This window comes from Proteus mirabilis HI4320, from assembly GCF_000069965.1.
Taxonomy (GTDB): Bacteria; Pseudomonadota; Gammaproteobacteria; order Enterobacterales; family Enterobacteriaceae; genus Proteus; species Proteus mirabilis.
Map to the genome: position 1 here is coordinate 980,415 of NC_010554.1, position 230,686 is coordinate 1,211,100.

Annotated in this window: 239 protein-coding genes, 1 tRNA gene, 14 pseudogenes and 1 other annotated feature (2 of these 255 only partly in view); of the genes and pseudogenes, 170 read left to right on the forward strand and 84 right to left on the reverse strand. The window is 37.4% G+C overall.

The window, feature by feature from the left end; all coding sequences use genetic code 11:
- The 4 genes from hflD to rluE form a co-directional block, all read right to left on the reverse strand.
- Nucleotides 1–136: the beginning of a high frequency lysogenization protein HflD gene (hflD, locus tag PMI_RS04360; protein WP_012367769.1), read on the reverse strand. Its footprint begins 494 nt before the window's first position; only the first 136 of its 630 coding nucleotides appear in the window; its start codon is at nucleotides 134–136; its stop codon lies beyond the left edge, outside the window.
- Nucleotides 137–138: 2 nt separating this feature from the next.
- Nucleotides 139–1,242, reverse strand: coding sequence for a tRNA 2-thiouridine(34) synthase MnmA (mnmA, locus tag PMI_RS04365; protein ID WP_004247117.1), 1,104 nt, complete (start codon nucleotides 1,240–1,242; stop codon nucleotides 139–141).
- A gap of 105 nt (nucleotides 1,243–1,347) precedes the next feature.
- Nucleotides 1,348–1,800: an NUDIX hydrolase gene (locus PMI_RS04370; protein WP_004247118.1), complete on the reverse strand. Its 453-nt coding sequence runs from the start codon at nucleotides 1,798–1,800 to the stop codon at nucleotides 1,348–1,350.
- Nucleotides 1,793–2,422, reverse strand: a complete 630-nt coding sequence (rluE, locus tag PMI_RS04375) for a 23S rRNA pseudouridine(2457) synthase RluE (RefSeq protein WP_004247119.1) — start codon at nucleotides 2,420–2,422, stop codon at nucleotides 1,793–1,795. The genes PMI_RS04370 and rluE overlap by 8 nt, the downstream gene beginning before the upstream one ends.
- Before the next feature lie 138 nt (nucleotides 2,423–2,560).
- On the opposite strand from rluE, the gene icd reads away from it, so the two are divergent.
- Entirely contained in the window at nucleotides 2,561–3,814 is a 1,254-nt protein-coding gene (gene icd / locus PMI_RS04380; RefSeq protein ID WP_004247120.1) for an NADP-dependent isocitrate dehydrogenase, read from the forward strand.
- 109 nt (nucleotides 3,815–3,923) lie between these two features.
- Here the strand turns inward: icd and PMI_RS04385 are convergent, their stop codons facing one another.
- The 11 genes from PMI_RS04385 to racR form a co-directional block, all read right to left on the reverse strand.
- Complete coding sequence (locus PMI_RS04385; protein ID WP_012367770.1) at nucleotides 3,924–5,057, reverse strand: site-specific integrase; 1,134 nt, start codon at nucleotides 5,055–5,057, stop codon at nucleotides 3,924–3,926.
- Nucleotides 5,032–5,283 (reverse strand): excisionase, encoded by a 252-nt coding sequence (locus PMI_RS04390; protein WP_012367771.1) that lies wholly within the window; start codon nucleotides 5,281–5,283, stop codon nucleotides 5,032–5,034. The genes PMI_RS04385 and PMI_RS04390 overlap by 26 nt, the downstream gene beginning before the upstream one ends.
- 60 nt (nucleotides 5,284–5,343) lie before the next feature.
- On the reverse strand, nucleotides 5,344–5,820 hold the full coding sequence (locus PMI_RS04395) for a class I SAM-dependent methyltransferase (protein WP_012367772.1): 477 nt from the start codon (nucleotides 5,818–5,820) through the stop codon (nucleotides 5,344–5,346).
- Entirely contained in the window at nucleotides 5,804–6,055 is a 252-nt protein-coding gene (locus PMI_RS04400; protein ID WP_012367773.1) for a hypothetical protein, read from the reverse strand. The genes PMI_RS04395 and PMI_RS04400 overlap by 17 nt, the downstream gene beginning before the upstream one ends.
- The gene (locus PMI_RS04405; protein WP_012367774.1) at nucleotides 6,055–6,588 is read right to left on the reverse strand and encodes a phiTE_072 family protein; all 534 of its coding nucleotides are present in this window, start codon (nucleotides 6,586–6,588) and stop codon (nucleotides 6,055–6,057) included. Before PMI_RS04405 ends, PMI_RS04400 begins: the two co-directional genes overlap by 1 nt.
- A gap of 9 nt (nucleotides 6,589–6,597) precedes the next feature.
- A complete protein-coding gene (locus tag PMI_RS04410) occupies nucleotides 6,598–6,771 on the reverse strand; it encodes a DUF7167 family protein (protein ID WP_232504904.1) in 174 nt (57 codons plus the stop codon).
- A gap of 33 nt (nucleotides 6,772–6,804) precedes the next feature.
- Nucleotides 6,805–6,999 (reverse strand): hypothetical protein, encoded by a 195-nt coding sequence (locus PMI_RS04415; RefSeq protein WP_041707084.1) that lies wholly within the window; start codon nucleotides 6,997–6,999, stop codon nucleotides 6,805–6,807.
- A gap of 39 nt (nucleotides 7,000–7,038) precedes the next feature.
- Nucleotides 7,039–7,536: a single-stranded DNA-binding protein gene (gene ssb / locus PMI_RS04420; RefSeq protein ID WP_012367777.1), complete on the reverse strand. Its 498-nt coding sequence runs from the start codon at nucleotides 7,534–7,536 to the stop codon at nucleotides 7,039–7,041.
- 58 nt (nucleotides 7,537–7,594) lie between these two features.
- Entirely contained in the window at nucleotides 7,595–8,422 is an 828-nt protein-coding gene (locus PMI_RS04425) for a YfdQ family protein (RefSeq protein ID WP_012367778.1), read from the reverse strand.
- A gap of 65 nt (nucleotides 8,423–8,487) precedes the next feature.
- The gene (locus tag PMI_RS04430) at nucleotides 8,488–8,862 is read right to left on the reverse strand and encodes a YfdP family phage-associated protein (RefSeq protein WP_012367779.1); all 375 of its coding nucleotides are present in this window, start codon (nucleotides 8,860–8,862) and stop codon (nucleotides 8,488–8,490) included.
- 648 nt (nucleotides 8,863–9,510) lie between these two features.
- A complete protein-coding gene (gene racR / locus PMI_RS04435; protein WP_004247128.1) occupies nucleotides 9,511–9,993 on the reverse strand; it encodes a DNA-binding transcriptional repressor RacR in 483 nt (160 codons plus the stop codon).
- Nucleotides 9,994–10,096: 103 nt separating this feature from the next.
- Between racR and PMI_RS04440 the strand changes: the two genes are divergently transcribed.
- The 12 genes from PMI_RS04440 (at nucleotide 10,097) to PMI_RS04485 (ending at nucleotide 18,722) form a co-directional block, all read left to right on the forward strand.
- Nucleotides 10,097–10,336 (forward strand): transcriptional regulator, encoded by a 240-nt coding sequence (locus PMI_RS04440; RefSeq protein ID WP_004247129.1) that lies wholly within the window; start codon nucleotides 10,097–10,099, stop codon nucleotides 10,334–10,336.
- Between the two features lie 84 nt (nucleotides 10,337–10,420).
- Nucleotides 10,421–11,083, forward strand: coding sequence for a hypothetical protein (locus PMI_RS04445; RefSeq protein ID WP_004251663.1), 663 nt, complete (start codon nucleotides 10,421–10,423; stop codon nucleotides 11,081–11,083).
- Nucleotides 11,084–11,098: 15 nt separating this feature from the next.
- Nucleotides 11,099–11,557, forward strand: a complete 459-nt coding sequence (locus PMI_RS04450) for a YmfL family putative regulatory protein (protein WP_004251662.1) — start codon at nucleotides 11,099–11,101, stop codon at nucleotides 11,555–11,557.
- An 85-nt stretch (nucleotides 11,558–11,642) separates the two neighbouring features.
- Complete coding sequence (locus PMI_RS19425; protein ID WP_004251659.1) at nucleotides 11,643–11,816, forward strand: hypothetical protein; 174 nt, start codon at nucleotides 11,643–11,645, stop codon at nucleotides 11,814–11,816.
- Nucleotides 11,813–11,992, forward strand: a complete 180-nt coding sequence (locus tag PMI_RS04455; protein ID WP_004251656.1) for a DUF4222 domain-containing protein — start codon at nucleotides 11,813–11,815, stop codon at nucleotides 11,990–11,992. The genes PMI_RS19425 and PMI_RS04455 overlap by 4 nt, the downstream gene beginning before the upstream one ends.
- Before the next feature lie 12 nt (nucleotides 11,993–12,004).
- Nucleotides 12,005–13,096, forward strand: coding sequence for a phage replication protein O (locus PMI_RS04460; protein WP_004251644.1), 1,092 nt, complete (start codon nucleotides 12,005–12,007; stop codon nucleotides 13,094–13,096).
- A gap of 168 nt (nucleotides 13,097–13,264) precedes the next feature.
- Nucleotides 13,265–13,972, forward strand: coding sequence for a phage regulatory protein/antirepressor Ant (locus tag PMI_RS04465; protein WP_004247134.1), 708 nt, complete (start codon nucleotides 13,265–13,267; stop codon nucleotides 13,970–13,972).
- Nucleotides 13,972–14,997 (forward strand): DUF968 domain-containing protein, encoded by a 1,026-nt coding sequence (locus PMI_RS04470; RefSeq protein ID WP_004251638.1) that lies wholly within the window; start codon nucleotides 13,972–13,974, stop codon nucleotides 14,995–14,997. The genes PMI_RS04465 and PMI_RS04470 overlap by 1 nt, the downstream gene beginning before the upstream one ends.
- A 27-nt stretch (nucleotides 14,998–15,024) precedes the next feature.
- Nucleotides 15,025–15,423, forward strand: a complete 399-nt coding sequence (locus PMI_RS04475; RefSeq protein WP_004251637.1) for an antiterminator Q family protein — start codon at nucleotides 15,025–15,027, stop codon at nucleotides 15,421–15,423.
- 340 nt (nucleotides 15,424–15,763) lie between these two features.
- Entirely contained in the window at nucleotides 15,764–15,976 is a 213-nt protein-coding gene (cspE, locus tag PMI_RS04480; RefSeq protein ID WP_004247137.1) for a transcription antiterminator/RNA stability regulator CspE, read from the forward strand.
- Between the two features lie 7 nt (nucleotides 15,977–15,983).
- Nucleotides 15,984–16,124 carry a cold shock small protein YmcF gene (gene ymcF, locus PMI_RS19565; protein WP_418312483.1) on the forward strand — a complete coding sequence of 47 codons (141 nt, stop codon included), beginning with the start codon at nucleotides 15,984–15,986 and terminating at the stop codon, nucleotides 16,122–16,124.
- A gap of 396 nt (nucleotides 16,125–16,520) precedes the next feature.
- A complete protein-coding gene (locus PMI_RS04485; RefSeq protein ID WP_004251636.1) occupies nucleotides 16,521–18,722 on the forward strand; it encodes an AAA family ATPase in 2,202 nt (733 codons plus the stop codon).
- Between the two features lie 912 nt (nucleotides 18,723–19,634).
- Here the strand turns inward: PMI_RS04485 and PMI_RS04490 are convergent.
- Nucleotides 19,635–19,970: a carboxymuconolactone decarboxylase family protein gene (locus PMI_RS04490; RefSeq protein WP_004251632.1), complete on the reverse strand. Its 336-nt coding sequence runs from the start codon at nucleotides 19,968–19,970 to the stop codon at nucleotides 19,635–19,637.
- Nucleotides 19,971–20,073: 103 nt separating this feature from the next.
- Here PMI_RS04490 and PMI_RS04495 point away from each other — a divergent pair, with 103 nt between their 5' ends.
- From PMI_RS04495 to PMI_RS04580, 19 genes are all read left to right on the forward strand, one after another.
- On the forward strand, nucleotides 20,074–21,000 hold the full coding sequence (locus PMI_RS04495) for a helix-turn-helix domain-containing protein (protein ID WP_004251618.1): 927 nt from the start codon (nucleotides 20,074–20,076) through the stop codon (nucleotides 20,998–21,000).
- A gap of 416 nt (nucleotides 21,001–21,416) precedes the next feature.
- Nucleotides 21,417–21,839, forward strand: coding sequence for a hypothetical protein (locus PMI_RS04500; protein WP_004251614.1), 423 nt, complete (start codon nucleotides 21,417–21,419; stop codon nucleotides 21,837–21,839).
- 52 nt (nucleotides 21,840–21,891) lie between these two features.
- Complete coding sequence (locus tag PMI_RS04505; RefSeq protein WP_004251611.1) at nucleotides 21,892–22,161, forward strand: phage holin family protein; 270 nt, start codon at nucleotides 21,892–21,894, stop codon at nucleotides 22,159–22,161.
- Entirely contained in the window at nucleotides 22,161–22,631 is a 471-nt protein-coding gene (locus PMI_RS04510) for a lysozyme (RefSeq protein WP_004251609.1), read from the forward strand. Before PMI_RS04505 ends, PMI_RS04510 begins: the two co-directional genes overlap by 1 nt.
- Complete coding sequence (locus PMI_RS19430) at nucleotides 22,613–22,771, forward strand: hypothetical protein (RefSeq protein WP_004244729.1); 159 nt, start codon at nucleotides 22,613–22,615, stop codon at nucleotides 22,769–22,771. The genes PMI_RS04510 and PMI_RS19430 overlap by 19 nt, the downstream gene beginning before the upstream one ends.
- A gap of 2 nt (nucleotides 22,772–22,773) precedes the next feature.
- Nucleotides 22,774–23,235 (forward strand): lysis protein, encoded by a 462-nt coding sequence (locus PMI_RS04515; RefSeq protein ID WP_004251606.1) that lies wholly within the window; start codon nucleotides 22,774–22,776, stop codon nucleotides 23,233–23,235.
- An 897-nt stretch (nucleotides 23,236–24,132) separates the two neighbouring features.
- A complete protein-coding gene (locus tag PMI_RS04520; protein ID WP_004242468.1) occupies nucleotides 24,133–24,471 on the forward strand; it encodes an HNH endonuclease in 339 nt (112 codons plus the stop codon).
- A gap of 118 nt (nucleotides 24,472–24,589) precedes the next feature.
- Nucleotides 24,590–25,057 carry a phage terminase small subunit P27 family gene (locus PMI_RS04525; protein WP_006537822.1) on the forward strand — a complete coding sequence of 156 codons (468 nt, stop codon included), beginning with the start codon at nucleotides 24,590–24,592 and terminating at the stop codon, nucleotides 25,055–25,057.
- Nucleotides 25,011–26,744 (forward strand): terminase large subunit, encoded by a 1,734-nt coding sequence (locus tag PMI_RS04530; protein WP_012367783.1) that lies wholly within the window; start codon nucleotides 25,011–25,013, stop codon nucleotides 26,742–26,744. Before PMI_RS04525 ends, PMI_RS04530 begins: the two co-directional genes overlap by 47 nt.
- Nucleotides 26,744–28,012 (forward strand): phage portal protein, encoded by a 1,269-nt coding sequence (locus tag PMI_RS04535; protein WP_012367784.1) that lies wholly within the window; start codon nucleotides 26,744–26,746, stop codon nucleotides 28,010–28,012. The genes PMI_RS04530 and PMI_RS04535 overlap by 1 nt, the downstream gene beginning before the upstream one ends.
- Nucleotides 28,013–28,029: 17 nt before the next feature.
- On the forward strand, nucleotides 28,030–28,698 hold the full coding sequence (locus PMI_RS04540) for an HK97 family phage prohead protease (RefSeq protein ID WP_004242476.1): 669 nt from the start codon (nucleotides 28,030–28,032) through the stop codon (nucleotides 28,696–28,698).
- A 3-nt stretch (nucleotides 28,699–28,701) separates the two neighbouring features.
- On the forward strand, nucleotides 28,702–29,868 hold the full coding sequence (locus PMI_RS04545) for a phage major capsid protein (RefSeq protein WP_012367785.1): 1,167 nt from the start codon (nucleotides 28,702–28,704) through the stop codon (nucleotides 29,866–29,868).
- Nucleotides 29,869–29,906: 38 nt separating this feature from the next.
- Nucleotides 29,907–30,206 (forward strand): head-tail connector protein, encoded by a 300-nt coding sequence (locus PMI_RS04550; RefSeq protein ID WP_012367786.1) that lies wholly within the window; start codon nucleotides 29,907–29,909, stop codon nucleotides 30,204–30,206.
- Nucleotides 30,206–30,535, forward strand: a complete 330-nt coding sequence (locus PMI_RS04555) for a phage head closure protein (protein ID WP_012367787.1) — start codon at nucleotides 30,206–30,208, stop codon at nucleotides 30,533–30,535. The genes PMI_RS04550 and PMI_RS04555 overlap by 1 nt, the downstream gene beginning before the upstream one ends.
- Nucleotides 30,525–30,998, forward strand: a complete 474-nt coding sequence (locus PMI_RS04560) for an HK97-gp10 family putative phage morphogenesis protein (RefSeq protein WP_036976749.1) — start codon at nucleotides 30,525–30,527, stop codon at nucleotides 30,996–30,998. The genes PMI_RS04555 and PMI_RS04560 overlap by 11 nt, the downstream gene beginning before the upstream one ends.
- A gap of 5 nt (nucleotides 30,999–31,003) precedes the next feature.
- On the forward strand, nucleotides 31,004–31,345 hold the full coding sequence (gp17, locus tag PMI_RS04565; RefSeq protein ID WP_012367789.1) for a tail completion protein gp17: 342 nt from the start codon (nucleotides 31,004–31,006) through the stop codon (nucleotides 31,343–31,345).
- 9 nt (nucleotides 31,346–31,354) lie between these two features.
- Nucleotides 31,355–32,020 (forward strand): hypothetical protein, encoded by a 666-nt coding sequence (locus PMI_RS04570; RefSeq protein ID WP_012367790.1) that lies wholly within the window; start codon nucleotides 31,355–31,357, stop codon nucleotides 32,018–32,020.
- Between the two features lie 64 nt (nucleotides 32,021–32,084).
- Nucleotides 32,085–32,501 carry a hypothetical protein gene (locus tag PMI_RS04575; protein WP_012367791.1) on the forward strand — a complete coding sequence of 139 codons (417 nt, stop codon included), beginning with the start codon at nucleotides 32,085–32,087 and terminating at the stop codon, nucleotides 32,499–32,501.
- Between the two features lie 44 nt (nucleotides 32,502–32,545).
- Entirely contained in the window at nucleotides 32,546–32,776 is a 231-nt protein-coding gene (locus tag PMI_RS04580; RefSeq protein ID WP_004251574.1) for a phage tail assembly protein T, read from the forward strand.
- A 24-nt stretch (nucleotides 32,777–32,800) separates the two neighbouring features.
- Here the strand turns inward: PMI_RS04580 and PMI_RS04585 are convergent, their stop codons facing one another.
- On the reverse strand, nucleotides 32,801–32,992 hold the full coding sequence (locus PMI_RS04585; RefSeq protein WP_004242485.1) for a YqaE/Pmp3 family membrane protein: 192 nt from the start codon (nucleotides 32,990–32,992) through the stop codon (nucleotides 32,801–32,803).
- Between the two features lie 126 nt (nucleotides 32,993–33,118).
- On the opposite strand from PMI_RS04585, the gene PMI_RS04590 reads away from it, so the two are divergent.
- The 13 genes and pseudogenes from PMI_RS04590 to PMI_RS18890 form a co-directional block, all read left to right on the forward strand.
- Nucleotides 33,119–36,394 (forward strand): phage tail tape measure protein, encoded by a 3,276-nt coding sequence (locus tag PMI_RS04590; protein WP_041707085.1) that lies wholly within the window; start codon nucleotides 33,119–33,121, stop codon nucleotides 36,392–36,394.
- Entirely contained in the window at nucleotides 36,395–36,991 is a 597-nt protein-coding gene (locus PMI_RS04595) for a hypothetical protein (RefSeq protein WP_012367794.1), read from the forward strand.
- A complete protein-coding gene (locus tag PMI_RS04600; RefSeq protein ID WP_012367795.1) occupies nucleotides 36,991–37,572 on the forward strand; it encodes a hypothetical protein in 582 nt (193 codons plus the stop codon). Before PMI_RS04595 ends, PMI_RS04600 begins: the two co-directional genes overlap by 1 nt.
- A gap of 56 nt (nucleotides 37,573–37,628) precedes the next feature.
- Complete coding sequence (locus tag PMI_RS04605; RefSeq protein WP_012367796.1) at nucleotides 37,629–38,027, forward strand: DUF6950 family protein; 399 nt, start codon at nucleotides 37,629–37,631, stop codon at nucleotides 38,025–38,027.
- Nucleotides 38,027–41,056 (forward strand): phage tail tip protein J-related protein, encoded by a 3,030-nt coding sequence (locus PMI_RS04610; protein ID WP_012367797.1) that lies wholly within the window; start codon nucleotides 38,027–38,029, stop codon nucleotides 41,054–41,056. The genes PMI_RS04605 and PMI_RS04610 overlap by 1 nt, the downstream gene beginning before the upstream one ends.
- Nucleotides 41,057–41,059: 3 nt before the next feature.
- Nucleotides 41,060–42,061 carry a DUF6453 family protein gene (locus tag PMI_RS04615; protein WP_004251552.1) on the forward strand — a complete coding sequence of 334 codons (1,002 nt, stop codon included), beginning with the start codon at nucleotides 41,060–41,062 and terminating at the stop codon, nucleotides 42,059–42,061.
- A 46-nt stretch (nucleotides 42,062–42,107) separates the two neighbouring features.
- Nucleotides 42,108–42,245 (forward strand): annotated as a pseudogene (locus PMI_RS19570) (colicin E3/pyocin S6 family cytotoxin); the annotation flags it as partial.
- Between the two features lie 14 nt (nucleotides 42,246–42,259).
- Nucleotides 42,260–42,508, forward strand: a complete 249-nt coding sequence (locus tag PMI_RS04625; protein WP_004251549.1) for a colicin E3-like toxin immunity protein — start codon at nucleotides 42,260–42,262, stop codon at nucleotides 42,506–42,508.
- A 1,694-nt stretch (nucleotides 42,509–44,202) separates the two neighbouring features.
- Nucleotides 44,203–44,370, forward strand: a pseudogene (locus PMI_RS18885) (isocitrate/isopropylmalate family dehydrogenase); the annotation flags it as partial.
- Between the two features lie 803 nt (nucleotides 44,371–45,173).
- Entirely contained in the window at nucleotides 45,174–45,446 is a 273-nt protein-coding gene (locus PMI_RS04635) for a hypothetical protein (protein WP_157867040.1), read from the forward strand.
- Between the two features lie 235 nt (nucleotides 45,447–45,681).
- Complete coding sequence (locus PMI_RS04640) at nucleotides 45,682–47,319, forward strand: AAA family ATPase (RefSeq protein WP_232504905.1); 1,638 nt, start codon at nucleotides 45,682–45,684, stop codon at nucleotides 47,317–47,319.
- Nucleotides 47,320–47,324: 5 nt separating this feature from the next.
- Nucleotides 47,325–48,188, forward strand: coding sequence for a hypothetical protein (locus PMI_RS04645; RefSeq protein ID WP_012367802.1), 864 nt, complete (start codon nucleotides 47,325–47,327; stop codon nucleotides 48,186–48,188).
- A gap of 322 nt (nucleotides 48,189–48,510) precedes the next feature.
- Nucleotides 48,511–48,627 (forward strand): annotated as a pseudogene (locus PMI_RS18890) (hypothetical protein); the annotation flags it as partial.
- A gap of 296 nt (nucleotides 48,628–48,923) precedes the next feature.
- On the opposite strand, the gene PMI_RS04655 reads toward PMI_RS18890, so the two are convergent.
- The 3 genes from PMI_RS04655 to PMI_RS04665 form a co-directional block, all read right to left on the reverse strand.
- Nucleotides 48,924–50,051 carry a phage integrase Arm DNA-binding domain-containing protein gene (locus PMI_RS04655; RefSeq protein WP_012367803.1) on the reverse strand — a complete coding sequence of 376 codons (1,128 nt, stop codon included), beginning with the start codon at nucleotides 50,049–50,051 and terminating at the stop codon, nucleotides 48,924–48,926.
- Nucleotides 50,032–50,274 (reverse strand): excisionase, encoded by a 243-nt coding sequence (locus PMI_RS04660; protein ID WP_012367804.1) that lies wholly within the window; start codon nucleotides 50,272–50,274, stop codon nucleotides 50,032–50,034. Before PMI_RS04660 ends, PMI_RS04655 begins: the two co-directional genes overlap by 20 nt.
- Nucleotides 50,275–50,530: 256 nt before the next feature.
- Nucleotides 50,531–51,178, reverse strand: coding sequence for a helix-turn-helix domain-containing protein (locus PMI_RS04665; RefSeq protein WP_012367805.1), 648 nt, complete (start codon nucleotides 51,176–51,178; stop codon nucleotides 50,531–50,533).
- A gap of 330 nt (nucleotides 51,179–51,508) precedes the next feature.
- On the opposite strand from PMI_RS04665, the gene PMI_RS04670 reads away from it, so the two are divergent.
- The 4 genes from PMI_RS04670 (at nucleotide 51,509) to PMI_RS04685 (ending at nucleotide 53,888) form a co-directional block, all read left to right on the forward strand.
- Nucleotides 51,509–52,582, forward strand: a complete 1,074-nt coding sequence (locus PMI_RS04670) for a conserved phage C-terminal domain-containing protein (protein WP_012367806.1) — start codon at nucleotides 51,509–51,511, stop codon at nucleotides 52,580–52,582.
- A 12-nt stretch (nucleotides 52,583–52,594) separates the two neighbouring features.
- Nucleotides 52,595–52,993 (forward strand): antiterminator Q family protein, encoded by a 399-nt coding sequence (locus PMI_RS04675; RefSeq protein ID WP_004247847.1) that lies wholly within the window; start codon nucleotides 52,595–52,597, stop codon nucleotides 52,991–52,993.
- Nucleotides 52,994–53,214: 221 nt separating this feature from the next.
- The gene (locus tag PMI_RS04680; protein WP_012367807.1) at nucleotides 53,215–53,475 is read left to right on the forward strand and encodes a helix-turn-helix domain-containing protein; all 261 of its coding nucleotides are present in this window, start codon (nucleotides 53,215–53,217) and stop codon (nucleotides 53,473–53,475) included.
- 155 nt (nucleotides 53,476–53,630) lie between these two features.
- On the forward strand, nucleotides 53,631–53,888 hold the full coding sequence (locus PMI_RS04685; RefSeq protein ID WP_004247849.1) for a helix-turn-helix domain-containing protein: 258 nt from the start codon (nucleotides 53,631–53,633) through the stop codon (nucleotides 53,886–53,888).
- 5 nt (nucleotides 53,889–53,893) lie between these two features.
- Here the strand turns inward: PMI_RS04685 and PMI_RS04690 are convergent, their stop codons facing one another.
- Nucleotides 53,894–54,166 carry a helix-turn-helix domain-containing protein gene (locus PMI_RS04690; RefSeq protein WP_004247850.1) on the reverse strand — a complete coding sequence of 91 codons (273 nt, stop codon included), beginning with the start codon at nucleotides 54,164–54,166 and terminating at the stop codon, nucleotides 53,894–53,896.
- Between the two features lie 306 nt (nucleotides 54,167–54,472).
- On the opposite strand from PMI_RS04690, the gene PMI_RS04695 reads away from it, so the two are divergent.
- From PMI_RS04695 to PMI_RS04715, 5 genes are all read left to right on the forward strand, one after another.
- Nucleotides 54,473–54,679 carry a hypothetical protein gene (locus PMI_RS04695; RefSeq protein WP_004247851.1) on the forward strand — a complete coding sequence of 69 codons (207 nt, stop codon included), beginning with the start codon at nucleotides 54,473–54,475 and terminating at the stop codon, nucleotides 54,677–54,679.
- Nucleotides 54,680–54,981: 302 nt separating this feature from the next.
- Nucleotides 54,982–56,004: a DNA-methyltransferase gene (locus tag PMI_RS04700; protein WP_012367808.1), complete on the forward strand. Its 1,023-nt coding sequence runs from the start codon at nucleotides 54,982–54,984 to the stop codon at nucleotides 56,002–56,004.
- Nucleotides 56,005–56,278: 274 nt separating this feature from the next.
- A complete protein-coding gene (locus PMI_RS04705) occupies nucleotides 56,279–57,268 on the forward strand; it encodes a DUF4747 family protein (protein WP_012367809.1) in 990 nt (329 codons plus the stop codon).
- Between the two features lie 14 nt (nucleotides 57,269–57,282).
- Nucleotides 57,283–57,885, forward strand: coding sequence for a hypothetical protein (locus PMI_RS04710; RefSeq protein ID WP_012367810.1), 603 nt, complete (start codon nucleotides 57,283–57,285; stop codon nucleotides 57,883–57,885).
- 360 nt (nucleotides 57,886–58,245) lie between these two features.
- Entirely contained in the window at nucleotides 58,246–58,710 is a 465-nt protein-coding gene (locus tag PMI_RS04715; protein ID WP_012367811.1) for a lysis protein, read from the forward strand.
- A gap of 43 nt (nucleotides 58,711–58,753) precedes the next feature.
- On the opposite strand, the gene PMI_RS04720 is transcribed toward PMI_RS04715, so the two are convergent.
- Complete coding sequence (locus PMI_RS04720; RefSeq protein ID WP_012367812.1) at nucleotides 58,754–59,335, reverse strand: hypothetical protein; 582 nt, start codon at nucleotides 59,333–59,335, stop codon at nucleotides 58,754–58,756.
- A 387-nt stretch (nucleotides 59,336–59,722) separates the two neighbouring features.
- Here PMI_RS04720 and PMI_RS04725 point away from each other — a divergent pair, with 387 nt between their 5' ends.
- Both PMI_RS04725 and PMI_RS18895 read left to right on the forward strand, forming a co-directional pair.
- The gene (locus tag PMI_RS04725; protein ID WP_086935847.1) at nucleotides 59,723–60,193 is read left to right on the forward strand and encodes a dsDNA nuclease domain-containing protein; all 471 of its coding nucleotides are present in this window, start codon (nucleotides 59,723–59,725) and stop codon (nucleotides 60,191–60,193) included.
- Between the two features lie 125 nt (nucleotides 60,194–60,318).
- Nucleotides 60,319–60,486: pseudogene (locus PMI_RS18895) on the forward strand (isocitrate/isopropylmalate family dehydrogenase); the annotation flags it as partial.
- A gap of 177 nt (nucleotides 60,487–60,663) precedes the next feature.
- On the opposite strand, the pseudogene PMI_RS04730 reads toward PMI_RS18895, so the two are convergent.
- Nucleotides 60,664–60,813: pseudogene (locus PMI_RS04730) on the reverse strand (transposase); the annotation flags it as partial.
- Between the two features lie 369 nt (nucleotides 60,814–61,182).
- Between PMI_RS04730 and PMI_RS04735 the strand changes: the two are divergent.
- From PMI_RS04735 to PMI_RS04755, 6 genes are all read left to right on the forward strand, one after another.
- Nucleotides 61,183–62,337, forward strand: a complete 1,155-nt coding sequence (locus PMI_RS04735) for a hypothetical protein (RefSeq protein ID WP_232504906.1) — start codon at nucleotides 61,183–61,185, stop codon at nucleotides 62,335–62,337.
- 1,283 nt (nucleotides 62,338–63,620) lie between these two features.
- The gene (locus PMI_RS04740; protein WP_012367815.1) at nucleotides 63,621–64,745 is read left to right on the forward strand and encodes a lipase family protein; all 1,125 of its coding nucleotides are present in this window, start codon (nucleotides 63,621–63,623) and stop codon (nucleotides 64,743–64,745) included.
- A gap of 440 nt (nucleotides 64,746–65,185) precedes the next feature.
- Nucleotides 65,186–65,398, forward strand: coding sequence for a transcription antiterminator/RNA stability regulator CspE (cspE, locus tag PMI_RS04745; RefSeq protein ID WP_004247907.1), 213 nt, complete (start codon nucleotides 65,186–65,188; stop codon nucleotides 65,396–65,398).
- A gap of 7 nt (nucleotides 65,399–65,405) precedes the next feature.
- Nucleotides 65,406–65,546 carry a cold shock small protein YmcF gene (gene ymcF / locus PMI_RS19575; protein ID WP_419776249.1) on the forward strand — a complete coding sequence of 47 codons (141 nt, stop codon included), beginning with the start codon at nucleotides 65,406–65,408 and terminating at the stop codon, nucleotides 65,544–65,546.
- Between the two features lie 184 nt (nucleotides 65,547–65,730).
- A complete protein-coding gene (locus PMI_RS04750; RefSeq protein ID WP_004242516.1) occupies nucleotides 65,731–66,189 on the forward strand; it encodes an Hsp20 family protein in 459 nt (152 codons plus the stop codon).
- Between the two features lie 490 nt (nucleotides 66,190–66,679).
- Complete coding sequence (locus PMI_RS04755) at nucleotides 66,680–67,141, forward strand: hypothetical protein (RefSeq protein WP_004242517.1); 462 nt, start codon at nucleotides 66,680–66,682, stop codon at nucleotides 67,139–67,141.
- A 122-nt stretch (nucleotides 67,142–67,263) separates the two neighbouring features.
- On the opposite strand, the gene PMI_RS04760 is transcribed toward PMI_RS04755, so the two are convergent.
- On the reverse strand, nucleotides 67,264–67,638 hold the full coding sequence (locus PMI_RS04760; RefSeq protein WP_004247909.1) for a winged helix-turn-helix transcriptional regulator: 375 nt from the start codon (nucleotides 67,636–67,638) through the stop codon (nucleotides 67,264–67,266).
- 89 nt (nucleotides 67,639–67,727) lie between these two features.
- Here PMI_RS04760 and PMI_RS04765 point away from each other — a divergent pair, with 89 nt between their 5' ends.
- Together PMI_RS04765 and PMI_RS18900 are read left to right on the forward strand one after the other, a co-directional pair.
- Entirely contained in the window at nucleotides 67,728–68,576 is an 849-nt protein-coding gene (locus PMI_RS04765; protein ID WP_012367816.1) for an SDR family oxidoreductase, read from the forward strand.
- 240 nt (nucleotides 68,577–68,816) lie between these two features.
- Nucleotides 68,817–69,014, forward strand: coding sequence for a hypothetical protein (locus tag PMI_RS18900; RefSeq protein WP_004242521.1), 198 nt, complete (start codon nucleotides 68,817–68,819; stop codon nucleotides 69,012–69,014).
- A 23-nt stretch (nucleotides 69,015–69,037) separates the two neighbouring features.
- Here the strand turns inward: PMI_RS18900 and PMI_RS04770 are convergent, their stop codons facing one another.
- The 4 genes from PMI_RS04770 to PMI_RS04790 all read right to left on the reverse strand — a co-directional run bounded on the left by PMI_RS04770 (nucleotide 69,038) and on the right by PMI_RS04790 (nucleotide 73,258).
- Nucleotides 69,038–69,580, reverse strand: coding sequence for a nucleoside/nucleotide kinase family protein (locus PMI_RS04770; protein WP_004251489.1), 543 nt, complete (start codon nucleotides 69,578–69,580; stop codon nucleotides 69,038–69,040).
- Nucleotides 69,581–70,419: 839 nt separating this feature from the next.
- Nucleotides 70,420–70,734, reverse strand: coding sequence for a helix-turn-helix domain-containing protein (locus tag PMI_RS04780; RefSeq protein ID WP_004242524.1), 315 nt, complete (start codon nucleotides 70,732–70,734; stop codon nucleotides 70,420–70,422).
- A 643-nt stretch (nucleotides 70,735–71,377) separates the two neighbouring features.
- Nucleotides 71,378–72,019, reverse strand: a complete 642-nt coding sequence (locus PMI_RS04785) for an IbrB-like domain-containing protein (protein ID WP_004247912.1) — start codon at nucleotides 72,017–72,019, stop codon at nucleotides 71,378–71,380.
- 12 nt (nucleotides 72,020–72,031) lie between these two features.
- Nucleotides 72,032–73,258, reverse strand: a complete 1,227-nt coding sequence (locus PMI_RS04790; RefSeq protein WP_004251487.1) for a phosphoadenosine phosphosulfate reductase — start codon at nucleotides 73,256–73,258, stop codon at nucleotides 72,032–72,034.
- Nucleotides 73,259–73,815: 557 nt separating this feature from the next.
- On the opposite strand from PMI_RS04790, the gene PMI_RS04795 reads away from it, so the two are divergent.
- From PMI_RS04795 to PMI_RS04825, 9 genes are all read left to right on the forward strand, one after another.
- Nucleotides 73,816–74,478, forward strand: coding sequence for a class I SAM-dependent methyltransferase (locus PMI_RS04795; RefSeq protein WP_004247914.1), 663 nt, complete (start codon nucleotides 73,816–73,818; stop codon nucleotides 74,476–74,478).
- Nucleotides 74,479–75,040: 562 nt separating this feature from the next.
- Complete coding sequence (locus tag PMI_RS04800; RefSeq protein WP_012367822.1) at nucleotides 75,041–75,397, forward strand: MmcQ/YjbR family DNA-binding protein; 357 nt, start codon at nucleotides 75,041–75,043, stop codon at nucleotides 75,395–75,397.
- Between the two features lie 202 nt (nucleotides 75,398–75,599).
- Complete coding sequence (locus PMI_RS19435) at nucleotides 75,600–75,770, forward strand: hypothetical protein (protein ID WP_004242531.1); 171 nt, start codon at nucleotides 75,600–75,602, stop codon at nucleotides 75,768–75,770.
- Between the two features lie 284 nt (nucleotides 75,771–76,054).
- Nucleotides 76,055–77,050, forward strand: a complete 996-nt coding sequence (locus tag PMI_RS04805; RefSeq protein WP_041707089.1) for a YbgA family protein — start codon at nucleotides 76,055–76,057, stop codon at nucleotides 77,048–77,050.
- A 216-nt stretch (nucleotides 77,051–77,266) separates the two neighbouring features.
- Nucleotides 77,267–77,443, forward strand: a complete 177-nt coding sequence (locus tag PMI_RS19440) for a hypothetical protein (RefSeq protein ID WP_004247917.1) — start codon at nucleotides 77,267–77,269, stop codon at nucleotides 77,441–77,443.
- Between the two features lie 492 nt (nucleotides 77,444–77,935).
- Entirely contained in the window at nucleotides 77,936–78,157 is a 222-nt protein-coding gene (locus tag PMI_RS04810) for an HP1242/YdcH family protein (protein ID WP_004242534.1), read from the forward strand.
- 425 nt (nucleotides 78,158–78,582) lie between these two features.
- Nucleotides 78,583–78,864: a DUF5339 domain-containing protein gene (locus PMI_RS04815; RefSeq protein ID WP_004242536.1), complete on the forward strand. Its 282-nt coding sequence runs from the start codon at nucleotides 78,583–78,585 to the stop codon at nucleotides 78,862–78,864.
- Between the two features lie 368 nt (nucleotides 78,865–79,232).
- On the forward strand, nucleotides 79,233–79,646 hold the full coding sequence (locus PMI_RS04820) for a hypothetical protein (RefSeq protein WP_004242537.1): 414 nt from the start codon (nucleotides 79,233–79,235) through the stop codon (nucleotides 79,644–79,646).
- 27 nt (nucleotides 79,647–79,673) lie between these two features.
- Nucleotides 79,674–79,916, forward strand: coding sequence for a hypothetical protein (locus PMI_RS04825; RefSeq protein ID WP_004251481.1), 243 nt, complete (start codon nucleotides 79,674–79,676; stop codon nucleotides 79,914–79,916).
- Between the two features lie 62 nt (nucleotides 79,917–79,978).
- Here PMI_RS04825 and PMI_RS04830 read toward each other — a convergent pair whose 3' ends face one another.
- The gene (locus PMI_RS04830) at nucleotides 79,979–80,539 is read right to left on the reverse strand and encodes an AAA family ATPase (RefSeq protein WP_004247920.1); all 561 of its coding nucleotides are present in this window, start codon (nucleotides 80,537–80,539) and stop codon (nucleotides 79,979–79,981) included.
- Between the two features lie 375 nt (nucleotides 80,540–80,914).
- Here PMI_RS04830 and PMI_RS04835 point away from each other — a divergent pair, with 375 nt between their 5' ends.
- The 4 genes from PMI_RS04835 to PMI_RS04850 all read left to right on the forward strand — a co-directional run bounded on the left by PMI_RS04835 (nucleotide 80,915) and on the right by PMI_RS04850 (nucleotide 83,530).
- The gene (locus PMI_RS04835; protein ID WP_004242542.1) at nucleotides 80,915–81,112 is read left to right on the forward strand and encodes a ParD-like family protein; all 198 of its coding nucleotides are present in this window, start codon (nucleotides 80,915–80,917) and stop codon (nucleotides 81,110–81,112) included.
- A 17-nt stretch (nucleotides 81,113–81,129) separates the two neighbouring features.
- Complete coding sequence (gene map, locus PMI_RS04840) at nucleotides 81,130–81,906, forward strand: type I methionyl aminopeptidase (protein ID WP_004242544.1); 777 nt, start codon at nucleotides 81,130–81,132, stop codon at nucleotides 81,904–81,906.
- Nucleotides 81,907–82,140: 234 nt separating this feature from the next.
- Entirely contained in the window at nucleotides 82,141–82,524 is a 384-nt protein-coding gene (locus PMI_RS04845) for an antiterminator Q family protein (protein ID WP_004242548.1), read from the forward strand.
- Between the two features lie 142 nt (nucleotides 82,525–82,666).
- Nucleotides 82,667–83,530: a lipase family alpha/beta hydrolase gene (locus tag PMI_RS04850; protein WP_004247922.1), complete on the forward strand. Its 864-nt coding sequence runs from the start codon at nucleotides 82,667–82,669 to the stop codon at nucleotides 83,528–83,530.
- A gap of 114 nt (nucleotides 83,531–83,644) precedes the next feature.
- Here the strand turns inward: PMI_RS04850 and PMI_RS04855 are convergent, their stop codons facing one another.
- Nucleotides 83,645–84,076, reverse strand: coding sequence for a type II toxin-antitoxin system HicB family antitoxin (locus PMI_RS04855; RefSeq protein WP_004247923.1), 432 nt, complete (start codon nucleotides 84,074–84,076; stop codon nucleotides 83,645–83,647).
- A 118-nt stretch (nucleotides 84,077–84,194) separates the two neighbouring features.
- Nucleotides 84,195–84,611, reverse strand: a complete 417-nt coding sequence (gene tnpA, locus PMI_RS04860) for an IS200/IS605 family transposase (protein WP_012367824.1) — start codon at nucleotides 84,609–84,611, stop codon at nucleotides 84,195–84,197.
- A gap of 22 nt (nucleotides 84,612–84,633) precedes the next feature.
- On the opposite strand from tnpA, the gene PMI_RS04865 reads away from it, so the two are divergent.
- Together PMI_RS04865 and PMI_RS04870 are read left to right on the forward strand one after the other, a co-directional pair.
- On the forward strand, nucleotides 84,634–85,842 hold the full coding sequence (locus PMI_RS04865; RefSeq protein WP_012367825.1) for an RNA-guided endonuclease InsQ/TnpB family protein: 1,209 nt from the start codon (nucleotides 84,634–84,636) through the stop codon (nucleotides 85,840–85,842).
- A gap of 103 nt (nucleotides 85,843–85,945) precedes the next feature.
- On the forward strand, nucleotides 85,946–86,683 hold the full coding sequence (locus PMI_RS04870) for a phosphatase (protein ID WP_012367826.1): 738 nt from the start codon (nucleotides 85,946–85,948) through the stop codon (nucleotides 86,681–86,683).
- A gap of 86 nt (nucleotides 86,684–86,769) precedes the next feature.
- Here PMI_RS04870 and cyaB read toward each other — a convergent pair whose 3' ends face one another.
- The 3 genes from cyaB to PMI_RS04885 form a co-directional block, all read right to left on the reverse strand.
- Nucleotides 86,770–87,318 (reverse strand): class IV adenylate cyclase, encoded by a 549-nt coding sequence (gene cyaB / locus PMI_RS04875; RefSeq protein ID WP_012367827.1) that lies wholly within the window; start codon nucleotides 87,316–87,318, stop codon nucleotides 86,770–86,772.
- A gap of 451 nt (nucleotides 87,319–87,769) precedes the next feature.
- Nucleotides 87,770–88,165 (reverse strand): DUF2628 domain-containing protein, encoded by a 396-nt coding sequence (locus tag PMI_RS04880; protein ID WP_004242555.1) that lies wholly within the window; start codon nucleotides 88,163–88,165, stop codon nucleotides 87,770–87,772.
- A 309-nt stretch (nucleotides 88,166–88,474) separates the two neighbouring features.
- Entirely contained in the window at nucleotides 88,475–88,909 is a 435-nt protein-coding gene (locus PMI_RS04885) for a universal stress protein (protein WP_004251473.1), read from the reverse strand.
- A 640-nt stretch (nucleotides 88,910–89,549) separates the two neighbouring features.
- Between PMI_RS04885 and ftnA the strand changes: the two genes are divergently transcribed.
- The 4 genes from ftnA to PMI_RS04905 all read left to right on the forward strand — a co-directional run bounded on the left by ftnA (nucleotide 89,550) and on the right by PMI_RS04905 (nucleotide 92,266).
- On the forward strand, nucleotides 89,550–90,053 hold the full coding sequence (gene ftnA, locus PMI_RS04890) for a non-heme ferritin (RefSeq protein WP_004242561.1): 504 nt from the start codon (nucleotides 89,550–89,552) through the stop codon (nucleotides 90,051–90,053).
- A 532-nt stretch (nucleotides 90,054–90,585) separates the two neighbouring features.
- A complete protein-coding gene (gene copC / locus PMI_RS04895) occupies nucleotides 90,586–90,978 on the forward strand; it encodes a copper homeostasis periplasmic binding protein CopC (RefSeq protein ID WP_004242563.1) in 393 nt (130 codons plus the stop codon).
- Nucleotides 90,978–91,877 carry a copper homeostasis membrane protein CopD gene (gene copD, locus PMI_RS04900; protein WP_004242564.1) on the forward strand — a complete coding sequence of 300 codons (900 nt, stop codon included), beginning with the start codon at nucleotides 90,978–90,980 and terminating at the stop codon, nucleotides 91,875–91,877. The genes copC and copD overlap by 1 nt, the downstream gene beginning before the upstream one ends.
- A gap of 47 nt (nucleotides 91,878–91,924) precedes the next feature.
- Nucleotides 91,925–92,266 carry a YebY family protein gene (locus tag PMI_RS04905; protein ID WP_004242565.1) on the forward strand — a complete coding sequence of 114 codons (342 nt, stop codon included), beginning with the start codon at nucleotides 91,925–91,927 and terminating at the stop codon, nucleotides 92,264–92,266.
- Between the two features lie 300 nt (nucleotides 92,267–92,566).
- Here PMI_RS04905 and PMI_RS04910 read toward each other — a convergent pair whose 3' ends face one another.
- The 3 genes from PMI_RS04910 to PMI_RS04920 all read right to left on the reverse strand — a co-directional run bounded on the left by PMI_RS04910 (nucleotide 92,567) and on the right by PMI_RS04920 (nucleotide 96,538).
- The gene (locus PMI_RS04910) at nucleotides 92,567–92,809 is read right to left on the reverse strand and encodes a DUF1480 family protein (RefSeq protein ID WP_004242567.1); all 243 of its coding nucleotides are present in this window, start codon (nucleotides 92,807–92,809) and stop codon (nucleotides 92,567–92,569) included.
- Between the two features lie 212 nt (nucleotides 92,810–93,021).
- On the reverse strand, nucleotides 93,022–95,340 hold the full coding sequence (locus PMI_RS04915) for a PqiB family protein (protein WP_004242568.1): 2,319 nt from the start codon (nucleotides 95,338–95,340) through the stop codon (nucleotides 93,022–93,024).
- Nucleotides 95,282–96,538, reverse strand: a complete 1,257-nt coding sequence (locus PMI_RS04920) for a membrane integrity lipid transport subunit YebS (protein ID WP_012367828.1) — start codon at nucleotides 96,536–96,538, stop codon at nucleotides 95,282–95,284. Before PMI_RS04920 ends, PMI_RS04915 begins: the two co-directional genes overlap by 59 nt.
- Before the next feature lie 277 nt (nucleotides 96,539–96,815).
- On the opposite strand from PMI_RS04920, the gene PMI_RS04925 reads away from it, so the two are divergent.
- The 5 genes from PMI_RS04925 (at nucleotide 96,816) to htpX (ending at nucleotide 103,696) form a co-directional block, all read left to right on the forward strand.
- Nucleotides 96,816–97,313: a GAF domain-containing protein gene (locus tag PMI_RS04925; protein ID WP_004242571.1), complete on the forward strand. Its 498-nt coding sequence runs from the start codon at nucleotides 96,816–96,818 to the stop codon at nucleotides 97,311–97,313.
- Nucleotides 97,314–97,408: 95 nt separating this feature from the next.
- The gene (proQ, locus tag PMI_RS04930) at nucleotides 97,409–98,101 is read left to right on the forward strand and encodes an RNA chaperone ProQ (protein ID WP_004242572.1); all 693 of its coding nucleotides are present in this window, start codon (nucleotides 97,409–97,411) and stop codon (nucleotides 98,099–98,101) included.
- Between the two features lie 19 nt (nucleotides 98,102–98,120).
- The gene (prc, locus tag PMI_RS04935) at nucleotides 98,121–100,181 is read left to right on the forward strand and encodes a carboxy terminal-processing peptidase (RefSeq protein ID WP_004242574.1); all 2,061 of its coding nucleotides are present in this window, start codon (nucleotides 98,121–98,123) and stop codon (nucleotides 100,179–100,181) included.
- A gap of 904 nt (nucleotides 100,182–101,085) precedes the next feature.
- Nucleotides 101,086–102,438, forward strand: a complete 1,353-nt coding sequence (locus PMI_RS04940) for an OprD family outer membrane porin (protein ID WP_004242576.1) — start codon at nucleotides 101,086–101,088, stop codon at nucleotides 102,436–102,438.
- 379 nt (nucleotides 102,439–102,817) lie between these two features.
- Nucleotides 102,818–103,696: a protease HtpX gene (gene htpX / locus PMI_RS04945; protein ID WP_004242578.1), complete on the forward strand. Its 879-nt coding sequence runs from the start codon at nucleotides 102,818–102,820 to the stop codon at nucleotides 103,694–103,696.
- Nucleotides 103,697–104,020: 324 nt separating this feature from the next.
- On the opposite strand, the gene PMI_RS04950 is transcribed toward htpX, so the two are convergent.
- The 3 genes from PMI_RS04950 to hxpB form a co-directional block, all read right to left on the reverse strand.
- Nucleotides 104,021–105,412, reverse strand: a complete 1,392-nt coding sequence (locus PMI_RS04950) for an L-cystine transporter (protein WP_012367829.1) — start codon at nucleotides 105,410–105,412, stop codon at nucleotides 104,021–104,023.
- Nucleotides 105,413–105,653: 241 nt separating this feature from the next.
- Nucleotides 105,654–106,220 (reverse strand): metal-dependent hydrolase, encoded by a 567-nt coding sequence (locus PMI_RS04955; protein ID WP_004242580.1) that lies wholly within the window; start codon nucleotides 106,218–106,220, stop codon nucleotides 105,654–105,656.
- Nucleotides 106,221–106,477: 257 nt separating this feature from the next.
- Complete coding sequence (hxpB, locus tag PMI_RS04960; RefSeq protein WP_004242581.1) at nucleotides 106,478–107,146, reverse strand: hexitol phosphatase HxpB; 669 nt, start codon at nucleotides 107,144–107,146, stop codon at nucleotides 106,478–106,480.
- Nucleotides 107,147–107,331: 185 nt separating this feature from the next.
- On the opposite strand from hxpB, the gene PMI_RS04965 reads away from it, so the two are divergent.
- Nucleotides 107,332–107,886, forward strand: coding sequence for a YniB family protein (locus PMI_RS04965; protein WP_004242582.1), 555 nt, complete (start codon nucleotides 107,332–107,334; stop codon nucleotides 107,884–107,886).
- Between the two features lie 93 nt (nucleotides 107,887–107,979).
- Here PMI_RS04965 and PMI_RS04970 read toward each other — a convergent pair whose 3' ends face one another.
- The 5 genes from PMI_RS04970 to PMI_RS04990 all read right to left on the reverse strand — a co-directional run bounded on the left by PMI_RS04970 (nucleotide 107,980) and on the right by PMI_RS04990 (nucleotide 112,563).
- Nucleotides 107,980–108,852, reverse strand: coding sequence for a fructosamine kinase family protein (locus tag PMI_RS04970; protein ID WP_004242583.1), 873 nt, complete (start codon nucleotides 108,850–108,852; stop codon nucleotides 107,980–107,982).
- Between the two features lie 150 nt (nucleotides 108,853–109,002).
- Nucleotides 109,003–109,860, reverse strand: coding sequence for a metal ABC transporter permease (locus tag PMI_RS04975; RefSeq protein WP_004242584.1), 858 nt, complete (start codon nucleotides 109,858–109,860; stop codon nucleotides 109,003–109,005).
- A complete protein-coding gene (locus tag PMI_RS04980; protein ID WP_004242585.1) occupies nucleotides 109,857–110,768 on the reverse strand; it encodes a metal ABC transporter permease in 912 nt (303 codons plus the stop codon). Before PMI_RS04980 ends, PMI_RS04975 begins: the two co-directional genes overlap by 4 nt.
- 2 nt (nucleotides 110,769–110,770) lie before the next feature.
- On the reverse strand, nucleotides 110,771–111,658 hold the full coding sequence (locus PMI_RS04985) for a manganese/iron ABC transporter ATP-binding protein (protein WP_004251467.1): 888 nt from the start codon (nucleotides 111,656–111,658) through the stop codon (nucleotides 110,771–110,773).
- A complete protein-coding gene (locus PMI_RS04990; RefSeq protein WP_004242594.1) occupies nucleotides 111,655–112,563 on the reverse strand; it encodes a metal ABC transporter substrate-binding protein in 909 nt (302 codons plus the stop codon). The genes PMI_RS04985 and PMI_RS04990 overlap by 4 nt, the downstream gene beginning before the upstream one ends.
- A gap of 390 nt (nucleotides 112,564–112,953) precedes the next feature.
- Between PMI_RS04990 and PMI_RS04995 the strand changes: the two genes are divergently transcribed.
- Nucleotides 112,954–113,655: a transglycosylase SLT domain-containing protein gene (locus PMI_RS04995; RefSeq protein WP_004242595.1), complete on the forward strand. Its 702-nt coding sequence runs from the start codon at nucleotides 112,954–112,956 to the stop codon at nucleotides 113,653–113,655.
- On the opposite strand, the gene PMI_RS05000 is transcribed toward PMI_RS04995, so the two are convergent.
- Nucleotides 113,607–114,341 carry a MarC family NAAT transporter gene (locus PMI_RS05000; protein WP_004242597.1) on the reverse strand — a complete coding sequence of 245 codons (735 nt, stop codon included), beginning with the start codon at nucleotides 114,339–114,341 and terminating at the stop codon, nucleotides 113,607–113,609. The genes PMI_RS04995 and PMI_RS05000 overlap by 49 nt on opposite strands.
- Before the next feature lie 106 nt (nucleotides 114,342–114,447).
- Complete coding sequence (locus tag PMI_RS05005) at nucleotides 114,448–115,044, reverse strand: GNAT family N-acetyltransferase (RefSeq protein WP_004247938.1); 597 nt, start codon at nucleotides 115,042–115,044, stop codon at nucleotides 114,448–114,450.
- A gap of 266 nt (nucleotides 115,045–115,310) precedes the next feature.
- Between PMI_RS05005 and PMI_RS05010 the strand changes: the two genes are divergently transcribed.
- From PMI_RS05010 to lplA, 22 genes are all read left to right on the forward strand, one after another.
- Nucleotides 115,311–115,664, forward strand: coding sequence for a tRNA-binding protein (locus tag PMI_RS05010; protein ID WP_012367830.1), 354 nt, complete (start codon nucleotides 115,311–115,313; stop codon nucleotides 115,662–115,664).
- Nucleotides 115,665–115,755: 91 nt separating this feature from the next.
- Nucleotides 115,756–116,442 (forward strand): helix-turn-helix transcriptional regulator, encoded by a 687-nt coding sequence (locus tag PMI_RS05015; protein WP_012367831.1) that lies wholly within the window; start codon nucleotides 115,756–115,758, stop codon nucleotides 116,440–116,442.
- A gap of 226 nt (nucleotides 116,443–116,668) precedes the next feature.
- A complete protein-coding gene (locus tag PMI_RS05020) occupies nucleotides 116,669–117,580 on the forward strand; it encodes a fimbrial protein (RefSeq protein WP_012367832.1) in 912 nt (303 codons plus the stop codon).
- 281 nt (nucleotides 117,581–117,861) lie between these two features.
- The gene (gene thrS / locus PMI_RS05025; RefSeq protein WP_004242605.1) at nucleotides 117,862–119,790 is read left to right on the forward strand and encodes a threonine--tRNA ligase; all 1,929 of its coding nucleotides are present in this window, start codon (nucleotides 117,862–117,864) and stop codon (nucleotides 119,788–119,790) included.
- A gap of 3 nt (nucleotides 119,791–119,793) precedes the next feature.
- Nucleotides 119,794–120,333: a translation initiation factor IF-3 gene (infC, locus tag PMI_RS18910; RefSeq protein ID WP_012367833.1), complete on the forward strand. Its 540-nt coding sequence runs from the start codon at nucleotides 119,794–119,796 to the stop codon at nucleotides 120,331–120,333.
- 94 nt (nucleotides 120,334–120,427) lie between these two features.
- Entirely contained in the window at nucleotides 120,428–120,625 is a 198-nt protein-coding gene (rpmI, locus tag PMI_RS05035; RefSeq protein ID WP_004242608.1) for a 50S ribosomal protein L35, read from the forward strand.
- Between the two features lie 43 nt (nucleotides 120,626–120,668).
- Nucleotides 120,669–121,025, forward strand: a complete 357-nt coding sequence (rplT, locus tag PMI_RS05040; protein ID WP_004242609.1) for a 50S ribosomal protein L20 — start codon at nucleotides 120,669–120,671, stop codon at nucleotides 121,023–121,025.
- 99 nt (nucleotides 121,026–121,124) lie between these two features.
- Nucleotides 121,125–121,247, forward strand: a sequence feature (Phe leader region).
- Nucleotides 121,126–121,173 carry a pheST operon leader peptide PheM gene (pheM, locus tag PMI_RS19765; protein ID WP_120655563.1) on the forward strand — a complete coding sequence of 16 codons (48 nt, stop codon included), beginning with the start codon at nucleotides 121,126–121,128 and terminating at the stop codon, nucleotides 121,171–121,173. Its footprint overlaps the feature before it by 48 nt.
- 102 nt (nucleotides 121,248–121,349) lie before the next feature.
- Nucleotides 121,350–122,333 (forward strand): phenylalanine--tRNA ligase subunit alpha, encoded by a 984-nt coding sequence (gene pheS / locus PMI_RS05045; RefSeq protein WP_004242610.1) that lies wholly within the window; start codon nucleotides 121,350–121,352, stop codon nucleotides 122,331–122,333.
- Between the two features lie 14 nt (nucleotides 122,334–122,347).
- Nucleotides 122,348–124,735 (forward strand): phenylalanine--tRNA ligase subunit beta, encoded by a 2,388-nt coding sequence (gene pheT / locus PMI_RS05050; RefSeq protein WP_012367834.1) that lies wholly within the window; start codon nucleotides 122,348–122,350, stop codon nucleotides 124,733–124,735.
- A gap of 4 nt (nucleotides 124,736–124,739) precedes the next feature.
- Nucleotides 124,740–125,036: an integration host factor subunit alpha gene (ihfA, locus tag PMI_RS05055; RefSeq protein WP_004242612.1), complete on the forward strand. Its 297-nt coding sequence runs from the start codon at nucleotides 124,740–124,742 to the stop codon at nucleotides 125,034–125,036.
- A gap of 283 nt (nucleotides 125,037–125,319) precedes the next feature.
- Nucleotides 125,320–126,354 (forward strand): vitamin B12 ABC transporter permease BtuC, encoded by a 1,035-nt coding sequence (gene btuC, locus PMI_RS05060; RefSeq protein WP_004242613.1) that lies wholly within the window; start codon nucleotides 125,320–125,322, stop codon nucleotides 126,352–126,354.
- 1 nt (nucleotide 126,355) lies between these two features.
- Complete coding sequence (locus PMI_RS05065) at nucleotides 126,356–127,105, forward strand: vitamin B12 ABC transporter ATP-binding protein BtuD (protein ID WP_004242614.1); 750 nt, start codon at nucleotides 126,356–126,358, stop codon at nucleotides 127,103–127,105.
- 134 nt (nucleotides 127,106–127,239) lie between these two features.
- On the forward strand, nucleotides 127,240–128,385 hold the full coding sequence (gene arnB / locus PMI_RS05070) for a UDP-4-amino-4-deoxy-L-arabinose aminotransferase (RefSeq protein WP_004247945.1): 1,146 nt from the start codon (nucleotides 127,240–127,242) through the stop codon (nucleotides 128,383–128,385).
- Complete coding sequence (gene arnC / locus PMI_RS05075; protein WP_004242618.1) at nucleotides 128,385–129,365, forward strand: undecaprenyl-phosphate 4-deoxy-4-formamido-L-arabinose transferase; 981 nt, start codon at nucleotides 128,385–128,387, stop codon at nucleotides 129,363–129,365. Before arnB ends, arnC begins: the two co-directional genes overlap by 1 nt.
- On the forward strand, nucleotides 129,365–131,347 hold the full coding sequence (gene arnA, locus PMI_RS05080) for a bifunctional UDP-4-amino-4-deoxy-L-arabinose formyltransferase/UDP-glucuronic acid oxidase ArnA (RefSeq protein WP_004242621.1): 1,983 nt from the start codon (nucleotides 129,365–129,367) through the stop codon (nucleotides 131,345–131,347). The genes arnC and arnA overlap by 1 nt, the downstream gene beginning before the upstream one ends.
- Nucleotides 131,347–132,240 carry a 4-deoxy-4-formamido-L-arabinose-phosphoundecaprenol deformylase gene (arnD, locus tag PMI_RS05085; protein WP_004242622.1) on the forward strand — a complete coding sequence of 298 codons (894 nt, stop codon included), beginning with the start codon at nucleotides 131,347–131,349 and terminating at the stop codon, nucleotides 132,238–132,240. Before arnA ends, arnD begins: the two co-directional genes overlap by 1 nt.
- Before the next feature lie 7 nt (nucleotides 132,241–132,247).
- Nucleotides 132,248–133,909, forward strand: a complete 1,662-nt coding sequence (arnT, locus tag PMI_RS05090; RefSeq protein WP_012367836.1) for a lipid IV(A) 4-amino-4-deoxy-L-arabinosyltransferase — start codon at nucleotides 132,248–132,250, stop codon at nucleotides 133,907–133,909.
- On the forward strand, nucleotides 133,909–134,250 hold the full coding sequence (gene arnE / locus PMI_RS05095) for a 4-amino-4-deoxy-L-arabinose-phosphoundecaprenol flippase subunit ArnE (RefSeq protein ID WP_004242624.1): 342 nt from the start codon (nucleotides 133,909–133,911) through the stop codon (nucleotides 134,248–134,250). The genes arnT and arnE overlap by 1 nt, the downstream gene beginning before the upstream one ends.
- On the forward strand, nucleotides 134,247–134,648 hold the full coding sequence (arnF, locus tag PMI_RS05100) for a 4-amino-4-deoxy-L-arabinose-phosphoundecaprenol flippase subunit ArnF (RefSeq protein WP_004242625.1): 402 nt from the start codon (nucleotides 134,247–134,249) through the stop codon (nucleotides 134,646–134,648). The genes arnE and arnF overlap by 4 nt, the downstream gene beginning before the upstream one ends.
- A 147-nt stretch (nucleotides 134,649–134,795) precedes the next feature.
- Nucleotides 134,796–135,287 (forward strand): NlpC/P60 family protein, encoded by a 492-nt coding sequence (locus PMI_RS05105; RefSeq protein ID WP_012367837.1) that lies wholly within the window; start codon nucleotides 134,796–134,798, stop codon nucleotides 135,285–135,287.
- Nucleotides 135,288–135,364: 77 nt separating this feature from the next.
- Nucleotides 135,365–136,384: a lipoate--protein ligase gene (gene lplA / locus PMI_RS05110; RefSeq protein ID WP_012367838.1), complete on the forward strand. Its 1,020-nt coding sequence runs from the start codon at nucleotides 135,365–135,367 to the stop codon at nucleotides 136,382–136,384.
- Between the two features lie 116 nt (nucleotides 136,385–136,500).
- Here the strand turns inward: lplA and PMI_RS05115 are convergent, their stop codons facing one another.
- The 8 genes from PMI_RS05115 to budA all read right to left on the reverse strand — a co-directional run bounded on the left by PMI_RS05115 (nucleotide 136,501) and on the right by budA (nucleotide 146,065).
- Entirely contained in the window at nucleotides 136,501–136,869 is a 369-nt protein-coding gene (locus PMI_RS05115) for a helix-turn-helix domain-containing protein (protein WP_004242629.1), read from the reverse strand.
- Between the two features lie 580 nt (nucleotides 136,870–137,449).
- Complete coding sequence (lhgO, locus tag PMI_RS05120) at nucleotides 137,450–138,652, reverse strand: L-2-hydroxyglutarate oxidase (protein ID WP_004242630.1); 1,203 nt, start codon at nucleotides 138,650–138,652, stop codon at nucleotides 137,450–137,452.
- Between the two features lie 17 nt (nucleotides 138,653–138,669).
- Nucleotides 138,670–139,383, reverse strand: a complete 714-nt coding sequence (locus PMI_RS05125) for a FadR/GntR family transcriptional regulator (RefSeq protein WP_004242631.1) — start codon at nucleotides 139,381–139,383, stop codon at nucleotides 138,670–138,672.
- Nucleotides 139,384–141,351, reverse strand: coding sequence for a TRAP transporter permease (locus tag PMI_RS05130; RefSeq protein WP_004242632.1), 1,968 nt, complete (start codon nucleotides 141,349–141,351; stop codon nucleotides 139,384–139,386).
- Nucleotides 141,352–141,363: 12 nt separating this feature from the next.
- Entirely contained in the window at nucleotides 141,364–142,398 is a 1,035-nt protein-coding gene (locus tag PMI_RS05135) for a TAXI family TRAP transporter solute-binding subunit (protein ID WP_004242633.1), read from the reverse strand.
- A gap of 405 nt (nucleotides 142,399–142,803) precedes the next feature.
- On the reverse strand, nucleotides 142,804–143,316 hold the full coding sequence (locus PMI_RS05140; protein WP_012367839.1) for a DedA family protein: 513 nt from the start codon (nucleotides 143,314–143,316) through the stop codon (nucleotides 142,804–142,806).
- Between the two features lie 168 nt (nucleotides 143,317–143,484).
- Nucleotides 143,485–145,164 (reverse strand): acetolactate synthase AlsS, encoded by a 1,680-nt coding sequence (gene alsS / locus PMI_RS05145; protein ID WP_012367840.1) that lies wholly within the window; start codon nucleotides 145,162–145,164, stop codon nucleotides 143,485–143,487.
- 64 nt (nucleotides 145,165–145,228) lie between these two features.
- A complete protein-coding gene (gene budA, locus PMI_RS05150) occupies nucleotides 145,229–146,065 on the reverse strand; it encodes an acetolactate decarboxylase (RefSeq protein ID WP_012367841.1) in 837 nt (278 codons plus the stop codon).
- Between the two features lie 769 nt (nucleotides 146,066–146,834).
- Between budA and PMI_RS05155 the strand changes: the two genes are divergently transcribed.
- The 8 genes from PMI_RS05155 to PMI_RS05190 all read left to right on the forward strand — a co-directional run bounded on the left by PMI_RS05155 (nucleotide 146,835) and on the right by PMI_RS05190 (nucleotide 153,588).
- Nucleotides 146,835–147,098 carry a helix-turn-helix domain-containing protein gene (locus tag PMI_RS05155; protein ID WP_004247955.1) on the forward strand — a complete coding sequence of 88 codons (264 nt, stop codon included), beginning with the start codon at nucleotides 146,835–146,837 and terminating at the stop codon, nucleotides 147,096–147,098.
- A 49-nt stretch (nucleotides 147,099–147,147) separates the two neighbouring features.
- The gene (locus PMI_RS05160; protein WP_004247956.1) at nucleotides 147,148–147,666 is read left to right on the forward strand and encodes a fimbrial protein; all 519 of its coding nucleotides are present in this window, start codon (nucleotides 147,148–147,150) and stop codon (nucleotides 147,664–147,666) included.
- A 209-nt stretch (nucleotides 147,667–147,875) separates the two neighbouring features.
- Complete coding sequence (gene pefC / locus PMI_RS05165) at nucleotides 147,876–150,251, forward strand: PefC/AfrB family outer membrane usher protein (RefSeq protein ID WP_012367842.1); 2,376 nt, start codon at nucleotides 147,876–147,878, stop codon at nucleotides 150,249–150,251.
- Nucleotides 150,244–150,912, forward strand: a complete 669-nt coding sequence (locus PMI_RS05170; RefSeq protein WP_004247958.1) for a fimbrial chaperone — start codon at nucleotides 150,244–150,246, stop codon at nucleotides 150,910–150,912. The genes pefC and PMI_RS05170 overlap by 8 nt, the downstream gene beginning before the upstream one ends.
- 10 nt (nucleotides 150,913–150,922) lie before the next feature.
- Nucleotides 150,923–151,933 (forward strand): fimbrial protein, encoded by a 1,011-nt coding sequence (locus PMI_RS05175; protein WP_004251413.1) that lies wholly within the window; start codon nucleotides 150,923–150,925, stop codon nucleotides 151,931–151,933.
- Nucleotides 151,934–151,945: 12 nt separating this feature from the next.
- Nucleotides 151,946–152,479, forward strand: a complete 534-nt coding sequence (locus PMI_RS05180) for a spore coat protein U domain-containing protein (RefSeq protein WP_004251411.1) — start codon at nucleotides 151,946–151,948, stop codon at nucleotides 152,477–152,479.
- Between the two features lie 10 nt (nucleotides 152,480–152,489).
- The gene (locus PMI_RS05185) at nucleotides 152,490–153,038 is read left to right on the forward strand and encodes a fimbrial protein (protein WP_012367843.1); all 549 of its coding nucleotides are present in this window, start codon (nucleotides 152,490–152,492) and stop codon (nucleotides 153,036–153,038) included.
- A gap of 13 nt (nucleotides 153,039–153,051) precedes the next feature.
- Nucleotides 153,052–153,588 (forward strand): fimbrial protein, encoded by a 537-nt coding sequence (locus tag PMI_RS05190; RefSeq protein ID WP_004242654.1) that lies wholly within the window; start codon nucleotides 153,052–153,054, stop codon nucleotides 153,586–153,588.
- A gap of 184 nt (nucleotides 153,589–153,772) precedes the next feature.
- Here the strand turns inward: PMI_RS05190 and PMI_RS05195 are convergent, their stop codons facing one another.
- The 13 genes and pseudogenes from PMI_RS05195 to pth all read right to left on the reverse strand — a co-directional run bounded on the left by PMI_RS05195 (nucleotide 153,773) and on the right by pth (nucleotide 165,194).
- Nucleotides 153,773–154,174, reverse strand: a complete 402-nt coding sequence (locus PMI_RS05195) for a hypothetical protein (RefSeq protein ID WP_012367845.1) — start codon at nucleotides 154,172–154,174, stop codon at nucleotides 153,773–153,775.
- Nucleotides 154,175–154,360: 186 nt separating this feature from the next.
- Nucleotides 154,361–155,272 (reverse strand): hypothetical protein, encoded by a 912-nt coding sequence (locus tag PMI_RS19580; RefSeq protein ID WP_050955846.1) that lies wholly within the window; start codon nucleotides 155,270–155,272, stop codon nucleotides 154,361–154,363.
- A gap of 66 nt (nucleotides 155,273–155,338) precedes the next feature.
- On the reverse strand, nucleotides 155,339–155,623 hold the full coding sequence (locus tag PMI_RS19585) for an RHS domain-containing protein (RefSeq protein ID WP_050955847.1): 285 nt from the start codon (nucleotides 155,621–155,623) through the stop codon (nucleotides 155,339–155,341).
- A gap of 248 nt (nucleotides 155,624–155,871) precedes the next feature.
- Nucleotides 155,872–156,408, reverse strand: coding sequence for a hypothetical protein (locus PMI_RS05205; protein ID WP_012367846.1), 537 nt, complete (start codon nucleotides 156,406–156,408; stop codon nucleotides 155,872–155,874).
- Between the two features lie 16 nt (nucleotides 156,409–156,424).
- Entirely contained in the window at nucleotides 156,425–156,565 is a 141-nt protein-coding gene (locus PMI_RS19255; RefSeq protein ID WP_012367847.1) for a hypothetical protein, read from the reverse strand.
- A gap of 12 nt (nucleotides 156,566–156,577) precedes the next feature.
- Nucleotides 156,578–156,787: an AHH domain-containing protein gene (locus tag PMI_RS19590; protein ID WP_232504914.1), complete on the reverse strand. Its 210-nt coding sequence runs from the start codon at nucleotides 156,785–156,787 to the stop codon at nucleotides 156,578–156,580.
- An 18-nt stretch (nucleotides 156,788–156,805) separates the two neighbouring features.
- Nucleotides 156,806–156,949 (reverse strand): annotated as a pseudogene (locus tag PMI_RS19595) (RHS repeat-associated core domain-containing protein); the annotation flags it as partial.
- Nucleotides 156,950–157,162: 213 nt separating this feature from the next.
- Complete coding sequence (locus tag PMI_RS19600) at nucleotides 157,163–157,399, reverse strand: hypothetical protein (protein ID WP_232504907.1); 237 nt, start codon at nucleotides 157,397–157,399, stop codon at nucleotides 157,163–157,165.
- 128 nt (nucleotides 157,400–157,527) lie between these two features.
- The gene (locus PMI_RS05215) at nucleotides 157,528–158,010 is read right to left on the reverse strand and encodes an immunity 26/phosphotriesterase HocA family protein (RefSeq protein WP_012367848.1); all 483 of its coding nucleotides are present in this window, start codon (nucleotides 158,008–158,010) and stop codon (nucleotides 157,528–157,530) included.
- A gap of 371 nt (nucleotides 158,011–158,381) precedes the next feature.
- A pseudogene (locus PMI_RS05220) lies at nucleotides 158,382–162,374 on the reverse strand (PAAR domain-containing protein); the annotation flags it as partial.
- A gap of 5 nt (nucleotides 162,375–162,379) precedes the next feature.
- The gene (locus PMI_RS05225; RefSeq protein ID WP_012367849.1) at nucleotides 162,380–162,811 is read right to left on the reverse strand and encodes a DcrB-related protein; all 432 of its coding nucleotides are present in this window, start codon (nucleotides 162,809–162,811) and stop codon (nucleotides 162,380–162,382) included.
- A gap of 515 nt (nucleotides 162,812–163,326) precedes the next feature.
- Nucleotides 163,327–164,418 carry a redox-regulated ATPase YchF gene (gene ychF / locus PMI_RS05230; protein WP_004242658.1) on the reverse strand — a complete coding sequence of 364 codons (1,092 nt, stop codon included), beginning with the start codon at nucleotides 164,416–164,418 and terminating at the stop codon, nucleotides 163,327–163,329.
- Between the two features lie 191 nt (nucleotides 164,419–164,609).
- Nucleotides 164,610–165,194, reverse strand: a complete 585-nt coding sequence (pth, locus tag PMI_RS05235; RefSeq protein ID WP_004242660.1) for an aminoacyl-tRNA hydrolase — start codon at nucleotides 165,192–165,194, stop codon at nucleotides 164,610–164,612.
- A 344-nt stretch (nucleotides 165,195–165,538) separates the two neighbouring features.
- Here pth and ychH point away from each other — a divergent pair, with 344 nt between their 5' ends.
- Nucleotides 165,539–165,817: a stress-induced protein YchH gene (gene ychH, locus PMI_RS05240; protein WP_004242663.1), complete on the forward strand. Its 279-nt coding sequence runs from the start codon at nucleotides 165,539–165,541 to the stop codon at nucleotides 165,815–165,817.
- A gap of 237 nt (nucleotides 165,818–166,054) precedes the next feature.
- Here ychH and prs read toward each other — a convergent pair whose 3' ends face one another.
- From prs to lolB, 3 genes are all read right to left on the reverse strand, one after another.
- Nucleotides 166,055–167,002, reverse strand: coding sequence for a ribose-phosphate diphosphokinase (gene prs, locus PMI_RS05245; RefSeq protein ID WP_004242665.1), 948 nt, complete (start codon nucleotides 167,000–167,002; stop codon nucleotides 166,055–166,057).
- 88 nt (nucleotides 167,003–167,090) lie between these two features.
- Nucleotides 167,091–167,966: a 4-(cytidine 5'-diphospho)-2-C-methyl-D-erythritol kinase gene (ispE, locus tag PMI_RS05250; RefSeq protein ID WP_012367850.1), complete on the reverse strand. Its 876-nt coding sequence runs from the start codon at nucleotides 167,964–167,966 to the stop codon at nucleotides 167,091–167,093.
- Complete coding sequence (gene lolB / locus PMI_RS05255) at nucleotides 167,963–168,601, reverse strand: lipoprotein insertase outer membrane protein LolB (protein WP_004242669.1); 639 nt, start codon at nucleotides 168,599–168,601, stop codon at nucleotides 167,963–167,965. The genes ispE and lolB overlap by 4 nt, the downstream gene beginning before the upstream one ends.
- 239 nt (nucleotides 168,602–168,840) lie before the next feature.
- Here lolB and hemA point away from each other — a divergent pair, with 239 nt between their 5' ends.
- From hemA to PMI_RS05290, 7 genes are all read left to right on the forward strand, one after another.
- Nucleotides 168,841–170,103: a glutamyl-tRNA reductase gene (gene hemA, locus PMI_RS05260; protein WP_004242677.1), complete on the forward strand. Its 1,263-nt coding sequence runs from the start codon at nucleotides 168,841–168,843 to the stop codon at nucleotides 170,101–170,103.
- A gap of 28 nt (nucleotides 170,104–170,131) precedes the next feature.
- Nucleotides 170,132–171,214: a peptide chain release factor 1 gene (gene prfA, locus PMI_RS05265; RefSeq protein ID WP_012367851.1), complete on the forward strand. Its 1,083-nt coding sequence runs from the start codon at nucleotides 170,132–170,134 to the stop codon at nucleotides 171,212–171,214.
- Complete coding sequence (gene prmC, locus PMI_RS05270; RefSeq protein ID WP_012367852.1) at nucleotides 171,214–172,062, forward strand: peptide chain release factor N(5)-glutamine methyltransferase; 849 nt, start codon at nucleotides 171,214–171,216, stop codon at nucleotides 172,060–172,062. Before prfA ends, prmC begins: the two co-directional genes overlap by 1 nt.
- On the forward strand, nucleotides 172,040–172,855 hold the full coding sequence (sirB1, locus tag PMI_RS05275; RefSeq protein WP_017827238.1) for an invasion regulator SirB1: 816 nt from the start codon (nucleotides 172,040–172,042) through the stop codon (nucleotides 172,853–172,855). The genes prmC and sirB1 overlap by 23 nt, the downstream gene beginning before the upstream one ends.
- Nucleotides 172,856–172,912: 57 nt before the next feature.
- Nucleotides 172,913–173,767 (forward strand): 3-deoxy-8-phosphooctulonate synthase, encoded by an 855-nt coding sequence (gene kdsA / locus PMI_RS05280; RefSeq protein WP_004242689.1) that lies wholly within the window; start codon nucleotides 172,913–172,915, stop codon nucleotides 173,765–173,767.
- Between the two features lie 7 nt (nucleotides 173,768–173,774).
- Complete coding sequence (gene mnmL / locus PMI_RS05285; protein WP_004242691.1) at nucleotides 173,775–174,704, forward strand: tRNA modification radical SAM protein MnmL/YtqA; 930 nt, start codon at nucleotides 173,775–173,777, stop codon at nucleotides 174,702–174,704.
- A 77-nt stretch (nucleotides 174,705–174,781) separates the two neighbouring features.
- The gene (locus PMI_RS05290; protein ID WP_004247964.1) at nucleotides 174,782–175,060 is read left to right on the forward strand and encodes a type II toxin-antitoxin system TacA family antitoxin; all 279 of its coding nucleotides are present in this window, start codon (nucleotides 174,782–174,784) and stop codon (nucleotides 175,058–175,060) included.
- Between the two features lie 169 nt (nucleotides 175,061–175,229).
- Here the strand turns inward: PMI_RS05290 and dauA are convergent, their stop codons facing one another.
- Together dauA and PMI_RS05300 are read right to left on the reverse strand one after the other, a co-directional pair.
- Nucleotides 175,230–176,930: a C4-dicarboxylic acid transporter DauA gene (gene dauA / locus PMI_RS05295; protein WP_004247967.1), complete on the reverse strand. Its 1,701-nt coding sequence runs from the start codon at nucleotides 176,928–176,930 to the stop codon at nucleotides 175,230–175,232.
- 570 nt (nucleotides 176,931–177,500) lie between these two features.
- A tRNA-Ser gene (locus tag PMI_RS05300) sits at nucleotides 177,501–177,588 on the reverse strand.
- Nucleotides 177,589–177,891: 303 nt separating this feature from the next.
- Between PMI_RS05300 and ghrA the strand changes: the two genes are divergently transcribed.
- From ghrA to PMI_RS05320, 4 genes are all read left to right on the forward strand, one after another.
- A complete protein-coding gene (ghrA, locus tag PMI_RS05305) occupies nucleotides 177,892–178,833 on the forward strand; it encodes a glyoxylate/hydroxypyruvate reductase GhrA (protein ID WP_004242695.1) in 942 nt (313 codons plus the stop codon).
- Nucleotides 178,834–179,024: 191 nt separating this feature from the next.
- Nucleotides 179,025–181,886, forward strand: a complete 2,862-nt coding sequence (locus PMI_RS05310) for a hypothetical protein (protein WP_012367854.1) — start codon at nucleotides 179,025–179,027, stop codon at nucleotides 181,884–181,886.
- A 244-nt stretch (nucleotides 181,887–182,130) separates the two neighbouring features.
- Nucleotides 182,131–182,739, forward strand: a complete 609-nt coding sequence (locus PMI_RS05315) for a 2OG-Fe(II) oxygenase (protein WP_004242697.1) — start codon at nucleotides 182,131–182,133, stop codon at nucleotides 182,737–182,739.
- 223 nt (nucleotides 182,740–182,962) lie between these two features.
- Nucleotides 182,963–183,520, forward strand: a complete 558-nt coding sequence (locus PMI_RS05320; protein WP_004242698.1) for a TorD/DmsD family molecular chaperone — start codon at nucleotides 182,963–182,965, stop codon at nucleotides 183,518–183,520.
- 237 nt (nucleotides 183,521–183,757) lie between these two features.
- Here PMI_RS05320 and PMI_RS05325 read toward each other — a convergent pair whose 3' ends face one another.
- The gene (locus tag PMI_RS05325; RefSeq protein ID WP_004247972.1) at nucleotides 183,758–184,312 is read right to left on the reverse strand and encodes a lipoprotein; all 555 of its coding nucleotides are present in this window, start codon (nucleotides 184,310–184,312) and stop codon (nucleotides 183,758–183,760) included.
- Between the two features lie 41 nt (nucleotides 184,313–184,353).
- Nucleotides 184,354–185,556, reverse strand: coding sequence for a multidrug efflux MFS transporter MdtH (mdtH, locus tag PMI_RS05330; protein WP_012367855.1), 1,203 nt, complete (start codon nucleotides 185,554–185,556; stop codon nucleotides 184,354–184,356).
- A gap of 194 nt (nucleotides 185,557–185,750) precedes the next feature.
- Between mdtH and rimJ the strand changes: the two genes are divergently transcribed.
- From rimJ to PMI_RS05345, 3 genes are all read left to right on the forward strand, one after another.
- Nucleotides 185,751–186,332, forward strand: a complete 582-nt coding sequence (gene rimJ, locus PMI_RS05335) for a ribosomal protein S5-alanine N-acetyltransferase (RefSeq protein WP_004251376.1) — start codon at nucleotides 185,751–185,753, stop codon at nucleotides 186,330–186,332.
- Between the two features lie 170 nt (nucleotides 186,333–186,502).
- Nucleotides 186,503–188,038, forward strand: coding sequence for a murein biosynthesis integral membrane protein MurJ (gene murJ / locus PMI_RS05340; RefSeq protein WP_004242702.1), 1,536 nt, complete (start codon nucleotides 186,503–186,505; stop codon nucleotides 188,036–188,038).
- A gap of 1,039 nt (nucleotides 188,039–189,077) precedes the next feature.
- Nucleotides 189,078–189,350 (forward strand): hypothetical protein, encoded by a 273-nt coding sequence (locus PMI_RS05345; protein ID WP_004247976.1) that lies wholly within the window; start codon nucleotides 189,078–189,080, stop codon nucleotides 189,348–189,350.
- 146 nt (nucleotides 189,351–189,496) lie between these two features.
- Here PMI_RS05345 and argS read toward each other — a convergent pair whose 3' ends face one another.
- On the reverse strand, nucleotides 189,497–191,227 hold the full coding sequence (gene argS, locus PMI_RS05350) for an arginine--tRNA ligase (protein WP_012367856.1): 1,731 nt from the start codon (nucleotides 191,225–191,227) through the stop codon (nucleotides 189,497–189,499).
- Between the two features lie 172 nt (nucleotides 191,228–191,399).
- On the opposite strand from argS, the gene PMI_RS05355 reads away from it, so the two are divergent.
- Nucleotides 191,400–191,954, forward strand: coding sequence for a VOC family protein (locus PMI_RS05355; RefSeq protein ID WP_004247977.1), 555 nt, complete (start codon nucleotides 191,400–191,402; stop codon nucleotides 191,952–191,954).
- A gap of 166 nt (nucleotides 191,955–192,120) precedes the next feature.
- Nucleotides 192,121–192,873, forward strand: coding sequence for a copper homeostasis protein CutC (gene cutC, locus PMI_RS05360; protein ID WP_004242710.1), 753 nt, complete (start codon nucleotides 192,121–192,123; stop codon nucleotides 192,871–192,873).
- A gap of 55 nt (nucleotides 192,874–192,928) precedes the next feature.
- On the opposite strand, the gene PMI_RS05365 is transcribed toward cutC, so the two are convergent.
- The 5 genes from PMI_RS05365 to PMI_RS05385 form a co-directional block, all read right to left on the reverse strand.
- On the reverse strand, nucleotides 192,929–194,518 hold the full coding sequence (locus PMI_RS05365; RefSeq protein ID WP_004247978.1) for a phosphodiester glycosidase family protein: 1,590 nt from the start codon (nucleotides 194,516–194,518) through the stop codon (nucleotides 192,929–192,931).
- Nucleotides 194,519–194,872: 354 nt separating this feature from the next.
- A complete protein-coding gene (locus PMI_RS05370; RefSeq protein WP_012367857.1) occupies nucleotides 194,873–196,435 on the reverse strand; it encodes an ATP-binding cassette domain-containing protein in 1,563 nt (520 codons plus the stop codon).
- Between the two features lie 336 nt (nucleotides 196,436–196,771).
- Nucleotides 196,772–197,746, reverse strand: a complete 975-nt coding sequence (gene cmoB, locus PMI_RS05375) for a tRNA 5-methoxyuridine(34)/uridine 5-oxyacetic acid(34) synthase CmoB (RefSeq protein ID WP_004242717.1) — start codon at nucleotides 197,744–197,746, stop codon at nucleotides 196,772–196,774.
- 2 nt (nucleotides 197,747–197,748) lie between these two features.
- Nucleotides 197,749–198,498, reverse strand: a complete 750-nt coding sequence (gene cmoA, locus PMI_RS05380) for a carboxy-S-adenosyl-L-methionine synthase CmoA (RefSeq protein WP_004242718.1) — start codon at nucleotides 198,496–198,498, stop codon at nucleotides 197,749–197,751.
- A gap of 184 nt (nucleotides 198,499–198,682) precedes the next feature.
- A complete protein-coding gene (locus tag PMI_RS05385; RefSeq protein ID WP_004242719.1) occupies nucleotides 198,683–199,081 on the reverse strand; it encodes an MAPEG family protein in 399 nt (132 codons plus the stop codon).
- Between the two features lie 267 nt (nucleotides 199,082–199,348).
- Here PMI_RS05385 and aspS point away from each other — a divergent pair, with 267 nt between their 5' ends.
- The 20 genes and pseudogenes from aspS to PMI_RS05480 all read left to right on the forward strand — a co-directional run bounded on the left by aspS (nucleotide 199,349) and on the right by PMI_RS05480 (nucleotide 221,318).
- A complete protein-coding gene (aspS, locus tag PMI_RS05390; RefSeq protein WP_004247980.1) occupies nucleotides 199,349–201,133 on the forward strand; it encodes an aspartate--tRNA ligase in 1,785 nt (594 codons plus the stop codon).
- Between the two features lie 3 nt (nucleotides 201,134–201,136).
- Nucleotides 201,137–201,571, forward strand: coding sequence for a dihydroneopterin triphosphate diphosphatase (gene nudB / locus PMI_RS05395; protein ID WP_004247981.1), 435 nt, complete (start codon nucleotides 201,137–201,139; stop codon nucleotides 201,569–201,571).
- Nucleotides 201,572–201,599: 28 nt separating this feature from the next.
- Nucleotides 201,600–202,355, forward strand: coding sequence for a YebC/PmpR family DNA-binding transcriptional regulator (locus tag PMI_RS05400; RefSeq protein WP_004242729.1), 756 nt, complete (start codon nucleotides 201,600–201,602; stop codon nucleotides 202,353–202,355).
- Between the two features lie 124 nt (nucleotides 202,356–202,479).
- Nucleotides 202,480–203,001 carry a crossover junction endodeoxyribonuclease RuvC gene (gene ruvC / locus PMI_RS05405; RefSeq protein WP_004242730.1) on the forward strand — a complete coding sequence of 174 codons (522 nt, stop codon included), beginning with the start codon at nucleotides 202,480–202,482 and terminating at the stop codon, nucleotides 202,999–203,001.
- A 102-nt stretch (nucleotides 203,002–203,103) separates the two neighbouring features.
- Entirely contained in the window at nucleotides 203,104–203,727 is a 624-nt protein-coding gene (gene ruvA / locus PMI_RS05410) for a Holliday junction branch migration protein RuvA (RefSeq protein WP_004242731.1), read from the forward strand.
- Nucleotides 203,728–203,739: 12 nt separating this feature from the next.
- Nucleotides 203,740–204,750, forward strand: coding sequence for a Holliday junction branch migration DNA helicase RuvB (gene ruvB / locus PMI_RS05415; RefSeq protein ID WP_004242732.1), 1,011 nt, complete (start codon nucleotides 203,740–203,742; stop codon nucleotides 204,748–204,750).
- An 814-nt stretch (nucleotides 204,751–205,564) separates the two neighbouring features.
- The gene (locus PMI_RS05420) at nucleotides 205,565–206,083 is read left to right on the forward strand and encodes an Hcp family type VI secretion system effector (RefSeq protein ID WP_004246976.1); all 519 of its coding nucleotides are present in this window, start codon (nucleotides 205,565–205,567) and stop codon (nucleotides 206,081–206,083) included.
- Between the two features lie 83 nt (nucleotides 206,084–206,166).
- A complete protein-coding gene (locus PMI_RS05425) occupies nucleotides 206,167–208,269 on the forward strand; it encodes a type VI secretion system Vgr family protein (RefSeq protein WP_012367858.1) in 2,103 nt (700 codons plus the stop codon).
- Between the two features lie 12 nt (nucleotides 208,270–208,281).
- A complete protein-coding gene (locus PMI_RS05430) occupies nucleotides 208,282–209,337 on the forward strand; it encodes a DUF2169 family type VI secretion system accessory protein (protein WP_012367859.1) in 1,056 nt (351 codons plus the stop codon).
- Nucleotides 209,330–214,441 (forward strand): RHS repeat-associated core domain-containing protein, encoded by a 5,112-nt coding sequence (locus PMI_RS05435; RefSeq protein ID WP_012367860.1) that lies wholly within the window; start codon nucleotides 209,330–209,332, stop codon nucleotides 214,439–214,441. Before PMI_RS05430 ends, PMI_RS05435 begins: the two co-directional genes overlap by 8 nt.
- Before the next feature lie 27 nt (nucleotides 214,442–214,468).
- Nucleotides 214,469–215,068 carry a hypothetical protein gene (locus PMI_RS05440; RefSeq protein ID WP_041707091.1) on the forward strand — a complete coding sequence of 200 codons (600 nt, stop codon included), beginning with the start codon at nucleotides 214,469–214,471 and terminating at the stop codon, nucleotides 215,066–215,068.
- A gap of 18 nt (nucleotides 215,069–215,086) precedes the next feature.
- Entirely contained in the window at nucleotides 215,087–215,305 is a 219-nt protein-coding gene (locus PMI_RS19825) for a UCP019853 family protein (protein ID WP_489341613.1), read from the forward strand.
- 153 nt (nucleotides 215,306–215,458) lie between these two features.
- Nucleotides 215,459–215,779, forward strand: a complete 321-nt coding sequence (locus PMI_RS05450; RefSeq protein WP_012367864.1) for a hypothetical protein — start codon at nucleotides 215,459–215,461, stop codon at nucleotides 215,777–215,779.
- 43 nt (nucleotides 215,780–215,822) lie between these two features.
- A pseudogene (locus PMI_RS05455) lies at nucleotides 215,823–216,641 on the forward strand (RHS repeat-associated core domain-containing protein); the annotation flags it as partial.
- A 344-nt stretch (nucleotides 216,642–216,985) separates the two neighbouring features.
- Nucleotides 216,986–217,315, forward strand: a complete 330-nt coding sequence (locus PMI_RS05460; protein ID WP_012367866.1) for a hypothetical protein — start codon at nucleotides 216,986–216,988, stop codon at nucleotides 217,313–217,315.
- A gap of 317 nt (nucleotides 217,316–217,632) precedes the next feature.
- Complete coding sequence (locus PMI_RS19260; RefSeq protein WP_269764211.1) at nucleotides 217,633–219,243, forward strand: RHS repeat domain-containing protein; 1,611 nt, start codon at nucleotides 217,633–217,635, stop codon at nucleotides 219,241–219,243.
- Nucleotides 219,240–219,527 carry an Imm53 family immunity protein gene (locus tag PMI_RS05470; RefSeq protein ID WP_012367868.1) on the forward strand — a complete coding sequence of 96 codons (288 nt, stop codon included), beginning with the start codon at nucleotides 219,240–219,242 and terminating at the stop codon, nucleotides 219,525–219,527. Before PMI_RS19260 ends, PMI_RS05470 begins: the two co-directional genes overlap by 4 nt.
- A 325-nt stretch (nucleotides 219,528–219,852) precedes the next feature.
- Nucleotides 219,853–220,335 (forward strand): annotated as a pseudogene (locus tag PMI_RS19605) (RHS repeat-associated core domain-containing protein); the annotation flags it as partial.
- A 42-nt stretch (nucleotides 220,336–220,377) separates the two neighbouring features.
- Nucleotides 220,378–220,773 (forward strand): annotated as a pseudogene (locus PMI_RS19610) (DNA/RNA non-specific endonuclease); the annotation flags it as partial.
- 5 nt (nucleotides 220,774–220,778) lie between these two features.
- On the forward strand, nucleotides 220,779–221,318 hold the full coding sequence (locus PMI_RS05480) for an SMI1/KNR4 family protein (protein WP_012367870.1): 540 nt from the start codon (nucleotides 220,779–220,781) through the stop codon (nucleotides 221,316–221,318).
- A 55-nt stretch (nucleotides 221,319–221,373) separates the two neighbouring features.
- Here the strand turns inward: PMI_RS05480 and PMI_RS19615 are convergent.
- Nucleotides 221,374–222,066, reverse strand: a pseudogene (locus PMI_RS19615) (IS3 family transposase); the annotation flags it as partial.
- A 48-nt stretch (nucleotides 222,067–222,114) separates the two neighbouring features.
- Here PMI_RS19615 and PMI_RS05490 point away from each other — a divergent pair.
- From PMI_RS05490 to PMI_RS05525, 10 genes and pseudogenes are all read left to right on the forward strand, one after another.
- Nucleotides 222,115–222,486, forward strand: coding sequence for a hypothetical protein (locus PMI_RS05490; protein ID WP_050955850.1), 372 nt, complete (start codon nucleotides 222,115–222,117; stop codon nucleotides 222,484–222,486).
- 2 nt (nucleotides 222,487–222,488) lie between these two features.
- Nucleotides 222,489–222,956: a hypothetical protein gene (locus PMI_RS05495; RefSeq protein ID WP_012367872.1), complete on the forward strand. Its 468-nt coding sequence runs from the start codon at nucleotides 222,489–222,491 to the stop codon at nucleotides 222,954–222,956.
- 340 nt (nucleotides 222,957–223,296) lie between these two features.
- Nucleotides 223,297–223,769, forward strand: a pseudogene (locus PMI_RS18945) (RHS repeat-associated core domain-containing protein); the annotation flags it as partial.
- A complete protein-coding gene (locus PMI_RS19490) occupies nucleotides 223,764–224,147 on the forward strand; it encodes a hypothetical protein (protein ID WP_185969118.1) in 384 nt (127 codons plus the stop codon). The pseudogene PMI_RS18945 and the gene PMI_RS19490, both read left to right, overlap by 6 nt.
- A gap of 3 nt (nucleotides 224,148–224,150) precedes the next feature.
- A complete protein-coding gene (locus tag PMI_RS05505; RefSeq protein WP_012367873.1) occupies nucleotides 224,151–224,519 on the forward strand; it encodes a UCP019853 family protein in 369 nt (122 codons plus the stop codon).
- Between the two features lie 186 nt (nucleotides 224,520–224,705).
- Nucleotides 224,706–225,182, forward strand: a pseudogene (locus PMI_RS05510) (RHS repeat-associated core domain-containing protein); the annotation flags it as partial.
- A gap of 349 nt (nucleotides 225,183–225,531) precedes the next feature.
- Nucleotides 225,532–225,843 carry a hypothetical protein gene (locus tag PMI_RS05515; RefSeq protein ID WP_012367874.1) on the forward strand — a complete coding sequence of 104 codons (312 nt, stop codon included), beginning with the start codon at nucleotides 225,532–225,534 and terminating at the stop codon, nucleotides 225,841–225,843.
- A 289-nt stretch (nucleotides 225,844–226,132) separates the two neighbouring features.
- Entirely contained in the window at nucleotides 226,133–227,524 is a 1,392-nt protein-coding gene (locus PMI_RS19270; protein ID WP_269764212.1) for an RHS repeat domain-containing protein, read from the forward strand.
- Nucleotides 227,525–227,535: 11 nt separating this feature from the next.
- Nucleotides 227,536–227,847, forward strand: a pseudogene (locus PMI_RS19770) (ribonuclease domain-containing protein); the annotation flags it as partial.
- Nucleotides 227,848–227,853: 6 nt separating this feature from the next.
- On the forward strand, nucleotides 227,854–228,144 hold the full coding sequence (locus PMI_RS05525; RefSeq protein WP_012367875.1) for a barstar family protein: 291 nt from the start codon (nucleotides 227,854–227,856) through the stop codon (nucleotides 228,142–228,144).
- Nucleotides 228,145–228,193: 49 nt separating this feature from the next.
- On the opposite strand, the gene PMI_RS19775 is transcribed toward PMI_RS05525, so the two are convergent.
- Nucleotides 228,194–228,400, reverse strand: coding sequence for an IS3 family transposase (locus PMI_RS19775; RefSeq protein WP_041707092.1), 207 nt, complete (start codon nucleotides 228,398–228,400; stop codon nucleotides 228,194–228,196).
- A gap of 80 nt (nucleotides 228,401–228,480) precedes the next feature.
- Here PMI_RS19775 and PMI_RS05535 point away from each other — a divergent pair, with 80 nt between their 5' ends.
- The 3 genes from PMI_RS05535 (at nucleotide 228,481) to PMI_RS05545 (ending at nucleotide 229,938) form a co-directional block, all read left to right on the forward strand.
- Nucleotides 228,481–228,798: a hypothetical protein gene (locus PMI_RS05535; RefSeq protein ID WP_012367876.1), complete on the forward strand. Its 318-nt coding sequence runs from the start codon at nucleotides 228,481–228,483 to the stop codon at nucleotides 228,796–228,798.
- Nucleotides 228,799–229,232: 434 nt separating this feature from the next.
- Nucleotides 229,233–229,418 (forward strand): hypothetical protein, encoded by a 186-nt coding sequence (locus PMI_RS05540; RefSeq protein WP_012367878.1) that lies wholly within the window; start codon nucleotides 229,233–229,235, stop codon nucleotides 229,416–229,418.
- Nucleotides 229,419–229,584: 166 nt separating this feature from the next.
- A complete protein-coding gene (locus tag PMI_RS05545) occupies nucleotides 229,585–229,938 on the forward strand; it encodes a hypothetical protein (RefSeq protein WP_012367879.1) in 354 nt (117 codons plus the stop codon).
- Between the two features lie 317 nt (nucleotides 229,939–230,255).
- Here the strand turns inward: PMI_RS05545 and znuB are convergent, their stop codons facing one another.
- A protein-coding gene (gene znuB, locus PMI_RS05550) for a zinc ABC transporter permease subunit ZnuB (protein ID WP_004247983.1) crosses the window boundary here: on the reverse strand, nucleotides 230,256–230,686 show its 3' portion. It continues 355 nt past the right edge of the window; the window shows 431 of its 786 coding nt (coding positions 356–786); its start codon lies beyond the right edge, outside the window; the stop codon is at nucleotides 230,256–230,258.

Here is a 230,686-nt window from a genome sequence, read left to right on the forward strand (position 1 = left end):
TATTAAAAATGCTGTTAACCATGACTTCAACATCTTTCTCGTCTGCATTCCCTTGATAAGCAATTTGCTGAACAAGACGACTTGCCTGGCAGATACCTGCCAGTGCAAGGGTAATATCACGAAAATCTTTAGCCACATCTACTCCTGAATACGTGTTTCAATAATACCGCCACCTAAACAGACTTCGTCTTGATAGAAAACGGCCGATTGCCCTGGTGTAACAGCAGCAACAGGATAGTCAAAACGGACTTCAATTTTATCTTCATCTAATGGTGTTACTGTACACGGAATATCAGCTTGGCGATATCGTGTTTTCACCGTGCAACGAAAAGCTTCGGTAATAGGCTCTCTTGCGACCCAATGAAGTTGTTGAGCAATTAAGCCTACGGACATTAATCGAGGGTGTTCATGACCTTGTGCGACAATTAATATGTTATTTGCAACATCTTTATCGACTACATACCAAGGATCTTCGCTACCTTCTTTTGTGCCACCGATACCCAGACCTTTACGTTGACCTAAGGTGTGATACATCAACCCTTGATGTTCACCAATGGTTTCGCCATCTACGGTGACGATAGGACCCGGTTTGGCAGGTAAATAGCGCGATAAGAAATCAGTAAACTTGCGTTCACCGATAAAACAGATCCCCGTAGAGTCTTTTTTCTTGGCGGTGGCTAAATCAAGCTTCTCTGCAATTTTTCTCACCTCAGGTTTTTCCATTTCACCGACAGGGAAAAGGCTTTGGGCGATTTGCTGATGACTTAATGTATATAAGAAGTAGCTTTGATCTTTGTTGTTATCAACACCGCGCAGTAATTGGCTTTTACCATCAATATCACGGCGACGAACATAGTGGCCCGTTGCAATATAGTCGGCCCCTAAATCTTCAGCTGCATATTCTAAAAATGCTTTAAATTTTATCTCTTTATTACATAGAATATCGGGATTAGGGGTGCGGCCAGCTTTATATTCAGATAAAAAGTGTTCAAATACATTATCCCAATATTCAGCGGCAAAATTGATAGTGTGAAGTTCTATGCCAAGCTTATCGCACACGGCTTGCGCGTCGGCAAGGTCGGCAGAAGCTGAGCAATATTCTGTATCGTCATCTTCTTCCCAGTTCTTCATAAACAGACCAACGACCTGATATCCCTGTTCCTTAAGAAGATAGGCTGAGACGGATGAATCTACGCCACCGGACATTCCAACGATGACTTTTTTTTGGCTGTTATCTGACATGAATGGATCTCACTGCGGAAAAATAAGCGCCATACTTTACCATATCACTATCAAGGGTGCATCAAACGAATACATTTTTTGCCTTCTTAACTATGAAAGTCATTGTTAAGAGGCAAATGTTGAACCAAAGCTATCCAGTAAAGAGAGTGGATAACGTTCATTTTGTTGATAACAAAGAATACTTTCTTTTACCAGCGGTGAACGTAATTGTTGGCTATTGATTATCTCTTGCGCGGTCACCCAGTAGCAGCCATTAATATCATCGTCATGTGGTTGTGTGGCTAATTGTTCTGGTGCTTCTATCAAAAATAAAAAACGCAAAAATGGCGTATTGTCCGGTGCCACCCACTGATGTAATTTCAAAAAATATTGTACCGGCAAGGTTAAACCGGTTTCTTCCCATAACTCTCGTTGTGCCGCTTGGATCAGGGTTTCATTTGCTTCTAAATGTCCTGCGGGTTGATTCCATGTGGCTTTGCCATTTACCGTTTCTTCAACAACTAAAAATTTATTGTTTGCATGAACAATACAAGCAACAGTGACATGTGGTTTAAACAAAATTAATCTCCTTCCATTGACCCGGTAATAGATTATCCAAGGTAATATTTCCCATGCTAAAACGAATTAAGCGTAATGTGGGATAACCAATATGGGCAGTCATACGTCTAACTTGGCGGTTTTTTCCTTCAAATAAAGTGATTTTTAACCAGCTAGTCGGAATAGATTGACGCTCTCTAATAGGTGGAAATCGCGTCCAAACCCACGTTGGCTGTTCTACCCTTTCAATTTTTGCAGGTAGTGTTTTCCCATCCTTTAGGTTAAGTCCTTCACGAAATTGTTGTAACGCTATCTCTGTGGGAATGCCTTCTACTTGAGCATAGTAGACTTTCCCTGTTTTTTTATTTGGTTGAGTTAATTTGGCCTGTAATTTGCCATCATTTGTTAATACTAACAGACCTTCACTATCTCTATCTAACCGTCCTGCCGCATAAATATCAGGAATGGGGATAAAATCTTTTAGCGTTTTTCTACCGCTGTCATCGGTAAATTGCACAAGGACATCGAAGGGTTTATTAAAGATAATCACTTTACGCTCACCTCTAGGGCGAGAAGGTTTTTTTTGTCCTGCTAGTGCGTGAGATTTGCGTAGTTTCGATCTATTGTTAAATTGATTTGCCATAGCTATTTTTTGTCAAAAATGGGAGATTGATTATACCTTAAAAGAGAAGCGATTGGCGTTAGCTGAATAATCAAGTAGTATTGACAGGTCTCTTACAAAAAATTAACAAAGCGTGCGCTTACATGAAAGGAGAGGTAAATGGAAAGCAAAGTAGTTGTTCCGGCTAATGGTGCTAAAATTACATTAGATGCTAAAGGTAAGCTTGTTGTTCCAAATAATCCGGTTATCCCTTATATCGAAGGGGATGGTATCGGTATCGATGTCACGCCAGCAATGTTAAAAGTTGTTGATGCAGCGGTTGAAAAAGCTTACGGCAATGAACGTAAGATTGAGTGGATGGAAGTCTACACCGGTGAAAAATCAACACAAATTTATGGTAAAGATGTTTGGCTGCCAGAAGAAACCTTAGATCTTATTCGTGAATATCGTGTTTCTATTAAAGGTCCTCTTACTACACCAGTAGGTGGTGGTATCCGTTCATTAAATGTGGCACTACGCCAACAACTCGACCTTTACGTTTGCCTGCGCCCAGTGCGTTATTACAAAGGCACTCCAAGCCCAGTAAAACACCCAGAACTGACGGATATGGTTATCTTCCGTGAAAACTCAGAAGATATCTATGCCGGTATTGAGTGGAAAGCCGGCTCAGCAGAAGCTGATAAAGTGATTAAGTTCCTGCAAGATGAAATGGGTGTAACCAAAATTCGCTTCCCACAAGATTGTGGTATCGGTATTAAGCCATGTTCAGAAGAGGGGACTAAACGTTTAGTTCGCGCAGCGATTGAATATGCAATTGATAACGATCGCGACTCCGTTACATTGGTGCATAAAGGTAATATTATGAAATTTACCGAAGGTGCCTTTAAAGATTGGGGTTACGAATTAGCCCGTGAAGAATTTGGTGGTGAGCTGTTAGATGGTGGCCCTTGGGTTAAAATTAAGAACCCTAAATCAGGTAAAGATATTATTGTTAAAGATGTTATCGCAGATGCATTCTTACAACAAATCCTGTTACGCCCAGCCGAGTATGATGTTATCGCTTGTATGAACCTAAACGGTGACTATATTTCTGATGCATTAGCAGCACAAGTTGGCGGTATTGGGATTGCTCCTGGCGCTAATATTGGTGATGAGTGTGCATTATTTGAAGCGACTCACGGAACAGCACCAAAATATGCCGGACAAGATAAAGTTAACCCAGGCTCTATTATTCTCTCCGCGGAGATGATGCTACGCCATATGGGTTGGACAGAAGCCGCTGACTTAATCATTAAAGGTATGGAAGGCGCAATCGAAGCGAAGACCGTTACTTATGATTTCGAACGTCTAATGGACGGCGCTAAACTGCTGAAATGTAGCGAGTTTGGTGACGCGATTATCAAACATATGTAATTATTGATTTGATAAATAGTTAACGGGAGCTTATTAGTTCCCGTTTATTTTTTGTACTATAAAATTATTCCCCAAAACCCCACCAAAACTATTCCCCAAAACTGTTTAATTAAACAGCAATAATTTGCCATTCTTTGCCTCTATCGTCGTGATATTTATCAGTCATTTTTTGGGTTTTATGGCCTAATAATTTTTGTGTATTTATTCCTTGTTCGCGATAAAGTCTCTCAGACAAAGAGCGTTGTTCGTGAAAGGTTGGTGCAGTACCTTTCTCCCAAGTTAACCCACACTTATCTCGCGCTTTTTTAAACGTTGTGGTTAATGTATTTGGCGTGGCTTGTTCGCCTCGTTTTGCTTGGGATGTTGTATGCCGATAATGTACAAGATATTTACTCACAACGGCATCACGACACCTTGCAATGACATCCCTTAAGGACATATTAAGGGCATCGCATTTTAATGATAATGGGATAGCTAATTTACTGCCTGTTTTTTCCTGCTGCACATGCAACATGTCATCCCAAATATCCGTAAATTTCATATTACAAATATCACCTATTCTTTGACCAGTAATTAACGCAAGCAACATTCCACATTGCAGGTAAGGGGGATGCTTTTCAGCTTGTAGATAAATAGTATTCCACTCATCAAGCGTCATACGCTCTCTTTTAACCCTATTTCTAGGCTGTTTTGTTGCTTTAGCTGGATTGTAACCAGGAGGAACGTAGCCAGCATGTTGAGCTTCTTTAAATACATCAATGAGCACCATGCGAACGACCTGAGCCATTCTTGAATGTCCTAATGCTTTGACTGAATCTATTATTTCGGCAATATCTAAAGCAGTTATCTCTTTCAATATTTTCGTACCACAATACTGACGAAATAAATTAATAGGTTTCATTTTCTGTCGATAAGAATTAATTTTTAATTCACCGATATCTAATCTTTCTTTTTGAATATCCAAATATTTATCCACCCATATATCAACAGATATTTCAGACTTGTTTGTCTTAATTTTTGATAACCGTTCATTAATACTTAATAACTGTCGAGTATGTTGTTCAGCAATAATTGTATTGGCTTGAATAGCCGTTTCTCTCGCTTCTTGCTCGTCGGTGCCTAAACTATGAAATTTTCCCGTTATAGGGTGTTTATATTGCCAATAAATTTTTCCATTACGCTTATCTAATTTACGGTATAAGTTAGGAATGGTTATTTTATGGGTTCGCGGTCTGGCAGCCATCTGAAATTATCCTCTGAAGTCGCTCCGTTGATTTAGTCGGAATTTTTGGTAAAGATAAATAACCCACATAACGAGCTTCTCTATCGACCATCCACTTTCTACCAACTTTCATTGCTGGAGGTGCGATAAGATTATTTCTTGCGTATTTTTGTAATACCGTTATGCTGGGGGATTCTTCACCAAATTCCAACATAGCCCACGCCTCAAGACTTACCATTCTTGACATATTTTCTCTCCACACTGTCCGTACACAGTTTAAATAGATATTCGTTAATGCTGGTGGTAATTATTTACTGATCTCCTTAAGAAAAGAGATCCAGTGCGTTTTATCGTTCTTACCTACACGCTGTACCGCTGTTGGTTTTTGGTCTGTTAGTGCTAAAATTTGTTTAACAGGTATTTGGGTTTCATTCCATTTGAACAGCAATGTTCCTCCAGGCCTAAGCACTCTAAATGCTTCACTAAACCTTTTTGATAAATCGTCTTTCCATGACTCTTTATTTAATCGCCCGTACTTTTTAAACATCCAACTATTTTTACCAACTCTAATTAAATGAGGTGGGTCAAATAGTACTTGATAAAAGGTATTATCTGGTAATGGCAGGTTTTTAAAATCAGAAATAATATCTGGTGTTATATTTAAAATTCTTCCATCACATAAAATATGTTCTTCAGCTCTAATATCATTAAATAAAACTCGGTCGTCTTGTTTATCAAAATAAAACATGCGAGAGCCACAACACATATCAAGTATTGGTTTCATTTTTATATACCAACTTTGATTTAATCCAATTTTCAGCTTCATCATTGCATAACAAAACACTATCCATCATTAATTCAATATCGATAGATTCCTTTGCAATGTGAGATAATGCATTCATAAACATTGCAAACGGTTTCTCATCACACTCTATAAAGTTAGCTCTGTATGCGCTAATTAAATGATTGCGAGCATATAGAACGCCTAATTTCATTTGTTCTCTATTGTATTTATCCATCATACCACCTTTATTTGCTTTAATGCCTCGCGAACAGCGTTTAATCGTGATTCCATTCTTAGATATTGAGGGTTAGGTATAGTGGGCCAATCGTTATACCAAGCATCATCACCAAACAAACTAAGCAACTTACCACCTAAAAAACTATTACAGCACTCATCTTTAACATTATCTGATGCTTCGATTAAATCCCAATATTCCCTTGCTTCATATTTATCTATTTCATTATCGTTGCGTAGTTTGATAACTTGTTTTTTAGCGTATTCAGCATTTGCATCGTCATCATCATCTATCTCATAGATTAAATTAGAATCTAACTTGCCTATCCAGTAGTGATTATTGATACGCTGAATAAACTCAATTAGTGGGCTACCCATCGAGCCCCAAAAGCAAGACCATGAATTTCCCCATTCGCTAATAGTGACACGACCGTTTTGATTATCTCCATAATCCTCAAGGTAAACATGAATAGGGTCGTGACGCTCGACATCAGTTATTACTAACTTAGTAACTTGAGATTGTTCAACTTTCATCGTTGCACCTTATCCCTCTGTCTTCACATACCAATCAACAAGATTATCAATTGCAGTATTGATATATCCTGATTGCTCTTCTTCGGTTAATTTATCCCATTCGTCCTCAGTAATACCCAGCCCACATTCAGAGTCAGAACCAACCTTATTTGTTCTTGCAACTAAAACCATCCGCTTACTCATATTCATTCCTCTTATTGCATCCCTGCGAGTTAATTAGTCCAGCTGAATGGCGCCTTCTTCTGGATATTCAGTACAGTAAAATACATGCACACGACCGGTTTCTTTGTCTCTACATGGCTCGATGGTGTATTCAGTCTCATCATTAATGTCTAATCCGTGTGTGTCTACCTTTAAGCCAGCAAAATCAGCCATAGCCATTATTTGCTTTGTTGTTAATGTAATAGCCATATCTATCTCCTGTTTGCATCCTTGCACTGAGTAAGTGGGTTAAACCACATTAATTAAATGGCGTGGATACATAAGCCCAATAGGTGCGAAGGGAATATCATCCTCAAAATCCATTGGTGGCTGACTACTCTGTGCTTGAGGTTGAGCCGGTGGCGGGTTTTGCTGTGCCGGTTGTGAACCTGCTGATTTACTAGCACCACCTAGCATTTGCATTGAACCGCCAATCTTTACAACAATTTCTGTTGTATAGCGTTTAACACCGTTATCATCCCATTCGCGCGTTTGTAGTTGGCCCTCGATATAAACTTGGGAGCCTTTACACAAATAGCCACTGGCGATATCTGCAAGCTTTCCAAACAAAACGACACGATGCCATTCTGTTTTTTCGCGATTTTCACCTGTTTGTTTGTCACGCCATTTCTCTGATGTGGCCACAGCTAAATTGGCAACAGCACCACCAGAAGGCAGGTAGCGAATTTCAGGATCACGCCCTAAATTGCCGATAAGAATTACTTTGTTTACTGATCCGTTAGCCATTTTCAGTTATTCCTATTTGAGTAATATCGCCACCAATAAGATGGCGATTAATTAATAATTAAGCTGAAAACTTGCCAATGAATGTTTCGATATCACTTTCATCAAATTCATCACAAAGTAGATTGCGAAACTCTTGAGCGATTTGTTCTTCAAGGTTTTCAAGTTGGACAATACGGAGCACTAAAACGGGAACATCACCGCCAGTAAGCACGCTATAACGCAATTTAATACTACGTTCTTTTAACTCGTCATATGGGGTGCAGGTAAACTGGAATGCAGTAGGCATAACATCTTTGCTTCTTGCTTCAACATTTTCTAATACTGAACGTTTGGCGCTAAAATCGTGATCTTCATGTTCAGCAGAGCGTGTTGATTCAATTGTAATACGGCGGACAGCAGAAATAGCTTGTTTGATATCTAAAACATTGCCGTCAGCATCAAACGCCATTAAATAATCACGCCAGTCTTCTAACCATTCCGCTAATTCTTTTTGACGATGTTTAACACCATCAATTTTTAATAGTGCTGCGAATGGGGCAGTTTGTTTTAATTTCACAAGAGCAGTATTATCAGCATGACCAGGCTCACCAATTGTGCCGATATTAAAAATAGTTTTGGCACTCATTTCATCGGCATCAATAAAGCAGCTAACACCTTCATCAATTGCATTTTTGATTGAGTATTTAACAAAGTCACTGATACTGGTTGTTTTCATTTCACCACGGAAACGGAAGCGACCTTCTTGTAAATTTTCCAAACTACTCACTTTAAATTCATTTGGAAGAACAATGGCGGGGCAAAGAGATTTCTCTATTGCTTCGAGACTTAATGAAGCCACTGCCATATTTTGAATTTGCGAAATAGCACTACCGTCTAATTGAGACATGAATAAACTCCTACTTATTTAAAAGCATTAAATTAAATGGATAGGTTTAATTAAAAATAAGGAAACTAATTAACGGATTTTAATTTCCCGTCGGGCTGACCTTGCAAAGAAAATAATTGACCTTGGTCTTCTTGCATAATGGTCAACTTACCACCTTTACCTACGTACATTGGTGTTTTAGTAGTATCTTCTTCAGCCCGTTTCCCGCGTGGTGTTGGTGCAGAGAACTTAAGTTTATGAGTTATTTCAACTCGTTTTTCTTCCATTGAATTACTAAGGCGAGCAAAATCTAATTCAATAGTGACTTTGCCTTTTCCACCATTATTTAAAACGCCTAAAGCCACATCATTTAAAACAGCAGAGACTTTATTTTCAAAAACGCCAGCGTCCAATTCGGAAAGAAAGTCAGGGACATTTGTCTTACGATCTTCTTGGCTCATTTCTATAACCTCACGTTATCACTTCACACAATAAGAAAGGGCACTAGCGAGTTGACATAATCCTGATAAGACATTTCACAAATAATGCCAGTACCCTTGCTTATTGTTAGACTCATAATCAAAAAGAGCGGACCACCTGTGGTTGCATCAGCCCGATTGGGATTCGGATTTCTAGCTGACTGCGGGTTACTTTTTTTCACGCCCACGCTCTTTGGTTATAAAACTAACTTTATAAAAATGGCTGACTGAGCAGAACATTATCACCACAACCCCTTTTAATGGTAAAAGACTCAGTCAGCCATTGTTTCTCTTCACACGTTCTCTTCACACATAAAAATCATTTATTTTGTGTTTGAATAGCACTTTTGATTCTGTACTCGTCTATTTCAGCATCTAGTTTGCAATATCTTCATCAGTGAAACTTACTGGAAGTATGATTACTGGTTCAGTTATCATTTACTTTTCCTTCACATATAAAAATTTAGCTTATTGTTATAAATGATATTAGGCTAAGCCTAATCTTTAGTCAATAGGCTATGCCTAATAAATTAAATGAAATTAGACGATGATTATTTTTTATATCAAAATCAATTGAGTAGATAATTAGGAAAGGCCTAGCTTAACAAGTTTCCATCAGACCAAATGAGTTTAAGCTGGACGCTTTGAGGATTTTTTATTGCTTTTATTGTTATTTAACCATTCAGAGGCTTGTCGTTCTAAAGTTATAATGTATGCCCTAGTATCACTATTAACCCAAGAAGGTTCTTTTGTATTATTTTGCAGCAAAAGATATTTTATTATTTCTTTTCTTTCTGCCGAAGCTGACATATAAGCATGAATAAGGCTATTAAGTTGATGTTCATCATGTGTACATCTTGATTCAGCTTTATTTACTGGGAGGTGAAACTCCTTTAAGCCCCAATGTTCAGGTCCAACAACATCAGAAAAATAACTCCATAATTCAGGTAGCTTATCTTTTGAAATGGAGCCTTTTTTTATCCAATCATAAATAGATGGTAGCTTTACATTGAAATGTCGAGCAATCTCAGTTTTTGATTTAACTGATCCTGATGATAGTTTTTTATTAATTGCCTGCTCTATCGCTCGGCCTAAATCTTTACCATTAAGCATAGCCTAATTATCTTATCTTTATATTGTGTAGGCAATTCCTATTGATTTAACATTAGGCTTAGCCTAACATTGTATTTCAATATAGGCCGGAGGTAATTGAATAATGGATCAAATAAGTGCCACAACCGCAATAAAAAAAGCATGTAATTATGTCGGTGGGCAGTCTGAAATGGCTAAACGCTTGGGTATTTCACCGCCTACAGTAAATCAATGGATCAATGGAACTCGAAAAATTCCAGCACGACGTTGCCCTGAAATAGAAAAAGTAACTTCAGGAGTGGTTCGATGTGAAGAACTAAGGCCTGATGTTGATTGGTCTTATTTACGGGGAACTCAACAATGATTTTTATACTTACTTTATTGAAATAAACAATAGCAAAACAGTTTAAAGCAGTTAACTACAAGAACTTATCAATGGTGGTAGGAAATGAATCACTCAATAAAATTAACGTCGTTTAATAAAAACCATAAGGTTATTGATATTGGGGATCATCTCTGCAGGGTTCCTAATAACAGGATAAATCCAATCGTTCTCATAAAGCTCATTGCTTTTAAGAGTATCAAAAAAGCTGTCTACGGCATGGTTATAGTTGTTGCATTGTCTTGTGGTCAAGTGAGGGCGCAAGGCTCTGAAGTCATCACGAGTGATGCGGGGCATGTCTCTTTTCCCGTCTTTACAATCGTCGAGGAATTTATCAAGAAGCAAGAACAACGGATCTGCAATGGCATTGAATTCCTTTCTTTTGTCTCTTCTGCGAGCGAGGGAATGACCAAGCCAAGTTCCCAAGAAAAAGGAAAAAATAGCCCAAAAGAAAGTAATAAGACTGAGGCTGGTTTTGAGAAACGAGACCAAGTGACCCAAGAAGATATCGAGCATGTTAAGTCATCCCTTATCGGTATGTTATTTGCGTCCTTAGTGATGATCCCACTAGGGATAATGTTTAGCGAGTGTATTAGCCCACGAATATTAGCAAAACGTAAGCGCTGGATGAAGCTTCATGAGCTAAAAGCCAAACGGTTTTACCGGAACAACCCAGGGAAGTATTACGTGATGCCACGCAAGACTTTTTGCCAATGGCTGTGGTTTTAATAAAGAGAGGTATTTATGAGTAACCAATCAATAAAACAAGTAGTGAAAGAAATGTGTGAGGCAACAGCTGGTGGGCGTGAAGCGATGGCTGGTGCGCTTGGCCTGTCTTTAACATCATTCAATAACAAGCTGTATGAAAAAAACGGCTGTCGTTCATTTGATTTAAACGAACTGTTAGCCATGCAAGATATTTCTAAAACTGTTCTGTTTGCTGAATTCATTGCTCGTGAGTCTGGAATGTTGCTGGTGGAACGTATTAAACCCGACGAGATAGATGAACCTGAGTTATTTCGTCTACACAACAAAGTTGGTTCAAAACAAGGCGAACTGGCAATTTTTTTAGAAAAAAGTTTAGAGGATGGCGTTGTTGATAGTGAAGAAGAGAAACAACTTAACGTAATGCTAGATCGCGTAATAGCAAGTGGTCGTGCATTTGTTAATGCATTTATCTCATTACATCGGAAGAAAAAATAATGATGGGCTTTAGAAAGGGTGAAGCCAACGATGTACGGTCGCTGGCTTCGGTTTGCAAATTTCAATTGTGTGAAGAGAAATTAGCATGAGTAGATTATCAAACTTAGCATGTCGCACGCAAGTGCGAGCTTCAATACGTGATGGCCGTTTTGTCTATGAAATTAAAGTACCAAATGGCTACCAAGAAACCAACTACCAATTTATGCGTTGGCTGGTAGATGATTTTAATTCAAAGAATGGGCTGAGGACGAGGCAATGAACAATGAGAACCCAAACCAACTTGATCGCTACTATAAAAATCACCGAGGTATCGTTGTTCATGTTGTTCGTTATGACAGAGAAAAACAGCGCGTTATTTTTATGCTTGATGGTTGTGACGACCCACAGTGTGAACCTGTACAGCGTTTTAAAGAGAAGTACACACGTATTAAGTAATGAGGTGGCAAGATGAGTTTATTATTACTAAAAAGTCGCCCTTTAGTCGTTATTCCTGAATTAGCGGTACGTCTTGGTTTAAATGAGGCGATGCTGTTACAGCAAATTCAATATTGGCTAACTGAAACTACTTCAGGTGTTGAATATGACGGCTCACGCTGGATTTATAACACAGTTGAAGAGTGGAAGAATCAATTTCCTTTTTTCTCTGAATCAACGATTAAACGTGCTTTTACTAATTTGAAAAAGCAGGGTGTTTTACGCATTGAGCAAATCAATAAATCGAACCATGACCGTACTAATTATTATGCGATTAACTACGATCACCATCTGCTAACTGATGGGGTCAATATGACCCAATCGAACAGTGATAATACATCTAATCGAGCAGTTCAAAATGACCTTATCGATAAGCGCAAATTGAAACCGTCAAACAGTTCAAAATGCACTGTTCTGAACGGGTCAAAATGGCCTGATCTTACAGAGAATACAACAGAGATTACTTCAGAGAGTACAACAGAAACAGATCATTCGTCGCAGAATTCTGACGAATCCAGCGACCAGCCGAAAAATGATTTTTTAACTCGTTATCCTGAAGCAGTGATTTACAGCGCTAACTTCCAAAAATGGGGCGATGAAGGTGATTTAAAAACGGCGAAATGGATGTTTGGTCGTGTTAAAAAACTAAATCCATCTGCGCTAGAGCCTACTTGGTATGACTGGGCGAACGATATTCGTTTGATGCGTCAAATCGATGGGCGTACCCATGAGCAAATTTGTGCCTTGTTCGATTGGGCCAACAAAGACTCATTCTGGTACCAAAACATTTTAAGTCCTCGTAAGTTACGTAAACACTTTGATGAACTATTCGTTCGTAGTCAAAAGCCAAAGGATGAGCTAAAGGTTCAAGTTGACACCGTTGAACGTGATAGTGCCTTTTCCCGCTTGATTGGCTCTCGGTCTAAACCTAAAAACCGCATTGAAGAAATTGCACTTGAGCTAGCAGGTAAAACAGGCATTCGTCGTATGAGTGAGTTTTCAGGTCGCCAAGCATGGAGCAGCATTTGGAAGCAAGCGATAGAAATGTTACAGGAGACTCAGTAATGCTAACTAAATACATTTTGTTCGTTGGTTTTTGGTTTGTAGTGACATTATTGGGGTTATGGGGTACTTATGCCTGAGTTGATGTTAATGGATATTGTGAAGGAGAGAATAATCTGCCCATTTAATCACGTGATGTACGGTCACGAGTAAAACGTGGAGAGAAATAGCATGATGCAAAAAATAATGGAAGTTTCAGTATTACCCATAATGAATCGTGAATTAACTATGTCGAGTCGAGAGATTGCCAGTTTAACGGGAAGTAATCATTCCGATGTTAAGCGTTCTGCCGATAGGCTTTTTGTTGCTCAAATTTTAACCCAGCCATTGGCTGAGTTCCCTTTTGAACATAACGGCAATCAATATACTGAATATCGTTTTAATAAAAGAGACTCTCTGGTGTTGGTAGCTCGATTGTCACCTCAGTTCACAGCAAAAATAGTTGATCGCTGGCAGGAATTAGAATCAAAAATGCAGCCAGTCATTCCTCAAACATTACCAGAAGCATTGCGATTAGCAGCAGACTTAGCAGAAGAAAAACAAAAATTGGAAAGTGAACTGGCGATTGCGACACCTAAGGCTCAGTTTGTTGATAATTATGTTTTATCCCATGGTTCTATGACATTTCGACAAGTGTGTAAATTACTGCAGGCGAAAGAAACCGATTTTCGTTGTTTTTTAATTGATAAGAAAATTATGTATCGCTTGAATAATACGTTTACGCCTTATCAAACTCATGTCGATCTTGGTCGCTTTGAGATAAAAACGGGAACGAACCAAAAAAATAACCACGCTTTTGCACAATCAAGGTTTACTACTAAAGGTGTGAAGTGGATTGCAGGGTTATGGGCTGAATATAAAGTTGAGGATGAGATTTAATGAAACTACTCTTAACGCCCTATATTCAGTCTGACCTTGGCGTTGTTTTATTGAAGCCTGGAGCGGAGTTGCTTAAGCAATTTAAACCACATTCGCGCGTGATTATTAGCGATGTACCAAAAAGTTTAGATAAATGGCCTTCTGGGGCATTAACAGGAAATGAACAGCCATTATTGGATAACAAGGGCATTGTTGATTTTTTGAATAATAAAAAAGTTCTCCAAGCTATGGGAGGATTGTCATCGATGAATATGTGGATAGGCAGAAATATCCATTGTTGTCAGATTAACGATAAGCATGACAGTTATCATCATCATGAATTAACAACCACATGGCATAAAGACGGTGTGATACGGACTTGTTGGTACCATGATAATCATATTCGCCATTCATCAGCTGAATGGGTTGCTGAATTGGCTCATAAAAATCGTATTGCTTGGATGGTAGATACTATTCGTAGTCGTTTGAGATTAGATGATAGCCATTCGCTGACGATACCTGATTTTTTTGCTTTTGCCGTGATGCATAAACTGGTTGATAAATTACCTGATGCTATATTGCGCCGTATCTTAAATTGGCCTGATAAAACTAAAGATCGTAGAGTGCATGGCGGTTTTCCTGAAGCTGATATTGTTCCAAATGAAGTGACAGCACTATCAGCAATGAATGCGCGTTTAGATGCTATAAAACCCGTTATTAATGTGACTGTCGATCCTGAACCTCCAGCCTCATTTCTTCTTAAACCTAAAATGTGCCGTTGGGAGAATACCCAATGGCTTCAATGGGTAAAAACACAGCCATGTTGTGTTTGCGGACAACAAGCTGATGATCCACATCATATCATCGGCCATGGTATGGGAGGCATGGGAACGAAAGCTCATGACTTATTCACTATTCCATTATGTCGTCAACATCATGATGAATTGCATCATGATCCGAAATTGTGGGAAGCCACTTATGGCAATCAAATCGAATTGTTATTTTCTTTTTTAAACCGTTCATTAGGAATGGGGGCATTGGTTTAACGTGTATACGGCACGGGGAGTATTAGTATGAGAGATATGCAGGAAGTTTTATCACGTTGGGGTGCGTGGTCAGCTAATGAGGGAAATAGTATCGATTACTCATCAATTGCCGCAGGTTTTAAAGGATTAATTCCAAGTTCAAGACGAAGCCGAGAGCAATGTTCTGATGATGATGGCTTAAAAATAAATAAAGCGGTATTACATTTAAAGGTAAATAATAGTTACTTGTTTCAGTTGGTTATTATGTACTATGTGAAGAATTATCCTTTACGCTCAATGGCTTCAAAACTTGGCATTTCTCATAATGAAGTGGCTAAGCGATTGCAGACAGCAGAAGGATTTATTGAGGGGTGTCTATCGGTTGATAACGTAAAATTAGATATGGATAAAATAATTAGAAAACACAGCATTTATAGTCTTGTGTAATTACAAAACACAATATATTGTGTTAATAATGATTTTGATGTTACATGACTTATCTATTAAAAACCTCGTGAGTATAGCGGGGTTGTGTTTTTTATAGGTCTACTTAAGCTGACTTACCGCTAAAAAATAAAGTTTGCTATCTGAATTTTTCTATGGCTTAATAGCGTCACTGGTTTGGAAGTACAGACCTATTTATGTTAGTCAGTTTAAAGTTGTTCCCGTTTAGCGTTATCCTCGATACCTCTTCATTGTGAATTCCTTCTAATTAATTCCCATAAGTAAAAATACAAAACAAACCGCCTATGCCTTATGGCAAATTAAATAAATTAAAGGAAATTCTATGTCTAATACAATGACTGGTACAGTAAAATGGTTTAACGATGATAAAGGTTTTGGTTTCATCACTCCTAAAGATGGAAGTAAAGATGTATTTGTACATTACTCTGCAATTCAGAGTGATGACTTCAAATCTCTGATGGAAGGCCAAGAAGTTTCATTTACCATGGAAAATGGTATGAAAGGCCCAGCAGCAGGCAACGTGGTGGCTCTCTAAAGGCGCTATTACTATTCGCCTCTATTTTAAATGCCCTTGTTGTAGCGGTTCACAATATAGAACATCACAATTTGATGTCACAGTGAACAATCCACACGGCGCAAAATGTATCTTTTGCAAAAGTGTGATGACAGCACAAATGAGTTAAGCATTAAATAGTTGAATATACAAAACCTCGCTTCGGCGGGGTTTTTTGCTATCTACGATCTCATATTGGTTAAAGATAAAAAATTTAGATTTTGGGGCTTTAAATTGTATAGGGAGGCATAGATAAAACATAACTAGACTTGCCTGCTTAGTTTGAACTCACAACGAAATGCATACTTTTTCCTCATAGGAAATACTGTAAGACCGAAAATAAAAGAGGTGTTTTGCTGATATTCTTACTATCAGTTATGCCCAAGATATAAAATCTCTCAGCTTATATTGCTATTAATAAATTTTTCAAGAAAATTATAAAGTTATATATTATGACAGAACCTTCATTAATCTCATATCCAATCGAGTACACTATATGTACATACAATTGAAAGGATAAGGATTTATGGCCATACTCACTCTCCGAAATGTTAAAAGCTATTCTGCTGATAAAGATGTAAATATAGATCTAAGTAAGCCTGTTACCCTTATTTATGGACAAAATGGTGCAGGAAAATCAACAATTTCAAGTTTTTTTTCAGGTTTTCAACAAGAAAAATACCAGCATTGTCATTTTGCAAGTCGTGAAAATTTTGCTTATTTTGTATTTAATCAGGAATATATAGAACAGAAGTTTCACCAAGAAATATATCAACCTGGTATTTTTACATTGAATGAGAAGAATGATGACGTTAACGGTAAAATTGAAAGTAATAAGAGAAGAATTACTGAAATAAACAACTTACTAAACACTTTGGATACAGAGATAAAAAATAAAAATGATGCAAAGTCTACTGTTATCGAAAAGTACTCTAAAGTTATTTTTAAAAAAACTATCAATGATCGGCAATCGTTAGATTATTTTCTAGATAGAGCTAAACGAGTAAATAATTTTTATCAAAAAATGAGGGAAACTTCATTAGGAATTCAAAAATATGAGCTGGTACAACTTACAGAGAGACTGGAGTTGTTACTTAATAGTGAAGGAACTCAATATACAGAGATTATTGAACCAGAGGTTTATGGCCTATCTGACGAAATGCTGACTCTACTTCAAAGTTCGTTGACAGCATCGTCCGATACACCATTTTCAGCCATTATTCAGCAGTTAGGTAACGCTGATTGGGTTCATAGTGGAACAGGTTATATTAAAGATAATATTTGTCCATTTTGTCAACAAAAATTTGATTCTCAGCATCTTCTTCATGAATTGACACTCATGTTTGATAAATCTTATGAAGATGCTCTGGCAACGCTTACCCACAGTCAGACAGTCATTTCCCATGAATTAGACTTATTGGAGTCATTCCATGAGCATTTACGACAACACCCTGTAGTTAGTGATGATCACCAAGTTTTTAGTATTATTAAATCTCTGCAACAAACTTTACGTAATAATCTACAATCACTCAGACAAAAGCTACTACAGCCTTCGCAATCCATACAACCTGACGTTATTACAGATATACGTCAGCATTTGAACCAGATACTGGTAACTTTAAATAGTAACATTAGAGACAATAATCAGCTGGCAGCCAATTTTAGTCAGGAGCGAGCTCGCTTGGCGGCAGATTCCTTTGCATATCTTAGAGAAGTGAGTGATCCTTATTTGCGTCAATGTGATCAGGAATTAGCAGAAATACAACAACAATTGCAAGCTGAGATAAATCAAGTTGATTTATTGAGAGATGAAGAGCGAGCACTTTCGGTCGAAACTACTCATCTTATAGGGCAATTATCAGTTATACAGCCTACAATTGATAACATTAATTATAATCTGACACAATTAGGGATCAATGATTTCAATATTATTTGTCATGATGAGAGCTTGAAACTATATCGCTTACATAGACAAAACCAGCCAGATGATTCTGAGGTCTTTAAATCTTTGAGTGAAGGCGAAAAAACAATCATATCTCTTCTCTATTTCCTAGAATCATGCATTGGTCACGTACCTGATAGCCAGACAATACAACCTAAACTGATTGTTATTGACGATCCTATTTCCAGCCTGTCACATAACTATATTTATGAAGTTGCTTCGATGATAAAACATAAATTAATTTTACCGAAGATTGCGCAACACATTGTTATATTGACGCATAATATATTTTTCTTTCAAGAGATTCTACTTTCAGTTTATAAACGACTGGCTCCCGAACGTACAACACCAAAGGGGTGTGCACTTTATCGCATCATTAAAGGAGAATATAGTGATTGTATCCCATTATCGATGCACGACATGCTGAATGAGTATCAGGCTTTATGGCAAACCATACGGGATGTCCGCGATGGAAGAAGTTTACCGGTAGTATTACCTAATACAATGCGAAATATTCTTGAGTACTATTTCAGTTTTTCTTGCAAACAGGAAAAACTGGATAAAGCGCTAAATAAGCTAGCAGTTGAATATTCAGCAGGGGAATATGACTCATTTTATCGAGCAATTAACCGTCATTCCCATTCTGATGGCAGAAATATCATGGCTACAGGAGTGATTAATGTAGAAATGTATTTCCGTTTATTTCAGAAAATTTTTGAAGAAACGAAGGATTCTGATCATTACAACACGATGATGGGGATTACTGTTGAGCAAACAGAAGGTTGATGAAATTATCACCTGCGGGCACCACACACTCAACGGATCGGGAGCGAGCGCATATGCTTACGCACATGTTCTACGCGCCCGAAACGAAAACGAGTGTACCAACGAACTGGTACGATTTTCGGTCTCATAGGGCTATCCTTTTACAAACCGACTACTGCCGGAAGTCCCTGTACCCATTACAGGCATGCAATGATATAGAGAGGATTACCCGAGGTGATAACCCCTTAATAATACACAGTTCCATAAAATAAACCACCTTTCTTTGAATAATGTAGTCATTCTATGTCTTCGTAGTGTTATACATAGTTGTAATTGTAGTTGTCCTCAGAATGAAGGGTTGAAGTCAGTAGAATGGCCTAAAGTTATTCATCAAAAGATAGTATGCTCAGGTTGTCCTTGTTGAACTAAATACAGTTTTAAATAGTTTTATCTTAATTCATTAATTTAATTGATATAAAAGATATATAATACAAACAATAAAAAAATGCCGATACGCTAGGAGTCATATCGGCATATAAAATAAACGCAAGAAGCAATGTAAGTCATGTCGTACTAATCCGTATCAAACCTGTCAATTTGATATACCTGTAATGATAATTATTATCATTAATATATTCAACCCTAAATTAAATAAGGTTACTTTGTAGCCTTTTCATTTACACCGACCACAGAATCAACATCCACTTATATCATTCACACAAGAGCTGTGAGTCGGCATCTTATTGATTAAATTTTTCGTTAATTTAGTTGAGTTTTACTTTAAGAGAGTTAGGTATGGAGTATTTACTTTGAAGAAGGAAATGAAAATCTCAATGTGTAATGATAAGTCTCTTAAATAATAGACCCCAATTATTTTTGGGGTCATATATTGAGATTATTGAATTAATATCCCTGATATTGATTTATTACGAATTAATTTTCAGGTGCAATAGCATCCAATACTCGAGCAGAATAAACCATCGCAGCACCAGTATTTAATGCAACAGCAACACCGAGTGCTTCTGCAATTTCTTCATGACTAGCACCCAACTTTAAAGCGGTGTCAGCATGTACGGCGATACAACCATCACAGCGTGTTGTGACTGCAACTGCTAATGCGATTAATTCTCTTGTTTTTGCATCTAAATGATTAGTTTTTTTACCTGCATTGGAAAGTGCTTGGTAGCCAGTAACCGTATCAGGTGTTAATTTTCCTAACTCACCAATACGTCCCATTAATTGTTTTCGATATTCATTCCAATTAAGCATGATATTAACCTTATTGAGTTAACTGAATTATTGGTTGACATTATGGGATGAAAAAAAAGATGATGACATCATCAAACGAATCAATTTTTAGTGAATTAGTCTCATGGATACGTTGAGCCAACTCTTATACCTTTCTCAAGGGCAATTGCAATTAGATGTGTTTTGTCAAATGAAAGGACATTTTTCCTTACCGCATGTTTCATCTGTTGAACATGAAACTATTTTTCACTTAGTTCTATCAGGGCAGTGTTATGTTCAGATTGAAAAATCAGCCCCTATAGTTTTATCCGAAGGCACTTTTTTAATGTTAAACAGAAGGCAATCACATACCCTTTGGAGTGGAGAACGAGATATAGAACCTCCCCCTTTTTTGCATAAAAATAATGGCTTCTTACCTGTTAAGTACACAAAATCTGAAGATCAGACTCAACATGTTGATTTGCTTTGCGGGCGAATGGCTTATGCTAAAGGAAGCGGGTTACTATTATTAAATGGGTTTCCTGATATGGTAGTGGCAAATTTGGTGGAAATGCCAGGGCTAACAGTATTGAATTTATTTAGCCAGTTGCTTCGAGAGGAAGCCATTAATGCAAATCAAGGGGCGGCTGCGATACTAAATGGGCTTGCTCAGACTTTATTCGCTTTTGCATTACGTGTTTATGGGCAAAAACCAGATATAAACTCAAGTTGGTTAGCATTATTAGCTGAACCTCGGTTAAGTCGTGTATTTAATTCTATGTTAAATGAACCACAAAAAGGGTGGACACTTGATTCTTTAGCTAATGTCGCTTCAATGTCACGAGCGACTTTTGTGCGTCAATTTAAAGCAACGGCGAATACGACACCTGGCGAAGTTCTACAATCCATTCGTATGCTAAAAGCACTTTCATTATTACAACAAAATAAATATACATTATCAGATATCGCAGAAAGAGTCGGATACCAATCTGAAGCTGCATTTAGTAAAGCATTTAAAAGTGTATTTAATTGCAGACCAGGGCAGTGGAAGAAGCAACAGAGTAAAGTGTAAAAATTTGCACAGAGTAAAGAAGAATTATTACTTTCTTTTGAAGTCACTTCGGTGACTTTTTTGTTATCTAAAGTAAAAACGAAATTATATTTGCGCTTAAATTAATCGCTGAGTAAGGGAATTGAGAAGCAGAAGAAGTTCACTATTACTTAAGTGACGGGAATGCTGTTCGAGTTATCATTCCCGATTTGAGTAAAAAAAAGCCGACGCGCTAGGAGTCATGTCGGCATAAATCTTCGGGAAAAGTGTTAATAACGAGAGCGATCATTAACTATAAAGCAATGTATCAATATCGGAGAAAAAAAAGGCACATTTACGAATAATAATCATTATCATTTAATTGTCAATTATATGAGGTCACTACAGTGACCTTTTTCTTGTCTAAATATGATATATATCAATAAAAGGTGTGTGTTATGTCAAAAGAGATAAGCGAATTACAGTTTAGTCTTCACTATGCCTCAGAAACAGACAGTGAAAAGAATACCTCCGCCATTTTAACGGCGAATATCCATACGACTGATGGTGAAACTCAACAACTGACACAATTAATTTGCACGACATCTTCCGCAGGTAAAAAGCAATATCGAATCGGCTTGCAAAAAATTAGTGATGCTGGTGCTCCATTGCTGGTGGCGATTGAATCTTATTGGCGTAAAAACACACAAGAGAGTTGTATTTATTTTTTAGAGAAAGCAAAACAGTTTATTCAAGGACACTTACAACAAACGAATACATGGATATCCATGTACGGCCTTGTGATTGTTTCTAATGCGTCACTGGAAGAACAGTTGCCTGAAGATTTATTAAAAGCACTTAAAGTATCAATACCCGCCTAATTTTTTAACTTTCTCACACTAATCATTAACGGACACTCCTCAGGGGGTGACTATGCGTATGGAAAAATTAACCAATGTAACTTATGGAACAGCAGGCCTAACGGCCTTTTTTGCCAGTCTCTCTTTATATGAATGGGTATTTGTTATCGGGATGGCGTTCAGCATGCTTCTGGGTTTAGCCACTTATTTTATGACTCGTCGAGAACAACGAAAACGCACTCAATTATTTGAAGAGCTTGTTCGTCATGTTGACCCACAAAACCCGACCGAAACCTTAAAAAAGCTTGCTGAATTAATGGTGAAAGCGCCAAAGGATATTTAATGTCTCTCAAACAGAAAATAGCGGCGCTAACAACAGCAGGAGCAACAGCCATCGCGTTAGTAGTAATAGCCCATTTTGAAGGTGTACGTTATGAACCTTATCGTGATGTGGCAGGTGTTCTAACTGTTTGTTATGGACATACAGGCAAAGACATTATTCAAGGCAAGAGATACACACAACAAGAATGTGATGCGTTATTACAAATCGATTTTATTAAGACACAACAGCAAGTCGATGCATTAATCAAAGTATCACTCGATGACTACACCAAAGCTGCTTTATATTCCTTTGCTTTTAATGTGGGTACAACCGCATTTGCTCGCTCAACATTACTCAAGAAGCTAAACGCTGGTGATAGAGCGGGTGCCTGTGAAGAAATGAAACGTTGGATATATGCAGGCGGAAAGGTCTGGCGAGGGCTTGTCAGTCGTCGAGAAGCGGAGTCAGCACTATGTCATGGAAACCTTTAATCATCATTATCAGCTTTATCCTTGCATTACTCATTACAGTCGCTGGTGGCATTTATCTCTTGATTGATAACTCATGTACTAAAGACCAAGTGAGTTTAGAAAAGCGCTGTCAGATAGCTCTCTCACATCATCGGTACTAATCATGAAATACGGGAAACTCTATGCCGTTATTACGATGGTAGGCATCATTGTGGGAGGCTATTGGGTGGTTAATTGGCAAGCTAATAGGATTAATTCATTGACAGATATCAACAAAAAACTGGCCGTAGCTCTTGAAGAACAGAAGTCTATTAATACTGATTATCAAGCACGCATAATGCGGTTAAACCAACTGGATATTCAATATACGCAGGAGTTAGCGAATGCCAAGAATGAAATTAGTCGCTTGCGTGATATTAGCGAGCGTCATCCTGAGCGGGTGTATATCAAAGCCGAGTGCCCAAAAAGCAAAACCACTTCCGCCACCAGCTTGGCTTATGCAACCACCGCCCGACCTACTGACACCGCTATCCGAAATTATTGGTTACTCAGAGAACGAATTGCAGAGTCAGAGCAAATGATTAAAGGGTTGCAGGATTATATCAAACAAGAATGCATGGAATAAAAAAGCCCAGCATGGGAGGCTGGACAATACTAACAATATATTGTTTCATATGGGTATAGTTAGACTTATTATTATAACTAAAGTAAATATATATGCTAGTTTATTGTGTTTAATTATTTATTTTTATTTGATTAATAGACGTAAGATAAAAAATAGCCCTATGATTTAATGTTCATAGGGCGGTTAAAATGAAGCAAAAAGTAAATATCAATCATTTCCAATTATATAATTATTATTTCTTTATGCAATAGAATATATTGTATTTCTGTTATATTAGTAGATTAAAAAATATATTTAATTGTAATATGTCATATAGTATCTATTTGATGTAAGTGTCTCTTTAGAGGTAGATAGTATTCCACTCTATCTGAACTCCCGATGGAATAAATAACGATGTGTAATCAAAAGTTAGTCGTACTTTTACTCGCTGATGGATCATGTAAACAAGTTGATATCACGGACATGTACTAATGACATGAGCATAAATACTCCAGATATCTATTTAGATAATAGTGACTGCTCGTCATTTGTACTGGGTTAGGGGGGCAGTAGATTTTGATGAAAAAAAACTGTAAGAGAGATTACAGGGCTGAAAAACATAAATATATTTATATATCTTTTTGAAACAGAAAGCGCCGCATTGTCGCTGTCTCCTATGTTAGCTATGACCTGTTTTATTCTCGACAGAGAGCACATAGTGAGAATCAAAAACAACGAATACCACCGTTTTGTTATTTTCGGTCATTATCAGCAACGTCAGCTGTAGGTAGAAGAAGGGGCGTGACGATGGAGAGACATCATCTACAAACGTCATTCATTGATTGGTGTATACAGATAGCCATCAGTTAACCACTGGTGGCTTTTTTATTGCGGAAAATTTGTAATGGAATAAAAAAAATGAAAAAACGCAATGTCTATGGTGGTCGCTGGGCAAAGGTGCGATTAGCATTTCTTAATGAACATCCACTTTGCGTCATGTGCCAAGAGCAAGGGCGCATTACTGCGGCCACAGTAGTTGACCACATTATTCCGCATCGTCTTAAAGAAGCGCTTGAATCAGGTGATAAAGAACGTATCGCAAAAGCCCAAGCCTTATTCTGGGACACAAAGAACTTCCAAAGCTTGTGCGAATTGCATCATAACTCCACCAAACAACGTATCGAAAAGAGTGGCAAAGTCATTGGCTGTAATGCGGATGGCATTCCACTTGATCCCAATTCTCATTGGCATCAATAACACCATGAAATACAGGGTGGGGGCGGGGTAAAAGTTCAAACACTTTCGCCCTGATTACCTAGCGCCCTCATTTGTGTGCACAATCGCGAAATGAAAAGTTTTTTTCTGGGAGGTTCCGATGGCAGGAAGACGCCCGAAACCGACCCACTTGAAGGTGGTCACCGGTAATCCGGGAAAACGAAAACTCAACGATAAAGAACCCCAACCCAAACGTGAAATTCCAAGCCCACCCGAACATTTAACGGATTGGGGGAAAATGGCGTGGGCAAAATTAACCTTATTACTCGATGGAATGGGCGTTTTAACCGTGGCTGACACGCTGGCATTAGAACGGCTGTGTGATATCTACGCCGATATTCTTCAATTGCGAGACACCATTGCGATTGAAGGTCGGACATACACCACAAAAACGCAATTAGGGGATTTTTTAATTAAAGCGAATCCTGCCGTTGCCATGTTGGCTGATGCAGATCGCCGTTTTAAAAGTTATTTAGTCGAGTTTGGTTTAACCCCCGCCGCTCGTTCGAAGGTGAAGATGGATGGTGGAGAAGAAGAGGAAGATCCGCTCAACCAATATTTCGGTTGATCCCGCAACACAATACGCGCAAGACGTGCATCAAGGCAAAATCTTAGCGGGGCCTGATATTCGTCATGCATGTGCACGTCATCTCAAAGATTTAAACGAAGCCGAGCAACGAGGATTAGTCTGGGATGTCGAGGCTGTCAAAAGGGTGATCGATTTTTTCGCGAAAGTCTTAAAGCTCAATGGCGGGGAACATGAAGGCAAACCGTTTATTTTATTGCCTTGGCAATGCTTTGTGATTGGCTCCATTTTTGGCTGGAAAATGACTGATGGTACACGGCGATTTCGCATTGTGTACGTTGAATCAGGTAAAGGTTCAGGAAAATCACCGATGGCGGGTGGCGTTGGGTTGTATTGTTTAGTCGCCGACAGTGAACCGCGTGCTGAAGTGTATGCGGCAGCCACGAAAAAAGACCAAGCCATGGTTTTGTTTCGTGATGCGGTGGCAATGGTTGATCAATCTCCCGCATTAAGTCAGCGGATCACCAAATCAGGCGGAACAGGCAAAGAGTGGAACTTGGCTTATTTGAAAACGAGTTCATTCTTTCGTCCGATTAGTTCGGATGATGGGCAATCAGGGCCTCGTCCCCATTGTGCGTTGATTGATGAAATTCATGAGCACAAAAATAATACCGCCGTCGAGATGATGCGAGCGGGTACAAAAGGTCGGCGGCAAGCCTTGATATTTATGATCACCAACAGTGGCCATGATAAAACCAGTGTGTGTTATGACTATCATGAATACGGACGAAAAGTCGCCGAAGGAACTATCGAAGACGACAGTTTCTTTTCCTATATTTGCTCACTGGATGAAGGCGATGATCCCTTTAAGGATGAGTCTTGCTGGGGGAAAGCCAATCCATCACTGGGCTACACCTTTTCTGATCGCTATTTGCGCGAGCAAGTGACACAAGCTCGAGGTATGCCCGCGAAAGAAAGCATTGTGCGTCGGCTTAATTTTTGTCAGTGGGTGGATGCCGATAATCCGTGGATTAACAGTGAAACATGGATGCAGTGTGAAAACACGTTCACATTCGATGACCTTCAAGGTGAAGAGTGTTATGGCGGACTGGACTTATCGGGAACCAAAGATTTAACCGCATTAGCCTTGTATTTTCCTAGTCTCAAACGTCTTTATGTCGAATTTTGGACACCCAAAGACACTTTATTGGATAGAGCGAAAACCGACCGAGTGCCTTACGACTTATGGGTAAGGCAAGGTTTTATGCATACCACGCCAGGGAATGCGGTGAGATATGAATTTGTGGCAGAACGCATTGCTGAAATGGCGATGCACGTCAGCATGAGAGCCATTGCCTTTGACCCTTATCGCATTAAATACCTTGAACCCAAACTCGATGACGCGGGTGTGACGGTTCCTTTAACTCCGCATGGACAAGGATATTACAAAGCCAAAGATTCAGGGCTGTGGATGCCACACTCTATCGAACTGTTTGAACAGCTCATTGATGACAAGAAGATTGAGATCCACACCAATCCTTGTTTGAGATGGAATGCTGCATCCGCTGTGCTTGAGGCTGACCAAAAAGATAACCGCGTCTTTGCCAAGAAAAAAAGCACCGGTCGAATCGATGGTGTGGTGGCCTCTGCAATGGCGATTGGTGCTGCGGAAGGTGAGGTTGATAATGGCAACCTTGATGATTTTTTCTCTAACCCATTGAGTATGTGATGACAGATAAACAATATTCAATCGATTTGCGCACTAATCATGGTTGGTTTGCGCGTCTGGCTTCCTTCTTCGTTGGGGGAAGACTCGTGACACCTGAACAAGGTTCACAATCAGGCGTTATCTCAGCGCAAGGCTCACTTGGTGATTCTTCTGTAAATGATGAGCGAATACTCCAAATATCAACGGTTTGGCGTTGTGTTAGCTTAATTTCGACGTTAACGGCTTGTTTGCCACTGGATGTGTTCGAAACGGATAAACAGGGAAATAGAACCAAAGTCGATTTAAGTCACCCATTGGCTCGATTACTGCGATATTCGCCCAATCAATATATGACCGCTCAAGAATTCCGAGAGGCAATGACTATGCAGCTTTGCTTTTATGGTAATGCTTTCGCGTTGATTGAGCGAAATAAAGTCGGTGATGTGATCAGCTTGCTCCCTCTGCTGTCTGCCAATATGGATGTACGCATGGAGGGGAAGAATATTATCTATAAATATCAGCGTGATCATGAATTTGCGAAATTTAAACAACACGAAATTTTTCATTTAAAAGGGTTTGGTTTTAATGGGTTAGTTGGATTGTCGCCTATTGCTTATGCGTGTAAGACAGCAAGCACGGCCGTTGCGATGGAAGATCAACAACGTGAGTTTTATGCCAATGGGGCTAAGTCACCTAAAATTCTAACAACAGGCGATAAGGTACTGAATAAAGAGCAACGTAGCCAACTTGAAGAGAATTTCAAAGAAATTGCGGGTGGCCCCGTTAAAAAACGATTGTGGATCTTAGAAGGGGGATTTCAAGCTCAAGATATTGGTGTTAGTCCTCAAGATGCAGAAACGATGTCTTCCCGCAAATTTCAAGTCAGTGAATTAGCCCGTTTCTTTGGTGTTCCACCGCACTTAGTCGGCGATGTTGAAAAATCAACAAGTTGGGGAACAGGTATTGAGCAACAAAACTTAGGTTTTCTTCAATATACCTTACAACCCTATATCTCCCGATGGGAAAATTGCATTGCGCGTTGGCTTCTAAAACCCCCCGAAGTGGGGAAATACCATGCTGAACATAACCTTGATGGATTATTGCGAGGCGATTCCACTTCACGCGCCGCGTTTATGAAAGCGATGGGAGAATCGGGGCTAAGAACTATTAATGAAATGCGACGGCTCGATAATTATCCTCCTCTTGAAGGTGGAGATGTCGCTTACCGGCAAGCACAATATTTACCGATTAACCAACTCAATAAAGAGCCTCACGAAAGTGGGGCTTAATTATTTATGGGGGTTCAATGCCTGATATCAGAAAAACACTGAATTTTGATGAAGCGGAAATCAAATTTACGGGTGATGGCACACAAGGCGTTTTCGAAGGTTATGCCTCTGTATTTAGTCATCAAGATTCCGATGGTGACATTATTTTACCCGGTGCGTTTAAGCATGTTTTAGATAAGCAAAAACAAAAAGTCGCTATGTTTTATAACCATCGAGTCTGGGAACTTCCTGTGGGGAAATGGGAGTACATGGAGGAAGATCAAAAAGGATTACGTGTAAGAGGACAACTAACACCCGGTCATAGTGCGGCTCAAGATCTAAAAGCGGCAATGAAGCATGGCACGGTTGACGGGCTTTCTATCGGATTCGGTTGTCTGCGTAATGATTTTGAGCGGACACCTTCAGGCCGTATTTTTAAAAATATCTCTCTGTTACGTGAAATCAGTATTTGTACATTTCCCGCTAATGACCAAGCACAGGTTTCATCACTCAAGAGCATCGATGGGTTATTAACGATCCGAGATATTGAGGATTGGCTGAGAGAGTCAGCCGGTTTATCAAAATCAGAAGCAGTCGGTTTTATTTCCCGCTTCAAATCCGCTATTCGGAGTGAGTCCGATGACACTCAACAATCCCTAGTCGCATCCATTGTTAACCAAATTAATGCATTTAATCTGAAAGGATAGAATATGTCTGACTTAGCTATTATCCAAGAAGCCATCGAAGGATCACAAAAAAAGGTGCAAGAGCTCTTCGATGCACAGAAGAAAGAAATTGAAGCTACTGGCGTAGTTTCAAAGCAATTACAAACAGATTTAGCCTTAGTCCAAGAGGAATTAAAAAAAGCCGGTGAACGTCTGTTTGATTTAGAGCAGAAAGGGGCAACGAGTGCTGATGATCCTAATGCGAAAAAAGATTTTTCTGAACGAGCAGCAGAAGCGCTGACAAAATCATGGAATGGGAGTCAGGCTTCTTATGAAGTGAAAACTTTTAATAAATCATTAGGCAGTGATGCGAGTTCAGCCGGTGTTCTCATTCAGCCGATGCAAGTACCGGGTATTATTATGCCGGGTATGCGTCGTTTAGTTATCCGCGATTTATTAGCACAAGGTCGTATTTCCAGTAACTCACTGGAATATGTACGCGAAAAATTGTTTACCAATAGCGCGGCACCCGTGAAAGAAAAGGCACAGAAACCAGAATCTAATCTGACTTTTGAAAAACAAACGGCAAATGTGATCACTATTGCTCATTGGATCCAAGCGTCTCGCCAAGTGATGGATGATGCAGTGCAGTTACAGTCTTACGTTAATAATCGCTTATTGTATGGCTTAGCATTAGTGGAAGAGGAGCAATTACTCAATGGTGATGGTACAGCGGATAATTTGACGGGGATTAATCATGTTGCCACTGCCTATGATACCACGTTGAGTGCTACTGGCGACACGCATGCTGACTTGATTGCTCATGCCATTTATCAGGTAACAGAATCTGAATTTAGTGCCTCTGGTATTATTTTAAATCCTCGTGATTGGCATGCCATTGCGTTAATGAAAGATAAAGAAGGGCGTTATATTTTCGGTGGCCCACAAGCGTTTACTTCAAATGTAATGTGGGGATTACCTGTTGTTCCCACAAAAGCACAAAAACAAGGTGAGTTTACTGTTGGTGCATTTGATTTGGCGTCTCAAGTATGGGATCGAATGAATGCGGTTATCGAAGTGAGTCGAGAAGATCGTGATAACTTTGTGAAGAATATGCTGACCATTTTGTGTGAAGAACGTTTAGCCTTAGCTCATTATCGCCCTCAAGCCTTAATTAAAGGGACTTTCCCAACGTCTGGAAGAAGTGCTTAAGTAATAGGTCGGGGTAGGTAACTATCCCGTATTACATCATGAATATCTTAGATGTCATTCCTCTTTCTTTATTAAAACAGCATCTCGAATACAGCGGTGATGATCGTGATGAGCAGATTATATTTTATGCACAAAGCGCATTAAATTATTGTTTGAGATGGTGTGATGAACCAGCATGGAAATCACCCGATGATATCCCTTATGAAGTGAAATCGGCAATGCTCTTAGTGCTGGGGGATATGTTTGAACATCGAACCAGCCAAAGTGAAATTCCGTTATATGAAAATAAAGCAGTAGAACGATTGTTACTGCTTTGTCGAAATTGGCGAGGTAGTTAATGGATCCGGGACGATTACGCCACACTATTCATATTCAAAAATCAGTATTAGCGCCCGATGCCATCAGTGGCAATGATGTGATTTGGACGGATCATGCGACAAAAGTACGTGCAGCGATCATGCCTTATCAAGGGCGGGAATATTTTCAAGCCCAGCAAGTACAAAGTGAGGCCACAACGCGAATTATTATTCGCTATATCGCTGACATTGATACTTCGATGCGTATTGTATGGGGTAAGCGAATATTTAATATTATTTCGATTATTGACCCTTATGAGCGTCATCGTGAGCTTCAATTGATGTGCAAAGAGGGCGTGAATGATGGGTGAGATTAAAATCAGTGGATTGTCTGAACTCGCTCAACGAATGCAAGACATTGCCCGTAAAACCAGAAATCAAAGTGCGCGTAAGGCGATGAATGCAGGCGCTTCGGCGTTAAAGCAGGAAATCAAACATCGAGTGCCTATTCTTAAGGAAACGGTGCCTCATCGACGCAAAGGCACTATCAAGCGCAATATTCGTTCTAAAACGAAAGTACAACGCAATGGGCAAGTCAAAACGCGCATTTGGGTGAAATCATTATCGGGTAAAAAGGTGTCTGCCTTTAAACAGGCAACGGGGAAAAGTGCAGCATTGAACCCGAATGATCCGTTTTATTGGTGGTTTGTTGAGTTTGGCACCGCCAAGATGCCCGCACAACCGTTTATGCGCCCCAGCTTTGAAGCGAAAAAGGAAGCGACGGCTAAAGTGATAGTTCAAACACTCAAAGAGGACATTGAAAAAGCAAGGTAGAGATCATGATACAGCAATTAAAAGAGACCCTTTCACCGCTGGTCGATGGAAGGGTTTTTTTTCAGGTATTACCCGAAGGCAAAGGGCATTATCCCGCCATTGTGATCCAGTTTGCCAGCATCACGCCTAACAGTGCGCTGGAGGATACGGATTTAGATAACTATCGCGTACAACTCGATGTGTATGCGCTCCAGCCACAACCCCTTATGGTCTTGCGTAAAAAAATCGAGGCTCAGATTGTTGCGGAAATTCCATTCGCACAACGGGTGAATGCGGTCTTTGGGTATGAAGCGGATGTCAAATTGCATCGGCTTGTTCTTGAATTAATGATTTCATCAGATAAATAAGGAATGGATATGACAAAGCCAAAGAATCATAAAGCGACGCCTTTCCTCGGCACGAAGATCTTTGTGCAAACAGGCTTAGGAGAGGCGATGACCGTGACGGAAGCGACGTTATCACCCGCAACCATTACCATCGCCAATAATAAACTGAAAGCGGATGACATGATTATGTTATCGGGTTTAGGGGAGTTAGATGGGCGTTTTCCTATTGCACAGGTTGATGGCAATAAAGTGACCTTGTGTGAGGAAGTGGATTGGGGTGATAAAACGTTACCCTCAGATTTTGCAAACGCCAAAGCACAACGCATTCAATGGTCTAATAATTTCTGTGCGGTAAAAAGTTTCAGCAAAGACGGTTCGACAACCGAACAAATTGATGTCACCACTATTTGCAGTGATGGCAAAGAATATGAATCCGGTGATACGGAATACGGCTCAATTAAATTGACCTTCTTCTTACGTTATAGCTCCAGTGATGTGCAGCGACTCTTGCGTAAATATGAAAACAGCAAAGAAAAATTCGCAGTGAAAATGGTCTTAACGCGAGATGAAGGCTCCATGTTTTATTACGGCTCCGTCGAAACAGGCATGAACATTGATGGCAGTGTGGGGCAAATGATGGATTCGGGGATCTCGATTAAATTGTCTGGCCGTGATTATTTGAATGCGAAGAAATAACACTTAACTCACCTCTCTTATTATTTCTCTTCTCCCTTCTCGATAAAAAATCTTAGGAGTGATTATGTCTAACGCGTTATTGCGTGAATTAGTGTTAAACCAAGCACTGAAAGTGACACCTTTTACTTATTTAGACAACACCTTTTACGTCAAAGAGCTGGATGTTGGCACCATGAATTACATTCAGCGCAAACTTCGCCAAATTAAAATCAAGCTTGCTGAGGCGCAGGACATTTATTTAGACGAAGACGATCCCGAACAATTTAATGAGGCGATAAATCGTGTCTACGATGAATACGATGTCGCCAGAATGTTGGCCTTTAAGTTGTGTGATGAAAAAGGAGAACTGCTTTTTGATGCTGAAAATGAAGCAGATTTAAAAGGTCTTAATCGTCTAGGGCAAGGGTTCTCTAATGCGGTGTTTACAGCCGAAGCGGGGAACAGCGAAAAAAACTCGGAGACCGACGGCAATTCCAACTGATATTGTCGTTGGCATTGGGAAAAACGCTCGCGGAAATCGAGCAAATGCCCGAAAGCCACTTGTGTGAATATGAAGCTTTTTATCGCAAACAACCCTTTGGTTTATGGCGAGAGGATTATCGGATGGCACAAGTGGCGCATCTTCTTGCGATGATAAATCGTGATCCGAAAACGTCTCCGCCGGAATTGATGGATTTTATGCCGATGTGGAAGAAGAAAATCACGGAAGAGGAGGTGTGGGATAATGTCACTGAGAGTGTATTAGCTAATCGATAGCCCCACATCTGTGGGGCTTAATCGTTAACCACCGCGAGACATTTTCTCAATTTTTTTATCCGTATTGTATTGAGAAAGGGCATAAACCGACCAGATAGCCGCAGGGATCCATCCAATTAAGGTGATTTGTAGGATAAGGCAGAAGATGCCAGCAAATGGGCGACCAATCGTGAAAAATTGTAACCAAGGTAGTAATAACGCCAGAATAAGTCTCATAAAACCCCCTCTATTATTCGAAATTTCAGTTTGTCAATAATTAAATCAATAGCAAATAACAAGGAATATTGCATTTATTCAGGGTGAAAGTTTGCTTTTGTAGTGTTCATACCAAGGATTGAATTTATGGCGGGAGCATTAGGTAGATTAAATATTGATTTGACGTTGAATACGGCAAATTTCACAAATGCGATCAACCGTAGCCAGCGCCAAACAGAACAATTTGGGCAAAGTATTCGCGTCAGCCTTCAAGCTATCACCGTGCAACAAGAGCGAATGGTATCGCAAACCGCAAAATCCTCGGCGCTTTTTGCCCGTTTTGCGAGTGTCACCGCAAGTGCATTATCCATTCATCAAGTCATTAATTATGCTGATAGTTGGACGGAATTACAGAACCGCTTAAAACTGGTGACAGAAAGTTCTGTCGAGTTAAATAAAGCCACACAAGCGGTCTATGATATTGCCCAAAAAACCTATCAATCATTGGATGCCACAGCACAGGTTTATCAACGTTTTGCAGATAATGCCGATCGCTTAGGCTTAAGTCAGCAAAAAGTGGCCGAACTCACGGAAACTGTCTCAAAAGCCGTGGCGATTTCAGGCGCGAGTGCAACCGCAGCCCAAGCGGCATTAACCCAATTTGGTCAAGCATTAGCCTCGGGGCAGTTACGTGGCGAAGAGCTAAATTCAGTGATGGAGCAAACCCCTGCGTTAGCGAAAGCCATCGCTGACGGAATGGGTGCCAGTGTGGGCGAATTAAGGAAGAAAGCCCAAGACGGTGAAATGACGATTGAGAAAGTCATTCAAGCCTTAGAACGTGCAGCTGACAGTGTGGATAAAAAATTTGCTACCAGCGTGACAACGGTTAGCCAAGGTTTCACCAATCTTCAATCGGCGATGACAAAATTTATTGGTGAAGCGAATCAAGGTACTGGTGCGACTCAGCTTTTAACCATAGGGATGGCTACTCTTGCCGATAATCTATCGTTAGTGGCTAAAGTGGTTGAAGGAATTGCTGTCACGGCATTGGTAGCAAAACTCTCTCAATGGACGAAAGCTACTTATCTGAAAAATCAGGCAACATTGAATGAGGCCAAAGCCACATTACAGAGTGCGGAGGCAAACAGTGTGGCAGCAACCAGTGCCGTGAGGAAGGCATGGGCGGATAAAGAAGCTGCTACATCGGCACTCAATAGAGCCAAAATGGAATATCAAGTTGCTAGAGGCACTAATGCTGAAAAAATCGCACTCGATAACCTTATCGCCACAAAATCACTCGCAAGAACAGCCTCTCTAAATTATACACAAGCATTAACCGCCGAAAACGTCGCTCAACGTGCATTAACGACCGCTCGGCGTCAATCAACAGTGGCAGGGCGAGCACTTAACAGTGTTATGGGATTCGCGGGTGGCCCTATTGGATTAGTGTTGACGGGTGTTGCGGCATTGGGCATGGGATTGTATGAGTACAGCGAAAATGTCAAACAAGCCAAGTTAGAATCGATTGAATTTGCTAATTCCCTTGATACATCAACAGAAGCGTTAAACAAAATGAGCAATGCCACGTTAGTGGCGAATTTAAGCAAAGTTTCATCGGGTATTAACGCGCAATTGGAGAAAGTCGAGGAGCTTAAACAACAGGTCATTTCCTTACAAGGTCTATCAAAATACAGCGTTGAGAGTGAAAAGGCGTTTGCTGAACAAGGTGTGGGGGATTTATACCTTAAACGAGTGGCTGAAAAGCAAAAAGAGCTTGATGCTGCGATGGGGATATATGCCGAGCAAGTTAATAACTTAGAGCGTCAGCGAGCCAATATGCAAAATATGTTGGCGACACTCAAAGAAAAAGTAGGTGATCAAGCCCCTGAATATAGACGTTATGCCACTGAGTTACAAAATGTTGATGCCGTTATCAATTCACTTAAGGCGAGCTTAAAGAGCTTAGGCATTGAATATGAATCACTCATTAATATCACGCTTCAGGCGACAAATAGCCAAGTGAATGCCGCCACGGCGATTGCTAAACAGATTGATGAATCGATTGAAAAATCGCAACGTTCAGTGGCAAAAGCACAAGCCACAGGGAAGGCATTAGCGAAATTAAATGCAGAAGATGTATTGGCCTCACGCAAAATTACACCAGATATGCAAGGCTACGATAAAGCCTTACAAGCGGAAATTGAGGCACAACTGGCATTGCAAGCCAAACGGACGTATAAGCCCAGCCACAAATCAACCATTGATTATGCCAAGCAATACACCAAAATCTTAACGGAATTAGAGGAAAAACAAGCCTCACTGATTGCAGATGGACAAAGTATTCAGCTGTATGGCACTACCTCTTCCTTTAATGAATACACATCCGCATTAGCCGATATCAAACAGAATAAAAACAAGTTTGATGCCATCTTAAAAATCGATCCCAAAGCGATTGAGACGATAAAAGAAAAAGCGAAAGCCATTGATGATCTAGCGCGTGCCAACTCGGTTGCGCAATTTGCTTATGATCGCGGTAAAGAAATTGAGCAGATGCAATTTGAAACCACCTTGATAGGAAAGTCACGCGCAGAGCAAGAAAGGCTTAATGCCCTTCGTCAGATTGATGTGCTGTATCAGCAAGCCAGTGTGGATTTAGGCGAAAAAGAGTTGGCGAACTTACAACGCAATGTCGAACTCACTAAACAGCAGATTGAGGAAGAACTGAGGAAGCGAGAGGCCATGAAAGGTGATCCGATGGCGGGATTAAAACAAGGCTTATCGGATTTCAGTGAGTCGGCCATGAATGTGATGGAGAACGTCAGAAACGTCACTACCAATGCCCTTAATAATATGTCTGATGCATTAGCCGATTTTGCTTTAACGGGTAAAGGAAGCTTTAAAGATTTTGCCAATGCGGTGATCTCCGATATCACTCGAATGGTGATGAAAATGTTGGTTTTCAAAGCCATTGAAGCAGGCGGGCAGGCAATGGGTTTTGATATGGGATGGATGAGCAAAGGGCATGCTTACGGTGGTTATACGGGGCATGGAGGAAAATTTGAGCCTAAAGGAATTGTGCACGGTGGTGAGTTTGTTTTTACCAAAGAAGCGACGGCTAAATTAGGTGTCGGTAATCTCTATCGCTTAATGCATGCTGCGCAAGGTTATGCTTCGGGGGGCTTTGTGGGGGCAGTCGCAGGACGAATACCCATTACACCCCAACCGACGTTAGCTCGTGCAGGCGGTGTGCAAATGACGGTCGTGAATCATATTACGGTGACGGGAAATGGTGACGCTGTACTTGCGCAGGCAATGAAGGAAGCCGCACAACAAGGGACAGAAGCAGGCGCACAGAAAGCTCACGCGATGATGTTACAAGACTTTCAAAGTAATGGCGCAGCACGCAGAACATTAGGAGTTTAAATGTCTATTCTTGAATGGCCAAAAGCGGTGATCCCCACACAGGAAAACTGGCAATTATTGAGTAACAGCAAAACCTTTACCTCGCCATTTAATGGAAGTAGCCAGACGGTGCGCTTTCCGGGAAGTCGTTGGCGTTGTGAGCTGACATTTAATAATTTAAATGAAGAGAAATCGCGCCAGTTAGAAGCGCTGGTGGCTTCATTGGATGGGATGTCGGGGCGAGTCAAAATAGCCAGTTGGATAAGAAAAGGGCGTTATGGGTATGGTTCGCCTCGTATTGCAATACCAAGCCAATTAGGTCATCGGCTAGAAACAAAGGACTGGAAGCGCAATATGCGCGTGTTACAGCAAGGGGATCGTTTAACTGTGGGCAATGAACTCAAAATGGTGGTGGCTGATGTGGTCAGTGATAATCAGGGGTATGCCAGTATCCCTATTTCACCGATGTTAAGAACGTCACCTACCGTCAATGAAATGCTCGAGGTTGAGCGTCCTTTTGGAGTTTTTCGGCTTGTTGATAATGAACAGGGTAAATTTCAGCATCGTCGCTTGGGGTATACCCATATCACGTTATTTTTTGAGGAGGTGTTGTACTAATGCAATATCATCCATTTTCTGACGCCATGGTCAATGCGATTAATGAGGGGGCTTATATCGTTTTAGCCGCCAGACTCGATTTGAAATCAGGCGTCACCTGTGCGCATACCGGTGTTGGGCAACTGATTATTGCAGGGGAAACTTATTTAGGCGTAGGAAGTTTAGGCGAAATCAGTCAGCTAAAAGAAAATAAGACAACCAGCCCTCCGCAATTACAGCTTAAATTAGCCGGTTTTGATAAATCGCTGGTGGGAATGGTGATGAATGAGCAAAGTCGAGGACGAGAAGTTCGATTGATGATGGTCGCCATCGGTGAAGAGGGAAAACCGCTTCTTGCTGAAGTCTTATTTGTCGGACAAATCACATCTATCAATGTGGTGTCTGGCGAAGAAAATGCCGTATGTGTTAATGTTTCTAATCGATTCGAGCGATGGTCAATCGGGTTACCCGATAGATTCACCGATGAGTCGTGGTCATCTCGAAGACAAGGTGATCGTATCTTTCGTTATGTTGCTCAAATGGCTGAACGGGCAATTTATTGGGGCAGCAAGAAAGATGCACCTGCATTTATTTATAAATAATCTTATTGTCTTGTTAAACCCACTTTTGTGGGTTTTTTGCTATTTAAGGTCAGTACATGAAACAACCCAACTGGACACTTAAATTACCTGAAACCATAAGGGCGGCGATGAGTCGCCCTTTTTCATGGGGTGAATTTGATTGTTGTATTTTTGCCTCGGAATGTATTTACGCACAATGCGGTTTCTCTCCAATAAGGCCTTATCTCAATCACTATAAAACCAAAGCCGAAGCCTTCAACCTGCTCAAATCCAAATTTGGCTCCTTAGAGAAAGCCGTATCACGCTATTTCAAGTCCATTGAGATTGAGCGGGTTCAGCGTGGTGACCTCGTACTGTTCAAAGGTGAGGACGGTGACAGTTTAGCCGTGGTCTGGGCGGGGCATTATTGGGGCGTAACCCTACAAGGTGTGAAGCCAGTGCAGATTAACCCAATCAAAGCGTGGAGAGTGGAATAATGGGGGGAAGTGGTGGATTAATTTCAAAAGTCGTGGGTGCAGGCTTAATGATTGCTGGGCTATTTACCGGAGGCGTCACCTCGGCGATGGGTATGGCACTGATGGCAGCAGGCGTTGCGGTTCAAGTCGCGGGTTCGCTTATCTTTAAGCCTAAACTGCCTTCCATGAATTATCGAGATACCAGTGAACGCAAACAGATGTTACGTTCATCGTCTGCGCCTGAAACCGTAATTGTCGGAAAAACAGTGATATCGGGTTTGCTTTTCTTTGCAGAGGAAGAAAATGGCGAACAAGATGAAAATGAAAAAATCACACTGGCATTGGCGCTTGCTGGACACCCCATAGAGAAAATCGGGAAGATTTGGTTAGGAGATGATCTCATTGAGACGTTTGGTGATAAAGCCTCATGGGAATTACATAACGATAGGGAAAATGCCGATCCCTTTATGCTTAAAAATTGCCCGTCATGGAAAGAGGATATGATTGGTCGAGGTCTAGCGTGGTTACGTGTGACACTCACGTTTGACCAAGAAAAATTCCCTTATGGATTACCCAATGTGAAATGTGAAGTCTGGGGAAAACATCTGTTTGATCCTCGCACTGGGCAAACTGTGTGGAGTAACAATGGTGCCTTAGTCATTTTGGATTATTACCGCCATTATTTAAAAGTACCTGATACGGATATTGATTTTGACAGCTTTAAACAGGCAGCCGATTTATGTGATGAAAAAGTGAGTCTACCAGAAGGCGGATTTGAGTCGCGATATACCCTTAATGGCGCCTATGACTTAAATGAGAGTCCATCCAGTGTTTTGGAGGCGATGCACAAATGCATCAACGCGGAACCGACATTCACCGCAGGAAAACACGGTATCCAAATCGGTGCTTATTATGGGCCTGCAATAAAAACCATCACTGAATCACAATTGATTGGCACTGTCACGTGTACCCCTGAAACAGGTTTAAAAGACGCGACCAATGCGGTGTATGGCACGTTTATTGATGCCGAACAGTTGTACACAAAAACCGACTTCACGCCTGTGATTGTGGACGAATGGGTGAAAGAGGATGGCTTAGAAATTCGAGAGAATATCGACTATCGTTTTGTCACCAGCCCTTATCAAGCCCAACGATTAGCTCGCCAATATCTCCGCAAAAAGAAAGCCGGAAGACGGGTTCAACTCACGATGAACTTAGACGGCTATGCTTATCGTCCGGGGGAAGTTGTGCTTTTAGAATTACCGGCTTTGGGGATTAGTGGGCTTGAATTTCGTATTGCTGAATGGTCTTTTCATACATTAGACGGTGTGGCTTTAACGTTGGAAGAGGATGGTGCCTATTTATATGAAGATGTGATTGGCAAACCGTTTGAGCGTCCGCCATTTGTGAGTTTATCCACTGGCGGTGTTGCTTCCCCTATTAATCTTACCTTTGTTCCACTTGCAGTCAGTGACATCGTACAAGGTACACTTTCTTGGCAGAATGTTGCTACTGATGTGCGCTATAACACCGTCACTATTCTTCAAGAAGGCAACGTTATTCAATCTATTCAGGTACCAGCTGAACGTGTTGATATTAACGGATTAGCGCGAGGGATTTATCGTGTTGAAGTTAGAGCGACAAATGTGGCCGGCGCAATGTCGGCACCCGCTATCAGTGACTTTGCCATTCAAGCACCACCACCTCCTGAGCATATTGATGTTACTTCTGGCTTATTTAATCTGACCATTGCACCGAAACAAGGCGATAGCGCTGTCTTTGGTTATACCTTTGAGTTTTGGTTTAGTGAGGAAAAACTCGCCAATCTCTCTGAAAATGAAGTGATCACTAAAACAAACAAAGTTGGCCAAGGGAATTTCTGGACGCAAGAGAATTTAAAAGCAGGGCATACGTATTATTTTTATGTTCGAACAATCAACAGCTATGGCAAATCACTTTTTGTGGAGGCTTCTGGTGTTTGCTCAGCTCAAACCGATTTAATTCTTGAAGAATTAGCGGGGCAAATCAGCCGAGACCAACTCGCACAAGACTTATTGGGTGAGATAAATAGCAAAGCTGACCAATCAGCCGTTGTTGAGTTAAATACGCAAGTGAAAGCGAACCATGATGCGATTTTAGCGGAGCAAGTTGCACGAGGAGCAGTAATTAACCAAGAGCAACAAGCTCGCGCTGAAGCTGATAAAGCGGAGGCTCAACAACGCCAATTCTTAGCTACACAACTTCGTGGTGATTATACAGGCAATGATTTATCGAAAGTCACCGCAGGACTTATCTCCGCTGAGAAGCAAGCGCGAGTTACAGGTGACCAAGCAGAAGCGAAAGCCCGACAATCATTGGAAACACGGATGAATGGGAATGTTTCCGTGATTAATAAATCATTAGGAACCCTCACCTCGAAACAGCAAGCACAAACACAAGAGATTTCAACGCTCAATTCAAATCTTAAGGGGAAAGCTGATAGTAGTGCGGTTAATGCGTTAAATACGCGGGTGTCGAATATCGATGGAAAAATGACGGCTACCGCTCAGCAAGTCACTCGCCTAGAAAGCCAAGTGGGTTCAAGTTCAGCCAAAATCGAGCAGACCTCAAAAGTGGTCACTGATTTAAATGGCAAAATCTCCGCATCATGGACAATGAAAGTCCAGCAGGATAGCAAAGGGAATAAAGTCATTACCGGCATTGGCTTAGGGTTTAATGCACAAGGAAATAGCCAATTTCTGGTCAATGCCCAAAACTTTGCGGTGATATCGTCATTAAACGGCAAAGTGGTGACACCGTTTGTCGTGAAGAATGGACAGGTGGTTATTCATGAAGCCTTAATGGATAAAGCGTGGATACAGAAACTAGTGGTACTCGATTATTTTAAATCATCGGGATTTGATAAAGGGAATGGCTTTTTATTGGATGCAAAAAACAATATTTTCCGCTTTACGGGTGGTAATGGGGCATTAAATATCACCAATAATCAATTGGTCGTCAAAGATGAGAAAAAACGCCTTGTGATGAAAATCGGTTACCTAGGGAATTGATTTATGTATGGTCTTGAAATTTTTCCTGTTGAAGGCGGTAAACCTTACCGTTTAACGCGTGATACGCAAATTCTCTGTTATTTAACCTCTTATCAGATAGGGCCAGAAGATTGGCCCCATTATCGACAACCGAAAAAAACACGGAGCAAAGTCATCCATGAAGCCATGGGGTATGAGGCGTTCGCCATCCCGAGAGTGGCTTCTGTGTATATGGCGGTGAATGATTATGCGTATTTTCAGGGAATAACGCATATCCGAATGGAAGGGCCTGTATTACGTTATGAGTATGTTTATGACAATGTTCAGGTTCAAGACCCACAGATGGCCAAAAGAGCCAATATGGTGGTCGATATTTATGGTATCCCGTTACCGGATAGTACAAAACCAACGTATGGTGTGGAGTGGTATGGGGCCTTTCAGGGATTTCGAAGTGCGATTACACGTAATACACAAATGACTTATTGTGTGTTTCGACAAAAAATCCACCTTGAAGGCGGGCGCTATTGGTCTTTGCCAACAACATTACCGCATTTAGATAAGTGTGTTATGTTTTATCATGCCACCAACCCTCAAGCGGAAGTGAGCTATTTAGCGCATAAAAAGCAATTATACAGTTCAGCCCAAACAGACATTTATGTGTGTGTTTTCGTTTCAGGAATGGTTTTGACCCCGAAGAGACGTTGGGGTTTATCACTGTACAGTGAAGATGGAACACTGGTCTTTAATACGGACTATTTGCCTTTTACCCGAGGAAAATCAATGGAATTGTTATTACGGGAGGGGAGTGTAGAGACTCCATATAGCTTGCCTTTAGTCTGTGCAACAAGTCAGTTTGTGAATGCGTCTTATCAGGATGACCCTATTGATTGGGCCAAGCGTAATACGGGGATACGTTTTCGGGGAAAACAGATTTTTGTGAGTGAACGGATACGTGATGCTCATCGGCAACATCATGTAGAGCAACGTATTCCCTTTTATGTCCTCAATGGCTCACTTTATTTTTAAATCTTTCTGCATTCACATTAATAATGTGATGAATTTCAAATATTATTACGAGTGGGACTCTCAGCACGGTGAACTGGAAGGGTATCGTGCCAGTGACGGCCAACATATCGAGGCTTTTGACCCGAAAACGGGTAAGCAATTGAAGCCTGCTGATCCTAAACGTAATATCAAAAAATGCCTGTAACTAGAGATAACATTATGGGATTGAAATTAAGAATTTATTGGTTCAATAAGAAAACAAAGGACTTTTCTGGTGAGGAATATTCTAAAGATCTCGGTGATGACGATTTCCTTATTGAGGAAACAATTAGCCCTAAAAATGAGAATATTATCAATAATGGTGAGTTTGAACTGAAAAAAGAATGGATTAATACTATTCAAAAACATGTAACTCACAAAATTGAACCGGATAAATATACTTATTTCATTGCATTTGATTACCAGTGATAACTGGTAATTAAAATTTTTCAAGAATGAAATAAAAACGAGTACCCGTTGCTTACGAATGAGTGGCGGGTATTTATTCACAACAGTATCGAGCATGAGATGGAAGAAGTGCTGAAAGTGGAAGAGGAACGCAGACAAAAAGAAGAGGAGATGAAGTCTCAATTTGGGCTGGGTGAGAATGGAAGGCTGTTATGTTAGATATATTATAATGAAATGAATTTTGGGTTTCATTATTGTTTATTTTATTTACACTTTTATAGTGAAAATATTCATATATTATATATAAATATCATTAATATATTACCTTCCCCATTCTTGAAATGGGGTTTCTTTATTATCAATAAATTCTATCAAAATCTTCATCATTACTATCGAAAAAACAATCGATACGTTCTGATTTATTTGAAATTCTATGACACTTTTTCAATGTGTTTGCATTTCTATTATGTATATTTTGGTACTGAATTTTTTCGCTCGGGGATAGTTCTGAATAAATAACCCGTTCTTGACATCCAATGGAGAATAGTGATGTTAGTAATAATAAAGAATATTTCATGTTTTTGCTTCTTTTAAATTTTAATAATAATTCAGTTAAAGATATTAATGATATATAGTAATTGTTAATATTGTGTTTTGCAAGTTTTTAAATTAAAAGTATAATTGATTTTATTTTTTACTTACCAGTACGTTGCTTACCTTTATCTTACATTCTTGAACAGCTTTAAATAAACTATTCATGTATTTATTAGCTTCATCCGATCCTCTTATGTATTCTTTTGTGTATAATAAATCTTCTTTTTTTATATCTTTTAATTGTTCTTCATATAAGCAATTACACATCTCATTCGTATAAATGGCATCACTTATGCACCTTTCGATATAGTTATTATTGGCATAACAATTACTAATTATCATATATGATAATATGATGTTAATGAAATATGTTTTCATAAATTACCTTTATTGTACTATGAGTTATAATTACTGTTATCGATTATATCATTTAAGAATGGTAACAATAAATAATATTTTTTTATAACGGAATAAGATGTTAATTCTTAACGAGGGATGTGAATATATAAAATATTAATGTTTTTTATTGTGAGTTTATTTTAATATTATGTTGTGCAAATGGGCTATAGATATAGGTGGGGTTTATTCCAATACTTTTAATTAATAAATTAATGGGGTGATTAATTCTAATTTATATATTTTAACTATATAATATATGCGAATACATCGTTATGATAAATATCTCAAAAATATAGATTATGATTTTCTAATAATTATTTAGAGTGAATAATTATTAGCTTCAATATAATGCTTTTTATTGCCTAGATTCTAATGAACAGTATAGAATACTACAGATCTTTAGGTGATGAAATTTTATCAAACCATGTATTAAGTATTTCTCGCTTTTCTCGTAAGTAATCATATCTATCATAATGCTTTTGGGAAACACCAGGTCTTTTGTGATTTTGTACCATATTCTTAATTCAGAACTTATTCCCATTTTCCTAGCTAATGTTTCGAATACTCACTAAGTCATGTTTACAGCCCTAATTAGTGGTTATCAAAACCAATAAAAGCATTATGGTAATCAACTAGTTATAAAAATGCATAATCACTGTCTTTTAAGTCTATTAAGAGTAAATATGCCTTAATAAACAAATAGTTAATAATGGCTGATTTATATAATGCTACGCCACATGGGTTGGACAGAAGCTGCTGACTTAATCATTAAAGGTATGGAAGGCGCGATCGAAGCTAAGACCGTTACTTATGATTTCGAACGTCTAATGGACGGCGCTAAATTGCTGAAATGTAGCGAGTTCGGTGACGCGATTATTAAACATATGTAATATAATTAGCGTTGCGAATTGATTACGGGAACTTAAGGGTTCCCGTTTTTTATTGTCAATTTTCTAACATTACTTTTTATTTTATGTCTATTATTTGCATATTTTGGAGATGAAAATAATAAGCTGGTTGTTAAATTGGGCTGCTTGGGGTAGTCGAATTCTTTTTCATGAAAAGGTCAATAAAATGCCATGGGGATTAACAATTTATAATGATAAAGAGGAGGGAACATAACCAGCTCATTATTTGTGCTCGATTTTATTAAAATTACAGGAGATGGAAGCAAATAATACACTGTTCCTAGTGGATTAACGTTGTATGCAACAGCAATAGGAAGGCATAGTATTCGCACTTCTGTTTCAGGCAAATACCGTATATTGGAAATCCAATATAACCTCGCCATCGATGGATGGCATTATTATTGTGGGGCTAAAATAAATCAGTAAATATGGTTTGAAAGTATTTAATGGAAAAATGCAGAGTATTTAAGCACATTAGGATCATTTGTTTTTTTAAATTCATTAATAATATTAAAAAAGGAAATTATAATACAGGAATAAAAGAAAGGGATGATCCTCCAATGGTTTTTTTCAAGATGTACATCAATACAATCTATTATCTCTGATTCAATTTGGTTATAAGAAAGGATGGATATTGGAACATTACATGTTAATAAAACGGTGATATGCTTTTTGAGTGTTACTTATTCGTCAGAGCCTCATATTATAATAAAGCTAAACATCAAAAATGGGATATTCAAATATTTAATAATAACCAGTTGCTTCAAGTCTCAGGAGCAAGACCATTGAGAATTCAGTCCATCACAGGGTTTTCTGATGGTAGACCTATTGGTAATGAGTTGTCGGTAGGTGTTCAATGCGCTTCACTGTGTCGAGTTGTCGGATATTACTCCACACCAACATCTCCTTATCAACATGCCGTTATTGAAGTGGGAAGTTGCGGTTCAGGCACTAAAATTGTACCAATGCGATGGCAATTAACGGTATTACCGGGGCCTAGTGCAAATTCAAGTACGGACGATGTGGTACAGTATATTGATATTAAGGATTATCAATAAGGAATCAGTTGATAAAATAATAGACTAATTTTCCATTTAATTATATATGAGCAATCAATTTTGACTTTAGTTATCTAAAAATGATAATTTTATCAGGTTATAATTTTGTTACTTATATGATTGTTTTGTTGTGTATTATTTTTATTTCTAAAAATTTTTATGGTTGATATAGTACTTAATATTTATATTAATTGTGTTAATATAAATATTAATTTTTTATATGGTTGATGAAAAAATGAATAAAGATAATGAGTATGGAGTAATATTTAATTCTTCTGATTCAATGGATGATTTTGATAGATTGGCTAAATACATTATTATTTATCCAGATAGGGATAATTTTAATGATTTCGGTTTGGATAGTAAGGTTTTTATAAGGATTGTAAATGAAGAAGAGAAACTTAATGTCAATCTTCCAGGGTTTATTGGGTTCATTAATAAAGAAAATGATTTAAATGGTAAATATTTTCTAAAAAATATAATTAAAGATGGGAAGGTTGATTTCATAAAAAATAATAAAAAAAATCCATATTATTTTTTTACCATGCTAAGAGAATTAAAATATTATAGAAGTTTAGTTGAAATTTTTGGTTCAAAAGAGGCAAATAAAATTTTGCTATCTATTAATGATATTTCATTGTCAGTTAGTGATATTGCAGCTAAAAAATATAGAAATATAGCTTTAGAAACAGAAATATTTAATAAATCATTTATTAGAAATTCAGAATCATATTTTACATTTAAAAATTCATCTTTTATTCTAAAGGGCTTAAGTTATGAGAAAGGAAATTTATTATCCACAAATATAACATTATCACCTAAAAATGAATCAGAACCAGTATTAAGTTTTGACTTTGATTATCATGATGAGTTACCTAAAAGAGTTTGTGTTTTGATTGGTGAGAATGGAGTTGGAAAGAGTCAAACATTGAGAAGAATTTGTATGGCTGCTATACGTGGAAATAAAGATATCTTTGAATATGTTGATAATTCCAATAGAAGGATATTGATTAATAGGCTTTTGGCGTTTTCTCCTACGAATGAAAGTAAATCTAATTTTCCTTCAGATAAAAATATTAAATCTAAAATATGGTATAGACGTTTTTCATTGAATCGGGTATCTAATAGAAAAAACATTGCTAATACTAATGATTTGATTATTCAGCTAGCTAGAAATGAAGAAAATATTAGAGAATTAAATCGGTTTGATATATTCAAAAATGCTATTTCTAATTTGAATGATTATAAGGAATTAGCGTTACCTTTAAAAGAAAACACAGAACAACCGATATATATTAAAGAACTAAATAATTATTATGGTGAGGAGCAAAAATTATTAAATTTTCGCTCCATTGATATATCTAAAGATCCAGTAAGATATATAGATGGTCAATCATATCCTTTAAGTAGTGGTGAAATATCATTTATAAGATTTTGTGCGCAAATATGCACAAATATTGAGAATGGAACATTGGTGCTCTTAGATGAACCTGAAACTCATTTACATCCAGCTTTTATAAATAAGTTCTTTGCTATATTAGATACTTTATTGACCTTAACAGGTTCTGCTGCAATTATTGCTACCCATTCCGTATATTTTGTGCGTGAAGTTTTTAAAGAACAAGTTATTGTTTTACGTAAAAATGAAAATGGTAACTTAGAGTTAGAAAAACCAAGGCTGAGTACATTTGGTGCAAATATAGGTAATATATCTTATTTTGTATTTGGTGAAAGTGAACCTACGGATGTTCTATTAAGAGTTAAAAATAAAATAATAGAGGACAAGATGACATGGCCTGAAGTATATAATAAATATAAAGATGATTTTTCTATAAGCGTTTTAATGCAATTGAGGAATGAAATAGAAGGATAATTGATATGAATAAAATTAATAGACCTAAATTTTGTGACTCAATAGCAATAACTAATCTGGTATCTAATACTTCACTAGGTCACCATGGTAGTATAATGAATTGTTTACCATTATTAAAATCGGCCTACAAAGAGTATATCCGTAAAGCAGGTATCCCGGATAAAAATAATTATACTGCATTAACAAAAGCGGCTGGAGATGCACTAATATATTATTATTCACATCCACCAAAGAGTCATAATGAAATAAATAATATTAGAAAAAAAGATAGTAATTCATTATGTCCGATGTGTGGTTCGATGCATCGAGGTACGTTAGATCATGTCTTACCTAAAAATAATTTTCCAGAGTTTGCTATTTTTTCTAGGAATTTAGTTCCTGCTTGTAAATGTAATTTTGTTAAAGGAAAAACATCCACAAATGGAGCTGGAGCAAGAATACTTCATCCTTATTATGATAAAATTTTGGGTAAAAGGCTTATTTCTGCAAAATTTGATTCATTAAGTCGTATTCCAACAATAGATATAAAAATACTTTTATCTAATAACCATCCTTTATATCAGTCAGTTGTATTTCATGTTGATGAAATAGTCAAAAAAAATGACATTTTGGGATATCTTTCTGAACAGTGGGAGATGTTTTATTTACATCCCGAATCTGTAATAAGGGGACTTACTCCAAGACTTACAGAGCCAGCTAATTATTTTAAATTACTTAAGAAAGAATTACTTCTTTTGGATAAAAAGCACAAAGGTAAAAATAATTGGAATTCTGTTTTTGTTTCGGGTCTATATAGTAGGACTATTTGTACTTGGGTTTTAACTGAACTTCAATCGTCTAATAGAGATACTGACGGTATTTTAATTTAAATCTATTCATATAGTTAGTAAATTAAGCTTTAAAAAATTATTTATAAGTGAAGTAAGAAGGTTTATTTTTAGTAAACCTTCTTTATTTGGAAGTTATAATGTGTATTATTGAGTAATTATCTTATTTTTTTAGATGACTCTATATCATTTTTTGGATTTTTGTATAGATTATTCTTATATGAATTTATTGAAAATACTCTCCAAAACCACCCTAACCCAAACTAAAAATCAACCAGTTACATACAAACCAAGATCACATAAAAAAAGATTGTCACCACCAATAATTATAATTTATTTAATAAGTTACGAAATTATTATGGGTATAATGTTACGCCATATGGGTTGGACAGAAGCCGCTGACTTTATCATTAAAGGTATGGACGGCGCTAAATTGCTGAAATGTAGCGAGTTTGGTGATGCAATTATCAAACATATGTAATTGTTGAATTGATAAATAGTTAGCGGTAGCTTATTAGTTCCCGTTTTTTATTAATGTTTTTTTACAATAATAAATAACATACTCATATAGAGAATTGTATTTAAATAGCCAAAGTTAGCAAAAGTGAATAAATCTCAACAGACATTAAGCTAAATATAAAATATGAGTGAATAAACAATAAGGTATTTATTTTGGTGAAAAATATAACAGAAAATAATCTGCAAATGGCATGATAAAGAAGCCGAAGTTTATCAATTGCAGATTATCTGATGCTTAAAAATATAACCAAATAAAAATTAACAGGTAATGGTTATCCACTCTTTTCCACGAGTATTATTATAACGATCGGTTTGTAAACGTGTGGTATGGCCTAATAAGGCTTGGGTATCAATACCTTGTTTTCGGTATAAACGTTCAGATAAAGAACGTTGCTCATGAAATGTTGCAGGTGTTCCTTCTCCCCAATCAATATCTGTTTTATTTCTCGCCTTTTTAAAATTAGTCGTTAACGTATTTGCAGTAACTTGTTCGCCACGTTTAGATTGTGAAGTAGTTCGATGATAATGAACTAAATAATGGCTTACAATACGATCACGACATCGTTCAATAACTTCTTTAAGAGATACATTAATAGCTTGATTACGTAAAGAAAGTGGTATTGCTACTTTTGATCCTGTTTTACTTTGTATGATGTGCAAATGATCATCCCAAATATCTTGAAAACGCATACGTGAGATATCACTAACTCGCTGACCCGTCACAATGGCAAGTAGCATTGCATTTCCCATATAACGATGTTGTTTATCGGCAATATCATAAATTTTATGCCATTCATCTAGAGTGAGTCTTTGTCGCCTGATCCGTGTTCTTGGCCTTTTCGTTGCTAGAGCAGGGTTATATCCGGGAGGAACTTCTCCAGCATGTTGCGCTTCTTTAAAAATATCACTAAAAACCGATCTTACAACTTGAGCCATGCGCATTTGGCCTATTGCTTTGTATTCATCAATAATACTGACTAGATCACGAGTACCTATATTTGCTAATGGATATAAAGCCAATTTTTGACGCATCAGATCTATAGGTTTTTTCTTTTGTTTATATGTAGCAAGTTTTATCTCACCTTGTGATAAACGTTCTTTTTGAATATTCCAATAGCGATCTAACCATGTAGAAACAGAGATAGATTGATCTTTCATAGTAGCAACTCTATCACCAATGATTAAAATTTGGCGTGTTCTTTGTTCTGCTATACGGTTATTGGCTTCAAGAGCTATCTGTTTAGCTTGTGCTTCATCATCTCCTAATGAATGAAATTTTCCTGAAATTGGGTGACGGTATCGCCAATATATCTTTTTCATCCTTGGATGATATATTGAATATAAATTGGGTATATCAATATTCTTTTTACGAGGTCGTCCGCTCATCTTTTAATATTTTCCTTAATATAGGGTCATCGAATGTTTTGATGGAAGGAGTGGCAACTATACCAACTAAATCAGCATCTTCTTTGACTCGCCATAATCGGCCCTCTTTCCTTGCAGGGGGACAAAAATAACCTAATCGTGCATATTTATTTAATGTTGTTAGAGAAGGTGGGTTACTTTTATATCGTTTATCCGACCATTCCTTTAATGTTAATACTTTCATAATACATCCTTGCATAATAAAAATTAGTTAATAAGTATTAATTTACATTTAAATAAAAAATAATGAAATTTATTTGATAACTAATAAATAGCATTATTTTCTATCGAATATATATTTCCTTTTGCATTATTAATAAGAGAGATGTTCGTTAATAGATAATTATTGTACCTGATGTTTATATTATTACAATAACCATGTAATGGGAAGTACATATTGAGCTGAAATGAGCCAGCTCAATAAACTAAAATAAAGAAGATTAGAGAGTCTGAATAATTTGTATTACATAACCAATAATTTGATAATCATTAGTAAATAATATTGGGGTAAAGGCTGTATTTAATGAGATTAAATAAAATTGTGGTGGTTCATGGATAAACTTTTTAATAACGATGTCATTAGTAATAATATTTTTAGCGATAATTATTTTTCCATATAACTCTATCTTATTCTTGAATGATGGTTCGATAATAACGGTTGAACCTTTAGGGATTGAAGGAAGTGAATAGGGGTTTGTCATAGATTCGCCTTGGTAAATTAACCCATATGCTTGTTCAGATACGGGTACTGTTGCACAGCACCAATGCTGAATATCGCTTAATCTTAATGTATCGTAACGTGCTTTCCAATCAGCTGCTTGTTCAAGCGTGATAATGGGTATTTTCTTAATATTCACTGTCTTGCGAGTTATAATTAATGCATCTGCTTCTGATGAGTTTCCCCCGTAAAGTAACCATTCAGGAGAGACTTCAAGGACTTTGGCTAATGCCTGTAAATTTTCTCCATCCGGCTCTGTAACTCGTGTTTCCCACTTTGTAATAGAAACTCGGCTTACACTTAACATCTTTGCTAGAGCTTCTTGTGTTAATGACAATTGTAAACGGCGTTCTTTAATTCTTATGTGCATTTTATTTCTCATGTAATTTATATTTCCTTTTTTTTAGGTAAAAAGTATTTGCGTACTCTTTGTCTATTTGTTAATTTTAATTACCCAAACGGATAACTTATTAATTTAAGTGATATGCATATAATATAAATTAATTATATTAATTCGAATGACGATAGTTTTAGCATTAATAAAATGCTTACTATTTTAGTCATGATTAAATTTAATAAAATAGAATATTTTACAAAACACTAACGGAATTACCATCTTTTGTTATTTTTTCAATTAAATTATTTTTAATTTAACGCTTTTTGGCATTTAGAAAGAATAAAGAGAAAAGGAGTTCAGCATATGAAATCATTAATTATAAAATCTCGACCTCAGATAGTGATACCAGAATTAGCTGTCAAAATTGGATTGCATGAAGCTTTAGTATTGCAACAATTGCACTATTGGATAACAGAAACTAAGTCTGGTATTGAACATGATGGGCGACGATGGATTTACAATACACTATCTAATTGGCAATTACAGTTTCCATACTTATCAGTATCAACGCTCAAACGGGCATTTGCTCAGTTACGTATTTCTGGGTTGATTGAGGTAAAACAACTCAATAAACATCTTCATGATCGTACAAATTTTTATAGTATCAATTATCAACATAAGATCTTGCAAATAGAAGAAGATGAAAAGAGAAGCTTGACTGAAGGTAATTATGCCAATAAAACAACAATAAAACCGTTCGATGAGCCCAAATCGAAACAATGGACAGGTGTAACAAATCTATCTCAGAGTAGTTCAAATAGAGCCCTTCTTACAGAGAGTACAACAAAGATAACTACAGAGAGTAACAATAAAAGATCTCGGTCAGTTTGCTCGTTTTCAAGTCCTGAACGTCCAGAAATAGAAATTATCCGTTATTTTAACAAAGTGACTCACTCCCATTACCGTGAGTGTCAGACGACGTTAGGATATATCCGTGCAAGATTAGCTGATGGTTTTCATTTCGAAGAATTGATATTAATAATCGATTATTTAACAGCTAAATGGCTCAATGATAATAAGATGCAGGACTATTTAAGGCCTAAAACATTATTTCATAAAAATAATTGTACTGAATATCTTGATAAAGCGAAGAAATGGCATTTAAAAGGGAGGCCAGCATATCGAAATGGGCAATGTTTAAAACCCGGGGAAATACCGATTGAAATTGATTATGCAGAAAGAGACAGTACGTTTAATTTACTATTTAGCTCAGCGTGGAAGCCCAAAACAGCACTTCAAATTCTAGCTAAAAAAATGGCTTTACAGCGTGGTTTAGGGCATATGCATATTCACAAGGCTAGGTCTGTTTGGAAAGAAATTTGGTATCAGTCGGCTCAATTAATTGCTCGTTCAACAATTACAGATAAGATCGCATAAGGTAGTGGTGATATGAGAGATATACAACAAGTATTAGAACGATGGGGAGCTTGGGCCTCGGATGTACAAAGTGGAGTAGATTATTCTCATATTGCAGCAGGTTTTAAGGGTGTTTTACCTTATCAATCATCTTCAAGGATAAGTTGTTGTGATGATGATGGTATGATTATTGACGCTACAATAGCGCGATTACAACAATTGAGAAGAGAAGAAGAATTGAATGCGCTTATTTTACATTATATATATCAGTGCTCTAAAAGAAGCATTGCAAGACGTTGGAAGGTGAGTGAAAGCCGTGTACGTCAGATTATACAGATTGCAGAAGGTTTTGTAGAAGGTGGTTTGGCGATGTTAGATTCAGGATTAGTCATGGATCATGAAGTTGCTTGTAATAAAAAACAGGTTAAATAAAAAAGTATTAACGCGCTACGCAAATTAACTGTTATTCTAATAAAAATAAAGATATTTTTCTGGGTTATATATATTGTAAAAATATAACCTTAAGTGATTAAATATAAAATTTTATATAAATTAATATTTTTATTGCTAACCTTGTTAAGTAATGCTTAATTTTAAATTTTCTAATTTTTATGATATAAACTTATGCAGTCATCTTAAATGTTAGAGTTATTATGGTACCTAAAAGATTAAAGGCTGCAAGGGCAAGAGTTGCATTAACTCAAGAAGAGTTAGGTATTTTAGCTGGGATTGATGAAGAATCAGCTAAAATTAGAGTGTGTCAATATGAGTCTGGTACACACCGCCCAAACTTTGAAACTATTTGCCGATTTTCCAAAATATTAAAAGTTCCAGAAAATTATTTTTATACTTTAAATGATGAATTCGCGGAAGAGTTAATAAATATTTATAATAATAAATATAATTGCTCTTAAATATTATTTAGAAAGATTATACATGTTTTGTTACTTTGTTATATAAAGTAAAGAGATTACATGAATAACTTAAACTTATTATGTGCTATTTAAAATAGGAGGTAAAATATTTTATAAATACACTATTGTTTTTAATATAATACTAAAGTCTAATTATGGTTCCTTTTAGGTTAAGATATGCCCGTAAAATGGCAAAATTAACTCAGACAAGATTAGGTACTCTGGCCGGAATGGATGTAGCTAGTGCTCGTTCAAGAATTTCGCAATACGAGTCTGGACTACATAAACCAAGTTTCGAAGTTGTGTGTAAACTAGCCAAAATACTTAACTTGCCTGAATGTTATTTTTATACCGTTAATGATTGTTTAGCGGAAGATATAATGAAATTATATCGTGAAAAATATAATAAGTAATAAGCTTATAATTCATCTTTATTATTTATATTTTTATGTCTTAATTTACGAATAATTTGATTTCCTTTTTCATCAAAGTACCGTTCAGGCCATATTGTTGATGGAGGTATATCAAGTTCTTTAGCAATAATTTGTTCTCCTTTTGGCCATGGACGGGACAACGCGTTAGATAGAGTCGATGAGCTTAAACCTGCAGCTCTGGAAACTTCTGCTAGTGTTGTCCCTTTTTTCTTTAAAGAAGCAATAATATCAGCCGGATGCCAGTTTTTATTAATCATAAGATATCCATATAGATTGGTTTAAAGTATATTGATGAAAGTAAAATGTTAATATATCGGTTAACATTTTTCATTTTAAATAATTGTTATATTTTTTTAAATGAAGTAATTCCTATTTTTAAATGTAACCGGTTAGTATTTCCATTTATAAAATATATTAAATATATAAATTAATATTTTTATTTTTACAATTATCAGCAGGGTTATTTATTTAAAAATAATCTGACAAAAAAGACTTGCTGTTTATATGATGACGAGTTACACCTTTATATATATTCATATTTCTACACTAAAGGGTAAAATGTCATGATAAAACAGAACGATATGACAATTCAGGCGTATAATATATTAGAAATGATATCCCAATATACGGGGAATAATATAATAGAAATCGTTACTAAAACACAACTAAGTTATGAAAGTTGTGAGTTTTTACTTACACAATTAGAAATGGCGGGTTTTATTTTAAAGCATGGCGAGTTTTATAAAAGAACAACTAAGAGGGTTAATTAATTATTGCATAACATCAAAAAAAGATTGATGGTAATTTTTCCGACATAAAAGATAAGGTATATGTGATGAGATAGTGAAGAGAATAGTTACATCTGCTAGATGAAATGGTAGTGGATTTTTTTATAGTGAAAATATTACTGTTGCTGAGGTTTACGAAGATAGGGTTAAGATTGAAAAAATGCCTAATAGATAGTTATATAAAATAAATAGGCCAATTTCCCCTCTACTTTTTATATTAATGAAAGTTAAAGGCTAGGGACTAATAGTTTCTGGCTTTTTTATTATTTAGATAAAGGATATTGATGCAATTATACAATAATGATGCATTAGCTATATTAAAAACATTACCTGACAATTATATTGATTTAATCGCCACGGATCCACCGTATTTCAGAGTGAAATCGTGTGCATGGGATAACCAGTGGGATAATGTTGAGGCATATCTGTCTTGGTTTGATGAGGTACTAGTTGAATTCTGGCGAGTATTAAAACCCAATGGTAGTTTATATTTATTCTGTGGTTCTAAATTGGCATCAGATACTGAACTGCTTGTTCGCGGGCGATTTAATGTATTAAGCCATATTATTTGGGCTAAACCATCTGGGCCATGGCGACGACAAAATAAAGAAAGCCTGCGCACCTTTTTCCCTTCAACAGAGCGGATACTCTTTGCTGAACATTATCAAAAGCCAATCACCGCTAAAGGTTCTGAATTTTCTTTAAAATGCCAGGAGTTAAAGCAAAACGTATTTAAGCCCCTGATTGATTATTTTAGAAATGCTCGTTTAGCACTACAGGTGAGTTCTAAGGAGATAAATCAAGCAACAGATAAGCAAATGTTCAGTCATTGGTTCAGCAATAGTCAGTGGCAATTACCTAGCGAGGAAGACTACAAAAAGTTACAAACACTGTTTACACACATTGCTGATAAACAAGAAAAGTTATCGTCGTTATCCCGCCAGTTTACCGAGTTAGAGCGAGAACAATTCACCTTACAAAAAGATTATCAAGAATTAATAAAAGAATATGGTTTATTAAGACGACCATTCTTTGTAACTGCAGATGTGCCTTACACTGATGTGTGGGCTTATCCACCTGTTCAGTATTATCCCGGTAAACACCTTTGTGAGAAACCATCGGCCATGATGGAACACATTATTCGCTCAAGTAGTCGCGAAGGGGATTTGGTTGCTGATTTCTTTATGGGATCAGGAGCAACACTGAAAGCAGCACTAAAACTTAATCGAAAGGTTTTAGGTGTGGAGCTTGAGAAAGAGCGTTTTGAACAAACAGAGCAAGAAATAAAAGCGCTAACTTGTAAGTAATTCTTACAGGTTCAGTTATCTGGAATCCTCGGGTGGTTTTGTTGTGAAATTATTTAATAATAAAATTATTTACTATGAGGTTTTGACAATAGAGATCATTTATTACTCTTTATTATTATAGTTTTTCTATATTTTTTTAATAATGAGGAAAAAAAGCACTGTATGTAAAAACAGTTGTTTAGATTGTGATATCATCTAGTTAATTTACTTAATTACATTGAATTATGTTTAATTATATATAAAATTTTCCTTATGTTTATATAAGGGAAAGCATATGGCCACTTTTAAATTTTATAATATTCAGCTTCTGCCTGTGGATAGAAAAAAAGACTCAGAAGTAGGCGTGTCTGGATATTGCAAACTTTTTGAATCTGTTGAGAAGCAACTTGAAACGTTAAGAGAGGAAAAGGAAAAATTAAGTTCCGTTTCTGCCAAGCTTATTGGTGATATGTATTTCTCAGCGTTTTCGTCATCAATATACTCTTATCCTTTGGAAAATGGTGAGCAATACTTAATCCATGGGTATTTTCTTAAATTCGATGATGTTAACACATTAGTTGATACAGAAAGTGGGAAGATTAGTTATACATCATCTGGAAATAATAGTAGTCGTAGGTTTCAGTTTGAGTTTGTTTTCGATCCTGCTTTACATATCCTTGCTATTCAGGATACCAAAGGATTACCAACTAGAAATGCTTTAATAAAAGCATTAAAGGAAGTATTAGGAGCCCATGCCAACAATCTTTTTCCATATCATAGTTTAGAAATCATAGAGTTAACCTCTGCAGAATCGATACAAGATTTTTTCTTAGCACCTAAAAAGGGATATAAGACTTATAAAGGGGAGGTAACGTTTTCTAATTCAGATGAGTTTGATTTTGATTCAGAAGATGAATTAAGAGAGTTAGCAGGAGAACTTGAATTAGAACTGAAAACTAACGAGGTACATAAATGGGAAACAAGTTACCGAAGCTTTAAAGATCATTTGATGAATGACTTACCAAAAAATGCAAAAGCTCAATTAATCTTAGCTGCAAAATTTGGTAATGCTGAAGTTAGCTATAAAGATGAAAATAATGAGTTACAAAGATATAAAATGGAAGATTATCCCGTTAAGGAGAAATACAATGAGACTAATAGAACGCAAGGAATAAAGAATAGAACCTTAGGTATAAAGAATTTGATTGTTTTAGCAAATAGAAGAGCTAAAAAAGCATTAAAAGCTATTAGCATTAATAGAAACCTTTTTAAAAAAGACAAATAAAATAGGAAGAAAACATGAATAGGCCTATGAAAAATATGATTTATCTAAGAGTTAGATCTATCCCAATCGTAGGTTCTATTTTTCGTATTGCAAATGCGTATGCTTTTAAGGGGGAGCCTCAATGCAATAAAATAATAGCTCCATGGAAATATTGGTGGGCTAGGATTTTTAAAAAATTTCTTATAGTTCTCATATTCACGACGATTATGTTTTTTCTTGAAAACTCTTTAGCAAGTGAATCCCCATGGAACCCTGCTGATACTGTATTAAGTATATTTCCGAGTATTTTAGGGTTTGGGATTGGAGTTTATGCGCTAATGTTTATTATGCCTAGTGACTTTATGCATTATCTTAAAAGGCGTTATGAGTCAGGTAAAAGCGAAATAAGCCATCGGATTATCCCAGTAGATATGGGATATCCTTTATCTATTTTTATAGTCGTTTTGTGTGTGGCTTCGATTTGTAAATTGTTTAATCAAAATGGGATTACCTACTTTGCCAGTTTGTTATCGCTGTTTTATGGGTTAAGTATGTCCATAGAATTAATGTCTTTTTTGTTTAACTCATCGGTTAGAATTCAAGCTATAAGAAGTATGGGGAAGAATGACAAACAATAACTGATATGGGGGTGGCTTAGTCCAGTCTATATAATAATTATTGCTGTAAATTAAAGACCACTTCGGTGGTTTTTATGTCAACTTATATCAGGACTAGTCACCAAATTGACTTAAAACTTAGTAATCAACCTAACGTATTATCTCCACATCTAATAAATAATACGCAAATAACATATCAATCACTCACTTATCCAACTGTGTGCCTGTATTCCTTTAACTAAACTCGGACACTCCGTAGGGGGGGTATATGCGCATGGACAAATTAACCAATGCTACCTACGGAACAGCTGGCTTAACTGCCTTTTTTGTTAGTTTAGAAAAACGTTGTCAGATTGCACTCTCACATCATCGGTACTAATCATGAAATATAGGAAACTCTATGCCGTCATTGTGATGGTAGGCATTATTGTGGGTGGCTATTGGGTGATTAACAGGCAAGCTAACAGGATTAATTCACTGATAGATACCAACAAAAAACTGATAGTGGCTCTTGAAGAACAGAAGTCTATTAATACTGATTATCAAGCACGCATAATGCGGTTAAACCAACTGGATATTCAATATACGCAGGAGCTAGCGAATGCTAAGAATGAAATTAGTCGCTTGCGTGATATTAGTGAGCGTAATCTTGAACGGGTGTATATCAAAGCCGAGTGCCCAAAAAGCAAAACCACTCCCTCCACCAGCTTGGCTTCTGCAACCACCGCCAGACCTACTGACACCGCTATCCGAAATTATTGGTTACTTAGAGAGCGAATTGCAGAGTCAGAGCAGATGATTAAAGGGTTACAAGATTACATCAGGCAGGAGTGTGTAGGTGATTAGCGTTTTTTATATCTATAACCCTTTAATATCTATATTAAATATATTACATAAGAGAGTAGATATCGAAAGTATAAGTGGACTCAACAAATTCTGATTTCACGGTTATTGAGAGGCTGTTTTTATTGTATTTTAACGGGAATTTATCTAAGCCCTCTAAAAGGCATGTATAATAAGCAATATCATCAGAATTTCTTTGCAAGAATTTCACGTTACTAACGGGCGGTTTTTTATGCATTTTCCTTTGTTGAATAATGTGAATAAAATGGCTTGTTTGACTGGATAAATTACGAGTTAAGTCAGAAATAATGTTATTTTGAACCGCCGGTATGGTTAGATCTTTCGGATAATGATGTTTAAATTCAATAGTAGCAATCAAACTAGATTCATCTTTATTCAACGAATAAAGAGATAAGTCCACTGCACCATTCCTACTTTTTGGATGTTCTGTCATTGCTAAGTAATCAGAGTTCTCATTGATAACAATGGTAATTTCATCCCTAATTTGATTCTCATGTTTTCGATTATAGAAATATAAATTAAGTTCGTGTAATTTTTGCTTAACTCGCGGGTCTTTTATTGCGTTAATTAAAGTTAAAGTCACAGGATCTATATGAAATGTTTTCATTAGTAAATGATATTTTTTTTGGATTGTATGTAAATCTTATCATGATAATTAATATATAGAGAAATCATGACTAAAAACTTAGTTTGGATAGCAATCAAGTGAGTTTATTATTTCTTATGAAAATAGTTACATGAAATATCATATCTGAAGGAGTTATGCGAAATAAAACTAAGAAAAATAATTGGTTACTTAGAGCTGAATCAAAGTAAATGATTAAAGGAAAAATAGTTTGTGAGTTTGAAAGGAAAACAATTTTTTTATGATTATATAAAATATTACATGAGTAAAATTTCATGATCTAGATCGATAATATATCCTAATATAGCTGTATTTCATATGCTAAGATACATGTAAATGAATAATTCATGTTTACTTGGTGTAGTGTATATGGCAAATAACCCACTTGCTGAAGTCCAGCGTGAATCAGCAGGAGCAAGTACTTTCGGAAAGTATAATTTTCAATTTCATTGGGCATTATGTGAGATTATTGAAAAGCACAAAAAAAATCAGGAATATGCTTTATTAATTGAATATCAGGAAGATGTTGTAATTGCTAATAGTTTAGATCCAAACAATGCACAGTTTGAATTTTATCAAGTAAAGAATCAGATAGCTAAGTATACATCAGCATCTCTTACAAAAAGGGATAAAGGTAAAAATAATAAGCTTAAAAACTCTGTGCTTGGAAAGCTACTTAGTTCTTGTGTTAATACTTCATATGAAAATAGGGTTGTTAAGATTGGGCTAGTTTCATCAAGTGGATTTAGCCTAAATATTGATAAAGATCTTAAACTAGATGTAATCAAGATAGGTGATTTAGCAAAAGATGATTTAGCTAGTTTTTTACTCCGTATTTAAGGTAGCAAATTTAAACTGATCTAATGATAGATAAGCATTGTTTAACAGCCTATACAATGCTAAAAGTCAGAACCTGACAATAAAATATATCTTATTAACTAATAAAATAAGTAGTATTTTAAATATTGATGCTACGCCACATGGGTTGGATAGAAGCCGCTGACTTAATCATTAAAGGTATGGAAGGCGCAATCGAAGCGAAGACCGTTACTTATGATTTCGAACGTCTAATGAAAGGCGCTAAACTGCTGAAATGTAGCGAGTTCGGTGACGCGATTATCAAACATATGTAATTGTTGATTTGATAAATAGTTAACGGGAGCTTATTAGTTCTCGTTTTTTATTATCAATATTGAAACGGTTATCAAAAAGTTATCAAAACGAGTTATCAAAACCACCTGAAATTTGAGCAATTAAATCACGATTTTTATCTAATTTTTGGCGTTCAAGTTGTTACCTGATTACTCAGCGTCTAATTTTGCTTTCCAGCTATAAAGTAATTTATCGGTGATCCCTAAAAAACCTGCCGCTTTTGGAGCGCTATAACCTTGTTCGCTGACTAATGCGACCGCTTCTTGCTTAAATCCAGTAGTATAAACACTGTTTGTTCGTTTTTTCATTTAACACTTCAATAGTTAGATTATATTCCATTATTAAAGAGCCCTGTTTGATTAAAGTAGATCAAATAACCCCTAAATTTAATTACTTATAATAAATAAATATTTTTTATTTCTTAATTAAAATTTTTGTTTTAAATAGGCTGCTTATTCTAATTTCAATAGTCTATTGATGAATGGTTTAATTTATTTTTCTATCTTTATTTTTAATTATCTTAAAATAATGAAATAGCTGATGTAATCATATTTAAAAGTGATATTATTATTTTATAATCATTTATATATGTTTACATTGTTTTTATTTTAATGCTGGAGATACACGTGAATAAAAGAGTGCTTTCGACAAAATATCGAAATTCGATGTGTCCATCAATGATAAAAAAAATAGGGGGATACGGTTTATCGTTATTCTTGATACCAATAATATTCTTTCATTCCGCTAATGCGTTAGAGTTATCCGTTCCTATTGGCTCAACAGGTTATTTAGGGGAGGTCACTCCGCCAGTTGGTTCAACAACGAAAAATTATGGGATGGTAAGTTCAGTGCTTCAGGCGAATAGATCTTATATAAGTTTTCGGTGGGAGCCTAGTCAATTTGTGATAAGTGACCTGCCTTTTTACCCCGAAATCGGTCGAGTGGGTGTGGCTATCTACAATAAAAGCAATCCTAAAGGGGCCTTTATTGTTTTAGCACCCAGTGGATATGGTTTGTTGCGTTATAAACGGGCTAACGATACATATGAGAATGCTTCATTTTCATTTAGTCGTTCCAAAACCACCGCTATGACAAATATGTATAATAATTTTCCCTCTAATTCTGATGAATTAAGTTGGGGTCTTTTGCCCAGACAAGGCAATAGTAATTTTTTCTCAGCACGATACGTAGATGGTAGTGATAAAGTTCATTCGTTAACATTAACAATATCCAGTTATTCCGCGTATGCCATCGGGCCATTAGAGGCCGGTGAATATGCCATGCGTGATGATTCAAAATTTTATGCCGTCATTCGCACTAGTTCAGGTTCTTTTGCAAGATCTAAAACATTATTAAGTTCAATGGATAATGTGAATATTAAAGCACTTAAAGCCTGTGACGTTATCCCCCAAACGTCTACCAATATTCAGTTTCCGACTCAAATCGCGAAAAATTATGCAACACCCACTAAATTAGCAGATAATTTAGCTAGTATCAGTGTCAATTGTCCTTATGCTAATAAAAATATCTATCTCACTCTGAGCCCTTTTAATAATTTAGTCTCAGGCAGTGAAACAGGGATGGAGCTATCCACCAGTAGCACTGAAAATATCACCACACTGCCTTATGTGGTGGCTTCTTTAAAATCTGCACAATCAAATATTTGTCAAGCCAATGCACAAGATGCCTTGCGACTCGTCGGTAGTAATAAACTAGCACAACAAAATATGAAGAGTTTTACGCAAAATATACTTTTTAACCTTTGTGCTAATGGCAATATCAAAGCCAATAAATATGCAGGGGCAATTAATGTAGCAATTTTAATTGAATAGCGGTATTCCGGTATTATTGATAACTGGCTTGCGCACTACATGCTATGTTAAAGAGGAGTTTTGATGATTTAGGTAACATAAAGAAATCATTTAAAAAATATTTAACATCCATTAGGTAGGGGAGTGCAAACTGTGCTTGATAGCCATCAGTTAATTGCTGGTGGTTTTTTATTGAAGAAGATTATGTCAGATAAACAAGAGATAGGTGAGTTTATCTACAAAGTCTTTTCAGAGCTATTTTAATATTAAATGTTTTTCTCCAACTGATGATATAGTTACTAGTTAATATACTAGGCTTAATAAGCTATTAAAAATAAAGTCCCTATATTTGTCAATATTGTTTTAATAAATTTAATTTAGGTTTTATTTTAACTTTTGGTGCTATTGTTTTGATTTATATGTAGGTCACACTCATTATCAACTATATTGCAGATATAAAGATAGCCATGTATATGGTGATATTCCAATATATACTTCAGGTGCGCTATTTGAGGGCGATGACTATCTTATCGATGTGAAAGGTAAATACATTAGTCTAAGATTACGGATTGATTAGATATGATGATCCGTAAGGCTGTTGCTAAAGAACCTCATAATTTTTAATTAATAAACTCACTTCTGTGAGCTTATTAATTGGCTTTTTACAATAATGAATAACATAGTTATATAGAGAATGGTATTTATAAACAAAAAATACCCTGTGATTTTTATACTCACAGGGTGTTTAAATGAAGCAAAAATAAAACTTAATTAGATATCAACACGGGGGTTGATAGAGATTTTAATATAACCAATTAGTTAGAAAGTCTCTAATAGTAACTACTAAGTATTGCAATAGATTAAACCAATTTGTCCATAGCATTATTAATGTGTATTAGTTGCAATAGATGCCAAAGGAGAAATTTAAAATAGCTTCGCCAACAAAATCTAACCTATTAGTAATATCGACACTATTTGCAGCAAGGCGATCACGTGATGATTTATCAACATTTTTTGTACTGATTAACTATACCTAGTTGGCGAAAAGATAAATAGTACACATTAATATACAAAATACTGTAATTATATACAGTAAAAGATTGCATTTCGAAAAAATTTGTCTTATCATCTCTAAATAGTGGGCAATTTGTTACTAAGCACACTAAACTTTGTTAAACCTCACTCATTTAGTGAGGTTTTTTGTTATCTGAAATTAGCGAATAACAGGCCTAAAAACATGCCCTAGTTATAAGACTAATTAAGTTAAATGGAAAAAAACTTATCAATAATATAAGGAAATATTTATGGAACACTTTACTAAAAAATCGTTATTTACCTGCGATAAAACTAATGAAAATCTCCCTAATAAACCGGGTGTAATAACACATTGCCAAGAGCTAGCGTCTGACTTAGGGTTAAGCGAAGCTTTTGCGCAATACACAATATCTTATACTTCTTGTGACAGTGTTCATGGAGAAATTATCCGTGAAGATACTGGTGCCGTTTTTATTCCGAAAAGTCAGGCGCCTAAAAATGGTTGGCCTGTCATTGTATGGAATCATGGTACGGTAGGGATAGCGCCAACTTGTGCTCCTTCATTAACACCTAAAAATAGTCGCGTATCGCAATATTTAAATACTTGGCTATCCCTTGGGTTTGCGATTGTTGCACCAGATTATCCAGGTTTAGGCTCATCAGGGTTGCATCATTATATGGATGAAAGAGCAACAGCATGGAGCGCTTTGGATAGTGCAAAAGCTGTCTTGAAAGGTGGGTTTTCGCTAAGTAATCGCTTTATCTTTATGGGGCAATCTCAAGGGGCTCATGCTGCATTTGCCTCTGTCGGCTATCAGCCTGAATATGCACCAGAATTAAATATCTTAGGTGCGATAGTGACAGGGACGCCTTATTTTAGTGATAATCTACTTGAAAACTTTATTAGTGATGGTGTTCAAGATGAAGGTGATAGAAAGCTACCTTACGCGATGTACTTATATCTTTCTGCTGCTGATAAAAATCCAAACTTAAAAGTGGAAGATTATTTCCAAGAATTAGCAATACCTTATGTTGAAAAAGCGAAAACGCTTTGTATCAGTCCATTAAGTCAATTAGTAATGGATAATAAATTAAACGCATCAAATAGCTTAAAACCTAAGTTTTACGAGCTATTAGAGCAAGAAGCGTCAAGTTTAAATTATAGAAAACTTCTTGTTGATAAGCCCGTATTTATAGGGATTGGTTTAGAAGATATTCATGTGTTAACTCGTTGGCAACAAGAGTTTGCAAGAGATGTATTGGAAGCAGGCACAAATGCATATGTATATGAATATCCGAATATTGGTCATTTAGATGTATACAATGTCTCTTTGCGAAATTCAGTGCCTTTTGTATTTGAACTGATGAAAAATGAGCATAGCAAAATAGACTAAAAACTATTTTATAACTGATTAATTTCTATCTTAATCTTATTCTTATCATTTGAATGTGGAAAGATGAGTGATGTGAGATGCCAGATCATGTTTTGGTTAAAGAACATCTGGTATCTCTTTTTATTTTAATTCTTTGATTTAAGGAAATAAAAACTTATTTTTATTGATAAGTTTTTATGATTTTGTCTATAATCAATCTTATTGATAGATTTTTTATTCACCAAAAATAAAGTTTGCTATCTGAGTTTTTCTATGGCTTAATGAAGTCACTGGTTTGGAAGTACAGACCTATTTATGTTAGTCAGTTTAAAGTTGTTCCCGTTTAGCGTTATCCTTGATACCACTTCATTGCGAATTCCTTCTAATTAATTCCCATAAGTAAAAATACCAAACAAACCATATATGCCTTATGGCAAATTAAATAAATTAAAGGAAATTCTATGTCTAATTCAATGACTGGTACAGTAAAATGGTTCGATGAAGGTAAAGGTTTTGGTTTTATTACTCCAGCAGATGGCAGCAAAGATGTATTCGTGCATTTCTCTGCAATCCAAAGTGATAACTTCAAAACATTAGCTGAAGGCCAACAAGTTTCATTTACCATGGAAAATGGTATGAAAGGCCCTGCAGCAGGCAACGTGGTGGCTCTCTAAAGGCGCTATTACAATTCGCCTCTATTTTAAATGCCCAAGTTGTCGCGGTTCACAATATAGAACATCACAATTTGATGTTACAGTGAACAATCCACACGGCGCAAAATGTATCTTTTGCAAAAGTGTGATGACAGCTCAAATAAGTTAAGCATTAAATAGTTGAATATACAAAACCTCGCTTCGGCGGGGTTTTTTTGCTATCTACAATCTTATATTGACTAAAGATAAAAAATTTATATTTTAGGGCTTGAAAAATGCTTGCTCGTTCATATTTATATATTGGGCCAATCAGATATCGCCCATAATTCAATAAATACTGAAGGAGGAATTATATGCCTAATATTAAACCTTTTTCATTATTCCCAACTTTATCTGACAATCTACTTTCAAACCGTTTTGATCAGATAGATCGCCTGTTTAGTCAGTTAACAGGCAGTAAACCAATTTCATCACCGACTCAGACTTATAATCTGAAACAGATTGATGATAACCATTATGAACTAACAGTGAGTGTGCCTGGATATCAAGAAGATGACTTATCGGTTTCATTGAAAGGAAGTCGCTTATTGATTGAAGGGAAAAAAGAAGAAAAATTAGAAGAAGACAATGATAAATGGATCCACCGAGGTATATCTCAAGGGCAGTTTACATTGCAGTTTGACCTCGGTAAAAATGTCAAAATAGAAAAAGCCGATTTATCAAGTGGACTTCTGACCATTGCTATTGAATATGAGTTACCTGAAGAAGAAAAACGGCAAACAATAGCGATAGAAAATAAAGATAAAAGCTAATTTAGTGAGATAGCTTAAATAAGATTAAGGCTGCACATAATGTGTAGCCTTAATTTTTTGTAATAGCCTATAAATTATAATATTTGAATAAAGAAGTGCAAAATAAACCGGATGCTTAAAGAAGTGCAAGCTTACACTAGAAAAATGGATTGGGTGTTTATGGCTCGCAATAGATACACTTAATCGTTGGAGTATATGTGTTCATAACAAACCTCTTTAAGAGGGAGCACTTTATGTGAACGCATAATGAGATTTAACCATGATAGTTTATACAGTAGTAAATGTTTAAAAGATTAAATACTGTTGATACAAGAAAGTGTGTCAAAAAATGATATAGATATTTATACTAAATATTTAAAAGATAAGTTATTAGTAAATAATATACCAGTTTTTATTTATTATCTAATATAGAAATGAGTTTTCTATTATTAAAATAATGACTTCAGAATAAAGAAACGATATGATTTATTTTATTTAAATAGGAACTGTTATGAAAAAGCCACTTTCTTTATGGATAACTCAATTTTTGATTGTCTGCTGTATTATACTGATATTATATTTTTTTATAACCAATGCATCACTGTTATTAAATTTGTATAGTTTTGATATGCCCGCTGAGATAAAAATAGAAATTTATTTATGGAGTTTTATTCGTTTGTTAGTTTTAATTATACAAATATCAGCGCTTTACTTTTCCTTCAGATGCGATAAAAGGGCGCGGGTATTGACTATCTTAGCTTGGCTACCAATCATTATCGTCATGTTATGGAGCAATTTCCATGAAGGGTTAACTTCTTTGAACGAAAGTGGTATAAGCTATGATAATGATGCTCAAAGATCTGGAGGGATTATAGGTAAACTTATTCTGGCTGGATTATCCCTTTGGTTGACATCTATTATATTATTTTCAAAAAAATTAAAGCGTTATTTTCTATTTGAGAAAAGTGAATGATTTTTTTGACTACAAAAATGGATGGCTTAATAACCATCCATTTTTATTGCATAAAATATCTTGGTATAAATAATTATTAACTAAAGTATAAATACATAATTATTAGAAATAATATCTGTATACTACTCCACTTCTTGTCGTGACAAGATATTAGGTAAATTTATTTCTATCCAATCCGCAAGAAGCGTGAGTTTCTCACTTATTTGCTCACCAAGATCTGTCAAAGAGTACTCTACATGGGGTGGAACAACAGGATATGACACTCGGTTAATAAAACCATCTTGCTCCAATACTTGTAACGATTGAGACAGCATTTTCTCACTTACTCCGCCAATTTTACGTCGTAAATCACTAAAACGATGTGTTCCATCTCGTAGGGCTATTAAAATGAGTATGCCCCAACGACTTGTAACATGTTTGAGGATCTCTCTGGATGGGCACTGTTTAGAAAATAAATTTCCTTCACGTAATTGCTGCGAGAGTGTGGATATTGTCATTGTATACTTACCTTTTTGTATGTACTTACTTTTAGTAAGTTTAGGTGCTATGTTATCAAAACACAAGTGATACATTAAGGAGTTATCTTATGATTGCAATTACTGGTGCAACAGGCCTATTAGGTCAACATGTGATTGAAAACCTTCTTCAAACCGTTCCTGCTAATCAAATTGTGGCATTTGCTCGTGATGTAAAAAAAGGATCGTCTTTAAGTCAGAAAGGCGTTTTAGTACGTCAGGCGGATTACAATGATAAAGCTTCATTAATAACAGCTTTACAGGGTGTCGATAAATTACTTTTAATTTCCTCAAGTGAAGTTGGCAAACGTACCATTCAACATCGTAATGTCATTGAGGCAGCAAAATCAGCAGATGTACAATTTATTGCTTACACTAGCATATTACATGCTGATCGCTCTCCATTAAGCTTGCATGTGGAACATGTAGAAACAGAAAAAATGCTAGCTGATTCTGGGATATCTTACACTTTATTACGAAATGGCTGGTATACAGAAAATTATCTGGCAAGTGTCCCTGCAGCAATTGAGCATGGCGTTTTTCTGGGGGCGGCTGGTGATGGCAAAATAGCTTCAGCCACTCGGGCCGATTATGCATTGGCTGCTGCTCGGGTAATTAGTGAAGAAGGACATATAGGTAAAGTGTATGAGCTTGCGGGTGATGAAGCTTGGACATTAGAGCAATTGGCTAAGGAATTGACTAAACAAAGCGGGAAGCAAGTGATATATAACAATTTAAGTCAGGCCGATTTTGTCGCTGCGTTAAAAACGGCAGGCTTACCCGATAAATTATCAAATATGCTGGCTGATTCTGATATCGGCGCATCCAAAGGTGGATTATTTGATGATAGTCATACCCTAAGTAAATTAATTGGCCGACGTACAACAACACTTGCGGAGAGTATCAAAGCAATATTGTAAATCGATAGCTAATATCTATTCTATTTTCAGTTTAATTTTTTGGCACCCTAAGAGTTGAAATTTTGGGTTTCACATGCAGGGTGCCTTTCATAAGCATTATTATTTATGATAGGTGAGCATCAATTAATAAAAGATTAATTTTAGTCGTAAAATAGTAGGATAGACTGCTACACTAGGTAACAAAAATGAATATAACTAAATGATATTGAAAAATATTTATTCAGCTTAATAGGACTTTATATGAAGCTAGTTTCAGCGATATTATTAACTTTATTTTTTGTTTCAGGATGTTCGACATCACAGTCTGATATTGATAAATATGAGCAATCGAGTAAAGATGCGATGAAGCCAGATCCATATTCTGACAGCGTAATCAATACGATTAGACAGCACCAGAAGATCACCGTATGTAATAGTAAAATTGGTGGGTGCTATTGATTTAATACGGCACAGCGTTAAGGTTAAACAATATACTTTAGGATATTCTGTGCAATTAAAGACACAGATGCGTTACCATCAATAATAATGTCAGCACTCAGCTTTTCTCTTTCCGTCATTGCTGTATATGAGGGTCGTGAGTAGATTAAGTACTCTTCTAAATAATGAATAATATCATTTCCACTTTTCTCTTTATAATCACGCAATATTCTTCTTGCTAATGCGATATCTAGTGGTGTATCAATAAAAAAAGCATAGTCGATCATCTGTTGTAGCGCTGGGTGAGATCTGGCAAAAGGATAATCCAAAATGATATGAGTATATTGAGACTCTTCTATCGTCTGATTAACTTGTTCAACAAATGGCTTTATATCCCATTCGCTATAATTACCACCTTGTTCTATCCACTCATCGAGATCTTCAGGTGCTGTAGGGCAGTCGAAATCATCAAAATGAAGGCATTTGCTTGATGGAAGCTTTTCTCTTATATAATGAGAAAGTGCTGTTTTGCCGCCACCTGCAATTGAGGTGATAGAGATAATTATAGGTGATTTTATAGAACTCATTGTTAGCTCATAATCAAAATAAAATTGCATAGGATATTATATAGACTAATTTATATTAAGTATAATTTATTTATAGTATTCTGAATAAGTTCAGTTTTTAGAAAAACTTAATTAATTATAGTAAGAGGTAGGAATTAATAAACTATACTATATATTAATATAACTCAATAAGTAACATCGATTTTTTGATTATAAAATAAGCGGTATTGTTTGTAAAAATAGTTATAATAACCAGAGTGATCACTTATTCTCACTAAGAGCATGAACGTTTACGTGTTAACATTATCCAAGGCAAACGTTTAGTTTTTATTTTTGAGTGAAACATACATCTTTCGACTTTTTTATTTAATTTTCTTTCTATTTCTGTGGGTTGGTTAATAACATCGTTTTTGGTACTGCCCTGTGTTTTTAATAGAAAAATAACAATAAAAAACAAAGAGATAAAGAATAATAATATATATCGCACTTGATTTCTCCGGTTTATAAAAAGCATGGATTGTTGATAATTTTATATACAAAATTATCAACATGTATAGTAATAAATAAGAATAATTATATTTTTATAAATAATCTTAAAGTTATCTTAATAACTTTTTTTGTATCACAGTATAATATTAACAACGGTGTTATTTTAAGTGTCGATTAAGCATACCTTCGAAAAGGGAATTCCATCGATATTCTATAGTGTTGATTGGTCTAGTGTAATTTGCTTTTGGCGGGGATTTTACTAATATGAGGGCTTAATATGCTTTTGATTTTTTGTTTGCGAGTTTTTTTATATCTAATCAAGCAAAAAGAATAATTATTCTTGAATAAAGTTAAATAATATGTATAAGGCATTATTTTTCTTTTATTGGTATAATAAATTCTGCAGATAAAGCCTGTTTTGCTTTGATGATATTTTTCTCATCTGAAAGATTAATGATTTTTTTATCCAATAAATTATAATTAGGTAATAAACTTTGTGGCGTCATATTGAGAATAAATGCAATAGAAAACAAAAGTTCTACCGTGATTTTTATGTTACCATTTTCTATTCGAGAATAATGTTGCTGGCTTATCCCTAAGCGATTTCCCATTTCTATGCCTGTTAGTCTTAACTCTTTTCTTCTTTGTTTTATTTTGTGTGCAATAGTGGAGTTTATCATGATCATCTATTTTTATAAGGTTATAAAGCATTTTTTAAAAGCAATTAACTTTTAGTTAACTGCTATTAAATGTTATATATCTGTATTAATTTAGTACTGCTATTAATTCTACAGTCAGAAATACAATAACTATCACTTTTAGATCGATAGCGGTAAAATTTAACATAAATGCAAATTTTTAGTATTTATAACCAAAATTATCGATTATTCTTATATATTAATATCAATATAAAGTAATTATCAAAATGTTTTTATCGATCGATTTGTAATATAATGATAGCTTTTATCTATCAAATGAATGGTTACGATCGTCAATATCAATCATTTGATTGTTATTATCATAGCAACAATAAAGAAGAGAATATCTAAAATTATTATAATTATTTATTATTTTTTTGAATGATAAATAAATTTAGGTGTATGATTTTAGTAAGATAATATGGAGCTAAAAATAAGCTGTTTTTTAGTTTTTTTAAGATAAAACATAGGATGTCATCAATATGAATTTTTCTTACTGAAAAATAATAAATTAATACTAATTTAGTAAGAAACGGAAGTAAGCCATATAAATAAATTATTTCTATGGTCGTTGATATTACTAACAAAGCACCAATAAATATATTTATTGGTGCTTTATACAAAGTTATTTCTACTTAACCGTCCAAGCTTCTGAGAAGTCGTGCTCTGAAAATAATTCAGCTAAGCCACTAATCTGTTTTAAACGTAGTACTTCATCTTGTGACATACCTAATTCATCACCAATCTTTTGGTCATTCCAACCTAATCTTGATAAATCTCTAACTATATCCGACATTGCTGCCACTTGATGTTGCCCTCTAGCCCGATTATGGCGAATAGTCGCTGCCATTTGGTCAGCCATAGTATGACTTTCAACATCAAGTATAGTAATAGGTAAATAGCCGTTAATTCGCTTGTTTAAGCTATTTTTTTTACTCAATAAATAACGATGGTAACCATCAACGACTTGCCATTGTGATGGTTTATTTTTGGATTGTTGAATAGGTAAGACAACAACAGGCTGAGTATAACCGTCTTTTACCAGAGACGTTTCTAGTAATCTCTTTTCTGTCGGAGACATGACATTGGGATTATAGTCATTAGCGATAACTTGTTGTTGCTTTATCCAAAGAACACAGTCAGTAGGTTCATTTTTAAATGGGCTTATTTGATGAAGCGATATTTTTATTTTATTGAGAGCTTCAATTTTTTGTTCATCATTTAGTTTTGCTAGGTACTCTTTTAAAACAGAAATTATAGTTTCAATGGTCATATTCACACCTTGCTAAATAAGTTGCCAGTCTTTTCGTTTTCCTTGTATCCGTTTGAAATATCGATCATAACAGTGTGATTTAGTAGGACTAAATGCTAATGTTCTACACCAAAAATCGTTACGCAAGATGGTCTTACAAATTCGTCGCCAAGAAGGTATCTGTTTAGTGCTAGTATCACCTTCTTGTGCATCAGGTATGCCATTTGGGTAATCTCGTTCGGCATACCAGCGAAGATAGACCGCTATTTTATTACGATAATGTTCTGCTGTTTTCTCTGGTAAACTGGCTAATAAAAAGTGAGCATAAGATTTCCACGTATGATGGGAAGGTTTGCTAATTTGATGTCGCCCATAGAAACCTGATTTATTACGAGGATTCGTATATAACATTCCGGCATCAGCTCCACTCACTCGTTCACAAGCAAGACTCCATGTTTCAGGCTCTAGCACATGATATAACCATAGTCCCTTGCGTTGCTCTGGCCCAAAAGGTTCACAAATACGCATTTGACTTAAACTAACGCCCGCTTGGTGCATCAGATCATAAATAGGGTTATAGGGTAAATTGAAACGCGCTATATAAGTCCAGATATCTTTAACATGCCAATCATAAATAGGGTAGGCCATATAATAAAAGCCTTCTGCTGATGCCGTTGTCCAAGGAATATCATCGGCATAACGTAACTTTCGATTATTACTAATGGCAATAAATCGGTTTAAAGATTCATCCGCTCTTATGCCTAGCAGGATAATCGAACTGCGATGATTACCTGTGATCCACTGGTTAAATGCAGGGGTAAAATCTTCAAAAAGCATATTTGGGTGATAAAAAGGGAAAAAGTGAGGGTCAGTTATCGCATCTTCTGGCGGTTGTCTTACCCATTTTTTACCAGACTCCCATGCTGTCCATGTAGGTTCATATTGAGAAATGCCACTTTCAGTGGTGATAGGGAGTGCTATCCAGTAAAACCGTTCAATACAATCTTGGTAGATAGATTTCATTTTTATAATATGATCTATAGTCGCAGAATATTGAACTTCCCAATCAAGAAACATCACATTAAATTTTCTATGTTGTTTTCGCGCTTGTGCGGCAACAAGATGAAAAAGCGCAGTAGAATCTTTCCCTCCCGAAAAGGAGAGAGTGATTTGTTCAAAAGTATCAAATATCCACTGGACTCTCTCTTGAGCAGCTTCTAATACATTTTTCCCCAGCGCAATTTTACGTTTCAAAGACATAACTATCACCAAAATAGATTAGCTAATGTTAGTATTATCACTTAATCATATTTAGATGATAAAGGTAAGTATTAATTGTTAGTAATTATTAATTTTATTTTAATACAGTAGAGTAACTACTCTATTTAATTGTTTTTATTAAACTAACTGATTATGGAAAGATATTACTATATTATTTCAATATGGCGTTATGCTGTATAGATCTGTGATTATGCATTTTTGGTGGTTTTTTATACTAAATATCAATTGGTTATGCAGTAAAATGTATAAAATAATCCAGCGCAAGGGCGATTTAATATCTTTTATTTACTAAAAATAAAACAGATGAATAAGTTTGCTTATCATTAAGCTGAGAAAGAAGATTTCTTAACCGGTCAATCGGCGCTTTTAATGTCAATAACACCTTACTTAACCGTTAGAGTTTGATTTGTTTTTTATTTAATTTCAATATTTTATGTTGTCTTGTTTAGATGATTACCTGTTTAACTATTCGTTATTTCCAGTTATTCGTGGTTTGTATAAATCATAGAATAATCATTTTACGACTAGGATTTTGTATGACACTAGACACTCACAATGGAGTTAAAGTATATACCCCCACAGCATTAAAACTTTATGACTGGTGGGTATTAAATATTTCTAACCGTTATGCATGGCGTTGTGATACAGATAAATATTTGCTACCTCATTTTAAAAATAATCTTGGTGAGAACCATATGGATATTGGTGTAGGAACAGGATTTTACTTAAAAAGAGCTTTAGCTAATATAAATAAAATAGCATTAACAGATCTTAATATTAATAGCTTAGATTATGCTAAAAAAAATATTGTTGATGATAAATTAACTTATTGCTTACAGCATGATATCTATCATAAATTTCCTAATGAATTCAATTCATCGTTTGACTCTATTTCTTTATTTTATCTATTACACTGCTTACCTGGCACAATGGAAGGTAAAAAGAAAGTGATAGAAAATATAAGTAAAATATTAACGGAAAAGGGTGTTTTATATGGTGCTACTATCTTGGGGGCTGATGTTGAACACAATTTTTTTGGTAATAAATTGATGTCTGTTTATAACAAAAAAGGTATTTTTAGTAACTATTCTGACTCGGCAGATGCTTTAGAAAAAGTATTATCTTGTTTTTTTTACGATGTATCTATTCATATTCAAGGAGTTGTCGCGTTATTTACCGCGAGAAATAAAAAATTATAAAAAAAGTAGTATAGTTTGAATAAATTGAAAATGTATCAAGAAGGCGTTACACAGTTGGAGATAAAGTTAGCCTCAGAGAATTAATTTATTTGATAGAATGACAACTGTTTGATAAATAACAGTATTGCTTCTAGTGTGTATCGCTTAAAGTAACCGAAAAAAGCTTAGTTATAAAATATAACTAAGCAAAACGGGGATAATCAAATCAAAGTGTGTGTCCATTTAAGATGATCAAAAATGGATAAGCGTTAAATTATCTAACCATTGAGAATTAATCAACTAAAATTTACCAATTAATTGTAAATTAGATATTAATACTTAGTTATTTTTACTTATTTGGAGCGCTAAAAATATGTACAATACTAAAAATATTTATAAATAATTTATGTATTGATAATAAAAATAAGTAGCAATAATAATAACAATATAGTCGGGTTCTCTCTACATTTAGCATTGTTAAATAACAAATGTATAATAAATTATTTAACAGGCTGATGCCTTAATGTTAGAGATCATGCGTTTAGTGACCAAGTTATACATCATTTTATGAGATGACCGGACAATGAATAGAAAAGAGCTTATCGAGTATATACAGAAAACATATGCCGTAATCCCCGAATATTTATGGAGTAAGTACCCTAATTATGCGGTTTTCAGACATCATAATCATTCTAAATGGTTCGCCGTCATCATGGATGTCGCTGAAAACAAGCTATTTGATACGGGTAAAAATAATAAAGTCGATGTGATTAACTTAAAAGTACCGGTGCCTTTAGTGGGGGCTCTACGCTTAAAAAAAGCAGTTTATCCCGCTTATCATATGAACAAAGAGCATTGGATTTCTATTCGCTTAGACACAGATTTTGATGATGCTGAGCTAAAATCATTAATTTCTGAAAGTTACGAACTGACGCAGTGAAAGGCTTAATACTAATAATCAATAACAAGGTGAATATAATAAAAACTTATAGTTATAAATAGAATATGTTTAGAAAAAGCATCTATTTTTGATGATAATATGACTTGGAAAAAGCAAAAGTGCACCCATGTTAAAAATAACTTTATAACAGTTTTGAATCTGTGTTTCCTTAAAGTCATTGATAGCGTCAGGTGGAGTAAAGATGAACAAAGTGGTTTATAAAGTGAGTGGACTATGGAACGAAACGTCCTTTGTAAATCTATTTATTGCAACGAATGAAAAAGAAGTATTATCTGCAATTATACTATGGGCTCAGTTTAGTGGTGCAAAAGTGGATGATTTATCTATTGAGTATTATAGTTCCGTGCATTAACACAGTGTTAACTTATTGATTAATAACTTAATTATTACTAAATATCAATCAATTTAATCAGATAGCTAATATTTGCTGTAAGTATATTAGCTATTTGCTATTCATATCTATCAATATTGTGATATCAGTGGTTAACGGCTATCCTTTCCTTTAATAATATTTTACAAACTAATTAAATGATAAACATAGTAAAAGTAGCATTATGTTACTAAGATAAATTATGAGCATAGATTTATTAATCTGATTAGTCAGGTTAGGTGATTGTTTCATATGAGGTCATAGCCATGCCCAAAACTCTTATGAGTCTTAAACAAAATGATTTTACGCATAAAAAAATTATCGTAGGTATTAGTTCATGCTTATTAGGGGATAAAGTGAGGTTTGATGGTGGGCATAAATGTTGTCATCTTGCTGCTGATGAATTATCTGAGTTCTTTGAATATCAATCTACTTGCCCAGAAATGGCTATTGGTTTACCGACACCCAGACCAGCATTACGATTAGTTCAGTCTAAGACAGGTGAAGTCAGGTTAAAATTTAGTAATGGAAGTGAAGGTGACTTAACCCAATTGATGAATGATTACTCTATCGAATATTTGAGGAGGTTTAATCAATTTAGCGGTTATATCGTGTGTGCGAAATCACCCAGTTGTGGATTAGAACGTGTCCGGGTTTATGATCCAATAGGCAACGGCAATAAAAAATCGGGTACAGGCATTTTTACTGAAAATCTGAAGAGAATAATGCCGTGGTTACCTATAGAAGAAGATGGGCGGTTAAACGATCCCTATATTAGAGAAAATTTTATTACACGGGTGTTTGCGCTTAATGAGCTAAATCAATTGAAAATAAATAACTTTACTCGCCAGACATTAATTGATTTTCATACAAGATACAAACTATTGTTATTAGCTCATTCACAACCGCTTTATCGGCAACTAGGGCGCTTTGTTGCTAACAATAAAGATTGGGATTCATTAGAGACTTTCTTTGTTGAATACCGTAATCGATTTATGGCTCTATTACAACATCAAGCCACACGTCGTAATCACACTAATGTTCTTATGCATGTGCAAGGATATTTTAAGCAAGATTTAACTTCTAAGCAGCGACAAGCATTAAGCCAATTGATCTTAGAGTATCGTCAAGGAATACAACCTTTATTGGCACCATTAACATTAATTAATCATTACTTATCAGAATACCCAGATAATTATCTGAGTAAACAAAAATACTTTTATCCTTATCCTCAATCTTTAAGATTACGTTATGGTTTGTAATATATTAATTCCACTACTGTATCTATTTTTATAGAAAGAAAATAACTATTTTTAATAAGTGAATTTTATATTTAAAACAAGGGAAATAGGACTGCTTTTTGTATTTAATGCTTTGTTAATGTAAGTTAAATTATAATATTTTGTAAAAGGATGTAAGTCAGACCGTTCTGTTTATATTTTATGTCAGTATTCTTTTTTTTATAAAAAGAGGCTGATATGTCTACAATGAAAACTGAAGTCGTTGTTATTCGTTTAACCAAACAAGAGCGAGCTGCATTAGATTCAATAAAAACGATGCCATTACTTGCAGATTGGCTAAAGGAGCTAGCCCTTTCCAAATGGAAGGAGCAGGCATTACAATTAGAACAATCTAAAAATGGTCATAGTAATTAATGAAATACGAGGGTAACAATCAACAATCTTAACTAAAACCCTCGATAAAAAATTATTGAATAGATTGTTAGCTATTCTATTTCAATCAGTTAAGTTATTAGTGTTATCAAGTTACTGATTGCAAAAAGAAAAGCCCAATGTGGCGGCATTGGGCTTAGTGTCTCAAATAGATGGGTATATAAAAACTATTAGAGAACTCTTTTACTTTAATTCAAATTTATTTATAGAATTAACAATAAGTGCTTTTTGATAGAAGAATAGTGATGTTCGTATAAAATATGAGCATTTTTATCTTATCCTGTTTTATAGTCTTAAGTTAGACCAATTTCATGCAATAGTGTGTCGATATCCTACTTTGTTGTAGTTTTATGTTAATTTTTACTTGATATCGCTCTTGTTTTTCACATAAAGAGTATGACAGTGACAGCAATTTAAGGGAGACTTAAAAGTAGTATGACACTCATCACTCATTGATAATGGAAGGTAGGTAATATGTTTCCAGAATATCGTGATTTAATTGCTAAGCTTCGTCAAACTGATCCCCATTTCCGAGCCCTGTTTGAACAACATAATGAACTTGACCATAAAATTGTACGCTTAGAACACCGAGATAGGCGAGGATATGGAGAAGAAGTTGTTGAATTAAAAAAACAAAAATTACGTCTAAAAGAAGAAATACATCAGATCTTAAAAAATCCCCCAGAAGATGAGTAGCACAAATAAGTACTGTATGTAATTAATAAAATTAAATAGAAATAATAAAAGAAGGCCATATAGCTAATGGCCTTCTTTTATTATGGTTTAAAGATAATATTTCTCATGATATTTATATCTTTTGATTGTTTGTGAATAAGAACTAAAAGTTTTAATACTGTTTATATGTTTTTATTTTATACTGCATAAAAATATTTAATTTAGTTAAGTTGTATAGTTAAATTTTATTTAGGTTTTTATAAAGAGATGTTTTTTTATAAACATACCAGTTTTAGTTGTTAATTATTATTCTTTTATCTGATATTCATAGAGAAATATAATGGCAATTAAGATTATCCTTATCCTAATTTTAATTTTCTTTGCGATAATAAAAATTCAAGACGCAGGTATCATTTTTTTTATTAATTACAAAATATAGGATATTTATGAAAAATATTATTTTAGCACTAGGTTTATTATCATTATCTTCTGTTGCTGTTTCGGCTGAATTAACAAAATCTTGCGAAGATTATTTTAAAGAAACTGATGCCTATGTCGCATTAATGGAACAAAATGATGCAACTAAAGCACAAGCAGAAACAATGAAAGCACAATATGCTCAATCAAAAGAACAATTTGCTGCATTACCTAAAGATGTTCAAGAAAGCACCTGTAAACAAGCTTTAGATTCTTTAGAGCAAATGAAAAAAATGTCTGCTGGTCAATAAAAAATAGATTTAATTAAAGTCTTATGTTTAGAGAATAATAAGGCTTTATTTTTATTTCAAATTTAAAATTTTCCAATGTAACAATGACCATATAATAACCAGTGTTATTATATGGTCATCTTAATATTATTTTAATATAAACTATTTCTTTCTTGTTTTTTTGTGGAAATATTTCTTTTTTACTTAATATTACAATCTCTAATCAAGATAATTATCCCGCCATAACCCATCTATTTATATTATTATTTTATATATTCTTGTTACTTGAATAAAGAATGCTTTTTATATGAAATAATTGTAATTCATTTTGTCGTCTATAAATTTTATGGAATAATTATTTACATCTATTTATTGCTCCTATTTAAGATATGAATTGGTCTTTTATTCTAATTTTAGCTCTATTTGTAGTTGTTGGTTGTGTTGATAAAGAGAGGAATACATCTGGCTCTATAGAAAAGGTGGCAACAGAGATAGCGACTCCTACTGTTCAATATCACCACGATGAAAGTCGTTATCCCACATTTATGTTATCAAAACAATCTCGTTTTGAAATGCAAGCCAAGGAGGAAAAACAGAAATTCAATCAATTATTTAAATTTGGATTTGAAGAGCCAACCACATCTACTAATAGCGAATATTCCTATAAAAAGGAACAACGTATAAGAAAGAATGACCAGTCAATGATTATTCTGCCAGAAGCGATACCTGTATGGAATAAAGATAAACAAGAAGTTGAAGTTAAGTGGAGCTACAGACCAAAATATGTTTTTGATGCATATTAAATTTAACCTTTATGTTTTAGGAAGACTATGCGCCCAATTTTTTTGTTAATACCATTTATGTTTTTAATTGGCTGTACCGAGCAAATGAGTGTCGGAATTGGCACTTCTAGAACGCATAATATAGGATATCCGGTTTGTTCAACATTAGTTTGTGGAAAGAATACGCGAACAGTTGAAGAACAAAAGGCAATTAATGAAGCGGTGCATGAACAGCAAAGAGCTATTATGCGAGGAGAAAAACCAGATTTAAAAATTATTGCCTCATATTAAATAATACCATCAAGGAGAGTCTATTTTTTGTCCTTGATGGTATAGTCAATATAAGCGCTAAGCTAAGATAGCGATGTTATGTTGTTTATAATAAATTTTACTCTTTGGTTAACATCGGCTTTGGGTAATTCAATTAAGGTATAATTATACTGTCTATATATCGCCAGCATCGCTTGATAAGTTGCTACGGCTTCATCAAATGTCTGTTGACGCTCTTTATCTTGTAAGTAAATTTCTTTCCATGGTGGAGCAATAAACACGGTTGTAGAATATCTATATAGCCTTATTGCGTTTTCAAGATGTTGGGGAATAGGGCGCTCACAAAAGTGTAAATAACCTGCTATATCCGGTATGCCTCGGTCATAAAAATAAGGTTTGCTGTTATCATCTATATTGGATGCATCATGCCATGATCGTAGCTCCCAGCTTAACATTAACTCAGCAAAAGCGATCGGATCAATCCAAGGAAGGGCTGAACCACCAATATGACTTTGATCTTGAATAATGGCTCTACCTGCTTCTATTGAGCAAGAGTAGCCATTTCTTCTTAACTTATTGATAATAGTGCTTTTACCAGAGCCGGGACCTCCGGTTAAAATAATACGGCAAGGTTTTTGGGACATAGTAATTCCTTAAATAATATATTTTGACTTTAAATGATTGAGGGCTGAATGCAGAAATTTTTAGAGGGAGAAAGGCGAAAAATAAGCAGTGCTAGCAAAGAAAGAGAACAAGTAAAGGAGGACAAGATATTACAATTATAATCGAAAAGAGAAAATATCAAAATAAATCCGCATCAAAGATCAATCAATATCTATCGACCTCTTTTATAACTTATCAGGTTACTTTGTATTGCTATTTTAATAACTGATACGCATTTATGCAGATTTAAGCACATAAATCCAAATAGAAGCACTATCTGGTCATTGCAAGCTAAATAGATTACTTTTATTATATAATATATATGTTTTATTATAATTCGTATATAAGGGTTAAGTGTGGGTATTGTAAAAATTTCTGATGAGCTACATGAGTATCTTCGTAAAGCAAGTAATGTGATGTCTCGATCAGTTAATGCACAAGCAGAGTTTTGGATAAAAATTGGTATTCAAGCAGAATTAAATCCAGAAAAAACGTTTCCAATGATTATTAATGAAATGTTAGAAAAAGAAGCAATAAAACAAGAGCATAAGTAAATATAAAGGAGATTAATATGGATAAAATTACGATTAAAACCCCTGAGGAAATTGAATTAATGCGTGAATCAGGTCGTTTATTAGCCCAAGTTTTTACAATGCTTGATGATTTTATTGTGCCAGGTGTTTCTACATTAGAAATTAACGATAAAGTAGACGATTTTATTACTCATGATCTGCAATCGAGACCTGCAAGCAAAGGACAATATGGTTATGAGTATGTACTTAATACTTCAATTAATGAGGTAGTATGCCATGGTGTTCCTAAAGCAGATGAGCTATTAAAAAGTAAAGATATTATTAATGTCGATATTACACTAGAAAAAAATGGTTTTATTGCTGATTCTAGCAAGATGTATGTCATGCCAGATGCCTCACCTATAGCAAGAAGATTAGTCAAAACAACTTACCAAGCGATGTGGGAAGGTATCAAAGAAGTTAAACCAGGTGCAACACTCGGTGATATCGGTCATGCAATCCAAAGCTTTGCACAAAGTCATGGGTATAGTGTTGTAAGAGAGTATTGTGGACACGGGATTGGTCGAGAAATGCACGAAGCCCCTCAAGTATTACATTATGGCATTCGAGGACAAGGTGTTGTACTAAAAGAAGGGATGACCTTTACCATTGAGCCGATGATTAACCAAGGTGGACACAAAATAAAAACCAAAAAAGATGGTTGGACTGTAGTCACCCGTGATAAAAAATTATCGGCACAATCAGAACATACTATTTTAGTTACTGCTGATGGGTATGAAGTACTCACTTTGCGTCCAGAAGAAACACTTCCATAATAAATTAATTTATATCTATCTAATTTTTGATGCAAAAATTATGATATAAATTTATATTATTTTAATAGCTAGAAATATTATTTTTAGCTATTTTTCTATTTATATATTGATATTTAATTTTATTATTTCTATTGTATTTTTTAGATAAATAACTATATTTATATACTACAAGGACTGTATAAAAAAACAGTGTGATCATATAGTGTATTTTAGAAAGATAAACAGGATGTTTATATGCAAAAAATATCAAAACTGATGGAAGCCTGGGGCTCATGGGTTGTAAATAATAATTTATATATCAATACATTAACAATAAATAAACGTGAAAATGTGCCAATACGTGTTAAATTAAGAAAAGCCTGTACTGATCGCCAAGGCATCATAGTCTCGGTATGTATGAGTAAACTACTAAAAAATCATAAAAAAGATTATGAATTACTAGTCGATTACTATGTATTTGGACAAACATTTATTCAATTAGCACAAGCGCATCGATGCTCTGATACTTATATCGGAAAAAAACTCAAAAAAGCAGAAGGCATTGTGGAAGGGATGTTAATTATGGCCGAATTAATATTTATTATTGAGAAAAATGAAAATAGTACTTTACGATCGTAATTTAAGGCTTATTCTAAACAAACTGATAGCAAATAAAGAATTGCAATAATATTGTTTATTGCAATTTATCTAATGAGTTCAACATTTGCTAATAGGATGTTAGCAATTTAATTAAGTGTTTTTAACCCCAAGGAGTGGATGTATGTCAACGAAATATCCTATCGTTTTAGTTCATGGTTTAGCTGGTTTTAATGAAATTGTTGGTTTTCCCTACTTTTATGGTATTGCAGATGCCTTAAGGCAAGATGGGCATCAAGTTTTTACCGCTTCTCTTTCTGCCTTTAATTCAAATGAAGTGCGTGGCAAGCAGTTGTGGCAATTTGTCCAGACTCTCTTACAAGAGACACAAGCGAAAAAAGTGAATTTTATAGGTCATAGCCAAGGGCCATTAGCTTGTCGTTACGTTGCGGCTAATTATCCTGATAGTGTTGCTTCGGTAACTTCAATTAATGGTGTAAATCATGGTTCAGAAATAGCCGACTTATATCGACGCATTATGCGTAAAGACAGTATCCCAGAATATATTGTCGAAAAAGTATTAAATGCATTTGGTACTATTATCTCAACATTTTCTGGTCATAGAGGCGATCCTCAAGATGCTATTGCCGCATTAGAGTCTTTAACAACAGAGCAAGTCACAGAATTTAATAACAAATACCCACAGGCATTACCTAAAACCCCTGGTGGTGAAGGTGATGAAATCGTCAATGGGGTTCATTACTACTGTTTTGGTAGCTATATTCAGGGATTAATTGCTGGGGAAAAGGGGAATCTACTGGATCCTACTCATGCGGCAATGCGTGTGTTAAATACATTCTTTACTGAAAAACAAAATGACGGCTTAGTTGGTCGCTCGAGTATGCGATTAGGCAAATTGATAAAAGATGATTATGCGCAAGATCATATTGATATGGTTAACCAAGTTGCAGGGTTAGTGGGTTATAATGAAGATATCGTTGCTATTTATACTCAGCACGCTAAATACTTAGCGAGTAAGCAACTTTAATCATGATAAGTAGTCATACTTTGTATACTCTATAGTTATATGATAGATAGTTATATGATAGCAAGGTGGCGTAAATTATTATGGCCACCTTTTTTATTAGATGAAAATATCGAACTAGCGCTGTTTATGCACAGATATAGCAATGTGGTAACCCAATAGGTAAAGCGCTTGCTCTAGGCTATCGATTTTTGAAGTTTGATTGATATCGAGTAAACGCTCAATTTGGGCGCTATTTAGATTCATTTTTCTTGCCAGATCTGCCTTTTTAGTTTTTGTTGTTAACATGGCATTATGTAATGCGATTTTTAAGCAACTAATAGGGGGAAGATAAACAATAAAATCCCCTGATTGAGGCTCAGAAGGCATAGGGATCGGCATTTTACTCGAAATAAACTCTTCAAGTCCTACATGTAAAATATCTGAGGCTTCTAGTTCAATATCATCTTCTGTATATGCCACTGCATGTATATTGTCAAAATCACGATAAGTAATCTCGTAAGTTTCACTTTCTTCGTCAAAATGGGATGTTGCTGGATAATTGAACATAAATTGCCTAATTAATTTTAAGATTTATGCTCATGATTAAAGCATATTTAGCAGTTTTTATCCAAAGCACCGTAAAATCCCGTCCTTCAGGTCGAGGATATAAGGCGCGGTTTTTTAACTAACTAGGTGTTTCCTGTTGCTCAATGTACTGGCGGATAATGGATATTGGTGCGCCACCACAACTCCCCGCGAAATAACTCGGCGACCAAAGAACCCCCTTGTAGTAATAATGTTGGGCAATATCAGGACGATCACGTCGAAGTAATCGACTCGATACCCCTTTAAGGCTGTTAACCAGATTAGATATCGCCAGTTTTGGCGGGTAATTAATCAGTAAATGAACGTGATCCCGTTCCCCATCCATTTCAACCAGTTCAACATCAAAATCAGCACAAACACTGGCAAAGTAGCCTCGCAATTTTTCAATTGCATCCTGATCAAATATTTTTCGCCGATATTTTGTGACAAAGACCAAATGGACGTGCATCAGGAATACACAATGTCTGCCACGGCGAATATTAGTTTCATTTTTCATACACCAAAGTATAATAGGCAATATGAAACGTCTACAAGCCTTTAAATTCCAGTTAAGACCCAATGGTCAGCAAGAGCGTGAGATGAGACGCTTTGCAGGGGCTTGTCGTTTTGTTTTCAATCGGGCATTAGCACGTCAGAATGAGAATTACGAAGCAGGGAATAAATACATTCCCTATACAAAAATGGCTTCATGGCTCATTGAGTGGAAATCTGACACAGAGACACAATGGTTGAAGGAAGCCCCATCACAACCGTTACAACAGTCACTTAAAGATTTGGAACGGGCTTACAAGAATTTTTTCCAGAAGCGTACCGCGTTTCCTCGATTCAAGAAACGCGGTAAAAATGAGGCTTTTCGCTACCCGCAGGGCGTGAAGCTCGATCAATCCAATAGTCGTATATCATTGCCAAAGTTGGGATGGATGCGCTACCGCAACAGTCGTGAAGTCGTCGGAGAAGTAAGAAACGTCACGGTCAGTCAGTCATGCGGTAAATGGTACGTCAGCATTCAGACTGAGTATGAAGCGACAGAACCACAACATGAATCAACCTCAATAGTCGGGCTTGATGCAGGCGTTACAAAACTGGCCACGCTTTCAGACGGTACGGTATACCCGCCCGTCAGCAGTTTTAAAGTAAACCAGCGAAAGCTGGCAAGGCTTCAACGGAAATTAAGCCGTAAAATCCAATTCAGTGCCAACTGGCAAAAACAAAAGCGCAAAATTCAACGTCTGCATTCTCATATTGCCAATATCAGGAAAGACTACCTTCACAAAGTCACCAACGAAATCAGCAAAAACCACGCAATGATTGTCATTGAGGACTTAAAGGTCAGTAACATGTCTAAATCGGCAAAAGGTACGACAGAACGGCATGGACGGAACGTAAAAGCTAAATCTGGTTTAAACCGCTCAATACTGGAGCAGGGCTGGTATGAAATGCGCCGTCAGCTTGAGTACAAGCAGCTCTGGCGAGGAGGTCAGGTAGTGGCAATACCACCCGCCTACACCAGTCAGAAGTGCGCTTGCTGTGGTCATACAGCAAAGGAAAACCGGCAGTCACAAAGTCAATTCGAGTGCCTTGAATGTGGATATACAGCGAATGCTGATATCAACGGGGCACGTAACATTTTAGCGGCAGGACATGCCGTGCTTGCCTGTGGAGGGAGGGTGCAGTCAGACCGCCCGTCGAAGCAGGAACTCGCCGAGGTGATTCAGACATCAGTCTGAACGCAGTAGGGATCCACGTCCTTTAGGGCGTGGAGGATGTCAACTTTAGAAAAAAAAGGCTATTGTGTCAGTTGTTATAGTATGCCAGAAAAAGGGGAGCTTTATGTATCCAGTTGATTTACATGCACATACCATTGCGAGTACACATGCTTATAGTACGGTTAGCGAATATTTTCAACAAGCTAAAAAGAAAGGGATTAAGCTATTTGCGATTACAGATCATGGTCCCGATATGGATGACGCTCCTCATGAATGGCATTTTTCAAATTTGCCGGTGATCCCCAGAATGGTCGATGGTGTTGGTATTCTTTATGGCATCGAAGCAAATATCAAAAATATAAAAGGTGAAATCGACTGTACTGAGAAGATGAGTAAAAAATTAGATATTGTACTCGCTGGTTTTCATGATCCTGTTATGGGATCACTAGGTATGGTTGATAATACTAAAGCGCTTATTGCAACAATAAGTAGTGGTTTAGTACAGGTGATCACCCATCCGGGAAACCCTAAATATCCTATAGATATTAAGGAAGTCGCAAAGGTTGCTGCTGAGTTCAATGTTGCATTAGAAATGAATAATTCTTCTTTTATACATTCTCGAGTAGGAAGTGAGAAAAACTGCATTGAAATAGCGAAAGCGGTGCTTGATGCCGGAGGTTTAATTGCGCTAGGCTCCGATTCACATATTGCATCATCTTTGGGGAATTTTGAGCGAGTATTAGAAGTATTGGCGGAGATCCAATTTCCACAACAGAAGATATTGAATACATCACCAAGAAAGGTGCTTGATTTTTTACAAGCTCATGGCAAAAAAGAGATCACAGCGTTTCAACATCTTTGAGATAGTGAAAAAGCTTAAAAGCTAGCATTATTAAATGTTAGCTTTTTTCAAGTATCTTATTTGCTCGAGATTGTGCATCGTGTTAGTTAAGCTAACTTGCTTAAAAGCATTGTTTTATAGTTATGATGCTCTTGCTCACTATCATTAAAGCCAAATTGATATGCTAAGTTATGTAACTGTAATTTATAGTCAGCAAGTTTACTCTCATCATCAGTCATAATAGCAAATTCAGCAAAGTAACCAAGATTGTCTAATTTATCGATAGTGATATGAAATTGCTCTAGAAAGTAGATTTGACGGGATTTTGTATAGTTTAAAATACAGTGATAACCTAATGTTTTAAACATCGAAACCGTTTTTTCTGCATCTTCTATTTTTACTGCTTCACATTGGGCTTGTTCTGGGCCTTTTACAATTAATAAATTGATACCAGAGGGGATCATTTTTCTTACGCATAAACTTATAGAGGGAGCAGGGAAAGGCGTATTGGGATGTTCTAAATACCAATCTGTTTCATCATTTTTCGATATAAATAAAGTTGCTCCAGCGAGTTGTAATGCATCAATAAAATCTTGAGGTCGTTTTAAGTGGTATTTCAATTCTGCTTCAAATTTACCTTGAAAGTGTTCAGACATCTCTTTTCCTTATCAATTGATTATTCAATATAGCATTATTTATTGTTTGTTGTTCATATTAAAGAATAACCCTAAGATTTAACTGGGTTATAAATATTGTTATTAAATTTAAAATATAGCAAATGATAAATTGAATATTGTATAAATAGTGATAAGTGTTTTTTATGTGTTATTTTTTAGTGAAATTATTTATTTTATAAAAATAATTTATGTTTTTGATTTAGGGCCAAATCTTGTATTTTATTTAATATTAAAGTGAAATTCTTAACTAATTAAATGATCACAAATCGCTGGGTAAATTTTTCATATGTGAGAAGGGCGAGGGAAAAGGTGAAAAATGAGGATTAAGCCATAAAAAAAGGGCTACTGATGAGCCCTTTTAGGTAGCAAAAAACACTGATTTTCTGCTAATTTGATTAATGTTAATTTAACTTAACTTATTGATCTATTTTCAGAATACACCGGTGAACGGGTTCCAACCTTGATCATTTTTCTTTTCTTTTAAGTAGTAAGCATAATTAGCTGTCGCCGCCCATAAGAAGTTGAGCACAATACTGACTACATTGAGAATTGAAGGGCTTAGGGAAAGTCCTTCCACGATAAAACTTACCACAATGATAATAGCAACATTAATCCCGAATAAAGTTAATGCTTTACGCCATAAACCAAGGATAAGAAAATAAATAAAGCCAAAGAAGAAAGCCCAGATATTCATCCCAATTAGAATACGCTTACCGAAAGTCAGTGCTTTATATGCAGCCTTGTATTCTGGAGATTTAGGAGAACCATATTTTTCGAAGAAATCAAAACGCTCTTCCCATTTGGCAGAATATTCTTTATTCATCATAATTCCTGTTAGAGGGTCATTTAATTGTAGTCATAAAAAAACGCATTTTTACATAAAGTAACTTTGCAAACAATATAAATTTATTAACATTTTATTAATATATTGTTTTGTATAATAAATATTATCTTACACGCGATATTAGTTTATTTTCATAAAATTCTTATTGTTAAAATGTTTATTTCTTTTTTATAGGAAGAATAAGATTTTGAGACAATAAAATTTTATTCTAAAGCGATTATTTAGATAAAAAATAAGAAATCAGGTTATTGGCGTAACCTGACTTCTGATAGGAAAAATCTTGGCGTTGAGTTATCGAACAACTAAAACAGAAGATTCTGCATAGCTAACAACAGAAGAAGCTGTCGAGCCTAGTAAGTAGGTTTTCATTCCAGGGTTGCGTGAGCCTATCACAATCAGATCAGCTTGGATTTTTTTTGCGGTCTCTAAAATACGGTCGCGTGGGTTACCTACGGAAATATAAGATTGGGATGTGCTATTGGGAATTTCAATATGAGATAAACTATCATTTAACGTAGATAATGCAATTTCAATACGTTGCTTATCATTGGCAAGACGGTCTTGGCTGCCAAAAGCAAATCCGACAAAGGACTCATAGCTAGGAATAACAGATAAAAAGTGGATATTTAGTTTATCGGCCATCGCTAATGCTTTGAGATGAGTGACAACTTTATCCAATAAACCAAGCTCAGTAAAATCGATGGGAACTAATACAGTTTTTGTCATAGTGGCTCCTCATTAACCTTTTATATGTTGGGGGCTTTAGTGGGTTGTTATTATATACACCAAAAATCAGTCACCTCTTAATATTATCAGTGCAAATAAAAAACGGTATAAAAAAATAGAAATATTTTCATTTTTTGAGATATTCATATTTATTTTATGTAAAAAGGTTGATCTATCATAAGATTGCTATTGATAGTAGAAAACGTAATAAAAAAGATAATAAATAAAGGAAAATATCTTGATGTTTTTAGTAAATATCGATATTCCATATGATAAATTATATTTAATATGAATTAGAGTGTGCAGTTTTAGAGCGTTACTAAATTTAATAGAAGATTATAAAAAATGAATTTATTTAGTTTTAATAAAATTTATTTTTGAAGAAATGAGTATAACTGAAAATATCCTTTATATACAACATGTTGTGTGTAATTAATATTTATTTTGGCCATAATGGTTAATGATAATCAATTCCATTAATTATTATTTGTTTTTAAGTCACCATAAATGAGATTGGTTTTTATTTTTATTCTCTCTAAAAGTATAAAATATATAAAAAGTATATTTAAATTTACTATATTTTTATTTTTAGCTGTGCATAATATCCATAATGTTAATTTTCATGGTTAGGAAGTAAAATATGTTACATCAAGATATGATCAATAAACTCAATGAACAGCTGAATCTTGAGTTTTATTCAGCTAACCTTTACCTGCAGATGAGCGCTTGGTGCGATGATAAAGGATTTGATGGCGCTGCCAAATTTTTAAAAGCACATTCCCGTGAAGAAATGGAGCATATGCAACGCTTATTTGATTATTTAAGTGATACAGGTGCTATGCCTTTGTTAGGGACTATTGAAGCACCACCTGCTGAATTTTTATCTTTATCTGATTTATTTACTAAAACTTATGAGCACGAGAAGTTTATTACAGCTGAAATTAATAAACTAGCTCACTTAGCAATGACAACACAAGATTACTCAACATTTAACTTCTTACAATGGTATGTTGCTGAACAACATGAAGAAGAGAAGTTATTTAAATCTATTCTGGATAAACTTGCTATGGTCGGTGATGGTGGTAAGGCATTGTTCTTGTTAGATAAAGACTTAAGTGCTCTTTCTACATCCGCGCATATTTAAATAATAAGAATAACTATACTGCTGTTTTAACCTGGTTGGCTAAGTGCATATAAGCATTGCTCAGATTAACATAATAAGCTCTACTGTAATCGCACAGTAGAGCTTTTTTTATCGACCCAGTTAGTGCAATATTGCATATCCATATAACTATTTTATATAGACGTAATCGATTTTTTATTTTTCTACTCCTTTAATTTAATCATTTCTTAAGCTTTGCTGATTATTATTTTGTCTATTTTCTGTTCTTTCTATTCTCTAGTTTGAGTCGTCGATTTATAGCCTATTTTAGTTTGGCTTTTAGATTATTTGGTTATGTATTGAACTGTGTAGTGTGTCAATTAAAGTATTATATTTTTGTTAAGTGTAAAAAGGGTGATATTTGAAACAAAAATGGCGCTAAATAAGTTATATTTTGAGTGCTAGTTCACAACCTTTTATTTCAACGATAAAGAAGCGCAGATATTAAAGTCAATTTGCTATAAAATCTTCTTTATCATAAATAGAAAAATCACCTGTAATTTAAGAGGTTATTATGTCATTAAACACACTTAAGACATCATGGGGCAAATTATCCGCCATCGCTGTTTTATTTTTAGGCATGTCATGCCAACAAGCCTTAGCACACGCACATCTAAAATCACAATTACCTGCAGAGGGTGCGGCTATTGAACAAGCGCAAGCACCAAAAGTGATTACACTCGATTTCTCTGAAGGGATTGAGTTGGCCTTTAGTAAAGTAAAAGTCACTGATAAAGAGGGTAAAGAAATTACTGTCGGTAAATTAAGTCTTGATCCCGTTAACAATACAAAATTGTTATTGCCATTAGAAGGTGAATTAGCAGAAGGGAACTACTCTGTAGATTGGAGTGTTGTTTCTGTCGATGGGCACAAAACAAAAGGTTCTTATCAATTTAGTGTAAAATAATGACTCCTGAAGACGTTTATATTTTATGCCGAATTTTTCATTTTGTGGCAGTCATGTTCATGTTCGGACTGAGCTGTTCGGCTGCCATTCTCGCTAAAGAAAAGTTTGTTCCTCTTATTCAAGTACGCTTACGCCCAGCATTGGCGATTAGCACTATCACTGTATTTGTTTCCACTTATTTATGGATGATAGTGCAATCAGGCATTATGGGAGATGGCTGGCAAGATGCTTGGTCGCTAACGATATGGCAAGCTGTATTGGGAACCTCTTTTGGCCAAATTTGGCAATGGCAATTAGTTTTATCCTCTCTCGCATTAATCGCTCTCTTTATTCATCAACGTAGCATTAGAAATATTAGTCTGTTACTTATCTCAACATTGATGCTTGTGCTGCATGCTTTTATTGGCCATAGTGCCATGTTTACAGGTAGTGAAGCCGTAATTTATAAACTAAATCAGAGTATCCATCTTATTAGTGGAGCGTATTGGTTTGGTGGTTTATGGCCTTTTGTTGTGTGCTTACAGTTTTTGCGTAATAAAGATGAATTAGCTGATGGCATGATCAAGCCTATTATTGCCACCATGAAACGCTTTTCATTATTCGGTCACTTCGCTGTTTTATTGGTTATAGCTAGTGGGATTGTGAGTGCCATTATGTTACTCCCCGGTTGGCCTGCAACGACACAACTTTCCTCAGAGTACCAAAGTATGTTATGGCTAAAAATAGCCTTTGTTGCCTTGATGTTAGGATTGGCATTAGTGAATAGGTATGTATTAGTGCCTCATATCCGTAAGAAGAATAACTTTCAATGGTTGCTTATTAATAGTTGGTTTGAGTTATTACTTGGTACTATGGTTATTTTGACAGTGGCCATTTTTGCGATTAACTCACCTGTATAGATTGATATATACTTGTATTAATCTATTTTTTTAAGTGGAAGATAACCATGAAACGTTTTTTATTTGCGGGCATATTGATGCTTTTTTCTTTTCAAACTTTCAGTGCACCAATATCAACAGTCAGTAAGCTTCAGTTTGGTGATGCTTGGCCATTCACCCGTGAAGAAGTCATGCTAAATTGTCGTGCTGATGGTGCTTGGTTTGTGATTAATCCCGCAACTTTAGCTCAATATCCACTTAATAATATTGCCATGGAACAAATGAAAAGTGGCAAAGTTAATGCTCAACTGATTGATAGTATTCTACTTCCTGATCCCAATACACCTGATAAGAAAAAATCACTGGAAGCTATAGAAAGTGCATTTTTGTCTCTTTGTGAAAAAAACTAATCATTTGATTGAGTTGCAATAAAAAAAACACATTTGTTATTTGTTTGATTTAAAAGATAAAAAATGAGTTATTTGATTTTTTATAAAGAATATGAAGTGTGGTAGGGGTGTTTACTGGATCTTTACATATTGTTAGCTATTATTTAACAATAAGGTTGTGAAATAGATGTGGCATAAGCAGTTTTTTACACGCTATTTTCTCATTCAGTATCACTTTTTAGCGCACGGCTCGCAATGAGCCTTTTCCCTAAGCCAGGTAAATGATTTACCTGGCTTTTTTTATGATGCTTTAACATGCGATTAGGCTACTTTTAAAATCCAATGGTGGTTTTCTTTGTCATAGGCATGACGGTAAAGCAGAATATTTTTATCTTTCAGTTGCGCAGGAATGCTGGTGTTTTCATCCCATCCATCTAATTGCATACAAAACTCTTTATCATAATCACATGGAATATGAACATAAGTGAGTTGGTTATCGGAAGAGTGTTTCAAAGTAACATCTTCAATTTCATAACAAGCAATTTTTAAGGTTGTTTTATTCATGTTATAGCTCCAAGGTTATGCGATGTTGTGTTGTGCTTTCATAGTTTAAGCTTAAAAGTGAACAGCATGGTGAGCACTTTTTAATCGGATAGTTTTAAGCATAGTATAAATGGAAGTCATTTCCAAAGTATTTTTTAGCAATAAAAAAAACGGATCAAATTTTGTGATCCGTTTTAAATAAATGTGTTAAATAAAGTTGATGATATTACCGTTTATGGCTTAGGTATTGCAGTACCCCATTCATTCCACTCTTTTGGCTCTTTAGCATTGAGAATGAAATTCTGCTCTTGTTTTGCTTTAGCCTGGAGTGGGGTTGATGGCGGTGTAGCAAATGTAATGCCACCACGTATAAACTGCTTAAATGTACCGCTGCGGAATACTCCACCAGTTAAACCAAATGAGAAGTTATAACCTGATGAAAGCCAAAACTCTGTGTTATTACGTACCAGATATTGATATTTCTGACTAATTCTAATGTGGATCAATACTCTGTCAGACATATTACCTAATTCTAGTCCGGTTACCGCACCTACTTCTAAACCACGATAATAGATAGGTGTGCCAATTTGTACAGATCCTGCTTCAGTCGCATTTAATACAAGGTTAAGGCCGTCTAGATACCGAGAGTCGGTAATATTTGCCGTTTGTAATTCAAATATGCGGTATACGCCACCATTGCCTGGCTCTGCCTTGATATAAGGCTGAATAAGAGAATCTAAATTATCGAGGCCTGAAGCGGTTAACTCAGGGGTGACTACCGCAAATCGGCTTCCTGAACGTGCAAAAGTTTTCACATATTCAGGGTAGAGTACCGCTGATACACTCACCGCTTTTTTATCCGCAGAAAGGGTTAGCGTTTCCACCTGACCGATATCAATACCTAGATAACGAATAGGCATTCCTTCAGAAAGTTTACTGGCATCGTAGGTTTTTAAAGTAATTTGAGCACCAATGGCTCTAGCACTCGTTTCGCTAGGATAAAGTTTATATCTTGAAACATTGTTATTAATATTTTCAAAGTTATCAAAGCTTATCGCGCCTTTTAAGGCACGGTTTAGCGGCGTTGCTTCTACCGTTAATCCCGCACCATTTAATGAAACCTTCGCAGCACCTTCAGTCCAGAACACACTCTTTTCAGTAAGCAGGTGACGATATTGTTTAGAAATATGGACATCAATATCAAATTCATCCATTAAAGGCCGTACATCGACGATTTCTCCAACTTGGAATTGGTGGTAAAGTACCACGGAACCTTTTTGAATACCCGGTAGACTAGCTGCTTTAAGTGTCAAAGTGACAGGTAACTCATTGCCCTCAATACTTGCTTTAGCATAAAAATCATTGCGATAAAGGCGATATTGTTCTTTAGGGGCGCCTTGGCTACCCGGAATAAGGTGGATACCGCCTTCAAGCCACTCTTGAGGTGTGGCTCCTTGGATCTCAATACCATTTAAGCCCATATTGACGTTAATTCGGCTATTAGCGACAAATTTGCTGTTTTCGTAAATATAGTGTTTATATTCAGGTGCAATGATGGCATCGAAAATAACCCCATCATCACTGATGTTGCGCTGAATAATTTGTCCTATCGTAATGCCTCTAAATAGAATAGGTTGCCCGGCATCTACACCCCAGCTCTCTTCACTGGTTAATGAGATAATTAATCCATCTTCACCATATAAGGCTTTGCCTGCATCCACGGAAGTGGCAGACTGTAGCACAAATTGTTGATTTTCTTGGGCTGGGGGACTATTTTCCGGAGAATCAAAGGCAATAGCACCATTAATTAAAGCAGAAACACTTTCCATTTTAATAGAAGCACCACTCTTTAGATTAAAGTTGCCCTGAAAGCCGGATACATTCCAAAAATGACTATCTTGACGGATCAGATGAGCATATTGTTTATCAATACTCAGCTCGATAAAAATACCTTGATTATCTGGACGTATGGCATAGCTGTAAACTTTACCGACCGGAACTTTGCGATAATAAACTTGAGAGTCGACATTAAGAGAGCCTAAATTATCCGCCGTTAAGGTGATAATTTGTTGGTTTTTATCAATGTTGGCTTTAGGACGAACCTCTTGAGCAACAAATTGAAACTGCTTTTCCCCATCTCCAGGAAGCATACTGATATAGTTGCCTCCCACTAAGGCATCTAATCCCGAAACACCAGAAAGACTGGCTTTTGGGGTAACAAGCCAAAATTGCGTATTTTTACGTAATGCATTAGCAAGGTTTTTTCGAATATCAGCGGTAACAATGACTCGGCGTAAATCATTACTGAGCGTCACGTCCTGTACAATACCTACATCAACACCTTGGTAACGGATAGGTGTTCTCCCTGAAACAATACCAGAGGCTGATTGAAAATCGATGGTGATTTGTACGCCTTTTTCTTGCCAGTGTTGGAAAAGCAACCAACTCGCAATAAAAATAGCGATAACAGGGAGTAACCAAAAAGTCGAAATTTTACGTTTGCGACGTATTTCGGCTTGGGTTGCCTGTGTGTTGTTTTCTTCTTGTTGCATAAGTATCCCATAATAAACGACTATCAAACCATTCAACGGCAAGGATAGTGAGAATGACAGCTGTACCAAAATAAAAAGCTGCAGGTCCCATAGTGAATGTCATTAATTGATCTCGATTAATTAATGACATCATCAGCGCAATCACAAACAGGTCGAGCATTGACCATCGGCCGATCCAAGAGACAAATCGATAAAGTTTCATGCGCAATAGAGGGTGAATACGTGAGTTAAAATGAATGCTCAATAGTAACCCCAGCATAATGATTATCTTAAAGAAAGGCACAAAGATACTGGCAATAAACACAATAATTGCAATAGGTGTATTACCTGAATTAATTAAAGAGAGAACGCCAGAAAAAATAGTGTCTTCATTACGCTGGCCATTTAAATAAAAGATTGAGATAGGTAATAAATTTGCCGGTAATAGCAAGAGCATCGCTGTGATGAGTGCTGCCCAAGTTTTTTGCAAACTCATTGGTTGACGAGCACTATAGCAAGATTTACATCTTGGGCAATGGCTCGAAGGTGGCTTTTTAAAATGGTAATGACATGCATGACAGGTTGCTGGACTCGTTTTTATCTCTTTTTGTGGATAAAACTGTTGCCATAGTTGATCCATATTAATGTTAATAAGCATTAATAGACTTAAAACCATTAAAGCTGAAAAAGCAACTAAGCCATGACCAATATAGATTGTGGCATAATCGCCTAGTTTTATGGTGGCAACACCAAGGCCAATTAAATAAACATCCAGCATTACCCATTCTTTTAGCTTACCTAACATTAATAGCACGGGACGTAAATTTAGATGTAAACGAGCCCCTAAATGGAGATATAAAATGGCAATGGGTAGACTAAGAGGAGCGGCAACGGCACAAAAGGCAACCATTGTTGCCGTTAATGGAGAGCCTTGTTGTGACATTAAGCGAATACCGTCAAGAACATTGGCTGATATCATGGTCCCTAATAAATGGATCTTGATAAGAGGTTGAGTAAAAGCGATAGACGCGAATATCAGCATGGTGATAGAAAGAATTAATAGCCGAGTTAATGACCAATCACGATAGGTCGCTAACTTGGCTTGACATTGTGGGCAATAGGCGTCTTCGCCGCGCTTGAGGTCTATAGGAAGTGATACGAGGTGGTCACACTCCTGACAATGTATTGATTTGCTTTCTTTGGTGACTAAATCGCTCATTTATCCGCCTATTTGGTCTTTCTTCTCGCTTATCCTAGCTTAAGCCCAAAAAAAACCTCTATACTCAGTGGGTCACAAATTACCATTTTTATTATATTTACGCTTTTCATTTTACAATAATAAGTATCTGATTTTTTTTGTGCGCTTTTAGTGTGTATTATCGTTTTTTTGTAGACTTATTGAAAAGTCTGTATTCAACCTCAAGATAAAATAAGCTAAATTACAAGATATGTTATCTATTTTAGTTATGCTTTCGTTATGCAAATAGGATCTTCTGATGCCACAATTAAATTTTTATCAGGAACTCACTGATAATTTGTCAGCCTTGTTGTCTGGTGAAAATGACTTTATCGCATCACTTGCTAATACCAGTGCATTGATTTACGAGAAGTTAGACAAGATAAATTGGGTCGGGTTTTATCTTAATGATGGTAACTCATTAGTTCTTGGTCCTTTCCAAGGTAAAGTGGCTTGTGTCAGGATTGGTTTTGGAAAAGGAGTCTGCGGAACGGCATTCTCAGAAAACAAAATTCTAAGAGTTAATGATGTGCACCAATTTAGTGGACACATTGCATGTGATAGTGCAAGTCAGTCTGAAATTGTTCTACCTTTAGAGGTAAATGGACAAATTATCGGCGTTCTCGATATCGATAGCCCTATTTTTGGTCGTTTTGATAAAAAAGATGAAAATGGGCTTAAAGCGTTGTGTGACGTGCTCTGCGAGCATTTAAAAACGTGTCATACCGCAAAATATTGTGAATTTTGTGTAAGATAACAGGCGTTTGCCGTAGAAATTGTTGGCAACACTATTATAATGTCGCTTGTTCATGCCTGCGCTGGTTGGCAAAACCGTTGTAATCAGGAAATTTCATGGAAAATCAACCTAAGTTGAACAGTAGTAAAGAAATCATCGCTTTTTTAGCGGAACGTTTCCCTAAGTGTTTTATCGCTGAGGGTGAAGCACGCCCTTTGAAAGTCGGTATTTTTCAAGATCTCGTTGAGCATCTAAAAGATGAAACTCAGCTGAGTAAGACACAGTTACGTTCTGCCTTACGCTTGTATACCTCAAGTTGGCGCTACCTTTATGGTGTAAAAGAAGGGGCTAAACGTGTCGACTTGAATGGTAACGACTGCGGAGAGCTGGAAGCAGAGCATATTGCACATGCTCGTACACAATTAGCCGAAGCGAAAGCGCGCGTTCAAGCTCAACGAGCTGAGCAACGTGCTAAAAAGCGCGAAGCTGAAGGTGATAAGGAGACCAGTAAACGTCCGGCAGCGAAAAAGCCAAATCCTCGTCGTCAAGCACCTAAAGACGGTGAAAAACGACAGCCTCGCCCTCAAAAGCAAGCTAATCAAGCGCCTCGCAAAGCGCCACGCCAAAATACTGAAAAGTTAACCCCAGTCAAAGACATCTCAGTGCTTACTGTAGGTCAATCGCTGAAAGTTAACGTTGGAAGTAGCGTGATGGATGCGACAGTGCTAGAAATAGCGAAAGAGGGTGTACGTGTACAATTGCCTAACGGTTTGGCAATGAATGTACGCACGGAACATTTAAAGTTCTGATACGGAGGCCAACCAGAGCATGAACAAACTTTTAAATGTGGCTTTTGCTATCGGATTAGCGTTAACAGGCACTTCTGCTGTCATGGCTGATAAACCAGCCACGCCAGCCATGGTGACTATTAATCAATTACCGACATTAAAGCAAGAGCCACAACATTCCACAGTGAGTGAACGTGTCACCGCTCGTTTTGAACGTTCCCACTATCGTCAATTCTCGTTAGACGCGAGTTTTTCCGAAAAGATTTTTAATCGTTATCTTAATTTATTGGATTATAGCCATAACGTATTATTAGCGTCAGATATTGCCCAGTTTGATAAAGATAAAACTAAAGTGGGTGAATATTTAAAAACAGGTGAATTAGGTCCTTTATATGATCTGTTTAACCTTGCGCAAAAAAGACGTTTTGAGCGCTTTCAATATGCTTTAAATCGATTAAATCAACCTATCGATCTCACTGGACAAGATAAATTTCAGTTAGATAGAACCAAAGCGCCATGGCCGAAAACGCAAGCTGAATTAGATAAGCTTTGGGATGAAAAAGTAAAATACGACTGGCTAACACTTAAACTCTCTGACAAAACAGATAGTGAAATCAAAGAAACACTGACAAAACGTTATAAAGCTGCATTACGTCGCCAAACACAAAGCCAAAGTGAAGACGTATTCCAAATTATCATGACGGCTTTTGCGCGTGAAATTGATCCCCATACCAGTTATTTATCACCAAGAAATACGGAAGCCTTTGATTCAGAAATGAGCCTTTCATTAGAAGGGATTGGTGCCGTATTACAAATGGATGATGATTATCCAATGATTAATTCCATGGTAACGGGCGGACCGGCTGCTAAAAGTAAAGCGCTAAAAGTAGGTGATAAAATTATCGCTGTCGGTCAACATAATAAACCCATGGTTGATGTGGTTGGTTGGCGCTTAGATGACGTTGTCGCGCTAATCAAAGGCCCTAAAGGTAGCCAAGTTAAACTAGAAGTTATCTCTGATGAAAAAGGGGCGAAGCCAAGAACTATCACTTTAACAAGAGAACAGATCCGCCTAGAAGATAGAGCGGTCAAGTTAACCGAAAAAGTGATTAATGGTGATAAAATCGCTATTTTAGATATTCCTAGTTTCTATGTCGGTTTAACTAATGATGTGAAAACCCAACTACAAAAAGTGGCTAAAGACAATGTATCTGCTTTAGTTATTGATTTACGTGGTAATGGGGGCGGTGCGTTAACGGAAGCTATTGCATTATCAGGTTTATTTATTCCAAGTGGTCCCGTCGTTCAAGTCCGTGATAATAATGGTCGAGTACGCCAGGATTATGATCGTGATGATGTTGTCTATTATAAAGGGCCACTAGTGGTTATCGTTAACCGCTTTAGTGCTTCTGCTTCTGAAATTTTTGCTGCTGCAATGCAAGATTATGGGCGCGCATTAATTGTCGGTGAGCAAACCTTTGGTAAAGGAACGGTGCAACAATATCGTTCATTGACACGAGTTTATGATCAGATGTTAAGTCCTGATTGGCCTAGTTTAGGTTCAGTTCAGTACACTATCCAAAAATTCTATCGTATTAATGGTGGAAGTACCCAATTAAAAGGGGTGACACCAGACTTGTTATTACCAAGCTTTGATAATTCAGAAATGGGGGAAAGCAATGAAGATAATGCTTTACCTTGGGACAGTATTCCACCGGCTAATTATAAGCTGTCTGAGTATTCAGAGAAAATAAAACAAGCACTACCTACATTGACGGATCAACATGCTAAACGTATCGCGAATGATAGAGAGTTTTCATATATCTTTGACGACATCAAGCGCTACAATGAAGCTAAAGCCAAAGGTGAAGATAAGTTTATTATTCTTAATTTTGCAGAGCGCGAAAAAGAGAATAAAGAGCTAGAAGCCATAAAATTACAGCGTATTAACCAACGTCTTAAGTTAGAGGGTAAGCCACCACTAAAATCACTTGATGATTTGCCGAAGGATTATGAAGGCCCTGATCCTTACTTAGATGAAACGGCTAATATTGCGGATGATCTTGCAAAGGTATTAAAACCTAAGAAGTTATTAAATTAAGTTTTTCTACTTAAGAAAGTGATCCAAATTTACCCCCAATAGTTGATTAATCAATTATTGGGGGTTTTTATTTCCCTATATTTGTCTAAAAAAGTATCTGGTATCTAATGCTTTATAATAACCTTAGTTATATCTTTAGTGAGAAAATCGCCTCATACTATTATTTGGCTATTTTTCTCAGTAGTTATATTTGGTTACCAGTAACATAAGGATTCATTAAGATATTTAACTGCTTTTATATAAAAATATTCTTAATATCATGTAATCTAAGTTTTTATTTGAAATCTATTTGATACTAGCTTTGAAAAATATAAATAAATGGAATGCAAGGAGGTTTAGATAAAAAATCTTTTATAAGGTAAATAAAAACTAGATTTTTATCTATTAAATAAGATAAAAAAATAAATGCCTTATTAAATGTGATTAAATTCACATTTAATGGTTTACTTATTGCAATAAATGTAACATGTTGTGACAATGATCGCTCTAGTTGACATAAAATTACGATAGCATACAGATCATAAAATTTTGTATCATTCTGACATACTAAGGTAATAGTAACAGATTAAAAATCTCACCCAAATGCTAAGTGCAAAATCTCTTCTCATCGGCGCAGTTATATAAACGCTAGATGCGCTAATTTTAGAATAGATTTTCTCATTAAGGATTAATGACTAGAAGGTAAGTTATTTATAATTTGCTTAAGCATTTTATTGCTCAAAAAAGTAAATAACAATGTGGTGAGATGACTACCTAGCATTATTGATGCTAAAAAAATAGCGATTTGGCTTAAGTTTATACAATTTAAGCGAGCGTTACTTTTAGCTAAATATAAAAATAGTACTTTGTTTAACTTATTGAATATAAATAAATTTAAATAGTTATTAACCAGGTTGAATTTAAAATGAAACTAAAAAGAATGGTGTTGTTTATGTTTTCCCCTTGTTTTTTAGCTGTGAGCGCTGCTAATGCTGGGAATTGGGAAAATACAATTAAAGAAAGCTCATTTATTTCTGATTCTGAACTTGAGCTGACTACCATTAATATGTGGAAATACCTAAAAACAGAAAACCGTTTTGATAAACAAGAGCAACGTTATAGAAAACAAGTTGCTAATGCTTGGGGTCAAAACTTCCAAGCTGATTTCAGATCTGGCTATTTAGGTGGCATTCTAGGATTCGATGTTTCTTATTATGGTGGTATTAAATTAGGAGCAAGTAAAGACTTCGCTTCTCGTGCCATATTATATAATGATGATGGTGAAGCAAAAGGCTATAACAAAATTGGTCAACGTTTTGCAAAAGTGAGATTCGATTTAGATCCTGTTTTAATTAATGGTAAAGCGGGTTGGTTTACCTTGAAGAATACAGGTATTTTTACTAACTCACAGCGCTTATCATTAAACAGTTATAACGGTTATTACACTAATACGGCGATGGGTGATTGGAGTTTAGATTTGCTGTATCTCGACGGAAAAGTTATGCGTCGTGATAGCCCAAATATCGATAGAATGTATTTCAGTGATGGTAATGGTGTTAGACATAATATTGACCATGTTATTACTGGTGGAGTTAACTATAATTCCAAACCATTAAAAGTCTATTATTTCTATGGTCAGGCGGATGATGTATTCCGTCAACACGGTTTAGAAACAAAATATAAGTTAACATCAGACGTTACTCTAGGTGGTGTTGTTTATTACCACGATTATGGCAGTGAAGGAAAACGCACATTAACCAATGCTAATGCAGGTAAACGTAACTTTGATAAGGATGCATGGCACTTTGCTGGTACTATGGAATGGCGTATTCCTGAATCAGCGTGGACCATTCGTACGGGTGTGACTTATACCGATGCGAAAAAAGCCAATGGTGTTGGTCAATTTGCGCGTAACCCAATTGGGAATACTCGTGGACGCTTTAACTCACCGGCTTATGCAGATATTGACTATGTGCGTGATGGTGAAGTGATGGGGGCATTAGAAGCTGCATACAAAGTTAACAATGAGTTGTCTGTTGGTGCACGGACTAACTATAGTGAATTTAGTTACTCCGGCGAAAGATTAAAACAAGGGCAGTTTGGCTTATTTAGCTACTGGAAGCCAACGGCTAATCTTTCTATTTCTTTAAGTGGCGGTATTGGTTGGCACCATCAACAAGAAAATGATTACACCACACCAAAACTGTATGATGGTCACTCACGACGTGCTCACTCATTATCAGGCTCTATGACAACGACATATCGTTTTAAAATGTAATTGTTTATAGGGTAAGGGATAACAGAATTCATCCCTGTATAGGTGCATGGCTTGCCTGATGGTGAGCCATGTACAAAAATAGATAAAGCTGACATCCAAACCTTTAATCTAACAAAACGCCTTCAATTAATTTATTTTGTTAAAATTTCATCACTAGGCATTTATTTTTGGGCCTATCTTGCCTAGACTGTTATTCCTCCTCTATGTGAAAATAATCCTCCATAATTTAGCTATTAATTACATTTTCTTTTATTAAAATGTAAAGTTATATCGTTTTTAGTAGCAAACAAGTTAAAAGACTTGATAAAATAAAAAAAAGCCTTATTTATAAGATAGTTTTTGCAATGTGGTAATTAGATAAAATAGGAACAGTATCAATATGATGAGGATTGCCTTATTCCTGTTAACAAACTTAGCTGTCATGTTTGTGTTCGGGATCATCTTATCTTTAACAGGTATTCAAGGCCGCAGTGTTCAGGGTTTAATGATCATGGCTGGCCTATTTGGTTTTGGTGGTGCATTTGTTTCTTTACTTATGTCAAAATGGATGGCATTACGATCCGTTGGTGGTCAAGTGATTGAAAATCCAACCTCTGAAGTAGAACGTTGGTTACTTGATACTGTAAGACGTCAGTCTGAGCAAGTGGGGATTAAAATGCCTCAAGTTGCAATCTACGATGCACCAGATATTAATGCGTTTGCAACTGGAGCTCGTCGTGATGCTTCGCTGGTGGCGGTGAGTACCGGATTATTAGCCAGTATGAGCCGTGACGAAGCGGAAGCTGTTATTGCACACGAAATTAGCCATGTTGCCAACGGTGATATGGTAACGATGACCTTGTTACAAGGTGTTGTGAATACTTTCGTGATCTTTATCTCCCGTATCATTGCTCAATTTGTGGCGAATTTTATTTCGAGCGATGAAGAGAGTGAAAACAGTAACGGAAACCCATGGGTATACATGGGCGTTTCTATGGTGCTTGAAATTGTTTTTGGCATTTTGGCAAGTATCATTACGATGTGGTTCTCTCGCTACCGTGAATTCCATGCGGATGCAGGCTCTGCAAAACTGGTTGGCCGTGAGAAGATGATAGCGGCATTACAACGCTTAAAAACCAGCTATGAGCCACAAGAAGAGAGCAGTATGATGGCTTTCTGTATTAATGGCCGTAATAAGTCATTTAGTGAATTATTTTTATCACACCCGCCATTAGATAAGCGTATTGAAGCACTACGTAGTGGCGAATATCTCAAGTAAAAGAAACTATTAGCGATAAATAATTTTTAATTATCAGTTTACAAATGCCAGAGACAGAAATGTTTCTGGCATTTTTGTTGGTGATCCATTAGCTTTGATTAATTCCTACAATCGCTTTTCGTTTTATTTAACAGACCGTTCTGGTTCAGCCAAATATCCTCATCTCTTAATATTTTTATAGGTATTAAGTTAAGCCTCAGAGCTAGTGATGCATGATCATCATATCTATTGATAGATAAAAGGCAGTTAAATTAATATCAAAATAAAAAAGCCAGTTTAAAATTAAACTGGCTTTAAGAGATTTAACTTAATTGTTAATGTGGTTTACTTCACATTAAGTTCAGCTTCTTCTTCCTGATTAAAGATCTCTTTATCTGTTTGGCGCATCATTTGGCTAGTAATAGTACCTGCGGTCATAGAGCCACTAACATTTAATGCAGTACGACCCATATCGATAAGAGGCTCCACAGAAATCAGTAGGGCAACCAGTGTAACGGGTAATCCCATTGCTGGTAAAACGATCAGGGCTGCAAAGGTTGCACCACCACCGACACCCGCAACACCTGCTGAGCTAATGGTTACGATACCCACCAAAGTGGCAATCCAAAGAGGATCGAAAGGATTAATACCGACTGTTGGTGCCACCATAACGGCTAACATAGCAGGATAAATACCGGCACAACCATTCTGACCAATTGTCGCACCAAAAGACGATGAGAAACTGGCAATCGATTCAGGAACACCAATGCGACGAGTTTGTGTTTCGATATTTAATGGAATACTGGCTGCACTCGAACGACTTGTAAATGCAAATGCTAATAATGGTCCTGCTTTTTTGAAGAATTTAATTGGGTTTAAGCCAGTAAATCCAACTAATAAACCATGAACGACAAACATTAAGCCCAGCGCAACATAAGAGGCAACAACGAAGCTACCGAGTTGAATAATGTCATGCAGATTGGAGCTTGCCACAACTTTAGTCATCAGTGCCATTACACCGTAAGGTGTTAATGCCATAACGATACGGACTAACTTCATGATCCACGCTTGTAAGCTATCAATCGCTGCTAATACTTTTTCACCGCGAGGTTTATCTTCTTTAAGCAGTTTTATTGCAGCCATTCCTAGGAATACCGCAAAGATAACTACACTAATAATCGAGGTTGAGCTTGCACCAGTTAAATCGGCAAATGGATTTTTAGGAATAAAAGATAAAATTAATTGAGGTACAGTTAAGTCAGACACTTTACCTATATAATTATGTTGAATAGCGGCTAAACGCTGCGCTTCCTGTTCCCCTTGAACAAGACCTTCCGCTGTTAAACCAAAGATATTGGCTATAACAATACCAATAAGAGCAGCAATTGCCGTTGTAAATAGAAGTGTACCAATGGTTAGTGCACTAATTTTTCCCAATGATGATGCTTGGTGTAAACGTGATACTGCACTTAAAATAGAAGCAAATACCAATGGCATAATAATCATTTGTAACAGTTGCACGTAACCGTTACCAACGATGTTAAACCAAAGGATAGATTCTTTAATAATAGGATCGTGTGCGTCATAGAATGCATGTAACGCCAGCCCAAACACCACCCCAAAGACCAAACCGACAAGAACTTTCTTTGACAGGCTCCACTGACGTTGGCTTAATTTAGCCAAGATGAGTAATAGCACAACAAAGACGAGTACGTTAATAATTAACGGAAAATTCATCTTAACTCTCCAACGAGATTTTTATATATAAATTTGGCGATTGTATGCGATATGAGTTCTTAGGTAATAAGAAAGGATATAACAGCATCAACTCGCTATATGGTAACAGTATTGTTAATAACTTTTTATAATCAATTATTCTTTTATATAGTCGTTTAGTTATAAAAACAAGGAAGATTGGTATAAAAAAGACTAATTAACTATAAATAGATAGAGGAAAGTAGAGAACTGTCAAGGAGAGTTAAAAAGGTGTACGTTTATCGTGGTACATTTGTAACCAGTGATTTATTTGTGTGGGAAGAGAAAAAGTTAGGTGTGGGGGCAGAAATAGTGCACCAACTAAGATGATGACAGAAATAAATCGTTCTCCTTTTTTGCTATTTTTTTTCGCTAAAATCGGTAAGGCAAAACGCATTTTTAGTGGCCATAAAAAAGGTACACCTGATGGTGTTAGCATATCTGCCAGTAGGTGACTTAAGTAACCTAGCAAAAGGGCGTGAAAAAAATCAGCCGAAATCGTGATATAAGGCGCAACTTGTGTTTCCCATAAAATGGCTAAACCACAAAAGGCGAGTAGGCTATGTGTGAAGCCACGATGACCACAGAGTTTTGATAGCGGTAATGAGATTATCCGAAAGAGGCGTCCTAATATAGAGCCTGGATGATCTAAATCTGGTAGTAGTGAACCTAATAAGACAGCAGGGATCATGTGAAACCAATCACCTTGAGCAAGAACGGGGGTTATTTCTAATTTCTGTGCTAAGACGAGTGTTGCAACAGAAAAAAGTAAATGTCCTTCGGCTGTCATTCCTTATCTATGCCTATATGCGGTTTTTACCGCTTGCTGTTCATTTATACAGTGCTTAAGTATAAAAGGTTTTTACAGCAACTAACAGACATAAAAGATAAAAATTGCCTTAATTATTAAGCAATAACAGAAATATTTTATTCGGATGTGTTAAAAATAACCAAATTTTAGATAAGGGATGAGAATTAATATAGAAAAAGGATATCGACAACAAATGATATCCTTCTATAAATTTTTATAGGCTATAACCAAAGTCGTTAGCCTAATAATTGAGATTTGGTTAATTCGTTGAGAGAGGCAATTTTAACATCGGCTAATCCCCAACATTTGTCATTAAACTGCTCCGCTGCAGGCACAACAATTGAGCGCATTCTTGCAGCTTTGCAAGCAATCATACCATTGCGTGAGTCCTCTAAAGAGACACAATTAATGGGTGCGACATTAAGTGCCTTAGCAGCATTGAGATAGACTTCTGGGTGAGGTTTACTGTGCGCTAAATCAGCTGCAGAGACAACAGCAGAGAAGTAATGACGAATATTAAATAACTCAAGTACACGCTCTAGCATAAAATGCGGTGATGCTGAGGCTAAGGCTATCTTTAAACCTAATGATTGACATAAAGATAGGGCATGTTCAACACCAGGGAGCAGCGGTTTTTTATCTTCAATAAGTTGTACAACGCGAGCAATCATTCTTTCTTTAGCTTCTTGTTGTGTTACGCCTTGCCAAGGTGATACTTGATACCAAAGTTCGATAACTTGATCTATTCTTAAGCCGACGGTGTCGGGCATGCTGTCAGCAAGTGATAAATCGACACCTAATTGTGCAAAGACCTCATGTTCTGCTTGTGCCCAAAACGGCTCTGAGTCGATTAGCAAACCATCCATATCAAAAATAGCGGCTTCGATGGGCAATTTAAAAGACATGTTTACTCTCCATAATAAGGTCTATGTTGATGAAAAATGATTGTAGCAAGAGTTGATTGGAAAATCTTTTTTAATCAGTTTCTTATTTCTTTTAAAAAATAAATAGAGAAAATTATAGCTATTAAATTATTGACATATTAGCCGTTAATTAGATTAGGATATTTAGGTGCATATTGCCGAATTCTATGAGTGAGGACAAAATGAGTTATCAACATGCAGGAATATATGCCATTGTAAAACGTGTTATTGGTTGGCTTATTTTTATTCCTGCCTTTATTTCAACGACAGTTTCGTTGATTGAGTTAGCTGCGATGCCAAGAGCAAATGGCGAGGGTGTTAATGCTGTAATTAATGATTTTTTTCGAGTATTAGCAGAAATGGTACAATTTAACACCCCGTGGCTAGACTTTTTTTGGCGTCATTCTCCAGTACCTAACACTCAAATAGGTTTTAGCCAACAGAATATTATCTTCTTTGTGATCTTCTTTTTAATGTTTATTGGCTTAGCACTGAGTGCATCAGGGTTAAGAATGTATCGCCAAGTGAAATATTTAAAGGAAAATATTCAAGATCAACTAATTATTGAACGAGCACTAAAAAGTGGTATTACAGCGCAAGAGCTAGAGCAGAATATAAAATTGCCAAGACATACACTATTTACTCAAGTCATGGTGCTGTATATTTCACCTATTATTGTGATCGCAATTGGTTATTTTCTGCTGAAATTTTTAGGCTGGTAGTTATCTATCACATTGACTTAATTAAAATAAACCTCGCAGGATAACATTTGGCGAGGTTTATTTTTATCTATCGGTAAATAAAATCAGATTGTTTTAGTGTGTGCCGAGCAAATCATCAATGATTTTTCTGGCTGCTAGGTAATCTTTTTCTTCACCGAATAAATGACAGCGATTAAGGAAATAGTAGAGTTGGTAGATAGGCTGGCGTGATAGGAATTTTTCAGATAAAGGCCAGATGCTTTGGTAACCATCAAAAATATTGGCTGGCACAGAAGAGCATAGCGGTAACATGGCAATATCACATTCGCGATCACCCCAATAACAAGCAGGATCGAACATCGTTCCTTCAGATTGACCTATAGCAGCACAATTTTTAGGCCATAAGTTGCCATGTAATAGTGAGGGTTGTGGATGATGATCGGCTAAACGGTGATTAATGATTTGAATGATTTCTTCTATATCACCGAAAACCATCCCTTTCTCTGAAGCGAGTTGCAACTGGATACCGATACGCTTTTCCGAATAGAAGTAATTCCAGCGCTTCTCCCAACCATTTGCTTGAGGTGTGGTATCTATATGGGTATCGAAATCAAAACCATAACGGGGTTGTTCTTCCCATTGATGCAATTTAGCTAACTGTTGACCAAAACAATACGCGCTGTGAGGTGTAAAAGGTTGCACAGGCAGAAATTCTAACAGTAAGAAGCTAGTATCTTTACTATTGCCAATGCCTAATACGCGAGGAATACGGATCGTTTGGCTTTTTGCCAACATTTCAAGCTGTTCTGCTTCATTTTTAAAGGTGGGCAAAAATTCCCGTAGGTTAGATTTTACAAAGACAGGGATCTCACCATATTGAATTTTCCAAGTGTGGTGTATATCACCGCTTGAAAGGTGGTGTTTTTCGCTGATCTTTGCTGAAAATCCTAAATTTGATTCAAGCAAACGACCAATATTCTGCCACATAGATTACACCTCGCAAAGTTGTTTACTTAGTAGACCCAAATAGTAACGAGCGATGTTTATACTATGACAATAACACTTTAATTAAATCAATACAGTATAAAACTAAAAAACGGGATGATTATCCCGTTTTTATAGTAATAAAGATTTTCATTAGGCATTGGCGGGTTTAGTTTGCCGTTTTATTTTTGCCAATTTAATCTGATTACAGAGTAATGCAATAATAAAGAACACCGCTTGCGTGAGTACAATAGAAGGGCCTGTGGCACCGTCAATATGAAAACTGATAAATGTACCAATAACACTCGATATAACAGAAAAAAGGATAGCGAGAGTGATCATTCGAGAGAAGCTTCGCGTTAATAGATAAGCGGTGATCCCCGGAGAAATCAGCATGGCGACCACTAAAATAATCCCAACGGCTTGCATCGAGGCGACAATCGTTAACGCCAAAATAGAGAGTAAGCCATAATGTAATAAAGCGACCGGGAGACCGACAATTCTTGCTTGATTAGGGTCGAAACAATACAACATAAAGTCTTTTTGTTTAACCAGCATAATAGTAATAGTAATTAAACAAATAGCACTAATCTGTATAAGCACATCTGGGGTGATACCTAAGATATTACCAAATAATATATGCATTAAATGTTGGTCAGTATCTACACTAGCGAAGATCACCAAACCGACAGCAAACATACCAGAAAAGACAATTCCCATTACCGTATCTTCTTTTATTCGGCTATGCTCTTTTAAATAACCTGTTGCAAATGAGCAAAATAGGCCCGAAAGAAAAGCCCCTATCGTTAAAGGAATTGCAGTGACATAAGCTAATACCACGCCAGGTAAAACAGCGTGAGAAATAGCATCTCCCATTAGTGACCAACCTTTTAACACCATATAGCAAGATAAAATAGCGCAGGCGATACCAATGATAACCGCGGCAATAATTGCACGTTGCATAAAAGGATATTGAAAAGGTTCAATGAAAAATTCCATTAATTCATTCATAGTTGCACCTCTTCTTGTTGAGTAACGTCTTTTGGATGCTGGGATTGTGAAATAAGTGCTTGTGAACTTTGACGTGCGCGGCGACGGGCTGCCAACATGCCATGTTTAGGCGCAAATAAGAAGGCTAATAAGAAAAGGGCGGTTTGCATTGTGACGATAACGCCCCCCGTAGCACCATTAAAGAAATAACTTAGATAAGCACCAACAGCACTGGTTACTGTACCAATACAAATAGCGATAATAGCGAGTCGTTTAAATTGGTCAGTGAGTAAATAAGCGGTAGCACCGGGAGTAACCACCATAGCAATAACTAAAATAGCGCCGACCGTTTGTAGCGCAGCAACGGTACATGCACTGAGCAAGGTAAAGAAGATGATTTTTAGTTTTAAAGGGGATAAACCAATAGAGCGAGCATGTACTTCATCAAAAAATACAACTAATAAATCTTTCCACATACAAAATAGAATAAGAAAAGAGACACCAGTAATGATAACGACTTGCCAGACATCTTCATCAGCAATGCCGAGAATATTCCCTAAAATAATGGTCTGAACGTTGACGGCAGTAGGGTTTAATGAAACCAGCAACAGACCAAAAGCAAAAAAAGTAGAAAAAATAAAGCCAATCACCGCATCTTCACGTAATCGTGTGATGTGACGAATAAAAGTCATTGATAAAGCAGCAAGTAGACCCGTAAAAAAAGCACCCACTGCGTATGGCAACCCTAAAATATAAGCACCGGCAACGCCGGGAACGACGGAGTGGGAGAGGGCATCTCCCATTAATGACCAACCTTTAAGAATAAGGTAAGAAGATAAAAAGGCACAGACAGCACCAACTAAGGCACTTACCCAGATAGCCTTTACCATATAGTTATACTCAAAAGGTTGTAGGAGTAATTCTAGCATGGCTAATCTCCTTGTTTACGCTTACTTTGATGAGCGGGAGTATGTTGTTCATGGTGACCATAGAAAACGGCAGCGCGTTCATCATCAGTAATAACGGTAAGTGAACGTGGATCGTCGTCGTCGTGAAGATCAGGGCCTGATAAGCTGATATGACGCAATACGCCACCAAAAGCATGCTCTAAATTCTTTTGGGTAAAGGTGGTTTCTGTTGGCCCGCTATCAAGCACTGTTCTATTAATTAAAATAACGTGATCACAAAACTCGGGTACACTACCTAAGTTATGAGTTGATACTAATACTAGGTGACCTTCTTTACGCAAGTTACGTAATAATTCAATAATGGCATTTTCTGTTTTTACGTCCACGCCAGTAAAAGGTTCATCTAATAACAGTACGGTGCCTTCTTGTGCCATTGCTCGTGCTAAGAATACCCGTTTTTTCTGCCCACCAGATAGCTCACCAATTTGGCGATGTCCAAGGCCTGATAAACCGACACGCTCTAAACAAGCTTCAACCACTTCATGATCTTGTTTCGATGGAATACGAAAAAAACCCATTTTTCCATAACGTCCCATCATCACCACATCAGAAACCAGTACAGGAAAGTTCCAGTCAACTTCCTCTGTTTGTGGCACATAAGCAATCATATTTTGTTTAAGTGCTTGCTGAATAGGTTGATTATTTAATGTTACGGTACCTTTTGAAGGTTTGACTAATCCCATAATGGTTTTAAAAAGTGTGGATTTACCACTACCGTTGATGCCCACTAGGGCACAAATTGTGCCACCAGTGATAGAGAAACTTGCATCATAAATAGCAGTGTGACCGTTGTTATAGGTTACCGTTGCATTATCAACAGTAAGAGTAGGATTTATTTTTTTATCATTCATTGTCCAAATCCTTTCGCAATGGTATCGACAGTAATATTAAGTAGATCAATATAAGTAGGGACTTCTCCACCCGGGGCAGAAAGTGAGTCTACATAAAGAACGCCACCATATTTTGCACCAGTCTCTTTACTCACTTGTTTAGCAGGTTTATCGGAAATCGTACTTTCACTAAACACGACAGGAATATGGTGTTCTCTTACGGTATCAATCACGTATTTTACTTGTTGAGGGGTGCCTTGCTCTTCTGCATTAATTGGCCATAAATACACTTCTTTAAAACCATAATCATTGGTTAAATAGCTAAAGGCACCTTCACTCGTTACTAACCAGCGTTTTTCTTCAGGAATACGCGCTAATCTTGCTCTTAATGGTGCATCAAGTTGTTTAATTTGTTCAGCGTAACGCGCGGCATTTTGGTTATAAATTGCGGCATTATCTGGATCGTGTTCAACGAGCGCTTTACGAATATTTTCGATATAAATTAATGCATTGTTAGGCGACATCCATGCATGTGGGTTTGGGTTGTTTTTGTAAGCTCCTTCACGAATAGGCATAGGGGTAATACCTTCAGTGACAACGACCGCAGGCACATTACGTAATTCATTGAAAAAACGTTCGAACCAACGCTCAAGATTTAACCCATTCCATAAAATAAGATCAGCTTTTTGCGCTTTGACAATATCTTTTGGTGTTGGTTGATAATCATGAATTTCTGCACCGGGTTTGGTGATAGATTCAACAACGGCAGCATCGCCAGCAACATTTTGTGCGATATCTTGGATAATAGTAAAAGTCGTGACAACTTTTAGCTTATCTTTTGCCTGTGCAGGGGTTATAAAGAAGATTGAGGCAACTAAGCATAATGCCGTAAGCGAAATTTTATTTACAGAGCGGAACATATCCATATTATATAGCCTTATAATTTTCGTGGAATTCTCTAACTGATAATGATTATCAATATCATTTCAAAAAAGTCAAGTTATCTCTGTGTGAAAGTGAAAATAGCTATTTGATAACAGCTGATACTAAGATAACAGCATGTATTTCAATAAATGTTAAGTAAATTGTCGTCTTTCTTTATAAAAATTAACAATCGATGGTAACTATTGGTGTGAAAGGTTGTTTAATACTCACAATTGATGAAATTTACAGCCAAATCATGGCTTACTGCTGGTTAAGGTATCTGTTTTTATGAGAGAAGCTTATCCTTAGTCCATTTTTTTAATGGACAGCGTTAGGTTTGTGTTTTTTAATAATCTCCTATAAAGCATAGGGCGAAATGATGAGGATAACGTGTGAAGACCAACATAATATTTCCTTTGGCAATTTTACTGCTGGCAGGGTGTGCAGATCCCAATCACCAAACGGCGAAAAAAGAGACACCGCGATTTTTAAATAGCCAGCCTGTAGAGCACAGAGTTAATAATGCCTCAATTTCTACTGCTCAATGGAAAAACACCCCTTTTGATGAGCATATTAAACAAGCTTCAGCCCGTTATGGTGTTGATGAAACCTTAATTAAAGCCATTATTCAGGTAGAATCTAATTTTAGGCCAGAAGTGATAAGTAAATCGAATGCGGTTGGATTAATGCAAATAAAGGCATCCACAGCGGGGAGAGATATTTATCAAAATAGAGGAAAAGCAGGGCAACCAACCACCGCTCAGCTAAAAGATCCGGCTACTAATATTGATTTAGGAACTGCTTATATTCAATTATTAAGAGAGCGCCATTTATCTGGGATCTCCAATCCTGAAACACTCTATTACGCGACTATTTTGGCTTATGTGAATGGGGCGGGTGCATTACTCAGAACTTTTGATAAAAATAGAGATGCGGCGATTGCCAAAATTAATGCCATGAGCGCGGATGATTTTTATCGTTACGTTGAAAAAAATCATCCAGCATCTCAAGCACCACGCTATTTAGCGAAGGTCAAAGCAGCCTATCATTTAGCGGATAACTTTTCTGATAAGCTGGCAGCAGCCGCTGATTGAGCTTGTTGTAATAAAGCGGGGAGATCAGCAATGATTTCAAGTACACCATTAATCATAAACTGAACTCCCATGCAAATTAATAAAAATCCCATAACACGAGAAATAGCATCGATACCACTGTGGCCGAGATAGCGCATAATACCGGTTGAACCGCGCAGTGAAAGCCAAACAATCAGGCTAATTAAAAAGAAAGTGGTAATAGGTGCAACGTACAATACCCATTGCGCAATATCTGTACGTGAAGGAATTGATGCTGCTGTACTGATGATCATCGCAATTGTCCCCGGCCCTGCGGTACTTGGCATGGCTAAGGGCACAAAAGCAATATTGGGCGCCTGAGGATTTCGATGCGGATTTTTTTCTTCTGAAAGCGGATCGTCCACATTGGGAGTATGGGGAAATAACATACTAAAACCAATAAAAGCAACGATCATCCCCCCAGCAATACGAAGGCCTGGAATAGAGATACCAAAGGTCGTCATTATTACACGACCCGCATAAAAAGCGATGGTCATAATAATAAAAATATAGACACATGCCATAAAGGATTGTTGATTACGCTGTTCTTTGGTCATATTCCCCGACAGACCAAGCCAAAGTGCGACCGTGGTGAGTGGGTTAGTTAGCGGTAGAAGTAAAATAAGACCAAGACCGATAGCCTGAAAAAACTGGTAAACAGAGTACATAGAGTGTAAAGGCTCCTAACAACAGGTAATTAAGGCTACCGATCATAGCAAATAAATAGTAATAATAGTGTTGATATTAAGAAATATTTTTATATTTATAAGAAGGTTATGGGTATTTTTTCATTAACCACTCAAGATGTGTTTTCACCGCTTGCCAATCATAATCGGTAATACTATAGATACAGGTATCTCTGCGTTGACCGTTGGTGGTTAAACGATGATTACGTAATATGCCATCGAGTTTTGCACCTAAACGCTCAATCGCTCTACGACTGGTTTGATTTAAGATATGAGTGCGGAATTCAACAGCAATACATTGTAGATCTTCTAATGCATATTTAAGTAATAGATATTTCGCCTCGGTATTAATACCCGTTCTTTGTACCTCTTTTGCATACCATGTTGAACCAATCTCTACTCGAGGTGTATGGTTATCTACGTTCATATAGGTCGTCACTCCCACCACACGCTCACGGCGTTTATCAATAACGGCAAAAGGAAGCATTACTCCTTGTTTTTGTAATTGTCTTTTATGCTCAATATCTTGTTTTAATGTAGTGACAGAAGGAACTGTGGTAAACCAAAGTTCATCAGGCCTATCTTTAGCAATCAGTTCACGTAATGGTGATGCATGCTCCATGCTTAATGGTACTAAACGTACTAAATTACCTTCTAAGGTAGTCCAGTCTGTTATCTTTCTCATAGGCGATTCTCTAAGTCGGTGTATTAAATAGTTTCAAGGCAAGAATACTTTTTATACATAACAAATTTATTAATTGGTACGCTTATTTTAACGGTGATTAAAAATAGCTTAAGAATTTGTTTTTGTATAAAGAGAAAAGTAACGTCATGAGTGTTTAACAACAGAGAATGACAGCTTAGCAACAGGGCAGGATACCGATGTCATGTTAATCTATACTTATTCGATAATCTTAATGAAGACATAGCAATAAAATAATAGGTAGCAAGATGACAGACACCACCAACACCAACACCATCGAATGGGATGACTTTTTACGGGTAGAAATGCGGGTTGGCACAATTATAAGTGCTGAAATAAATAAAAAAGCGAAGAAACCCGCTTATGTAATGGAAGTCAGCTTGGGAGAGCTGGGGACTAAACGCTCTAGTGCGCAAATCACCGTGAATTATACTCCTGAAGAGCTAATTGGTCGCCGAGTTTTATGTGTTTGCAATTTTCCTATTAAGCGGATTGCAGGGATCAAGTCTGAGGTGTTGATTACCGGGGCTGCTGATGAAAACGGTGCTATCGTTCTCGCAGAATTTAATTTACCTGTGCCTGATGGGGCTCGTTTAGCATGATCTATAGCTAATTGTCCTTTTCTTTTAACGCTCACAGCGATTTTGTTGTAGTATTTATTTCACTGTGAGCGTTAATGTGTAAGGGGATGTTTTGTTATTACCTGAATTACATTTGCGATGTTATACACAAGATACGGTATCACATCAGCATGAGAATATCTGGCAGATCATCTTTGGCTTAACCGGAACGATGGAAGTTAATTTCAATCGGCAAGATTTTCTTATTTCTCAACAAAACTATTTAATTATCCCACCTACCATCGATCATGCTTTTGCTGGTCATCTCAATAATAAAAATCTTATTTTAGAACTTCCTGTCACATCACAGTGGCGACTGAATGAAAGAGGGGGAATGTTTGCCTTATCACCCGCAGCAATAGGATTATTAGCGTGGGTACATCAATACCCTCAAGCGCCAGAACATCATTCCACTCTCGCACGTCTGCTATTAGCCCAAATGAAAGTACAACCAAGCTGGGGGGATAAATTAGATCTCTGGCTAGAAGATAAACTGCATATGCCATTAACAGCTTCTGATATTGCTGGTGCATTAAACATATCAATCAGTACGCTACAGCGCAAAGTAAAAGCGGAATTAGGCATATCTATTATGCAGTATGTGATGCAAAAGCGACTCGCTAAATCCGCAGAGTTGCTCAAATACACATCATTAACGATTGAAAATATTGCTTTAGCGGTAGGGTATGATTCACATTCGGCTTTTAGCCAAGCTTTTCGTCAATACTTTCATAAAACCCCCAGTGAATATCGACAGTAAACGACTTACTGATAAAAATGCTGACTTTTGATATGTGATTTATTAATTAATTTTATTAATTTATTTTTTTATTCTCTATTTATTGTGGATAAATAGAGAACAACAAGGTTATATTATTTGTATAGTCTTTTTTTGAATGTATTTCATTGATTATTAATATTTTTTGTCAAAATCTATATGTATTGCTAAAATAATATTAACTAATATTTTTAAATTGGATATGTAAGTGAATTTAATAATAAAGGGGCTTCTTTATCCTTTTTTTGTTTTCTTTTCAGCATATGCATTATCTTTTGGGTGCAGTGTTGATAATGGATATGATATTGAGTCTGGTAATTATAATATTTATGTGCAATTAGAGGCTGAAGTGCAACCTTATCAGAATTTAATTGTTGATCTCTCTAGGCATTTAAAATGTTGGAATAGTTATGGTGGATGGCAAGATGTTGACCATATCAATTTAGAACCAGGGACGGGCTTATCTGGGCCACTATTTAATTTTAGTGGTTCAGTATATTGGTATGGAAATACATATTCATTACCTTTAAATAGTGCGACTAAAGTTTTACATATCGGTGATCTTACCCCTATGCCGATGCCAATGATGTTGTATTTAACGCCTATAAATAACTCACCTGCAGGAGGAGTACTCATTAGATCGGGTGAAACTATTGCAACTATTAATATGTATAAAATAGCGGATTGGGATGGTGGTAATCCTAAATATTTTACGTGGGAAATAGTGTCTAAATATGATGTTACAATGCCAATTAGTGGATGCGACGTTAGTAGCCGAAATGTCAATGTTAATTTACCTCCTTACCCAGGCGAAGCACCGGTCAATTTAAATATCCACTGCGCGCAACCACAAAATATATCATTTTATCTTTCCGGACAAACCACTAATGATGATACAACCTTTATTAATTTAGCAGGCTCTGCAGGGGAAGTCTCTAAAGGTATGGGAGTTCAATTAATGCGTAATGGATATGTAATCCCTGCTAATAAAGCAATATCTTTAGGTAGAGTTAATTCGTCGACTTCATTAGGCTTAAAGGCAAGGTATGGTATGACTGGCGAGCGTGTAACTGCTGGAAAAGTAAAATCAATTATAGATGTTAACTTTATATATGAGTGAATTATTTATTAATTTAATATCTATGATTTTAATTAGCGTAAATAGCAAATGGGGACAGATATACTCGCGCAATTAAAAGCATATATAATTTGTTGTTGCTATGATAATATCACGCTTGAGTTATAGCAGTATGCCAAAGCACTTTTATTATCCTAAACACTTTGGTGTACATAACTTGCAGAGTGAAGCAAGTAACTGCTAATAACGTATTAAATTTTAAAGTAAAATTAATAATGCATGTGATCTTGCGTATGGGTCACCACTGTAACTAAGGATTTTAAATGCCAATTATTACTCTTCCTGACGGGAGCCAACGTCAATTTGAAAATGCAGTCTCTGTCATGGATGTCGCTGCAGATATCGGTCCTGGACTTGCCAAAGCCTGCATTGCAGGGCGCGTTAATGGTGAGCTGGTGGACGCTTGCGAATTAATCGAGCAAGATTCACAACTGGCGATTATTACCGCAAAAGACGATGAAGGTCTTGAAATTATTCGTCACTCTTGTGCCCACTTATTAGGACACGCAATTAAACAGTTATGGCCACAAACCAAAATGGCGATTGGTCCTGTTATCGAAAATGGTTTCTACTATGATGTGGATTTAGATCATTCTCTGACGCAGGAAGATTTAGAAACGTTAGAAAAACGTATGCTAGAGTTGGCGAAAACAGATTACGATGTCATTAAAAAACGCGTAACTTGGGCACAAGCACGGGAAACTTTTGTTGCTCGTGGTGAAGATTATAAAGTCGCTATCCTTGATGAAAATATCAGTCAAGATGCACACCCAGCACTTTATCATCATCAAGAATATATTGATATGTGCCGTGGCCCCCATGTGCCAAACATGCGTTTCTGCCATCACTTTAAATTACAGAAAATCGCAGGTGCATACTGGCGCGGTAATAGCGATAACAAAATGCTACAACGCATTTACGGTACCGCTTGGGCTGATAAGAAACAGTTAAAAGCTTATTTAGAACGTTTAGAAGAAGCCGCTAAACGTGATCACCGTAAAATAGGTAAACAACTTGATTTATATCATATGCAGGAAGAAGCGCCGGGTATGGCTTTCTGGCATAATGATGGTTGGACTATTTTCCGTGAGTTAGAAACATTTGTACGTTGCAAATTAAAAGAATATGATTATCAGGAAGTAAAAGGTCCATTTATGATGGATCGTGTTCTTTGGGAAAAAACAGGTCACTGGGAAAACTACAAAGAGAATATGTTCACTACTTCTTCGGAAAACCGTGAATATTGTATCAAACCTATGAACTGCCCAGGCCACGTGCAGATTTTTAAACAAGGTCTACGTTCTTACCGTGATTTACCATTACGTATGGCTGAATTTGGTAGCTGTCATCGTAATGAACCCTCTGGTGCATTACACGGTTTAATGCGTGTTCGTGGCTTTACACAAGATGACGCACATATCTTCTGTACAGAAGAACAAATTTTAAGTGAAGTAAATAACTGCATCAAATTGATTTATGATGTATATTCTACTTTCGGATTTGAAAAAATCGTTGTTAAGCTGTCTACTCGTCCAGAAAAACGCATCGGTGAAGATGCTTTATGGGATATTGCAGAAACAGACTTAGCAAAAGCCTTGACTGATAACAATATTGAATTTGAATATCAGCCGGGTGAAGGGGCGTTTTATGGCCCTAAAATTGAATTTACACTTTACGACTGTTTAGATCGTGCATGGCAGTGTGGTACAGTACAGCTGGACTTCTCATTGCCAGGTCGATTAGGCGCTTCTTATGTTGCTGAAAATAATGAGCGTAAAGTACCTGTTATGCTTCACCGAGCGGTGTTAGGATCATTAGAACGTTTTATCGGTATTCTAACTGAAGAATACGCAGGATTCTTCCCGACTTGGTTAGCACCACAGCAGGTTGTCGTGATGAATATCACGGATGGACAGGCTGATTATGTACAAAAACTCGTCAAAGAATTGCAAGATGCCGGAATTCGTGCAAAAGCAGACTTGAGAAATGAGAAGATTGGCTTTAAAATTCGTGAACATACTTTACGTCGTGTTCCGTACATGCTTGTTTGCGGTGATAAAGAAGTCGAATCAGGCAAAGTAGCGGTTCGTACTCGTCGAGGTAAAGACCTTGGCAGTATCGACGTTAACGATTTTAAAGAAAAACTTCTGCAAGAAATCAGAAGCAGAAGTCTTCATCAGTTGGAGGAATAAGGTATTAAAGGCGGAAAAAGAATTCAATCAACGCGTCAGAATCGTATCAATGGTGAGATTCGCGCTCATGAAGTTCGTTTAACAGGTTTAGACGGCGAACAGATTGGAGTTGTTAGTCTGAAAGAGGCTCTTGAGAAAGCCGAGGAAGCAGGTGCTGATTTAGTTGAAATCAGTCCTAATGCCGAGCCGCCAGTTTGTCGTATTATGGACTACGGCAAATTCCTCTATGAGAAAAGTAAGACTCTCAAAGAACAGAAAAAGAAACAAAAGGTTATTCAGGTCAAGGAAGTTAAATTCCGTCCTGGTACAGATGAAGGCGACTATCAGGTCAAACTACGCAACCTGATTCGTTTTCTTGAAGATGGCGATAAAGCCAAAGTCACACTACGTTTTCGTGGTCGTGAAATGGCACACCAACAAATCGGTATGGAAATGCTTAATCGCATCCGTGAAGATTTGGATGAACTGGCTTCTGTTGAATCTTTCCCTAATAAGATTGAAGGTCGTCAGATGATCATGGTGCTAGCGCCGAAGAAGAAATAGTTAGGCAATTCAAGTAATAGCGTCAGTCTTTATTGACTGACTGCTATTCGCCTTATTATTTTATGTTATTAACAATGCGAAGTGGATTATAGAAATGCCAAAGATTAAAACAGTACGCGGTGCAGCTAAACGCTTTAAAAAGACTGCAGGTGGTGGTTTTAAGCGTAAGCACGCTAACCTCCGTCACATTCTGACTAAAAAATCAACTAAGCGTAAACGTCATTTACGTCCAAAAGGTATGATCTCTAAAGGAGATTTAGGCCTGGTCGTAGCTTGCCTACCATACGCATAAGTATCAGTTTTTTTAACAGAATTATAGACATTAGGAGTGTTATATGGCTCGCGCTAAACGTGGTGTTATCGCCCGTGCTCGTCACAAGAAAATTTTAAAGCAAGCTAAAGGTTATTACGGTGCACGTTCTCGTGTATATCGTGTAGCTTTCCAGGCTGTTATCAAAGCTGGTCAATATGCGTACCGTGACCGTCGTCAGAAAAAACGTCAGTTCCGTCAGCTGTGGATTGCGCGTATCAACGCAGCAGCTCGTCAGAACGGCATGTCTTACAGCCGTTTCATCAATGGATTAAGAAAAGCATCTATTGAAATCGACCGTAAGATCCTGGCGGATATCGCTGTATTCGACAAAGCTGCATTTGCTGCTTTAGTTGAAAAAGCGAAAGGTGCTCTGGCTTAATTAAGTCAATGGAAGAGGGAGTTAACTCCCTCTTTTATTTTGTCTAAATTTGTGGCTTAATGGTAAAATTCAATAAGTTACACATAATGAGAATGTCTCAATGTTAAATATCGCTTTTTTCCGCTTCTTTTTTTACTTTAGCGCCTAATTTTGGGGGCTTTTGCGCGTAAGAAAAGAAACGAAAAGTAGCGCCGGAGCCTCCATTTTGGAGGCTTTTTTGTTTTCAGTACTCAAACTTGAGTTCAGAAATCAAAAGGGCAATTTTTTAATCGTCATCATTGATAACAACTAATAGACCTCATCAGGTCAAAGGAAGAGGAAACGATGCCACATCTCGCTGAACTCGTTGCTCAAGCTAAAGCAGCTATCGAAGAGGCACAGGATGTTGCTGCGCTGGATTCGGTTCGTGTTGAATACTTGGGGAAAAAAGGTCATTTAACGCTCCAGATGTCCACGCTGCGCGACTTACCCGCTGAAGAGCGTCCAGCTGCTGGAGCGGTCATTAATCAGGCAAAACAAGAGGTTCAGCAAGCACTGAACGCTCGTAAAGAACAAATGGAATCAGCGCTATTAAACGAACGTTTAGCGGCTGAGAAAATTGATGTCTCTTTGCCTGGACGTCGTATTGAAAATGGTGGTCTGCACCCTGTTACTCGCACAATTGAACGTATTGAAACTTTCTTTGGCGAATTAGGGTTCTCTGTGGAATCAGGCCCTGAAATTGAAGATGACTATCATAACTTTGATGCGTTAAATATTCCTGCTCATCACCCTGCAAGAGCTGATCATGACACTTTCTGGTTTGATGCTAAACGTTTATTGCGTACTCAAACCTCTGGTGTACAAATTCGCACTATGCAAAATAAACAGCCACCGATCCGCATTATTGCACCTGGCCGTGTTTATCGTAATGACTATGACCAAACTCATACTCCAATGTTCCATCAAGTTGAAGGCTTAATTGTTGATAAAGACATTAGCTTCACTAATTTAAAAGGAACACTGCACGATTTTCTGAAAAACTTCTTTGAAGAAGATATGGAAATTCGCTTCCGCCCATCCTATTTTCCATTTACAGAGCCTTCAGCCGAAGTTGATGTAATGGGTAAAAATGGCAAATGGTTAGAAGTCTTGGGCTGCGGTATGGTGCATCCAAATGTGTTGCGTAATGTAGGTATCGATCCTGAAGTTTATTCTGGTTTTGCTTTCGGGATGGGTATGGAACGCTTAACTATGTTACGTTACGGTGTCACCGATTTACGTTCATTCTTCGAAAATGATCTTCGTTTCCTCAAACAGTTTAAATAAGGTGGGATTATCTCATGAAATTCAGTGAACTTTGGTTACGTGAGTGGGTAAACCCAGCAATTAGTAGCGAAGAGCTTTCTGAACAGCTAACCATGGCTGGCCTTGAAGTTGATGGTGTAGAGCCTGTTGCCGGTGATTTTCACGGTGTTGTTGTGGGTGAAGTGGTTGAATGTGGACAACACCCAAATGCAGATAAACTACGAGTGACAAAAGTCAATGTCGGTGGTGAGCGTTTATTGGACATCGTGTGTGGTGCGCCAAATTGTCGCCAAGGCTTAAAAGTCGCTGTAGCAACGGTTGGGGCGGTATTACCGGGTAACTTTAAAATTAAAGCAGCCAAACTACGTGGTGAGCCTTCAGAAGGTATGCTGTGCTCTTTTTCTGAATTAGCTATCTCAGAAAACCATGAAGGCATTATCGAATTACCTGCTGATGCACCTATCGGTACCGATATTCGCGAATACTTAAAATTAAATGATAATGCGATTGAAATCAGCATTACACCAAACCGAGCAGATTGCTTAGGTATTATGGGGGTTGCTCGCGATATCGCGGTCATTAATAAAATGACATGCCAACTCCCTGATATGTCACCAATTGCAGCCACTTCTTCAGCGACATTTCCTGTGCGAGTTGAAGCACCACAAGCTTGTCCTCGCTATTTAGGTCGTGTTTTCACTAATGTGAATGTGAAAGCGAACACACCATTATGGATGCAAGAAAAATTACGTCGTGGTGGTATTCGCTCTATCGATCCTATCGTTGATATCACTAACTTTGTCTTACTTGAAATGGGACAACCATTACATGCGTTTGATCTTGACCATGTCGATGGGGCTGTGGTTGTTCGTATGGGCAAAGAGGGTGAAAAACTAACTTTACTTGATGGTAATGAAATTACCTTAAAAGATGATGTACTGGTTATTGCTGATGAAAAACAAGCATTAGGAATGGCAGGTATTTTTGGTGGTGAATCTTCTGGTGTTAATGAAGAAACTAAAAACGTATTTTTAGAGTGCGCATTCTTCTCTCCATTAGCGATCACCGGCCGTGCACGTCGTTATGGTTTACATACCGATGCATCTCATCGTTTTGAGCGTGGTGTTGATTCAGAGCTACAATATCAGGCCATTGAACGAGCAACGAAATTATTACTCGAAATTTGTGGTGGTGAAGTGGGTGAAATTATTGATGTCACCAATGACAGCTATTTACCCCATGTTGCTCCTATCAAATTAACACGTGCAAAATTAGACCGTTTATTAGGTCATGTTATTGATGATGAACAAGTTGTTGATTCGTTAACACGTTTAGGTTTTGGCGTCACCGTTGAAAATGACGGGTGGTTAGCCACTGTGCCTTCATGGCGTTTTGATGTTGAAATTGAAGAAGACTTAATTGAAGAAGTTGCACGTATTTACGGGTATAACAATATTCCAGATGTACCTTTACGTGCCGATCTGATTATGACAGACCACCGTGAAGCGGATCTGCCATTAAAACGTGTAAAAACCATGCTGGTTGATAATGGATTCCAAGAAGCTATCACTTATAGCTTTGTTGATCCGAAGATCCAAAGCTTACTACATCCTAATGAAGAAGCGTTGATCTTACCTAACCCAATTTCTGCCGATATGTCAGCCATGCGTTTGTCATTGTTGACCGGATTATTAACCACAGTGGTTTACAATCAGAACCGTCAACAGGCTAGAGTTAGGTTATTTGAAGCAGGTCTGCGTTTTGTTCCTGATAATCAAGCAGAATATGGAATACGTCAGGAACTTATGCTAGCTGGTGTGATCGCGGGCAACCGTTATGAAGAACATTGGACTTTAGAGAAGCAAACTGTTGATTTCTTTGATTTGAAAGGTAATATTGAATCAATTCTGGAATTGACAGGCCAGTTAGATGAAATTACATTTAAACCAGCCAATCATTCAGCGCTCCATCCGGGACAAAGTGCTGAGATTTATCTGAGAAATGAATATATTGGCTGTATTGGTGTTGTTCACCCAGAGCTTGAACGTAAACTTGATTTAAACGGCCGTACGGTAGTATTCGAAATACGTTGGGACGCAATCGCAAACCGCAATTTACCGCAAGCGAAAGCTGTTTCACGTTTCCCTTCGAATCGTAGAGATATCGCTGTAGTTGTTCCAAATGATGTGGCTGCAGAAGATATTTTAGCTGAATGTAAGAAAGTTGGCGGAAATCAAATAGTTGGCATAAACTTATTTGACGTGTATTGTGGTAAGGGAGTAGCGGAGGGTTATAAGAGCCTCGCTATTAGCTTAATCTTGCAGGATATCGAGCATACTCTGGAAGAAGATGAGATTGCTGCCACAGTCAATACCTGTGTTGCAGCATTGAAACAGCGATTCCAAGCATCCTTGAGGGACTAGACCTATGGCGCTTACAAAAGCTGAAATGGCAGAAAATCTGTTTGAAAAACTTGGCGTTAGCAAACGCGATGCAAAAGACCTTGTAGAAGCCTTTTTTGAGGAAGTGCGTCGTTCTCTGGAAAATGGAGAACAGGTGAAGCTGTCTGGATTCGGAAACTTTGACCTACGTGATAAAAATCAGCGCCCAGGTCGTAACCCGAAAACAGGGGAAGATATTCCTATTACAGCCCGCCGTGTTGTAACTTTCCGCCCGGGACAAAAGTTAAAAAGCCGGGTTGAAAATGCGACACCAAAAGAGTAATACTTAAACACCAAAACGGCTTTCTATTGAAAGCCGTTTTTTTTTCGACTTACTTCTACGATTTACTCCTTCTATTTTTCTTTTGCTTATCTGTGATAAGCGCCTAATAGTCATTTTATTGTTTAAATAAGATGTGCTTGAGGGGAATAATCATTGGTTTAAAATTAATCATACTGGAAGGTTTATTTCCTTAGGATAGAAAATTATATTTTCTTCATTGAAAGGGACTGTGTTATGTTGCCCTACATTTATTAGCAATATATTTATAAAAATAGCGTAATTTATGGGCTATTTACTAAACAATATGAATAATCAATATGATGATCCGCTTAATCAATTACGACACAAACAGCAAATTAGTGATAAGCTAAAACTCACTTTGCTGGTGTTAGTTTTATTTGTTCTTATTGTTATCTCACTTTCAGCCGGTGAAATTTGGTTATTCCCCAATAAATGGCTCACTGAAGAAGCTAGTTTATTTATTTGGCAAATTAGGCTTCCAAGAATATTGGCTGTGATGATGGTTGGCGCAAGCTTAGCGATTGCTGGTGCCATTATGCAGGCAATCTTTGAAAATCCGTTAGCAGAGCCGGGACTTTTAGGTGTAAGCAGTGGTGCGGGTGTTTGTGTTGTGTTACTGATTGTTTTCCAATTAGGAACTGCATACTGGTTAATAAGCAGTGCCGCGATATTAGGGGCTTTGGGGATCACCTGCTTATTAATGTTTTTCTCACAAATAAAAAAACTATCTAATGCTCAATTATTATTAATAGGCGTAGCATTAGGGGTATTAGCAAGTGCTGTTATGACTTGGCTGGTCTATTTTAGCTCTGCGTTAGATTTAAGACAATTAATGTACTGGCTTATGGGGAGCTTTAGTGGCATTGACTGGCGTCACCAAATATTATTTTGGGCATTACTTCCAATCATCACACTTCTTATTTGGCAAGCCGATATTTTAAATTACCTTTCTCTGGGGAGTTTTGAAGCCAAAAAACTCGGCATTTCTGTGATTATATGGCGTAATTGGTTTATTTTAACCGTTGGTTTATTAATTGGTTTTAGCGTTGCTCTAGCCGGCGCAATTAGTTTTGTCGGGTTGATTGTACCGCATTTATTACGATTGTCTGGTATCACACATTATAAAACCTTGTTACCGGGCTGTGCTTTAACGGGAGCGAGTTTACTGATATTCGCTGATTTAATATCAAGGCTGATGTTAAATGGCGCAGAAGTCCCTATTGGCGTGATAACTGCCACCTTAGGCGCACCTCTTTTTATTTGGTTATTAGCCACTAAACAGATGGAGCGCTTATAATATGGCACAATTAAAACTATATAAATTAGCTGTCAATAAAAGACTATATGGTATTACTGAACAAGTTAATGATGGCGAACGCATTCATTTAATTGGCGCGAATGGGGCGGGTAAAAGTACGTTGTTAATGGCCATTGCTGGTGAAGTTTCATACGTTGGAAATATATTTTTAAACGAAACTTCAATGAGGGATTATAAAATTGCCGAACTTTCTAGAATACAAAGCGTTGTTAGACAACAATCGTTAGCTTTGCCATTTATGCCAGTGTTTCATTATCTTTCTTTATCCTATCAGTTATCAAAAATGGATATTCAAGAATTGAATGCACTATTAAGCGATTTTCAAATCAATAAATTATTGTCAAAAAATATTCATCATTTATCTGGTGGGGAATGGCAACGCGTTCGGATTGTTGCCACTTTTATACAATTATGGTCAAGCGATGATTTAACAGGAAAATTAATGATGCTTGATGAGCCGACAAATAATTTAGATATTGTACAACTTACTTTATTGGATAAATGGCTAGATAAATTTTGTCTACAAGGTGGCAGTATTATTATGAGTACTCATGATTTGAATCATTCTTATCTAAAAGCAGATAAGTTATGGTTTATGTTAGAGGGAAAAATAATCAACTCAGGTGACTCAGCACTTTTGTTGGATGAAAATTTATTATCTACTACATTTAATACTAAGATTAGATGTAATAGATCAGCAAATAGTGTAATTTGGCAAGTAATAGAGTGATGTTATTGAGTCAGAGTCTGCGCATCGGAAATTATTAAGCCTTCTTTAAGGCTTTCTTAATAACAACGGGTGCTGTGAAACAGCAAATTGTATATAATTAGTTTTTATTCATTCATTAATTAGGCTACATCTTTATGAGTCACTTTCTTCCATTCTCCCGTCCTGCTATCGGGGATGAAGAGATTAAAGCAGTTGAAAGCGTTTTACGCTCCGGCTGGATCACAACAGGTCCTCAAAATCATCAGCTAGAACAAGATTTTTGTGAAAAATTTGGTAGCAAACATGCTATTGCGGTTTGTTCTGCAACAGCGGGTATGCATGTTGTTTTGATGGCGATGGGAATAGGGCCTGGTGATGAAGTTATTACACCTTCCCAAACTTGGGTATCAACTATCAATATCATTACGTTATTAGGCGCAGAGCCAGTAATGGTCGATATTGATCGTGACACATTAATGGTCAGCGCTGAATCGGTAAAAAAAGCGATTACCCCAAGAACCAAAGCAATCATCCCTGTGCATTATGCCGGAGCGCCTTGTGATCTTGATGCACTCAGAGCGGTTGCTGATGAGGCGGGCATTCCTCTGATTGAAGATGCAGCACATGCGATAGGTACTCGATATAAAGATGAATGGATAGGTGAGAAGGGAACTTCTATTTTTTCTTTTCATGCCATTAAAAATGTCACTTGTGCCGAAGGTGGATTAGTTGTTACGGACGATGATGAATTAGCCAATCGAGTCCGTTGCTTAAAATTTCATGGTTTGGGTGTTGATGCTTTTGATCGTCAAGTCCAAGGACGTAAACCTCAAGCGGAAGTCGTTGAGCCTGGTTATAAATATAATCTCTCGGATATTCATGCTGCTATCGCGGTAGTGCAATTAAGTCGCTTAGAAGAAATGAATGCTAAACGTGCTGAGTTAGTTGCCCTTTATCGTGAAAAACTTCAAGATTCACCATTGGAAATGTTAAGTGTGCCGGAATATCCACACTTACATGCTAACCATCTCTTTATGGTCAGAGTTGATAAAAATGCCTGTGGTATCGATCGTGATACATTTATGGAAAAACTCAAACAAAAAGAGATTGGTACAGGGCTTCATTTCCGTGCTGCGCATACACAAAAATATTATCGTGAGCGCTACCCTTCGTTATCCCTTCCTCAATCAGAATGGAACTCTGCAACGTTATGCTCGCTGCCGCTGTTTCCTGATATGAGCAATAAAGATGTTATTCGCGTTGTCGATGCGATCAATGAAATTCTTTCGGAGCATATCTAGTGTCAACATTTGAAAAAATCAATAAAGTATCAGTCGTTATTCCCGTTTATAACGAGGAAGAGAGTCTCCCACAGCTTTTAGAGCGAACAATCAAAAGCTGTAAACAGTTAGAACAAGAGTATGAGCTGATCCTTGTTGATGACGGAAGTAGCGATAATTCAGCAAAAATGCTAGAAGAAGCTGCCAACATTGAAGATAACCATGTTATTGCGATTATTTTAAATCGCAACTATGGTCAACACTCCGCTATTATGGCGGGTTTTAACCAAGCTGATGGGGATTTAGTCATTACCTTAGATGCTGATTTACAAAACCCACCAGAGGAGATCCCCCGTTTAGTGGCAACCGCAGAAGAGGGGTATGATGTTGTCGGAACTCGACGCCGTAACCGTCAAGATTCGTGGTTTCGTAAAACGGCCTCTAAAATGATTAATGCCATGATAACCAAGGCAACAGGTCGTTCAATGGGGGATTATGGTTGTATGTTAAGAGCATATCGTCGTCATATTATTGATGCGATGTTGCAATGCCATGAGCGTAGTACTTTTATCCCAATTTTAGCGAATACCTTCGCTCGTCGTACGATTGAAATTGAAGTTGCTCACGCTGAGCGTGAATATGGTGATTCAAAATACAGTTTCTTAAAACTCATCAATTTGATGTACGACTTATTAACCTGTCTGACAACTGCACCATTACGTTTATTAAGTGTCGTAGGTAGTGTGATTGCTGTTGCCGGCTTTTTACTTGCCGTATTATTGATTGTACTACGACTTATTTTCGGTGCAATTTGGGCGGCAGACGGAGTGTTTACACTCTTTGCTATCTTATTCATGTTTATCGGTGCGCAGTTCGTTGCAATGGGTCTATTAGGTGAATATATAGGCCGAATTTATAATGATGTAAGAGCGCGTCCTCGGTATTTTATCCAAAAAGTGGTTGGCGTTAAAAAACCCAACAAAAATCAGGAAGAAGACTAATGAAAGCAATAGTATTTGCCTATCATGATATTGGCTGTGTTGGTTTAAAAGCACTTGAAAAAGCGGGTTTCGATATTCAAGCTGTATTTACCCATACTGACGATCCTAACGAAAATCATTTCTTCTCATCCGTAGCGCGTGTTAGCGCAGAAATGGGATTAACTGTGTTTGCTCCAGAAAACGTTAATCATCCATTATGGATTGAGCGTATTCGTGAGATGAAGCCAGATGTCATTTTCTCTTTCTATTATCGCCATATGCTAAGCGATGAGATCCTGAATTTAGCACCTAAAGGTGCATTTAATTTACATGGCTCTTTATTACCTAAATATCGCGGTCGTGCACCTATCAATTGGGCCATTGTCAATGGTGAAACTGAAACTGGTGTCACTTTACATAAAATGACGGCTAAAGCAGATGCTGGTGATATCGTTGCACAAGAAAAAGTAACGATTGAAGATACTGATACTTCATTAATTTTACATGAAAAAGTCAGAGAAGCTGCGGCGAAATTAATGGCTCATACGTTACCGCATATCGCCTCAGGTAACTATTCAACAACAGCGCAAGATGAAAGCCAAGCAACTTATTATGGCCGTCGTTGTGCTGATGACGGTTTAATTGACTGGAATGCAGATGCTAAAACGGTTCATAATTTAGTTCGCGCCGTTACTGAACCATACCCAGGTGCTTTCACTTTCTTAGGTGAGCGCAAAATGATTATCTGGCGTGCACGTCCAGTGGCAGATAACCAAGGTAAACGTCCGGGTACTGTTATTTCAACTGAGCCTTTAGTTATCGCATGTGCGAAAGGTGCAATTGAAGTTATCACAGGTCAAAGTGAAAATGGTCTTTATGTTCAAGGCAGCCGTTTAGCCACTGAAATGGGGATCGTGACAGATGTACGCGTTGGACCAAAAGCAACAGCACAAGTGAAACGTCGTCAACGTGTACTGATTTTAGGTGTCAATGGCTTTATTGGTAACCACCTAACCGAGCGTTTATTAAAAGATGGTAACTATGATATCTACGGTATGGATATCGGTTCATCAGCAATTGAACGCTTTATTGGTAACCCTCGTTTCCACTTTATTGAAGGTGATGTCAGCATTCATACAGAATGGATTGAATATCACATCAAGAAATGTGATGTGATCTTGCCATTAGTAGCGATTGCAACACCGATTGAATATACCCGTAATCCATTACGTGTATTTGAATTAGATTTTGAAGAGAACTTAAAAATTGTTCGTTATTGTGTTAAATACAATAAACGTATTATTTTCCCATCCACATCAGAAGTATACGGTATGTGTGATGATAAAGAGTTCGATGAAGATAATTCACGCTTAATCGTCGGTCCTATTAATAAACAACGTTGGATTTACTCTGTTTCTAAACAGTTATTAGACCGAGTTATTTGGGCTTATGGTGCTAAAGAAGGGCTGAAATTCACTTTATTCCGTCCATTTAACTGGATGGGGCCACGTCTTGATAACTTAAATTCAGCGCGTATTGGTAGCTCTCGTGCAATTACTCAGTTAATTTTGAACCTAGTGGAAGGTTCACCGATTAAACTGGTTGATGGTGGTGAGCAAAAACGTTGTTTCACTGATATTAATGATGGTATTGAAGCATTATTCCGCATTATTGAAAATCGTGATAACAAATGTGATGGTCAGATCATCAATATCGGTAACCCAACTAACGAAGCAAGTATTCGTGAGCTAGCAGAAATGCTGTTAGATTGCTTTGAAAAACATGAGTTACGCGGTCACTTCCCTCCATTTGCTGGCTTCAAGAAAATCGAAAGTAGCAGTTACTACGGTAAAGGCTATCAAGATGTTGAACACCGCAAACCAAGCATCAAAAATGCTGAGCGTCTATTAGATTGGAAACCAACTATCGAAACACGCCAAACGGTAGAAGAGACATTAGACTTCTTCTTACGTGGTGCAGTTGAAGAGTTAGGTAATAAGTAATGAAGAAAGTTGGCTTGAGAGTCGATGTGGATACTTATCGAGGTACAAAAGAAGGTATTCCACAATTGCTGGATGTCTTTAACAAGCATAACATTCAGGCCAGCTTTTTCTTCAGTGTCGGTCCAGATAATATGGGGCGCCATTTATGGCGCCTTTTAAAACCGAAATTTCTGTGGAAAATGCTAAGGTCGAATGCCGCTTCATTATATGGACTGGATATTCTATTAGCCGGTACGGCGTGGCCGGGTAAAAAAATTGCCAAAAATTTAGGCTATTTGATGAAACAAACCCAAGATGCGGGGCATGAAGTCGGATTACACTCATGGGATCATCAAGGTTGGCAAGCTAAAGTAGGCCGTTGGTCAACAGAAGAATTAATGCAACAGGTTCGTTTAGGTGTAGAAGCACTGGAAAAAGCACTTGAAAAACCTGTAAAATGTTCTGCGGTTGCTGGGTGGCGTGCTGATGAACGTGTTCTAATGGTTAAAGAAGCTTTCCAATTTGACTACAATAGTGATTGTCGGGGAACGCATCCATTTAGGCCAGTTCTAGAAAATGGTTCTATCGGTACAGTGCAAATTCCAGTAACATTACCAACTTATGATGAAGTGGTCGGTACTAAGGTAAAGGACGAAGATTTTAATCAATTTATTATTGATGAAATCAAAAAAGATCAGGGTATACCTGTTTATACTATTCATACCGAAGTTGAGGGAATGTCAAAAGCGGCTCAATTTGAGCAGTTATTGGCAATGATTGCAAACGAAGGCATCGAATTCTGTCCATTAAGCCATCTACTACCACAAGATATAGACATGCTTCCGATGGGTAAAGTTGTCCGATCTGACTTTCCAGGTCGAGAAGGCTGGTTAGGGTGCCAACAAGAGGTCTAACAAAACTATGTTGAATAACCGGGCGAGTAAAATCGGGGCCATCCTCTTGGCTCTTTTTTTTGTTCTTACCTACTTATTTCCATTGAACAGCCGGTTATTATGGCAACCTGATGAAACACGTTATGCGGAAATTAGCCGTGAAATGGTGGTGAGCGGGAACTGGATTGTTCCCCATATGCTTGATATCCGCTATTTTGAAAAACCAATAGCAGGTTACTGGATTAATAATATTAGCCAGTTAATATTTGGCCACACCAATTTTGCCGTACGCTTTGGTTCAGTTATTTCTATTCTATTAAGTGCGTTACTTATTTATTTATTAGCACGAATGATGTGGCGTAATCGCCAAGTCGCTTTTGTGGCTAGCTTAATTTATTTATCCATGTTTTTGGTGTTTAGCGTCGGAACTTATAGCGTACTTGATCCGATGTTAGCGCTTTGGGTTACTGCAAGTATGGTGTGTTGTTTTTGGGCGTTGAAAGCAACCACGGCAAAAACGCGTATACTGGCATGGATAACGCTAGGTTTAGCTTGTGGTATGGCCTTTATGACCAAAGGCTTTTTGGCATTAGCTATCCCTGTTATTGTGATGATCCCTGTAACCCTTTACCAAAAACAGTTCACTCGGATGTTACTCTATGGTGTGCTTGCTGTTTTAAGTGCGGCGTTAATTAGCTTGCCATGGGTTTTAGCGGTGGCGAAGGCTGAGCCTGATTATTGGCATTATTTCTTTTGGGTTGAGCATATCCAGCGTTTTTCTGGTGATGATGCTCAGCATAGTTCTCCTTTCTGGTATTACATCCCTATAATTTTACTGGGTGTTATTCCTTGGCTTGGATTATTACCAGGGGCACTAACTAGTGCATGGAAGAAGCGCCGTAAGCGTCCTGAACTCTTTTTCTTACTATGTTGGTTTGTAGTACCTTTCCTATTTTTTAGTATCGCGAAAGGTAAATTACCTACTTACATGTTGCCATTTATGGGACCATTGGCGATGTTAATGGCCAAATACGGTGTAGACTGTGCTAGAAAATTTAAAATGAAAGCACTGCGCATTAATGGCTATATTAATATTTTTATTGGTGTCGCTGCTGTTGTTGCAATATTAATTATTCAATTGGTTTCTTCTAAACCTATCTATATGCCTTATGAATGGTCAAAATGGGTATTAGCGATAGTCGCTTTCTCATTATGGGGCATCATTGGTTATCTCTGCTCTACATTAAATGGTAAACATTGGCTATGGGCAGCCTCTTGCTCTTTAGGGGTAAGCTTATGTATTGGGCAAGCCATTCCCAATAGCTCTATTGATGGCAAATTACCACAAGAGTTTATTCGCCAAAATATCGATACCCTCAATGCGAGCAAATATATAGTCAGTAACAGCGTTGGTGTGGGGGCTGGATTAGCTTGGGAATTGCAACGTAGCGATATCTACCTTTATGAGAGAACAGGGGAATTAACCTATGGAATTGAATATCCAGATTCTCAACATAGATTACTAAAACCTGAAAGTTTTGAGCAATGGTTAGAAAATGCCAGAAAAGAAGGTAATGTCTCTGTGGTGATCACTTATAAAGATCCGAAGAAACTGGCGCAGATGCCACGACCTGAAGAGTTAGTGACGAATCGTCGTATGGCTATTTTGACCTATGAGAAACGTAAGTAATGGCCTTTTTTTTGTTACTTATTGTTAGTTTGCTAACCTGTATTGGCCAAGTTTGTCAGAAACAAGCAGTGGTGAGTTGGCAAAATAATTCAACCACTAAAGCCAGAAAGACGATTTTCTGGCTTATTACTGCCATCGCTATGCTAGGCTTTGGCATGTTATTTTGGTTACGTTTACTGCAAATCCTCCCACTTAGTATTGCTTATCCGATGTTGAGTATTAACTTTATTGTCGTCACTTTGATAGGCCAATTTATCTATAAAGAGACGGTTAATGTGAAACATTGGGTTGGTATTGCCTCGATTATGTTAGGTATTGTGTTAATGAGTATGCAGTCATGAAAACCGGTTACTTATGGGCCATCGCCAGCGCATTATTAGTCACAGTTGCACAACTGCTGTTAAAAATAGGTATGTCAGAATTACCTGATCTGCAATTAGAAAAACAGTGGTTTGATCTTCATTGGTTATGGGCAAACATAATACCTATCAGCGTTGTTTTCGTGGGACTGATTGGCTACGTACTGTCAATGGTTTGTTGGTTATTGACTTTACGTACAATCCCCCTAAACAAAGCTTATCCACTCATCAGCCTTAGCTATGTCTTTGTTTATATTCTCGCGGTGGTTTTACCTTGGTTTCAAGAAACACTGTCGTGGTCTAAAACAATAGGTATCATTTTTATTATGCTAGGTGTTTGGTTAATAAGCCAAAAAACGGAGCAAACAACATCGCATTAGCTTAACTTAGAGAGTGTTATTTTCTCTTTAAAGTGAGCTATTGTGCGATTGACACTATCAATGCTTGTGTATTCACCTTCAATCACTTGTTTTTACGTAAAAAAGCAGATAGATTTTAAATCTATTGTCAATAATTGGGTGGATGCAATGAGAAAGCCTACTTTTTATTCTTTCTTACTCTGTATTATTCTGCTAGCTGGATGCTCATCGAGTCCCTCTAAGCGTCTCCCACCCGCGCCCCCGTTAAAAACGCAACTTTCTGATCCTATTATGGTCATTGTGCAATTAAAATCTCAGCTAGAGCAATGGTATGGTACGCCTTATCGCTATGGTGGCATGAGCCCATCAGGTATTGATTGCTCAGGGTTTGTGTATAGGACTTATAGTGATCGTTTTGATATACAACTACCAAGAATGACTATCGATCAAACTAAATATGGTACACAAATTAGTAAAAGTGATTTGATGCCTGGTGATTTAGTATTTTTCAAAACAGGAGGAGGGGATAACGGGCTTCATGTTGGTATTTATGATACTGACAATACCTTTATTCATGCTTCTACCAGTAAAGGCGTTATTCGTTCATCATTAGATAATGCCTATTGGAAAAAAACTTTCTGGCAGGCTCGTCGATTGTAATTTTGTGCCATTGAAGGCGCTAACCTACTGAGTGTTATGCTATCTTATAGCTAACTTTTTTCATATAGGGATATCTTATGTCAGGCAAATTGCGTCTACTTCTTTCTGAGTCTTATGATCCATGGTTTAACCTCGCGGTTGAAGAGTGCATTTTTAAACAGATGCCAGCTGATCAACGAGTCCTTTTTTTATGGCGTAATGATAATACTGTGGTGATTGGTCGAGCACAAAACCCATGGAAAGAGTGTAATACCCGAAAAATGGAAGAAGATGGTGTGAAATTGGCGCGTCGCTCAAGTGGTGGCGGTGCAGTATTTCATGATCTAGGTAATACCTGTTTTACTTTTATGGCAGGCAAACCCGAATATAATAAAACCATTTCGACGCAAATTATTTTAGATGGGTTATCGAAAGCCGGCATACAAGCAACGGCATCAGGACGAAATGATTTAGTCGTACCATTGGCTGATGGTGAAAGAAAAATTTCTGGCTCAGCCTATAAAGAGACAAAAGATCGTGGTTTTCATCATGGTACTTTATTAATTAATGCTGATTTATCTCGTTTAGCTAACTATTTAAATCCAGATCCGAAAAAACTACAGGCGAAAGGGATCACCTCGGTGCGCTCTCGTGTCACTAATTTAGTGGAATTAAAACCCGATATAACTCATGAAAAGTTATGCCACGCGATTACTGACAGTTTTTTTGACTATTATGGTGAGCGTGTTGAAGCTGAAATTATTTCACCACAAAAATTACCTGATTTACCGGGTTTTGCAGAAACATTTGCAAAACAAAGTAGTTGGGAGTGGAATTTTGGTCAAGCGCCTGCGTTTTCACATCTATTAGATAATCGCTTTAAATGGGGTGGTGTTGAGCTGCACTTTGATATTGAACGCGGTACGATTATTAGAAGCCAAATTTATACCGACAGTTTAGATCCCGCACCATTAGAAAAGCTATCGCAGATGTTAGTTGGACAGCGTTATGCTTCTGGATCGATGAAAAGACTATTAGCGCAATTAATAGAGCAGTACCCAAATAACCAATCAGAGCTTGAAGAGCTGCAACAGTGGCTTGTTCATGCGCTTTCTTAATTGATTATTATCTATTTAAGAAAACGACTGACAATAAAATGGTTTGATATAATAAACAAAGCGGGAAAACATGATGTTTTCCCGCTTTGTTTTGTCAGTCAATACTTCTGGCTATATTAGCTATTTTCACATGACATAAAACGACGTGTATCTGGTAACTCACCATGTTCTCTAAATTTAGCTGGTGTAGTGTTGAAGTGTTTTTTAAAGATACGAGTAAATGTTGCTTGGGAACTAAAGCCATACATCAAAGCAATATCTAAAATGGACATGTCTTTTTCTTGTAAAGACTTTGCTGCTTCCAATAAGCGACGTTTACGTACATATTCGCCTAATGTGCAACCTTTAAAATCTTTAAAAATACGTTGCAAATGCCACTTGGAGTAGCCACTTTTATTTGCAATCGTATCAATCTTTATACCCTCATTACGTTGTAACTGAGTTTCTAACCATTTCAGAATATCATTAACGACATTTTCAGCCATAAAAACCTCCCACAATAGGTGGGGACATAGTGCCCAATTAAATAGAATAGTAACGTATGTTATTTGTAATCTATTTTAAGCATAGAGGAAATAATAGGTAGGCAAAAAGTGCTTTTTATGATTGATAATCATTATCAAAGCAATAGGAGTAAGTAATAAACAATGATTGATAGATAGTCTATCAAAAAGAAAGTGATAAGTTTTATAAAATTGGCGCATTTTATTTTATTGAATTTACTCTATTATTTAACAATCGCTAAATTTTGTTATAGCTGTTGTTTTGCAGACTGTTATATTTTTTGATAAAAAATCAATTAAATCATTGATGAAGATGTATTTCAAATACAATTTTATTGGTTGAAATCGTTTTTTTAATGATTAATATTTCTAATTAAAATAAGTATTGATACTTGGTTGTTTAAAGTGCTTTTATCAATATATAAAGGCTAACATAAATCTGTCAAAAAACGGTTATTGCATAGGGGGAATTGTAGACTGGAGCAGAAGATAAAAGCAGATATGCTAAATAAGCTCACTCGCAGACAACGGGAGACACTCTGCGAGTGAGACGAAAGATTTTTTATAATAAAAAATGCTCTCTTACAATTTCACGACCAATTTCAATTGATGCTGTTGCGGCCGGAGAAGGGGCATTACATACATGTAATGAACGTTTGCCTTTAACAAAGTGAAAATCATCGACTAATTTTCCTTCGCGAGTTAAAGCTTGGGCGCGTACACCTGCCGGGCCTGGGTGAATATCTGCTTCACGTAGAGCAGGAATAAGCTTTTGTGCATTTTGGGCAAACAGCTTACGTGAATAGGAACGACGTAATTCGGCCATCCCTTCACCTAAATAATTTCCGGCTATTTTCCAAAATCCTTTATAGGTTAGTACTTCAGTGAGATCTTTTAAGTCAATATCACTTTTCTTGTAGCCTTCACGTTTAAAGGCTAATACGGCATTAGGGCCTACGTCACGATGCCCGTTATACATACGTGTAAAATGGACACCTAAAAATGGGAAATCAGGATTCGGCACAGGATAAATAAGATGATTAACTAAATAATTTTTATTTGAGTTGAGCATAAAATATTCACCACGAAAGGGAACTATCTTCATGCCGGTATCGTAGCCCGCCATTTTTGCTACCCGATCACTAAATAATCCAGCACAATTAATCAGCCACTTTGCGGTAAATTGTGTTGTAGATGTGGTGACTGTTACCGTTTCGTCCGTTTCATTAATCGCATTTACTGCTTGGTTAAAGGCAAATACTCCACCTCGAGCTTGAATGATTTCAACGTGTTTGGCGGCAATTTCCGGATAATTGACAATACCGGCATCAGGAACAAGCAAAGCAGCAATACCATTAACATAAGGCTCCCTGGCTTTTAGCTCGCTCTCGGTCATTTTAATTACTTCAAGGCCATTTTGTATTCCACGTTGATAGATATTTTCTAATGCTGGTAGCTCTTTTTCATCAGTTGCCACAATCACCTTGCCACAACGATCGTAATAGAGATGATGCTGTTTACAAAAATTGTAAGTCGTGATGTTACCTTGCTTAGCGAGTCTTGCCTTTAAGCTTCCTGGTGTATAGTAAATCCCCGAATGAACAACATTGCTGTTATGGCCACTTTGATGAACGGCGGGGCCAGATTCCTTATCAATCACCAGTACTTTAAGCTCAGGTTGGCTTTCTTGTAATGCACTGGCAACCCCTAATCCTACTAATCCTGCACCGATGATAATTACGTCATAAGTCATAATACTACCCATATAATCCAGTATAAGAGTTAATTTTTTTCTTGTTGTAAACGCTTTAACTTTCCACGTACATTGGCTAAATGAAGACGCATTTTGTGGCTAGTTTCATCACTATCTTGTTGTCTTATTGCTTCAACAATAGCTTCATGCTCTGCAATAACACGCTCAGTTTCGGCAATACGTCCTTTATTTTGGCTTAAGGAATACATCAATACGCCAAGATAAAGCTCATGTAAGTTATCGAGGATGCGCACGAAAAAAGGATTATGTGAAGCAACCATAATGGCACGATGAAATTGATAATCTTCTTGATGACCAATGTTGTTGTTTTTCTGCGTGGCTAAGATAAAGGCCTGATGTGCTTGCTCTATCGTCAGCAATTCTTCTGGTGTTCGACGTAAAGCGGCAATGGCTGCCGCTTCATGTTCAATGACCTCACGCATTTCAAGCAGTGATTCAATTTCTTGAGGACAAGCAATTTCCATCACAATAGGTTCGTATTTACTCAAGATAGAGTGGTCAATAACGCGTCTACCGCCTCCTTGGCGTGACGTAATAATGCCACTCGCTTCTAATACCCCTAATGCTTCTCTGATGGGAACTCTGCTAACGCCAAAGGCGTCAGCGAGTACATTTTCAGACGGTAGTTTTTCACCAATAGGATAGGTCCCGTCATAAATATTTTGCTTAATTTGATCAAGAATTTGTTGCGACGCTTTTTGGCGTGAGATCTTTTTTATCATCTAGTTTTCTCCAGATACTTGCCCTACATTGACCAGCTGTTTTTTAGAGCGCAACAGATGGAAAGCGCCAGTAAGTAAGATCAACGCCATACCTAATAAATCGGTATATAGTCCGGGCTTAATCATTAAAATAGCGGCCGCTGCAAAGGCGATACGTTCAAACCATGTTGTTTTGATTATCCAAAAATTCGCAGTGGCAATACTTAGTGCATAAATTCCCACTAATGCACTAATGACCATTAACCCGATAGAGATAACACTTAAATTATCACCTTGCATCAGTAATGCAGGGTTATAAACCAAAATAAAAGGAATAATAAAACCAGGGAGTGCTAAACGTACCGCATCCCATGAAGTTTGCATCGGATCGGCTCTCGCAATACTTGCTGCCGTATAGCTTGCTAGGGCGACCGGAGGAGTAATATTGGATAACGCGCCAAACCAGAAGACAAAGAAATGAGCCGCTAAAGGCATCACACCGGCTTTAATTAAAATAGGTGACACTGTAACGGCAACCACGATATATAGAGCAGTTGATGGTAAGCCCATACTTAATACAATACAGACTAACATCACAACCAGTAAGATCATCCATAATGTATTGTCAGTCATAGAGACAATATTAAATGCTAAGGTCGCACCGATACCGGTCATGGTAACAACACAAATAATCACACCAATGGCAGCACAAGCGATAGTCACTTGTACCGAGCCACGAGCCGCTTCTGCTAAAGCATCAGCCACTTTAGTTAATGTCATTCGTACCGTTTTATCAGGTGTTAGCCAGCTGGCAACAATAATGGTTAAGATACCAAGAAAACCCGCATAAATAGGGGTTTTACCCATTAATAGCGTGCCAATTACAATAATTAAAGGTAATAGTAATAAACCGCGTGCTTTTAATACCGCTTTAACTTGTGGAATATTCTCTTTGCTAAGTCCTTTTAAACCTTGTTTTTTCGCTTCAATATCAATTGCCATGATCAAGGCCGCGTAATAGAGCAATGCAGGAATAATCGCGGCAATAACAATCGTGGTATAAGAAATTCCCAAAAAGCCCGCCATAATAAAAGCAGCCGCACCCATAATCGGTGGCATGATCATTCCACCCGTAGATGCAGTAGCTTCAACGGCACCCGCAAAACGTGATGTTAAGCCAATATTTTTCATTAATGGAATGGTAAAGGTTCCCGTAGTGGCTACGTTGGCGACCGCGCTACCACTTAATGAACCTGTTAATGCTGATGAAATGACGGCAACTTGAGCAGGCCCCCCACGGCGACGGCCGGCCATAGCTAGCGCTAAATCATTAAATAGTGCTGTGGCACCACTAACACTTAAAAACGAACCGAATAAAATAAATACCACGATAGCGGTAGAGGCAGTAGAGAGTGTAATACCAAAAATACCTTCACTGGTCATAAATAAACGATATAACAGTCTCTCTACAGAAAATCCTGCATGACCAAAAATACCCATAAAATATTGGCCAAATAGGGCATAGATAATGGCGAATGTGGCTAGGCTAGGAATAAAATAGCCCGTTGTTCTTCTTGCTGCTTCAAAAAGAACAATAATGCCAAGAATTGCCATCGCATAATCCATTGTGTTGGGAATACTTTTTCTTACCACATGGAGATCAACATAGTTAAAGAAAAAATAGCCATAGCTGATTAATGTTAAAGCGATAAAAAGATAATCCCAGCCATTAAATTTCGCGGTAGAAAATCGTTTAGAGAATGGAAATAAAATAAAACCAAGGATCAAAATACCACTAAGAAAAATAGTATTACGATAAAACTCTTGGGTGTTGGATAAGGCATTAGAGTAAATAGCATACAACGAAATGAATATCGCCAGCGTGGTGGTGATTTTTAAATAGATACCGGTAAGGTGACGAGTGCCTGAGCTAGCTTCTTTATCTAATGCTGGTGGCTCTACCGGAGTTAGGTGGTCATTATTAGTCATAACTCACTCCTGTTATTTATTATTAGTTTGCGTTTGAGCTTCAGGTGGAATTAAATAGTCAGGGATATCTAATCCAATTTCTTTGTAATAACGATAAGCTCCAAGGTGTAATGGCACAGAAACACCTTTTAACGCATTTTCGGTGGTGATGTATTTTGCAGCACTATGTACTTGATGAACTTCTGGTAAGTTTTCAAACATGGTTTTAGTCAATTCATAAACTAACTGGTCATCAATACTTGTGGTTGTCATTAAGATATTAGGTTGTGCAATGGTGTTTACTTTTTCTGCTTGGCGAGGGTAGGTATTTGCTGGTATTTCAAAGCGAAACCAAGAGTTAGCAATATGATTAATATCATCAAGTTGCTTATCAGTCACTTCAAGTAATTTGGCATTAACACCACTGGCATACATATCGGTAACCGCAGAGGCGGGAACACCAGCAGGTAATGCTCCCCCATCAAGGCGTCCATCACGCATTGCTGAAACGGTATCTCCATAACCAAGATATTCAGGAGTGATCTCTTTTTTAGTTAAATTCACACCTTTAAGAATGATAATGGTCGATTGTTCAGTGCCACTGGCTTGTGGCCCGACAGAGAAGCTGGTGGCACGAATATCATCCAATGTTCCTGTTTTTACTTTGTCATTCATTAAGACAAAGTGCTCTACATTTGGCCAAAGCATTGATATAGAACGTAGATTTTTTTCTGGTTTGCCTTCAAAATTACGTACACCTTCGTAAGCTTCCACAGCTAATAGACTTTGTAGAATAGAAAGCTGAGCTTCGTTTTGTTGCATTAAATAGATATTTTCAATTGAGCCAGCAGAGGACTGCCCTGTGACTTGTATTCCTCTATCCTTGAGGTGGGTGCTCCAAACATTGGCTAAACCGACTCCCATCGGGTAATAAGTTCCTCCTGTTGAGGCCGTTGCTACAGAGAGAAATTGCTTATTGGCATTCTCTTTTTTGCCGATCATTGCTAGTGATACAACAGCAATAACAGCAACAATACCGATGGCAAGCTTTGTTTTTCTTATTCTCATGATGTTGTTCCTGTACATAAAAACGCAGGTGAATATTTCACATCAACTTGTATACAACATGACAACTTTTATAGGTAAAGGAAGGTTACGAAATTGTGAACTGTGTTGATTAATTTGATACGTGAATGTAACAAATTGTGATCATGATGGTAATTATGTAAATTATATCCATAATCAAGGGGTTTTTATCAAGAAGGCAGAGAAAATATCGATAACTTGGGGTATTTGAAAAATAATTCACTAAAAAATAAATTAATAATAGATTTTCTAAAATAAATAACTATTTACATTAAAGGAATAAATAAGAGCAGATAGGGGCGAGAAAACAATAATTAACGGGTATGGCTAACAAATAAATATCAAAATTAGTCAATTAAAGATAATAAATAATTAAAAATTATTATTTTATAATGAGATGGAGATTACGCCATTGGCTATTAAAATAAATACTCCTGACCACACTAAGGCTGAAACAGTACTTGTTAGATAAATACCATAAATGGGGAGTTTTAATAAACCTGCGCTAAAAGGCGTAAGGTAGCGAAACACAGCTAAAAAGCGTGAAATAAAAAGAATAAAGAATGCTTTATTTTTTAACAGTTGTTGTATACGTAAGATCTTTGTTTGATAGCGGGTAACCCATTTATTTAAGCGAGGGAAATAATAAATGGAACGCCCTAACTGATAACTCACTATAGATCCTAATAAGGCACCTAAACTAGTTGCTAACCAAAGTAAAATAGGCGAATGGAAGGGCAAGCAAACCCCAAATATTAAGATCAGCATTAACGATGCGGGAGGTAAAAAGGATGAAATACCAATAGTAGATTTTCCCGCAGTGAGCAGGGTAATAGTAAAAAATAAAGCGATAGGAGAAACATGACTTAATGTGTCAAGCATTGAATGGAGTATCTCCATTTTATTCTCCTTTGATAATATTTTGCCCCTTTAGTATAGAGTGCATCTTTATACCAGACTGTCCGTTAGCCTAGCAAAATTTAATGGTCAGAAAAAGTAAGTCAAGAGCTTGTAAATAAAATGCCCCTCCATTCTAATGACTAATCCGTTAACTGGAGGGGCTTATTACTAAATAATTAAATTATAATTAATGTGCTTCATTAATTTATCGTTATCACGATAATCAACAGGAATGGCTAACACAGCAGGACCATCAACAGCTATCGCTTTACGTAAGGTTTCACGAAGTTGAGATGCGCACTCAACAGAAAATCCTTTAGCACCAAAAGATTCTGCATAGCGTTTAAAATCAATAGGACCAAATTTTACGCCAGAAGGACGGCCATATTTTACCTCTTCTTGCATCTCCACCATATTATAAGCATTATCAACCCAGATAATATGCAATATATTGGTATTAAGACGAACTGCGGTTTCTAGCTCCATTGAAGATTGCATAAATCCCCCATCACCAGAAACAGAGATAATTTTATCGCAAGGACGTACAAAAGAAGCGCCTATTCCCCAAGGTAATGCAACTCCCATGGTTTGTTGGCCATTAGAAATTAGCATTTGTCTCGCTCTAAAACTATAAAGGTAACGTGCAAGCCAAATATGAAAACTCCCCATATCAATACAAAGAGTGACATCGTTATCAATGATATCTTGCATTTCATGTATGATAGTTAAAGGATGAATAGGTGTGCCTTGTCTAAAATAACTATTTTGTTGCAAAATTTCCCTTTGCTGACGTATTTTCTCTAGTATTCCTTGGCTCTGATTAGACAATTGTAATTTTGAATTAGGCTGGTGAGTTAATTGTTGCGTTAACTTATCCAGTGTTAATTTAATATTGCCTGTTAATTCTAAGGCAGGGCAGTAAGCTAAATCGATTTCAGCTTGGATCTCATCAATATGGATAATATTGGCATTATGACTGTTCCATAAGGAAGGCTCATACTCAATCGGGCTATAACCTAAAGTGATAACTAAATCAGCGTGTGCCAGTAATTCATCCCCTGGCTGATTATTAAATAAGCCAATTCGTCCGGCAAAGAGTGGAAAATGGCGATGAGCAATAGCCCCGGCAGATTGATAAGTACCTACAATAGGAACAGGAAAAATATCAAGGAAATTTTGTAAGGCAAGAGCATTTTCCGGATCGCTGGCTTGAAGCCCTATTAATATCACAGGGTTTTTCGCTTGTAATAATAAGCTGATCGCTTCTTGAATTGCACTATCACTCGCGGCACCTAAATTAGGTTTGGATTTAGGTGTTAATAACGGGCTATCTACCTCATTATTGAGTATATCCATTGGAAAGGTTAAAAAAGCCGAGCCGGGACGACCTGACTCCGCATGACGAAAAGCATTGGCTAACGTCTCTGAAATTGATTGTGAAGAATCAACTTCAGCACAAAACTTAGTGATTGGGTTAAACATTGTTACTGTGTCCATACTTTGATGAACCAGTTTAAGTCTATCCGTAGATTTAACTGAGCCTCCTAAGGCAACTAGAGGATCACCTTCTGATGTAGCTGTCGCAATGCCCGTTGCTAGATTAGAACAACCGGGACCAGAAGTGGCTATCGCCACACCCGCTTTACCGGTTAAACGTCCTACCGCACCCGCCATAAAAGCCGCATTGGCTTCGTGACGCACAACAATAGTTTTAATTGTTGAATCAACCAAAGAATCAAAAACACGGTCAATTTTGGCTCCGGGGATCCCAAAAACTTGTTTAACACCATGTTGTTCTAATTGCTTAACCACCAAGTCAGCACCGCAATTCCAATGATGAGAGTTCATAAAACCTTCTTTAAGTTTGCAAGTGAATGAATAAAAACAGAATGACCTTTAGGAATGATTACTTTCAGTTTTCGGCTTGTTCTATTGCCTGATGAAGGTCATCGGGCATTAAATTAGCTTCTAAGAATGTTGATTGATGAGGTAAGTCAATAGTAAAACGAGAGATAACACCGATTTGTAGGGTGCCTTTTTTTAATTGATAATCAAGTACATGGCCACCACCTTCACGTTGGTGATTAATATAATGCTCATGAAATCCAGCAACATTAAGGCCTTGAGTAAATTGTGGGGAACGAAAGCCGGCAATAATACCCATTTCATCGTGAAAGGTAAAAATAGGCTGATTTTCAATGGCTTCTAGCATGGGCACATAAGGAGGCTCTTGACGTGGCACTGTACGTGTTTTAACTAATTCAAATTCGCCTTCAATTTTGATGGCACAAAATAGATTATCGGAAGGGACATATTGGTTAATAATATTGTGAACCTGTTGTTGAGAGACAGGATCTGAAAACTGATGTGTAATATCAGGTTTAAAGAAAGTCATTACAGCAAAAGGCGAGCCTTGATCTGGACGGGCTTCTCGCGCACTGCCATCTGAACGTAATTGAAAAACGTTACTATCAAAGGCGACCAATTCGCCATCAAGATGATTAAAAGTACCTAAACCAAAATCACCATGCTTTAATAAATCAGCAATAGTAACATTACTATCATAAACACCAGCAATAAGACTACTCATTAAAGAATTTTGGTAGATAGTACATTCTGGATGTTTATTAATATAATGATTTAAAGAAGTTATTATTTCTTGGGTGCAGTTGCAGGAACTATGAGTATTTTTATGGTTATGGGTGATATCACTATTATCTCGCTCGATATGGTTAAAGCTAGTTTTCATAATGAAGCAGATCCTTATTTATTTAGATAGACATTCATCAACTATCAATTTCATTATTAGCCCTATAGGTAAGATTTTCAAATGTTTTAATTGATATCAAAAAAGATGTGATAATCATAGAGAGTGAGATTAAAGCTATTTTATTGTTTTTTATAAATTTAATTTTACGTGTAACTTTATTAAAAAAAAATTAAAAAAATATCAATGTTATTGATGAGGTTGCTTTGTTTGTTTCTATGGGAAACTATAAATTAATGTAATTATTTTGAGCGATTATGAGTAATCACAAGGAAATTAAAGAAGAATTTAAAGAAAATGGATATTAATAGTTTTTTATTTTCATTGTGATTTATTAGAAATATATTTTTAGTTATAAATAATAAAATTAATTTTCTTAAAATTTAAAAAAAGATTAATTTTAATAATTATTATTTAGGAGGAAGTTAGAGTTATCAAGAAGGATAAAAGTGTTACAAAATGTAACTTTTAATTCCAGGTAAACAGAAATGTATCTATATATGTAAGATTGCTGTTGTTATTATGTAAGTTGTTAATTTTCATTTGTCATTATATATCAACAGATTATGTTGATTTTTTTACATTTATGATCGGTATCTCCGATCGATGGTCTAATTATGATAGGTTTTATCTATCGCATTTCACTTAATTGATCGATTAAAACGTTTTTACTAAGTCTAATTATGACAATATAGTAATAAAAATTTTAGTTAAGTAGAGGGTAAAGTAAGAAAAAGGAATGCTTTCACAAATGAAAAAAGATGATAATAATAGCGTTAGTATGTCGGATTTTTTTAATAAAAAAACAGGGTTGTTTATAAAGTATAAAAGGAAAGAGTTAGGTTTAACAGGACAGGATTTAGCGATCATATTGAATGTTAGTCAGCAACAAATTTCTCGATATGAAAATGGAACTACAAATATTACTGTTACCTTACTTAATAAAATACTGATGATATTGGACTCATCATGGAGTGAGTTTTTAACATTTAATGAATTAACTGATAGGTATTAATTCTGATTTAATTGTTGTTAATTAATATTTAATATATGGGGAAGTTTAAATGAAAAAATTATTATTACCTTTAGTCATGAGCAGTGCATTATTTAGTGGATATACATTAGCTAATACCGGTGAAGTTCAATTTATTGGTGCGGTTACGTCGGAAACGTGTGATATTGATACAGAAATTGGTGGTTTAGTTAAATCAACAATCGATTTGGGTAAAATGACCACTGCAGATACCAATGGTAAATATGTTGAATTTGAATTAGTCCCTCGTACGGATGAATGCCTGAAAAAAACCAGTGGCCAAGTTGGTTGGCAAAGTGCAGGTTTTACTAATTCAGGTCTTGCTAATATGAAAGGTACTGCCGGTGGTGTATCTATTCAATTAACAGCGATTAATTCAACCACACCTAATCAGGATGTAACTTATAATAACCAAAGTGTTGATTTTGGTAATGGTAATGATCCAATTGGTAATATGAAATTTAAAGCAAGAATGACAGCAACGGCAGGTCAAACTGTTACAGAGGGTACTGTAATTTCAAGCGCAACTTATGCAGTAGCTTATAAATAATGTTTCATTATTTAATTTTATAATGTCTATTATCAATGTAGTTACTTTTATTTAATTATTCTAATAATAGTTATTATTATGCTCTATTTAGGGTGCTTTTAATCTATTCTATTTTTGTGAATATAAATAAAGTTTAATATAAGCATTATGACTGGAATAAAGGGTCATTGATCCTTTATTTCATTTGAAAATATTAATGGATAATATCAATGCGTTTAAAATCAATTAATGCTTTTGTGTTATCCTTGTTAGTAAGTCCATTTTATGTTTGCGCAGATTTAAATATGGACTTCTTACATGGAGGAGTTCAACTGCAAGCTGCTGGTGTATTTGATGAAAATACCAATTATCCTGCTGGGCATTATATTGTTGAGGTTATTTTTAATCGAAAATTAATTAGTAAAAAAGAATTAATTATCTCACCAGAAGATAATGAAAATTTATGTTTAAAAAAAGATTGGATTAATGAGTTATCGCTTCCAATAAAATTAAATTTATTTGAATTATATTATCATCCTGAGCGCGATTGTTATGATATTAGCCGTTATCCTGGGGCTCAGGTTATTTTTGATAATTCGAAGCAAACTTTAACATTTAGTATTCCTCAAATTGCATTAGATGAATCTCTGCGCCGGCAGGAATGGGATTATGGGATAACAGGTATTAAATTAAACTATTCGGGCTATATTTCTAAAACCAGTTCTTCACAAGCACAAATTTATGGTGATTTTGATTTATATGCTAATTTAGGTCGTTGGGTCGCTTATGTTCGTAGTAGTTACCAAAGGAACTCGGGTACAGAAACATCGGAGGCAACAGTTTCCACAGCAATTAAATCAATACAAGGAAGTTTTACCGTAGGTAAAACAATAACCTCTTTATCAATATTACCTAACTTTGCTTTTTATGGAATGTCACTGCGCTCGGAAAGGGATATGCGCCCATGGGAAAAACGAGGTTATGCACCGGTTATTTCTGGTGTTGCAAACTCTAATGCTAAAATTACTATATCTCAAAATGGATATGTATTAAGTTCACAAGTTGTTCCCGCAGGGGCTTATCAATTAAAAAATATAGCACCAGTAAGTAATGGAAATATAACAGTGACAGTAGAAGAAAGTGATGGGACAAAAACAGTTCGCTATTATCCTGTTGCCACACTTTCTTCCTTATTACGCACAGATGAAATAAATTACAACATTGCTATCGGAGAAAAAGAAACAGTAGGTAAAAGAGAAAATAGTTTATTTTTTCTAGGTGCATTTGACTACGGATTAACTAATGTTACGGTTCATGCTGCGGGAATTTTGCATAATAATTATAAAAGTGCAGCATTAGGAATGAGTAAAGATTTTGGACGATTTGGTGCAATGTCATTTACTGCTAATACTGCTGTAAGTGTATTTCAAAAACAGACACCAACAGCACCCGAAGTTAGGCAGTCTGGTATCAGCTATTCGTTACAATATGCAAATTCATTGACTGATAATACTAATTTACAGCTACTCGCATATCGCTATACTGGTAAAGATTATGTTGATTTTAATGAATTTAATTCAAATGCTTTATATCATCGCAGTAATCGTAAAGAGCGTTATGAAACGATATTGTCCCAAAGTTTTGATGGTAGCTTTGTTAGCTTATCTGCTTGGATGCAAACATATAGAAATAGTATTAGTAATGAAGTTGGCGCAAATATTACTTACAATACAACAATTAAATCTGTCGATTTCTCATTATCAGCGGATTATCAAAAATTAAACGATTATGAGCATGATAATTATATTATTTCTGTTGGAATAAATATTCCCTTTAGCTTATATGATAAAAATCATTTTTGGGCAAATTCTGTTAGCTACGATAGGAAAAATAAAGCTAGTTTTAATTCTGGTGTTTCTGGAAGTATTAATGAAAAAATAAACTATAGTATCAATACAAGTAAAGATCGTGATAACTGGTCTAATTCTGCTTATTTTGGTATTGATCATAGTATTATTAATACGGGATATGCGATTTCTCAAAATGGCCATCAAACTACCAGTTCTATTAATGCTTCAGGAAGTTTATTAGCCACCCCAGATACAGGATTATTATTCAGTAATGTCAGAAGAGATACTGTCGCAATTGCAAAAATTAAAAATATAGAGGGTATAACATTCAATGACTCACCGCCAACTGACAAAGAAGGAAACACTATTGTTGGGGTATCACCATACATTGAAAATAATTTAAAAATAAATACAGAAGAAATTCCGAATAATGTTGAATTACTTGATTCTGTTCAAAATTTTACTCCAGCAGATAAAGCTATTATTTATCGCGAGTTTAAATATTCAACAATTCAAAGGTATATATTAAGAATAAAAAATAAAAATGGTGATTTTATTTCTGCTGGAAGTGCTGTTAGAAATAAAAATGATGAATATATAGGGTTTGTTTCAAATTCTGGGGTTCTTTTATTAAATTTATTAGATAAGCCTAATAAGCTATTCGTTATATCACCTAATGGTGAAAAATGTACTTTAAATTTGGAGAAAGTAGAATCTAATGATCATAAAATTATGGAAATTGAATGTAATGAATAGAATAGTATTTGTTTTTGCTTTAATCATATCGTCATTAACCTGTTTTAAAGCATATTCAGCGTTTACGCTTAATGGTACTCGCTTTATTTATGATGAAGGTCGCAAGAATATCGCGATAGAAGTTAAGAATAATAGTGATAAAACCTATGGTGGCCAAGTTTGGATTGATAATCTTAATGGGAATGAAGTGTTCTTTATTCCTGCACCTAATTTATTCAAAATAACTGGAGGAGAAAAACAATTAATCCGCTTGCTATATGTAAATGATATTTTACCTAAAGATAGGGAATCATTGTTTTGGCTCAATATTCAGGAAATCCCGCCAATTTCTTCTGCCGATGACAGTAATGTGCTTGCTGTTGCATTAAACACACAAGTTAAACTGATTTATCGCCCTAAGATTTTAGCTGAAAAACGCGAGGATGCAGAAAAAAGTCTGACATATAGTGGTTCAGTTTTAAAGAATCCTACACCTTACTATTTTGCATTAACTCAAGTGTCAGTCAATAATAATCCTTTGGTCTTGTCAAAAGACATTGAGCAATCTATTAGTTTATTTCCACCTTTCAGTGAGGTAAATGTGCAGCGCCCATTGTTAGGTAAAGTAACCGTTGAAGCTATTGATGATTATGGTGCTAGACGTGTTATTGAGCTTAATTAAGGAAGTAAAAATGAAAAATAAATCATTTTATTTCACGCTATTATTATTTTTTATTGCTATGGATACTTCTGCTGCTCGATGTCGGAATGTGTCAATCAAATATAATTTTCCAGCCCAAATAGATATTACAAATAAAAAAGTGGGAGATAAGCTTTATTCTTTTGGTGCGCCAGACGCCCCTATAAACGTTGCTGGTCAATGTCTACGTGCTAATAGTGGGGCGGGAAATACAAATGGAAATTATATTTATATTGTTGATCAATATGGATCATCACCAACATTATGCCCGACTACTGGTACAGTTGATAAAAATTCACCAGATGGATACTTGCGTTTTCGTTCAACGGGAAGTTGTGCTAATTCTTCTTGGCTACTAGTTCTTGATTATAAAATATCTGGGGTTGGCTGGACCAATTTAACAGGTCCCGGTGGTGGTACTGATTCAGGCGTTGTTTATTTACAAAAAAAGCCACCTGTAGGAAAAACGGTTATTAATCCTGTCTATATGTTGAAACGTAATTATTATTCTCGAATTGGTCAAATGGGCAATACGTTACAAAAGGAAAGCGTTGCTCTTAGTGCACCAACATCGATGACGTTGATAAATAATGCTTCTTGTGCAGTGTCTGTTAATGACGTCGCATTTGGTGAACAAACCGCTAGTGACGTAAAAATGAATACTATTGCAGGAAAAAATATAAATATTTCTTTTACGTGTAATGCTGTATTACCTGCATACACACTCAGTTTTTCTGGTAAAGATGGTGTGAATAATGCCACAACAGGGATCATTAAGGTTAAAGATAATAGTTCTGTGGGGTATCAACTTTCTTGGGCAGATAGCACGGTTAAACCCATTAATAGTGCTGTAGTTATTAATAATGTGGCAATAGCTCCGAATACAAAGCCAAAAACCAATAATTTTACTATTCCGATAAGGGTAAAACCTGTTGCGTTATCCACTCAGCCAATCCCTGGGCCGGCTAATACTGCATTAACGATTAATATAAAGTTAAATTAAATGGAGTTAACGATGGTAAAAAAATCTTGTTTTATGTTTAGCGTTATTTTATTTCCTATTTATGTTGGAGCAACAAGTTTCACCTCTAATGTTACTGGTGGAACAGTCACTTCAAATTTAAGTATGACAGTGAAAGCCTCTTGCAGTACAACGGTTGGTGATGTGACATTTGGTGACCAAAGCGCGGGTGATATTAAAAAAGGAGCTGTCGCAGAGAAGGTAATATCATTGGCTATTGTATGCGATACAAAAATGACTAATTACACATTAGCATTTACGGCGGCTGATGGTGTTAAAGATGTAGCAAATGGCATTATTAATACTAAATTAAATTCAACGGTGGGTTATCAACTTAAGTGGGGAGATTCGACCGTTAAACCTGTGGATACAGCAATTACTATTAATGGCAGTACAATTACCCCAACAAACAAGCCAACGCAAGAAAGTTTTACTATTCCAATCAAAGTTAAACCTGTTGCTCTTGGGGAGACTGTTTCTCCTGGTGCAGCAAATACGGCGTTAAACATTAAACTAACTTTCAATTAGTTGAGGGACTATGTGCAAATCTATATTGCTTACCAGCCTGTTAATCTTTATCACAAGAAGTTGTTATGGCTCTGAGTTAAATGCAACCTCAATCATTGGCGGTGCTGTTCAATCGCAATTTAGTATGAATGTAAAAATAGCTACATGCTTACCCGCTACTGTTGACAATGTTACTTTTGGAGCAGTTGATACAGCGACTATTTTATCGGGTGAAGTTGAAGGGCACTCAACACTCTTTTTGGATTGTACGGGCACAATTAAGCCACAAAGAGTTACAATACTTTTTGAACCTGCTAATCCTCATTTAACCATGGGTAGTGTGGGTTATATTGGTTCAAAAAATACCACACTTGGCTATTTTGTGTCGTGGGAAGATGAACAAATAGGTGCTATTGGTGAAGGGGTACCAATGGGGAAGGAACTTTTTTTTAAAAAAACGGATGCTTCATTGATGAAAGTTAAACTTAAAATAAAACCAGTTGTACTTCCATTAGGAGGAAAGTCCGTTCATTTGGGTAATGGAAATACCCATATAACTATCAAAATAAAATATATCTGATATGAGTTTTTGTATGAATAAAAAAATATATATGTATTTTATTATTACTTGTTTAAGTAATTTTCCTCAACCAAGTTTATCAGATGAAATCTTACCTGATGCTCAATTAACAATTTCTTTGGATGTAGTTAGAATCACTTGTGATATTAATAATGGAAAAGGATTTAATAAAATAGTAGATTTTGATGTTATCAACGAAAGTAATTTATTAGCTGGTAATCAACCAGCCGTAAAAACACAGTTTATTGTTGATTGCCAAAAAAGTGGTTTTAAACCTGAGCATATTGATATCAAAGTTAAGCCTGGTAGCCAAGGTGCATTAAATAATGGTATTGGTGGTGAACTTAAAACCAATTTATCTGGTGTAGGAATTTATTTATCATGGGCAGACTCAAGCCCAATAAATCTATCTGGAGTGAATAAAAGTTTTAGTGCAGATCTTAATAATCAATTTGATATTAGTTTTTTTGCAAAACCATATGCTCAATCTCAAATTGTTGAAAAAGGTTCACTAAAAAGTAGCATAATTATTAATGCATTATATAAGTAATTTATTTTAATCTTATTCAAAAAGGGAACGCCATATTATGTTTCCTTTATATATTACAGAGCAATTGCTGTAATATTATCATTGGGGCTAAGATCTATAATTTTGTCCCCATGAATAGAAAACTGTCTTTAGTGCTAGGGGAGTGTTCACCATACATTGAGCTATAAGTGTGAATCCCTTATTCTTATAAGCGTATTCTTTCGTGATTATTTACAAAAAGACTATGTATATCCGAACAAAATTGAGAGTTTTCAATGAAGTCAGGTAAAACTAAAACATAATAGAAAATATCATCTAACTGTATATTTATATCATATGGTCCAAAATTTGATTCAGATTTAAATTCAAATAATTTAGCTATTCCATGTAAATTAACTATCTTAGCTTCTATGCAAAAATATCCTTTATTGTCAATATCGAGGTTATAGCAAATATCTTCATGATGAAGTAACATGTTTTTATCATTTATAAAAAATAAAGATTCTTCGTTGTTGTATGAATTATATTCGTATAGATAATTTATTTTAAGGATCTCATTTAAAAAAAGAAAAAATACTTTCCGTTGGTTTGTTCGTATAAAATCCATATAATTCGCCTGTCCATTCAGACATAAAATTCTCCTATATGTAAAGCCTGACCTCCGACTACAATTAGAAAAAACTAATTATCAACCGAAGTTCAGACGCTTACACTTAAAATTATTCACTATATGACGTAATTCATCATATCTAAACTCTTCATAGAAGATTTAGAGCTTTCAATTATTAGCCCACTATAAACTAGTTATTTCTTCTATAGAATAAAAAGTACCATGCAAATGCTGATTATAATGCTCTACTCTATCAGCTAATATTATTCGATTATTATTGGTAATCCTTTTTCTAACTAATTTTGCAGCATTATACAGTTCTATTCTTAGTTTAATTAAATTAGATCTATCAGGTGAATCTTCAGAAAGATAACTTCCAATAGTTCTTAATAAACAACATATTGTATCAGACTCTTGTCGTGTCAAATATTGTTTATGTCGTAACTTTAGGTATGCATAGCAATATACCTTACTAAAGGTGTTCTTCTGATGTAGTGTTTTATTTATAGCCAATGCCATGATTAGTTTATCAGCTAAATAGCGATGTTTTAAGTAAGATCTAGCATTCTTCCATTCATTTAACCCTCTATCTATGGATAACTCAGTTTGCCGTAAATATGAATACAAGGCTAATAAAAGTTTATTATCATAGTAAATATTCATTATCGACAACCTTTTTCTGTTAAACGAGACCACCAAGATTGTTTTTTTAAACACAGTATTCTTATTATGTAGAGATAATGGCTGTTCAGTTGGTATGACCCCTGTTTTTCTTGGCCCAACGTTAGTTTCAATTATCATTTCCTTCGGAACCTCAAACTCAACATATGAACCACTTTTCCAAGATCCTATGTCTGCACCTGCCGTTTTGGGATCTCCAAACGGAGCAATCTCGATATGCACTCCTATTGGTGTTCCTCTTGCAGGGTTGATTGACTGTGTGTTTTTTATCCCTTCTAGGCCTTCAACTGAGGTATGGTGCCTTACTCTAACCATTTCCTGAGATGACAACCCCCACGGATCAATCCATCCCAACGGATTCGGCGCATATTGATACAGATTAATCCCACCCAATAATCCAATTGGGTCAGGCATAATAAAACGGCCTATCTGTGGGTCGTAGAATCTAAAGGTATTAAAATGTAATCCTGAATACTCGTATCATCCTGATACTCGCCCTACGGGCCAGCGCAAGCGCTGTTCAAATTTGTTCCCGACAAATTTGTCATTGTCAAAATACTGTCCGGCATAGCATAAGTTTTGCTCAAAGGAGGCCATCACACGTTCAGGGTCAGAGTAGAAACTTAATGGGCTATTGCGAACAAAGCCAAAGCGTTTATATTTTCCTGACCATAGCGTATTGCCTTGTGCATTGGTGACTTCAAGTGGGGCGCTGTTAATATCGCAGTGGTGCCAGTAATAATGAAAACCACTGGATTGTTTCACGATAACGGCAAGAGGGGTATAACTGCCGTGCTCTTCATAGCAATAAGTTTGATATTTATCGGTGTTGATATCCTTCTCTTGCAGTAACCGTAGTCCTAGCTAGTTTCGGCATCAGGTGCACATTAATGTTGTTTTGCGGATTTATGCAGGATAGTTTATTCTTATTTTTAAAGAACGTGTCACGTAACCTAATTTTTTTTTACCTATTATTTTCTTAATAAAAATACTACTTTGAATTATAAAGCAGACTATTCATTAACATTGAAAAATTCAATATTCAATCCCTCATCATTACATAAATCGACAAATTGTTGAGAGAGAATCATTTGCTCACAAAAAACGCTATCTCTCGCTATAAAGAAATCTTTATCACATTTATAGGTGGGAATATCGATCAATTTAGTACCATCAATAAGTTCCCTGAATGTTGTTTTCTCCTCGTCAATAATCGGAAGGTAATTATTCACCTTACATAAAAACATCGTTTCATGCGTATTTTCCACAGTACACTTATAGAATGACATTTCAGATGCAATTCTAAGTTCAAATATAGATACCGCTTTTTGCGAAAAAACAGGAACTCCGATATTAGAAGGAAAATAATCTGGTGCTCTTAGTTTATCTCTTCGCATAGTACTTTGTATTTTACCTTTTGGTTGTGAATATAAGAGAAACTTACCATTCCCTTCATTCCAAATGAAAAAACTTGATAATCTTGACTTTGGATCTGAGAAGTCAATAACTCCATTGCCTAATGAGAAACTACTAATTGTATAGATGTTCATACCCTTATCCTCGTAATCAAGCACATGTAAGTTTTCCTGTTTTAAATCCTTTACGAGCCTCATGTTGTAGGTTCAATATTTCATTTTGTATTCGGCGATAATCCCATTTTTCTTTAATTGCAACTCTTTCTAAAGCATCTAGTTTTGATTTCATCATTTCATCATTTCATCATTTCATCATTTCATTATATATTGCATGCTCTTTTGTCCAACCACGATGAAGTCCCAAATCCTGATTAGGATCTATTCCTTTTGCTACAGGAAGTCGCATCATGTTTGTTGCACCATTAATATTCATTCCTGATTGCACAAAAATAGGATGATTTCTGAGTGAATAAGGAATTAAATGCTGACGTTGGTAACCTTGGGTTGTATCCATCCACGAAGGGAAGCGATCTAGACCTAGCGGATCCACCCATACCAACGGATTAGGCGCATATTGATACAGATTAATCCCACCCAATAATCCAATTGGGTCAGGCATAATAAAACGGCCTATCTGTGGGTCGTAGAATCTAAAGGTATTAAAATGTAATCCTGAATACTCGTATCATCCTGATACTCGCCCTACGGGCCAGCGCAAGCGCTGTTCAAATTTGTTCCCGACAAATTTGTCATTGTCAAAATATTGTCCGGCATAGCGTAAATTTTGCTCAAAGGAGGCCATCACACGTTCAGGGTCAGAGTAGAAACTTAATGGGCTATTGCGAACAAAACCAAAGCGTTCATATTTTCCTGACCATAGCGTATTGCCTTATGCATTGGTGACTTCAAGTGGGGCACTGTTAATATCGCAGTGATGCCAGTAATAATGAAAAACACTGGATTGCTTCACGATAACGGCGAGTGGGGTATAACTGCTGTGTTCTTCGTAGCAATAGGTCTGACATTTACCCGTATTGATATCCTGCTCTTGCAGCAACCGTAGTCCTTGCCACACAAAATGGGTTTCATGTCGTTTCAGTGTGCCGTGAGCCCGTGACTCAACCACTTTATGAATCCGGCGACCCAGTGCATTGTTATTTCAAAGTGCTGATATCTGTAAGGCAAATATTGAAAAGCAGGGTTGCCCCTGCTGGTAGTTATGAAAAATATGCAGGTAGAGCATCTGAGTTAAGTTTAGATAGCTCCTAATAATTCTTTAATATGATAATCAGAATAAGGGATTAATTCGGGGAGTTTTTTGGCTTCTTCTTCAGATATTGAATAAGTATTATCGAAAATGTCCTTTTTTTTGCATGAATTACCAATCCCGAAAGTAAAATATACCCCTTCTACATTAATAGGGGTGTAGTTATTCTGATGCCCAATGATCCTCCAGTCACTATTGGGATATCCTTTTCTATCAAATAACCCGTAAGTATCGATTACAACGGGTTCGATTTTTCTGTTAGATTTTTTTATGTCGTCTTCGGTTATGGATGGACTAGAAGAAACGAAATCGAAAATCTCTACTACATGGCCTGTCATGATTTTTGAAATGATGCGTCCAAACCCATATGTTTCATTATTTAATTGAAAACAAAAGATATCTCCGGGTTTTACATATCTCAGCATCGTTCGTGGTTTTTTATTCCATCCCCAAAATTTAAAATCACTCATTAGCATTTCCCTCCGACTTTTCCAGAACTTTTAGTCTTACTGTCATAAGCTTCTTTAAAAGCATCAGCACGTGTATCAGTCCGGTTATGGTCAAATGAATTGTATTTGTTACCTCGGTTAGTTGACGATATATCTTCTCCGATAGTTCCTGTTCTCGTACCATATTTTTCAATATAATACTGCTCATAGCCGCGAGCTTGACCATAGTTAATATTTTCATTAAGTACTTTCATTCCTGCTCCCGGCGTTAACCGACCTGTACCAACATGTTCGATCGTTCGTCTATTAATATCATTAGTAATACCAACATAATAAGGCTCTTTTGCGCCTGAATCGAACAAGCCATAAACATAATATCCGGGAGCATCAACAGCAGTTAACCCCCAAGGATCAATCCAGCCTAACGGATTTGGTGCATAAGCATACAAATTCAACCCACCCAATAACCCAATTGGGTCAGGCATGATAAAACGGCCTATCTGTGGGTCGTAGAATCGGAAGGTATTAAAATGTAATCCTGAATACTCGTATCATCCTGATACTCGCCCTACGGGCCAGCGCAAGCGCTGTTCAAATTTGTTCCCGACAAATTTGTCATTGTCAAAATATTGTCCGGCATAGCGTAAGTTTTGCTCAAAGGAGGCCATCACGCGTTCAGGGTCAGAGTAGAAACTTAATGGGCTATTGCGAACAAAACCAAAGCGTTCATATTTCCCTGACCATAGCGTATTGCCTTGTGCATTGGTGACTTCAAGTGGGGCGCTGTTAATATCGCAGTGGTGCCAGTAATAATGAAAACCACTGGATTGTTTCACGATAACGGCAAGAGGGGTATAACTGCCGTGCTCTTCGTAGCAATAAGTTTGGTGTTTACCGGTATTGAGATCCTGCTCTTGCAGTAACCGTAGCCCTTGCCAAATAAAATGCGTCTCTTGTCGTTTAACTTGGCCACTTTCTCGGTTTTCAACGGTTTTGTGAATACGACGGCCCAGAGCATCGTAGTGGTATTGGGCTTTTATGCCTTGATTATGAGCGATAACCAGACGATTATCACCATCATAAGCATAGGTTTGTGGTGATTGGTTACGGTAACGGCGAGCAATAACATTACCATAGGCATCATACTGATAGTGCCACCCTTGAAATTGACGTAGTTTATCTCCTTGAGGACTCAGCGCTAAAGTAGGGGAGTGTTCAGCATCCATTTCGGATTGTGGGCGTTCGAGTAGATTATCCGCGCGATCGTAAAACAGCATAGCATCAAGGTTTTCACTACTGGCGACTTTTTTTAAACGTTGCTCTGAGTCATACAGGTATTCTACCCAACCTCGATAGGTGTCTTCCATGGCACCAAGATTATCTTGGGGATCATAAAACCACTTACGCCATAAAGTAATACCATTTAATGGATGTTGCTTATCACGCGAGCTGAAAGTGCTAATGGTTCGCCCCAGTTTATCGTATTGCCGATATTGGGTGAGTTCTCCTTGAGTTCGACTGATTTCACGGTGTAGGTCGTCACGTTCAAATTCAGTAAGTAACTGAGAGCGACTATCAACAAGGTGGTTGATAGCCGTGGCATGCCCAGAGCCATAATAGAGCCAGTTGAGGCTGTCACCTTGAGGTAACGTCAGACGGCTTAGGTTATTGAGTTCATCATAATTAAATTCGACGATATCGTCGCCTGTTTGTTCACGAATAATGCGGCCAAGTGCATCGTAGGTAAAGTGGACTTGATTCGCTTGCAAACCCATTTCAAGACCACGTTGATTAGGTTGTTTGCTGGCGACCAATAGGCGGTTCATACTATCCCATTGATATTGATAGCGATCAGTTAAAGTCTCTCGTTTGGCAAGGTTCCCCGCCGCATCATAGTCGAGTAATATTGTGCGTGGTGCGGATGTGAAGACTCGGTCGCCTAAGTGAGCTTCTTCAACCAGTCGCCCAGCGACGTTATAGGTGTATTGGAGTAGCGTCTCATCAGGACGTATTTCTTCGACTAACCGACCTTCGGCATCACGGTTGAGGAGATAACGCCCGCCATTGGCATTTTCAATTGAAATTAATGCACCTTGTGCATTGTAATGGTAGTGGATATGCCGAGCGAGTTTATCAATTTCTGTGGTGACGCGACCGAAGGCGTTGTATTGCCATTGACATGGGGTATTGTCATTGCGTTGATGATGAGTAAGTAATCCTGCGGCATTCCATGCCAGTTGCACGGTAGAATTATCGGGCAATATGATGCGAGTGAGGTGTCCCACCTCATCGTACTGGTACTCGGTGGCTTCCTGCAAGGCGTTGGTTTGAGAAACAACACGGCCTTCGTCATCATAACACCAAATATGTTGTTTGCCTGAGCAATCAGTATGGCGCAGTAATTGCCCACGTTTGTTCCAGAGAAACTCACTGCGTCCTTGCTTGGCATCAATGCGTATAGTGGGGCGCAATGTGGTTTTAAAGTCATAGCGGTATTCGGTGATCTGATGAAGGGGAGAAATTTCCTTAATCAGTCGCCCCAAACTGTCATACGCTAAACGCGACTCTGTGTTATCCGGCCAAAATACAGTGATAAGGCGCTCGCGTTCATTCTGATATTGCCAACGCGTTTGGTTACCATTACCATCCGTTATGCTGAGTAGTCGGCCCAATGCGTCCCATTCACTAATATGTGTATGACCCAACGCATTGCGACAACCGCAAGGTAATCCAAACTCATCCCAAATTAGCGCCGTTTTAATGCCTGTACGGTCGGTATAATGAATAATTTGGTGATCATGATTAAGTTGCCAAAATGAGGTTGAACCATCGTGCCAATAAGCGGTTCGTGTGAGGTTGATATCATCATATTCAAGACGATAGCTTTCGCCTTCGCTGGTTTTGTTTTCAATCACTTGCCAAAGATTATCTTCTGAAAGTGCCCAGCGGTATTCACTGCGTAAGCCATATTTATCGCTATGCCACGCCATAACACCGGCATCAGTCCACCCAAATTGGCGATAAGGGTGATCTGTCTGTTGCTCAACACGTATTAATTGGGCACTTTCGTTGTAAAAATAAGCGCATAGACGACGGCGTATCTGATGGGGGTTTACTTGATAGACTGCAGTAAGACGCGATACGGTCTTTTCAGCAAGTTGAAAAGATTGATATTCACACTCGATATTGAGATCACCACATCCCGTAATATGGATCAGTTGGTGGTGCTCGTTGTAATGAAACCGCTGCTCGTTTCCCACATTATCAACGATATGACTTAAACGACTATAACCTTTGTCATCAAAAGGGGGATAATGATAGCGTAGCTCACCAGCATCTTGAAACGTCCAACTGTCATCCTCATGGTGGATGATCCAGCCTTGAGCAGCTTCGTTAAAGTTACGGTGTCCGAGTGGAATGTCAGGAAATGGAAGGATATCACCGGATAGATTTTGCCAAACAAAGCCATCTTCGCTTTTAATTAGCTGGCTTTCCCAAAAGAAACTCCAACCTCGACCGAGTGCACCCTCATAGCAATAGCTACTTAAGTAATTGCGTTGCCAATAAAGTGGTAATTCCGCCTCATAGCTAAAATCCAATTCATCCTCGTCATTGAGGATTTTTTGTCCGCCAATCACTTCAACAGGGCGGGTTAAGATGCCAATGGCCGGAATAGCGAGACTAAGCCCAGTAAAAATTTTTCCATAACGACAAGCAAAGCGACTTATTTTGGCACTACCCGGTAATTTGTTCCACAACTTCGCTACTGCCCCGGGGCCTTTGGCTGCCGCTGAACCAAAACTCAGGAAACCGGCAAATAACATCGTGAGATCGGATGCGGTGGTAACCCAAGAGGGAATTTCAGGTTCAATATCTTCGGTTGCTTGTGTTCCACCGCCAATCCGGACATTGGGGGAACCTTCCATGATAGTCGCATCACAGGTGGTTTTATCACCGACCCGAGAGGCTGGAAAACCGTTGATATAGACACTACCCGAGCCTTGAGCGATTTGGCGTTCACTGTTTTCTTTATCACATTTGACGTTGCTACGGGTAGACATTGCGGCAGGCTTGCCGTTAATACGAACATTTTTGGAGCCGTCAAGGATTTCCCCACAGGGGCTTAAGGATTTTGAACCTGTTTCAACACATTTATCCCGAACCCAGTCGGCTAATAGGGTAGTTCCGTAACCGACGGCAATGGAAGCACCAATGGCAAGCACGCCAATACCAATGCAGCTTGCAGCAATACCCGCACCCATTAATACACCAGAAATCATGGCGCCACCGATGGCGATAGCAGCTCCTAATAGGGTACCGACAAGCATCCCCCACATCGATTTTGAGTGACCGATAATATCTCCAACCCTTGCCGCCTCTAACATAGTGATTATCCCCTTGGTTGAAAACTCGATAGCAAGGTATTCATCCATGTCCATTGTGTATCATTAAAAGCGTGTGGCGAGGACATGGTAAATATAAGAACTTGAGTATTAGTAAGGGGATAAACGGCCTGTATTTGATAAACTTGTTGTTTTTTGTTGGGGCGATAGCGAGAGCTGATTAAATATCCTTGGATCAGATCTTGCCCCAGCATGGAGGGTTTTTCTTCTAAGAGTTGCCACTCTTTTAATGAACGTTGTAACAGTGCTTTTTGATTAAGAATATACTCTTCAAAGGATAGGTCTTTTGCTTTATCATCTCGTGAGATATTGACCGCATGACCAGTAGGTGAAATCAGAATATTGATAGTTTGTTCTTTGTAGCCATCAGGTAATAGCACACTGCCTTCAGAAAAAATACAACGCGATTCATTATTCATTTAAATTCCTTTTAATAACCTTCTCATTGTAAATAATGCCATTATTGAGAATAATACGAAGTAGTATGTAATAAGTTAAGATCTTAGTTAAATCAATATAACGTTAAATTAAAATAAGGAAAATTCATTTTTTCTTCTATCATAGAAAATAATTTAAAAAGAAGGGTTGTGTCACAAATGAGAAGATTAAAATTATATTAATTAAGGATTGCAATGAAACTATTTAATGGGAAATTATAATGATTAAAATGTAATAAATTGTTTTTATTGAAATATACGCATTTTATTATTTTTTGATTATCAATATATAATCTATTTTATTTTTAAGTAAAAACTCATTAAATGAGTGGGATGCAAATTTAATGCATAAATTAGATATTAAATTATATTAAAGTTATTTTTTATAAAATAAAACAGCATAAACTTTCGATAAGTCTCGTAGAGTTTATGCTGCTTTTGTTAGTATTTAAACGTGAAGAAAACCGAATAATACTAAATAATAATAAAGCTATTTATTACACATTAAACAAGAAGTTCATCACATCGCCATCTTGCACGATATAATCTTTACCTTCCGCACGCATTTTACCTGCTTCTTTCGCACCTTGTTCACCACCATAAGTGATAAAGTCATTATATGAGATGGTTTGGGCGCGGATAAAACCTTTTTCAAAGTCAGTATGGATCTTACCTGCAGCTTGTGGGGCAGTTGCACCTACAGGGATTGTCCAAGCACGGACTTCTTTTACACCAGCGGTAAAGTAAGTTTGTAAATCGAGTAACGCATAACCTGCACGGATAACACGGTTTAAGCCCGGCTCTTCGATGCCTAAATCTTGCATAAACTCTTCGCGCTCTTCATCGTCTAGCTCTGCAATATCTGCTTCGATAGCAGCACAAACAGGAACAACAACAGAGCCTTCGGCTTCAGCGATTTTACGTACCGTATCAAGATAAGGATTATTTTCGAAACCATCTTCATTGACGTTAGCAATATACATGGTTGGTTTCAGGGTTAAAAAGCTTAAATAACGGATAATCGCTTTTTCTTCATCACTTAAATCTAATGCACGCAACATACCGGCTTTTTCTAAGTGCGGTAAACATTTCTCTAAAACTTCCATCTCTGCTTTAGCAACTTTATCACCACCTTTGGCTTTTTTCTGATTACGATGCATTGCTCGTTCACAGGTATCTAAGTCAGAAAGCGCTAATTCGGTATTAATTGTTTCAATATCTTCAGCAGGATCGACTTTACCCGCCACATGCACAATATTGTCATTTTCAAAACAACGCACGACATGGCCGATAGCTTCAGTTTCGCGGATATTGGTAAGGAATTGGTTACCTAAGCCTTCACCTTTAGATGCACCTTTAACCAAACCTGCAATATCAACAAACTCCATTGTAGTGGGTAACACTCGTTGTGGTTTTACAATTTCTGCTAACTTATCTAAGCGAGGATCAGGCATGGGTACAACACCTGTATTTGGCTCAATAGTACAGAATGGGAAGTTGGCTGCCTCAATACCTGCCTTAGTTAAGGCATTAAACAGTGTAGATTTCCCTACGTTAGGCAGACCGACGATACCACATTTAAATCCCATAAACGTTCACCTTGTCACATAAAAAACAACAGGAAAGGGGGAGCTCCTGTTGTGTGCTGTTAAAAAAATTGGCGCTATTATAGAACAAATCCCTGTTTGATTAAATCATCAGGGATTAATTGCGCAAAAGAAAAGGGCATGGCATTGCCCAGTTAACTTATTTGATACACTAATAGCTTTATTGATAGGGGTTAAGCTTTAAAGCTATGTAAACGATTAATGGCTTTTTCGTAACCATCACGCATCAGAATATCTGTACAAGCAAGGGCTTCATCAATTGCATCATCAATAAGTTTTTGCTCACTTGTTGGTGGTTTACCTAACACAAAACCGACCACTTTGTTTTTATCACCGGGATGACCAATCCCAATACGTAATCGATAAAAATTGGGGTTATTGCTAAATTTACTCTGAATATCTTTTAGTCCGTTATGGCCACCATTACCGCCACCCAATTTCATTTTTACCACACCCGGTGGTAAATCCAGTTCATCATGTGCAACCAATATTTCATCGGGTTGAATACGATAAAAATTTGCCATCGCTAATACCGCTTTACCACTTAAATTCATAAAAGTGGTAGGGACTAATAAACGAACATCATTACCATTTAAATTAATACGAGCAGTATAGCCGAAGAATTTGCTCTCTTCTTTTAGAGATTGTTGATGACGTTGAGCCAATAAATCAACATACCAAGCACCCGCATTATGGCGAGTCTGGGCATAATCAGCACCGGGGTTGGCTAACCCGACGATAAGTTTAATTTTACTCACAATTGCCTTTCACTGTTATCGTCTTAAAAGAAAGCATCTAGTTTACCTTTCTCTGTCAAGAAGCACAAAATAGATTGTCATGATTATTTTGTTGAAATCTTTCTAGGAGAGAATACTTATTATTTATAGGGCAAAAAGAGCGAAACAGGCGTATTAGCACCGATAAATGATTTATAAAAGCAATAAAACACATTTTTTGCAAAGAATTGTCAATAATTTTCAGAGCATGTGATCACTGCGACAATACCTTTTTAGTCTTTATGGCTATAATAACTGCAATGAATAAAAGGTTATTTGATGTATTTTGGTGTTGAATCGTCTGACGACGCGCTTGGAGGTGCAACATGAAATATAAACATGCTTTTGCCGTTGGCAATTTATTGATGGCTATCGGTATGGTGCTTATGCTCGGTAGTCTTGGTTATAATCTTCTTAGCCATATTTTTCCATTAGGACTACCTGATATTTTATCTGATGCTTCGCTAATGGGGATCTTTATTGGTGCACTTGTTTGGTTAGCAGGGGCTCGTATTGGTGGTAGAGAAACCGTTGCAGAAAGATATTGGTGGTTGCGTAATCATGACGAACGTTATCGTCGCCATGATAATCATCGTTATCCATAACAGTGTGGGCATCAATAAAATATAGATAAAATCATAATTCATAATAGAGTAAGAATAGATAATAAGTAACTCATTGTCGTTAATATGCAGATAATACATATCTAAAGACCCGCTGATAAAGTGATAGCGGGTTTTTTATTGTTTAAATATTTTATCTTAAAAAGATAACAAAAAACCCGCTATAACATAGGCTATAGCGGGTTTAATTATCTCAAAGTACGATATTAAATCGACAAATTAATGTTCGAACATCGCAGAAATTGACTCTTCATTACTGATACGACGAATGGCTTCAGCCAACATACCAGACAAGGTCAATGAGCGGACTTTATTTAATGCTTTGATTTCTGCTGACAATGGAATTGTATCGCAGACAACCACTTCATCAATAACAGAGCTTCTGATGTTCTCAACAGCATTACCAGAGAAAATAGGGTGAGTCGCGTAAGCAAATACACGTTTAGCACCACGTTCTTTCAGCGCTTCTGCTGCTTTACATAATGTACCACCTGTATCGATCATATCGTCAACAAGGATACAGTCGCGATTAGCAACGTCACCGATAATATGCATAACTTGAGAAACGTTAGCACGAGGGCGACGTTTATCAATAATTGCCATATCAGTATCATTCAGAAGTTTAGCGATAGCACGAGCGCGAACAACACCGCCAATATCTGGAGAAACAACAATAGGGTTGTCCAATTCTTTTTGAAGCATATCTTCTAAAAGGATCGGGCTGCCGAAGACATTGTCAACCGGTACATCAAAGAACCCTTGGATTTGTTCTGCATGTAAGTCGCAGGTTAAAACACGGTCTACGCCTACACTAGATAAGAAATCCGCAACAACTTTAGCCGTGATAGGAACACGGGCTGAACGAACACGGCGATCCTGACGGGCATAGCCGAAGTAAGGAATAACAGCAGTGATACGACCAGCGGAAGCTCGACGTAATGCATCAACCATGACCACTAATTCCATTAAGTTATCATTAGTTGGTGCGCAGGTTGATTGAATGATAAAAACATCACCACCACGTACGTTTTCGTTGATTTGCACACTGACTTCACCGTCGCTAAAACGACCTACAGCAGCGTCTCCTAAGCTAGTATAGAGTCGATTGGCAACACGTTGAGCCAGTTCCGGGGTTGCGTTACCAGCAAAAAGCTTCATATCGGGCACGAGAAAAACCTCAGGCTTGCGTCCAGAGAGAGATATTGTTGACCTGTAAAGAACGTGTTTATCAACATAGGGTTTGTAAACATCATAGTTACGGGTGCAATAACACAGGTATCCTTGAGCGGAATAAATGCACAGGGGAAATGTTAACGCCTTGCGCCACAAATCCGTGCACCCACTCAGGGGCGTTAATTAACACTTCACTAGCGGCCTCTTGCGATTCAAACTCACCGAATACACAAGCACCTGTCCCAGTTAAGCGTGACGGTGCATATTCTAACAGCCACGAAAGCAGATATTCAACCTCACGAAAACGTTTTCTTGCGATCATTTCACAGTCATTTGCAAACGGAGCCTGTAATAATGCGCCCAGAGAGCGAATAGGCGAATTACGTTTTAATTCTGGATCTGTGAAGATTGTCGGGGTTGGGATAGAAATTCCGGGGTGAGCAACTAAATACCAACACTCTTTGGGTGATGCTGGGGTTAATATTTCACCAATACCTTCAGCAAAAGCGGCATGCCCTTTAACAAATACCGGCACATCTGCGCCTAACGTCACGCCGAGTGTGGCTAATGTTTCATCGCTTAGGCCTGCTTGCCAATGGTAATTAAGGGCTATCAGTGTTGTCGCAGCATTGGAAGAGCCTCCCCCTAAACCTCCTCCCATGGGCAGTTTTTTATCAATACTAATATCTGCCCCTTGATAGCGTAGGGGAATATGGTGCTGATAGCAGTATTGACGTAATAATTTGGCTGCTTTAATAATCAGATTATCTTCATCTGCAACCCCTTCAACGGGGGTTAAGATGGTTAACTGCGTATCATTACGGGGCGTAAAAGTTAGCGTATCGCCATAATCTAAAAATTGAAATAAGGTTTGTAGATTATGGTAACCATCGGGGCGTTTCCCGGTAATGTAGAGAAAAAGATTTAATTTGGCAGGAGAGGGCCAACTTAGTGTCATTGCTGTATATCCCAGTTATCCATTTTTAATTTTATCGTGCGTTCACCTTGTTTTAATTCAAGGCGCTGTGGCAAGTTCGGTGTTATTGCGGTGTCATAGGATTGGTAGGTTACCACCCAATCACCTTCTGGGGTTGGCCATGTAACCGATTTTAAAAGATGATTTGCATCGAGTTCAAAATCCGTGGCATCACCCGGTAAACCAATTAACCAAGCGCGTAAATTTTTTAAAGGGATCACCATACCGGTGAGCTGATAAATCATTTCAGTTGGATTGTCACTATAATACTTTTTACCACCATTATCAGTCACTTCAATCACACCAGGCATCACATTTAAGTCTAGCTCTGTCGTCCCCAATGGATTGGTTAAAAGTAAGCGATAGCGATCGGTATCTTTATCTTGCCAATAGAAACGTGCGTAAGTTTTATAGGTGCCTTCAATGTAAGCGAAGGCGCCACGTGTCTCATATTGTGAAATCTTATTTAATGCTTGTTGACGCGATTGCCATTGAACATCGTTATCTGACGCTGAACCTTGTGTTTGTATATTATTTAAATTACATGCACTTAGTAGCAGCGCAGCTAGCGGAAGGAGACGCAAAAGTGATTTGGTTGGAAAAATGCGTGAGCGCATAGCTGAGATATTCCTTACATTCGTTCTTTGTTGCAAAAAAGCGTATCATAAACGCGAAGATATAACGATATTTCGTTAAATAGTCGATTGAATTTGCCTATCATACAAGTAAGCACTTTTATTGAAAGAGTTCATCAAGTAGAATGGCGGCAATGAAGAGTCCATACTAAATGCGCTGTTTTAGGTTTATACTAAGTCAAGTCGCGAGTCGGTATTTATTCATAACTCAATTATAAGATATGACGTTATTAGCATTAGGTATTAATCACAAAACAGCCCCCGTAGCGTTACGTGAGAAAGTCTCTTTTTCTCCTGATACCATGGGTGACGCCTTAAATAACTTGTTACAGCAACCTGCTGTAAGAGGTGGTGTAGTGCTGTCTACTTGTAACCGTACTGAGCTTTATCTGAGTCTAGAAGATAAAGAAAATAGCCATGAACAACTGATCAGTTGGTTATGTCAGTATCACCAAATTGAGCCTCATGAGCTTAAAAATAGTGTTTATTGGCATCAAGATAATCAAGCAGTGAGCCACCTGATGCGCGTTGCTAGTGGTTTAGATTCCTTGGTATTAGGTGAACCGCAAATTTTAGGGCAAGTCAAAAAAGCGTTTGCCGATTCTCAAAACTATCACTCGCTCTCTTCAGAGCTGGAACGCCTGTTTCAGAAATCCTTTTCAGTTGCGAAAAGAGTGAGAACAGAGACCCAAATTGGTGCTAATGCTGTTTCTGTCGCTTTTGCTGCCTGTACTTTAGCGCGCCAAATCTTTGAGTCATTATCATCATTGACTATCTTATTGGTCGGTGCGGGTGAAACGATTGAATTAGTGGCGCGTCACTTACGTGAACATCAAGTCAAAAAAATCATTATTGCTAATCGCACCAAAGAGCGAGCGCAACGTTTAGCGAATGAAGTTGACGCTGAGGTTATCACTTTATCTGATATTGATGAGTCACTTTCTCAAGCGGATATTGTGATCAGTTCAACAGCAAGTCCGTTGCCTATTATTGGCAAAGGCATGGTAGAAAGGGCGTTAAAGAAACGTCGTAATCAACCAATGCTACTCGTTGATATTGCTGTGCCTCGTGATATTGAACAAGATATTGAAAAACTGAGTAACGTTTATCTTTATAGTGTTGATGATTTAGAAGCTATCATTCAGCATAACCGTGAACAGCGCCAAGCCGCAGCCATTGAAGCTGAACATATCGTGCAACAAGAGAGTGGCCAATTTATGGATTGGTTACGTGCTCAAGGTGCTGTCGGGGCGATTAGAGAATATCGCGATAGTGCAGAAATGTTACGTGCAGAAATGGCAGAAAAAGCGATTGCATTGATACAAAATGGCGCTGATGCAGAAAAAGTGATCCAACAGCTTTCTCATCAGTTGATGAATCGCCTTATTCATACACCAACCAAATCTCTTCAACAGGCTGCCAGTGATGGTGATATTGAACGCCTGAATCTCTTACGTGAAAGTTTGGGTATTACCCATAATTAACTTTATCTAACAGGATCTTAATCTACGAATGAAGCCTTCTATTGTCGCTAAGTTGGAAGCTCTACAAGAGCGTTATGAAGAAATTCAAGCACTTCTAGCAGAAGCTGATGTTATTGCCTCTCAGGAGCGTTTTCGTGCGCTTTCAAAAGAGTATGCTCAATTAACGGATATCACATCTTGTTATCGTCAATGGCGAAAAGTGCAAGATGATATGGAAGCGGCAGAAATGATGCTTGATGATCCTGAAATGAAAGAGATGGCTCAAGAAGAGCTAAAAGAAGCACAAAGCGTCAATGAGGAGCTAGAACAGCAACTTCAAGTGCTGTTATTACCTAAAGATCCTGACGATGAGTTCAACTGTTTCCTTGAAATTCGTGCCGGAACGGGTGGTGATGAAGCCGCACTTTTCGCCGGTGACCTATTCCGTATGTATAGCCGTTATGCCGAAGCACGTCGTTGGCGTATTGAAGTGATGAATGCAAACGAAGGCGAACATGGCGGTTATAAAGAGATCATTGCCAAAGTGATTGGTGATGGTGCTTATGGGGTACTGAAATTTGAATCAGGCGGGCATCGTGTACAACGCGTGCCGGAAACAGAATCTCAAGGACGCATTCATACTTCTGCTTGTACAGTTGCGGTATTGCCTGAAGTGCCAGAAGCTGAATTACCTGAAATTAGCCCAAGTGATTTACGTATTGATACTTTTCGCTCATCAGGGGCGGGTGGTCAGCACGTAAATACCACGGATTCGGCCATCCGTATTACGCATATCCCGACGGGCATTGTGGTAGAGTGTCAGGATGAGCGTTCTCAACATAAAAACAAAGCGAAAGCGATGTCAGTATTAGGTGCGCGTATTCGTGCTGCCGAAGTACAAAAACGTCAAGAAGCCGAAGCATCTGAACGCCGTAACTTATTAGGTTCAGGTGATCGTTCTGATCGTATTAGAACTTATAATTTCCCACAAGGTCGCGTGACGGATCATCGCATCAACCTTACTCTTTACCGGTTAGATGAGGTGATGGAAGGTAAACTAGATGCACTTATTCAACCTATTGTCACTGAATATCAAGCCGATCAGCTATCCGCTTTATCTGAGCAAGATTAATGAATTATAAACAATGGCTGCATCAAGCAGCCTTGCAATTAATTGATAGTGACAGCCCAAAGCGGGACGCAGAAATTCTATTAGGGCACGTAACAAAGCGTGCTCGTACTTATTTGATTGCTTTTAGTGAAACTGTACTTTTAGAAGATGAACAAGTGCAATTGTCATCCCTCCTTGCTCGACGTATAAAGGGCGAGCCTATCGCTTATTTAGTAGGAGAGAGAGAATTTTGGTCACTACCTTTAAAAGTCTCTCCTGCAACACTTATCCCTCGGCCCGATACCGAATGTCTAGTTGAAAAAGCATTAGAGAAACTCTCTGCACAAGCAAGTCGAATTTTAGATTTAGGTACGGGGACAGGGGCTATTGCCTTAGCGATAGCTTCGGAACGTTCTGACTGCCGTGTCCTTGGTGTTGATTTTCAACCAGAAGCGGTAGCATTAGCGATAGAAAATGCACAACATTTGGCACTTAGCAACGTAGAATTTACGGAAAGTTGCTGGTTTAGTTCACTCTCTGGTTATCAATTTGATATGATAATCAGCAATCCTCCTTATATTGATGAAGAAGATGAGCATCTTTATCAAGGAGACGTTCGCTTTGAGCCATTAACCGCATTGGTCGCGGCAGATCATGGTTTTGCTGATATTGAGCTTATTATTACAAATGCCCGTCAGTTTTTAGCTAATAACGGTTGGGTATTAATAGAGCATGGTTGGCAACAAGGTGAAAGAGTACGTAATATTTTTATTGATAAGGGTTACTGCTGCGTGGAAACTTTCCGTGATTACGGCGGTAATGAGCGAGTGACAGTAGGTCGTTGGAATGATGATAGAAACCATAGCTGATTACGAATTTAACAAAGCCCCTTTGGTTAAGGGTATGATCCTTATCTCTCAGGCAATTCGCCCAGATTTTCCAGTCACTTCAGTTGGCTATCAATTGGCACAGCTGGTGGAGCAAGCAGAAGCGGAAATTCCCCACCAAGCCAGTATACAAGAGAGAATTGATGCACTGCTGAAGCTATTTTATAAACAATGGCATTTCAGTGGTGCAAGTGGCAAATATTGTCTTTCTGATACGTTATGGTTAGATAAAGTATTGGCCACTCATATTGGTTCACCTGTGTCATTAGGTTCCATTTTAATTTATATCGCACAGGCAATAAATTTACCGTTAGCGCCAGTTATTTTTCCTACACAGTTAATTATCAGAATAGATATTCCGAATGAAAAACCACTTTTCTTAAATCCCATTAATGGTGAATATCTTTCTCGCCATACTTTAGACGTTTGGCTAAAAGGTAATGTAGGCAGTACATCTGAGCTATCAGCATCCGATCTAGAAGAGTCAGAACACAGTTCTATTATTCGCAAGTTATTAGATACACTCAAAGTCTCTTTAATGGAAGAAAAGAAGATGGAGCAGGCACTTAAGACCAGTGAAACGGTATTATTGTTTGATCCAGAAGATCCCTATGAAATACGTGATCGTGGGCTGATTTATGCTCAATTAGAGTGTAATCATGTGGCATTGTCTGACCTTAACTACTTTGTTGAACAGTGTCCGGAAGATCCCATTTCAGAGATGATTAAAATTCAAATTCATTCAATAGAACAGCATCCTGTTGTTTTACATTAAAATTTAATCCCGTACTGGGTATATAACGGTACATGGCAAAATAAGATAGGAATAGATATGCAACATAAAGTGGTGAGTATTGGTGATATCAAGGTAGCAAATAATTTACCCTTTGTGCTCTTTGGTGGCATGAATGTATTGGAATCGCGCGATTTAGCCATGCGTATTTGTGAGCATTACGTCACGGTTACTCAAAAATTAGATATTCCTTATGTATTTAAGGCCTCTTTTGATAAAGCAAACCGCTCATCTATCCACTCTTATCGTGGACCGGGTCTTGATGAAGGAATGAAAATTTTCCAAGAGCTAAAAGAGACTTTTGGGGTAAAAATTATCACTGATGTTCATGAACCTTCACAAGCTCAGCCTGTATCTGAAGTCGTTGATGTTATTCAGCTACCGGCATTCTTAGCGCGTCAAACCGATTTGGTTGAGGCAATGGCTAAAACGGGTGCTGTAATTAACGTGAAAAAGCCACAGTTTGTTAGCCCTGGTCAAATGGGAAATATCGTCGAGAAATTTAAAGAAGGCGGTAACGACCAAGTGATTTTATGTGACCGTGGTAGTAATTTTGGTTACGATAATTTAGTGGTCGATATGCTAGGTTTTCATGTCATGATGCAAGCCTCAGAAGGGGCTCCAGTGATTTTTGATGTTACCCACTCACTACAATGCCGTGATCCATTCGGTGCGGCTTCTGGTGGTCGTCGTGGACAAGTCGCTGAGTTAGCTCGTGCAGGTATGGCAGTGGGTCTGGCAGGGTTATTTCTTGAAGCTCATCCCGATCCTGATCATGCCCGCTGTGATGGCCCATCAGCTTTACCATTAGCTAAATTAGAACCTTTCTTAGCTCAAATTAAAGCGATTGACTCTCTGGTAAAAAGCTTCCCTGAGTTAGATACCAGTAAATAAACTTGTTATGCAACTACACACTGTAGTGAATATGTTCGGCGCTGATCTCCAGCGCCGTTATCATGAAAAAATCCACAAAATAACCCTTCATGGTGGTTTTAGTTGTCCTAATCGAGATGGCACATTAGGACGAGGAGGGTGTACATTTTGCAATGTCTCTTCTTTTGCTGATGAGCAAACGCAATATCACTCTATTGAAGAGCAAATCGCCTACCAAGCTAAGCATATTACCCGTGCTCGCCGTTATTTAGCTTATTTTCAAGCCTATACTAGTACCTATGCAGAAGTAGAACATCTACGAAAAATGTATGAAAGTGCATTATTACAAGCCAATATGGTTGGATTATGTGTTGGGACACGCCCTGATTGTGTGCCCGTCAGTGTGTTAGATCTACTGCAAGGCTATTGCGAACAAGGTTATGAAGTATGGTTAGAGTTAGGATTACAAACTGCACATAATAAGACATTAAAGCATATTAATCGTGGTCATGATTTTCAATGTTATCAAGCAACCACAAAAGAAGCGCGTCGCCGAGGTTTAAAGGTGTGTACGCATCTTATTATCGGTTTACCTCGTGAAGATCATCAGTTAAATATGCAAACCTTAGAGCAGGTAGTAGAAACCGGTGTTGATGGACTAAAATTACACCCTTTACACATAGTTGAGGGGAGTACGATAGCCAAAGCATGGAAAGCAGGGCGTATTAGTGCATTAACACAACAACAATATGTTTATACTGCTGGTGAAATAATCCGTCATACTCCTGCAGAAGTTATTTATCATCGTGTTTGTGCCAGTGCCAGAAAACCTACTTTATTAGCCCCTGAATGGTGTGAAAATCACTGGTTGGGTATGAATGCACTCTATCAATACTTATTAGAAAAAGGCGTACAAGGTAGTGGGATAAATAAGCCTTTTGTGGCTAATTGTAAATAATTATCCACTCAACATAAAATCACTTGTCACTTTTTTAATCATACTGTACGCTTTGAATCTGTACAAAGGAGGTTGCTATGGCTCAAGCACTAGTAGAAAACAGTGAACGAGTGTCAATTCGTATCACTACAGAAGATAAATCACTGCTGGTTCGTGCTGCTAGTTTGGAAAATACAAACTTAACAGAGTTTGTACTTCGTAATATTGTACCTGTGGCTCGGCAAGTTATTGAAAATAATGAGCGTTTAAAATTATCAGAAAAAGACACATTACGTGTTATGGAACTTTTAGATAATCCACCAAAGCCTAATGCTAAACTACTTGCAGCGGCTTTTGCTCTACCGGACAATGCATGACAATACCAAATTGATTAAATCCCCCTTTTTCTTTATTAATTTCCTTTAAAACCATTTATACTGCACTTTCAATGGCAAATAAAATATAAATAATAACTTAATAATTAAGCCCTTAATTAAATAGTGTAAATTAAGGGCTTAAAGATTTTTATAATTAATAATTAAAAAACTACTGAATTAATTCCATATCATCCAGCGCTTTTTGTAGCGAAGGATAAAAATTAAGTGTGCCATCAATTGGCGTTACTCGTGCTCTTGCTAATGTCTTTAATGGCTGGAAGGGAATATCACAAACAATAATATGAGTATCATGTTGCACATCCGCCACAAAGTGTTGGAAAGCATGTAATCCCCCTGCATCTAATACAGGTACTGCATCCCACTGCATAATAAGAGTTTTATATCCTTTACTACGTTCACGTAATTCATTAAAAATACGCTCGGCGGCAGCAAAGAATAGCGGACCATTAACACGCACAACTAATAATTGTTTATCATCATCAGTATAAGTTGATTCTGTTATTTTCGTCATATTAGCAATACGACGCATAAATAATAAAGAGGCTAATACGATGCCGATAGTGATCGCAATAACCATATCAAACAGCACGGTAAGCGATAAACATAATACTAAAACGATAATATCGTCTTTTGGTGCATGACGAATAAGATCGATAACTTTACGAGCTTCACTCATATTCCATGCAACAATTAATAACAATGCAGACATTGCTGCTAATGGTAAATAAGAGAGAAAAGGCGCTAAAACCAGTAAAGTTACTAAAACTAATAAAGAGTGCACAATCGCAGATACAGGGGACGTTGCACCGGCACGTACGTTTGCCGCTGAGCGGGCAATAGCCGCAGTTGCGGTGATCCCACCAAAGAAAGGCGCTACAATATTACCAATACCTTGACCGACTAACTCACCATTAGAGTGATGTTTTTTCCCCGTCATACCATCAAGCACCACAGCACAGAGGAGTGATTCAATCGCACCTAACATTGCCATTGAAAAAGCGGCGGGTAATAACGCACTGACCGTGCTCCAATTTAATGCAATAGACTCACCACTACTGGGTAAATTCCACGGTAGCACAAATTGTGGCAGGATCGGCGGAATACCTTGTCCTGTTGAACCATCAGGCAATAGATAGCTAAATTGTGAACCAATGGTGGCAACATCATGGCCAAATAAATTAACTATCCCCATAACAGCCGTACCGGCAATTAATGCTGGTAAATGACCAGGGAGGCGTAAATTCAATTTAGGCCAATAAATTAATACTAAGAGGGTGGTTACGCCTATTAATGTATCTCCAAGATGGATTGTCGGTAGAGCGGCACCTAGAGCAATTACTTTATCAATATAGGTTTCTGGGACATGCGACATTTCTAAACCAAAGAAATCTTTGATCTGCATGGTGGCGATAGTGATGGCAATCCCCGAAGTAAATCCTAATGTGACAGAAACGGGAATATATTCAATGAGCTTACCAAAACGAGCTAACCCCATAACCACTAAAATAATCCCAGACATCAAAGTGGCAATTAATAGCCCACTTAAACCAAATTGCTGTGAAACAGGATAAAGTATCACCACAAAGGCGGCAGTAGGCCCTGAAACACTGTAGCGAGAGCCACCTGTTACAGCGATAATAATACCGGCAATAGCTGCGGTATAAAGACCGTATTGCGGGGGAACACCGCTACCAATAGCCAATGCCATTGCCAGTGGTATTGCGATAATGCCGACGGTGATCCCTGCAATAATATCTTTTAATAAACGGGCAAAAGAGTAAGGCTCTTTTACACATGCATCAATAAATGCACTAAAGGGGCGAACCCGGTTAACTTTATGCGTTTTCATTTAGGCTTAAACCAAAATAAGAAGTCAAATGCCGAATAAAGGCGATAAAAAAGAGCAGAAAGGATATCGCTTTTATTTGCTAATAATAATGTGATATATCAAATTATTAAACACTATCTTAATACTTAGCGAAAATTAAAGCAATTAATTGAAAAACTTAAGCAAAAGAGATAACGTTATGTAACGTATTGTATTTATTCTGTTACTTTCATGAAAAAGAAGTTTGACGTTATTCTATAAATTATATAAAGCGTTTTATTTTAGAATAATTGTCATTAAAAATAGTAGTGCATAAAAATAGCTAAAAAGTATTTTATAAAATAAAGGAAAAAACAATTCTATAAATAAAGCTAATTAGTGTATATAAAAAAGAGTTTTTTATTAAATAGACTAATTAAGTATCTAAAATAGATTAATAGCAACGTATATAAAAACAATCACAATAAATTTATTATTACAATTTTAGTACCGGTAGCAAGCAGAACGTTGTCGCTGTATAGATGCTGTATAGATTAAGGACAGCAAGACAAAAAAACGCCTAGTTTTTTAACTAGGCGCTTTCTTAGAAGATGGCGGTGAGAGAGGGATTCGAACCCTCGATACGTTGCCGTATACACACTTTCCAGGCGTGCTCCTTCAGCCTCTCGGACATCTCACCGTATTGTGGTTAAACATGGCATTCATGCTCAATGGGGCGCTACTATAGGGAAAAGAGTGATAAGCGTCAACAGCTAAATGCGTTTTTTCCTTAACTTTTGTGCCAACCAGTCAAATAAAAAACAATATGAACAAGGCTTAAGCAAATAATGTGATCTCTTTTGGGATGTAACATCCATTTTTTAGCTAAATTTCGTTAGCTGGTTAACATTATCAACATTTTTCTTAACAACTTTTTCAAACAGACTTGAAATAAAAGCATAACCCTCGCACCCTATGGTAAAAATGCTGGAGGAAGGCAAAAATGAATATTATTTTTTATCATCCTTTTTTTGATGCAAATACATGGATAAGTGGAATGAAAGCACGACTTCCTGACGCGCATATTCGTGTTTGGGAGCATGGTGATGATAAGCCTGCTGATTATGCAATGGTCTGGCTTCCTCCCTATGAAATGTTAGCAAGCCGTAACCAATTAAAAGGTATTTTTGCACTTGGTGCGGGTGTTGATGCCATTTTAAAGCAAGAGCAACAAAAACCAGGCACATTACCCGCTGGGGTTCCGGTAATGCGCTTAGAAGACACGGGTATGGGTTTGCAAATGCAAGAGTATGCCATTGCTAAAGTGATGTATTATTTTCGCCGTATGGATGATTATAAACGTCAACAATCACAACGCTTATGGAAACAACTCCCCGCACATACTTATGATAATTTTGTTATTGGTGTTTTGGGTGCAGGTGCATTAGGCGCAAGTGTAGCGACTAAGCTTGCTGAACTTGGTTTTAACGTGCGTTGCTGGAGTCGTAGTAAAAAGCAAATTAATCAGGTAGAGAGTTTTTATGGTAACGATCAACTGAGCGATTTTGTTAAAGAGTGTCAGTTGTTAATCAATCTATTACCTTATACACCACAAACTCATGGTATTTTAAATTTCTCGCTTTTTGAACAGCTTAAACCTTCTTCTTATTTAATTAATTTGGCAAGGGGAGCACATCTTGTTGATCAAGATCTGCTAGAAGCTATCGATCAAGGTTATATTGCTGATGCCTCTTTAGATGTATTTAGCCAAGAGCCATTACCGGGTATGCATCCGTTTTGGACTCATCCTCGTATCTCTATTACACCGCATATTGCTGCTTTTACTATTCCAGATATTGCAATGGATACAATTGTTGAAAATATTCAACGTATTGAAAAGGGCGAAACACCTTTTGGTGTTGTGGATATGAAAAGTGGCTATTAAATAATATAGATATAATATATATATAAATAGACAATAAATTTTATTTTATTGTCTATTTTTTTTGCCTAAACTTTCAAAAAAAGAACTTTTTCTAAATTTTAGATAATATAATAAAAAATAGGCTATAAAAGATATCTCTTATAATATGTCTTATCGATGATACCTCATCTGCTTGAAATGTTGAGGTGTTTATGATTGATAAAATAATGACATATGTTAATAAATTAACAGAGGTTGGTGTTTTTAATAATTATAAATCAACAAATTATATTTCCGATGTGTCTAATACCCCTGCTGTATATAATACAAATATTAAACAGTTTAGCTTAAATAATGTAAATAATTATGTTTATCTTGGATCAACAAATAGTCCACTACTTAATAATATGGGAATTACCCTTGATGATGATGGAACCTTAATGTTAATAAAAGGGAAAACATATGATTTATTTACCGGATTAATTCAAAAGTACTTTAATGGAGGTTTTAAATATAAAGTATTTCATATCAATTCTCAACATGGTGATGATATAAAATTTAAAGAACTATATGTCGATTATAATGGGTTTTTAATTGGGAGTAAGAGAGATACTTCAGGAAATAATAATGAACTTTATAAAATTAAATTTAAAAAGATTGAAGGTGAATATAATTTAATCGATGATGCCACCGATAATACTAATATTAATTTTATTATTGAATATGAAAAATATGAAATAGAAAATAGTTTAAAACATGATTTATCTAATATTAATAATATTATAGAAAAAGAAGAAGGAAATGTATTAAAAATAAATAGAGAAGGGATGCCTATTACTATAACTTTAAAAGATAATAAACTTTTTACATATGGCTTACCACCAAAGCTAATTGCTAAACGGGATGTCGTAGATGGTGAGAGTAAAAAAAATGAAATAAAATTGCCATTAAAATCAAAAGATAAAATATTAGCGATAAAACCGGTGTTAAATAAAATCCAACTTGTGGTTGATAAAGGTAATAAAATAAAAATATATTACTTTGATCCTCTGCATATTTTTGCATTAAAAGATTATCATTATGAAATCACTCGTTTAACTCAAGAGCCACCGTTATCTTTTTATTCAATGGTTGGAGAAAATAACTATAAAAACTATCACTCAGGACAGCCATTTTCTACTCAAAAAATAGGTAATTTTAGTGCTAAAAATATTCCCTTTTTTTCGTCGGCTATTGATAATGCAAGGGTTCACTTTGATAGAGCAAAACAACAATATGCATTAAAAAAATATGGTGCAATGGTAAAAGATATCGCGAAAAGTCTTGATCCTGGTTTTAGAGGGATGTTTTCTACTATAAAAGCTATAGTTAATTCTGCTACATTACCGAGAACAATTAAAACAGATGCTTTAAATGGTGTAAAAAAGGTGATTAAACATGATTATAATCTGCTTAATAAATATATTACCGGAATTAACAATGGTAAATCTCAAGGTGAGGTTGTTTATTCTTTAGTAGAACAATTAAATGATAAAGAGAGCATTACAATTAGCCAGTATAATGATATCCGTGCATTCTTTGGTATTAGTGCATTTCATTTATCTCAAAATATTGGTGTGAGTGCGTTTCTTTTAGCTAATTTTGCGAAAACACATGCCCTAACAATTTCAAAAAATAAGCAAGATGAAGTTGTATTCTCATTTGTAAATAAAATGGATGCAGGGATTGCTACGGGCTTATCTGCTGGGATTATGAACAATGAACAAAAATGGAGAGAAGGGGCGTTTAATTATGGTTTTGTAACACCGTTAATGGCCACTGTGATACTCGATTATCATTATGAAAAAAAATCTAATTTTTCATTTAAAATTCAACCAAAAGATTTAGTCGAATTTATTAATCAAGGGGTATCTCTTACAGAAAGTGAACTTAAGGATAATGCAACGCTGGAATTTAATAGAACACAAAACGCGTCATTAGGTGTTGAACTTAGAAGTGAAGTCAGTTTTGATGTGGGAGTTTCTGCTAATGAAAATATAGAATTAAATTTACCGAGAAATGCGGTTGGTGCTAATCTCTCTTTAAAAATAATAAATGTCATTCACAATATAAATAAATTTATTGGTCATGGAGAGACCAAAGCAAAACAGTTGGAAAAAAATGTTGATGTTGAGTATTTTAGCGGAAGTTTTGAATTATACCGAGATTTAAAATTTACACCTTCAGCGACAAAAGCATCGCATAATATTCACTGGTATCCATTGACATCATTGAAAAATTTTGAAGTCATGTTAGAAAAAAGAGTTAATTCACTATTTAAACATAGAATTTATGATGGCAAAATAAAACAAGACAAAAAAGAATTTGAAGCACATAAAAATAACTTAAAAGGACTTTATAAAAGAGTGCTTAAAATAAATAACCTATTTGATAAATACCCTGTTCAATACGATGTTAAAAGAAGTATAAATAAACTTGATCATGTTTATTTACAGTTGGATGCAAATAAGAAATTAAAAAACAAACTAAATCCACAATTGATGGAGAATGATCTTTCTCTCAAGAGTGATGTAATAGATAACTCAATAGATCTAGTACACAATAATAACAGAGTACAACAATTCTTAGCTGATTTAACAGAAAAGAAAAAAATACTTTCTTCACAGAAAAAAAATAATATGAATGAAAAATTTAAGCCATATTTTATTTCTAAATATCAGCTAAATAGTGAGGGGAGAGTGCGTTATTCAGTGCTTGAAACTCAACTGGAAGAGCTTATCAATGAAGTGAAAACAGATGAAAATCTAACAGTTAATGATATAAAAGATAAATTAGATAATTTCTATAATAATGCGAAACAAGAGTTAAATAATATTGAATACCAGCTTAATTCAATAGATGTGATGTCTATAAGTGAACTCGCCGATAAAGCAAAATCATTTCCTCTTGCTTTTTTACGATTAGAAAGCAAAAAGTCTATTATGCATCATCAAGTTAAAGGTGAAATTAATTTTTTATATGATAAATATGAAAAGCAATTGGAGAAAATAACCACTAATTATTATTTTCATTAAACCATTTGTTTTTCTTATCTTTATTTGGGGTGATGTGTAACGTATATATTATTATTCAATGTTTTTTTGGTTTTTTACAATAGATCTCTATGGAATAATATCTTATATTTCAATGTTATTTTCTTTTTTATAGAATTTAGTTCTAATAAATTCATGTAATCGAAAGGATAAGTTTATTAGATTGTCATTTGGCCTAATATGGTGCTATAAGATAGTTTCCCCTGTTAATCAGACAATATGACTAATGAATATAGCAAGTCTTCTTGAACAAATTGCAGATAAAGGTTGGTGTGTATGGGATGATTTCCTTACACCAGAGGCGGTTAAACAATTGCGTGCTTGTTTTGGTAATGATGCACAACAAGCACGTATAGGACGTCATGAAAACCTATTAGCAGAAACCACGATACGCAGTGATAAAATTCGTTGGCTAGAGCCGCAAATGGGAGAGCCAGTTCAACATTATCTTATGCAGATGGAAAGCATTCAACGAGCAGTTAATCGTGAGTTCTTTTTAGGGCTGTTTGAATATGAAGCTCATTTCGCTTGTTATGAAAAAGGTGCTTTCTATAAAAAACATCTTGATGCATTTAAAGAAAATGTCACAAGACGTTTAACGACAGTGTTATATCTTAATGATGAATGGACACCACAAGACGGTGGAGAGCTAGTTATCTATGATCTGGATGATAATCAATTAGCGACAGTCGCCCCTCAAGGTGGTCGTTTAGTGGTTTTTCTTTCAGAACAATTTCCACATGAAGTATTACCTACTCATAAAGAAAGGATCAGTATTGCAGGGTGGTTTCGAGTTAATGGTGTCAGAGATAATTTTCTCGATATCGCCAGCTAAATGATGCAATAAAGTGTTATTGTCGTAATAGAAATAGCATGGGATTAGGCGCGTTTCTTATATTAGGCTATATAGCTTAATGATAAGAGCGCGCTTTTTCTGTTATTAATGACTGAAAATAATGTGTAATTAATGGAATAGAGTGAAAAGAGAATAAAGAAAATTGTTGATTTTCTGGTGGTTAACAGGACAATAAAACCAAACTTTATGGGGTAAAAATAGAATGAATGAATTTTCGATTGTCTGCCGTTTATTAGGTACATTATTTCAACGAGCACCGAGTGATGCTATTTTAGCACCGATCATAACCATGATAGCGGAAGATAAACTAAGCCAATTATGGCCATTAGAGCAAGATGAGCTGTTCAAAACGTTAAAAAGTAGCGTAGCTGATTTAGCGGCAGTAGAAGCTGACTACCAATCGCTTTTTGCTGACCCAATACCCGCAGTATCTCTTTATGCACATGATTACGGTGATATAAAAGAGCAAGATATTCGTCAATTCTTAGTCACTCGAGGTATGCCTGTCACCGGATCAGCGACAGATAGCTTTGGTGCGCTGTTACTTGCGGCTTCTTGGCTTGAAGATAATGCCGCACAAGATGAAGTATTAGCACAAACACAGTTATTTGATAACTATCTATTACCTTGGGCGGGAACCTTTTTAGGTAAGGTTGAAGCGCATGCTAAAACAAATTTTTATCGTACTTTAGCAGCAATTACGCGTGGTGCACTTTCTGCATTACGGGAAGAATTATCAGATGAAGAAAACGAAAAATAAATAATTAAATCCTATAATAAAAACGTTGATGTTTTCAACGGCACCCTAGAATAGCTATCTTATTTGGGTGCCGTTCCGCTTATTGCGCATGTTATGGCTAGAAAATAATTAATTTATATCAGCATTAATCCTATGACTCATCATCATGATTAATATTCAATATATATTATAATTATTTATATTTATAAAAACCAATGCCCTTATTACGATAAAAATATTTAATTAACCATTTTGTGATTAAAGTTGGATCACAAACTTACCCGGTTTAACTTCAATCCCTTTTGCTAATTTAAAGGCAGCCGCTTCTGCACTATTTTTTTCAGGGTTGAGCACATAAACAGGCTGATTATCAAAATAAGTCGCAATAGTCGTATCTAAGTAAGGTTTTAATGCCATTACAACCGGCTCCATTTTTTCAGGAGACACTTTATAGCTATCAATTTTCATTGACTTGATATATATCGCCCCAAGCTCTGCTTGATAAAAGGGTTGGCCTGATAAAGTTAAATTCACATTCGCGCCAGTTTTGCCAAACAAAGAATCAATTTTAAGAGAAGCACTACCAGAAAAGCTCACTTTTCCAGGCTCAGTACGACCAATTTGGATCGCTAAATCACTTAATGTGATATCGGCAGAAACAACACCGTCTTCCCCAATGTGTTTTTGTAATCCCGATTTTTGACTCAGATAGTCATTAATTACTTTTTCACTGACATCAAATTGTCTGATTTGATCACAGCCAGTCACTAAACTAGTTAATACAAATAAAGCAGTCAAAAAAATAGCTTTCATACACACTCCTTGATGGTAAACACGCTAAGTGTACCTGATCTCTATGGGGTAAGCATGGCTGTTTCAATTTTTTTACGATTAAATTGTCGATGTAGTGCGTAAAGGGTGATAAATCCTATTGAGCCTAATAAAAACCAAGGTAGTTCAGGCAGTTCAAGTTGTTTGCCAATATCATACATCCATCCCCCTCCGGTATAGCCAATCGCGCCACCAAAAGCTAACCCTAATCGACTAAAACCCATATAACTGCCTCGAGCACGAGGATCTGCTAAAGAGGCACTTAATGTTTCTCGAGCAGGCTCTGCGGTAATAGTGCCTAGGTAAAATAGGGTGATAATAAGAAATATGGCATGTAATGAGTGGGTGATCCCCACAGGAAACATACTGATACTCATCAAAAATAATCCTGCCATTAAGCGTTGTTCTAGGCGAAAATGTTTTTCACTCCAACGGGCAATAGGATAAAGCAGTGTTAATGATAATAAAGCTTCAATTGCATACATCCATTTTACTGCGCTAGGGGTGCCGGCAATTTCATTAACAACGATCGGAAACATCAGCATAACTTGTACCGATAGTACAAAATATCCCGTAAGAGTAAGAACATACTGAACAAAACGTTTATCAAGAATAACGCGTTTTAGCCCTTCTTTTATCGGTGTTCTCGTGGTTGATATACGATAGGCAGGTAGTAACCAAGCATTAAAAATAGCCGCAAGAACGAATATGCCAGCGCCAACCCAACAAACTAAATGGAAATCATAAAGGAGTAACCAACTGCCAATTAAAGCCCCAATAACGGCACCCGCACTATCTTGCATTAATAATAAAGAATAAAACCGACCCCGTTCATAAGGGCGAGTTAATTTTATCACGAGGGCAGTTCTTGGCGGATCAAATAAAGTGCCACCGAGTGCAGATAAAATACAAGATAACCAAAGGATCCAAGGTTTATCCGCTAAAGCCATTAATGCAAAGCCAAGAGCACGTAATAGCATACCGGTAATAATCATCGGCTTAGCACCAAATCGGTCGGCGATGGCACCGCCAAAAATACCTAAGCCTTGCTGAACAAGTTGTCTTAACCCAAGGGCAAAGCCGACAATCACACCCGCCCAGCCTAATTGCTCAACAAACCGAATTGATATTAAAGGGAATACGACAAAAAATCCTAAAACAACCAGCATATTGTCAAGGAGGAGAAAGTATTTCCCCAAGGTGCGAGCTTGTGTTACCAGTGCCATTATTCACCATAAGTTAAACAAATGATTTAAAATAAATAAAAGGGAGGGCAAAGACAGAGCTTTGTTTATCTATTCTGTCTGTTAATTTTATTAATTGATAGCTTATTATAGATGATATTTTTTTATTGATGATAATGCTAGAAATAGTAGGATTACTTCAGAATAAGATTAATCAAAAATACAACAGGACTGATATGTTTGGTTATCGTAGTGGGATCCCTAAAGTTCGTTTTGAAACGAAAAGAATGATCGTTCGCTTAGCTTATGAAAGAGATGCAGAGAAGTTAGCTAATTACTATACACTAAACCGCCATTTCTTGATCCCTTGGGAGCCAGTAAGAGATAAATCGCACTATTTACCTTCAGGGTGGGAGCACCGCTTACTTTATATAAATGAATTGCATCGCCAAGAGAGTGCTTTTCATTTTCTATTATTGACGCCAAAAGAAGATGAAGTCATTGGGGTCGCTAATTACAGCAATGTCATGCGTGGTGCTTTTAATGCCTGCTTTTTAGGTTATTCAGTCGGTGAGAAGTGGCAAGGGCAAGGCTATATGTCAGAAGCATTGCATGAAACATTACGCTTTATGCAACGTCAACAAGGAATGCATCGTATTATGGCAAATTATATGCCTCATAATTTACGCAGTGGTAATTTATTGGCTAAACATGGCTTTGAACGAGAAGGTTACGCTAAAAATTATCTGCAGATAAATCAAGAATGGCGTGATCATGTACTTACCGCATTAACAACTCGTCCTTTTCCCAAAGGATAATGGCGAATATACATTAACATATTGAGTTTTTTGACTAAGGTGAACTATTTTTTGATCAAAAAAACAGTTAAGTGTATTCCTAGCAAGTTGATGATTGATTTTTCAGTGTGAGAGACGGAGTATAGTCTCTTTCTTTTTATTCCTTACCACAACAAACACTAGAATGAACTATGAATTTACTTAAATCACTGGCTGCAGTGAGTTCGATGACGATGTTTTCACGAGTACTGGGCTTTATTCGTGATGCGATTATTGCGCGTATTTTTGGCGCAGGTATGGCAACCGATGCTTTTTTTGTTGCTTTTAAACTACCTAATCTATTGCGACGCATTTTTGCCGAAGGCGCATTTTCACAGGCATTTGTTCCTATTTTAGCTGAGTATAAAAGTCAACAGGGAGAAGAGGCAACTCGTACCTTTATTGCTTATGTATCGGGAATGCTGACGTTGATCTTAGCGATTGTCACAGTAATAGGGATAGTTGCCGCACCGTGGGTTATTTATATTACGGCACCCGGTTTTGCTGATTCAGCGGATAAATTCCAACTCACAACGGATCTATTGAAAATCACCTTTCCCTATATTTTATTAATTTCATTAGCATCATTAACAGGGTCTATTTTAAATACTTGGAATCGCTTTTCTGTTCCAGCTTTTGCACCTACGTTGTTAAACGTGAGTATGATCTTTTTTGCTCTCGTTGTTGCTCCTTATTGTGATCCACCTATTATGGCGCTTGCTTGGGCTGTTTTAGCAGGAGGAATTTTACAGTTGGGGTATCAACTTCCGCATCTGAAAAAAATAGGGATGTTGGTATTACCGCGGATCTCGTTTAAAAATAGCGGAGTGTGGCGTGTTATTAAATTGATGGGACCCGCTATTTTAGGGGTTTCTGTCAGCCAAATTTCGCTGATCATCAATACTATTTTTGCCTCATTCTTGGTGTCTGGCTCAGTCTCTTGGATGTATTACGCCGATCGCCTAATGGAACTTCCTACTGGTGTGTTAGGGGTGGCATTAGGAACAATTCTATTACCTTCATTATCTAAAAGTTTTGCCAGCGGCAACACACAAGAATATCAGAAATTAATGGATTGGGGATTAAGGCTTTGTTTTTTATTGGCTTTACCTTGTACCTTGGGTTTGGCTTTATTATCAGGCCCTTTAACCATTTCGTTATTTCAATATGGTAATTTTAATGGGCATGATGCGCTAATGACTCAACAAGCATTAGTGGCGTATTGCATTGGGTTAATGGGGTTAATTATTATAAAAATATTAGCACCGGGCTTTTATTCTCGCCAAGATATTAAAACCCCGGTTAAAATTGCCATTGCAACGCTTATTTTGACTCAATTAATGAACCTTGCTTTTGTTGGGAGTTTAAAGCATGTGGGACTGGCTCTTTCGATTGGATTAGCCGCTTGTTTTAATGCAGGAATGCTATTTTGGCAAATCCGTAAACAAGATATTTATCAACCATTAGCGGGTTGGCCTATCTTTTTATTAAAACTTGCTATTGCGTTAGCTGTGATGAGTGCTGTATTAGTCGGCATGCTATGGGTGATGCCTGATTGGCAACAAGGGAATATGCTAATGCGTATTTTACGTTTATTACTTGTTGTTGTAGCTGGTGCCGCAAGTTATTTTGTCACTTTATATGCTGTTGGATTTAGACCGAAGCATTTTTCTCTACGCGCATTATAATTTTATTGTCAAACTGGCGCCTCACTGAGTGTAACAAAGTGGGGCGTTGTCTATTTATTACCACTATTTAACATCACCTATAGTTAGTGTTTTTCTCTTATTTTAGACAAAAAATATTGTTATCTAGATCACATTTATACCATGTAATTTACGCAATAAAATACATGATTAAATTTTCTAGCGAATAGTCGTGAAGGAAAACAAGAGATAAATATTTATTTTTTTATTAATTTTTTTTCTGTCAAATAAATAAATTCTCCATTTTTTGCCTATATTAGCCCATATTTAACCGTTAATTAATAAGAAAAACTTAACATATTTTAAAGGTGATGGGTTTAGACAAATTGTGTACTTTAAGTAATATTTTACATAAAGTAAAAAAATAGACGCTATTTTCTAGCAACTTACGCTTTGACAAATTATCTTTTTTTAGATAAACTCTCTTGTGTTGTTTAGGTTTAAAAATTGACACATCTGTTAAATATTTCTTACTAAATGATGAGATATTACGAATATTTCAAAATGTTGAGCTATATTTTAAAACATTTGAATTCTTTGATTTGAGACATATTATTATTTTTTCATTCAGGTAGATTAACAGTGACTGTAAAGTTATTTGCTTGTTATCGTTCAGTACTACTGAAAGCAATCATATCTATTTTGTCTGCGCTTCGGATAGATAATGCGATTGCTAGGGATAAGCAGTGAACAGTAGATTGTGTTAATAATGAAATTTATTTTGGATCTGTGATTGGTAAGTAGTTATAACTACTCATTTTAGGTCTAAAACCTGATAGTGGTTTTTTCATTTCTCCCGTCTTTGTTTTCTGTTTTTCCCTCTCTTTTCTTATTCTTGAATACCTTTCTTTATTTTTTCTATTAATAGCTCTATAACGCAAATTATTTTCTATCTAATTTATTATAATTAACTAAGTTATCAAGCGTTATAACCGTTGAATATGTAGAATAAAAACTACTAAATAATCATTTAACGAGTATTTTATCACACTAAAAAATAAAGTGTGTTTTAGGAGCGATTATGAAAAAGGCCATTATCCTTTCGGTATCATTAGCCACATTATTTCTTGCTGGTTGCACTGCAGATGGAAAAATCAAAACCTCTCAACTGACACCCGTTAACTGTGTCGGCGTATTTAATAAAACTAATGAACAAGTCAGCTTTACGGCAAAAGATGTTGATCAGCGCTTATACAGCCCAGATAAGCCAATAGACAGTGTTGATGGTTGGATTGATGTTAAAGATGTTTCTGGTCTTCTCTGTGAGGATGTGATCACGGCTAATGAAGACTAGTGATATTAGCATCAAGGCATGGTTTATTGTTAGTTAAGATTAACGGTTAATCAACTCGCTATTAAGTTTCTATCTATTAAGTTTCTATAATGAAAAACCGATGGTGATTTCACCATCGGTTTTTTTAGATAAATATAATGGCTTAATTACATTCTATCGACAGTTTCAATACCTAAAGTCTCTAAGCCTTGCTTTAAGGTTCTTGCTGTTAAACGTGCTAGCTTAAGACGGCTTTGGCGTACATTGTCATCTTCGGCCGATAGAATAGGGCAGTTCTCGTAAAAACCTGAGAAGGACTGCGCTAAATCATATAAGTATGCACACATCACATGAGGTGTACCTTCACGTGCAACCTGCGTGATAGTCTCGTCAAACTGTACTAAACGTAGTGCCAGTTGTTTTTCATGAGGCTGTGTTAATGAGATAGGCTGGGTTAATGCGCTTTCATCTATATCTGCACGTTTAAAGATAGAGGCAACACGAGTATAGGCATATTGCATATAAGGTGCAGTATTACCTTCAAAACTTAACATCAGATCCCAATCGAAAATATAATCGGTGGTTCTGTTCTTTGATAAATCTGCGTATTTAACAGCACCAATGCCCACTACACGAGCAATATTATTTAATTCCTCTTCATCCATATCAGGATTTTTTTCGCGAATTAATGTTAATGCTCTTTCATGAGCCTCATCGAGTAAGTCAGTTAAACGTACTGTGCCACCCGAGCGCGTTTTAAATGGACGCCCATCTTTACCTAACATCATGCCAAACATATGGTGTTCGAGTGACATACTATCAGGAATATAGCCTGCTTTACGGACAATAGTCCATGCCTGCATTAAATGCTGATGTTGACGTGAGTCGATGTAATATAATACGCGGTTTGCATGTAATTGTTCATGGCGATATTTAGCACAGGCAATATCCGTTGTTGTATAAAGGTAACCACCATCTTTTTTCTGGATAATGACTCCCATTGGTTCGCCTTCCTTGTTTTTATATTCATCAAGGAAAACAACAGTAGCGCCTTCACTTTCAACAGCAAGACCTTTTGCTTTAAGATCAGCAACAATACCCGGCAACATTGGGTTATAAAGACTTTCACCCATAATATCATCTTCGGTTAAAGTGACATTAAGGCGTTGATAAGTTAGCTGATTTTGTTGCATTGTGATATCGACAAGCTTGCGCCACATAGTACGGCAGTATTCATCACCACCTTGTAGTCTAACGACATAATTACGGGCACGTTCAGCGAATACTTCATCTTCGTCATAACATTTTTTAGCTTCACGATAGAACTCTTCGAGATCCGCTAATGCCATATCTGCGGCATTTTCATTTTGCTTTTTCTCTAAATAAGCAATCAGCATACCGAATTGCGTACCCCAATCACCAAGGTGATTAGCGCGAATAACATTATGACCTAAAAAAGAGAGAGTACGTGCGCTGGCATCACCAATAATGGTTGAACGCAAGTGACCCACATGCATTTGCTTTGCAACGTTAGGTGATGAGTAGTCAATCACAATCGTTTCAGGAGTTACCTTGGTAATATTAAGGTGCTCATCCGCTAATGCGAATTCGGCTTGTTGTGCAACCCAAACGGGTGATAAGAAGATATTGATAAAACCAGGGCCTGCTATTTCAACTTTATCTGCAATATCTGTGATATCAAGGTGTTCCAGAATTTTTTCTGCGAGTTGTCGGGGTGGGATACCCATTTTTTTTGCCGCTCCCATGACACCATTCGCCTGATAGTCACCAAATTGCACTTTAGCTGACTGACGGACAAGTGGTTCGCTATCAGCAGGGGCGCCAGCAGCGCTCATCGCCATACTGATTTTTTCTGAAAGAAAAGCCTGAATATTCACCGGGTTACCTTAAATTATTGAGAAAATAAAACCTGACGACATTAGCCAGACAGGTTTTTATAAAGAATATGAATTTAACCTTGAATTTATAACATATTCTAGCTAGAACATGCTACTATCTGCGCCTTATCTTTAAGGGTTTTTCTCTGTTTTTTCTCTTAGGTTACTTATCATGGTGCTTTTTTCCGCAATTCCTTTCTTAAATAACTTAACGCAAGAGCTTCCTCTATTTGCAAAAAATTTAACTCTACTGGCGAATAAACTATCCCTCGACCTTGATGCTTATCAAACCGATCATATATCGTTACGTTGTCACGATTTGGCGTTAGCAGAACAGTGGCGTAATGGCTTAAGTCAATGTGGCGAGTGTATTTCAGATAATATGATTAATGGGCGACCTATTTATCTCTTTAAGCTAGCCTCACCTTTAACACTGTTAGGCCAGCAAATATCTATTGTTGAGTTACCTTATCCAACAGATAAAAAATACCAATATCAAGGTTGGGAACATATTGAACAGGTAATAAATGTTGCTCCTGAAAAATTAGTTGAAAAGGTGATGACATTATTACCCCATCCTTTACCTGAAGGGATTAGAATTAAAATAAGTGAACCTAAAGCTGAAAAAGAACGTTTACCTAATCCAACCGTTGCCATAACCGATGGTATCGTTACCATAAAGTATCACCCATATTCCTTACTGAAAATTGTAGAAAGTGAGTGTTGAACAACATTTTTAGAAAATAAATTGCTTGTATCAGCACAAAATTCTGATATTGGAATTGAATGAGTAACGATATTCGACAACTATTATTAACAATTACTGATAGTAGTTGCTGAGAAATATCGTTATTTTCTAATTGCTTTCTGTATTAAGGATAGAGAGGGGTGGTATGGCAAAACTGGAGATTTGTTGCTTTGGTGCAGAATGCGCACTGATCGCAGAACGTTCGGGGGCTGATAGAATTGAGCTGTGTACAAGCCCGTCAGAAGGGGGTGTAACACCGAGTTATGGAATATTAAAACAAGTCATAGATCTCGTTCGTATCCCCGTTCATCCTATTATTCGTCCGCGTGGTGGTGATTTTTGTTATAGCCAAGCCGATTTTGCTGCGATGAAAAACGATATCAGTATGATCCGTGATATGGGTTTTTCCGGTGCTGTGGTTGGTATATTAAATGAAGAAGGTCACATTGATTTACCTAAAATGGCGATTTTGATGGAATTAGCAGGGCCTTTAGCCATTACGTTTCATCGCGCTTTTGATATGTGTATTAATCCATTGCTAGCGTTAGATCAGCTGACTCAATTAGGTGTTGCTCGTATTTTAACCTCAGGTCAGCAAGCTAATGCTGAATTAGGCTTACCTCTATTAAGAACACTGAATGAAAAAACCCAAGGGCCGATTATCATGGCGGGGGCGGGAGTTCGTTTAAGTAATATTCAGAAATTTTTAGACTCGGGATTACAAGAGATCCATAGCTCAGCGGGCAAACAAGCACCCTCGACAATGAATTATCGTAAAGCGGGGGTCACCATGAGTTCAGACAGCGAAGTGGATGAATTTACCCATTATTGTGTGGATGAAGATGTGGTGGGGGCAATGAAGGATATTATGAGTATTTATACAACATCTGTTAATTAATATAATCTTTTATAAATCGAAAGGGAGTGATAGTGTTTCACTCCCTTTATTAAATTTATTGACCAATAGCTAGATTATTAATAGCCAGACCAATCCAAGATGGAACGGGGCGATGTTTTCCGTCAGGTTGTGTTATCAAAGAGCACCACAAACCTGCTTCGTTACAAGATGAATCAGGCCTTGTATCACCTCTCACTGTGAATTCATCTGCCTTTAAAGCCAGCGCAGCTGAACCACCGCCATCTAACTCCATAGATTGCGCAATGCTAAGGCCATAATATAAATGATGCAGATCATTGCGACTTATTCCCTCTCTATAACTGCCACCTTGGAAAATATAAATAAGGCTATTGTTATCATCAGCACCCATTGCGAGTCGGGTTGTCTCTGAATCGCCAGAATCAGGGGTAGGAAGCGGTGTTAATCCGCGAACAGGTAAACCGGATCCTGATATAGCAATAAAGTGATATCCTGATAAAGAGAGTTCATTAGCATACAGTTCAATCGCAGGATCAGATACTTTTTTGCTATAGTAGATATCTATCCTAGATGTTTGATCTAACACCCAAAACAGTGCATCTAATGCGATTTGTTCATTATTGTTATTGATAAAGTAATTAGGCCCTGCAAAAAACTGATTGGGCTCGTTATGAGTACCATGAGTGGGCCCTTGCGCGATATTATCGTAATATATCCCTAATGGCACTGAGCAAAGATTACTCTGCCAAGTGGTGTTATTGAGTTGAGGACGAACATCAAAATAGTTTGCATTTAAAGCCACTAACGGTTTATCTAGTTTGTTCCATGCCTGTTCTGGGGTATAAAGCTCCGCTGTCTGTGAAGTGCCATCCTGTGTTTTAGCATTTGTATTACCTTCGCAGCGAGCTGCCTCGCCTTGATGAGTATCACCTAATAGATGAGGAATAAGGTATTTTTCTTTTTCATGGATCCTAGGAATAATCAGTAGATTGCCGTTATTGGCTAATGTATAGGTTCCTGAGCCTGCATTCATTGGTATTTCATAATGACCACCAAAAACGATATGACTTGGTTTTCCTGTTGTTAATGTTTCTGATTTTGCGTTCTCAATGAGAGAAAGCATTGCATTATAGGTGATATGAGATTCGATATAAGCCTCGCCATTACGAGCATTATCCCCTGTTATCTGAAATGAACCTACTGCTTTACCATGCTCCCTAAAAATAAGCCATATCTGTTTTATATCTACGTTATAATCTCCCGAACGCACTGCGCTAAACTGCAATCTCTGCACATGTTCATCTATGTTATTAATATTTTCTGTTGATCTTATTTCTTGTGTTTTCCCTGTTAATTTATGAGTGGCATTGGCGATAATATCAATAGTTATCCCATCGTATTTCGCCCCTTTAAAGGATATCTTGTGTAGATAAACATCGATAAATAATGGTCTTAGATCTTTTCTATCACAAATATCAGTACTTAACTTTAAACTGACCGATTTATTATTGATATTTCGATTAGACATATTCACTTCTTTTCTTCCCCAGCAATTCCATTTTGCTGCTGGCGCGGGACTATTATCTTGCTTTGATGGCATAGTGGCAGAGAAGGCAGGAAATATACTGCACCCTATAATAATGGCTAATAAATAATGTTTTAACATAAAGTTTTCTCCATTTAGCTAACAATAATTTGATAAAAATTAAAATAGATCCTCATTAATAATGAATAAGTTAAAGATTAAAGTTAGCAAATATTTTACTGCTTTTTATATTATAAAATTCCTCACAGTGGAGAATAATATTGAAATAGTGTTTATTGAGTTAAGTTTTATAATTAACAGACTGTTAAAAATAAATATCCAAAAAATAAAATAAAACAATAGAAACTGCTAATAATATTTATCGTTAAGATTAAAAATAAAAAGATTATTAGTAGTAAAGACGCTAAAATTTTTTATTGCTTCTAGCGTCTATACTGTTTTAACCTGGGGGCTAATTAGTTTGGTATGTTGCTATTAGAGTAATAATGTATTTGTTATACCACATTGTTTAACAAAATCTTCATCGTGAGAGATTAATAATAATGTTCCTTGATATTGAGATAATAAATTTTCCAATAATTGTTTAGAGTCTAAATCTAAATAATTATCTGGTTCATCTAATAATAAAACGGCAGGGGGTTGAGGACTATAAATTAATGCTAATAGTGTTGCTTTTAATTGCTCACCGCCACTGAGTGTTTCTAAAGGAAATAAAGACTTGTTACCTCGAATACGTAACATACCCAGTTTTGTGCGCCACTGCTCAATGGTCATTAATGGCTGGTATTGATATAACGCTTCAGCAACGGGTAATGATTTATCTAATAAAGTTAAATGTTGATCAAGATAGCAATAATTTGGGTTGAGACGATATTCGCCGGATAACGGGGATAGCTTGCCCATTAAACATTTTAATAAGGTTGACTTACCGCTGCCATTTTTACCTTGTATATGCCAATGTTCACCACCATAAGCGGAAAAGGAGTAGGGAGTTTGCTTGCCAAAAGGTAAAACAAGCTCTGTGGCAAATACATTTAACCGATGGCCATCGCCTTGATAGTTTAATATTAATTTTTGCTGATGAATATGAGTTAACTCTTGTTCTAACTGTTGTTTTTGTGACTGCATATCATCCATAACGCGCTGATGTCGTTTAGCTATTGATGACTGTTTTTTCTCAGCTCGATTGGTTTGCATATCAAGAAGTAACAGTGATTGAGAGCCGCTGTTTCTTATCTTTTCACCTTGTTTACGTCGCTGTAATGCTTTTTGTAATGTTACATGTTGTTGGCGTTTTTCCTGTTTTATTTGACTATTGATACGCTCATTTGCAGCTTCGATTGAGGCTATTTGCGCATTTTTTTGTGTTTCATAAAGCGAATAATTACCGCCATATTCTTGTAAGCCTTTTTCACTCAGTTCAAATATATTTTCAGCATAAGATAATAAATGTCGATTATGGCTAATAAATAATACACCTGATTTATGATGCATTAATTGTTCAACGAGCCATTGCTGACCTTGATGATCGAGATGGTTATCTGGTTCATCTAATAATAGAAAATGATCGTCATGTAAAAAAGCCTGACATAATGCTAAACGCGTTTGCTCACCACCACTTAAGTGGGGAATAGGTGTATCAAGTGAAACCGGCAGTTGTGCTGAATGAAGTAAATTTTGCCAAGTCATGGGCAAATGCCACTTATCTTCAAGTAACTCAAAATCTTCTAATGAAGCACTGCCGTTATCAACCCGCTTAAATGCTTGAAAAAAAGTCTCTATACCTAAAGCATCAGCAATGGTATTACCTGTTAGGCGAGTAAGCTGGTCGACATGAATAAAAGGCATACGCCACATGATATGGCCTGATGAAGGCAATAGTTTTTGTGCTAACAATTTTAACAGCACCGATTTTCCTTTACCGTTCTGACCAATTAAAGCATTTCTTTGGCAAGTCAGTGAATGAGTCAGCGGTGGGAAAAGCGCTTCTTGATTGAATTCAATATTAAGCTGAGAAAATTGACAGGCGATCGTCATAATTAAGCCTCCTAAAAAATAGGTGGCAGACAGCAATGATCTTAATTGAGTTTATAGAGCAATAAACGAGTGTCTGCCAGTAACAGAAAATGGATACCAAAACGGTATTGAGAGAATTTTCTGGCAGAATTTAGTTCATTGTAGGGAAGTACCTCTTGGAGAGAAAAAAGATAAAATCATGAAGAATTATAATGACAAAAAAACCTTAATCAATACTCAAATAAAATTTATTGTTTATAGACACGGGGATTTTATATAAACAGAAAATAAAACCAACAGGTTATAAAAAGGGTATTATTGATAAATACCCTTTTTATAGAAATGACTCGTGGTTAATTAAGGTTTAGTCGCAATTAAAATTGCCCGTTTAGGAGCTGGATAGCCTTCAACGGTTTTGGTGTGATCGAGAGGATCTAAGAATGCTTCTAATGAATCAGTCACCATCCAATCCGTTTTACGTTGCTCTTCGAGTGATGTGACATTTTCATCAACAATGCGTACATCTTTAAAACCGCATTTTTCTAACCATACTTTGAGCATTTTGGCTGACGGTATAAAGTACACATTACGCATCTGTGCATAACGCTCACCAGGAATTAAACATTGGAATTCATCACCATCAATCACAAGACTCTCTAATACTAATTCACCACCAGAAACGAGCTGATTTTTCAATTGCCAAAGATGATCAAGTGGTGAACGACGGTGGTAAAGAACCCCCATTGAAAATACCGTATCAAAAGCATTTAGTTCTGGCATTTGTTCAATGCCGACAGGGATTAAATGGGCACGCTGATCGTTACCTAATAATTTTCTGACTGCTTCAAATTGGCATAAAAAGAGCTGAGTGGGATCGATACCGACAACAAAATCAGCCCCTTCACCAAGCATCCGCCACATATGATAACCACTACCACAACCAACATCTAAAACTAATCGGCCTTTAAGAGGCGAAAGATGGGGCAATACGCGATCCCATTTCCAATCTGAACGCCATTCAGTATCAATATTGACACCATAAAGAGAAAAAGGGCCTTTGCGCCATGGCATTAACGCTTTTAGAATATTCGTTAAACCAAGTTGTTCACCGGTACTTAATGCTGGGGTTTTATTGGCGATAACACCTTGCTTTAAATTAAGTTCAGTGGGAGTAATCTCAGGTAAGTTTTCCAGCATTCTTTCCCATGAAGCAAAATGGCCATGTAAAGCATGGGCGCGCCATTCTGATAATTGTGCCGGCAGCGTATCAAGCCAATGAAATAACCGTTCATCTTGCGCAATATGTTGATAAAATGAGCTAAAATTTATCATGATTATTCGCCTTTAATGGCTAACAGAGAGCCAAAATTAAAACATTGGAACCAAACTTCAGCATGAGGAAAACCTGCTTGATGTAAGCGTGATTTATGTGTTTCAACAGGATCAGTGAGCATCACATTTTCTAACATACTACGTTTTTGACTAATCTCTAATTCACTGTAGCCATTAGCACGTTTAAAGTCGTGGTGCATATTAAACAGTAATTCACCAATTTGTTTATCTTGAAAACTGAATTTTTCTGATAACACTAAAACCCCACCAGGATTTAACCCTTGGTAAATTCGATTTAATAATCTTTGGCGATTATCAGGGGCTAAAAATTGTAAGGTGAAATTAAGGACAACCATCGAGGCATTATTAATGTCAATATCAAGGATATCGCCTTCAATAATTTCAACGGGTGTTGCTGCTTTATAAGCATCAATATGACGTTGACAACGCTCAACCATCGCAGGTGAATTATCAACACCAATAATTTTACATCCCGCTACATCGATATTACGACGCATGGAAAGGGTAGCAGCACCTAACGAACATCCTAAGTCATAAACTTGGCTGTGAGGGGTGACAAAACGACCCGCTAACATGCCTATCATGGAAATAATATTGGAGTAACCGGGCACTGAGCGTTTGATCATATCAGGGAACACTTCAGCGACTTTTTCATCAAAGCGCCAGTCACCAAGATTAGCAATAGGTGTCGCAAATAAGTTGTCTTGTGGTGCTGATTTTGAATTAGACATAACTAAAATAGACTTAAAGAATAAAAGAAGCGGGTATTCTACCAGAAGCGACGTTGCTCACAAAGTTGCATTATTTAGAAATAAATTAGAAAAACAGGTAAACCTTTTCGATACCTTGCCGTTATTAGACTCAACAGCAAGGATGTCTATTGTGATCATGGATGATCATATTTTCCTTGTGGTATTAATAGTAGAAGGAAAAAATTTGTATCCAAGGAAGGAAGTAAATATTAGCAAGGATCATTAAGACCATTGATAAATAGGTTGCTGCCATGCCAGAACGACGCCAGCGTATCTCGCGGTGTTTCAACCCGTAAGAGTGAAGAAGACGACCGGCTATTAAAATGGAGCCACAAATATGTACCATCCAAACAAAGGCGCCATTCATTTCCATGATAAGTAATAAAATCATAGAAATAGGGATGTATTCCACTGCATTACCATGGACGCGAATAGCGGTTTGTAACTCATAAAAACCACCATCACCGTATGCAACTCGATATTGTGTTCTAAGTTTTACAACATTTAGGGACAATTTAATCAATAATAGTGCGCCCAATACGATATAAAGCGAGCTAACCATCTTTTCTCCATTGCCAAAACTAAAAAAACGGCGAATTTAATGATAAACCTCAAAGCGATTTATGTCGCTATAAATAATTATTATTAATTAATTATTTGGGGATTAGCAAATCCTTGAAAAGATGTATCATATAATCTAGGTCTATACTCTTATCGTCGGGAAGAATTTTCGTTATAATGTCTGCCTTTTTTTTGACACTACTCGAAAAAGACTATTGCCAAAATTTCCGCAGCAGAAAGCACAACAAGCTGAGTAAAAGGATATTGTATGCGTACTAATTATTGTGGGCAGTTGAATAGCGCCCATGTGGGCCAAAAAGTGACTCTTTGTGGTTGGGTTAACCGCCGCCGTGACTTAGGTGGACTTATCTTTATTGATATGCGAGATCGTGAAGGTATCGTTCAGGTCTTTTTTGACCCAGAGCAGAAAGAGGCATTTTCACAGGCTTCAGAACTGCGTAATGAATTTTGTATTCAAGTCACAGGAACAGTACGTGCTCGCCCTGATAGCCAAGTTAATAAAAATATGGCAACAGGTGAAATTGAACTAGCGGCAGAATCGCTGTCTATTTTTAACCGTTCTGAAGCGCTACCTTTAGATAGCAACCAAACGAATACAGAAGAGCGTCGTTTAACTTATCGTTATTTAGATTTACGTCGCCCTGAAATGTCACAACGCCTAAAAACTCGTGCGAAAATCACAAGTTTTGTTCGTCGCTTTATGGATGGTGAAGGGTTCCTTGATGTAGAAACGCCAATGCTAACTAAAGCAACGCCAGAAGGTGCGCGTGACTATTTAGTACCAAGTCGTGTTCATAAAGGTAAATTCTACGCATTACCTCAATCACCACAGCTTTTCAAACAGCTGTTAATGATGTCTGGTTTTGATCGCTATTATCAAATCGTAAAATGTTTCCGTGATGAAGATTTACGTGCTGATCGCCAACCTGAATTTACCCAAATCGATGTTGAAACCTCTTTCATGACCGCAGAACAAGTGCGTGAAGTGATGGAGCGCATGATCCACGCATTGTGGCTAGATATCCTGAATGTTGATTTAGGGGCATTCCCTGTCATGACCTTTGCTGAGGCTATGCGTCGTTACGGCTCTGATAAACCAGACCTACGTAACCCAATGGAACTCATCGATATTGCTGATTTAGTGAAAAATGTTGAGTTTAGCGTCTTTGCACAAGCGGCTAATGATGAAAAATGTCGTGTTATCGCGTTACGTGTACCGGGTGGTGCATCGTTAACTCGTAAAAATATCGACGAATATACTCAATTTGTCAGTATTTATGGTGCCAAAGGCCTAGCGTGGATGAAAGTCAACGAAAAGGCAAAAGGTATCGAAGGGGTACAAAGCCCTATTGCTAAATTCCTGACTAATGATGTGGTTAACAGCATCTTAGCGGCAACAAATGCAACAGATGGCGACTTAATTTTCTTTGGTGCGGGTCGTCAAGGTACCATGAGTGATGCTATGGGAGCGTTGCGCCTGAAAGTCGGTCGTGATCTGGAATTAACTGATCTTAACGCATGGAAACCACTGTGGGTTATTGATTTCCCAATGTTTGAAGAAGATGAAGATACCGGCAGCCTAAGTGCAATGCACCATCCATTTACTTCACCAAAAGATCTCACACCGGCAGAGCTAACCGCACATCCTGTAGGCGCTGTAGCTAATGCCTATGATATGGTCATTAACGGTTATGAAGTTGGTGGTGGCTCAGTGCGTATCCATCGTAATGAAATGCAACAAGCGGTATTTAGCATTTTAGGTATTACTCCGGATGAGCAACGTGAGAAATTCGGTTTCTTATTAGATGCGCTAAAATTTGGTACACCACCGCATGCAGGGTTAGCATTTGGTTTAGACCGCTTAGTGATGTTATTAACAGGAACAGATAATATCCGTGATGTTATCGCGTTCCCGAAAACCACGGCAGCGGCTTGCTTAATGACCAATGCACCAAGTTTTGCAAATGAAGACGCGTTAAAAGAGCTGGCTATTCAAGTGACAGAAAAAGAAGTTAGCACAGATAACGAGTAAATGATGAAATATAAGCACCCAGTATGTGTTTTAGTTGTTATCTATGCCAAACAGACTAAGCGGGTGCTTATGCTGAAGCGTCGAGATGATCCTGATTTCTGGCAATCTGTGACAGGGAGCCTTGAAGAGGGCGAAACACCTTATCAGGCCGCATTACGAGAAGTGCAGGAAGAAGTAGGAATTGATATCATAAAAGAAAATCTTGAGCTGGTGGATTGCCATCGTTCAATTATTTTTGAGATATTCGCACACTTTCGCCATCGTTATGCGCCTAATGTGACACATTGTCAGGAACATTGGTTTATGTTAGCACTTCCCTCTGAACGGGAAATTGAACTGACTGAGCATACGCAATACCAATGGTTAGATGCGCCACTGGCGGCAAAATTAACTAAGTCAGCCAGCAATCAGCAAGCGATTGAAGAATTTGTTATTTAATTATTAGACCACGTTTGGAGATATTTTCATGGCAGGTCATAGTAAATGGGCCAATACTAAACACCGTAAAGCAGCGCAAGATGCGAAACGCGGTAAGATTTTCACTAAAATTATTCGTGAATTAGTTACAGCAGCACGTTTAGGTGGTGGTGATCCTGCAACTAACCCACGTCTACGTGCGGCAGTTGATAAAGCATTATCTAACAACATGACTCGTGACACACTAAACCGCGCGATTGCTCGCGGTGCGGGAAATGATGAAAACGATAATATGGAAACCATCATTTATGAAGGCTACGGCCCTGGTGGTACTGCTGTTATGGTTGAATGTTTAAGTGATAATCGTAACCGTACTGTTTCCGATGTTCGCCATGCCTTCACCAAAACAGGTGGTAACTTAGGAACGGACGGTTCGGTATCTTATCTCTTTACCAAAAAAGGTGTTATTTCTTATGCACCGGGTGTTGATGAAGATGCCGTCATGGAAGCCGCACTAGAAGCGGGTGCAGAAGACGTTGAAACTTATGATGATGGTGCTATTGACGTTTACACAACCCCTGAAGCTTTCGGTGAAGTAAAAGATGCCATGGATGCTGCGGGTTTTGTCGCTGAATCAGCGGAAGTTTCCATGATCCCATCAACAAAAGCAGAGCTTGATATTGATACCGCACCAAAATTAATGCGCCTTATCGATATGCTAGAAGATAGCGACGATGTGCAAGAAGTGTATCACAACGGTGATATCTCTGATGAAGTTGCAAAACAACTGGAAGATATTCTGTAATTGGTATCACGATAACGGCCAATAGTGGTGTTTTACACTGCGTTGAATAGTGCGAAGAGAAGAGCAGAGCAAGCGTATTTGCTCTTTTCTCTCGCCATCGACCTTATCCGCCATAGGAATTGTTATGGCTATTATTTTAGGTATTGACCCTGGCTCTCGTGTCACGGGATATGGCGTAATTCGCCAACAAGGGCGACAACTTATCTATTTAGGAAGCGGATGTATTCGTACACAGGTTCCTGATCTACCAAGCCGACTGAAACGCATTTATGCGGGAGTCAGTGAAATCATCACTCAATTTTCACCCGATGTATTTTCTGTTGAACAAGTCTTTATGGCAAAAAATGCAGACTCAGCATTAAAATTAGGCCAAGCAAGAGGTGTGGCGATTTTAGCGGCAGTCAATAATGATCTTCCCGTATTTGAATATGCGGCACGTCAAGTAAAACAGAGTGTGGTAGGAACAGGGGGAGCAGATAAAAGCCAAGTACAACATATGGTACGCTCAATCTTAAAACTATCCGCAGCGCCACAGGCAGATGCTGCAGATGCGCTAGCGATTGCGATTACACACTGTCACTTTAATCAAAACTTATTGCGTGTAGGTGATCCGCGTCTTGTTTTAACGCGAGGCAGGTTAAGATAGGCTATCTGTTGGTAAAACAGATTAGTTTTTCGCAGGCTGGATATACGTCCAGCTTTTTTTATGTTATAAATTTGGCGTCAATATTTTTGCGGAGGCGTTAGGGTGATAGGACGTATTAGAGGCGTTATTCTTGAAAAACAGCCACCAGTGGTGCTGATCGAAGCGGGTAATGGGGTGGGTTATGAAATAAATATGCCTATGACCTGTTTTTATGAGTTACCTGATATTGGTCAAGAGGCGATTATCTACACACAATTTATTGTTCGTGAAGATGCGCAATTACTATATGGTTTTAATCAAAAACAAGAACGGGCATTGTTTCGTGAATTGATAAAAGTCAATGGTGTAGGGCCTAAGCTAGCACTGGCTATTTTATCAGGAATGTCTGCACGCCAATTTGTCACCGCAATTGAAAATGAATCCATCTCCTCATTAGTTAAATTACCGGGAGTCGGTAAAAAAACCGCAGAACGATTAGTGGTTGAAATGAAAGATCGCTTCAAAGGGCTTAATGGCGATCTATTTGAACAAAACGGCGATATTGAGCTACCAGCCAGTGCATCATCGAAAGCGCCATCTGCTGCAGATATTGAAGCAGAAGCTTCCGCTGCCTTAATTGCCTTAGGTTATAAACCACAAGAAGCTGCCAAGATGATTAGTCGGGTAGCAACGGCGGGTGCTGATAGTGAAACACTTATCAAAGAAGCATTACGCGCAGCGATTTAGGAGTAATTGATTGTGATTGAAGCAGATCGCCTGATTTCAGCAGATATACAACAACCTGAAGAAGAAATTATCGATAGGGCTATTCGTCCTAAGCTGCTTGCTGAATATGTGGGACAACCACAAGTTCGTGAACAGATGGAAATCTTTATTCAGGCGGCTAAACTACGTCATGATGCCTTAGATCACTTACTTATCTTTGGTCCGCCGGGGCTTGGTAAAACCACGCTGGCTAATATTATTGCCAATGAGATGGGCGTTAATTTACGTACAACCTCAGGGCCTGTATTAGAGAAAGCTGGCGATCTTGCTGCTATGCTAACCAATCTTGAGCCTCATGATGTACTGTTTATTGATGAAATTCATCGACTCTCGCCCGTTGTTGAAGAAATACTCTATCCGGCAATGGAAGATTATCAACTTGATATTATGATTGGTGAAGGGCCGGCAGCACGCTCCATTAAAATCGACTTACCGCCATTTACTTTAGTTGGGGCGACGACCCGAGCGGGATCGTTAACCTCTCCATTACGTGATCGTTTTGGTATTGTACAACGCCTTGAATTCTATAATGTCGATGACTTACAGCATATTGTTGCACGTAGTGCCAGCTTTATGGGGTTAGAAATAACAGCAGAAGGGGCGCGACAAATTGCTATGCGTTCACGAGGTACACCGCGTATTACTAACCGCTTATTACGCCGAGTAAGAGACTTTGCTCAAGTCAAAGGTAATGGCGAAATTGATGAAGATATCGCGTCTAAAGCACTCGATATGCTTAATGTTGATGCTGCCGGTTTTGACTATCTTGACCGAAAACTACTCTTTGCCATTATTGATAAATTTATGGGTGGCCCCGTAGGGCTTGATAATCTTGCGGCAGCTATTGGTGAAGAGCGTGAAACTATCGAAGATGTATTAGAGCCTTATTTAATTCAGCAAGGTTTTATTCAACGCACCCCCCGTGGTCGGGTAGCCACAAATCATGCTTATCGTCACTTTAATCGCATTATGGAAGCACCGTGATCTGATAAAGTGCTTTGGATATCATTGGGCGATGGTGTTTAATTTCGCCCAATCATTCAATTATTTTGCCTTCCTCTATTCTCATTCTCAATATATCTCATCTCTATATTTACACCTTATTATATAAAAATAATTTTTTAATTTATAACTATCGTTAACATAATAACAATAGAAACTCAGACGATTAAATTAAAACTTCGCTATCTATCAATCGTTATTTTTCCTACTCGTTTATTGAATTTATTTATTATTAACGCCCATAAAATGAGTATTGGTACGTAAAAATAAGACCGAAATATACGCATATTGAGTGTGTTAAATAAAAATAGTGGCTTAATTAGCATGATATTTTAATTAAATTGAGCTTAACAGCTAAATATATTGACTAATTTGGACTGCTCATGGAAAAAGGACAGTATAATTCAATGTGATTAATTTTTAATACTTTAAAATCAATGGATTATATGTGCTGTTTCTCATTTAACATTTCTGTTACAAAATATATTTTTATGTACATAGTGTTTCTTGGGCTGCGAGCAATTTGTCTATTTATTCATCATATTTTATGCTGATAAACACTTTTTATGACTGTTTTTACAGCATGATATAGCGATATTTCAACCAGTTTACGCTAAGTGACTTATCCTAGAGAGATACAAAAAAAACGGGCTGTTTACAGCATATTGATAAGATTTTATTATCCTTTACCGAAGTCTTACCGTGCGCACTGGCTAAGATGACAGACATGACTAACGGATTGTTTTTAAGACAATCATTTAATTTAATTTGTCGTTTTTGATAAAAGGATATTGTTATGCCAACTCCTTGCTATATTTCCATTGAAGGAAAAACTCAGGGCAACATCACTGCAGGCGCGTTTACTGCAGATTCTGTCGGCAACATTTATGTACAAGGTCATGAAGACCAAATGTTGGTACAAGAATTTTCTCACGTGGTGACGGTTCCGACTGATCCGCAATCAGGCCAACCTTCTGGCCAACGTGCGCATAAACCGTTTCGTTTTACCGTGGCATTAAATAAAGCCGTTCCTCTGCTGTATAACGCATTGGCTTCCGGCGAAATGCTGCCAAAAGTTGAGTTAAAATGGTATCGCACGTCTGTTGAAGGTAAACAAGAGCACTTCTTTACCACCACACTGACTGACGCGACGATCGTGAACATCGATTGCCAAATGCCTCATTGTCAAGATCCGGCTAAAGCCGACTTCACGCAACTTATCGAAGTCTCCCTCTCTTACCGCAAAATTGACTGGGAGCACACTGTTGCTGGAACGTCTGGTGCGGATGACTGGCGTGCGCCTCTCGAAGCGTAATACCGTTATGACGAGTCCTTGGGGACTCGTCCTTATTTTGTATTGTTCCCTTTTCTTTATCCATTTTTGCATGGAGGCAGATTATGCTTAGCAAAGATCCGAAATCAACGCCCATTGACCCGGCATCCGTTTTAAAAGATGAAGCCATCAATCAAGTGAAAAATAGGGTGCAATCCAAAGTGAACGAAACGCTATCGACACCCACGCAAAAGGTGGCCGGGATGGCCTCAGCAGCGGCCTCGCTCACTCAATCAGCCAGCGCATCGGCCAATCGCGTGACGGCTCATCCCCTGATCCACGGTGGCGGTTTTACCGGTGGACAAACGTTCGCTGAAAACCAAGCACTCCAAGCGGCCCATGGGGCGTTACTTGATGCATTAGGCATGGACAGCCTCGAAAGTGGTTTGGTGTTCACTTGCACCATTGGTGGATTGCCTGACGACACCTTTCAAGTCACCGAATTTAATCTTACCGAAGGATTATCCTCGCTATTTTCACTGTCCATCAGTGCGGTCAGTGCCTTACCCTTTATCGATTTCCAGCGCCATCTTGGCTTAGCCTCATCATTAACGGTCAAACGCGATGGGGTGTTGATCCGCAAAGTCAACGGTATCTTAGCTGGGGCAGTACAAGGCAATACCGACGGAGTGAAAACGTGGTATCACTTCGATATTCGCCCTGAAATGTGGGTGATGACCCTCAATCAAGACAGCCGTATTTTTCAACATCAATCGGTGCCGACCATCTTAAAAACCTTATTGGATGAGGCCCATGTTAAAGCGGATTGCCAATTCTACCGTGAAGATCTACACCCTGAACGTCTCTACACCACCCAAAAACGCGAATCCGCATTTGATTTTTGGTGTCGACTGGCGTTTGAAGAGGGCATTAACTTCTGGTTTGAAGAAGAACAACTGTTTTACAGCGATGAACATATGGGGATGACGGCGGGTATTCACCTCACCTATAACCCGCAGGCCGACACCGATATCAGCGATAGCACTGCCATGACTTGGCAATATGGCGAATATTTGTGTGTGGATGAAACTATCCATAAAGACAACAACTTTGTTCGTCCTTCTTATCCGTTGTCTCATGAAAACAAAATTGAGCAGGGAGGACAGCACAGTGTGTTTGAAAGTTATGGTCGTTTTCAATTAGACGATGAAGGTCGCCCCCTAACACAGGTGCGCTTTGAGCAATTACGTAACGGCAGCAAAGTGGGGCAAGCGACAACAAACTGTTTTGCGCTGATGCCCGGCAAAATCTTCACCTTATCTCAGCATCCCCATCTGCCGATGAATGATCGCTGGCAAGTGATCAGCGTCAGCCATCATGGTGTACAGCCATTGGCGGACAATAGCGGGGGCGAAGGCACACAACTGTCGAATAGTGTCTCCTTTATTCCGGGCACGCAAGAGTGGCGTCCCCCTTATCGTTATAAACCGACGGCCGACGGCGATGAAGTGGCGACGGTGGTGGGACCGCCGGGGGAAGAAATCTACGTCAATGAATATGGCGCCGTGAAAGTGCATTTTCATTGGGATCGTCGGGGAAGTGCCGATCACAGTGCTTCATGCTGGGTGCGGGTTGCCATGGGTTGGAGTGGAAATGGCTATGGTTTTTCTGCGGTACCGCGCATCGGCACACAAGTGTTGGTCAGTTACCTGAATGGGGATATTGACAGACCGATAATTACCGGTTGTACCTATGATGGTCGTAACGCACCACCGATTAAGTTCCCAGAGAATAAGACACAAACTACTTTCCGTAGCCAAACCCACAAAGGGGAAGGTTTTAATGAATTGCGTTTTGAAGATGCGGGCGGTAAGCAAGAGGTGTTTCTTCATGCGCAGAAGGATATGAATACCCGTGTTCTTCATGATCGCACTACCCATGTTTTACACGATCATGTTGAAGTGATCGAAAACAATCAACAGATGCAGGTGAAAGGCGCTCGCACAGAAACGATAGATAAAGATAACAGCGAAACGGTAGGCCAACATAAAAAAATTACTGTAGGCAAAACATTATCTATCAATGTCGGTGAAGTCATTGAATTACGTTGTGGAGCAAGTGTGCTACGAATGGATAATGGTGGGCATGTCACGATTAATGGTCAGGAATTTAAGTTTGAAGCTACAGGTCCTGTGAAAATTACGGGTAAAGATATCGATTTAAACTAAGGGAATAGTGATATGAAAGTGAGTAACACAACCCCATTTCCTTATCTTTTATACCAAAAAGTAGGAAAAAAGGATGAGCTGTTTAATGTGATCGCATTGCGCCAAACTTTTCGGCTCAAGACTGGCGGGCATTACTCGGATTTAAATGAACAGCAATACCCTTTAAACATGGCCGATCGTTACTATCATGCACCGGAAACCAGTAGTTTAATCGAAGAAACGGATTTAGTGTGGACGCGTCCTTGCACTAATATCCATATACTGGGGGTTGCGCGCCCTAAAGGCAATCAGCCTACGGCACAATGGCGAGCAGGTATTCGCATTGAAAACTTTAGCAAAACGTGGTCTTTGTTTGGCCCTCACTATTGGGAATACCAAGAGGATCGATGGAGCTTGAGTGAATCAATACCTGTTGATGGGGTTTCTTTACGCCATGAGTTGGCTTATGGAGGAACATGGCAGTCTCCCCAGCAAGAACAACAACAAGTAATAGAAAATCCTATTGGGATCGGATTTTACCCCGATGTCGAAGCACTTGATAAACAAAAACGTTATCCAGCCCCTCAGATTATGGAAGATATTCGTAAAAGACCACTTGATACGTTGTCTATTGATACTCGACAAATTAGCGAAGGTATGGGGCCTATCTCCCGTTGGTGGGCAGGACGTGTTGAATATGCCGGAACATATGGAAAAGAGTGGCAAGAAAACCAATTCCCATTTTATCCGGATGATTTTGATGAACGTTTTTTCAATAGTGCGCACCCGTCTTTACGTTATCCAGGGTATTTGCTGGGTAATGAACCTATATTATTGGAAGGTTTATTACCTGAATCATCGCGGGTCGTTACAGCGTTACCTGACTATCGTGTGAAAATCATATTACAAGACATCGAAGGTGAGCTTTTCTCTTTGAAGCCAGATTTAGACACACTGACTATTGACTTAGATCGTCGTCTTATTTCTGTCGTGAAACGACTTGTTATCCCCGCAAAATACCCGATTGTGGAAGCATTAATAGGCGTTTGGGTTCCAGCAGAAACAAAAGGAGCTTGTTGTAATGGCTGATAAACATGTTGGTGACGGTGAAAACCAATTCAAAGTTGTTGCAACCACCCCTGATGTTTGTCAGGTAGGGTGTTCTGCTATTCCTTTTGATAGTTTTCAAAGCTTAGATGCACAAAAGCAATATGCCTTGAGTGTTAAAGCACGTGGATATTGTACCCTGAATGTTGGGTCAATAATCAAAGGAACGCAAAGTAACACGGGGGCCGGTGTATTATCTGGAACCTCATTAGGCGGTGGAGATTGCCAAATTATTACAGGAAGCCCTTCGGTCCGTATTGAAGGTCAACCAGCTGCACAAGATGGTTCATTAGTCGCAATGAACAATAACAATACATTAGGGACTTTAATCACTAATGTTGCACCCCCTGCGGAGCCGATTGAAAGCAATAAAATCCCCTGTAATAACCCGCCCGTGACATCAGAATTGTTAGAATCGCTGCAAGAGATGCAACGAAAAGAGCAAGAAAGTTTTATTGGGCGACTCCGTCAACAAAAACAACAAGCGGATAAAAAAAGAGATGATTCTCTAAATGATATTGACAAACAATTAACTGGATATATTGATAATATTCGAGTTGATCACATTAATACAGATTATTCATGGTGGAACAGTTTATATAATACTTCAATGGATGGAATAACTGGCCTGACTCGTGGTGGTCTTGGTTTTGTTGAAAGTATAACAAAGTCAGCTGTGGAAGCTTATCATTACATAAATCCAACTGTTCTAGTTCAAAACGTGGCTCTAAATGCGAGCAAAAAAACCATCGAGGGACTTATTGAAGCAGAAAACTGGAGGTTGGGGAATAACTGTATTGAAGGTGTTAAGGAAGACGTTAAAGCCAAATATCGTGCATTAGGTAAACTTATTGATGAAGAAAAAGAAAAATTAGAGAATAAATGGAAAAAAAGTGATAGCGATAAAGTCGAAATAGTAACAAGAGGTGGGCTTGAAATAGCGACTATTGCCGCTGCTTTTTTAAAAGTGGGGAAAGTCGCTGAAGGTGCTAATGCTATTAATAAAGTAGCAGAAGGAACTAAAATAACTGAAATATCTGAAGGCACTTCTGCGGTAAATAAAGCTACTGACGTAATAAAAGCGACAGAGACCAGTAATATATCCAAAGGAAGTGAGGCAATCAAAGGGGCAGAAATCTCCGCCACAGAGAAAGGAAGTAATGCCGCTAAAGGTACTGAGGTGATCCAAAGTCCAGAAACACCGAAAATAACCTCATCAGATAATGGCATTAAAATTGAAGGAAAAACGGAAAGCGTATCTACAGAAACGCCACCTAATAAAGTCAATAATAGCCAAACGGAGAACAAGTCGACATCCAGCAGCAAAGAGTCCGATGGAAACAGTACTTCTAGTGCAACCTGTAAAGGTGAACCTGTTAATGTGGCTACTGGTGATTTTATCCAACAGTGGCCAATTATTCAGATACCGGGCTTGTTGCCGTTATCTCTACATCGTACATATAAATCCACATCAAATGCAAAGGGACTTTTTGGACCGAAGTGGGCAGACGAATGGTCACGCTGTTTACATATACTTGATGGAAACATCATCTATCAAGACAGTGATGGTGCTAATTTTACATTTATAACTCCCACAGAGGAGATCCGTGCAAGAAATGCCCATGCTCCCCATTTTTTACTCACCGGACAACGTGATGGCGATTTAACCCTTTTTGATAGTACGCAACAACAGTTTCTACATTTTAATCACAGACAAGGAAAATATCGTCGATTAAGTGCAATCACTGATTTAAATCAGCATCGTATTGATTTTATATATAACGAGCAAAGTCAGCTTGTCAGTGTGAAGCGTCATGATGGCATAGCGTTAATACTCGAATATCAACAGGATAAATTAGTTCGCATTTGCTCTGAAAGCACAACCTCATCTCCTCGAGATTTTGTACGTTGCGAATACGATACTCACGGTTATCTTAGTCAATGTCATGCCTATCAACAAAACCACTTATGGCATCGTTATTCTCCTGAGGGACTCATGGTCGCTTGGGGGGATACTGACAGCACAGAACTGACGATTGATTATGATGAACAAGGGCGTGTTGTTGCTACACATTCACCGTCTGGTTTTTGGAATGATCGCTTTATCTATGATGATTATCAGCGCATGACAACCTACATTGACGCTGAGGGTGGATTTTCACGTTATTATTATAATGATGATAATCTGGTGACTCGCACTATCGATCCATTATGGCGTGAAACGTATACGGAATGGGAACAGCGGAAAAAGATAGCAGAAATCAATGAGATTGGTGAGCGCACAGAGTATGGTTATCACTATAATGGACTGCTTGCCTATATCTATTTACCTGATGGTAAAGCCATTTACTATGATTATAATGACTATGGTCAACTTACCCATTTCACATCGGCCTTTGGCGACGAATGGCAGCTAAGCTATGATGAAAATGGCAATTTAACCATAGTGACAGATCCGCAAGGGCGTCAGCAGGTCTATGAATATAGCCAACATGGTGAATTGCTCAAAGCCATTACGCCCAATGGTGCGCAATGGCAATACCACTATAACCCTGCACATCAACTGATTAAAACCACCAATCCTTATCAACACAGCACAGAATATCATAGTGATGAATTGGGGCGTTTACTGCACTACACTGATGCGTTAAATCACACCACACGCTATCAATACAGCACTGAGCATGCCAGTACCAACGGCAGTCTCAGCAAGATTTTATTACCCGATGGGGTCGAGCAACAGATAGACTATGACAGTGAACGCCGAGTTATCGCGGTGACGGATGGTGAAGGAAAAACCACCCGTTATCGTTATGGGCCTTTTGATGTCTTACTGGCAATGATACGCCCTGACGGCAGTGAAATTCGCTTTGAATATGATTCACTGACACGACTTAAAAAAGTGGTGAATGCGAACGGCGAGGTTTATCTTTACGAACGGGATAAAGCGGGACAAATCATTCGTGAAGTTGATTTTACGGGGCGTGAGATTTGTTATCGCTATGACCGACTAGGACGTCGCATTGCCACTCGCTATCCGGATAACCATGAACTGCGTTGGCGCTATAATGAAAGTGGCTTAGTGGTTGAACAAAGCGAATGGTTTGAAGATGAGCAAGAAAGCCGCTGTTTATCGACGACTCAATATAGCTATAACGCACGTCAACAATTGATAAAAGCGACTAATCCTGACTCGGTGGTTGAATTTGAGTATGATGACCAAGGTCGTTTATGCAGTGAACGTATTAATGGACAAGAGATTATTCATCAATGGAATGAAGCTGATAATACGCTGGCATTGACTCGTTTTGGTGAGCGGGAGTTGCATTATGCTTTTGGGGCGCTGGGGGAATTAACTTCACTGCAAGTCAATCAACATGCACCACTTCAATTCAGCTACAATGCAGTAGGACAAGAGTATTTACGCCGTAGTCGCGCCGGATTTGTCAATTCCAGTCACTATACGGCTACCGGTTTACTGGCTCATCAACGAGCAGGGCGAGGCACCGAACAGTTTTTACAATCGATACAAGCCCATCCCCAACAACCGCCATTTTGTACGGATGTGCACCGCAGTTATCAATATGATCGCGCTTATAATGTGGTGGGCATTGAAGATGATCGCTGGCGACAGACACGTTATCACTATAATGCCAATGACCAAATCACTGAGACACAATACAGTCCACAATGGGGTAATCAGGACGAAAAATTCCAGTATGATAACAACCTCAATATCACGGAGCACTTGACAACGCCGTCCTCGTCGATGGTGCCTTCAGAAGCACAAGGGGCGATGCTACAGCTATTTCAGCAACAGCAAGCAGGACGGGTGACTCGCCGTTACACAGCGAAGGGATATCAAGATTACCATTATGATGTTAATGGGCGATTAGCTAAAAAAATTGTCCATACACGCGGTTTTCGTCCCAGAGAATGGCGCTATTTATGGAACACACAAAATCAGCTGACCGCATGCTTTACGCCTAAAGGGGATTGTTGGCACTATACTTATGATGCTTTTGGTCGACGTCTGAGTAAAACCAAAACTGTCGACAGTGACTTAGCCCATATTGACCCATTATTTCCGCAGATTAAGCCTAAAATCACCACGTGGCGCTATTTATGGTCGGGAGACCAACTGATAGAAGAAACGCCGATATATGCCGATGGCACTCTTGCTAATGCGCAACAAGTTCAATGGCTGTATCAACCCGGAGAAATAACGCCCACCGCGCGTTATCAACAGGGCAAACTGCACTATGTGGTCACCGACCACCAAGGCACCCCGCGAGAGATATTCAGTGAAGGCGGGCAAGCCAGTTGGGCAGGACGATTGAATACGTGGGGCCAAATGCAGTTTTGGCGTTACCGCGACGGTAAAGCTGAGAATGATCCTAATTATACCGAATGTCCTTTTCGCTTTGCGGGGCAATATGAAGATGAAGAAAGTGGCTTGTATTATAATCGCTTTCGCTATTATGATAGGGAAACAGGGCAGTATCTTTCCCCAGATCCGATAGGGTTATTGGGTGGGCTGAATCCCTATGGATATGTGCATTGCCCGACGGGGTGGGTTGATCCGTTTGGGCTGGCGGGTGGTAAGGGGAATAAGGGTGCTCCAGTAACATCTAGTTTTATAAATGATGATATTATTAACCATTCCGCAAAAGGAGATTGGAAAGAAGCTAGCTCTATGCCTCCAAGAGATAGAAAAACCTTTCCAAATGGAAGATTAAGTGGTGGAGGTCATGGTCAATCAGCTATATTAGAACTGGAAGCAAGGGGAATCCTTTATAATATAGAGCACACATATCCAAATGGTGTTCGAGTGGGAAATATACCGAGTCACGCATCGAAAGCAAAACGCTCAGGGACAGCTCAGTCATGGTTTCCTGAAAACTGGAGTGACGCTGATATTAAAGATGCAGGGCAAGCAATATGGAGATCATCGAATAGTGTCCGAGTTGATATGCCTTCTGGGGGAGTTATGGTCTCAGGTACGCATAATGGTGTATTTATTCGTGTTGTCCGCGACCCTAAAGGGGGAGGCTCTATATTCCCTGATAACACAATTCAACCATGATGGACTTGTACTAATATGAAATATAGAATGAATGAAATTAAAATAAAATGTGATGAAATCCTTCTAGTCAATATGTGGTATAATTTGGATGAGTCATTTTTTTGGCCAATTATGGAATTAATTGACCTCGATGATGATTCACTTATAAAAATATATAGCACTATTGAAGAAAAATATCTTAAAATTTTATATCATGAAACAGTTATTGTTCCTGTAGTTGAATCAACTCAATGCGAAAAATTTGTTGATTATATTAAAAGCGCTAGTAATAGTAAATCAAATTTCATTGATGACATTCTAGTTAATGATCTTGAATCAGCTTTGTTTATTAATTATGAAGATCCTAATTCCCCTACTAAAATAAAATATTTTAGTAGGGTTTATTCAAAGTTAAAAAAAATCATAAAAAATGACCAAGACAAACCTTGGGATGAAAAGAGGGTTAAAGAAATATTGAATCAGATTGTAATTATCTCAAGTGAAAACAAGTCTGAGTACTTTAATTATATACAAGTATATTGGCTTAGTATTTATTTTAATCAGTACAGAAAGTTTAGTAGTGATATGAATAGTATAGAGTTATACAAAAAAAAGTTATCAGATATATTTCCATGTGCTAGACTTTAATGATATATAAAATATTATATAAAAGTAATTGCACAGTATTCAATAATTGAAGAGGAAGTGACAATTTCCCTTGGTGAAGCTGTACTTACATGTTTTATCTGTGATTTAAATAATCTAATAAAATTAAATAATATTTATTTAGTTGAGCTTGAAATCGAAGTTTTCGATGAATTAAGAGCTAAGTTGGCCACCTATATTTTACCAAAACAAATTGGAGTTTTTTTCGTATATTTTTAATCAATTTACCAAAATAGTTAATGGTGAAAATTTAACTTTTATAACTAAAGATTCTCTTTTTGCAGGGCCTAGTGGAAAGTTTGCTCACTTTGAATCTACTTGGGAAGTGATGAATGATGGAACTTTAAGATTAACAACGATGATCCCTAAATTATGATTGAACAATTTGATAACCAAATATTAGATATTTTTGGAATAGAGCAAGATAGCTTTGATGTGGATTTTTTGCAATGGAATTATACTTTTAGTAAAGAAGGCATCAAATTATTTTTTGTATACTCTATGGATAAAACAGTATCTATTTCACTGTATTTAAATGATATTTCAATTGCTTTTTGTTTTGGTTATGGATTGGAAACATTGAGTATAAAAGATAATAAAATTTATGGTGACTTTGATTCTAATTGCGGTAAAAGAACGTTAGAACTAGATCCTATAAATATTACATTTAAATGGATAGATAAGCTTTCATAAGCCAACAATAGCTGTTTAGTTTAGCATATCGCTCCTTGTATATTCAAAACCACAAGGGGCGATGCTACAGCTATTTCAGCAACAGCAAGCAGGACGGGTGACTCGCCGTTACACAGCGAAGGGATATCAAGATTACCATTATGATGTTAATGGGCGATTAGCTAAAAAAATTGTCCATACACGCGGTTTTCGTCCCAGAGAGTGGCGCTATTTATGGAACACACAAAATCAGCTAACCGCATGCTTTACACCGAAAGGGGATTGTTGGCACTATACTTATGATGCTTTTGGTCGACGTCTGAGTAAAACCAAAACTGTCGACAGTGACTTAGCCCATATTGACCCATTATTTCCGCAGATTAAGCCTAAAATCACCACGTGGCGCTATTTATGGTCGGGAGACCAACTGATAGAAGAAACGCCGATATATGCCGATGGCACTCTTGCTAATGCGCAACAAGTTCAATGGCTGTATCAACCCGGAGAAATAACGCCCACCGCGCGTTATCAACAGGGCAAACTGCACTATGTGGTCACCGACCACCAAGGCACCCCGCGAGAGATATTCTGTGAAGGCGGACAAGCCAGTTGGGCAGGAAGGTTGAATACGTGGGGCCAAATGCAGTTTTGGCGTTACCGCGACGGTAAAGCGGAGAATGACCCTAATTATACCGAATGTCCTTTTCGCTTTGCGGGGCAATATGAAGATGAAGAAAGTGGCTTGTATTATAATCGCTTTCGCTATTATGATAGGGAAACAGGACAGTATCTTTCCCCAGACCCCATAGGGTTATTGGGTGGGCTGAATCCGTATGGGTATGTGCATTGTCCGACGGGGTGGGTTGATCCGTTTGGGCTGGCGTGTTGTCCACCACCAAAAATAAAAGCTACACAAATCGGATTAAGAAACCCTAAACAGATTGATGGTATGAAAAAAGATATGCTTGACGGCACTTTTGATTTTTCACTTCCCAAAAATCAAGTTGGTGGCTTTGTAGATTCCAATGGAATTTATTATATGGGGGAAGGGCATCATAGAATGGTTGCAGCTCAAGAAATATATAAAGAAACAGGCGATGCTAAATATATTAATAAATTAATAGAAAATGGTTCATGGACAAGAACAAATTCACCACCAACTGATGCCAGAGCTATGCCATCCAGAAGTTTCTTTAGTAATTTAAGAAACAAATTAGGATTTTAAGAATGAGAAAAATAAGTATATATTCAAATATGTTATGGAAGTCATTATCTTATATAAGAAATGTGCAAACACACTCTTGCTTTAGAAAAGCCTTTGATAAGTCTTGTTATATGGAGGCTGAGCTATTACATAATATTGTTATATCTCTTCCTGAAGAAGAAATGACTGAACATGATATATTTTTTTTAAATAGTCATGCGCGATTCTATTTGGAAAATGCTGACAAAAGAAAATGTACAAATTATTTTTCTCATAAAGATGATATAAAAAGGCTATTTAGTCTCGTTCCTGAGCACTTGAAAGAAAAACTTGAATGGAATGGCCCAGAATAATATTTTGAGTAATTAAATCTAGCCGGAAAGATCCCGAGAACTTCCGGCTGACTTATTTTTAAGGGTTGCTCAGTTGTGCTAGCTCAGTCTCCCCTTTAGTCGTTGGTATATTTCCGCATCAGCTCGCGCATGGTGTGTTTGATGGCACTGAGTTGCGCTTGCTGTTAGTATTGCAGCTTAATTGTTCGAATGCTTTCACTATCGGATATCAATACTAAACTCTCGTTTAAGATGAACGTATTAATGGACAAGAGATTGTTCATCAATGGAATGATACTGATAATACACTGGCATTGACCCGTTTTGGTGAACGGGAGTTGCATTATGCTTTTGGGGCACTGGGGGAGTTAACTTCACTGCAAGTCAATCAGCATGCACCACTTCAATTTAGCTACAACGCAGTAGGACAAGAGTATTTACGTCGTAGTCGCGCCGGATTTGTCAATTCCAGTCACTATACGGCTACCGGTTTACTGGCTCATCAACGAGCAGGGCGAGGCACCGAACAGTTTTTACAATCGATACAAGCCCATCCCCAACAACCGCCATTTTGTACGGATGTGCACCGCAGTTATCAATATGATCGCGCTTATAATGTGGTGGGTATTGAAGATGATCGCTGGCGACAGACACGTTATCACTATAATGCCAATGACCAAATCACTAAGACACAATACAGTCCACAATGGGGTAATCAGGACGAAAAATTCCAGTATGATAACAACCTCAATATCACGGAGCACTTAACAACGCCGTCCTCGTCGATGGTGCCTTCAGAAGCACAAGGGGCGATGCTACAGCTATTTCAGCAACAGCAAGCAGGACGGGTGACTCGCCGTTACACAGCGAAGGGATATCAAGATTACCACTATGATGTTAATGGGCGATTAGCTAAAAAAATTGTCCATACACGCGGTTTTCGCCCCAGAGAATGGCGCTATTTATGGAACACACAAAATCAGCTAACCGCATGCTTTACACCGAAAGGGGATTGTTGGCACTATACTTATGATGCTTTTGGTCGACGTTTGAGTAAAACCAAAACCGTTGACAGTGACTTAGCCCATATAGACCCATTATTTCCGCAGATTAAGCCTAAAATCACCACGTGGCGCTATTTATGGTCGGGAGACCAACTGATAGAAGAAACGCCGATATATGCCGATGGCACTCTTGCGGCGTCTCAGCAAATCCAATGGCTGTATCAACCCGGAGAGATAACGCCTACCGCACGTTATCAACAGGGTAAACTGCACTATGTGGTCACCGATCACCAAGGAACCCCGCGAGAGATATTCAGTGAAGGCGGGCAAGCCAGTTGGGCAGGACGGCTGAATACATGGGGCCAAATGCAGTTTTGGCGTTACCGCGAGGGCAAGGCGGAGAATGACCCTAATTATACCGAATGTCCTTTTCGCTTTGCGGGGCAATATGAAGATGAAGAAAGTGGCTTGTATTATAATCGCTTTCGCTATTATGATAGGGAAACAGGGCAGTATCTTTCCCCAGACCCCATAGGGCTATTGGGTGGGCTGAATCCCTATGGGTATGTGCATTGTCCGACGGGGTGGGTTGATCCGTTTGGGTTGGCGGGTGATTGTTGTGATGAGTTACTAGTTCTTGCTACTAACCCTAGAAGTAAAACAGTTCAAGAGATGGCTGAAGATTTAGCTAATCGAATTAATAGAAATACAGTGACATTTTCCACACCAACAAGCATGGGACATATTGATTTAAGAGGAAGATCTCACTTTGATAAAGTGACACAAGCTGATATTCCAACACCACATGTTCAAGTTTCACCAATTAACGTTGCTCCTAATGGAAATCGCTTCCCTCTTAAAAAACTAGAAGCGGCAAGGCCAGCCACAAAACAAGATATTAGAACAGCGGAAAAACTAGCAGAAAGACAAGGGCTTTTAAAATGAATGATGAACTAATTTTTCAATTACAAAATTGGTATAAATCTAAATGTAATGGTCTTTGGGAGCATGAATACGGATTAGATATCAGTACGTTGGATAATCCAGGATGGAAAGTGCATATTAATGGTGAAAATAAGAAAAAAAAATCAAATATTATTATTAATAATAATGATGATGATTGGTTAAATATAATAACAAGTGATATAGAGTTTAAAGGTTATGGAAGCCCACAGAATTTAAATACTATTTTAAATCATGCCATTAAATGGCTAAATGATCCTCAATAAAACAATGATAGAGACTGTAATTTAAATTGTGTATTGCCTACTTTTGATATGTATTTCATTGCCAAAGGTAGACTAATATCCACATTTTACTCGATAACCAACGTCTGCAATCGCAACTTGATCTCACCAGTTGCGTTTGCTGTTGTTAGTTTTGTTGTTTAATTACTCGGAGGTCTTTGCTGTCCGGTATCAATACCAAACACTTGTTTAAAATCTTCACGATAAAGGTGAAAACTGTCTCAAACCTGCATCTTTTAACCACGGACTCTAAGGTGTATCGGGGCGGTGGCACAGTTTTGTTATCGCTCCTCCGTGTAACAGAGCGTGGCGCTATTTATGGTCGGGAGACCAACTAATAGAAGAAACGCCGATATATGCCGATGGTACTCTTGCGGCATCTCAGCAAATCCAATGGCTGTATCAACCCGGAGAGATAACGCCCACCGCGCGTTATCAACAGGGAAAACTGCACTATGTGGTCACCGATCACCAAGGAACCCCGCGAGAGATATTCAGTGAAGGCGGGCAAGCCAGTTGGGCAGGACGGTTGAATACGTGGGGCCAAATGCAGTTTTGGCGTTACCGAGAGGGTAAGGCGGAGAATGACCCTAATTATACCGAATGTCCTTTTCGCTTTGCGGGGCAATATGAAGATGAAGAAAGTGGCTTGTATTATAATCGCTTTCGCTATTATGGTAGGGAAACAGGGCAGTATCTTTCTCCAGACCCAATAGGGTTATTGGGTGGGCTGAATCCATATGGGTATGTGCATTGCCCGACGGGGTGGATCGACCCGTTAGGACTTGCAGGTGACTGCTGTAATGAATTAAAAATTGTATATGGAGAGCTAGACTATCTAAACAGACCTACAGGTGTATGGGCCAGAATAGATAAAAGCTTTATTAATACAGGCACTCATGCTAACCCAAATATACAACCTCCCGGATTTATTACAGGTCAAGGTTCTAATCGAGCTAGAGGTCATTTATTTGGACGTCAATTAGGTGGGTCAGGTGATGATGTTAGAAACTTAGTCACACTTCAACAAAGGCCTGCGAACACACCATTTATGAGTGGAATCGAAGGCCGAATAAGAAAGGCTGCTGAACAAGGTCAAATTATTGAAATGAGTTCTGTTCCTTATTATAAAGGTGTATCTAGAATTCCCGCCGGTATTACAATCAAAGCTGAAGGAACCGGCGGATTTTATGAATATGTTACCGTACTTAACCCTCCAGGAATGTAATATTTATGGATCTTAAAAATTTAAATAACATATTACCAGTGCCACGCCATGTTTATGAAACAGGATTAAATGCCAGCTGGCCATTGATTGATGAAAAATATTCATTTCCCAAGGATTATATTGAATTTACAACTCAATATGGCATAGGGAAGATAGATAATTTCCTTACTCTATTTAATCCATTCATTGATAATGACAATTGGAACTTTTTTAAGCAAAAAAAATGGATTATCTCTGATTTTTCTGAATTAAATGAATCTGACCCTGATTATTATTCGTTTATCTTATATCCTGATAATAACGGACTTCTTCCTATTGGTATCACTGAGAATGGTGATTATGTTTTCTGGGTTATTACATCAGATAATAGTGACCTATGGGATATTGCTGTTATTGCAGCTAGAGATTCAGATGTCGAATATCATAAAGGAAATCTTGTAAGTTTTATTGAAGGTATATTATCCAAAAAAATATTAAGCGCATGTTTTCCTAAGAGTTTTCCCTCATCAAATATAATATTTGATAATAATTATTTTAGGTCGTGAATAAAGCTAGAAGATGAAGAGTCCCCATAAAGTTGGACTGTTCATTAAGCGGTTTTCAATAACTGAATAACTGAATAACTGAATAACTGAATAACTGAGTTCTGTACTCTACAGGGCTCAGTCCTTTCAATTTAACCTTGATTCTCTCATGGTTATAATAATGTATACATTCTTTCACGGTCTGATCTAATTCATTAACTGATTTAAATTCTTTTCCGTGAAAGCACTCAGATTTAAATATCTCGAAAAAGCTTTCCATTGACGTATTATCTAAACAGTTTCCTTTTCTTGACATACTTTGTTTTAAGCCCCTTTCCTGTAGCTGCTGTTGATAATAATCCATTTGATACTGCCACCCTTGATCTGAGTGAATGAGTGGCTTTTCATTTGTTTTTAGCTTTGTAATTGCTTATTTTAGCATCTTATCAACTCGCTTATATGTGGGGCGACGTTGCGTTTGATAGGCAACGATCTCACCATTAAATAAGTCCATTATAGGAGAGAGGTAAAGCTTTTTACCTTGAACATTGAATTGCGTTACATCACTGACCCACTTCTGATTGGGCTTCTTAGTTTTAAACTTTCGCTTTAAAATATTCTTTGCAATTTTACCCACCTGACCTTTATAAGAACGATATTTCGTTGTCCTAATGCAGGACTTAAGACCTAATAGCTTCATTAATCGTTGGACACACCTATGATTGATTGTTACTCCCCTATTTTTTAGAGCTAAGGAGACAGGGTAGTATCTTTCCCCAGACCCGATAGGGTTATTGGGTGGGCTGATCCGTTTGGGTTGTGTGGTACTTCAAAACTTAATAATGCATCAGTTGAAAATAACCCCCGATTCTTGGTTGATGCTAAAGGTCAAGTTTTAGATTTAGAGTATTTTAGAAATCTAAAATTTGATGGGCAGATAATTAATGCTGGAAGAAGCGGTAATAAGTTACCTGCAATAGGAGAGCCTGGTACTTACTCTAAAACAACAGGCGGACATGTAATTGTTTACGGATCTGATGGTAGACGAATGGCTGATATATCTAAGGAGCGAATTAAAATTGTCGAGTGGAATAAGGATCCAAGAGGACAGTATCATTATAGAACTGGAAGTGATACGAAATTTGCAGATAGAGAAATACCAGATGAAATTAAAAAGTTATTGGAGTGAAAATGAAAAATTATCCAAGTATAGTATCTAATGATCTTATAGCGATATTTCCAACTCCTTTTCCGTTGAACTATAGCTTACCTAATCTTGTTTCGAATTGTGTGGGATTAGAAGCAGTTTTAGCCTATGCAGGATTATTTTGTCCTGAGATTATTGAAATTGATGGTGCTATTTATCGATGTGAGAATAATGATGGAAAAATGACACCATATGAGGGGTACGGTAAAGATAAAAAAACCTTGGAAAAGGTTAATAACGTTTTTTCATTCAATGATTTCTTTCTATCTACAACTGAAGATGCTGCTTGTTCTAGTGAAGTATTAATGACTGAATTCAGTGAGGTTCTAAAGTATTTTTGGGGTATTAGATTAAAAAGCCTTTACCCAAATAAAACATTTGAATTTATTATCACGGACGATGGTCTATATGGTGAAGAAGGGTTTTGCATGACCTTTTATGAAGTCGAATAATAAACATTTATAGCCAGAAAATCCTTCAATTTTCTGGCTTCTTCGTTTTTAAGAGCAGCTCAGTTTACCCTTTAGCCGCTGATAGACTCAGCCATCAGCTCGCGCCTAGTGTGTTTTATTGCACTCAGTTGCGCTTGCTGTTGTTAGTTTTGTTGTTTAATTACTCGGAGGTCTTTGCTGTCCAGCATCAATACCAAACACTTGTTTAAAATCTTCACGATAAAGGTGAAAACTGTCTCAAACCTGCGTCTTTTAACCACGGACTCTAAGGTGTGTCGGGGCGGTGGTACAGTTTTGTTATCGCTCCTCTGTATATCCTCCGTATGATAGAGAATAGCTCTATTTATGGTCGGGAGACCAACTGATAGAAGAGACGCCGATATATGCCGATGGCAATCTTTCAGCATCTCAGCAAATTCAATGGCTGTATCAACCCGGAGAGATAACGCCTACCGCGCGTTATCAACAGGGTAAACTGCACTATGTGGTCACCGACCACCAAGGAACCCCGCGAGAGATATTCAGTGAAGGCGGACAAGCCAGTTGGGCAGGACGGCTGAATACGTGGGGCCAAATGCAGTTTTGGCGTTACCGCGAGGGCAAGGCGGAGAATGACCCTAATTATACCGAATGTCCTTTTCGTTTTGCGGGGCAATATGAAGATAAAGAAAGTGGCTTTATAATCGCTTTCGCTATTATGATAAGGAGACAGGACAGTATCTTTCTCCAGACCCCATAGGGCTATTGGGTGGGCTGAATCCCTATGGGTATGTGCATTGTCCGACGGGTTGGGTTGATCCGTTTGGGTTGAGTGGAACGTCTCAATTAAATGCATTTCAAAATGCTAATTTCGCCGACTCCCAAAAATTAACTCAGCATTTCGAAAAACATGGCCATGAGTTCAGAGCTACTTCAGAAGCTGAATATTTAAAAATTGGCCGAGATGTAATAGAAAAAGGTCATAAAGTTGAGTACTATTACAAACCATTAGAACAATACCGTACTGGCTATGTAATGTACATGAGAAATACGAAAAGAGGTGATGTACAAATGGCATTTGTAGGTATTAACCCTCAAGGTCAGATAGCAACTATACACACAAAAAGTGGTAAAGACGTTTGGAAATTACTCAATGGTAATAAAGATGAAAAAGTTATCAATCTTATACCTAGAGATGCTAATGGGTTATAATACATGAAATATTATGCAGAAGTAGTTTCATTAAATCCAAATGTTGAAGAAGAAGTAACGATTTCACTTGGTGACATTACACTTACGTGTTTTATTTGTAACCTAAATAATCCAATAAAGTTAAATGAAATTTATTTAGTTGAGCTTGAACTCGAAATTTTCGATGAAGTAAGAGCTAAGTTGGCCACTGATATATTACCAAAACAAATAGGTGATTCTTTTGCATACGAATTAAATGGTTATTTGCTAGAAAATAAAATTATTATATCTAATATAATTCTTCAAGATGATTTGTTATATGAAATTTCATTTTATGAAAATAAATATGTTTGTATTTATATAGATAGAATTAATATTTCATTTTTCAATTAATATAAGGATAATAAAGGTAATGTTTATTATCCTTTTGAAATTCTATAGTCTATCGGTAAGCTAGTTATATACTCTACCATCAGTTCGCAAATTGAGTGTTTTCTCGTACAGAGTTGCACTTGTTGTTGATTTTGCTGCTTAATCGCTCGAATATCTTCGCTGTCTGGTGTCAATAAAGCGTGACGCTATTTATGGTCGGGAGACCAACTGATAGAAGGAACGCCGATATATGCCGATGGTACTCTTGCGGCGTCTCAGCAAATCCAATGGCTGTATCAACCCGGAGAGATAACGCCCACCGCGCGTTATCAACAGGGCAAACTGCATTATGTGGTCACCGACCACCAAGGAACCCCGCGAGAGATATTCAGTGAAGGTGGGCAAGCCAGTTGGGCAGGACGGTTGAATACGTGGGGCCAAATGCAGTTTTGGCGTTACCGCGAGGGCAAGGCGGAGAATGACCCTAATTACACCGAATGTCCTTTTCGCTTTGCGGGGCAATATGAAGATGAAGAAAGTGGCTTGTATTATAATCGCTTTCGCTATTATGATAGGGAAACAGGGCAGTATCTTTCCCCAGACCCCATAGGGTTATTGGGTGGGCTGAATCCGTATGGGTATGTGCATTGTCCGACGGGGTGGGTTGATCCGTTTGGGTTGAGTGGAACATCACAGCTTAATCCTGAAACAGTTGATTTGTATAGAGCTGTCGGCCCAGATGAATTAAACAATATAAAGCAAACAAATACTTTTAGTAATCCACCCGGAATTGAAACTAAATATTTTACCACTTCGGGTGAAAGTGCTTCCGAATATGGGAAAAAAGCTGTTTTAGGCTTTGGTGATGAGCCATATACCATTGTTAAAACTAGTGTTCCTAAAAATTTAATCAGTGATCCTAAATTCTATGCTGAGGTGGATGGTGGGATTCCTGCTTATGTTCTACCTAGCGAAATTATCGCAGGTTTAAAACCTAATGTTTTAAACTATTCACCTTTGCCGAGAAAATAAGATGAAGAAAGCTTATGCAACAATAATTCTCTTTGAAACTGAATTAGGAGGTCGTAAATCTCCTATAATATCAGATAGATACTATGCATGCCCTTTGTTTTTCACGACACCTAAAGAGCTAACTCCACATGGTTTTGATTGTAGAATGTTAGTTAATGAAGTAGGTGTTGATATATATCCCGGCCAGTCTAAAGATAATATTCCAATTATATTTTTATCTCCAGATGAAGTATTTCCATATTTAAAAATTGGAACTATTTTTGATATATGGGAGAATGGGTATATAGGAAAAGGTATAATCACAAAAATATAATTCGATAATAAGCCAGAAGAACCTTTAATCTTCGGGCTTCTTCGCTTTTAAGAGTCGCTCAGTTTACCCTTTAGTCGCTGATATACTTTTCCATCAGTTCGCGAAAGTTTTTTATCTCACTGAGTTGCGCTTGCTGTTAGTATTGCAGCTTAATTGTTCGAATGCTTTCACTATCGGATATCAATACTAAACTCTCGTTTAAGATGAACGTATTAATGGACAAGAGATTGTTCATCAATGGAATGAAGCTGATAATACGCTGGCATTGACTCGTTTTGGTGAGCGGGAGTTGCATTATGCTTTTGGGGCGCTGGGGGAGTTAACTTCACTGCAAGTCAATCAGCATGCACCACTTCAATTTAGCTACAACGCAGTAGGACAAGAGTATTTACGCCGTAGTCGCGCCGGATTTGTCAATTCCAGTCACTATACGGCTACCGGTTTACTGGCTCATCAACGAGCAGGGCGAGGCACCGAACAGTTTTTACAATCGATACAAGCCCATCCCCAACAACCGCCATTTTGTACGGATGTGCACCGCAGTTATCAATATGATCGCGCTTATAATGTGGTGGGTATTGAAGATGATCGCTGGCGACAGACACGTTATCACTATAATGCCAATGACCAAATCACTAAGACACAATACAGTCCACAATGGGGTAATCAGGACGAAAAATTCCAGTATGATAACAACCTCAATATCACGGAGCACTTAACAACGCCGTCCTCGTCGATGGTGCCTTCAGAAGCACAAGGGGCGATGCTACAGCTATTTCAGCAACAGCAAGCAGGACGGGTGACTCGCCGTTACACAGCGAAGGGATATCAAGATTACCATTATGATGTTAATGGGCGATTAGCTAAAAAAATTGTCCATACACGCGGTTTTCGTCCCAGAGAGTGGCGCTATTTATGGAACACACAAAATCAGCTAACCGCATGCTTTACACCGAAAGGGGATTGTTGGCACTATACTTATGATGCTTTTGGTCGACGTCTGAGTAAAACCAAAACCGTTGACAGTGACTTAGCCCATATAGACCCATTATTTCCGCAGATTAAGCCTAAAATCACCACGTGGCGCTATTTATGGTCGGGAGACCAACTGATAGAAGAAACGCCGATATATGCCGATGGCACTCTTGCGGAGTCTCAGCAAATCCAATGGCTGTATCAACCCGGAGAGATAACGCCCACCGCGCGTTATCAACAGGGAAAACTGCACTATGTGGTCACCGATCACCAAGGAACCCCGCGAGAGATATTCAGTGAAGGCGGACAAGCCAGTTGGGCAGGAAGGTTGAATACGTGGGGCCAAATGCAGTTTTGGCGTTACCGAGAGGGTAAGGCGGAGAATGACCCTAATTATACCGAATGTCCTTTTCGCTTTGCGGGGCAATATGAAGATGAAGAAAGTGGCTTGTATTATAATCGCTTTCGCTATTATGATAAGGAGACAGGACAGTATCTTTCCCCAGACCCCATAGGGCTATTGGGTGGGCTGAATCCATATGGGTATGTGCATTGTCCGACGGGGTGGGTTGATCCGTTTGGGTTGCAAGTTGTAAATGCTTCATTATCAGGAAATAGTCACTCTACAAGCTCAGCACAAGGAGCTCTGCTTAAACAATATTACAGCACCGCAGAAAGTGCTAATGATGTTGTAAATATAGTTTAAAAGCGACAGGAAAATTACCAGATAACTATATAACAAAAGCACAGACAGAGGCTGCTGGATGGTCTAGAGGAAAAGCGTTAGGAAATTATATTCTGGGAGGTCAAATAGGAGGGGATATTTTTGCTAATAGCACGAAGATATTACCTGATGTCCCTGGAAGGGTATGGTATGAAGCTGATATCGGACTGAATAATAGCATGTCTAGAGCGAAGCAATCAGGTACCAGACTTTTGTATTCTAATGACGGGTTAACTTACGTAACTTCAAATCATTACGATACTGCCGAAGCATTAGGCATTTGGAACTGTTGTAAAGGAGGTTAATAAGTAATGAAAGAAATAACACTAGATGGGAATAAACAGAAAACACCTATTGAAGTGTATCAATTTTTTTCTGAGGAATTTGATTTTGGCCCGTACTTTGCAAATAATCCTGATGCGTTATATGACTTTATGGTGCCTATTGATGCAGAAGATAAACCAGTCATTATATTGTGGTATAATAGTAGTATTTTCAAGGAAAAGTATCCTAAAGAATTTGCACAGCTTGTCTCTGTGCTAAATAGCATAAGTGAATTTGGAAAATTTGACCAAGACACTTTTCAATTTAAAATTCTCTAAATATAAGGCCGGAAAAGTGAAGTGACCCCATAAAGTTGGATACTTTAAGTTAAGCGGCTTGTAAAGCCTGATTTCGATATTCAACCAGAGTCAGGCCTTTTAATTTAACCTTGATCCGTTTGGTATTGTAATACTCGATATATTCCTCAATTTTATCAATCAGTTCATCAGCGTTTTGAAAATGATGCCCATGATACATTTCTGATTTTAATAAGCCGAAAAAGGCTACCAAAACACGGTCAAGCTTTAAATACAATAAAAATAGTCACTGATGCTAACTCAAATAGAGTAGTAACTGCTTTTCCAATTTAGAACAAATAATATAAGGGAGATAATATGAGATTAGTATATTTCGTTTATCAAGATAAAAATGCTTATGAACGACAAAGTGATGGTGTTGAGTTCTGCAAAATTCCTGAGTTTCATAATGATAAAATTTATTTTTATTGTGATGAATATTCCATGTTTTGGGATTCTATTGATAAAGTTGGAAATCCTAATGATTGTTGTAATTTCTCATTAAAGAGTAGTATTGTCCCAGCTACATTACTAGAAATATCTAACAACGACCTGATATCTTATATTGATACAGTAAAAGAATACGTTATAGAAAATAACAAATTAAGTAAATTAACATATATTCATATAAAATAATTACATCATAAGTGTCTATGTTCAAAATTATGTTTTTACCTACTTTTGATGTGACATTTACACCGAAAATAGGCAATTAATTATCTCTTATTCGATAAGCAACGCCTGCAATTGTAGCTTAATATCGCTTAACTGCGCTTGCTGCTGTTGGTTCTGTTGCTTCATAGTTCGAATGTCTTCACTGTCCGGTATCAATACCAAACACTCATTTAAAATATTCACCGTAAAAGTGAAATCCGTCTCAAACCTTGTATCCTGAACCACTGCCCTTTGAGGTGTATCACCGGCGATGGTACAGTTTTGTTACCGTCCCGCCATGTAATAGAGACATATAATAGAGAATGGCTGTATTTATGGAATACACAAAATCATCTAACTGCGTGTCTTGTAGATAGAGGTTTTCCTGATGAAATTAGAAAATTACTGGGGATAGAATGAATATATATGACGGTATAGTATCAAACTCGTTACTTAAGAAGTTTCCATCGGGTTATCCTGCAAATGTACTATTGACTAATTTTGTGGCGAATTTTGTTGATTTAGAAGACGTTCTTGCCTGTGCTGGTTTATTTTGTCCAACATTTATTGAAATAGATAATGTACTAATGAATATCTTTTAGATATAGACTGGAGACCTTCGTTCAAAATTGATGGTCAATTTAAGTTGGCGCTAATTAAAGGTTTTAACTTGGAAAATTCTGTTTATTTAGGTTCAGCAATTAATTTATTCGAATTAAAGAAAAAACTCAACTAGCAATGCGCAAATTATAGGATCTCTTGATTAATATGGAACAATTACTAACCAAAACCGAAATGCCAGAATGGTTTTCTTACCCACGTGAATTTCTCAGAATAGTTGAGCAAAATTTACTTAATTTTGATCCTTGGATTATTTTGGAAGGAGAGCGGCTCAGGGTTCGTTTTGGTGGTTTAAAAAAAAGATACCCAAATAGAAATATTATTCCTTTTGCCTGTCGGGAAGATAATGATGATGTAGCGTGTTGGGATAAAAATAGCCGTCATCAGGTTATTATTATTCACGATTTTGCAAGTGAAGGTTATGAATATGTCGGTAAGTTTGATTCATTTTGGGATTGGCTCAGAACGGCCTTAGAAGCAACTATCGAATACAATGAGTAAATATTAATGTATCAACAAAGCCGGAAGACTGAAGTGGCAAGTTACCGTTGATGGGAGAACCTAGAACATATTTCAAAGCAACTGGTGGGCATATTATAGTCTTCGATCCAGATGGGTGCCGCATAGCGGATATAAGTAAAGAAAGAATAAAAATAGTTGAATGAAACCGTTCACCCAAAGGACAATATTTTATCCCAACTGGTAGTGATACAAAGTTTGCGAGTAAAGAAATACCCGATGTAATTAAAAAATTATAATAGCCCTTGCTATAAATTAGCAAAGGCTATTTTTTTGTTTATAAGATAAACGCTAAACAACTACTGCTTTGCTGGTACAAGCAAGCTCAATACAAATAAACTACTGGCGGCTAATACTACTGATGGGCCTGCAGGGGTGTCATAGAATGCAGAGAAAGTTAATCCCCCAGTGATAGCAAACATACCTACAGCGACGGCAATCACTGCCATCTGTTCTGGTGAACGTGAAAAACGGCGCGCTGTTGCTGCGGGAATAATCAATAGTGACGTAATGATAAGTGCACCAACAAATTTCATTGCCAACCCAATTGTTAATGCGGTGATCATCATCAATTTTAAACGTTCGCGTTGAATATTCACACCATCGACAAAAGCCATATCTTGATTAATAGTCATTGAAAGAAGTGGACGCCATGAACGGATAATCACTAATAAAACAATAACGACACCAATAAAAATACTGATCACATCTTGGTAATTAACGGAGAGTA

Bases quoted from the DNA above. Each gene is read 5' to 3' on its own strand.
- PMI_RS04715 (WP_012367811.1), top strand. From the start codon at position 58,246: ATGAAATATAGGAAACTCTATGCCGTCATTGTGATGGTAGGCATTATT.
- cspE (WP_004247907.1), top strand. From the start codon at position 65,186: ATGTCTAATTCAATGACTGGTACAGTAAAATGGTTCGATGAAGGTAAA.
- PMI_RS19430 (WP_004244729.1), top strand. From the start codon at position 22,613: ATGTCATGGAAACCTTTAATCATCATTATCAGCTTTATCCTTGCATTA.
- prc (WP_004242574.1), top strand. From the start codon at position 98,121: ATGAACAAACTTTTAAATGTGGCTTTTGCTATCGGATTAGCGTTAACA.
- PMI_RS04555 (WP_012367787.1), top strand. From the start codon at position 30,206: ATGGATCCGGGACGATTACGCCACACTATTCATATTCAAAAATCAGTA.
- cyaB (WP_012367827.1), bottom strand. From the start codon at position 87,318: ATGTCTGAACACTTTCAAGGTAAATTTGAAGCAGAATTGAAATACCAC.
- PMI_RS04870 (WP_012367826.1), top strand. From the start codon at position 85,946: ATGTATCCAGTTGATTTACATGCACATACCATTGCGAGTACACATGCT.
- PMI_RS04975 (WP_004242584.1), bottom strand. From the start codon at position 109,860: ATGAATGAATTAATGGAATTTTTCATTGAACCTTTTCAATATCCTTTT.
- PMI_RS04755 (WP_004242517.1), top strand. From the start codon at position 66,680: ATGAAAAAGCCACTTTCTTTATGGATAACTCAATTTTTGATTGTCTGC.
- PMI_RS05470 (WP_012367868.1), top strand. From the start codon at position 219,240: ATGAATGATGAACTAATTTTTCAATTACAAAATTGGTATAAATCTAAA.
- PMI_RS04680 (WP_012367807.1), top strand. From the start codon at position 53,215: ATGGTACCTAAAAGATTAAAGGCTGCAAGGGCAAGAGTTGCATTAACT.
- PMI_RS04640 (WP_232504905.1), top strand. From the start codon at position 45,682: ATGAATAAAGATAATGAGTATGGAGTAATATTTAATTCTTCTGATTCA.
- PMI_RS04595 (WP_012367794.1), top strand. From the start codon at position 36,395: ATGTCTATTCTTGAATGGCCAAAAGCGGTGATCCCCACACAGGAAAAC.
- PMI_RS04845 (WP_004242548.1), top strand. From the start codon at position 82,141: ATGCAAAAAATATCAAAACTGATGGAAGCCTGGGGCTCATGGGTTGTA.
- PMI_RS05160 (WP_004247956.1), top strand. From the start codon at position 147,148: ATGAAAAAATTATTATTACCTTTAGTCATGAGCAGTGCATTATTTAGT.
- PMI_RS05355 (WP_004247977.1), top strand. From the start codon at position 191,400: ATGGTGCTTTTTTCCGCAATTCCTTTCTTAAATAACTTAACGCAAGAG.
- PMI_RS05290 (WP_004247964.1), top strand. From the start codon at position 174,782: ATGGCTCAAGCACTAGTAGAAAACAGTGAACGAGTGTCAATTCGTATC.
- PMI_RS04645 (WP_012367802.1), top strand. From the start codon at position 47,325: ATGAATAAAATTAATAGACCTAAATTTTGTGACTCAATAGCAATAACT.
- PMI_RS05175 (WP_004251413.1), top strand. From the start codon at position 150,923: ATGAAAAATAAATCATTTTATTTCACGCTATTATTATTTTTTATTGCT.
- arnT (WP_012367836.1), top strand. From the start codon at position 132,248: ATGTTGAATAACCGGGCGAGTAAAATCGGGGCCATCCTCTTGGCTCTT.
- rimJ (WP_004251376.1), top strand. From the start codon at position 185,751: ATGTTTGGTTATCGTAGTGGGATCCCTAAAGTTCGTTTTGAAACGAAA.
- PMI_RS04455 (WP_004251656.1), top strand. From the start codon at position 11,813: ATGAACAATGAGAACCCAAACCAACTTGATCGCTACTATAAAAATCAC.
- arnA (WP_004242621.1), top strand. From the start codon at position 129,365: ATGAAAGCAATAGTATTTGCCTATCATGATATTGGCTGTGTTGGTTTA.
- PMI_RS04610 (WP_012367797.1), top strand. From the start codon at position 38,027: ATGGGGGGAAGTGGTGGATTAATTTCAAAAGTCGTGGGTGCAGGCTTA.
- PMI_RS04825 (WP_004251481.1), top strand. From the start codon at position 79,674: ATGCGCCCAATTTTTTTGTTAATACCATTTATGTTTTTAATTGGCTGT.
- PMI_RS04705 (WP_012367809.1), top strand. From the start codon at position 56,279: ATGGCCACTTTTAAATTTTATAATATTCAGCTTCTGCCTGTGGATAGA.
- ispE (WP_012367850.1), bottom strand. From the start codon at position 167,966: ATGACACTAAGTTGGCCCTCTCCTGCCAAATTAAATCTTTTTCTCTAC.
- PMI_RS04580 (WP_004251574.1), top strand. From the start codon at position 32,546: ATGCCCGAAAGCCACTTGTGTGAATATGAAGCTTTTTATCGCAAACAA.
- PMI_RS05195 (WP_012367845.1), bottom strand. From the start codon at position 154,174: ATGGATTTTATACGAACAAACCAACGGAAAGTATTTTTTCTTTTTTTA.
- PMI_RS05190 (WP_004242654.1), top strand. From the start codon at position 153,052: ATGAATAAAAAAATATATATGTATTTTATTATTACTTGTTTAAGTAAT.
- ruvC (WP_004242730.1), top strand. From the start codon at position 202,480: ATGGCTATTATTTTAGGTATTGACCCTGGCTCTCGTGTCACGGGATAT.
- gp17 (WP_012367789.1), top strand. From the start codon at position 31,004: ATGATACAGCAATTAAAAGAGACCCTTTCACCGCTGGTCGATGGAAGG.
- arnD (WP_004242622.1), top strand. From the start codon at position 131,347: ATGAAGAAAGTTGGCTTGAGAGTCGATGTGGATACTTATCGAGGTACA.
- PMI_RS19435 (WP_004242531.1), top strand. From the start codon at position 75,600: ATGAACAAAGTGGTTTATAAAGTGAGTGGACTATGGAACGAAACGTCC.
- PMI_RS05130 (WP_004242632.1), bottom strand. From the start codon at position 141,351: ATGACTAATAATGACCACCTAACTCCGGTAGAGCCACCAGCATTAGAT.
- nudB (WP_004247981.1), top strand. From the start codon at position 201,137: ATGAAATATAAGCACCCAGTATGTGTTTTAGTTGTTATCTATGCCAAA.
- PMI_RS04925 (WP_004242571.1), top strand. From the start codon at position 96,816: ATGCCACAATTAAATTTTTATCAGGAACTCACTGATAATTTGTCAGCC.
- PMI_RS04710 (WP_012367810.1), top strand. From the start codon at position 57,283: ATGAATAGGCCTATGAAAAATATGATTTATCTAAGAGTTAGATCTATC.
- PMI_RS05515 (WP_012367874.1), top strand. From the start codon at position 225,532: ATGAAGAAAGCTTATGCAACAATAATTCTCTTTGAAACTGAATTAGGA.
- tnpA (WP_012367824.1), bottom strand. From the start codon at position 84,611: ATGAAAAATGAAACTAATATTCGCCGTGGCAGACATTGTGTATTCCTG.
- PMI_RS05440 (WP_041707091.1), top strand. From the start codon at position 214,469: ATGAATGAAATTAAAATAAAATGTGATGAAATCCTTCTAGTCAATATG.
- PMI_RS04500 (WP_004251614.1), top strand. From the start codon at position 21,417: ATGTCAAAAGAGATAAGCGAATTACAGTTTAGTCTTCACTATGCCTCA.
- arnB (WP_004247945.1), top strand. From the start codon at position 127,240: ATGAGTCACTTTCTTCCATTCTCCCGTCCTGCTATCGGGGATGAAGAG.
- PMI_RS04495 (WP_004251618.1), top strand. From the start codon at position 20,074: ATGGATACGTTGAGCCAACTCTTATACCTTTCTCAAGGGCAATTGCAA.
- PMI_RS05140 (WP_012367839.1), bottom strand. From the start codon at position 143,316: ATGGAGATACTCCATTCAATGCTTGACACATTAAGTCATGTTTCTCCT.
- PMI_RS04795 (WP_004247914.1), top strand. From the start codon at position 73,816: ATGACACTAGACACTCACAATGGAGTTAAAGTATATACCCCCACAGCA.
- pheS (WP_004242610.1), top strand. From the start codon at position 121,350: ATGCCACATCTCGCTGAACTCGTTGCTCAAGCTAAAGCAGCTATCGAA.
- PMI_RS04970 (WP_004242583.1), bottom strand. From the start codon at position 108,852: ATGTGGCAGAATATTGGTCGTTTGCTTGAATCAAATTTAGGATTTTCA.
- PMI_RS04425 (WP_012367778.1), bottom strand. From the start codon at position 8,422: ATGTCTCAATTAGACGGTAGTGCTATTTCGCAAATTCAAAATATGGCA.
- PMI_RS05450 (WP_012367864.1), top strand. From the start codon at position 215,459: ATGATTGAACAATTTGATAACCAAATATTAGATATTTTTGGAATAGAG.
- cmoA (WP_004242718.1), bottom strand. From the start codon at position 198,498: ATGTCTAATTCAAAATCAGCACCACAAGACAACTTATTTGCGACACCT.
- PMI_RS04530 (WP_012367783.1), top strand. From the start codon at position 25,011: ATGGTGGAGAAGAAGAGGAAGATCCGCTCAACCAATATTTCGGTTGAT.
- PMI_RS04395 (WP_012367772.1), bottom strand. From the start codon at position 5,820: ATGAAACCAATACTTGATATGTGTTGTGGCTCTCGCATGTTTTATTTT.
- PMI_RS04920 (WP_012367828.1), bottom strand. From the start codon at position 96,538: ATGAGCGATTTAGTCACCAAAGAAAGCAAATCAATACATTGTCAGGAG.
- PMI_RS04615 (WP_004251552.1), top strand. From the start codon at position 41,060: ATGTATGGTCTTGAAATTTTTCCTGTTGAAGGCGGTAAACCTTACCGT.
- PMI_RS04605 (WP_012367796.1), top strand. From the start codon at position 37,629: ATGAAACAACCCAACTGGACACTTAAATTACCTGAAACCATAAGGGCG.
- ihfA (WP_004242612.1), top strand. From the start codon at position 124,740: ATGGCGCTTACAAAAGCTGAAATGGCAGAAAATCTGTTTGAAAAACTT.
- PMI_RS05535 (WP_012367876.1), top strand. From the start codon at position 228,481: ATGAGATTAGTATATTTCGTTTATCAAGATAAAAATGCTTATGAACGA.
- PMI_RS05435 (WP_012367860.1), top strand. From the start codon at position 209,330: ATGGCTGATAAACATGTTGGTGACGGTGAAAACCAATTCAAAGTTGTT.
- PMI_RS04855 (WP_004247923.1), bottom strand. From the start codon at position 84,076: ATGTTCAATTATCCAGCAACATCCCATTTTGACGAAGAAAGTGAAACT.
- PMI_RS04740 (WP_012367815.1), top strand. From the start codon at position 63,621: ATGGAACACTTTACTAAAAAATCGTTATTTACCTGCGATAAAACTAAT.
- PMI_RS05205 (WP_012367846.1), bottom strand. From the start codon at position 156,408: ATGAACATCTATACAATTAGTAGTTTCTCATTAGGCAATGGAGTTATT.
- PMI_RS04950 (WP_012367829.1), bottom strand. From the start codon at position 105,412: ATGAATTTTCCGTTAATTATTAACGTACTCGTCTTTGTTGTGCTATTA.
- PMI_RS05525 (WP_012367875.1), top strand. From the start codon at position 227,854: ATGAAAGAAATAACACTAGATGGGAATAAACAGAAAACACCTATTGAA.
- PMI_RS04475 (WP_004251637.1), top strand. From the start codon at position 15,025: ATGAGAGATATGCAGGAAGTTTTATCACGTTGGGGTGCGTGGTCAGCT.
- PMI_RS19580 (WP_050955846.1), bottom strand. From the start codon at position 155,272: ATGCCTGACCCAATTGGATTATTGGGTGGGATTAATCTGTATCAATAT.
- PMI_RS04700 (WP_012367808.1), top strand. From the start codon at position 54,982: ATGCAATTATACAATAATGATGCATTAGCTATATTAAAAACATTACCT.
- thrS (WP_004242605.1), top strand. From the start codon at position 117,862: ATGCCAATTATTACTCTTCCTGACGGGAGCCAACGTCAATTTGAAAAT.
- PMI_RS04690 (WP_004247850.1), bottom strand. From the start codon at position 54,166: ATGATTAATAAAAACTGGCATCCGGCTGATATTATTGCTTCTTTAAAG.
- PMI_RS04545 (WP_012367785.1), top strand. From the start codon at position 28,702: ATGTCTGACTTAGCTATTATCCAAGAAGCCATCGAAGGATCACAAAAA.
- PMI_RS18900 (WP_004242521.1), top strand. From the start codon at position 68,817: ATGAAGCTAGTTTCAGCGATATTATTAACTTTATTTTTTGTTTCAGGA.
- PMI_RS05545 (WP_012367879.1), top strand. From the start codon at position 229,585: ATGGAACAATTACTAACCAAAACCGAAATGCCAGAATGGTTTTCTTAC.
- PMI_RS04590 (WP_041707085.1), top strand. From the start codon at position 33,119: ATGGCGGGAGCATTAGGTAGATTAAATATTGATTTGACGTTGAATACG.
- cspE (WP_004247137.1), top strand. From the start codon at position 15,764: ATGTCTAATACAATGACTGGTACAGTAAAATGGTTTAACGATGATAAA.
- PMI_RS04505 (WP_004251611.1), top strand. From the start codon at position 21,892: ATGCGTATGGAAAAATTAACCAATGTAACTTATGGAACAGCAGGCCTA.
- PMI_RS19255 (WP_012367847.1), bottom strand. From the start codon at position 156,565: ATGATGAAATCAAAACTAGATGCTTTAGAAAGAGTTGCAATTAAAGAA.
- aspS (WP_004247980.1), top strand. From the start codon at position 199,349: ATGCGTACTAATTATTGTGGGCAGTTGAATAGCGCCCATGTGGGCCAA.
- PMI_RS04405 (WP_012367774.1), bottom strand. From the start codon at position 6,588: ATGAAAGTTGAACAATCTCAAGTTACTAAGTTAGTAATAACTGATGTC.
- PMI_RS04790 (WP_004251487.1), bottom strand. From the start codon at position 73,258: ATGTCTTTGAAACGTAAAATTGCGCTGGGGAAAAATGTATTAGAAGCT.
- mnmA (WP_004247117.1), bottom strand. From the start codon at position 1,242: ATGTCAGATAACAGCCAAAAAAAAGTCATCGTTGGAATGTCCGGTGGC.
- PMI_RS04800 (WP_012367822.1), top strand. From the start codon at position 75,041: ATGAATAGAAAAGAGCTTATCGAGTATATACAGAAAACATATGCCGTA.
- PMI_RS04470 (WP_004251638.1), top strand. From the start codon at position 13,972: ATGAAACTACTCTTAACGCCCTATATTCAGTCTGACCTTGGCGTTGTT.
- ychF (WP_004242658.1), bottom strand. From the start codon at position 164,418: ATGGGATTTAAATGTGGTATCGTCGGTCTGCCTAACGTAGGGAAATCT.
- PMI_RS04955 (WP_004242580.1), bottom strand. From the start codon at position 106,220: ATGACAGCCGAAGGACATTTACTTTTTTCTGTTGCAACACTCGTCTTA.
- PMI_RS04815 (WP_004242536.1), top strand. From the start codon at position 78,583: ATGAAAAATATTATTTTAGCACTAGGTTTATTATCATTATCTTCTGTT.
- pefC (WP_012367842.1), top strand. From the start codon at position 147,876: ATGCGTTTAAAATCAATTAATGCTTTTGTGTTATCCTTGTTAGTAAGT.
- PMI_RS04560 (WP_036976749.1), top strand. From the start codon at position 30,525: ATGATGGGTGAGATTAAAATCAGTGGATTGTCTGAACTCGCTCAACGA.
- PMI_RS04750 (WP_004242516.1), top strand. From the start codon at position 65,731: ATGCCTAATATTAAACCTTTTTCATTATTCCCAACTTTATCTGACAAT.
- PMI_RS04915 (WP_004242568.1), bottom strand. From the start codon at position 95,340: ATGCAACAAGAAGAAAACAACACACAGGCAACCCAAGCCGAAATACGT.
- PMI_RS05155 (WP_004247955.1), top strand. From the start codon at position 146,835: ATGAAAAAAGATGATAATAATAGCGTTAGTATGTCGGATTTTTTTAAT.
- PMI_RS04660 (WP_012367804.1), bottom strand. From the start codon at position 50,274: ATGAAAGTATTAACATTAAAGGAATGGTCGGATAAACGATATAAAAGT.
- PMI_RS05480 (WP_012367870.1), top strand. From the start codon at position 220,779: ATGGATCTTAAAAATTTAAATAACATATTACCAGTGCCACGCCATGTT.
- PMI_RS04735 (WP_232504906.1), top strand. From the start codon at position 61,183: ATGATAAAAAAAATAGGGGGATACGGTTTATCGTTATTCTTGATACCA.
- PMI_RS05105 (WP_012367837.1), top strand. From the start codon at position 134,796: ATGAGAAAGCCTACTTTTTATTCTTTCTTACTCTGTATTATTCTGCTA.
- PMI_RS04905 (WP_004242565.1), top strand. From the start codon at position 91,925: ATGAAACGTTTTTTATTTGCGGGCATATTGATGCTTTTTTCTTTTCAA.
- PMI_RS05420 (WP_004246976.1), top strand. From the start codon at position 205,565: ATGCCAACTCCTTGCTATATTTCCATTGAAGGAAAAACTCAGGGCAAC.
- kdsA (WP_004242689.1), top strand. From the start codon at position 172,913: ATGCAACATAAAGTGGTGAGTATTGGTGATATCAAGGTAGCAAATAAT.
- PMI_RS05185 (WP_012367843.1), top strand. From the start codon at position 152,490: ATGTGCAAATCTATATTGCTTACCAGCCTGTTAATCTTTATCACAAGA.
- cutC (WP_004242710.1), top strand. From the start codon at position 192,121: ATGGCAAAACTGGAGATTTGTTGCTTTGGTGCAGAATGCGCACTGATC.
- PMI_RS19425 (WP_004251659.1), top strand. From the start codon at position 11,643: ATGAGTAGATTATCAAACTTAGCATGTCGCACGCAAGTGCGAGCTTCA.
- PMI_RS04770 (WP_004251489.1), bottom strand. From the start codon at position 69,580: ATGAGTTCTATAAAATCACCTATAATTATCTCTATCACCTCAATTGCA.
- PMI_RS04625 (WP_004251549.1), top strand. From the start codon at position 42,260: ATGGGATTGAAATTAAGAATTTATTGGTTCAATAAGAAAACAAAGGAC.
- PMI_RS04880 (WP_004242555.1), bottom strand. From the start codon at position 88,165: ATGATGAATAAAGAATATTCTGCCAAATGGGAAGAGCGTTTTGATTTC.
- PMI_RS04670 (WP_012367806.1), top strand. From the start codon at position 51,509: ATGAAATCATTAATTATAAAATCTCGACCTCAGATAGTGATACCAGAA.
- PMI_RS05320 (WP_004242698.1), top strand. From the start codon at position 182,963: ATGAATGAATTTTCGATTGTCTGCCGTTTATTAGGTACATTATTTCAA.
- PMI_RS05065 (WP_004242614.1), top strand. From the start codon at position 126,356: ATGGCACAATTAAAACTATATAAATTAGCTGTCAATAAAAGACTATAT.
- arnF (WP_004242625.1), top strand. From the start codon at position 134,247: ATGAAAACCGGTTACTTATGGGCCATCGCCAGCGCATTATTAGTCACA.
- lolB (WP_004242669.1), bottom strand. From the start codon at position 168,601: ATGCGCTCACGCATTTTTCCAACCAAATCACTTTTGCGTCTCCTTCCG.
- PMI_RS05125 (WP_004242631.1), bottom strand. From the start codon at position 139,383: ATGATAAAAAAGATCTCACGCCAAAAAGCGTCGCAACAAATTCTTGAT.
- ghrA (WP_004242695.1), top strand. From the start codon at position 177,892: ATGAATATTATTTTTTATCATCCTTTTTTTGATGCAAATACATGGATA.
- alsS (WP_012367840.1), bottom strand. From the start codon at position 145,164: ATGAACTCTCATCATTGGAATTGCGGTGCTGACTTGGTGGTTAAGCAA.
- PMI_RS05365 (WP_004247978.1), bottom strand. From the start codon at position 194,518: ATGTTAAAACATTATTTATTAGCCATTATTATAGGGTGCAGTATATTT.
- PMI_RS05325 (WP_004247972.1), bottom strand. From the start codon at position 184,312: ATGAAAGCTATTTTTTTGACTGCTTTATTTGTATTAACTAGTTTAGTG.
- PMI_RS05425 (WP_012367858.1), top strand. From the start codon at position 206,167: ATGCTTAGCAAAGATCCGAAATCAACGCCCATTGACCCGGCATCCGTT.
- PMI_RS04415 (WP_041707084.1), bottom strand. From the start codon at position 6,999: ATGGCTATTACATTAACAACAAAGCAAATAATGGCTATGGCTGATTTT.
- rluE (WP_004247119.1), bottom strand. From the start codon at position 2,422: ATGGCAAATCAATTTAACAATAGATCGAAACTACGCAAATCTCACGCA.
- dauA (WP_004247967.1), bottom strand. From the start codon at position 176,930: ATGAAAACGCATAAAGTTAACCGGGTTCGCCCCTTTAGTGCATTTATT.
- PMI_RS04600 (WP_012367795.1), top strand. From the start codon at position 36,991: ATGCAATATCATCCATTTTCTGACGCCATGGTCAATGCGATTAATGAG.
- PMI_RS04465 (WP_004247134.1), top strand. From the start codon at position 13,265: ATGATGCAAAAAATAATGGAAGTTTCAGTATTACCCATAATGAATCGT.
- PMI_RS05215 (WP_012367848.1), bottom strand. From the start codon at position 158,010: ATGAGTGATTTTAAATTTTGGGGATGGAATAAAAAACCACGAACGATG.
- lhgO (WP_004242630.1), bottom strand. From the start codon at position 138,652: ATGGGTAGTATTATGACTTATGACGTAATTATCATCGGTGCAGGATTA.
- PMI_RS04550 (WP_012367786.1), top strand. From the start codon at position 29,907: ATGAATATCTTAGATGTCATTCCTCTTTCTTTATTAAAACAGCATCTC.
- PMI_RS04980 (WP_004242585.1), bottom strand. From the start codon at position 110,768: ATGCTAGAATTACTCCTACAACCTTTTGAGTATAACTATATGGTAAAG.
- icd (WP_004247120.1), top strand. From the start codon at position 2,561: ATGGAAAGCAAAGTAGTTGTTCCGGCTAATGGTGCTAAAATTACATTA.
- PMI_RS04805 (WP_041707089.1), top strand. From the start codon at position 76,055: ATGCCCAAAACTCTTATGAGTCTTAAACAAAATGATTTTACGCATAAA.
- PMI_RS05225 (WP_012367849.1), bottom strand. From the start codon at position 162,811: ATGAATAATGAATCGCGTTGTATTTTTTCTGAAGGCAGTGTGCTATTA.
- mnmL (WP_004242691.1), top strand. From the start codon at position 173,775: ATGCAACTACACACTGTAGTGAATATGTTCGGCGCTGATCTCCAGCGC.
- PMI_RS05000 (WP_004242597.1), bottom strand. From the start codon at position 114,341: ATGTACTCTGTTTACCAGTTTTTTCAGGCTATCGGTCTTGGTCTTATT.
- mdtH (WP_012367855.1), bottom strand. From the start codon at position 185,556: ATGGCACTGGTAACACAAGCTCGCACCTTGGGGAAATACTTTCTCCTC.
- PMI_RS04695 (WP_004247851.1), top strand. From the start codon at position 54,473: ATGATAAAACAGAACGATATGACAATTCAGGCGTATAATATATTAGAA.
- PMI_RS05005 (WP_004247938.1), bottom strand. From the start codon at position 115,044: ATGAGAAAGATAACAGACTGGACTACCTTAGAAGGTAATTTAGTACGT.
- PMI_RS05400 (WP_004242729.1), top strand. From the start codon at position 201,600: ATGGCAGGTCATAGTAAATGGGCCAATACTAAACACCGTAAAGCAGCG.
- PMI_RS04885 (WP_004251473.1), bottom strand. From the start codon at position 88,909: ATGACAAAAACTGTATTAGTTCCCATCGATTTTACTGAGCTTGGTTTA.
- PMI_RS04525 (WP_006537822.1), top strand. From the start codon at position 24,590: ATGGCAGGAAGACGCCCGAAACCGACCCACTTGAAGGTGGTCACCGGT.
- PMI_RS04390 (WP_012367771.1), bottom strand. From the start codon at position 5,283: ATGTCAAGAATGGTAAGTCTTGAGGCGTGGGCTATGTTGGAATTTGGT.
- PMI_RS04765 (WP_012367816.1), top strand. From the start codon at position 67,728: ATGATTGCAATTACTGGTGCAACAGGCCTATTAGGTCAACATGTGATT.
- PMI_RS05345 (WP_004247976.1), top strand. From the start codon at position 189,078: ATGAAAAAGGCCATTATCCTTTCGGTATCATTAGCCACATTATTTCTT.
- PMI_RS04725 (WP_086935847.1), top strand. From the start codon at position 59,723: ATGGCAAATAACCCACTTGCTGAAGTCCAGCGTGAATCAGCAGGAGCA.
- PMI_RS05310 (WP_012367854.1), top strand. From the start codon at position 179,025: ATGATTGATAAAATAATGACATATGTTAATAAATTAACAGAGGTTGGT.
- PMI_RS04810 (WP_004242534.1), top strand. From the start codon at position 77,936: ATGTTTCCAGAATATCGTGATTTAATTGCTAAGCTTCGTCAAACTGAT.
- sirB1 (WP_017827238.1), top strand. From the start codon at position 172,040: ATGATGATAGAAACCATAGCTGATTACGAATTTAACAAAGCCCCTTTG.
- ychH (WP_004242663.1), top strand. From the start codon at position 165,539: ATGAAATATAAACATGCTTTTGCCGTTGGCAATTTATTGATGGCTATC.
- rpmI (WP_004242608.1), top strand. From the start codon at position 120,428: ATGCCAAAGATTAAAACAGTACGCGGTGCAGCTAAACGCTTTAAAAAG.
- PMI_RS04965 (WP_004242582.1), top strand. From the start codon at position 107,332: ATGAGTGAGGACAAAATGAGTTATCAACATGCAGGAATATATGCCATT.
- PMI_RS04535 (WP_012367784.1), top strand. From the start codon at position 26,744: ATGACAGATAAACAATATTCAATCGATTTGCGCACTAATCATGGTTGG.
- prmC (WP_012367852.1), top strand. From the start codon at position 171,214: ATGAATTATAAACAATGGCTGCATCAAGCAGCCTTGCAATTAATTGAT.
- map (WP_004242544.1), top strand. From the start codon at position 81,130: ATGGATAAAATTACGATTAAAACCCCTGAGGAAATTGAATTAATGCGT.
- PMI_RS04575 (WP_012367791.1), top strand. From the start codon at position 32,085: ATGTCTAACGCGTTATTGCGTGAATTAGTGTTAAACCAAGCACTGAAA.
- PMI_RS05315 (WP_004242697.1), top strand. From the start codon at position 182,131: ATGAATATAGCAAGTCTTCTTGAACAAATTGCAGATAAAGGTTGGTGT.
- ssb (WP_012367777.1), bottom strand. From the start codon at position 7,536: ATGGCTAACGGATCAGTAAACAAAGTAATTCTTATCGGCAATTTAGGG.
- PMI_RS04585 (WP_004242485.1), bottom strand. From the start codon at position 32,992: ATGAGACTTATTCTGGCGTTATTACTACCTTGGTTACAATTTTTCACG.
- PMI_RS04570 (WP_012367790.1), top strand. From the start codon at position 31,355: ATGACAAAGCCAAAGAATCATAAAGCGACGCCTTTCCTCGGCACGAAG.
- proQ (WP_004242572.1), top strand. From the start codon at position 97,409: ATGGAAAATCAACCTAAGTTGAACAGTAGTAAAGAAATCATCGCTTTT.
- PMI_RS05370 (WP_012367857.1), bottom strand. From the start codon at position 196,435: ATGACGATCGCCTGTCAATTTTCTCAGCTTAATATTGAATTCAATCAA.
- PMI_RS04865 (WP_012367825.1), top strand. From the start codon at position 84,634: ATGAAACGTCTACAAGCCTTTAAATTCCAGTTAAGACCCAATGGTCAG.
- PMI_RS04430 (WP_012367779.1), bottom strand. From the start codon at position 8,862: ATGAGCCAAGAAGATCGTAAGACAAATGTCCCTGACTTTCTTTCCGAA.
- murJ (WP_004242702.1), top strand. From the start codon at position 186,503: ATGAATTTACTTAAATCACTGGCTGCAGTGAGTTCGATGACGATGTTT.
- PMI_RS04760 (WP_004247909.1), bottom strand. From the start codon at position 67,638: ATGACAATATCCACACTCTCGCAGCAATTACGTGAAGGAAATTTATTT.
- PMI_RS04940 (WP_004242576.1), top strand. From the start codon at position 101,086: ATGAAACTAAAAAGAATGGTGTTGTTTATGTTTTCCCCTTGTTTTTTA.
- PMI_RS05385 (WP_004242719.1), bottom strand. From the start codon at position 199,081: ATGGTTAGCTCGCTTTATATCGTATTGGGCGCACTATTATTGATTAAA.
- PMI_RS04450 (WP_004251662.1), top strand. From the start codon at position 11,099: ATGAGTAACCAATCAATAAAACAAGTAGTGAAAGAAATGTGTGAGGCA.
- ftnA (WP_004242561.1), top strand. From the start codon at position 89,550: ATGTTACATCAAGATATGATCAATAAACTCAATGAACAGCTGAATCTT.
- PMI_RS04655 (WP_012367803.1), bottom strand. From the start codon at position 50,051: ATGAGCGGACGACCTCGTAAAAAGAATATTGATATACCCAATTTATAT.
- PMI_RS04400 (WP_012367773.1), bottom strand. From the start codon at position 6,055: ATGGATAAATACAATAGAGAACAAATGAAATTAGGCGTTCTATATGCT.
- PMI_RS05505 (WP_012367873.1), top strand. From the start codon at position 224,151: ATGAAATATTATGCAGAAGTAGTTTCATTAAATCCAAATGTTGAAGAA.
- PMI_RS04440 (WP_004247129.1), top strand. From the start codon at position 10,097: ATGGATCAAATAAGTGCCACAACCGCAATAAAAAAAGCATGTAATTAT.
- PMI_RS05540 (WP_012367878.1), top strand. From the start codon at position 229,233: ATGAATATATATGACGGTATAGTATCAAACTCGTTACTTAAGAAGTTT.
- pheT (WP_012367834.1), top strand. From the start codon at position 122,348: ATGAAATTCAGTGAACTTTGGTTACGTGAGTGGGTAAACCCAGCAATT.
- racR (WP_004247128.1), bottom strand. From the start codon at position 9,993: ATGCTTAATGGTAAAGATTTAGGCCGAGCGATAGAGCAGGCAATTAAT.
- lplA (WP_012367838.1), top strand. From the start codon at position 135,365: ATGTCAGGCAAATTGCGTCTACTTCTTTCTGAGTCTTATGATCCATGG.
- PMI_RS05115 (WP_004242629.1), bottom strand. From the start codon at position 136,869: ATGGCTGAAAATGTCGTTAATGATATTCTGAAATGGTTAGAAACTCAG.
- prfA (WP_012367851.1), top strand. From the start codon at position 170,132: ATGAAGCCTTCTATTGTCGCTAAGTTGGAAGCTCTACAAGAGCGTTAT.
- PMI_RS04820 (WP_004242537.1), top strand. From the start codon at position 79,233: ATGAATTGGTCTTTTATTCTAATTTTAGCTCTATTTGTAGTTGTTGGT.
- PMI_RS04785 (WP_004247912.1), bottom strand. From the start codon at position 72,019: ATGACCATTGAAACTATAATTTCTGTTTTAAAAGAGTACCTAGCAAAA.
- PMI_RS05430 (WP_012367859.1), top strand. From the start codon at position 208,282: ATGAAAGTGAGTAACACAACCCCATTTCCTTATCTTTTATACCAAAAA.
- hxpB (WP_004242581.1), bottom strand. From the start codon at position 107,146: ATGTCTTTTAAATTGCCCATCGAAGCCGCTATTTTTGATATGGATGGT.
- btuC (WP_004242613.1), top strand. From the start codon at position 125,320: ATGGGCTATTTACTAAACAATATGAATAATCAATATGATGATCCGCTT.
- PMI_RS04510 (WP_004251609.1), top strand. From the start codon at position 22,161: ATGTCTCTCAAACAGAAAATAGCGGCGCTAACAACAGCAGGAGCAACA.
- PMI_RS04385 (WP_012367770.1), bottom strand. From the start codon at position 5,057: ATGGCTGCCAGACCGCGAACCCATAAAATAACCATTCCTAACTTATAC.
- PMI_RS04850 (WP_004247922.1), top strand. From the start codon at position 82,667: ATGTCAACGAAATATCCTATCGTTTTAGTTCATGGTTTAGCTGGTTTT.
- PMI_RS05460 (WP_012367866.1), top strand. From the start codon at position 216,986: ATGAGAAAAATAAGTATATATTCAAATATGTTATGGAAGTCATTATCT.
- PMI_RS05135 (WP_004242633.1), bottom strand. From the start codon at position 142,398: ATGAGAATAAGAAAAACAAAGCTTGCCATCGGTATTGTTGCTGTTATT.
- PMI_RS05495 (WP_012367872.1), top strand. From the start codon at position 222,489: ATGAAAAATTATCCAAGTATAGTATCTAATGATCTTATAGCGATATTT.
- arnE (WP_004242624.1), top strand. From the start codon at position 133,909: ATGGCCTTTTTTTTGTTACTTATTGTTAGTTTGCTAACCTGTATTGGC.
- hemA (WP_004242677.1), top strand. From the start codon at position 168,841: ATGACGTTATTAGCATTAGGTATTAATCACAAAACAGCCCCCGTAGCG.
- PMI_RS04910 (WP_004242567.1), bottom strand. From the start codon at position 92,809: ATGAATAAAACAACCTTAAAAATTGCTTGTTATGAAATTGAAGATGTT.
- htpX (WP_004242578.1), top strand. From the start codon at position 102,818: ATGATGAGGATTGCCTTATTCCTGTTAACAAACTTAGCTGTCATGTTT.
- PMI_RS05180 (WP_004251411.1), top strand. From the start codon at position 151,946: ATGGTAAAAAAATCTTGTTTTATGTTTAGCGTTATTTTATTTCCTATT.
- PMI_RS19440 (WP_004247917.1), top strand. From the start codon at position 77,267: ATGTCTACAATGAAAACTGAAGTCGTTGTTATTCGTTTAACCAAACAA.
- PMI_RS04685 (WP_004247849.1), top strand. From the start codon at position 53,631: ATGGTTCCTTTTAGGTTAAGATATGCCCGTAAAATGGCAAAATTAACT.
- PMI_RS04830 (WP_004247920.1), bottom strand. From the start codon at position 80,539: ATGTCCCAAAAACCTTGCCGTATTATTTTAACCGGAGGTCCCGGCTCT.
- PMI_RS04485 (WP_004251636.1), top strand. From the start codon at position 16,521: ATGGCCATACTCACTCTCCGAAATGTTAAAAGCTATTCTGCTGATAAA.
- PMI_RS05010 (WP_012367830.1), top strand. From the start codon at position 115,311: ATGACAGACACCACCAACACCAACACCATCGAATGGGATGACTTTTTA.
- PMI_RS04720 (WP_012367812.1), bottom strand. From the start codon at position 59,335: ATGAAAACATTTCATATAGATCCTGTGACTTTAACTTTAATTAACGCA.
- PMI_RS04460 (WP_004251644.1), top strand. From the start codon at position 12,005: ATGAGTTTATTATTACTAAAAAGTCGCCCTTTAGTCGTTATTCCTGAA.
- PMI_RS04990 (WP_004242594.1), bottom strand. From the start codon at position 112,563: ATGGATATGTTCCGCTCTGTAAATAAAATTTCGCTTACGGCATTATGC.
- PMI_RS04985 (WP_004251467.1), bottom strand. From the start codon at position 111,658: ATGAATGATAAAAAAATAAATCCTACTCTTACTGTTGATAATGCAACG.
- PMI_RS04540 (WP_004242476.1), top strand. From the start codon at position 28,030: ATGCCTGATATCAGAAAAACACTGAATTTTGATGAAGCGGAAATCAAA.
- rplT (WP_004242609.1), top strand. From the start codon at position 120,669: ATGGCTCGCGCTAAACGTGGTGTTATCGCCCGTGCTCGTCACAAGAAA.
- PMI_RS04520 (WP_004242468.1), top strand. From the start codon at position 24,133: ATGAAAAAACGCAATGTCTATGGTGGTCGCTGGGCAAAGGTGCGATTA.
- PMI_RS04665 (WP_012367805.1), bottom strand. From the start codon at position 51,178: ATGCACATAAGAATTAAAGAACGCCGTTTACAATTGTCATTAACACAA.
- copC (WP_004242563.1), top strand. From the start codon at position 90,586: ATGTCATTAAACACACTTAAGACATCATGGGGCAAATTATCCGCCATC.
- PMI_RS04490 (WP_004251632.1), bottom strand. From the start codon at position 19,970: ATGCTTAATTGGAATGAATATCGAAAACAATTAATGGGACGTATTGGT.
- cmoB (WP_004242717.1), bottom strand. From the start codon at position 197,746: ATGATAAATTTTAGCTCATTTTATCAACATATTGCGCAAGATGAACGG.
- PMI_RS04445 (WP_004251663.1), top strand. From the start codon at position 10,421: ATGAATCACTCAATAAAATTAACGTCGTTTAATAAAAACCATAAGGTT.
- PMI_RS04410 (WP_232504904.1), bottom strand. From the start codon at position 6,771: ATGAGTAAGCGGATGGTTTTAGTTGCAAGAACAAATAAGGTTGGTTCT.
- PMI_RS04515 (WP_004251606.1), top strand. From the start codon at position 22,774: ATGAAATACGGGAAACTCTATGCCGTTATTACGATGGTAGGCATCATT.
- budA (WP_012367841.1), bottom strand. From the start codon at position 146,065: ATGAAAACTAGCTTTAACCATATCGAGCGAGATAATAGTGATATCACC.
- PMI_RS05170 (WP_004247958.1), top strand. From the start codon at position 150,244: ATGAATAGAATAGTATTTGTTTTTGCTTTAATCATATCGTCATTAACC.
- PMI_RS04675 (WP_004247847.1), top strand. From the start codon at position 52,595: ATGAGAGATATACAACAAGTATTAGAACGATGGGGAGCTTGGGCCTCG.
- PMI_RS19590 (WP_232504914.1), bottom strand. From the start codon at position 156,787: ATGGATACAACCCAAGGTTACCAACGTCAGCATTTAATTCCTTATTCA.
- copD (WP_004242564.1), top strand. From the start codon at position 90,978: ATGACTCCTGAAGACGTTTATATTTTATGCCGAATTTTTCATTTTGTG.
- PMI_RS04780 (WP_004242524.1), bottom strand. From the start codon at position 70,734: ATGATCATGATAAACTCCACTATTGCACACAAAATAAAACAAAGAAGA.